Source organism: Rhodopseudomonas pentothenatexigens, assembly GCF_900218015.1.
In the GTDB taxonomy this organism is placed as follows: Bacteria; Pseudomonadota; Alphaproteobacteria; order Rhizobiales; family Xanthobacteraceae; genus Rhodopseudomonas; species Rhodopseudomonas pentothenatexigens.
In genome coordinates this window covers 1-230,686 of record NZ_UFQQ01000006.1, presented here as the reverse complement: position 1 = coordinate 230,686, position 230,686 = coordinate 1, and the positions used below count along the sequence as shown (strand labels likewise).

Annotated in this window: 202 protein-coding genes (1 of these 202 cut by a window edge); 76 read left to right on the top strand and 126 right to left on the bottom strand. The window is 66.0% G+C overall.

Annotation, left to right across the window (positions count from 1 at the left end; genetic code table 11):
* From DWA33_RS07505 to DWA33_RS07445, 13 genes are all read right to left on the bottom strand, one after another.
* On the bottom strand, positions 1-907 hold the 5' portion of the coding sequence (locus DWA33_RS07505; RefSeq protein ID WP_114357469.1) for an efflux RND transporter periplasmic adaptor subunit. It extends 287 nt beyond the left edge of the window; the window shows 907 of its 1,194 coding nt (coding positions 1-907); it begins with the start codon at positions 905-907; its stop codon lies beyond the left edge, outside the window.
* Position 908: 1 nt separating this feature from the next.
* Complete coding sequence (locus DWA33_RS07500; protein WP_114357468.1) at positions 909-3,257, bottom strand: ABC transporter permease; 2,349 nt, start codon at positions 3,255-3,257, stop codon at positions 909-911.
* A complete protein-coding gene (locus DWA33_RS07495; RefSeq protein WP_114357467.1) occupies positions 3,254-3,970 on the bottom strand; it encodes an ABC transporter ATP-binding protein in 717 nt (238 codons plus the stop codon). The genes DWA33_RS07500 and DWA33_RS07495 overlap by 4 nt, the downstream gene beginning before the upstream one ends.
* Before the next feature lie 102 nt (positions 3,971-4,072).
* Entirely contained in the window at positions 4,073-4,570 is a 498-nt protein-coding gene (locus DWA33_RS07490) for a cytochrome c-type biogenesis protein (RefSeq protein WP_114357466.1), read from the bottom strand.
* Positions 4,571-4,583: 13 nt separating this feature from the next.
* On the bottom strand, positions 4,584-6,566 hold the full coding sequence (locus DWA33_RS07485) for a heme lyase CcmF/NrfE family subunit (RefSeq protein ID WP_114357465.1): 1,983 nt from the start codon (positions 6,564-6,566) through the stop codon (positions 4,584-4,586).
* Positions 6,563-7,081 carry a cytochrome c maturation protein CcmE gene (ccmE, locus tag DWA33_RS07480; RefSeq protein ID WP_114357464.1) on the bottom strand — a complete coding sequence of 173 codons (519 nt, stop codon included), beginning with the start codon at positions 7,079-7,081 and terminating at the stop codon, positions 6,563-6,565. Before ccmE ends, DWA33_RS07485 begins: the two co-directional genes overlap by 4 nt.
* A 116-nt stretch (positions 7,082-7,197) precedes the next feature.
* A complete protein-coding gene (ccmI, locus tag DWA33_RS07475; RefSeq protein ID WP_114357463.1) occupies positions 7,198-8,304 on the bottom strand; it encodes a c-type cytochrome biogenesis protein CcmI in 1,107 nt (368 codons plus the stop codon).
* A gap of 163 nt (positions 8,305-8,467) precedes the next feature.
* The gene (locus tag DWA33_RS07470) at positions 8,468-9,871 is read right to left on the bottom strand and encodes a hypothetical protein (protein ID WP_114357462.1); all 1,404 of its coding nucleotides are present in this window, start codon (positions 9,869-9,871) and stop codon (positions 8,468-8,470) included.
* A gap of 221 nt (positions 9,872-10,092) precedes the next feature.
* On the bottom strand, positions 10,093-10,557 hold the full coding sequence (locus DWA33_RS07465) for an RT0821/Lpp0805 family surface protein (protein ID WP_114357461.1): 465 nt from the start codon (positions 10,555-10,557) through the stop codon (positions 10,093-10,095).
* 95 nt (positions 10,558-10,652) lie between these two features.
* Complete coding sequence (locus DWA33_RS07460) at positions 10,653-12,044, bottom strand: sensor histidine kinase (RefSeq protein ID WP_114357460.1); 1,392 nt, start codon at positions 12,042-12,044, stop codon at positions 10,653-10,655.
* A 15-nt stretch (positions 12,045-12,059) separates the two neighbouring features.
* On the bottom strand, positions 12,060-12,734 hold the full coding sequence (locus DWA33_RS07455; RefSeq protein WP_114357459.1) for a response regulator transcription factor: 675 nt from the start codon (positions 12,732-12,734) through the stop codon (positions 12,060-12,062).
* A gap of 152 nt (positions 12,735-12,886) precedes the next feature.
* Positions 12,887-13,459, bottom strand: coding sequence for a 3TM-type holin (locus DWA33_RS07450; protein WP_114357458.1), 573 nt, complete (start codon positions 13,457-13,459; stop codon positions 12,887-12,889).
* Positions 13,460-13,461: 2 nt separating this feature from the next.
* A complete protein-coding gene (locus DWA33_RS07445) occupies positions 13,462-14,241 on the bottom strand; it encodes a glycoside hydrolase family 19 protein (protein WP_114357457.1) in 780 nt (259 codons plus the stop codon).
* A 156-nt stretch (positions 14,242-14,397) separates the two neighbouring features.
* Between DWA33_RS07445 and DWA33_RS07440 the strand changes: the two genes are divergently transcribed.
* Positions 14,398-15,405 carry an FkbM family methyltransferase gene (locus tag DWA33_RS07440; protein WP_114357456.1) on the top strand — a complete coding sequence of 336 codons (1,008 nt, stop codon included), beginning with the start codon at positions 14,398-14,400 and terminating at the stop codon, positions 15,403-15,405.
* 4 nt (positions 15,406-15,409) lie between these two features.
* Here the strand turns inward: DWA33_RS07440 and DWA33_RS25395 are convergent, their stop codons facing one another.
* The 5 genes from DWA33_RS25395 to DWA33_RS07415 all read right to left on the bottom strand — a co-directional run bounded on the left by DWA33_RS25395 (position 15,410) and on the right by DWA33_RS07415 (position 22,878).
* Positions 15,410-17,341, bottom strand: a complete 1,932-nt coding sequence (locus DWA33_RS25395) for a DUF2793 domain-containing protein (protein WP_244601219.1) — start codon at positions 17,339-17,341, stop codon at positions 15,410-15,412.
* 12 nt (positions 17,342-17,353) lie between these two features.
* Positions 17,354-21,226: a baseplate multidomain protein megatron gene (locus DWA33_RS07430; RefSeq protein WP_114357455.1), complete on the bottom strand. Its 3,873-nt coding sequence runs from the start codon at positions 21,224-21,226 to the stop codon at positions 17,354-17,356.
* Positions 21,227-21,354: 128 nt separating this feature from the next.
* Entirely contained in the window at positions 21,355-21,924 is a 570-nt protein-coding gene (locus tag DWA33_RS07425) for a cytochrome b (RefSeq protein ID WP_114357454.1), read from the bottom strand.
* Between the two features lie 27 nt (positions 21,925-21,951).
* The gene (locus DWA33_RS07420) at positions 21,952-22,404 is read right to left on the bottom strand and encodes a hypothetical protein (protein WP_114357453.1); all 453 of its coding nucleotides are present in this window, start codon (positions 22,402-22,404) and stop codon (positions 21,952-21,954) included.
* Entirely contained in the window at positions 22,405-22,878 is a 474-nt protein-coding gene (locus DWA33_RS07415) for a MarR family winged helix-turn-helix transcriptional regulator (protein ID WP_114357452.1), read from the bottom strand.
* A 155-nt stretch (positions 22,879-23,033) separates the two neighbouring features.
* On the opposite strand from DWA33_RS07415, the gene DWA33_RS07410 reads away from it, so the two are divergent.
* Complete coding sequence (locus DWA33_RS07410) at positions 23,034-23,501, top strand: hypothetical protein (RefSeq protein ID WP_114357451.1); 468 nt, start codon at positions 23,034-23,036, stop codon at positions 23,499-23,501.
* A 262-nt stretch (positions 23,502-23,763) separates the two neighbouring features.
* On the opposite strand, the gene DWA33_RS07405 is transcribed toward DWA33_RS07410, so the two are convergent.
* From DWA33_RS07405 to DWA33_RS07330, 16 genes are all read right to left on the bottom strand, one after another.
* On the bottom strand, positions 23,764-24,189 hold the full coding sequence (locus DWA33_RS07405) for a GFA family protein (protein ID WP_107357462.1): 426 nt from the start codon (positions 24,187-24,189) through the stop codon (positions 23,764-23,766).
* A 66-nt stretch (positions 24,190-24,255) separates the two neighbouring features.
* Positions 24,256-24,708, bottom strand: coding sequence for an NlpC/P60 family protein (locus DWA33_RS07400; RefSeq protein WP_114357450.1), 453 nt, complete (start codon positions 24,706-24,708; stop codon positions 24,256-24,258).
* A 42-nt stretch (positions 24,709-24,750) separates the two neighbouring features.
* Positions 24,751-25,662: a DUF2163 domain-containing protein gene (locus DWA33_RS07395; protein ID WP_114357449.1), complete on the bottom strand. Its 912-nt coding sequence runs from the start codon at positions 25,660-25,662 to the stop codon at positions 24,751-24,753.
* A 77-nt stretch (positions 25,663-25,739) separates the two neighbouring features.
* The gene (locus DWA33_RS07390; protein WP_244601218.1) at positions 25,740-26,585 is read right to left on the bottom strand and encodes a helix-turn-helix transcriptional regulator; all 846 of its coding nucleotides are present in this window, start codon (positions 26,583-26,585) and stop codon (positions 25,740-25,742) included.
* Positions 26,586-26,610: 25 nt separating this feature from the next.
* Complete coding sequence (locus DWA33_RS07385) at positions 26,611-27,366, bottom strand: helix-turn-helix transcriptional regulator (protein ID WP_114357447.1); 756 nt, start codon at positions 27,364-27,366, stop codon at positions 26,611-26,613.
* A 138-nt stretch (positions 27,367-27,504) separates the two neighbouring features.
* Positions 27,505-28,065 (bottom strand): flagellar biosynthesis repressor FlbT, encoded by a 561-nt coding sequence (locus DWA33_RS07380; protein WP_114357446.1) that lies wholly within the window; start codon positions 28,063-28,065, stop codon positions 27,505-27,507.
* A 63-nt stretch (positions 28,066-28,128) separates the two neighbouring features.
* Entirely contained in the window at positions 28,129-30,804 is a 2,676-nt protein-coding gene (locus tag DWA33_RS07375) for a DUF1522 domain-containing protein (RefSeq protein WP_114357445.1), read from the bottom strand.
* 535 nt (positions 30,805-31,339) lie between these two features.
* Positions 31,340-32,947, bottom strand: a complete 1,608-nt coding sequence (locus tag DWA33_RS07370) for a Fic family protein (protein ID WP_114357444.1) — start codon at positions 32,945-32,947, stop codon at positions 31,340-31,342.
* Between the two features lie 173 nt (positions 32,948-33,120).
* Positions 33,121-33,759 carry a TIGR02217 family protein gene (locus DWA33_RS07365; protein WP_114357443.1) on the bottom strand — a complete coding sequence of 213 codons (639 nt, stop codon included), beginning with the start codon at positions 33,757-33,759 and terminating at the stop codon, positions 33,121-33,123.
* A 60-nt stretch (positions 33,760-33,819) separates the two neighbouring features.
* Entirely contained in the window at positions 33,820-34,410 is a 591-nt protein-coding gene (locus DWA33_RS07360; RefSeq protein WP_114357442.1) for a phage tail tape measure protein, read from the bottom strand.
* Positions 34,407-34,610: a rcc01693 family protein gene (locus DWA33_RS07355; protein ID WP_114357441.1), complete on the bottom strand. Its 204-nt coding sequence runs from the start codon at positions 34,608-34,610 to the stop codon at positions 34,407-34,409. The genes DWA33_RS07360 and DWA33_RS07355 overlap by 4 nt, the downstream gene beginning before the upstream one ends.
* Complete coding sequence (locus DWA33_RS07350; protein ID WP_114357440.1) at positions 34,607-34,924, bottom strand: gene transfer agent family protein; 318 nt, start codon at positions 34,922-34,924, stop codon at positions 34,607-34,609. Before DWA33_RS07350 ends, DWA33_RS07355 begins: the two co-directional genes overlap by 4 nt.
* A gap of 9 nt (positions 34,925-34,933) precedes the next feature.
* The gene (locus DWA33_RS07345) at positions 34,934-35,341 is read right to left on the bottom strand and encodes a phage major tail protein, TP901-1 family (protein ID WP_114357439.1); all 408 of its coding nucleotides are present in this window, start codon (positions 35,339-35,341) and stop codon (positions 34,934-34,936) included.
* Between the two features lie 12 nt (positions 35,342-35,353).
* A complete protein-coding gene (locus DWA33_RS07340; protein WP_114357438.1) occupies positions 35,354-35,764 on the bottom strand; it encodes a DUF3168 domain-containing protein in 411 nt (136 codons plus the stop codon).
* Entirely contained in the window at positions 35,761-36,081 is a 321-nt protein-coding gene (locus DWA33_RS07335; RefSeq protein ID WP_114357437.1) for a head-tail adaptor protein, read from the bottom strand. Before DWA33_RS07335 ends, DWA33_RS07340 begins: the two co-directional genes overlap by 4 nt.
* Complete coding sequence (locus tag DWA33_RS07330) at positions 36,078-36,635, bottom strand: head-tail connector protein (RefSeq protein ID WP_114357436.1); 558 nt, start codon at positions 36,633-36,635, stop codon at positions 36,078-36,080. The genes DWA33_RS07335 and DWA33_RS07330 overlap by 4 nt, the downstream gene beginning before the upstream one ends.
* A gap of 64 nt (positions 36,636-36,699) precedes the next feature.
* On the opposite strand from DWA33_RS07330, the gene DWA33_RS07325 reads away from it, so the two are divergent.
* Entirely contained in the window at positions 36,700-37,467 is a 768-nt protein-coding gene (locus DWA33_RS07325; RefSeq protein ID WP_114357435.1) for a S1 family peptidase, read from the top strand.
* Positions 37,468-37,552: 85 nt separating this feature from the next.
* Complete coding sequence (locus tag DWA33_RS07320) at positions 37,553-37,864, top strand: hypothetical protein (RefSeq protein WP_114357434.1); 312 nt, start codon at positions 37,553-37,555, stop codon at positions 37,862-37,864.
* A 104-nt stretch (positions 37,865-37,968) separates the two neighbouring features.
* Here the strand turns inward: DWA33_RS07320 and DWA33_RS07315 are convergent, their stop codons facing one another.
* Positions 37,969-39,264 (bottom strand): DNA-packaging protein, encoded by a 1,296-nt coding sequence (locus DWA33_RS07315; protein WP_488225863.1) that lies wholly within the window; start codon positions 39,262-39,264, stop codon positions 37,969-37,971.
* Positions 39,206-40,162: a hypothetical protein gene (locus DWA33_RS07310; RefSeq protein ID WP_114357433.1), complete on the bottom strand. Its 957-nt coding sequence runs from the start codon at positions 40,160-40,162 to the stop codon at positions 39,206-39,208. The genes DWA33_RS07315 and DWA33_RS07310 overlap by 59 nt, the downstream gene beginning before the upstream one ends.
* A 696-nt stretch (positions 40,163-40,858) precedes the next feature.
* Here DWA33_RS07310 and DWA33_RS07305 point away from each other — a divergent pair.
* The 5 genes from DWA33_RS07305 (at position 40,859) to DWA33_RS07280 (ending at position 46,261) form a co-directional block, all read left to right on the top strand.
* Positions 40,859-41,662 carry an ABC transporter permease subunit gene (locus tag DWA33_RS07305; protein WP_167443144.1) on the top strand — a complete coding sequence of 268 codons (804 nt, stop codon included), beginning with the start codon at positions 40,859-40,861 and terminating at the stop codon, positions 41,660-41,662.
* An 875-nt stretch (positions 41,663-42,537) separates the two neighbouring features.
* A complete protein-coding gene (locus DWA33_RS07300; RefSeq protein WP_114357431.1) occupies positions 42,538-43,800 on the top strand; it encodes a sugar ABC transporter substrate-binding protein in 1,263 nt (420 codons plus the stop codon).
* 31 nt (positions 43,801-43,831) lie between these two features.
* Positions 43,832-44,587 carry a class I SAM-dependent methyltransferase gene (locus DWA33_RS07295; protein ID WP_167443142.1) on the top strand — a complete coding sequence of 252 codons (756 nt, stop codon included), beginning with the start codon at positions 43,832-43,834 and terminating at the stop codon, positions 44,585-44,587.
* On the top strand, positions 44,580-45,440 hold the full coding sequence (locus DWA33_RS07290; RefSeq protein ID WP_114357429.1) for a pentapeptide repeat-containing protein: 861 nt from the start codon (positions 44,580-44,582) through the stop codon (positions 45,438-45,440). Before DWA33_RS07295 ends, DWA33_RS07290 begins: the two co-directional genes overlap by 8 nt.
* Before the next feature lie 263 nt (positions 45,441-45,703).
* A complete protein-coding gene (locus DWA33_RS07280; protein WP_114357428.1) occupies positions 45,704-46,261 on the top strand; it encodes a hypothetical protein in 558 nt (185 codons plus the stop codon).
* Between the two features lie 85 nt (positions 46,262-46,346).
* Here DWA33_RS07280 and DWA33_RS07275 read toward each other — a convergent pair whose 3' ends face one another.
* From DWA33_RS07275 to DWA33_RS07235, 10 genes are all read right to left on the bottom strand, one after another.
* Positions 46,347-46,718 (bottom strand): DUF2019 domain-containing protein, encoded by a 372-nt coding sequence (locus tag DWA33_RS07275; RefSeq protein WP_114357427.1) that lies wholly within the window; start codon positions 46,716-46,718, stop codon positions 46,347-46,349.
* Between the two features lie 332 nt (positions 46,719-47,050).
* Positions 47,051-48,304, bottom strand: coding sequence for a phage major capsid protein (locus DWA33_RS07270; RefSeq protein WP_114357426.1), 1,254 nt, complete (start codon positions 48,302-48,304; stop codon positions 47,051-47,053).
* Between the two features lie 168 nt (positions 48,305-48,472).
* A complete protein-coding gene (locus DWA33_RS07265) occupies positions 48,473-49,150 on the bottom strand; it encodes an HK97 family phage prohead protease (protein ID WP_114357425.1) in 678 nt (225 codons plus the stop codon).
* Positions 49,151-49,235: 85 nt separating this feature from the next.
* A complete protein-coding gene (locus tag DWA33_RS07260) occupies positions 49,236-49,415 on the bottom strand; it encodes a hypothetical protein (protein WP_114357424.1) in 180 nt (59 codons plus the stop codon).
* A 4-nt stretch (positions 49,416-49,419) separates the two neighbouring features.
* On the bottom strand, positions 49,420-49,620 hold the full coding sequence (locus tag DWA33_RS07255; RefSeq protein ID WP_047308445.1) for a hypothetical protein: 201 nt from the start codon (positions 49,618-49,620) through the stop codon (positions 49,420-49,422).
* Positions 49,621-49,712: 92 nt separating this feature from the next.
* Positions 49,713-49,991 (bottom strand): hypothetical protein, encoded by a 279-nt coding sequence (locus DWA33_RS25390; protein WP_244601217.1) that lies wholly within the window; start codon positions 49,989-49,991, stop codon positions 49,713-49,715.
* A 394-nt stretch (positions 49,992-50,385) separates the two neighbouring features.
* Positions 50,386-50,811: a hypothetical protein gene (locus tag DWA33_RS07245; RefSeq protein WP_244601216.1), complete on the bottom strand. Its 426-nt coding sequence runs from the start codon at positions 50,809-50,811 to the stop codon at positions 50,386-50,388.
* Between the two features lie 283 nt (positions 50,812-51,094).
* Positions 51,095-52,270, bottom strand: coding sequence for a phage portal protein (locus DWA33_RS07240; RefSeq protein WP_114357422.1), 1,176 nt, complete (start codon positions 52,268-52,270; stop codon positions 51,095-51,097).
* A 296-nt stretch (positions 52,271-52,566) separates the two neighbouring features.
* On the bottom strand, positions 52,567-52,719 hold the full coding sequence (locus tag DWA33_RS25110) for a hypothetical protein (RefSeq protein ID WP_167443141.1): 153 nt from the start codon (positions 52,717-52,719) through the stop codon (positions 52,567-52,569).
* A 365-nt stretch (positions 52,720-53,084) separates the two neighbouring features.
* Complete coding sequence (locus DWA33_RS07235) at positions 53,085-54,593, bottom strand: hypothetical protein (protein ID WP_244601215.1); 1,509 nt, start codon at positions 54,591-54,593, stop codon at positions 53,085-53,087.
* A gap of 284 nt (positions 54,594-54,877) precedes the next feature.
* On the opposite strand from DWA33_RS07235, the gene DWA33_RS07230 reads away from it, so the two are divergent.
* A complete protein-coding gene (locus tag DWA33_RS07230; protein ID WP_114357420.1) occupies positions 54,878-55,564 on the top strand; it encodes a methyltransferase domain-containing protein in 687 nt (228 codons plus the stop codon).
* Positions 55,565-55,675: 111 nt separating this feature from the next.
* On the opposite strand, the gene DWA33_RS07225 is transcribed toward DWA33_RS07230, so the two are convergent.
* From DWA33_RS07225 to DWA33_RS07215, 3 genes are all read right to left on the bottom strand, one after another.
* Positions 55,676-55,840, bottom strand: a complete 165-nt coding sequence (locus DWA33_RS07225; protein ID WP_114357419.1) for a Flp family type IVb pilin — start codon at positions 55,838-55,840, stop codon at positions 55,676-55,678.
* A gap of 110 nt (positions 55,841-55,950) precedes the next feature.
* A complete protein-coding gene (locus tag DWA33_RS07220; protein WP_114357418.1) occupies positions 55,951-57,351 on the bottom strand; it encodes a TAXI family TRAP transporter solute-binding subunit in 1,401 nt (466 codons plus the stop codon).
* A 127-nt stretch (positions 57,352-57,478) separates the two neighbouring features.
* Complete coding sequence (locus DWA33_RS07215; RefSeq protein ID WP_114357417.1) at positions 57,479-59,068, bottom strand: MDR family MFS transporter; 1,590 nt, start codon at positions 59,066-59,068, stop codon at positions 57,479-57,481.
* A gap of 213 nt (positions 59,069-59,281) precedes the next feature.
* Between DWA33_RS07215 and DWA33_RS07210 the strand changes: the two genes are divergently transcribed.
* Positions 59,282-60,349: a linear amide C-N hydrolase gene (locus DWA33_RS07210; RefSeq protein WP_114357416.1), complete on the top strand. Its 1,068-nt coding sequence runs from the start codon at positions 59,282-59,284 to the stop codon at positions 60,347-60,349.
* A gap of 73 nt (positions 60,350-60,422) precedes the next feature.
* Here DWA33_RS07210 and DWA33_RS07205 read toward each other — a convergent pair whose 3' ends face one another.
* Positions 60,423-60,662, bottom strand: coding sequence for a BrnA antitoxin family protein (locus DWA33_RS07205; RefSeq protein ID WP_114357415.1), 240 nt, complete (start codon positions 60,660-60,662; stop codon positions 60,423-60,425).
* 53 nt (positions 60,663-60,715) lie between these two features.
* On the opposite strand from DWA33_RS07205, the gene DWA33_RS07200 reads away from it, so the two are divergent.
* Positions 60,716-61,888, top strand: coding sequence for a serine hydrolase domain-containing protein (locus DWA33_RS07200; RefSeq protein WP_114357414.1), 1,173 nt, complete (start codon positions 60,716-60,718; stop codon positions 61,886-61,888).
* A gap of 311 nt (positions 61,889-62,199) precedes the next feature.
* Here the strand turns inward: DWA33_RS07200 and DWA33_RS07195 are convergent, their stop codons facing one another.
* The 3 genes from DWA33_RS07195 to DWA33_RS07185 form a co-directional block, all read right to left on the bottom strand.
* Entirely contained in the window at positions 62,200-63,492 is a 1,293-nt protein-coding gene (locus DWA33_RS07195; RefSeq protein WP_114357413.1) for a ComEC/Rec2 family competence protein, read from the bottom strand.
* A gap of 26 nt (positions 63,493-63,518) precedes the next feature.
* On the bottom strand, positions 63,519-65,555 hold the full coding sequence (locus DWA33_RS07190) for a S8 family peptidase (RefSeq protein WP_114357412.1): 2,037 nt from the start codon (positions 65,553-65,555) through the stop codon (positions 63,519-63,521).
* Positions 65,556-65,624: 69 nt separating this feature from the next.
* The gene (locus tag DWA33_RS07185; protein WP_114357411.1) at positions 65,625-66,764 is read right to left on the bottom strand and encodes a patatin-like phospholipase family protein; all 1,140 of its coding nucleotides are present in this window, start codon (positions 66,762-66,764) and stop codon (positions 65,625-65,627) included.
* Positions 66,765-67,078: 314 nt separating this feature from the next.
* Here DWA33_RS07185 and DWA33_RS07180 point away from each other — a divergent pair, with 314 nt between their 5' ends.
* Positions 67,079-67,612, top strand: coding sequence for a hypothetical protein (locus DWA33_RS07180; RefSeq protein WP_244601214.1), 534 nt, complete (start codon positions 67,079-67,081; stop codon positions 67,610-67,612).
* A gap of 13 nt (positions 67,613-67,625) precedes the next feature.
* Here the strand turns inward: DWA33_RS07180 and DWA33_RS07175 are convergent, their stop codons facing one another.
* On the bottom strand, positions 67,626-68,948 hold the full coding sequence (locus DWA33_RS07175) for a caspase family protein (protein WP_114357410.1): 1,323 nt from the start codon (positions 68,946-68,948) through the stop codon (positions 67,626-67,628).
* Between the two features lie 369 nt (positions 68,949-69,317).
* Here DWA33_RS07175 and DWA33_RS07170 point away from each other — a divergent pair, with 369 nt between their 5' ends.
* From DWA33_RS07170 to DWA33_RS07160, 3 genes are read left to right on the top strand one after another with little or no spacing between them, the layout of a single operon-like run.
* The gene (locus DWA33_RS07170; RefSeq protein WP_114357409.1) at positions 69,318-71,633 is read left to right on the top strand and encodes a TonB-dependent siderophore receptor; all 2,316 of its coding nucleotides are present in this window, start codon (positions 69,318-69,320) and stop codon (positions 71,631-71,633) included.
* Positions 71,630-72,775, top strand: a complete 1,146-nt coding sequence (locus tag DWA33_RS07165; protein ID WP_114357408.1) for a PepSY-associated TM helix domain-containing protein — start codon at positions 71,630-71,632, stop codon at positions 72,773-72,775. Before DWA33_RS07170 ends, DWA33_RS07165 begins: the two co-directional genes overlap by 4 nt.
* On the top strand, positions 72,772-72,978 hold the full coding sequence (locus DWA33_RS07160) for a hypothetical protein (RefSeq protein ID WP_114357407.1): 207 nt from the start codon (positions 72,772-72,774) through the stop codon (positions 72,976-72,978). The genes DWA33_RS07165 and DWA33_RS07160 overlap by 4 nt, the downstream gene beginning before the upstream one ends.
* 23 nt (positions 72,979-73,001) lie before the next feature.
* Here the strand turns inward: DWA33_RS07160 and DWA33_RS07155 are convergent, their stop codons facing one another.
* From DWA33_RS07155 to DWA33_RS07140, 4 genes are all read right to left on the bottom strand, one after another.
* On the bottom strand, positions 73,002-73,745 hold the full coding sequence (locus DWA33_RS07155) for a sulfite exporter TauE/SafE family protein (RefSeq protein WP_114357406.1): 744 nt from the start codon (positions 73,743-73,745) through the stop codon (positions 73,002-73,004).
* A gap of 137 nt (positions 73,746-73,882) precedes the next feature.
* Positions 73,883-75,568, bottom strand: coding sequence for a methyl-accepting chemotaxis protein (locus DWA33_RS07150; RefSeq protein ID WP_114357405.1), 1,686 nt, complete (start codon positions 75,566-75,568; stop codon positions 73,883-73,885).
* Positions 75,569-75,891: 323 nt separating this feature from the next.
* Positions 75,892-77,004 carry a helix-turn-helix domain-containing protein gene (locus DWA33_RS07145; protein WP_114357404.1) on the bottom strand — a complete coding sequence of 371 codons (1,113 nt, stop codon included), beginning with the start codon at positions 77,002-77,004 and terminating at the stop codon, positions 75,892-75,894.
* Between the two features lie 1,008 nt (positions 77,005-78,012).
* Positions 78,013-78,525, bottom strand: a complete 513-nt coding sequence (locus DWA33_RS07140) for a YcgN family cysteine cluster protein (protein WP_114357403.1) — start codon at positions 78,523-78,525, stop codon at positions 78,013-78,015.
* Positions 78,526-78,795: 270 nt separating this feature from the next.
* Between DWA33_RS07140 and DWA33_RS07135 the strand changes: the two genes are divergently transcribed.
* From DWA33_RS07135 to DWA33_RS07125, 3 genes are read left to right on the top strand one after another with little or no spacing between them, the layout of a single operon-like run.
* Entirely contained in the window at positions 78,796-81,069 is a 2,274-nt protein-coding gene (locus DWA33_RS07135) for a transglycosylase domain-containing protein (protein ID WP_114357402.1), read from the top strand.
* Positions 81,070-81,112: 43 nt separating this feature from the next.
* Entirely contained in the window at positions 81,113-81,691 is a 579-nt protein-coding gene (locus DWA33_RS07130) for a DUF1214 domain-containing protein (RefSeq protein ID WP_114357401.1), read from the top strand.
* On the top strand, positions 81,688-82,254 hold the full coding sequence (locus DWA33_RS07125) for a DUF1254 domain-containing protein (protein ID WP_114357400.1): 567 nt from the start codon (positions 81,688-81,690) through the stop codon (positions 82,252-82,254). The genes DWA33_RS07130 and DWA33_RS07125 overlap by 4 nt, the downstream gene beginning before the upstream one ends.
* A gap of 12 nt (positions 82,255-82,266) precedes the next feature.
* Here DWA33_RS07125 and DWA33_RS07120 read toward each other — a convergent pair whose 3' ends face one another.
* Both DWA33_RS07120 and DWA33_RS07115 read right to left on the bottom strand, forming a co-directional pair.
* Positions 82,267-83,046 carry a hypothetical protein gene (locus DWA33_RS07120; RefSeq protein ID WP_114357399.1) on the bottom strand — a complete coding sequence of 260 codons (780 nt, stop codon included), beginning with the start codon at positions 83,044-83,046 and terminating at the stop codon, positions 82,267-82,269.
* A 17-nt stretch (positions 83,047-83,063) separates the two neighbouring features.
* On the bottom strand, positions 83,064-83,258 hold the full coding sequence (locus tag DWA33_RS07115; protein WP_114357398.1) for a hypothetical protein: 195 nt from the start codon (positions 83,256-83,258) through the stop codon (positions 83,064-83,066).
* Between the two features lie 176 nt (positions 83,259-83,434).
* Here DWA33_RS07115 and DWA33_RS07110 point away from each other — a divergent pair, with 176 nt between their 5' ends.
* The 3 genes from DWA33_RS07110 (at position 83,435) to DWA33_RS07100 (ending at position 86,257) form a co-directional block, all read left to right on the top strand.
* Positions 83,435-83,965: a hypothetical protein gene (locus DWA33_RS07110; protein ID WP_114357493.1), complete on the top strand. Its 531-nt coding sequence runs from the start codon at positions 83,435-83,437 to the stop codon at positions 83,963-83,965.
* Positions 83,966-84,043: 78 nt separating this feature from the next.
* Positions 84,044-85,132 (top strand): polysaccharide deacetylase family protein, encoded by a 1,089-nt coding sequence (locus DWA33_RS07105; RefSeq protein ID WP_114357492.1) that lies wholly within the window; start codon positions 84,044-84,046, stop codon positions 85,130-85,132.
* Between the two features lie 150 nt (positions 85,133-85,282).
* Entirely contained in the window at positions 85,283-86,257 is a 975-nt protein-coding gene (locus DWA33_RS07100) for a DUF2336 domain-containing protein (protein WP_114357397.1), read from the top strand.
* A gap of 6 nt (positions 86,258-86,263) precedes the next feature.
* Here the strand turns inward: DWA33_RS07100 and DWA33_RS07095 are convergent, their stop codons facing one another.
* The 3 genes from DWA33_RS07095 to DWA33_RS07085 all read right to left on the bottom strand — a co-directional run bounded on the left by DWA33_RS07095 (position 86,264) and on the right by DWA33_RS07085 (position 89,350).
* Entirely contained in the window at positions 86,264-86,605 is a 342-nt protein-coding gene (locus DWA33_RS07095; RefSeq protein ID WP_114357396.1) for a DUF1491 family protein, read from the bottom strand.
* Positions 86,606-86,730: 125 nt separating this feature from the next.
* Positions 86,731-87,534 (bottom strand): peptidoglycan-binding domain-containing protein, encoded by an 804-nt coding sequence (locus DWA33_RS07090; RefSeq protein WP_244601213.1) that lies wholly within the window; start codon positions 87,532-87,534, stop codon positions 86,731-86,733.
* Positions 87,527-89,350 (bottom strand): ATP-binding protein, encoded by a 1,824-nt coding sequence (locus DWA33_RS07085; protein ID WP_114357395.1) that lies wholly within the window; start codon positions 89,348-89,350, stop codon positions 87,527-87,529. The genes DWA33_RS07090 and DWA33_RS07085 overlap by 8 nt, the downstream gene beginning before the upstream one ends.
* Positions 89,351-89,756: 406 nt before the next feature.
* On the opposite strand from DWA33_RS07085, the gene DWA33_RS07080 reads away from it, so the two are divergent.
* Together DWA33_RS07080 and DWA33_RS07075 are read left to right on the top strand one after the other, a co-directional pair.
* The gene (locus tag DWA33_RS07080; RefSeq protein WP_114357394.1) at positions 89,757-90,179 is read left to right on the top strand and encodes a DUF5330 domain-containing protein; all 423 of its coding nucleotides are present in this window, start codon (positions 89,757-89,759) and stop codon (positions 90,177-90,179) included.
* A 117-nt stretch (positions 90,180-90,296) separates the two neighbouring features.
* Positions 90,297-90,725, top strand: a complete 429-nt coding sequence (locus DWA33_RS07075) for a SufE family protein (RefSeq protein ID WP_114357393.1) — start codon at positions 90,297-90,299, stop codon at positions 90,723-90,725.
* A 26-nt stretch (positions 90,726-90,751) separates the two neighbouring features.
* Here DWA33_RS07075 and DWA33_RS07070 read toward each other — a convergent pair whose 3' ends face one another.
* Both DWA33_RS07070 and DWA33_RS07065 read right to left on the bottom strand, forming a co-directional pair.
* Positions 90,752-91,363 carry a DUF6456 domain-containing protein gene (locus DWA33_RS07070; protein ID WP_114357392.1) on the bottom strand — a complete coding sequence of 204 codons (612 nt, stop codon included), beginning with the start codon at positions 91,361-91,363 and terminating at the stop codon, positions 90,752-90,754.
* 123 nt (positions 91,364-91,486) lie between these two features.
* Positions 91,487-92,119 (bottom strand): TetR/AcrR family transcriptional regulator, encoded by a 633-nt coding sequence (locus DWA33_RS07065; RefSeq protein WP_181902387.1) that lies wholly within the window; start codon positions 92,117-92,119, stop codon positions 91,487-91,489.
* A gap of 82 nt (positions 92,120-92,201) precedes the next feature.
* On the opposite strand from DWA33_RS07065, the gene DWA33_RS07060 reads away from it, so the two are divergent.
* Positions 92,202-92,942, top strand: coding sequence for an SDR family NAD(P)-dependent oxidoreductase (locus tag DWA33_RS07060; protein ID WP_114357390.1), 741 nt, complete (start codon positions 92,202-92,204; stop codon positions 92,940-92,942).
* A gap of 7 nt (positions 92,943-92,949) precedes the next feature.
* On the opposite strand, the gene DWA33_RS07055 is transcribed toward DWA33_RS07060, so the two are convergent.
* Together DWA33_RS07055 and DWA33_RS07050 are read right to left on the bottom strand one after the other, a co-directional pair.
* Positions 92,950-93,366, bottom strand: coding sequence for a Ros/MucR family transcriptional regulator (locus tag DWA33_RS07055; protein ID WP_114357389.1), 417 nt, complete (start codon positions 93,364-93,366; stop codon positions 92,950-92,952).
* Between the two features lie 189 nt (positions 93,367-93,555).
* Complete coding sequence (locus DWA33_RS07050; RefSeq protein ID WP_114357388.1) at positions 93,556-94,455, bottom strand: DUF2892 domain-containing protein; 900 nt, start codon at positions 94,453-94,455, stop codon at positions 93,556-93,558.
* A 284-nt stretch (positions 94,456-94,739) separates the two neighbouring features.
* Here DWA33_RS07050 and DWA33_RS07045 point away from each other — a divergent pair, with 284 nt between their 5' ends.
* The 3 genes from DWA33_RS07045 to DWA33_RS25585 all read left to right on the top strand — a co-directional run bounded on the left by DWA33_RS07045 (position 94,740) and on the right by DWA33_RS25585 (position 97,259).
* Positions 94,740-95,522, top strand: a complete 783-nt coding sequence (locus tag DWA33_RS07045; protein ID WP_114357387.1) for a class II aldolase/adducin family protein — start codon at positions 94,740-94,742, stop codon at positions 95,520-95,522.
* A 406-nt stretch (positions 95,523-95,928) separates the two neighbouring features.
* Complete coding sequence (locus DWA33_RS25590; protein WP_283808600.1) at positions 95,929-96,468, top strand: methyl-accepting chemotaxis protein; 540 nt, start codon at positions 95,929-95,931, stop codon at positions 96,466-96,468.
* Positions 96,456-97,259, top strand: coding sequence for a methyl-accepting chemotaxis protein (locus DWA33_RS25585; protein WP_347337887.1), 804 nt, complete (start codon positions 96,456-96,458; stop codon positions 97,257-97,259). Before DWA33_RS25590 ends, DWA33_RS25585 begins: the two co-directional genes overlap by 13 nt.
* Positions 97,260-97,296: 37 nt before the next feature.
* Here the strand turns inward: DWA33_RS25585 and DWA33_RS07035 are convergent, their stop codons facing one another.
* The 7 genes from DWA33_RS07035 to DWA33_RS07005 all read right to left on the bottom strand — a co-directional run bounded on the left by DWA33_RS07035 (position 97,297) and on the right by DWA33_RS07005 (position 106,166).
* The gene (locus tag DWA33_RS07035) at positions 97,297-97,590 is read right to left on the bottom strand and encodes a DUF3325 domain-containing protein (RefSeq protein ID WP_114357386.1); all 294 of its coding nucleotides are present in this window, start codon (positions 97,588-97,590) and stop codon (positions 97,297-97,299) included.
* Entirely contained in the window at positions 97,587-99,158 is a 1,572-nt protein-coding gene (locus DWA33_RS07030) for a PepSY-associated TM helix domain-containing protein (protein ID WP_114357490.1), read from the bottom strand. The genes DWA33_RS07035 and DWA33_RS07030 overlap by 4 nt, the downstream gene beginning before the upstream one ends.
* 65 nt (positions 99,159-99,223) lie before the next feature.
* Complete coding sequence (locus tag DWA33_RS07025; RefSeq protein ID WP_114357385.1) at positions 99,224-99,502, bottom strand: DUF3649 domain-containing protein; 279 nt, start codon at positions 99,500-99,502, stop codon at positions 99,224-99,226.
* Positions 99,499-100,218 carry a cobalt ABC transporter substrate-binding protein gene (locus DWA33_RS07020; protein WP_114357489.1) on the bottom strand — a complete coding sequence of 240 codons (720 nt, stop codon included), beginning with the start codon at positions 100,216-100,218 and terminating at the stop codon, positions 99,499-99,501. Before DWA33_RS07020 ends, DWA33_RS07025 begins: the two co-directional genes overlap by 4 nt.
* A 72-nt stretch (positions 100,219-100,290) precedes the next feature.
* On the bottom strand, positions 100,291-102,612 hold the full coding sequence (locus tag DWA33_RS07015) for a TonB-dependent receptor (protein WP_114357384.1): 2,322 nt from the start codon (positions 102,610-102,612) through the stop codon (positions 100,291-100,293).
* 333 nt (positions 102,613-102,945) lie between these two features.
* Complete coding sequence (locus DWA33_RS07010) at positions 102,946-104,352, bottom strand: M20/M25/M40 family metallo-hydrolase (protein ID WP_114357383.1); 1,407 nt, start codon at positions 104,350-104,352, stop codon at positions 102,946-102,948.
* 203 nt (positions 104,353-104,555) lie between these two features.
* A complete protein-coding gene (locus DWA33_RS07005) occupies positions 104,556-106,166 on the bottom strand; it encodes a helicase HerA-like domain-containing protein (RefSeq protein WP_114357382.1) in 1,611 nt (536 codons plus the stop codon).
* A gap of 329 nt (positions 106,167-106,495) precedes the next feature.
* On the opposite strand from DWA33_RS07005, the gene DWA33_RS07000 reads away from it, so the two are divergent.
* From DWA33_RS07000 to DWA33_RS06925, 16 genes are all read left to right on the top strand, one after another.
* Positions 106,496-106,867, top strand: a complete 372-nt coding sequence (locus DWA33_RS07000) for a DUF2267 domain-containing protein (RefSeq protein ID WP_114357381.1) — start codon at positions 106,496-106,498, stop codon at positions 106,865-106,867.
* A gap of 17 nt (positions 106,868-106,884) precedes the next feature.
* Positions 106,885-107,292, top strand: a complete 408-nt coding sequence (locus DWA33_RS06995; RefSeq protein ID WP_114357380.1) for a DUF4332 domain-containing protein — start codon at positions 106,885-106,887, stop codon at positions 107,290-107,292.
* A gap of 65 nt (positions 107,293-107,357) precedes the next feature.
* Positions 107,358-108,215 (top strand): dihydropteroate synthase, encoded by an 858-nt coding sequence (folP, locus tag DWA33_RS06990; RefSeq protein ID WP_114357379.1) that lies wholly within the window; start codon positions 107,358-107,360, stop codon positions 108,213-108,215.
* The gene (folB, locus tag DWA33_RS06985) at positions 108,212-108,577 is read left to right on the top strand and encodes a dihydroneopterin aldolase (protein ID WP_114357378.1); all 366 of its coding nucleotides are present in this window, start codon (positions 108,212-108,214) and stop codon (positions 108,575-108,577) included. Before folP ends, folB begins: the two co-directional genes overlap by 4 nt.
* A gap of 1 nt (position 108,578) precedes the next feature.
* Positions 108,579-109,070, top strand: coding sequence for a 2-amino-4-hydroxy-6-hydroxymethyldihydropteridine diphosphokinase (gene folK / locus DWA33_RS06980; RefSeq protein ID WP_114357377.1), 492 nt, complete (start codon positions 108,579-108,581; stop codon positions 109,068-109,070).
* A gap of 156 nt (positions 109,071-109,226) precedes the next feature.
* Positions 109,227-111,098: a methylmalonyl-CoA mutase subunit beta gene (locus tag DWA33_RS06975; protein ID WP_114357376.1), complete on the top strand. Its 1,872-nt coding sequence runs from the start codon at positions 109,227-109,229 to the stop codon at positions 111,096-111,098.
* Entirely contained in the window at positions 111,095-111,559 is a 465-nt protein-coding gene (locus tag DWA33_RS06970; protein WP_114357375.1) for a GFA family protein, read from the top strand. Before DWA33_RS06975 ends, DWA33_RS06970 begins: the two co-directional genes overlap by 4 nt.
* A gap of 62 nt (positions 111,560-111,621) precedes the next feature.
* On the top strand, positions 111,622-113,781 hold the full coding sequence (gene scpA / locus DWA33_RS06965) for a methylmalonyl-CoA mutase (protein ID WP_114357374.1): 2,160 nt from the start codon (positions 111,622-111,624) through the stop codon (positions 113,779-113,781).
* A gap of 5 nt (positions 113,782-113,786) precedes the next feature.
* Positions 113,787-114,065: a type II toxin-antitoxin system Phd/YefM family antitoxin gene (locus DWA33_RS06960; RefSeq protein ID WP_110784423.1), complete on the top strand. Its 279-nt coding sequence runs from the start codon at positions 113,787-113,789 to the stop codon at positions 114,063-114,065.
* Positions 114,062-114,484: a type II toxin-antitoxin system VapC family toxin gene (locus DWA33_RS06955; RefSeq protein ID WP_167443140.1), complete on the top strand. Its 423-nt coding sequence runs from the start codon at positions 114,062-114,064 to the stop codon at positions 114,482-114,484. Before DWA33_RS06960 ends, DWA33_RS06955 begins: the two co-directional genes overlap by 4 nt.
* A 79-nt stretch (positions 114,485-114,563) precedes the next feature.
* Entirely contained in the window at positions 114,564-114,878 is a 315-nt protein-coding gene (locus DWA33_RS06950) for a nucleotidyltransferase family protein (protein WP_114357372.1), read from the top strand.
* Entirely contained in the window at positions 114,772-115,224 is a 453-nt protein-coding gene (locus DWA33_RS06945; RefSeq protein ID WP_244601212.1) for a HepT-like ribonuclease domain-containing protein, read from the top strand. The genes DWA33_RS06950 and DWA33_RS06945 overlap by 107 nt, the downstream gene beginning before the upstream one ends.
* A complete protein-coding gene (locus DWA33_RS06940) occupies positions 115,221-116,009 on the top strand; it encodes a DUF3298 and DUF4163 domain-containing protein (protein ID WP_114357370.1) in 789 nt (262 codons plus the stop codon). The genes DWA33_RS06945 and DWA33_RS06940 overlap by 4 nt, the downstream gene beginning before the upstream one ends.
* Positions 115,993-116,985, top strand: coding sequence for a methylmalonyl Co-A mutase-associated GTPase MeaB (meaB, locus tag DWA33_RS06935; protein WP_114357488.1), 993 nt, complete (start codon positions 115,993-115,995; stop codon positions 116,983-116,985). The genes DWA33_RS06940 and meaB overlap by 17 nt, the downstream gene beginning before the upstream one ends.
* Positions 116,982-117,629 carry a pyroglutamyl-peptidase I gene (locus DWA33_RS06930; RefSeq protein ID WP_114357369.1) on the top strand — a complete coding sequence of 216 codons (648 nt, stop codon included), beginning with the start codon at positions 116,982-116,984 and terminating at the stop codon, positions 117,627-117,629. Before meaB ends, DWA33_RS06930 begins: the two co-directional genes overlap by 4 nt.
* 117 nt (positions 117,630-117,746) lie before the next feature.
* Positions 117,747-119,105: a TIGR03808 family TAT-translocated repetitive protein gene (locus DWA33_RS06925; RefSeq protein WP_114357368.1), complete on the top strand. Its 1,359-nt coding sequence runs from the start codon at positions 117,747-117,749 to the stop codon at positions 119,103-119,105.
* Position 119,106: 1 nt separating this feature from the next.
* Here DWA33_RS06925 and DWA33_RS06920 read toward each other — a convergent pair whose 3' ends face one another.
* The 3 genes from DWA33_RS06920 to DWA33_RS06910 are packed head-to-tail and all read right to left on the bottom strand — an operon-like array spanning position 119,107 to position 124,012.
* The gene (locus tag DWA33_RS06920) at positions 119,107-122,325 is read right to left on the bottom strand and encodes a helicase HerA domain-containing protein (protein WP_114357367.1); all 3,219 of its coding nucleotides are present in this window, start codon (positions 122,323-122,325) and stop codon (positions 119,107-119,109) included.
* The gene (locus DWA33_RS06915) at positions 122,322-123,014 is read right to left on the bottom strand and encodes a hypothetical protein (protein WP_114357366.1); all 693 of its coding nucleotides are present in this window, start codon (positions 123,012-123,014) and stop codon (positions 122,322-122,324) included. The genes DWA33_RS06920 and DWA33_RS06915 overlap by 4 nt, the downstream gene beginning before the upstream one ends.
* 5 nt (positions 123,015-123,019) lie before the next feature.
* A complete protein-coding gene (locus DWA33_RS06910; RefSeq protein WP_114357365.1) occupies positions 123,020-124,012 on the bottom strand; it encodes an endonuclease domain-containing protein in 993 nt (330 codons plus the stop codon).
* A 293-nt stretch (positions 124,013-124,305) separates the two neighbouring features.
* Between DWA33_RS06910 and DWA33_RS06905 the strand changes: the two genes are divergently transcribed.
* Complete coding sequence (locus tag DWA33_RS06905) at positions 124,306-124,545, top strand: PilZ domain-containing protein (RefSeq protein ID WP_114357364.1); 240 nt, start codon at positions 124,306-124,308, stop codon at positions 124,543-124,545.
* Between the two features lie 117 nt (positions 124,546-124,662).
* Here DWA33_RS06905 and DWA33_RS06900 read toward each other — a convergent pair whose 3' ends face one another.
* The 6 genes from DWA33_RS06900 to DWA33_RS06875 all read right to left on the bottom strand — a co-directional run bounded on the left by DWA33_RS06900 (position 124,663) and on the right by DWA33_RS06875 (position 132,674).
* Positions 124,663-126,972, bottom strand: coding sequence for a TonB-dependent receptor (locus tag DWA33_RS06900; RefSeq protein WP_114357363.1), 2,310 nt, complete (start codon positions 126,970-126,972; stop codon positions 124,663-124,665).
* Between the two features lie 152 nt (positions 126,973-127,124).
* Positions 127,125-127,466, bottom strand: a complete 342-nt coding sequence (locus DWA33_RS06895) for a hypothetical protein (RefSeq protein WP_114357362.1) — start codon at positions 127,464-127,466, stop codon at positions 127,125-127,127.
* Positions 127,467-127,780: 314 nt separating this feature from the next.
* Positions 127,781-129,847: a HAMP domain-containing methyl-accepting chemotaxis protein gene (locus tag DWA33_RS06890; RefSeq protein ID WP_114357361.1), complete on the bottom strand. Its 2,067-nt coding sequence runs from the start codon at positions 129,845-129,847 to the stop codon at positions 127,781-127,783.
* A 449-nt stretch (positions 129,848-130,296) separates the two neighbouring features.
* Positions 130,297-130,806 carry a TIGR03809 family protein gene (locus DWA33_RS06885; RefSeq protein ID WP_114357360.1) on the bottom strand — a complete coding sequence of 170 codons (510 nt, stop codon included), beginning with the start codon at positions 130,804-130,806 and terminating at the stop codon, positions 130,297-130,299.
* A 474-nt stretch (positions 130,807-131,280) separates the two neighbouring features.
* Positions 131,281-132,108 (bottom strand): hypothetical protein, encoded by an 828-nt coding sequence (locus tag DWA33_RS06880; RefSeq protein ID WP_114357359.1) that lies wholly within the window; start codon positions 132,106-132,108, stop codon positions 131,281-131,283.
* Positions 132,105-132,674 carry a sigma-70 family RNA polymerase sigma factor gene (locus DWA33_RS06875; RefSeq protein ID WP_114357358.1) on the bottom strand — a complete coding sequence of 190 codons (570 nt, stop codon included), beginning with the start codon at positions 132,672-132,674 and terminating at the stop codon, positions 132,105-132,107. The genes DWA33_RS06880 and DWA33_RS06875 overlap by 4 nt, the downstream gene beginning before the upstream one ends.
* Positions 132,675-133,055: 381 nt before the next feature.
* On the opposite strand from DWA33_RS06875, the gene DWA33_RS06870 reads away from it, so the two are divergent.
* Positions 133,056-134,201 carry a GGDEF domain-containing protein gene (locus DWA33_RS06870; protein WP_114357357.1) on the top strand — a complete coding sequence of 382 codons (1,146 nt, stop codon included), beginning with the start codon at positions 133,056-133,058 and terminating at the stop codon, positions 134,199-134,201.
* Positions 134,202-134,236: 35 nt separating this feature from the next.
* Positions 134,237-135,346, top strand: a complete 1,110-nt coding sequence (locus DWA33_RS06865; RefSeq protein WP_114357356.1) for a DUF2336 domain-containing protein — start codon at positions 134,237-134,239, stop codon at positions 135,344-135,346.
* 19 nt (positions 135,347-135,365) lie between these two features.
* On the opposite strand, the gene DWA33_RS06860 is transcribed toward DWA33_RS06865, so the two are convergent.
* From DWA33_RS06860 to DWA33_RS06845, 4 genes are all read right to left on the bottom strand, one after another.
* Positions 135,366-137,591 (bottom strand): TonB-dependent receptor family protein, encoded by a 2,226-nt coding sequence (locus DWA33_RS06860; protein ID WP_114357355.1) that lies wholly within the window; start codon positions 137,589-137,591, stop codon positions 135,366-135,368.
* Between the two features lie 58 nt (positions 137,592-137,649).
* Positions 137,650-137,994: a DUF2946 family protein gene (locus DWA33_RS06855; RefSeq protein ID WP_244601211.1), complete on the bottom strand. Its 345-nt coding sequence runs from the start codon at positions 137,992-137,994 to the stop codon at positions 137,650-137,652.
* 117 nt (positions 137,995-138,111) lie between these two features.
* A complete protein-coding gene (locus DWA33_RS06850) occupies positions 138,112-138,750 on the bottom strand; it encodes an NrsF family protein (RefSeq protein WP_114357353.1) in 639 nt (212 codons plus the stop codon).
* Between the two features lie 2 nt (positions 138,751-138,752).
* Positions 138,753-139,298 carry a sigma-70 family RNA polymerase sigma factor gene (locus tag DWA33_RS06845; protein ID WP_167443139.1) on the bottom strand — a complete coding sequence of 182 codons (546 nt, stop codon included), beginning with the start codon at positions 139,296-139,298 and terminating at the stop codon, positions 138,753-138,755.
* 254 nt (positions 139,299-139,552) lie between these two features.
* Here DWA33_RS06845 and DWA33_RS06840 point away from each other — a divergent pair, with 254 nt between their 5' ends.
* The 3 genes from DWA33_RS06840 (at position 139,553) to DWA33_RS06830 (ending at position 142,722) form a co-directional block, all read left to right on the top strand.
* Positions 139,553-140,242, top strand: coding sequence for a hypothetical protein (locus tag DWA33_RS06840; protein ID WP_114357351.1), 690 nt, complete (start codon positions 139,553-139,555; stop codon positions 140,240-140,242).
* 85 nt (positions 140,243-140,327) lie between these two features.
* Positions 140,328-141,107 carry an enoyl-CoA hydratase gene (locus tag DWA33_RS06835; protein WP_114357350.1) on the top strand — a complete coding sequence of 260 codons (780 nt, stop codon included), beginning with the start codon at positions 140,328-140,330 and terminating at the stop codon, positions 141,105-141,107.
* A gap of 196 nt (positions 141,108-141,303) precedes the next feature.
* The gene (locus tag DWA33_RS06830) at positions 141,304-142,722 is read left to right on the top strand and encodes a TolC family outer membrane protein (protein WP_114357349.1); all 1,419 of its coding nucleotides are present in this window, start codon (positions 141,304-141,306) and stop codon (positions 142,720-142,722) included.
* Between the two features lie 34 nt (positions 142,723-142,756).
* Here DWA33_RS06830 and DWA33_RS06825 read toward each other — a convergent pair whose 3' ends face one another.
* The 7 genes from DWA33_RS06825 to DWA33_RS06795 all read right to left on the bottom strand — a co-directional run bounded on the left by DWA33_RS06825 (position 142,757) and on the right by DWA33_RS06795 (position 152,332).
* Positions 142,757-143,656 carry a siderophore-interacting protein gene (locus DWA33_RS06825; RefSeq protein ID WP_114357487.1) on the bottom strand — a complete coding sequence of 300 codons (900 nt, stop codon included), beginning with the start codon at positions 143,654-143,656 and terminating at the stop codon, positions 142,757-142,759.
* 2 nt (positions 143,657-143,658) lie between these two features.
* A complete protein-coding gene (locus DWA33_RS06820; protein WP_114357348.1) occupies positions 143,659-144,486 on the bottom strand; it encodes an ABC transporter ATP-binding protein in 828 nt (275 codons plus the stop codon).
* Positions 144,483-145,541: a FecCD family ABC transporter permease gene (locus DWA33_RS06815; RefSeq protein WP_114357347.1), complete on the bottom strand. Its 1,059-nt coding sequence runs from the start codon at positions 145,539-145,541 to the stop codon at positions 144,483-144,485. The genes DWA33_RS06820 and DWA33_RS06815 overlap by 4 nt, the downstream gene beginning before the upstream one ends.
* On the bottom strand, positions 145,538-146,704 hold the full coding sequence (locus tag DWA33_RS06810) for an ABC transporter substrate-binding protein (protein ID WP_114357346.1): 1,167 nt from the start codon (positions 146,702-146,704) through the stop codon (positions 145,538-145,540). Before DWA33_RS06810 ends, DWA33_RS06815 begins: the two co-directional genes overlap by 4 nt.
* A gap of 29 nt (positions 146,705-146,733) precedes the next feature.
* Positions 146,734-147,663: an alpha/beta hydrolase gene (locus DWA33_RS06805; protein WP_167443138.1), complete on the bottom strand. Its 930-nt coding sequence runs from the start codon at positions 147,661-147,663 to the stop codon at positions 146,734-146,736.
* A gap of 24 nt (positions 147,664-147,687) precedes the next feature.
* The gene (locus DWA33_RS06800; protein WP_114357344.1) at positions 147,688-150,069 is read right to left on the bottom strand and encodes a TonB-dependent siderophore receptor; all 2,382 of its coding nucleotides are present in this window, start codon (positions 150,067-150,069) and stop codon (positions 147,688-147,690) included.
* Positions 150,070-150,259: 190 nt separating this feature from the next.
* Entirely contained in the window at positions 150,260-152,332 is a 2,073-nt protein-coding gene (locus tag DWA33_RS06795; RefSeq protein ID WP_430707863.1) for a TonB-dependent receptor, read from the bottom strand.
* A gap of 323 nt (positions 152,333-152,655) precedes the next feature.
* Here DWA33_RS06795 and DWA33_RS06790 point away from each other — a divergent pair, with 323 nt between their 5' ends.
* Positions 152,656-153,651 carry a helix-turn-helix transcriptional regulator gene (locus DWA33_RS06790; RefSeq protein ID WP_114357342.1) on the top strand — a complete coding sequence of 332 codons (996 nt, stop codon included), beginning with the start codon at positions 152,656-152,658 and terminating at the stop codon, positions 153,649-153,651.
* Here the strand turns inward: DWA33_RS06790 and DWA33_RS06785 are convergent.
* From DWA33_RS06785 to DWA33_RS06760, 6 genes are all read right to left on the bottom strand, one after another.
* Positions 153,648-153,863, bottom strand: coding sequence for a hypothetical protein (locus tag DWA33_RS06785; protein ID WP_244601209.1), 216 nt, complete (start codon positions 153,861-153,863; stop codon positions 153,648-153,650). The genes DWA33_RS06790 and DWA33_RS06785 overlap by 4 nt on opposite strands.
* Positions 153,864-154,110: 247 nt before the next feature.
* Positions 154,111-157,233 carry an efflux RND transporter permease subunit gene (locus tag DWA33_RS06780; protein ID WP_114357340.1) on the bottom strand — a complete coding sequence of 1,041 codons (3,123 nt, stop codon included), beginning with the start codon at positions 157,231-157,233 and terminating at the stop codon, positions 154,111-154,113.
* A gap of 161 nt (positions 157,234-157,394) precedes the next feature.
* A complete protein-coding gene (locus DWA33_RS06775) occupies positions 157,395-158,633 on the bottom strand; it encodes an efflux RND transporter periplasmic adaptor subunit (protein ID WP_114357339.1) in 1,239 nt (412 codons plus the stop codon).
* A 223-nt stretch (positions 158,634-158,856) separates the two neighbouring features.
* On the bottom strand, positions 158,857-160,254 hold the full coding sequence (locus DWA33_RS06770) for a CoA transferase (RefSeq protein ID WP_114357338.1): 1,398 nt from the start codon (positions 160,252-160,254) through the stop codon (positions 158,857-158,859).
* 149 nt (positions 160,255-160,403) lie between these two features.
* The gene (locus DWA33_RS06765; RefSeq protein ID WP_114357337.1) at positions 160,404-161,069 is read right to left on the bottom strand and encodes a class I SAM-dependent methyltransferase; all 666 of its coding nucleotides are present in this window, start codon (positions 161,067-161,069) and stop codon (positions 160,404-160,406) included.
* A 179-nt stretch (positions 161,070-161,248) separates the two neighbouring features.
* Entirely contained in the window at positions 161,249-162,346 is a 1,098-nt protein-coding gene (locus tag DWA33_RS06760) for a helix-turn-helix transcriptional regulator (protein ID WP_114357336.1), read from the bottom strand.
* A gap of 722 nt (positions 162,347-163,068) precedes the next feature.
* Here DWA33_RS06760 and DWA33_RS06755 point away from each other — a divergent pair.
* On the top strand, positions 163,069-164,367 hold the full coding sequence (locus DWA33_RS06755) for an Lpg1974 family pore-forming outer membrane protein (protein ID WP_114357335.1): 1,299 nt from the start codon (positions 163,069-163,071) through the stop codon (positions 164,365-164,367).
* A gap of 221 nt (positions 164,368-164,588) precedes the next feature.
* Here DWA33_RS06755 and DWA33_RS06750 read toward each other — a convergent pair whose 3' ends face one another.
* From DWA33_RS06750 to DWA33_RS06740, 3 genes are all read right to left on the bottom strand, one after another.
* On the bottom strand, positions 164,589-168,128 hold the full coding sequence (locus tag DWA33_RS06750) for an error-prone DNA polymerase (RefSeq protein WP_114357334.1): 3,540 nt from the start codon (positions 168,126-168,128) through the stop codon (positions 164,589-164,591).
* Positions 168,129-168,312: 184 nt separating this feature from the next.
* Positions 168,313-169,911 carry a Y-family DNA polymerase gene (locus DWA33_RS06745; protein ID WP_114357333.1) on the bottom strand — a complete coding sequence of 533 codons (1,599 nt, stop codon included), beginning with the start codon at positions 169,909-169,911 and terminating at the stop codon, positions 168,313-168,315.
* Positions 169,799-170,584, bottom strand: coding sequence for an ImuA family protein (locus DWA33_RS06740; RefSeq protein ID WP_114357332.1), 786 nt, complete (start codon positions 170,582-170,584; stop codon positions 169,799-169,801). The genes DWA33_RS06745 and DWA33_RS06740 overlap by 113 nt, the downstream gene beginning before the upstream one ends.
* Positions 170,585-170,753: 169 nt before the next feature.
* Between DWA33_RS06740 and DWA33_RS06735 the strand changes: the two genes are divergently transcribed.
* The 4 genes from DWA33_RS06735 (at position 170,754) to DWA33_RS06720 (ending at position 176,566) form a co-directional block, all read left to right on the top strand.
* Positions 170,754-172,004, top strand: a complete 1,251-nt coding sequence (locus tag DWA33_RS06735; protein WP_114357331.1) for a putative DNA modification/repair radical SAM protein — start codon at positions 170,754-170,756, stop codon at positions 172,002-172,004.
* 166 nt (positions 172,005-172,170) lie between these two features.
* The gene (locus DWA33_RS06730; RefSeq protein ID WP_114357330.1) at positions 172,171-173,658 is read left to right on the top strand and encodes a UdgX family uracil-DNA binding protein; all 1,488 of its coding nucleotides are present in this window, start codon (positions 172,171-172,173) and stop codon (positions 173,656-173,658) included.
* Positions 173,659-173,882: 224 nt separating this feature from the next.
* Positions 173,883-175,118, top strand: a complete 1,236-nt coding sequence (locus DWA33_RS06725) for an ABC transporter substrate-binding protein (RefSeq protein ID WP_114357329.1) — start codon at positions 173,883-173,885, stop codon at positions 175,116-175,118.
* A gap of 167 nt (positions 175,119-175,285) precedes the next feature.
* Positions 175,286-176,566, top strand: coding sequence for a glycerate kinase type-2 family protein (locus DWA33_RS06720; RefSeq protein ID WP_114357328.1), 1,281 nt, complete (start codon positions 175,286-175,288; stop codon positions 176,564-176,566).
* Between the two features lie 186 nt (positions 176,567-176,752).
* Here the strand turns inward: DWA33_RS06720 and DWA33_RS06715 are convergent, their stop codons facing one another.
* Positions 176,753-178,327, bottom strand: coding sequence for an adenylate/guanylate cyclase domain-containing protein (locus DWA33_RS06715; protein ID WP_114357327.1), 1,575 nt, complete (start codon positions 178,325-178,327; stop codon positions 176,753-176,755).
* A 519-nt stretch (positions 178,328-178,846) separates the two neighbouring features.
* On the opposite strand from DWA33_RS06715, the gene DWA33_RS06710 reads away from it, so the two are divergent.
* From DWA33_RS06710 to DWA33_RS06700, 3 genes are all read left to right on the top strand, one after another.
* Positions 178,847-180,577, top strand: a complete 1,731-nt coding sequence (locus DWA33_RS06710; RefSeq protein ID WP_114357326.1) for a cation:proton antiporter — start codon at positions 178,847-178,849, stop codon at positions 180,575-180,577.
* A 131-nt stretch (positions 180,578-180,708) separates the two neighbouring features.
* Positions 180,709-181,755: a hypothetical protein gene (locus DWA33_RS06705; protein ID WP_114357325.1), complete on the top strand. Its 1,047-nt coding sequence runs from the start codon at positions 180,709-180,711 to the stop codon at positions 181,753-181,755.
* 14 nt (positions 181,756-181,769) lie between these two features.
* Positions 181,770-182,156, top strand: a complete 387-nt coding sequence (locus DWA33_RS06700) for a hypothetical protein (RefSeq protein WP_147270227.1) — start codon at positions 181,770-181,772, stop codon at positions 182,154-182,156.
* Between the two features lie 24 nt (positions 182,157-182,180).
* Here the strand turns inward: DWA33_RS06700 and DWA33_RS06695 are convergent, their stop codons facing one another.
* Positions 182,181-182,699 carry a MarR family winged helix-turn-helix transcriptional regulator gene (locus DWA33_RS06695; RefSeq protein WP_114357323.1) on the bottom strand — a complete coding sequence of 173 codons (519 nt, stop codon included), beginning with the start codon at positions 182,697-182,699 and terminating at the stop codon, positions 182,181-182,183.
* 166 nt (positions 182,700-182,865) lie between these two features.
* Here DWA33_RS06695 and DWA33_RS06690 point away from each other — a divergent pair, with 166 nt between their 5' ends.
* Genes DWA33_RS06690 through DWA33_RS06680 form a run of 3 tightly spaced genes read left to right on the top strand, consistent with a single transcriptional unit; the run spans position 182,866 to position 186,398 of the window.
* On the top strand, positions 182,866-183,906 hold the full coding sequence (locus tag DWA33_RS06690; protein ID WP_167443137.1) for a branched-chain amino acid ABC transporter permease: 1,041 nt from the start codon (positions 182,866-182,868) through the stop codon (positions 183,904-183,906).
* A 6-nt stretch (positions 183,907-183,912) separates the two neighbouring features.
* On the top strand, positions 183,913-185,682 hold the full coding sequence (locus tag DWA33_RS06685) for a branched-chain amino acid ABC transporter ATP-binding protein/permease (protein ID WP_114357322.1): 1,770 nt from the start codon (positions 183,913-183,915) through the stop codon (positions 185,680-185,682).
* Positions 185,679-186,398 carry an ABC transporter ATP-binding protein gene (locus tag DWA33_RS06680; protein WP_114357321.1) on the top strand — a complete coding sequence of 240 codons (720 nt, stop codon included), beginning with the start codon at positions 185,679-185,681 and terminating at the stop codon, positions 186,396-186,398. The genes DWA33_RS06685 and DWA33_RS06680 overlap by 4 nt, the downstream gene beginning before the upstream one ends.
* Here the strand turns inward: DWA33_RS06680 and DWA33_RS06675 are convergent.
* The 9 genes from DWA33_RS06675 to DWA33_RS06635 all read right to left on the bottom strand — a co-directional run bounded on the left by DWA33_RS06675 (position 186,336) and on the right by DWA33_RS06635 (position 196,035).
* Positions 186,336-187,190 carry a GGDEF domain-containing protein gene (locus tag DWA33_RS06675; RefSeq protein WP_114357320.1) on the bottom strand — a complete coding sequence of 285 codons (855 nt, stop codon included), beginning with the start codon at positions 187,188-187,190 and terminating at the stop codon, positions 186,336-186,338. The genes DWA33_RS06680 and DWA33_RS06675 overlap by 63 nt on opposite strands.
* Before the next feature lie 313 nt (positions 187,191-187,503).
* Positions 187,504-188,661 (bottom strand): ABC transporter substrate-binding protein, encoded by a 1,158-nt coding sequence (locus DWA33_RS06670; protein ID WP_114357319.1) that lies wholly within the window; start codon positions 188,659-188,661, stop codon positions 187,504-187,506.
* 79 nt (positions 188,662-188,740) lie between these two features.
* The gene (locus tag DWA33_RS06665; protein WP_114357318.1) at positions 188,741-189,160 is read right to left on the bottom strand and encodes an acyl-CoA thioesterase; all 420 of its coding nucleotides are present in this window, start codon (positions 189,158-189,160) and stop codon (positions 188,741-188,743) included.
* Between the two features lie 155 nt (positions 189,161-189,315).
* The gene (locus DWA33_RS06660) at positions 189,316-191,211 is read right to left on the bottom strand and encodes a feruloyl-CoA synthase (protein WP_114357317.1); all 1,896 of its coding nucleotides are present in this window, start codon (positions 191,209-191,211) and stop codon (positions 189,316-189,318) included.
* 12 nt (positions 191,212-191,223) lie between these two features.
* Positions 191,224-192,030, bottom strand: coding sequence for a crotonase/enoyl-CoA hydratase family protein (locus tag DWA33_RS06655; protein WP_114357316.1), 807 nt, complete (start codon positions 192,028-192,030; stop codon positions 191,224-191,226).
* A 379-nt stretch (positions 192,031-192,409) separates the two neighbouring features.
* On the bottom strand, positions 192,410-192,871 hold the full coding sequence (locus tag DWA33_RS06650; RefSeq protein ID WP_114357485.1) for a DUF3237 domain-containing protein: 462 nt from the start codon (positions 192,869-192,871) through the stop codon (positions 192,410-192,412).
* A gap of 118 nt (positions 192,872-192,989) precedes the next feature.
* Complete coding sequence (locus DWA33_RS06645; RefSeq protein WP_114357484.1) at positions 192,990-194,294, bottom strand: TRAP transporter large permease; 1,305 nt, start codon at positions 194,292-194,294, stop codon at positions 192,990-192,992.
* Positions 194,295-194,304: 10 nt separating this feature from the next.
* Complete coding sequence (locus DWA33_RS06640; RefSeq protein WP_114357483.1) at positions 194,305-194,799, bottom strand: TRAP transporter small permease; 495 nt, start codon at positions 194,797-194,799, stop codon at positions 194,305-194,307.
* Positions 194,800-195,024: 225 nt separating this feature from the next.
* The gene (locus DWA33_RS06635) at positions 195,025-196,035 is read right to left on the bottom strand and encodes a TRAP transporter substrate-binding protein (RefSeq protein WP_114357315.1); all 1,011 of its coding nucleotides are present in this window, start codon (positions 196,033-196,035) and stop codon (positions 195,025-195,027) included.
* Positions 196,036-196,205: 170 nt separating this feature from the next.
* On the opposite strand from DWA33_RS06635, the gene pobA reads away from it, so the two are divergent.
* Both pobA and DWA33_RS06625 read left to right on the top strand, forming a co-directional pair.
* On the top strand, positions 196,206-197,378 hold the full coding sequence (gene pobA / locus DWA33_RS06630; protein WP_114357314.1) for a 4-hydroxybenzoate 3-monooxygenase: 1,173 nt from the start codon (positions 196,206-196,208) through the stop codon (positions 197,376-197,378).
* Positions 197,379-197,719: 341 nt separating this feature from the next.
* Positions 197,720-198,163, top strand: coding sequence for a PaaI family thioesterase (locus DWA33_RS06625; protein WP_114357313.1), 444 nt, complete (start codon positions 197,720-197,722; stop codon positions 198,161-198,163).
* A gap of 172 nt (positions 198,164-198,335) precedes the next feature.
* Here the strand turns inward: DWA33_RS06625 and DWA33_RS06620 are convergent, their stop codons facing one another.
* Together DWA33_RS06620 and DWA33_RS06615 are read right to left on the bottom strand one after the other, a co-directional pair.
* Positions 198,336-199,022 carry a DUF2848 domain-containing protein gene (locus tag DWA33_RS06620; RefSeq protein WP_114357312.1) on the bottom strand — a complete coding sequence of 229 codons (687 nt, stop codon included), beginning with the start codon at positions 199,020-199,022 and terminating at the stop codon, positions 198,336-198,338.
* Positions 199,015-200,364 carry an amidase gene (locus DWA33_RS06615; RefSeq protein WP_114357482.1) on the bottom strand — a complete coding sequence of 450 codons (1,350 nt, stop codon included), beginning with the start codon at positions 200,362-200,364 and terminating at the stop codon, positions 199,015-199,017. The genes DWA33_RS06620 and DWA33_RS06615 overlap by 8 nt, the downstream gene beginning before the upstream one ends.
* A 292-nt stretch (positions 200,365-200,656) precedes the next feature.
* Here DWA33_RS06615 and DWA33_RS06610 point away from each other — a divergent pair, with 292 nt between their 5' ends.
* The 3 genes from DWA33_RS06610 to DWA33_RS06600 all read left to right on the top strand — a co-directional run bounded on the left by DWA33_RS06610 (position 200,657) and on the right by DWA33_RS06600 (position 203,353).
* The gene (locus tag DWA33_RS06610; protein ID WP_114357311.1) at positions 200,657-201,070 is read left to right on the top strand and encodes a Zn-ribbon domain-containing OB-fold protein; all 414 of its coding nucleotides are present in this window, start codon (positions 200,657-200,659) and stop codon (positions 201,068-201,070) included.
* 5 nt (positions 201,071-201,075) lie between these two features.
* Complete coding sequence (locus DWA33_RS06605) at positions 201,076-202,215, top strand: thiolase C-terminal domain-containing protein (protein WP_114357310.1); 1,140 nt, start codon at positions 201,076-201,078, stop codon at positions 202,213-202,215.
* A 223-nt stretch (positions 202,216-202,438) separates the two neighbouring features.
* Positions 202,439-203,353 carry an SDR family NAD(P)-dependent oxidoreductase gene (locus DWA33_RS06600; RefSeq protein WP_114357309.1) on the top strand — a complete coding sequence of 305 codons (915 nt, stop codon included), beginning with the start codon at positions 202,439-202,441 and terminating at the stop codon, positions 203,351-203,353.
* Positions 203,354-203,603: 250 nt separating this feature from the next.
* Here the strand turns inward: DWA33_RS06600 and DWA33_RS06595 are convergent, their stop codons facing one another.
* Together DWA33_RS06595 and DWA33_RS06590 are read right to left on the bottom strand one after the other, a co-directional pair.
* Positions 203,604-204,953: an OmpA family protein gene (locus DWA33_RS06595; protein WP_114357481.1), complete on the bottom strand. Its 1,350-nt coding sequence runs from the start codon at positions 204,951-204,953 to the stop codon at positions 203,604-203,606.
* 407 nt (positions 204,954-205,360) lie between these two features.
* Positions 205,361-205,690 (bottom strand): DMT family transporter, encoded by a 330-nt coding sequence (locus DWA33_RS06590; protein WP_114357308.1) that lies wholly within the window; start codon positions 205,688-205,690, stop codon positions 205,361-205,363.
* A 444-nt stretch (positions 205,691-206,134) separates the two neighbouring features.
* Between DWA33_RS06590 and DWA33_RS06585 the strand changes: the two genes are divergently transcribed.
* Entirely contained in the window at positions 206,135-208,540 is a 2,406-nt protein-coding gene (locus DWA33_RS06585; RefSeq protein ID WP_114357307.1) for a class I SAM-dependent methyltransferase, read from the top strand.
* A 332-nt stretch (positions 208,541-208,872) separates the two neighbouring features.
* On the opposite strand, the gene ppc is transcribed toward DWA33_RS06585, so the two are convergent.
* Together ppc and DWA33_RS06575 are read right to left on the bottom strand one after the other, a co-directional pair.
* Positions 208,873-211,680 (bottom strand): phosphoenolpyruvate carboxylase, encoded by a 2,808-nt coding sequence (gene ppc / locus DWA33_RS06580; RefSeq protein ID WP_114357306.1) that lies wholly within the window; start codon positions 211,678-211,680, stop codon positions 208,873-208,875.
* 93 nt (positions 211,681-211,773) lie between these two features.
* Positions 211,774-212,574, bottom strand: coding sequence for a hypothetical protein (locus DWA33_RS06575; protein ID WP_114357305.1), 801 nt, complete (start codon positions 212,572-212,574; stop codon positions 211,774-211,776).
* A gap of 253 nt (positions 212,575-212,827) precedes the next feature.
* On the opposite strand from DWA33_RS06575, the gene DWA33_RS06570 reads away from it, so the two are divergent.
* From DWA33_RS06570 to DWA33_RS06560, 3 genes are all read left to right on the top strand, one after another.
* Entirely contained in the window at positions 212,828-213,892 is a 1,065-nt protein-coding gene (locus tag DWA33_RS06570) for a YeiH family protein (RefSeq protein ID WP_114357304.1), read from the top strand.
* On the top strand, positions 213,889-214,809 hold the full coding sequence (locus DWA33_RS06565) for a LysR family transcriptional regulator (RefSeq protein WP_114357303.1): 921 nt from the start codon (positions 213,889-213,891) through the stop codon (positions 214,807-214,809). The genes DWA33_RS06570 and DWA33_RS06565 overlap by 4 nt, the downstream gene beginning before the upstream one ends.
* Before the next feature lie 130 nt (positions 214,810-214,939).
* Positions 214,940-217,726, top strand: coding sequence for an ATP-binding protein (locus DWA33_RS06560; RefSeq protein ID WP_114357302.1), 2,787 nt, complete (start codon positions 214,940-214,942; stop codon positions 217,724-217,726).
* On the opposite strand, the gene DWA33_RS06555 is transcribed toward DWA33_RS06560, so the two are convergent.
* Entirely contained in the window at positions 217,723-219,267 is a 1,545-nt protein-coding gene (locus DWA33_RS06555) for an acyl-CoA synthetase (protein ID WP_114357301.1), read from the bottom strand. The two genes, DWA33_RS06560 and DWA33_RS06555, sit on opposite strands and share 4 nt — an antisense overlap.
* Positions 219,268-219,419: 152 nt before the next feature.
* A complete protein-coding gene (locus tag DWA33_RS06550) occupies positions 219,420-220,232 on the bottom strand; it encodes a crotonase/enoyl-CoA hydratase family protein (protein ID WP_114357300.1) in 813 nt (270 codons plus the stop codon).
* Between the two features lie 109 nt (positions 220,233-220,341).
* Between DWA33_RS06550 and DWA33_RS06545 the strand changes: the two genes are divergently transcribed.
* Together DWA33_RS06545 and DWA33_RS06540 are read left to right on the top strand one after the other, a co-directional pair.
* Positions 220,342-221,214 (top strand): SDR family oxidoreductase, encoded by an 873-nt coding sequence (locus DWA33_RS06545; protein ID WP_114357299.1) that lies wholly within the window; start codon positions 220,342-220,344, stop codon positions 221,212-221,214.
* Between the two features lie 332 nt (positions 221,215-221,546).
* The gene (locus DWA33_RS06540; protein ID WP_114357298.1) at positions 221,547-223,175 is read left to right on the top strand and encodes a fatty acid--CoA ligase; all 1,629 of its coding nucleotides are present in this window, start codon (positions 221,547-221,549) and stop codon (positions 223,173-223,175) included.
* Positions 223,176-223,423: 248 nt separating this feature from the next.
* On the opposite strand, the gene DWA33_RS06535 is transcribed toward DWA33_RS06540, so the two are convergent.
* Complete coding sequence (locus DWA33_RS06535) at positions 223,424-224,698, bottom strand: acyl-CoA dehydrogenase family protein (protein WP_114357297.1); 1,275 nt, start codon at positions 224,696-224,698, stop codon at positions 223,424-223,426.
* A gap of 125 nt (positions 224,699-224,823) precedes the next feature.
* On the opposite strand from DWA33_RS06535, the gene DWA33_RS06530 reads away from it, so the two are divergent.
* A complete protein-coding gene (locus tag DWA33_RS06530; protein WP_114357296.1) occupies positions 224,824-225,603 on the top strand; it encodes an enoyl-CoA hydratase-related protein in 780 nt (259 codons plus the stop codon).
* Positions 225,604-225,825: 222 nt separating this feature from the next.
* Here DWA33_RS06530 and DWA33_RS06525 read toward each other — a convergent pair whose 3' ends face one another.
* The 3 genes from DWA33_RS06525 to DWA33_RS06515 are packed head-to-tail and all read right to left on the bottom strand — an operon-like array spanning position 225,826 to position 228,022.
* Entirely contained in the window at positions 225,826-226,200 is a 375-nt protein-coding gene (locus DWA33_RS06525; protein ID WP_114357295.1) for a DUF6285 domain-containing protein, read from the bottom strand.
* A gap of 18 nt (positions 226,201-226,218) precedes the next feature.
* Positions 226,219-227,214: a phosphotransferase family protein gene (locus DWA33_RS06520; RefSeq protein WP_114357294.1), complete on the bottom strand. Its 996-nt coding sequence runs from the start codon at positions 227,212-227,214 to the stop codon at positions 226,219-226,221.
* 7 nt (positions 227,215-227,221) lie between these two features.
* Positions 227,222-228,022: an enoyl-CoA hydratase/isomerase gene (locus DWA33_RS06515; protein WP_114357293.1), complete on the bottom strand. Its 801-nt coding sequence runs from the start codon at positions 228,020-228,022 to the stop codon at positions 227,222-227,224.
* A 168-nt stretch (positions 228,023-228,190) separates the two neighbouring features.
* On the opposite strand from DWA33_RS06515, the gene DWA33_RS06510 reads away from it, so the two are divergent.
* Together DWA33_RS06510 and DWA33_RS06505 are read left to right on the top strand one after the other, a co-directional pair.
* Positions 228,191-228,970, top strand: coding sequence for an SDR family NAD(P)-dependent oxidoreductase (locus DWA33_RS06510; RefSeq protein ID WP_114357480.1), 780 nt, complete (start codon positions 228,191-228,193; stop codon positions 228,968-228,970).
* A 40-nt stretch (positions 228,971-229,010) separates the two neighbouring features.
* The gene (locus DWA33_RS06505; protein WP_114357292.1) at positions 229,011-230,525 is read left to right on the top strand and encodes an acetyl-CoA acetyltransferase; all 1,515 of its coding nucleotides are present in this window, start codon (positions 229,011-229,013) and stop codon (positions 230,523-230,525) included.
* Positions 230,526-230,686 lie beyond the last annotated feature (161 nt).

Genomic DNA, 230,686 nt, shown 5'->3' with positions numbered 1-230,686 from the left:
GCGGCGACAGGATGTCGGCGACGACCCAGACGCGCTGCTCTTCGACGCCGAGCGCCGACACTTTGGTGAAAGCGGCAGGCTCGACAAACCGCACGCGTCCTTGAAGCAAGCCCGGCCCGCCCCAGCGGTCGATCATCACCGCGGCGCCCGGTTTGATCTCGACGGCCTGGGTGGTCAGCACATCGGCGATGATTTCGAGGTCGTGCGGATCGCCGATCTCGATCAGCGGAGCCCCGGCGGCGACCACCGTCTCGCTTTCCTGCATGACGTGCAGCACCCGTCCCGCCACCGGCGCGGTGATGTCCCACTGCTCCGCCGGGGGCGACGTCGCGGTCGCACGCAGCATCAGCGCCTTGGTCTGATCGCGTTCGTGTTCGGTGGCGTGGCGCCGCAGCTCGGCGGCGACGCGGTCACGCTCGGCGACGCGAAGCGCCAGCTCCTCGCGCTCGAGCTGCTGGTTGGTGGCGGCGCCCTTCTGATGCAGCGCGCGAACCCGCTCGAGGTCACGCCGGGCCTGCGCCTCCTGGTCATTCGCCCGATCCAGCCGGGCTTGTGCCTCCTGCATCGACGCCTCGGCCGCACCGAGCCGTTCTTCCAGCTCCTGCCGGGTGCGCGGATCGAGCATCGGAGAGGCAGTCGGCAGCAGAGTCGCCACCCGCGCATCGGCCTCGACCGAGTCGCCCGGCTTGAGATCGAGCCGCAGCAGACGACCGGCCAGCGGGCTCGACACCACGTAGCGGTTGCGGATCCGGGTCTTGCCGTCTTCTTCGACGGTGGCCGTGAACGACCCGCGCGACACGGTCGCCACGTCGACGGGTACCGCTGCAGGCCGAAACGCCCAATACAGCAGCGCGGCGGCGGCGAGTACCGCCACGACGATCGACAGGAAAGTGACGACTCGCGGCATCTCAGTCCCGCGTCTTCAGAACGGCGACCAGATCGAGCCGGTCGATCCGGCGGCGAACCAGGAGCGCGCTGCCGACCCCGGCCCCCAGCACCACCAGCGCCGCGGTCGCGAACGTCGCCGGGCTCACCACGGGGGGAATTGTAAAGCTCTCGTTGCTTCGCAACGTCATCAGCACAGTCACGATCCCCTGCGCCATCGCCAAACCAAGCGGAATCGCGATCCCGGTGGCGATCGCGAGTTCTGCCAGCAGAATGCGCGAAACCTCGGCGCGGGTGAAGCCGAGAATGCGCAGGCTCGCCAGCTCCCAGGCCCGCTCCTGCAACGAGACGCGGGCCGAATTGTAAACTACGCCGACGGCGATGATCACGCCGAACAGCGTCAGCACCACCGCGGCGATGGTGACGACGGCGGCGACCTTCTCGTTGAACAGCTGCAGCCAGACCCGCTTGACCGACGTGGCGAGCACGCGCGGCCGCTCGGCCAGTCGCTTCCATACCGCGTCGGCGTACTTCGGATCGACCCGCAGTGCGGCCTGCGAAACGAGGTCGTCCTCCCGCATCAGTCGGTTGAGTGCAACGCGGTTCATGTAAGCACTGTAGCCGAGCACGTCCTCGATCAGCGACACCACCGCGGCCGGCCGAGTCTGCCGCCGCCCTTCCAGCGTCTCGACCAGAATGTCGTCGCCCGGTGCGACGCCGAGCCGCTCGGCGAGACCCTTGCTCAAGATGATTCCGTCGGCGGGAATCGCCGCCGGCTGCAGCGAAGCGGTGCGCGGCACGCGCAGCTCGCTGTCCCGGGCGATCCCGGTCAGCACCAGGCGATAGGTCCGGTTGCCGGCGCGTAGACGAACCGGAACGATCCGCTGTCCTTCGACCAGCGACACGCCGTCGAGGGATGCGATCTCGCGAAGCGATCGGCTCGACCGCGGGTCGGTGAAAGTGACGACGGCGTCGGCCCGCTCGATGCCGTCGAATTGGACCTGGACCATGTAGTCGAGGGCATCCCACCAGAACAGGCCGAGCACCACCATTGGGACCGCGAACGCCAGGCCGAAGATCGTCAGCACCGAGCGGACCGGGCGGCCCAGCAAGCCGCGGATCGTCATCTTCACCGCCGGCGGCAGCGTTGGCCCGACGATCGCCCGACTGAACGCAGCGGGCGTTTCGGACCGCAACGCTTCTGCCGGCTTCAGCCGCAACACCCGACGGACCGCGGCCAGCGCTCCCGCCGCGGCCATTGCGGCGCCGGTGCCGATCGCGAGCATCGGCACCCACATCGGCATGGTGAGCGGCAGGTCGGGGAATCGAAAGAATGGCCGGTACGCTTCGATCATGCCGAGCGCGTACCAATAGCCGGCCGGCACGCCGAGCACCGCCCCGAGCGCGCAGATCGATCCGACCAATCTGAGATAATGAATGGCGATCGGCATCGATGGAAAACCCAGCGCCTTCAGGGCGGCGATCTGCTCGCGCTGGGCGTCGACCAGCCGCCCGATCAGCACGTTCAGCAGGAACGAGGCGATGCCGAAGAAGATCACCGGCACGAAGATCGCCAGCGTCCGCTGTTCGGCAAGCTCGTCGGCGAGAAAGCGGTGCGAGGCTTGATCGCGACGCTCGTAGGCGCCGCGGCCGCCATAGCGGTCGAGCTGCGCATCGACCTGCGCCGCCACCGCCAGAGCCGAGGCGCCCGGCGCCAGCGTCAGCACCAGGTTGTTGAAGGCGCCCTTCATGTCGAATGCAGCGGCGACGGCATCGTCATTGGCCCACAGCACCACGAAGGTCCGGTCGTCCGGCAGCGGATTGCCGGGCCGGGCGGCGTAAATGTACTCCGGCGAATGCACGATGCCGGCGATCCGGAACGTCTCGACCCTGCCGTTCAGGATGACGCGGATGGTGTCGCCCGGATCGACGCCCCAGGTGCTGGCGAAGCCGGCGTTGACGAGCACCTCGTCGAGCCGTGCCGGATCGAGCCATCGTCCCTTGACGCGATCGAGCCGGTTCAGCGACGGCTGGCCTTGCCTCGGAAGCGAGACGATGGCGCCGGCGACCGACAGATCCGAGCGCTCCCACTCGACGCGCACGTCCTTGACGACGCGGGGCTCGGCGATGCCGACGCCAGGCAGCGCCGCGATCGTCGCCGACACCGTGCTCGGAGCCCGCTCCAGCTCCACCCACAGATCGGCGAACCGGCTGGTCCGGTAGTACTCCTCCTGCGCCGTCCGCAACGAGAGATAGGTCGAGACCGAGCCGATCAGCACGGCGACGCCGGCGCCGAGCAGCAAGGCGACCGACAGCACCTGCGCACGCATCGCCCACAGATCGCGCCGCAGCTTGCGGTCGAGGATACTCACCAGCTCAGCTCCTCGGGCCGCATCAGCGTGGTGTTGCGCTCGTCGGCGACGATCCGGCCATGGCCGAGCCGCAGCACCCGGTTGGCCATGCCGGCGATCGCCGAATTGTGGGTGATGACAATGGTGGTGGCGCCGAGTTCGGCATTGGCCCGGGCGAGCGCGGCCAGCACCAGCTTGCCGGTCTCGACATCGAGCGCACCAGTCGGCTCGTCGCACAGCAGCGCATCCGGCCGTTTGACGATGGCGCGGGCGACTGCGACGCGCTGCTGCTCGCCGCCCGAGAGCTGCGATGGGAAGTGCCGGAGCCGATGCGAGAGACCGACCAGCGCCAGCGCCTCGACCGGCTTCATCGGATTTTCGGCGATGCTTGCCACCAGTTCGACGTTCTCTTCGACCGTCAGGCTCGGGATGAGATTGTAGAACTGGAACACGAACCCGACGTGCTCGCGCCGGTAGCGCGTCAATTCCGCTTCGCTCGCGCCGGTCAACTCGTGGTCGCGCCAGCTGGCGTGCCCGGAGGTCGGCGCGTCGAGCCCGCCAAGAATGTTGAGCAGGGTCGATTTGCCGGATCCAGACGGACCCAGCAGCACGACGAATTCGCCGTTCCAGATGTCGAGGTCGAGGTCGCGCAGCGCGTAGACGATCGCTTCGCCGGACCCGTAGGTCTTGCACAGGCCTCTGGCGGAGAACACGGGACTCGCGTCTTGGCCCACCGCACCGCTCTCCTCGTCGCCGGTCTCCGCTGGGGTGCCAAGCTGCGTTCGGCGGCGGCGACCCGGAATCGATTTACCGAAGCGCCAAACGCCGCGGTGTGACTACAAAGCCCGGTCGGTCCCCTGCTCCAGCAGCTTGTCCAGCCGCGCCTGCTCGTCGGCGCTGAGCGGCTTCGGCGCGTCGCTGCCGCGCGCGGCATCGCGGCCGCGGCGGCGGATGTGCAGCCACAGCCCGAGGCCGCCGCCGAACAGCACCAGCGGCGGCACCAGCCACAACAGCAGCGTGTGCAGCTCGAACCGCGGCTTCAGCAGCACGAACTCGCCGTAGCGCGCCACCAGATAGTCGATCACCTGCCTGTTGCTGTCGCCGGCGGCGATCCGCTCGCGCACCAAGAGGCGCAGATCCTTGGCCAGCGTCGCGTCGGAATCGTCGATCGACTGGTTTTGACACACCATGCAGCGCAGCTCGCGCGACAATTCGCGCGCCCGCGCCTCCTGCTTCGGATCTGCCATCACCTCGTCGGGCTGCACCGCATGCGCGAGCGGGGCCGCAACGACGGTCGCGAACACCATGAACAGAGCGGCAAGCAGTTTCCGCATCGGTCTCTCCACCCTACTCCGCCGGCTGCAGCGCGCGCGGCGCCTTGGCGGGCTTCGGTGCGCCGACGCGCAAGCGGCGATCGGACAGCGACAGGACGCCGCCCAGCGCCATCAGGATCGGGCCGAACCAGATCAGCAGCACCATCGGCTTGTGATACATCCGCACCGTCACCGCGCCCTGGTCGTTGAGATCGCCGAGCGAGACGTAGAGCTGGCTGAAGCCGCGGGTCAGCAGCGCCGCCTCGGTGGTCGAGGAGCCGCGGGTGATGAAGCTGCGCTTCGACGGCGCCATTTCGCCGATCCGGCGACCGCCTTCGGTCACGGTGAAATGGGTGAGCAATTCGCGGTAGTTCGGGCCCTGCCGCTGCACCGCGCCGTCGAACTTGAACTCGTAGCCGGCCAGCTTGGTACTGTCGCCCTCCTTCATCGCGGCGATGTACTCGCTGTTCCAGGTGGTCTCGCAGACGATGCCGATCAGCGTCACGCCGAGCGCCGCATGGGCGAACATCGTGCCCCAGGCCGAGCGCGGCAGGCCGGCGGCGCGGCGCAGCGAGATCGACAGCGGTCCGCGGAACAGCGCGATACGCTCGGCGATATCGACCAGCGCCCCGACGATCACGAACACCGCAAGTCCGATCGCCAGCGGCGCCAGCACCGCGCCGCCGGTTGTCCAGGCGTAGACGAAGGCGACCGCCAGCAGCGCCACCACGCCGGCGGCGATCAGCCGCTGCGAGGCGCCGATCAGATCGCCGCGCTTCCACGCCAGCAGCGGCCCGAACGGCACCGCCATCAGCAGCGGCACCATCAGCGGGCCGAAGGTGAGGTTGAAGAACGGCGCGCCGACCGAGATCTTGTCGCCCGTCAGCACTTCCAGCGCCAGCGGATACAGCGTGCCGACGAACACGGTGGCGCAGGCGGTGGTGAGGAACAGGTTGTTCAAGACCAGCGAGCCTTCGCGCGAGATCGGCGCGAACAGCCCGCCCTGCTTCAGCGACGAGGCACGCCAGGCGAACAGCGTCAGGCTGCCGCCGATGAACACGCACAGGATCACCAGGATGAAAACGCCGCGGCTGGGATCGGTGGCGAAGGCGTGGACCGAGGTCAGCACGCCGGAGCGGACCAGGAAGGTGCCGAGCAGCGACAGCGAGAAGGTCAGGATCGACAGCAGGATGGTCCAGACCTTCAGCGCGTTGCGCTTCTCCATCACCACCGCCGAATGCAGCAGCGCGGTGCCGGCGAGCCACGGCATCAGCGAGGCGTTCTCGACCGGGTCCCAGAACCACCAGCCGCCCCAGCCGAGTTCGTAGTAGGCCCAATACGAGCCCATCGCGATGCCGAGGGTGAGACAGATCCAGGCGATCAGCGTCCACGGCCGCACCCAGCGCGCCCAGGCGGCGTCGAGCCGGCCTTCGAGCAGCGCGGCGGCGGCGAACGAGAACGAAATCGAGAACCCGACATAGCCGAGGTACAGCATCGGCGGATGCAGCGCGAGGCCGATGTCCTGCAGCACCGGGTTGAGATCGCGGCCTTCGATCGGTGGATTGGCGATCCGCGCGAACGGGTTCGAGGTGATCAGGATGAACAGATAGAACGCGGTCGCCACCCAGCCCTGCACCGCCAGCACATGGGCGCGCAAGCTCAGCGGCAGGTTGTTGCCGAACGCCGCGACCAGGCCGCCGAACAGCGCCAGGATCGCCACCCACAGCAGCATCGAGCCTTCGTGGTTTCCCCACACGCCGGTGATCTTGTAGAGCAGCGGCTTCATCGAGTGGGAGTTCTCGTAGACGTTCGCCACCGAGAAGTCGGAGGTGACGTGCAGCCACACCAGCGCGGTGAACGACAGCCCTGCGAACAACAGCTGCACCAGCGCGGTGGAGCGCGCCACGTTCATCAGCGCGCCGTCGCCCAGCCGGGCGCCGAGCACAGGCACGGTGGACTGGATCAGCGCCAGCGCCAGCGCCAGGACCAGTGCGTAGTGTCCGGCCTCGGCGATCATCGCCGGCCCTCCGCCGCGTTGGCGGAGGTCTGTCCCGCCGTGGTCGCACCGGCCGGGCTCTGGCCGGGCGCGGTCTTGCCGTAGTCGTCCTTCCAGTGGCCGTCCTTCTTCAAGGCGTCGGCGACTTCCTTCGGCATGTAGTTCTCGTCGTGCTTGGCCAGCACGGTGTCGGCTTCGAACACGCCTGCGCTGTCGAGCGCGCCTTCGGCGATCACGCCCTGCCCTTCGCGGAACAGGTCGGGCAAGATGCCCTTGTAGGCGACCGGCAGCGTCGCGTTGCCGTCGGTGACCTTGAACGACACCCTGAGCTGCTCGCCGCGCTGCAGCGAGCCGGGCTCGACCACGCCGCCGAGCCGGAACCGCTTGCCGGCGGCGATGTGCTGCTCCGCCACCATCTTCGGCGTCGAGAAGAACACGATGGAGTCGCGCATCGCGTTGAGCACCAGCCCAACCGCGACGATGAGCACCACCCCGGCGCCCCCGATCATCATCAACCGCCGCTGTTTACGCGTCATGGTCCATTCGCCTCGGCGTTCGCTACCGGATGTTCACGAGCGACGCTTCGCGGCGTCGCTCGAAAGTCTGTGTCTGACGAAGATGTCGAAAAACCACATCGTTCGTGCCGCCATCGTCAGCCGTCGAGCCCGAGGCTCTTGAAGCCGTCGTTGAGCTGCTTCAGCCGGTCCGGCTTGTCGGCCAGCGCCTGACGCGCCTCGGTCTGCGCGGTTTTGGCCTTGTCGCCGTCGCCGAGCACCATATAGGCGCGCACCAGCCGCAGCCAGCCGTCGACGTCGTCGCCGTTCTGCTTGAGCCTCGCGGCGAGCTTGGCGACCATGCCCTGGATCATCGCGGCGCGCTCGGCCTCGCTCATGTTCTGCACCGCCGCGGCCGCGCCCTCCGGCAGCGCCGGCTGCTTGGCGGTGCCGTCGACGCGGGCGAGTTCGGCCTGCAGCATCGGCCGCCACGGCGCATCGGCCGGCGCCTTCTCAAGCATCGCCCGCCAGATCGTCGCGGCGTCCTTCGGCCGGCCGTCCTGCTCGGCGGCGAGGCCGAGGAAGTAGCGCGCCTTGGCATCATCCGGGTTGAGCGCGACGGCGCGCTCGAATTCGGTCTTGGCGTCGGCGGTGACTACCCCGCCCGCCGCCGAGGTCAGCACCTCGCCGAGATCGGCGCGGCGCTCGGCGGTCTCGCCGGCGTAAGTGATCGCATTGCGATAGGCCCGCGCCGCGTCGTCGAACCGGCCGGTCTTGGCCAGCACCGGCGCCAGCACGGTCCAGCCGCGGCCGTCGGCCGGGTTCTTCTCCAGATGCGCCTCGACCTGCGCTACCAGATTGTCGAGCGGCTGCGTGGTCGCCGGGGCTTTGGCCCGCGCCGCCAGCGGCTCGTCCGGCAGCGTCGGCGAGCCGAGCGGCAGATACACCGCCGCCGCGAGCACCGGCAGCCCGATCAGCGCCAGCACCGCGACCGCGCGGCGCATCCCGCGGCGGGTGGTGCTCGGCACGCTGCGCTCCGCATCCGCGCTGGCGAGCAGCCGGCGGCCGATCTCGACCTTGGCGGCGGAGGCTTCGGACGGGCCGATCAGTCCGATCGCGGCGTCACGGTCGACCTCGGCGAGCTGGTCCTTGTAGACCGCCGCCTCGCTGCCGTCCTGCTGCGCCTTGACGCTACGCCCGAGCGGCCACAGCACGGCGAACACCGCCACGGCCGTCATCATCGCGAACACAAACCAAAGCGCCATTCGAGCGAGATTCCGGGTGAAGACTATGCGGCCGCGGCACCGGCCCGGCGGGTCGAAAATCCGGGCGGGTTACACCATGGTCGGACGATAGCCGCAATTGACATTTGCGGCACCGGATAAGCCGCCGCAGGGGATGAAACTTGATTTGAATCAAAGGGGGAGCTCAGCCCGCCCGCGCCGCCGGCTTGCGTTCCACCACAACCATGGCGCTTTCCGCCGCCCGCTTCATCAGCGAGGCGTAGTCGTGGCCGAACAGCACCTCGCAGAACCGGATCGCGGCCTCGGCCTGCTGGTGGCGGAACGGCTTGACCCGCGGATCGGAGCCGCGCAGCGACTGCACCAGCGCCTCGGTGGATTTCTCGACATATTGCTGCAGCTCGGAATAGGTCCGCTGCGTCACTTCGTTGATCGCCAGTTCGCTGGCATAGGTGCGGCACACCGCGACGAAATCGATCAGCGCCGCGGCCTCGTCGACCTCGATCTGGTCCAGCCTGGCGCCGCTGGCGATGTCCTTGTCCGGGCGCTGGCGCAGCAGCCGGCGCACCCGGCCGGGCACGCTCTCGATCTCCGACTTCACCGCGTTGGAGATGTCGACGCGGATCGCGGCGAGCTGCTTGCCCCAGGTCGAATCGCTGCGGATGTCGAGCTCGGTGCGCAGGCCGCGGACGCCGTCGTGGATCACCTTGAGGTTCTCGGCGACGTTGCCGTAGTGGCCGCGGCGGATTTCCTCGCGCAGATCCGCGGTGAGCCGCGCCAGATCCTGGATCGCCATGGTGACGGCGACGCCGTAGGGCGTGGCCGCGACCTTGATCTCGTCGTCGGAGCCGGCGACCTTGATCGCCATCCGGACGATCTGCCACGGCTGGTTGAGGTGATCGAGGATCAGCGTCAGCGCGAATGGCAGCAGGATCGGCGTCTGCAGCGCCGGCACGTTGAGTGCGGCGATCATCGAATTGACCTGGCTGTCGCCGAACACCCGCAGATTGCTCGACAGCTTGCCGTTGAAGGTGTCGATGGCGTCGCGGTTCTTCAGCACCGCGCCGATCGGCGCCAGATCCTCGACCGCCGACGGCGGTCCGACCCGCGACATCGAGCGCTGGCGATCGACCCCCGGCTCCGGATTGATCAGCTTGTCGATCGCCGCGGCGGCCGCCTGCTGCAGCTTGCGGACCAGCTGTTCGACCTGGGACGCCGGCGCGTTGCGCAGGCCGATCAGCGCCGCCTCGAATTCCCGGATCTGGTCCGGCATGCCGTCGCGCTCGAGCCACTGCCACACCGAGGTCAGCGACGAGCGCCGGATCTGCCCCGGCCGCGGCGTCTCCTTGGGATCGATCAGGAACGGTTCCAGCACCCGGAACATCAGCCGCGCCGGATCGTCGCTGCGCGGCCGGTTGTCGTCTTCGGCGCCGCGAACGATCTTGCGCAGCTCCTCCAGCACGAAGCTCGCCACCGCGACGTCGTCGCCGCGCTCCAGAGCACGCTCGAATTCCCGCATCAGCAGCGCCTGGGACTGCGGCGGGAGCTGGGACAGATAGTCCCGCAGCTTTTCGGTCGGTGTCTGGCTCATGCGCCCAAGGGGTTGCAGGCTGTTCGCACGCGTGGAATCGCGCACCGCTCGCAAGGTGCCGGTCGCGCCACGGCGCTCCCCCCAGAGATAGCCACGGCGATGTTAAGAAGGGGTTGAGGGGGACGCTTGCGCCGGCGGATTCACGCTCTGCCGCAACTGCGGCTCATGGCGGTAACGCGCTGGAAACTTTCGGCTTCCAGCGCGCGGCGCGCGAATGCCGCTCAGCTCTGCGCGGTCCAGGGCGCGCCGTCATGGGCGCGGCAGGCGGTGCCGCGGGAGATCTCGATCTGCTGGCCGATCGTCACCGCGTGCGAGAAGCCGCGGCAGGTCGCGCCCTGCTTCAGATAGGCGGGTCCCGGCACGATATTGCCGTAGCGGCCGGAGGCGGCGTTCTTCCACGCCACAGGCGCGCCGGATTCGCCGCGATCCAGCGCGTCGAGCTCGGCCGCATAGGCCAGCCGGCGGTCTTCGGCATTGAGCAGCGCGCCGATCTTCGGACCGATCAGGCCGCCCATCGCGGCGGCGTCGACCGCGGCGCTGCCGTCGTTGCGGCCGAAATCAGAGGTCGCGGTGCTGGTGAAGGAATCCACCCGGGCGACCAGCCCGGACGTGCGGTCGCATCCGGCCAGCGCCAGCGCGCCGGCGAGCAGCAACAGCGGCTTCCCCGCCCAAGACGTCATGGTCATCCCCAAACGGCTCCCCGAAGGCGTTCAGCCTACACCCATAACCGTTAAGGAAAACAAGATGCAAATCTGGCGACGCTGTGGCAGCGGCCGGCACGTTATGCCGCAGGCAGGGTCAGCTCGGCCCTGAGTCCCCCGATGGGGGCGTTGTCGAGCTTCAATTCGCCGCCGTAAAGCGCTGCCAGATCGACCACAATGGCCAAGCCGAGGCCGGAGCCGGGCTTGCTCTCGTCGAGCCGCTTGCCGCGCCGCGCGACCAGCGCGCGCTGCTCGGCCGACAGCCCGATCCCGTCGTCGTCGACCACGATCCGCAGCTTCGGCGGCGCGCCGGGCTCGTCGGCTTTCTCCCCGGACACGGCGATGAACACCCGCTCCGCCGCCCATTTGCAGGCATTGTCGACCAGATTGCCGACCATCTCCTCGAGGTCCTGGCGCTCGCCGCGGAATTTGAGGCCCGGGGCGACCTCGGCGCGCACCGCGATGGCGCGGTCGCGGTGGATCTTCTCCATGGTCCGGCGCAGCGCCTCGATCACCGGCTCGACCTCGGTGACGGTGCCGATCACCGTCAGCCGCGCCGCGATCCGGGCCCGTTCGAGGTGATGGGTGACCTGGCCGCGCATCAGCTCGGCCTGCTCCATCACCTTGGCGGCCAAGGGATCGCCGGGCCGCGCGCTGGCCTCGTTGACCAGCACCGACAGCGGTGTCTTGAGGCCGTGGGCGAGATTGCCGACATGGGTGCGGGCGCGCTCGACGATCTCGCGATTGGCCTCGATCAGCGCGTTGGTCTCGCGCGCCAACGGCGCGATCTCGACCGGGAACTGGCCCTCCAGCCGCTCGGCGCGGCCGGAGCGGACGTCGGCGATCGAATCCGAAATCCGTTTCAGCGGCGCCAGGCCGAACCGCACCTGGAAGATCGTGGTCAGCACCAGCCCGATCGACAGCGCCAGGAAGGTGCCGGCCAGGTAGTAGTCGAACGTCCGGGTCTCTTCGAAGATCTCGGTGGCGTCGCCGGCGACGGTGACGACGAACTTGCCGTCGAGGCCGAGATCGACCGGCCGCTCGACCATGCGCAGCGTCTGGCCCTCCGGCCCGGCGACATAGCCGTGTCGCACGCCGGACGGGCCGAGCTCGATGCCCTGATCCTCGAGCCTGGGCAGCTTGCGGTCCCACAGCGACCGCGAGGCGCGGGTCTCTGGCTTGTCGCCGTCGGTGCGGACCACCTGCCAATACCAGCCGGACAACGGCAGATCGAACAGCGGCTCGCCGATCGACTGGAACCCCTCCTGTGTGGCGTCGGGGGTCGCGACCTCGGCGATGATGGTGCGCAGATAGAGATTGAGTCTTCGGTCGAACGCGCGCTCCGAGGCGCCGCGATACACCGACGACAGCACGATGCCGGTGATCGCCAGGATCACCACCACCCAGGCGGTGGCGGACAGGAACAGCCGGGTGGCGAGCGAACTGCCGCGGCGGGCTGGTTTGACGGGCACCGCGTCGCCGGCGCGCTAATGCGCGTCCGCGGCCGGCGGCGACAGCAGATAGCCGAGCCCGCGCACGGTCTGGATGATGTCGACGCCGAGCTTCCTGCGGATGCGGCCGACGAACACTTCGATCGTATTGCTGTCGCGGTCGAAGTCCTGATCGTACAGATGCTCGACCAGCTCGGTGCGCGACACCACCCGGCCGGCATGGTGCATCAGATAGGCGAGCAGCCGATATTCATGGCTGGTCAGCTTGACCGGATGGCCATTGGCGCTGACCCGGCCGGTGCGGGTGTCGAGCACCACCGGGCCGCAGCTCAGTTCGGACTGGGCATGGCCGGCGCTCCGCCGCAGCAGCGCCCGGATCCGCGCCAGCACCTCTTCGAGATGAAACGGCTTGGCGACGTAGTCGTCGGCGCCGGCGTCGAAGCCCTGCACCTTGTCGCTCCAGCGGTCGCGCGCGGTGAGGATCAGCACCGGCATCGCGCGGCTGTTGCGTCGCCACGCCTCCAGCACCGAGATGCCGTCCATCTTCGGCAGGCCAATATCGAGCACCACCGCGTCGTACGGCTCGGTGTCGCCGAGGAAGTGCCCCTCCTCGCCGTCGAAGGCGCGGTCGACCACGTAACCGGCGTCGGTCAGCGCGGTGGTGAGCTGGCGGTTGAGATCGGGGTCATCTTCGACGACGAGCAGACGCACCTTCGACTCCGATAGCTTGTGCCCGGGCGGCGAACCCCGACGGCACCACGGGAAGTGACCGCGACGGGCATCACCGCGACGGTGAACGCAACGGCTGTGAAGATGAGCGGCGGCGGGGTGAATGCGCGGTGAACGACGGCGCGCGCGCCGGATTACTTTTTCTTCACGACCGCTTTGACCAGCCTGTCGATCACGCCCGGGTTGTCCTGCCCGGTGGCGGCGCAGACCTTTTCGCGGGTCCGGCCGCTGACATAGACGCCTAGCACGCCGAATCGGAAACCCCAATAGGCGACCAGGAGCGTGGTGGCGCCGACCAGCGCGTTGATGGTGGCGACGTCGCCGGTCCAGAATTCGTGCACCAGCACCGTCCACAGCGCGCCGCATTCGGCGGTCAGTTCGAACGCATAGGCCGGCCGCCACCAGCGCTGCACCGGATCGCTGGCGGCGAGCTCGGCGCGGATCGTCGCCTGGGTTTCGGCGATCGCGATGCGCTGAGTCTCCGCCTCGGCGCGGATCGCCTCGCACCACCGCGCCTCGGCCTCGGCGATCCGGTCCGGCGCCGCCTGCGGCAGCGACGCCTGCACCGCATCCGGGGTCGGCGACGGCGCGCCGAGTACCTCGGACAGCACCTTGCCGGCGGCGCCGCCGAGCGGCCCGCCGAGGGCGGTACCGAGCATCGGCGCGCCGAGCGCAATCACCTGTTTGGCGAGATCGCTCCAGTCCATGGTCAGCTCCTCTTGAAGGCCGCGGCCACCGCGGCGACGAGTTGCGCCCAGCGCGACGCGGATGGCGGCATCGGCGATGCGGGCGGCCGCGCGGGCGGCCCGGCCGCCGGCGGTTCGGGCACGAGCGGCGGCGAGGCGATCACCAACGGCGCCTCGCCGAGCGCGGCCTTCCATTTCGCCAGCCAGGCCTTGCGTGCGGCGAGGCCGATGGTGCCGCCGTTCAGCCGCCGGGTGACGCCAACGACGTCGTCGGCGCGCGCGAACGGCAGGCAGCCGCAGGCGACGAAATCGGCGACGCCGCACAGCAGGAAGTAGCGTGGATCGAGCAGCAGATCGGGATCGCTCACCACGTCGAGGCCGGTCGCTTTGGCTAGCCGGGCATAGCCCTCGCGCCCGGTGGTCTGCGCCGCGCCGCGGCCGCGGAAGATCCAGCCGTCGTCGGAGCCGGTTGCGTTGCCCATACGGCCGTTATAGACCTTGTTGGCAAGCGCCCGCGGGTCGTGCGCGTAGGGCGCGGCGCTGGCCAGCGTGGGAAACCGTGACGGCCACACCTGCAGCATCCGCGCCGGCGTGTAGTTTAGGTTTTCGACCACATCGCGCCCCGCCCCGCATTCGTGGCTGATCTGCGCCATGACATGAGCGACGAGGCCGGGCGTGGTGATGCCGAAACGCACGAACACCTCCGGCGCGGCCGCGGCGATGCCGGCGCGCAATCCCGGAATCTTCTGATCGCCGTTGGGCCACAGCCGGACCAACAGCTCGCCGAAAGACGATCTGGTCATGAGTGCGATCCTGATGTTGGGGAAGTCTGGTATACGCCTCGTGGAGGTCACGAATGAGCGATCAGCCAAGCTGGCTGCACCGCTTGCGGTAAGTAATCACTGCGTGACGACCAACCGCACGGACGTCACTGCGCGACGTGCAAGGGAACTCTTTAGATGACCGTCAACCTCGCCCCCTACACCCTGTCGGACTACGAGGGTTTTCGATGTTCGCCGGAAGTGCTCGCCGCGATCGAGGCCGTCACACGCGGGGATTTGCGCGATTCGGACGGACACGCCTTTGTCGCGCTCAACGACTATCAGAACGAACTCGAGGTCTTTGACTTCGTCAACGCGCACTTCGCTTCGAAATTCAAACGCGGCGACTCGCTCTACTGGTCACAGCCCTCTCCTTGGGTCACGCATAATGGCTTCAGCTTCGTCCTCTCGACCCGACACCGCGTGCTTCACCACAGGAACTGTCGAATTCTGTTTGAATGCCCGAATGATTTGACCTGGGAGCGGGCGGGCGGAACGCTTATCAAAGAACCCGGAACGATTGCGTGGATCGATAGTTTCGAGCGCGGCTCCCGGTTCTGGGACATTGGCGCAAACATCGGCAGTTTCTCGCTATACGCTGCAATCATGCGCGGCTGCTACGTTACGTCCTTTGAACCAAGCGCAGAAAACTACCTCGTGCTCAATCGCAACGTTGTTGCTAACGGGGCGGATAAGAACGTCCGAGCTCTTGCTGTCGCGATCGACGACAAATGCACGATCGCAGAAATGCACATGCGTGAGTCCCTTCCCGGCGCAGCGCTACACACCTTCAACACCGACATCGACTATACCGGGCACCGCTTCGAAGCGGCCTATCTCCAAGGTGCCATCGGAATTTCCGTCGATTCAGCGTGCGAATTGTTCGGGTTGGCCGTTCCAAACTATGTGAAGATCGACGTCGACGGCCTCGAGCGTGCCGTCATCGCCGGTGGCCTCAAGACGTTTGCAAACCCTGAATGCCGGTCAGTGCTGGTCGAACTCGACCTCAACGACAGCGCGGAAGTATCCGACATTTCACGTGCACTCGGCTCATGTGGCCTCACGCGCGATGAAAATGTGGCTGGCAATGTCGGCCGCGCACATGGAAAGGTCATGGTCTACAACATGATCTTCCGCAGGAATTAGCACGCTACTGCAAGCACCAACCTGACATTCCCGACTGAACGCCGGCGCCCCCGCCGTACCAGGTTTGCGTGTCTGCGCCACCGCCAAATTCCAGCCACCGAACCTCGCGGTATCCGAGCCCGGGAAGTCCGTCGTAGATCGCGGATGGCACTGAATTCACCAAGTTCGATGCGGAATTGATCCCGACTCGCGCGACATTTGTCGTCGAACTGTCGATGCCGATGCCGACACGAAGGGACCGAAAAGTAGCGGTACTGTTGGCGGCGGTTCCGATCACCTCTGCATGGACAATCTGAATATCCTGGCCCCGCATCAGCGCCACCTGGTTCGCGGCCGACCCATTGGCTTGCCGATAGCTCGCCGCCGAATACGTCCACGATGCGGTGCTCTCCGCGACTCGGAGCGGCCGGGCGATCTGGTGGTGGGCGTTGTAGAGCAGCCGTTTGCCGGCGCTGTCCTCGGTCTGGCCGTCGGCGGTGGTGCGGAACGAGCCGACATAGGTGGCCCGCCACGGCGCGACGGTGGCGAGATCGCCGGCGGCGCTGCCGGTGCGGAGCTGAATCGTCGCGGCATTGACGGCGATTCCCTGGACCACGGCAATCTCATTGGCGCCGGTGCCGCGCGAGGTGTCGGAACCGCCGGCGCCGGCCGACCAGCGTGGGCCGCTGCCGAGGCGCGGCACGCCGGCGCCGTCGAGGAAGACGTAGAGATCGAAATTGTTCGCCGCCTGATGATAGCCGGCGTGGCCGGAATTGCCGTCGAGCGCGAGCGCGAATTCGCCGCCGAGATCGGCCATCAGCAATTGCGACCCGTCGTGGATCGGCGCGGCCTGCCCGGCATACGGCGTGTAGTAGATCGCGGCGGCGCCCGCGATGTCCGCGGTGGTGACCGCGACGCCGCTGCTCAGAGTCAGCCGGCCCTGCGGCGGCACCACGGTTTCGCTGGACTGCACCGCCAGCGCGCGCCAGCGCAGCGAGGCGGCGTCGTAGAGCAGCGGAATCGCGTCGCCCGGATGCAGCACCGCGGTCCGCTTCAACGCGAACCGATTGGCGGCGGCCGACGCCGCATGACCGTTGTCGAGGCGGATCGGGTTGCCCCCGACATTGGTGACGACAAGGACGCGCCCCGCGACGCCGCCGGCGAGGCCGGTGATCGACCTTGTGGCGTCGCTCGACAAGCGCAGTTGCGAAGCGGCCGCGAGGCCGGGCGGATCGTAGTCGTTCTGGTCGGCGGTGAGCAGCGGCGGCGCGACCACGCCGGGCAACACCACCGCGCGCGGCAACGCCAGAGCGCCGCTGGCGGGATCGACGATCAGCGCCTCGGTCCAGTCCGCGCCGTCGGCCGAGACCTTGAGCTTGAACGCATCGGAGCCGACCAGGCCGAATTCAGCGCGGCCCGAATAGGCGTTGGAGAACACCACCGAGGCGGTATCGGCCGGGCGGGCCTTGGCGAGCTGGACACGGATGTCGCCGCTGCCACCCGCGGCCGGCTCGATCGCGGCGAACAGCGCGGCGTTCGACTTGACCGCGAGCAGATTCGGCGCCGCCGCGGTGGTGCCGACGCCGAGCCGTGCGGCGTTGTCGAGCGACACCCGCAGGTCGCGCAGATCGCGCCAGTGGCTGCCGTCATAGACCAGCAGCACGTCGTCGGCGACCGACCACACGCACCAGCCCGGCTTCGGCGCCAGGAACGCCCAGGCACCGTCCTGCCAGCTCGCGATCGCATCGTCGTGGCCGCTCCAGGCGCCGGTCGCGCCGGCGGCGACGATGTGGCGCGCGCCTTCGGCCGGGTCCGCCGGCGGCGCATTGCGGTTGCGGTCGAGAACCGCGATCTGGATCGCGGCGTCGAGGATGCGCAGCGCCTCGTTGTGGGTGACGTGCTTCTGCGCCTGCGCCGCCTCGATGAAGGGCAGCCCGAGATTGGCGGTGGCGGTCATGATCGCATCCTCCTACAGCGCGAAAGTGGCGGTCGCGGCGAAGCCCGGCCCGACGGTGGCGGAAAGCTGGGCGACGCGGACGGTGAGCGAAGTCTGCGGCGCGCCGAAATCGGCGAGCTCGTCGGCGGCGGCGTACAGCGTCTGCGGCAGCGCGGTCTGCATCGTCCGTACCACCGCGCCGCCGGCGCCGAGGATGTCGAGCGCGTAGGCTTCGCCGTCCTCGCCGAGCGGCACCTCGACGCCCCAGCCGTCGCCGTCGATCCGGGTGCGGCGAATCCAGCCGAGCTGAATGCCGCCGGCGGTGCGGCGCGCGGAAAGATGCACCGGCGCCAGCGGCCGCAGCGCGGTCGGCCCCGGCGTCACGGTCAGCTCGACCGCGCTCGGATCGTCATGGCTGCGCCCGCTTGCGACGACGCGCAGCCGCAGGCTGCGGCCGAGCGCCGACAGCCCGCGTGCGATCGGCACCAGATGGTGATCGAGCAGCACGAACCGCGCGCCTTCCGGCACATGATCGCGCATCGCGCCGTCGCTGCCGGCCTGGCCGCGCAGCAGATGCGCCAAGCGATAAATGTTGCCGTCGATCAGTTCGGCGCTCGCGAATTGCAGGATCTCCCAGCCGCCGTCCGGGGTCTGCACCGCCGCGGCGTTGCCGCCGGCCAGCACCCGCAGCTCCGACAGCGACGCCAGCGCGCCGCCGCCGATCCGCACCCGAAACGTCGTGGCGCGGTCCCACCGCGCCAGCGGCCCGCGCGGCAGCGGATCGAGCGTGGTGCCGATGATGGTGCGCGCCGGCGCGCTGGTCAGCGGCTGATAGCTGGCGCCGTCGGCCGACGCGTAGATCGTCTCCGCCACCGGCCACGGATTGGCGAACACCGCGAGCCTGGTCAGCACGTCCGGCGCCGCGGCATCGATCACCGGCAGGTCGAGCGCAATCACTTCGGCCGGGCCGAGTGCCGGCGGGATCGTCGCCGCGGCCGGCCGCGGCATCCGCTGCGGCAGCGCGAACACGTCGGGATCGATGCTGCGCGCCGTGATCTGCCGCGTAGTGGTGTCGACCACCTCGTCGATCTCGACCAGCCGCCGCCGGCCGGCGAGCGTCAGCGCCACCACGTCGCCGGGCGCCAGCCGCAGATGCCGCAAGCCCAGCGCGAAGCTGGCGCGCTCGCGGCCGGCCCACAGATCCTGCAGCACGATCTCGGCGCGCCGGGTCGCCGCGGCGTCGCTGGTGACGACCGCGAGATCGGCCTTCACCATCCGCGCCGCGCCGCCGACCAGCCGGCGCGAGCTAGCGGCGGCGCGGCGGTAGTCGGCCAGCGCGTCGCTGTAGGCGATCGCGGTTTCGCGCGGCAGCTCGGTCTCCTGCGCCCGCGTCAGCCGCCACGGCGCGCCCTTGTCGGGCAGCACCAGATCGTCGTCGTTCAGTTCGATCACCGGCGCGCCGCCGCGCTGCACGAAGCGCAGCACGCCGCCGGCCGCCTCCGCCTCGAAGCTGTAGGCCAGCGCCAACGGCTCGATCATCGCCCGCGGTGCCATCGGCCGGTCGACCACATAGCCGTCGCAGCCTTCGCGCAGATCGCTGCTGTCGACGCCACTGACACCGGCGTCAGTGAGCAGCGCGGCAATCAGCGCATCGAGCGGCGCACCGCCGAGCCGGCCGGTCAACCAGTGACCGCTGGTCCAGTTCGGCGCATCGCTCCACACATCCTCAGCGGCGGGAAACACCGGATAGGGCCGCGCGTCCCAGGTCCACAAGTGAATCGCCGACAGATCGATCATCGCACCGCCATACAGCGGCGAAACCGGATTGCGCGCCTCGGCGCTGAACGCGGCAATCAGACATTCGAGGTAGCGGCGCTGGATCAGATCGTCGCGCTCGCCGCTGGAGAAATACGGCGCGAAGTTCTCGCTCGATTTCGGATCGGGGAACACGCTCGGCTGATTGGCGCCCTTGTCGACCGCCGGGCAGCCGACCTCGGTCAGCCATACCGGCTTGCTCATCGGCACCCAGCCGGTCGGCGAGGCCAGCTCGGCGCCGCCGACCCGTTCGTGATGCGGCTGCGACCAGAAGCTGCGGATGTCCTTGACACGGTGGATCCACGGCTTGCCGAGCCCGTCGGTGATCGGCACCCGCGCTTGGGCTGCGCGGGCCGCCGCGTCCGGGTAGTACCAGTCGTAGCCCTCCCCGGCCTCGACGTTGCCGGCAAGGTAGGCGCGGTCGTAGCTGGTGGCGGCGAGCGCCGAGTCCAGATGGCCGGCGTCGTCGCGCCAGTCGGCGAGCGGCGCGTAGTAATCGATCCCGATCGCACCGATCGCGGGCGAGGCCCACAGCGGATCGAGCGGAAACCGGATCTCGGAGCCGTCCGGCGTCACCACGTCGGCGCCGTATTCGGTCCAGTCGGCCCCATAAGTCACCAGTGTGCCGCTGCCGACGATCGCCTTGACGTCGGCGGCGAGCGCGACGAGCTGCTGAACCGCCGGGTACACGCCGGGCGCGGAGCGCACGCGCGTCAGCGAGCGCAGCTCCGAGCCGATCAGGAACGCATCGACGCCGCCGGCATGGGCGCAGAGCTGCGCGTAGTGCAGGATCATGCGGCGATAGTTCCAGGCACCGCCGGCGAAGAACTGCGCCACCTGGGCGGCGGCCGTCGCCGTCCCCTGCGGTGAGCCCGGCACGCCGGGCGCCGGATCGCAACTGATGCGGCCGCGCCAGGGATAAGGCGGCTGCGGCGCCGCGCCGGTCCAGGGATTGGGCAGGCCATTTCCGGCCGGCACGTCCATCACCACGAACGGATAGAACGTGATCTTCAACCCGCGTGCTTTCAGTTCGCCGATCAGATGAACCACGCTGTCGTCGGACGGCGTGCCGCCATAGGCGGGGCGGCCCTCGACCTGCGAGATCAGACGCGCGCTGGCGCGCGTCGCGCCGGCCACCGACCAGGAGCCATGATCGAGCCTCTTGTCGCGGCGCTCGACGCCGGGCTCGACGGTGCAGGCCTGCGCCCGCAAGTCAGTGCCGAACCACGCCACTACCAGCGCGACGCGCTGCAGCCCGGGACAGACGCCCTGCAGATCGTCGAGCGAGGCGAGCACATCGGACGGCGCGTAGGCGACATGGCGGTTCTCCGGCGCCGCGCTGCCGGCGCCGAGCACCTGCACCCGCGTCGCCGGCTCATAGCCGAATTCGGTGGTGCCGGGGATCAGCGTCACCGCGCGCGTAATCTGTTCGAGCCGGCCGATCGGCCGCACGATCTCGAACGACAATTGCGGAATCCGGTTGCCGAAATCGGCCAGCGGCAGCCGCTCGAACACGACGTAAGCCAGCCCGCGATAGGCCGGCGTATGGCCGGCGCCCTGCTTGGCGACGATCAGCCCGTCCGGCGCCTGATCCTCGGTGCCGCGATGGACGCGAATGGTGAGGCCCGACAGATCGAGCGGCTTGCCGTCCGCCCAGATCCGCGCCACCCGGCCGATCGGTCCCTCGCACAGCCCGACCGCGAAATTGCCGAAGTAACTGTAGGTCGTGGTGGTGGTCGTGGTCTGCCCGCCCCCGCCGCCACCGAAGCCCTTGCCGCCGCCTCCGCCGCCGGTGGTGCTCTGCTCGACGCTGATCACCTCCTCGAGCGCGGTCGCCCAGATCACCTGACCGGCGAGCCGGGCACGGCCATAAACCCGCGGGACCGGCGCGCCTTCGGTCGAGGCCATCACGTCGAGATCGGCGAGCCGCGGCCCCTCGACCGCACGCGACGTATCGCTGCTGCCGCCGAACAGCGACTGATCGAGCGCATTGCCGATCAGTGCGCCGGCGATCCGCCCGGCGATCGCGCCGACAGGACCGAACAGCGCACCGGCCGCAGCGCCGGCGACGGAGAGAACGAGAGCTGCCATGGGATCGACTTCGCTCGAGAGAACGCGCGCCGCTGCGCGCTCGCGCCGACACCGCGCGAACGCTTCCAGGATTCAGCCGGATCGCAGATGGAGAGTGACGCCGGTGGTGGATTACGAGAGGACGGCGGTCACACCGCGCGGTCGGCCGCGTCCTGCGATGTCGGACTGCGGCCGAACCACATCCGGCCGAACACCCGGTCGCCGCGGAGGTGGTGATACAGCGCCGCCGCGACATGCGCGATCAAGAGCACGATCAGCAGCCGGGCGCCGAAGCCGTGCGGGATGCGCGGCCGGTAGCGCCAGTACTCCGGCAGCGACGTGGCGTCGTGCGAGAAGATCGCCGGCAGCGCTCCGCTCGCCAGCATCATGCCGGTGCCGCTCGCGACCATGCCGAACACCACCACGTAGAACAACAGGTGCACGATACGCGCGATGACCTGCTGCGCGGACGGCGCCCCGGCGATCGGCTCCGGCTTATCGTCGATGCCGAGCCACCACACCACGCGGACGACGGTGAGAACCAGCACCAGAATCGCCGCCGGCAGATGAACTCGTAGAAGCGCCGCCTCGGTCGCAACGTCCTCGGCCGCCGCGGCGCGGAAGCCGGTCAGCAGCGCGATCAGGATCAGGACGGCGGTGAGCCAATGGATCGTCACCGCCACCGTGCCGTATTGGTCGGATGAACTGTTGAGAGCCATCGCCGTCGTTCCGATCGCGGAAGAATCTCAGTGCGTCGCGGCCGACAGGCCGAACCGCCGCGTCAGCCGGAAGCCGTCGCGGATGCTCAGCCCGATCAGCGTCATGTTGATCGCACCGGCGATCAGCTCCACCGCCTGCACCACCGTGAAGATCTGGTCGAACTGACCGGCGGCGGCGCGCTGCTGCAGCACAACCGCGCACGGCACCAGCACGGCGATGCCGTTGAGCGCGATGAACGGCATCCGCCAGCGCTTGGCGGCGACGACCGGATGCGGGGATTGGCCGCCGAGCTTGAAGCCGCTGGCCCCCGCAATAGCGATCGCCGGGATCAGCACCGCGAGGCCCCACAGGATGCGGAGCTTCACGGCGGCGATCGCGGCCTCGTCGCCGCCGAGCTCGACCACCACGGTCGAGGTCCAGAACAGGAGGATGGTGAGAAACGCGATGATGCCGGCGATCGGGTGGAGCTTCTTGATCATTTACGAACTCCTGTCGCTGAGTTGGCTGTCGAGCCGATCGCGGAGCGCGATCAGCGCATCCCTGGTCTTGCGGAGCTGACGCGGATCGGCGCCGGCGATCATGGCGTCGGCGACCGGCAGCCACAGTTCGCTGGCCTGCGCGAACACCCGCTCGCCGCGCGGCGTCAGCACCACCAGCTTGGCCCGCTTGTGTGCCGGGTTCGGCGCGAAGCCGACCAGCCCGGCCTCCGCCAGTTCGTCGACGATCCGCTGCACCGATTGCCGCGCCAGCCCCATGTTGTCGGCGAGCCTTGCTACCGAGAACGTGCCGCGGCCGTGGGCGACCGAACCGAGCACCTGCCAGCGCGCGCTGGTCAGCCCAAGCGGCTTCACCAGCGCGTCGCCGAACCTGATCAGCGCGCCGTTGAGCCGGAAAACTTCCAGCACCAGGGCGTTGGCGGGGTGGTCGAACGGGGCGTCGGCTGCATCGATCATGACAGCATTCTGTCATTTCGACAGCTTGCTGTCAATATGCCGAACCGCCCCCTGCTCGGCCGGACGCGACGGAAGTTCAATGCCGGCGGCGTTGACGGGGTGCGCGGCATTTGCATCGTACCCGGCTTGGGCGAGGCGGCCGGCAGGATCAGGCGATGGACTTTCTAGCGAGCGTGGCGGTTGCGATCGTCGCTTATGTGGCCGTGTACTTCATCGGCAAGCCGGTGGTGGCGTTGCAGGCCAAGCGGATCGAAGTGCTCGACATCGCCGAGCGCTACTCCGGGGTCGACGCCGGCGCCCCCGAGGCCACCCGCGACGCCGCCGTCAAGGCACTGTTCGAAGCCGGCACCGCGCTGCGTGCCTATCAGCGCGGCTGGTCGACCGCGGTGCGGCTGTGGTGCTGGCTGTGGGGCTACGATCTCGATCTCGCCGCGCAGGCGCTGTACGGCCTCGCCGAAGGCCCGCGCGCCAAGATGGTGATCCCGCCGGAGGCTCGCCGCAACACGCTGAATGCGCTGTACGTCGCGCTCGGCGCCGCGCGGCACCTGCCGCCCGAAACCGTCGACGCCATCAAACGGATGATCGCCGAGACCAAGGCTGCCAACGCCAAGGCGCACGCCTGAACTTGATCATCCAGGCGATTAGTTCGCTTGGTCGATTGATCGAAGCGGAATTGCCGATTGTCGAGGGCACTGAGTCCTCGTCCTGAGGAGCCCGGCAAAGCCGGGCGTCTCGAAGGATGAGGCCACGCGTGACTCGCGGCGCATGGTTCGAGACGGCGCTTCGCGCCTCCTCACCATGAGGCTTTGCCTGTTGCGAGCACACGCGAAGTGCGGTCACAGGCCAACCAGGGACAAACGCAGCCATCTTTCGAGGCGCGTACCGTCACTCCGACGCGATGAAGCGCAGCGTGCCGGCGCGGCGGGTCGGCTGGCCGGTATCGTTGGTGTGATTGACGCCATCCATCACCGGCACTTCGGTGAAGTCGAACGGGCTGACGCCGTCCAGGCAGGCGACGTTGACGGCGTAAAGGTTCGTATTGGATCGTCGCTGATGGTGGGTGTAGATGCCGCAGCGTGAGCAGAAGAAGTGCTGCGCCGTGCCGGTGTGGAAGCGATAGGTCGTCAGCACGTCTTCGCCCTGCAGGATCTTGATCCCGCCCATCTCCGCCATCGCCACCACCGCACCGCGCATCCGGCAATACGAACAGGTGCAGCGCCGGATCGAGTCGAAGCCGTCGCTCAGCGTCACCTCGAACCGTACCGCGCCGCAGTGGCATCCGCCGGTCCGCACGTTGCTGTCGTGATCCATCCTGCGTGCCTCCGGTCGATCAGCGCGACGAGTCTGCCGGACCTTGACCAGACGGTTCGGGCGTCGTCAACGCAGCGGATCTGCAACGCCGGGAAACGTGAACGCATAGGCGAGCCGGCGCCGCCACCACGGCGTGATCACCACCTCGCACACCGCCGCGCCGTCATGCGCGTGGATCATCGTCGTGGCCGAACTGGCGATTGCGGCGTGCTTGGCGATGCAGCCGTCGCGCCAGCGGAACAGCAGCACGTCGCCGCGATCGAACGCATCGCACGGCACCGGCGCCAGATGGCGCAGCGCCGCCGCCGCCAGCGTCTCGTCGCCGCCGGCTTCGGCCCAGTCCGGTGCGTAAGGCGGCGGCGCTTCCGGTTCGCCACCGAGACAGGCGCGCCACACCCCGCGCACCAGGCCGAGGCAATCGCAGCCGACGCCCTTCACCGACGCCTGGTGCCGATAGCGGGTGCCGATCCAGCTCCGCGCTTCGGCGACGATCGCGTCGCGACCCAATGGCTGATCCATCGCGCCCTCGCTTGATTGAATGATGATGACGTCGTGAGGCGATCACAGATCGCTGCGCAGCACCGGGCCGATCGGCTCGCCGCTGTTGCCGGGTGCGCCGGGCACCGGATAGCTGACGACGAAGTCGTTGCCGGGGATCTGCGGGAAACCGCGGAAATTGTCGCTGTTAGCAAAGCGGTCGCGGCAGGTCGCGAACAGCTTGTCGCAGCCGGCGGTGACGACGAAGCCGTCGCCGGGCGCGATCGGCTCGGCCGTCGCCTGCCACAGCGACAGCCGCACCTCGCCGCCGACGATGCGATGCTGCTTGATCTCGACGGCCGTGCCGGCATTGGCGCCGCTGCGCCAGCTCAGCCGGCCGGCGGTGAACAGCCCGGGCGCGAAGCCGCCGAGCCCGGACACGGTGATGTTCGACGTCCCCGGCGCCGCGACGACCGTCCCCTCGCCGCGCCACGTCGGGCTCGACAGCGCGACGCGGCAGCGGGCATCGCCGAGATCGGCATTGCAGCTCGCGGCGTAGAGCCGGCCGCTCTCCTGCGACAACAGATCGGCGAGCCCGCGCAGCTCCGCGGTGAACGCAGCGCCCTCGCGCCGCACCTCGCCGAGCGTGCCGCGCGCGGTCAGCACCCGCAGCTCGGGCGCACTCCAATCCACCAGCCAGCTCTCGATCGCCGCCGCGTCGAAGCGCCCGGCGGCGAGATCCGCCTCGCGCAGCAGATCGGCGTCGAGCGCGCCGGAAATCTCCGCGCCATCGACCGACAGATCGAACCGCTGCGACGCCTCCGACGCCGAAAACCCGGTGCCGGCGCGGCAGCTCACGCCCTCGACGACGAGATCGCGATCGTGATCGGTGAAGCCGAGCACGGCGCCGTCGCGCCGCCGCACGATCCAGCATTGCGCCAGCGTGGTGACGCCGCCGTCGAGCCTGGCCTGCAACGCATCCGGGATGCTGCGCATGGAATCGGCTCCCGCTGGAGAGATTCGTCGTTCGTGGCAGAGAGACGCTCGCGCGACTCCGGCGTCCGCTGCAAAGCTCAGCGCCGGGCCTTCGCGATGAATTCGGCGAGCCCTGAAACGCCGGACTTGGCGTAGATCCGCTTGATCTGAGAGCGGACGGTGCCGACCGCGACGCGGCGCGCGGTGGCGATCTCCGCCGGACGTCGTCCGCCGAGCAGCTCCGCCGCGACGTCTCGCTCCGCCGCCGTGAGAAGAACCGCGATGTCCGGCAGCAGCTCTGCGTTGTGCTCCAGGTTCTGCGGCCGGATCACCAGCAGCGCGGCCGCGGCCAACAGCTCCTGCTGATCGGGCGGAATCGCCGTCAGCTGCAGTTGAATGGAGAGCTGGTGCGGCCCGGAGATCGAAATCGCGCAATGCCGGTGCCGCGGGTCGCCCGCTTGCCGCCGGGTGATGCAGCCGATGCACGGCTGCAGGTCGTGGTCGATATCGGCGAGAGAACCCGAGGCCGGACACTCGGCGACCGCGGTCGACGTCGCACTTCGGCGAAGACGCGACAGCCGAACCGTCAGAAGCCTTTCGTCCGCCATCAAGGTCGCGGCGCCCGGCGAGATCCTGACGCAGCGGCCGTCGCCGTCCAGCATCACGGTGTGGACCGAGACGAAGTCGAGCGTTGTTGCGAGCGCGCGAACGACGTCCGCGTTCAGAGAACGTGCCGTCAAAGTCAGAACCGTTTTCGAGGTGCTCCGCTGTCGCGGAGATTGCCGGCAAGATGGTTCGGCCGGCGTGCTGGTGTCACGGAGGAGGCCGACATCTGCACCACTCGTGAGAGTGAAAATCAACTCCCGCTGCCTGCACGACAGCGTTGCAGGCCGACATTGCTGGCGGCGCCTCGCGCGTACGACAGCTCGCACGCCGATGCGCATTCGCTCGCGCCGGGCGCGAGCGAATTCACGCGCTGTGATCGAGCCGAGACTGCAACCCGAGAGCTTCGCTGTTGCGCATCGCGAACAGCGCAGCCTGAGTCCGGTTGGAGACGTTCAACTTCTGGATGATACCAGCCACTTGCGACTTGATCGTGAACACGCTCATGTCGCGTTCTTTGGCGATCTGTCGATTGCTCTTGCCGCTCGCGAGATAGGGCAGCAACTCCAGTTGCGACGGCGTCAGCTCGCTCAACACGTTCTGTTGCCGTGGTTCCTGCGGCATCGTCAGGGTCGGGGTCCGCCCCTGCGAAGCCGCCAGCGCATCGACGATCGCACCGCGGACAGCGCCGATCATCGCGGCTTCGGCCTGCGCCGCAGCAGCAGCGCCCTGCCCGACCATCAGCGCCGACAATTCCCTGCGCCCGCCGAGCATCACCGACAGATCGATGTGCAACACCACGATCGCCCCGGGATCGTCCTCGCACGGCGTCGCCACGATCAGGAAATGTTTGCGGCCAGCGGCTTCCTCGCGCCAGCTCACGGTCGAGAAGAAATCGATGCTGTTCTCGGCGAGGCTCTTGAAGCCGCGCAGCAGCTCCAGCGAATGCCGGTCGGGGCGGATGCAGGCGTCGAAATAGCTTTGGCCGACCTTGCTTTTCGCCTTCGGCGAAGCGGGCGTCTCCGGCTCGTCGCTGGTTTCGAGGATCTTGCCGTCGCGATCGATCACGAGGGCGCTGATGCCGACGCCCTTGATGATTCGCGATAGGCTGGAGCTCAGCATGACCGGTAAGTGTCTGGAATGAATTGCTCAATCGCCTTGCGGCAGAATTCGCGGCAGCTCTGCGACCTCGTAATTCTACGGGACCCTAGATCGGGCCTCGGAGAGTCGTCATCCCCAATTTTGGCGATGCCTCGCCGCCTAACCGGACTGGCTGCGTGCATGGCCCGCAAGATATCTCCGGCGATCGCGAACGAATTCGACCGACGGCGGCGCCGCACGGTCGCCCTGCCCGATCGCGGCCGGTTCGGACGCCTGCGACGACCATCCCTCGTCGGTCTGGTCGAGCAGATCGCGGTACGCCTTCAGCGCCGCATACAGCCTCTGGTCGGTGATCGCCTTGTTGGCTTTTTCCACGGCTTCAGCGGCCGCGGGCATCTCCTGCAGAAGGCGCTCCACCGCCTGGTGGTAGCCTTCGAGGGTCGCTCCGTCACGGCGCAGATAGAGTTTCTGTAAGCGCAGATACACCTGCCGCAGGCTGGTGTCGGCGTGGTCCTCGAGAATCGTGTTGGCCTGGCGCAGCACCGGCGCAGTGCCTTCGATCGAGAACGTCGACGATTCCGTCCATCCGTTGATCAGCGTCAGACCGCCGATCTCGATCCGCTCGAACGGCTTCAGGGTGATCTTCAATCCCGACGATGCCTTGCGCGATCCTCGCGGCGTCCTGGCGGCGCCCGTCGGTGTGGTCTCGCTCGGCGGCATCTGTCGTCTCCTCATTTCAGGTAATCGGGCCGGCGGCGGATGCCGCCGGCCCGATCGGTGTCGTTAACGCAGCAACTGCAGAACGCCCTGCTGCGACTGGTTGGCCAGCGACAGCGCGGACACCGCGATCGACTGGCGGGTCGACAGCGCCTGGCTGTTCGCCGCTTCCTCGTTGGTGTCGGCCAGCGTCAGGTTCGCCGAGCCGGTCTGCAGCACGTTGATCAGGCTCTTCGAGAAGTCCTGACGCGCCTGCACCACCGACAGGTTCGAACCGAACGCGGAGGCCTGCGACCGCAGCGTGGTCGAAGCGGCGCTCAGCTTGGTCAGCACCGCGTTGGTCGCGTTGTTGTCGATGAAGTCGGTGCCCGACGACAGGTCCGACAGACCGAGGCCGGTCGGATCGAACGTGACGCCCTGGATCGAGATCGTCGACTTGCCGGTTTCGTTGAACACCAGCTTCAGGGTGTCGCCGTTCAGCAGGTTGACGCCGTTGAACGACGCGTCCTGAGCCGTGGTCTTGATCTGGTTCAGGATGTCGTTGAACTGCTTGACCAGACCCGCACGGGTGTTCTGGGCATTGACGTCCGCCACCGGCGCCTGCGGCGTCGAGAAGGTCAGAGTCGTCAGCGCAGTGCCACCGAGCACGCCACCTTCGCTGCCGCCCATCGAGTGGGAGGCGAAGTCGTTGGAGGTCGAGATCGTCAGCTTGCCCGTGGCGTTGTCGATCGACGCCGACATGTTGTTGGCGGCCAGCGCGACGTTGAGCTGGGCCAGCGACTTGACGGTGCCGTTGGTGCCGTCACCGAACGTGACGTTGACGCCCGCACCGCCGTTGAACGAGGTGAAGGTCAGAGACTTGCCGTTCAGGCTGCCGGCGCTCGCACCGCGGGTCGCGGAGAACGAGCTGTCGGTGCCGCTCGGGCCGGTCAGGCCGAGCGCCGCCATGGCATTGCCGGTACCGGTGATGCTGAGGTCGGACTGCAGACCGGTCGAGAGCTTCAGCATGCCGCTGGTGATCGACGAGTTGGCTGTACCGCTCGCGGTGGAGATCACCGCACCGGCGTTGCCGAGCGTCGCCTTGCGCACACCGGTGGCGAGATCGACCGCCTTCAGCACGTCGTCGAGGGTGCCCTTCTGCAGGTACACAGTCGAGTTGCCGTTGCCGTCGGTTTCGACGTTGCCGGAGATACCGGTGTGCGACGCGGAGGCCGTCGGCACCGCGGCGTTCTTGAACGTGATGGTCTTGCCGTTCACGTTCAGGGTCGAGCCGTCCGCGATCAGCGTCCCCAGCGTGGTGCCGTCGGTGGTGCGCTGCTTGGTCAGGGTCAGCGGGCCGGAGCCGGTCGCAGTGGTCAGGCCGAGGTTCTTGAGCAGATCGGTCGGACCGGTCAGATTGAGGTCGGCACCCGACGAGCTGTTGATGGTGACGATGCCGGCAGCGACAGACGACGGGGTCTGGCCGGCGCTGGTCGAGATCGTCGCCACGCCATTCGAGATCGAAGCCGACTTGACGCCGTTGGCGAGATCGATCGCGGTCAGAACGTCACCCACGGTCGCGTTGGTGAAGTTGCTCTGGTTGCCGAGATAGATCGTCGAGTTGCCGTTGCCGTCGGTCCCGATCCGGCCGAGAACGCCGGTGCCGCTGGCGATGTTGTTGCCCTGCGGCGCATCCGAGGTCTTGAACGTGATGGTCTTGCCGTTCACCGACAGCGTGGTGCCGTCAGCGATCGCTGTCGAGGATAGGCCGCCGTGGCTGTTGAACAACTGGGTCGAGGCCGAGATGTTGGCCGATGCCGTCGCAGCAGCCGTATCGACCTTGAACTCGGTCGAGCCGCCCAGCCCGAGCTTGGCCAGCACCGCGCCGCCGGCGTTGTCGCTGATCGTCAGCGGGCTGTTGGTGCCCGAGTGCAGCTCCAGCTTGCCGCCGGTGACGGTCGACGCGTTGGTCGTATTGTTGTTCATCGCGTCGATGGTCTTGGTCAGGGCCGTCAGGTCCTGATCGAGGCCGATCGTGTAGTTGCCTTCGGAGTCCGCCTTCGCCGCACCGGCGGTGGTGAAGGTGATGGTCTTGCCGTTGACGGTGATCGCGTCACCGGCGGCCGGACCGGTCGCAGTCGCGGTCAGACCATTGGTCAGATCGCTGATCTTGCTGGTGCCGGTGGCGGCGCCGCTGGCGGTGCCCACGGTCAGCGCGCTACCGAGCGCGGTGTTGTCGGCGGCGCCGAGGGCGGTGACGGCGGTCGCAGCCGCAATGCTGACGGCGACACCGCCCAGCAGATCGCTGCCGGAGGCGGTGGTGGCACCGCCCGCAGAGCCGTCGAACACCACGTTGCTGCTGGCAACGGCGTTGCTGAAGCTCTGGGTGCCGCGCAGGTCGTCGGCGGTGGCGCCGGAGATGGTCGCCGAGACGTTCGACTTGGTGGCGTAGCCGGCCACGGTCTGCAGCGCCTGGTTGGCGATCGACTTGGCGCTGTCCACCAGCTTGTTCAGCGAGGTGATGCCGGTGTTGGCGGCCTGCAGGATCTGCACGCCGTTGCCGATGCCGTCGAGCAGGTTGTTGATGTCGCTGGCGCGGCTGTCGAGCGAAGCGGCGGTGAAGAAGTTGGTCGGATTGTCGAGCGCCGTGTTCACCTTCTTGCCGGACGAGAGGCGGCTCTGGGTGGTGGCGAGCAAGTCGGCCGTGGCCTGAAGCGACGAGAGATTCTGGCGGACGGCGTTCGAAAGAACGATACCTGACATGGACGTTTGCCTTTCTGGGCAATGGCGTGTCGTTGCGCCGAACTTTTCTGTCGGCTCGCCATTTTCGATTTCGCCGCGCAAAGGATCGTTGAACCGGCATTCGTCCGATCGGACGTCGCCCTCACCCATTCGGACGTCCGAAAAGCAAGGAATGCTTCACGCCCGACGCGGCCGGCCCGGATCAACGCTTCATCGCCGTGCGGACGCGAACGCGGCGGCAGTCGGCCAGCACCGCTCCGCATCAGTTGCTCCGTCACGCGTCGCCGCAGCACCGCGATCGCAGGCGGCCCGGCAATGAATCATCGATAGGCTGATCGAAGGCGCTACAGGTCGATCTGCAGCCGAACCGGCGCTGCGCGACGTACGGCCTGGGAAGATTCGGATCTCATCCCCTGATCTCGACCGGTGGGATTTTCGGGGTCGCGCCGGCGGATGCCGGAAGACGGGGACGTCGGATCGCGATCCGCACCAAACGGTCTGGCGGCTTGTCGACTAGCCGTGCAGCGTCGCAGCCGCCGGCGACCGCAACTGCAGTTCACTCACCGGTGCCGAAGCAGCGACGATACATCTCTTCGACGTGCGTGACTTCATTCGCCGTCAGCTCGGAAAACTCACTTTCCCTCGCCCGCTTTGAAAGCGCACCGTTGTTCTGCCTGAGAAATCCGAACAGGCTGTTGAACGTGCGCTCCGGCATGTCGACGATCGTTTCGACTTCAGCCCGGAACGCGTCGAAGCTGCGAAGGAAGTTCGCTTCGTTCGGCAGGTCGTGCTCGATGGTCTGCCGCACGCATTCATACAGAAACTCCGCGTGCGGGGTCGCGTCGAAGAAGCGGTAGAAATCGGCGGTGTCGTTCAGAACCTCGACATTGTGGTTCGGTGTTGCTCGCCATTGAACGCATGGCAAGAGCCTTGTGGAATAGCTTTCCAGCACACCCTTGTATGCGCTGATCCGGTCGAGAATTGCGGCCGACACCGGGAAATGCACCCCTGCCGGATTGAAGCCACGCCGTGCGAGGACATGATGGATCAGGTATCGGTGGATGCGCCCGTTGCCGTCCTGGAATGGATGGATGTAGATGAACCCGAAGGCGAGCACCGCCGCTGCGATAATCGGGTCGAGCCCGTTCTCCGCGACATGATCGAACGCGATCAAGCCTGCCATCAGGCGGGCAATGTCCTGGTGCCTCGCGCTGACATGGTCGGGGACAGGCTGCTGCGTGTCGCGGTCGTGCACACCGACGAAGCCACCCTCCCGCCGGAAACCGAGCTTCACGAAGCGCTCGTCACCGATGACGATGGCTTGAAGGCGTAAGAACTCCTGCTCGTCGAGCGGCACGCGCCCCGCCTCGCCGATCGCGCGTCCCCATCTTTGAATGCGATCCTGGGGCGCCCGTTCGCCTTCGATGATGTGGCTGGACTTTGAATCCTTCAGCAGCAGAAAGGCAGCGGTGCGCACCAGCAGATCCTTCGGGACTTCGCTGACCGCGGCGCGCGCCCGCTCCTTCCAGTCCTGCGCCATGAACTCGTCGAGTGCGAGTGACCTGAACACGAGCGGACAGAACTCCGGCGTGCCGGGCAGATTGTTTCGGACGCGATGCCGCGTCGAATTCCGGATCGCGCCTCCGAACTGAATGTCGGTATCCACGGCGTCCACGTAGGAGACCTTGTCGGCCGCGGGCAGCTCGAGCTTGCGGCCGAGCAGCCATTCGTAGAGGAACCAGACGCGGCGTGCGTAAATGCCGGTCGGCCTGCGCCGGACAAGCTCCTCGATGTCGTGTTCGTCGACCGCCAGGAAAAGCCGCTTCAGGACGGCAAGGTCGAGCCCTTCGTATTTAAGGGCAAAGGTCAGATGTCCCTCGAGCGACGCTTCGGGAGCATGGCGCGGCGTGTAGAGACGCCAGCCGTCCCGGTCGATGATGCGATGCTTGGTGCCGATGGCCGAGAGCCGCCGAGGGAAGGACACCGGCAGCTTGTAGGCGTCGATGAGCGCAGCGTAACCGGCCGGTGCGGCTGGATCCGGCAGCCGCCGGTCGTGAAACAAACTCACCGGACCTGAAAATTGCGCGCTCAGTTGAAATTCTCCGAAAAACCTCCCCGTTCTTTGAATTTTACTCACGTTTGGACGAGATGTCTGAAAATTCATGACATCTCGTGAAAATAACTTACTCAGCGGCGTCTTTCATGAAAAAACTTCACGCGGACTCTGGCCGCCGCCCCCGATCTTCGGCGGGGGTCTGTTTTCCCCTCTCCGATCGGCAGCAGCATCCGCATCCGGGAGTTGTGCCGCTGATGCGGGAGCCGAAGTCAGCCGCTCCCCTACCCCCGGATTTCGACCAGCGGGATCTTCGGAATCGCGCCGGCGGCGAACGCCGAGAGATCGACTTCGAGGTAATCGGTGTCGAACCGCACCGGCACGTCGAACTGAAAGCCGGCGGTCACCGCGGAGCCGGCGGGTGGCAGATGCCCGGGCGCGAAGCTGACGATTCCGGTAGTGGGATCGCAGGTGAACGCGGCGGCCGCGGCCTCGACGCCGCCGACCGCAACGCGGACGCTGCCGGCGACCGGCTTGGTGATGGTGCGCACATAGGGCGCAAAGCCCACACCGTAGGTCTTGACGAGCTGATAGCTGGCGCGCGAGCCGTCACCGATGCCGATGCCCTGGTCGAGCGGCGACACCGGCGCGCCGGGTGCGGCCGAGCTGCAATCCAGCCGGTCGCGCCAGCGGAAGCCGGTGAGCGGACCGCGGCGTTCTTCGAAAAACGCCACCACCTGCTGCAGTGCCTCGAAGCTCTTGACGCCGTAGCCGGCGTCGTAGCGCCGCCGCGAGTCCGCCCAGCGCGCGTTGCGCTGCTCGCGGCCCGAGCCGAAGCCGACGATCTCGGTGCGCCGCTCCGGCCCGCAGGCGCTCTTCAGCGCGACGTCGAGCGGAAACAGCACCTCGTGAAATGCGGTCATGACTGCGTGCACCTGGAGTGAAATCGATCCCCCTCGCGATGACACGCGAGACCGCGCGGACTACAGCCCGCGCTGGCCGCGCGCGACGGCGCGGGCGATCTGGCCGGTGAGATAGGTCTCGGAGCGGCGGAAGCTGTCGGCGTCGGGCGTGGCGATCTGGATATTCACCGTGGTGGCGCCGCCGCTGGAGGCGACGCCGAGCCGGCCGTCGGCGCCGCGCGCCAGCGGCAGGATCGCCTCGGGCCCGGCTTCACCGGCGAGGCCGACGCCGCCGCCGAGCATCGGGAAGTAGGTCGGCGTGCCGATCACCCCGCCGGCCGCGAACGGCTTGATCGCGCCGTCGGCGTTCTTGGCCGTCGTGCCGCCGAACAATCCGGAGAACAGGCTGTCGAAACCGCCGGCGAGGCTGGTGGTCAGCGGCTTCAGCGCCGCCTTCAGCGCGAGATCCGAGACCTTCAGCGCCAGCGACTTCAGCACGTCCTCGAACTGCTTGCCGCCGGTGATCGATTGCGAGAACGCCGAGGTCATCGCCCGCGCAAACCCCTTGGCCTCGCTGCTCAGCGCCTGGGTCTTGGTGGTGAGCTGGTCGACCTTCTGCGTCGTCTCCTCGACGCAGCCGCAGTCGCATGTCTCGTAGCCATCGCCCGTCATCGCGCAGGTTCCTCGTGATCCGGATAGCGCCGCATCAGCTCGTCGAGCGCGGCGCGGCCGAGCGGCGCCGTTGCGCCGCCGCGCAGGCCGGCGATCGCGGCGGCGAGTTCGCGCGGCGTCATCCGCCAGAACTGATCGGGCGGCAGCCGCAGCACGCCGAGGCCGAACTGCATCGCCTCCGCCCACGGAAACGGCGTCACGCCGCCGCCTCGCCGAACGTCGCGACTAACAACTCGGCCGCGATGCCGGCATAGCCGGCGGCGCCGCCCGCGACCGTCATCGCCGCGACCTCGTCGTCGCACACCGCCTCGCCGGCGCCGCGCAGGCCCGCGGCGATGATCCGGACCAGATCGCGCGCCGACAGATGGCCGCTGCCGAAGCGCTGCGCGAGGGCGACGAGATCAGTGGCGGCGAATGCGGCTTCGAGTTCGGCGAGCGCGCCGAGCGTCAGCACCAGCGTGCGGGTGCGGCCGCCGAGTTCGGCTTCGATTTCGCCGCGATGTCTGTTGGCCATGGCGTCCTCTCACAAGGCGACGAAGCCGAGCGCGCCGGCGCTCTCCAGCGTCAGGTCGAAGGTGACTTCGCCGTTGTGCTCGCCGGCGAATTCGAGGCTGGCGATCTGGAACGGCCCGGTGATGCTGCCGAAATCCGGCACCACCACCTGGCAGTCGCTGATCAGCCCGCTGAAGAACGCAGTTCGCACCACCGCGTCCGAGCTGGCATCCTTGAACAGGCCGCGGCCGGAGATCGAGGCGCGGCGCACCCCGGCGCCGGCGAGCAGCTCGCGCCAGCGGTCGGCGGATTCGGCGTGGGTGATGTCGACGAGTTCGGCGTTGAATGCGATCTTGCGGCTGCGCAAGCCGGCGACGGTGACGTAGTTCGTGCCATCGTGGATCTTGATGAGCAGATCCTTGCCCTTCTGTGCGCCCATGCGCGGCTCCTGCTAACGACTTGGTTCGGTGACGGCGCGAAATCGCACCAGCGCGTGATAGGTGCGGCCGTCGGCCTCGCGGCGGATGTCGGCGAGCGTGAACCGCAGGTTGACGAGGCGATGGCCGGACGGGGCCAGCGGTGCATCATCCAGCGCCTGCAACAGCGCGCCGGTGATGAGGTGCGCCTCCTTGTGGCCGCCCTGCCGCGACCAGACGTGCAGCGTCAGTTGATGTTCCTGGGTCGGCGCATCGTCGGCGGAGACGTCGCTGATCCGCGCTTCGCCCAAGGTGACGAACGGAAACGCCGCCTCGCGCGGCGGCGCGTCGTAGATCCGCGGTCCGCCGAGCGCGGTGAGCAGCGCGGTGTCGGTGGTGAGCGCGCGGTGGATCGCCGCGCGCAGCGCAACGCTGGCAGGGGTCATGTCAGCTCCGTCTCGGCGTCGATCTCGAGCAGCGCGCCGCGCTCGCGGCTGCGCCAGGCGATAATGCGATACACGGTGTCGCCGTCGGCGAGCCGGTGCGCCCGCGACAGCGTCACGCCCGCACGCAGCGTGATACGCGCGCGCAGCGCTGCGCGATCAGTATCGGCCGCGACGCCTTCGCGCGCGGCGAGCGGCACGACGCTGGCCCACAGCACCGCCTGCGCCCCATAACTGCGCACCACGCCGCCCTGCCCGTCGTCGGTCTCGACCGGCGCCAGCAACGTCAGCCGGCGGTTGAGGCGTCCGGGATCGATCACAGCGCCACCGCGCGGTAGCCGGCGATCATCGCGGCGACGCCGCCGGGCAGCACCGCGGCGCCGGCATCAGCCGTGCCGCCGCGGTTGTCGAACCACTGCGCCGCCAGCAGGCGCACCGCGTGGCGCAGCGGCGCGGGCACGTCGTCCGGCGCGGTGCCGTAGCCGAGTTCGAGGTCGAGCTCGATGCCGGCGACGGGGCGACCCGGCTCCGGCAGCGCCCAGGGCGGCGACGCGATCACGCCGCCGGCGAGGTCGAGTACGAAGCCGGCGGGATCGACATCGTGCGCGGCGCCATAGCTCCGCACCGCGATCAGCGACCGCAGCGGGCCGCCGCGCAGCACGATGCGCCCCTCGCGCGGCCAGGCATCGCGCACCAGCCGCCAGCGCTGCGCCAGCAGCATCCGGCCGGTCGCGGCCTCGATCTGGCCGCGCGCCGCCGTCAGCAGCGAGGCGATCACCGCGTCGTCGGCGTCGTGCTCGACGCGCAGGAAGCTCTTCAGATCAGTGACGGTCCACGGCTCGGCGGCCGGCCCGGCCAGCAGCAGCATCGGCATGGCGGTTCCTCATGATGGTGATCGGCGATTGACAGCGCCGCGGCGGCGGGCGAAACGCGCCGCCATGATCCGCTCGCTCACATTCGGCAGCCTCCTCGCCGCCGCGCTCGCCTCACCGGCCGCCGCGATGGTCGGCGGCGCCCCCGAGGCGACCGGCGCGCTTTCCCGCGCCCTGGTCACCATCGTCGGCTCGCGCGGCAATTTCTGTTCGGGGACGCTGATCGCGCCCGATCTGGTGCTGAGCGCGGCGCACTGCGTCGGCCCCGGCGCCGACTACAAGGTGGTGCATTTCGACGCGCAGCGGCAGCCGAGCCTGCGCGATGTCGCCCGTGTCGCCGCGCATCCGGAGTTCGACATGCGCGCGATCCTCGGCCACCGCGCCAGCGCCGACGTCGCGCTCTTGAAGCTCGCCGCGCCGCTGCCCGGCAAGGCGCCGCTGCCGATCGCAGCGCCGGAGGATCCGCTCGCCGCCGGCCAGGATTTCACCGTCGCCGGCATCGGCGTCACCCGGCGCGGCGACGGCAGAAGCGGCGGCACCGCGCGCAGCGCGACCCTGACCGCGACCGGCCGCCCCGGCCGGCTGCAGATCCGCCTGACCGATCCCGCCGCCGGCGGCGGCCGCGCGGGCTTAGGGGCCTGCACCGGCGATTCCGGCGGGCCGGCGCTGCAGGCGCAGAACGACCGGCTGGTGGTGATCGGCGTGGTGTCGTGGTCGACCGGCCCCGGCAACAGCGCCGGCTGCGGCGGCCTCACCGGCGTCACCCCGCTGACGCTGTACCGCGACTGGATCGCCCGCACCGCGCAGAGCTGGGGCTCGGCGCTGGCGCGATAGCAACGGCTGCCGCAGCCGCGCCGCTGGTTAATCTTTATTAACCATAATCGCCCACCCTCGCGGCTCCTCACCCCGGAGTGCCACGATGCTGCGTCTCGTGCTTGTGTTGCTGATCGCGTGGCCGCTGGCCGGGCCGGCGCGGGCGGCCGATCTGCCGATGCACAGCAAGATCGGCAGGATCTTCGCCGAGCCGCAACCGAAGCCGCGCGGCGTGCGGCAATCGCTGGAGATGGAAAGCGGCTCGCCGGTGTATGCGCCGGAAGTCGACGTGCCGCCGATCGTGCACGGTTACTACGGCAAGCCGCGCTCGTATCTGTATCAGAGCTATTACGGCACCGATCCGAACCTGATCTTCGGCCGCCTGCCCTACGCCTGCGGCTGGTACGGCTACTGCTGAGCGCGGCGGTTCGTAGGATGGGTTGAGCGTCAGCGAAACCCATCATCCACCGAGCACAGCCGTGATGGGTTTCGCTGCGCTCAACCCATCCTACAGCCTCGCCCTCACAACACCCGCATCCTTGGTCCCCCGACATGGGCGCCGCCGACGAGCGCGGTGATCGCCCACACCAGGGCGTCGACCCGGTCCGGCGAGTGGCCGGAGGACAGCCCGGTGGGAGCGAAATCGCACATCTCGTCCTCGAGCAGCGGAAAGCAGCCGACGTGCTTGACCCGGCCCTGTTCGTACAGCGCCGCCACCGGCTCGGCGCGGACGAATTTGGCGCGGCTGGCGCGGACCTCGCGCACCGGGATCGCGGCGTCGGTCTCGTGCAGCACCGCGCGCACCATCTCGCCGCCCATGTTGACCTCGGCGACGATCGCATCGGCCTCGAGCCGGTGATACAGCGCGATCGCGCGCGCCGCCCAGGCCGCCGGCGACAGCCGGTCGCTGGAGACGTCCTCCAGCACGTAGTAATCGCCGGCCGCGCTGCGCCCCGCCGCGACGATGCCGCAGGCGTCCGCGCCCGGCCGCGACGAGCCCGGCGGATCGATCGCCACCACGATCCGCACCATTGGCGGCGCCGCGCCAACCCGGGCGCGCTCGATTGCCTCGCGCGACCACAGCGCGTCGGGCCGGTCCTCGATCAGTTCGCCGTCGAGCTCCTGCCGGCCCTGCCGCGTGCCGGCGTAGCGCGCCACCACGGTTTCGAGAAACGCCGGCGACAGATGCGCGGCGTTGGCGCGGGTCGGCGCCCGCGTCACGCGGGTATGCGGATCAGCCAGCAGCCGCTTGATCAGCGGCAGCGGCCGCGGCGTGGTGGTGATCAGTTGCCGCGGCCGAGCGCCGAGCCGCAGCCCGAATTGCAGCATGTCGAAGCTGGCTTCGGCGTAGCGCCATTTCGCCAGCTCGTCGCACCACGCCGCCTCGAATTGCGGGCCGCGCAAACTATCCGGATCGTCGGCGGAGAACACCTCGCCGACCGCGCCGCTCGGCCACTCCAGCCGCCTGCGGGTGGCGATCCATTCCGGGCGTTCGCGGCGCGGCGTGATCCGCAGCAGGCCGGATTCGCCTTCCACCATCACCTCGCGGGCGTCGTGCCAGCTTTCGCCGACCAGCGCGATCCGGCCGTGCGGCCGCGTCGCATAAGGCGGCGTGCCGGCCACCATCGCCCGCACCCATTCGGCACCGGCGCGGGTCTTGCCGGCGCCGCGGCCGCCGAGCATCAGCCAGGTGGTCCACGGCGCGCCGTCATTGCCGGCGTCCGCAAACTCCTGATGCGGATGCGCGAAGGTGGCGAAATCATCCTGCAGCCGGGCCAGGTTGCGCAGGCTCGCCTGGCGCAGGAAGCGCTCGGTCAGTCCCGCCGCCGACAAACGTTTCAATGCGGCGCGCAAGCTCCAGACGGAATCCATCGGCATCGGCGGGCATCTCGTCATCGGCGGCGCTGAGCGCGCGTTCGGGATCGCGAAGCTGGCGGACCTTGAACAGCGTCTGCGTCAGCGCCGCCAGCGTGCGGGCGATCCGCTCGGCCTCGACCGCGCGGTGGCCGCCGAGCGTGGTGTCCTCGCGCAGGTTTTCGACCTTGCGGAGCTGGGTCTCGACCGCGCGCTCCAGCCGCCGCGCGAGCGACAGCGCCGCTTCGGGCGACGCCTGGTCCGCCGGCGTCGCGGCCGATGCCTCGGGCACAGGCGCCATCTCGGCCTCGCTCTCGGGCGCAGGCGCCACGGCCTCCGTGTCGACCGCGGCCTTCGTGTCCACCGCGGGCGGCGGCAACCCCGGCAGCGGCGCGCCGGCGGCGATCGCGCGGGCCTGCTGCAGCGCCGCGGTCGCTTCGCGATTGATCTGCAGCAGCACCGGCATGTCGCGCGGCGGCCGATCCTTGCGGCGCGGCCAACCCTCCTGCATCACCAGCCGCTCCAGCGTGTTGCGATGAATGTGGTAGTCCTCGGCGATGCGCTGCACCGGCTCTTCGGTCTCGACGTAGCGCCGCCTCAGATCGCCGAGCGCCTGCTGCGAAAACCCGCGCGCCTGGCGGACCGGCAGCGGCGGCCGCGGCCCGACCCGGGGGCGCTCCAGCCGCGGCGTCCAGCCCTCGGCCTCCGCCACCTTGCGCAGCGTGTGCCGACAGATCTCGAACTGCGCCGCCACCTTCGTCAGCGGCTCGTCGGTCTTTTCGTACAGCCGCTTCAGCTCCGCGACCGCCTCGGGCGTCAGCCCGCGCGGCAGATAGCGGCGCGGCGGGGGAATGTCGGTCATGAGAGCTCCGGGAGGGCTCGGTTTGCCGCAATAATCGGTGCGTTGTCCTGAGATCGCAATCACCCGACAGCTTGGCCCCGAAAGAACAGGGCGCGGACCGCAAGAGTCGAAGCGGGTTTGATGGTGACGTTAAACGACCAACCAAACCCCGAGGGATAAAGCGTCCGCCAAACCGTATTCAGATTAAGCTGTGGTGCGCACCGATCCGGCGTTGAACGAGGACGTCTCGAACGCGGCCCGGCGGTTCTCAACAAGATCGCCACGGCGGCGCCTCAGAAGGCGGTAAAGCGGTACACCCCACCAACTACGACCGCCTTAAGCTCCGAGAGGATCAGCCGCTTACCACAACCATCTCTCACGAAATGCTTCGACTCCATTCAAGTTACGACCGGTCGTCGGTGGCACATTCCACCTTCTATACCTACCGCCGACATTACTCGCAGAGCCTCTGCCGCCGGACCATGCCACGACATAGCAAGTCCGCCTAATGTCGCACACCCTGGAGGAGCTATCCAATCACCCACCCGCTCGACATCACATATAGAGCGTGTAACTTAGCAACATTCTCCAAGTAGCTCATTGACCACCAACCATGATCCTCCTCGATAGATTTCAAGCCTCCCAGCTATGACAGCCTTACTTTTCATTCTGTCCCACCTTTCCAATTCATTCGTACTCTTGATTGGCGTTTTGCCCTTGATCCTGCTTATTTGCTTGGCGAACGGCATTATTATCGCTCCATTGCAAGAGAGCGGACCACTACACAACCTCGGCTGGACCAGCATATGGCGATCAGCCGCGCTCGCCACCGCTTCTGCCTGCATCGAAATATCAATTGCAACAATAGTTATCCGACTCCTGCCCGAGAAACGCCGCTCAGCTGGTCAGCCCACTACTACCGTTGAATTCTTGATTGCAGCAGTTCCAGTGGCCACCCCACCAGTCGCACTCGCACTCCTTTGGCGCCTCTTGCTGGAGGCAGAAGGCCCACTCGCAACACTACTTCAGACACTCGGACTCAACTTACCCCCATTACTGAGTACGAAACCAATCTTCACTACCGAGGAGTTCAGCATCTTCAACTGGGCGTATCTAACACTACTCTTTGTCGACGCATGGATCTGGACACCCCTTGTGATCGTGTCCTTACTCATTGCTTTCAGACGCATTCCGCAGACAATCATCGACGCCGCAAAAATTGACGGAGCATCTGAAAGAAGCCTCTTCTGGAGCATTCAAATTCCGCTAACTCTCGACTGGCTAGCATGGATCTGGCTGTTCAGGTTCGTCGACACCTTCCGCGCACACGATGTTCACTGGGTGCTATTTAAGACTCTGACCGACATCTTGCCAGCGCCAATCGACGTATACAATCGAGGCGTGGCCCTTCGACAATATGAAGATGCTGCACAATTAGCCCTTGCGAGCACCCTGGTAAGCGGCATTGCTCTCGCAATTGTGTGGGCCACCTACAGGGCTCGCAACCTCTCTTCTTCTTGATGAACACAGAAATCGAGGGACACAAATGCCGTGACCAACTCTCGCATCTTGACCACACTCTCTATTGCAACCTTCACCATCTGGCTGGCACCGTTCGGATTTCTATTATCAAGAGCCGCTCTCTGCGCACCCGAACGCGCCTCTTGGTCACCACTGTGCTTGATCGATACCGCGCACTCTATTGTCAAGGCAGGCATTGTCCCACCCCTTCAAACGAGCCTAATTATCGGAACTGCAAGCACGCTATTAACTCTATTAGTCACGGCCGGGCTAATTCAGGGAGGACTACGACGCCCAGGTAACTGGCTTTATCTCTTAGTCCCCGCAGTTGGAATTCGCTGCATTCCGCCCGTTGCATTTCTAATTGCACACTTTGCGATGATCCTCCTCACAGAACAACACTTCCCAACATTTCGAATGGGCATCTGGGTGGTCGTGATATTTCACTCCATCTCCGCCCTCCCACTCGCCCTCCTGATTGTTGTGCCTCGGTTGAAACGGCTCCACGCACCCAACACGAGCGACGGAGGCCTTTTTGACCTTGCGAGGATGGATGGCCTGTCACCTGGAGCTTACTTCACTCATATCCTGCTTCCAAATCTCCGCTCAGAGTTCCTATTGGCAGGCTTGATGACCTTCGCATTCTCTTGGAGTGAAGCACTTTATGCAGGCGTCTTTCAGACAGGCCGAAACAGTTGGACGATGCCTGTCTTCATTGCTACTTTTGAGACAAGCTACGAGATAGCCTGGGGGCCCCTATTCGCCTCAATGGCAACCTCGACTCTTGTGCTTGCGGCACTTGCAGCAACTCTAATTAAGTCACTGACTTTTAGGTCGAATTCAGAGTGATCGATAGAACGCAGGAATGACAAGCGATGACATACTACCTACGCAATGTCTCTAGGGTGGCTGCGATTCTTCTGTGTGTTGGGCTATCTAATTGCGACCAAGATAGCCACAACGGGCCAGCACAACTGTCCGTAGTAGTTCGCGAAGGACTTGAGGCGGATGGAATACGCCGAGTGGCCGAAGAATGGGGCAAGCTAAGGCAGGTAAAGGTCACAGTCGATGCCCTGGGTCGAAGCACATACGACAATCTTGTTCAAGCGACGCTTCAGTCCGCGAACCCCCGTTACGATGTCATCTTCTTTCCAGGAACAAAAGTTGCGGAAATAGCGGCCAAGAACGGCCTATCTCCGATAACCAACTGGTCTCCCGAAGCTGATCCTGATCTTCTTGTCTATTCAAAATATAACGGCAAGATATATGGTTTGCCTTGCGACATAAGCACGTTCTTCACGTTCTATAGGTCAGACATCGTGGCAACCGCTCCTGATACGTGGGACGAGCTAGAGCAGATGAGCGCGAACTGGAAGCCATCCGAAAAGCCAAGGGGGGCGAGGTATGGCCTTGCGTTCGCAGCTCAAACGGGAGAAGAACTTCCTAAAATTTTCTACCCGATACTTTGGTCATACGGCGGATATGTTCTCCGAAATGGCGAAGTTGGAATCGATGCAAATGAAGCCGTCATTGCGGCTGAGCAGCTCAAGAGACTTGCGTTGTCGGCGGGGGTTCCTTCGGAAGTTCAGAATTGGAATGCACTGAAGATCCTCGATGAGTGGAGGGCAGGAAACATCGCGTTGAGTACTCCGCAATGGAACGCTCTCTATCCTCTGTTGAAAGAAGGATCTGATTCGGCTTCGCGATTTCTGAAGATCGCTCCGCTGCCAGGGGTAAGACAGCAGGACGGATCGATACGCCGCACGAACTTCATTCACACTTGGGTTCTTGTTAAACCAAAAAAGGACGGGCGTTCGAGTCTGGCTAACGACTTCATTTTGTACGCCACAGGCAAAGATGGCGCGAAACTGTATGCAGAGACCGCGCGTGGAAACCCCGCCAGACTATCGATACTCTCCGATCCGGGCCTGCAATCAAAGCGCCCCGAGTTTCAATTGATGTTAGCCTCGATTCAAATAGCGCAGGCTGAGCCAGATGTCCCCTACTACTCGCGACTTCATGAGATCGTAAACGCAGCGCTCAGCAAGATAATCGCGGGCAGCGCCGAGCCACGCGCTGCCCTCTCGGAGGCAGCACACAGCATACGACGAATTCTAGCAGAAGGCACCCCGAAATAGATTCCCCCCAGAATCCCGGATGAGGACGCAGATGGCACCACAATATACACCGCGATTGACTCAGGATGTATCAGGCCCCCTTGATGGGCCGCGAGTGGGCAAGCATCGTTTCGTGGCATTGGCGGATGAGGTTTTCGCCTTCTGCTACGGAAAAGCCGTTGTCTGGTCAGAGATCGCCTTTGGTCGACTTGGTCTCCGATCCGATTTTGTCGGTTACGAAACGCTAATCGCATATATCGACGAACACGACCTCTGGTCGCTAGATGGCGATATCTTAGAGATCGGCGCGTTCATGGGCGGTGGAACGGCGAAACTCGCCATCGCCTCGCGCAAGCATCAGAAGGGCGTCTTAGTCATCGACGTCTTCGATCCACACTTCGACAGCACGCAGAACACCCGCGGCGAGCCAATGTCTTGGATCTACTCGACCATACTTGGCTCAAGAGATATTCGCGCTCGTTTTGATCAAGAAACTGCTGGCCTCGATAATATATCGGTCCGATCTGAAGCTTCGATGGGGGTAGAACTATCCGCAGATCAACGATTTCTTTTCAGTTTCATTGACGGGAATCATAGTTCGGACAACGTATTATCCGACCTAGCCTTTTCTTGGGCCCGTACAGTTCCCGGCGGCGTGGTAGCCCTTCACGATTACGGCGGCGATTTACCCTCTGTCACTCGCGCCGTGGACCATTTCTACAAGATCCGGGAAGCCGAGATTGATCGGGTCAATACCCTACCCAGACGAACGCTGATATTCTTGCACAAGGGCAGAGAAGATGGCTGAAGAGAAGTTGGTTACGTCTGCTAGTCGCGCCATCAATGATATATCAGCCCTCCGAGCGCTTGGCGATTTTCTTGATAAATGGCACATCTTCAAATGGTTGACAGTCATAGGCGTTACACTTGCTGCTATTACGTTCGCAGATTCTAATCGAAACTCTTCGAAACAAGCGCAGTTTCAAGCTTGGCTTCTTCTAAATTCGAGCGGCGATGTGCCCGGGAACGCAGGCCGAACTCTTGCGCTTGAACGATTAGCCGCCGACCATGTCGGACTTGAGCGAGTGGATTTGAGCAAGGCTCAAGTCATGTCTATAAAATTGGACGGAGCAAGGCTGAACGGGGCGATCTTGACTGAGATCGTTGCGAACTATGGCCGGTTTAGGGACGCCAATCTTGAAGAAGCGAATGCCGATGGTAGTCATTTTAAATGGGCCTGCTTCGTGCAAGCTAAGCTGATTGAAGCGAATCTTACTAGATCTCATCTGACTAATGCAGATTTCCGACGTGCCGATCTTCGTCGAGCAAAGCTGATCAATGCCGACCTTAGTCATGCTATTTTTGACAAAGCAGATTTATCCAACGCCGACCTAACAGGCGCGAACATAACAGGGGCTTCGTTTCGAGGCGCAAACCTCGAAGGAGCAATACTAAAAGATCTAGCGGGTTGGCGACTCGTAAAAGATATGACAGGAATGCGTTTTGTTAGTGCTCGCGCGTTTCCTGACGGGTTTACCATAGAAGTGCGTTCGCGGTGGGGGGCTATGGACAGCTTCAGTCTGGCGAAGTCCGACTGGATCATTAAGCGAGATCAACTCCGGTATGAGTCGATTGGTTTTGTTTGCCCAGAAGGAAGCTAATTAGTGAATGGGTCTTTTACTCTTCTTAATCGCAACGCTCGGACGTGATTCCGAGGCTTTGAGGACGGATTTGTGTGCTCGGTAGGAGGCATCTCCGCTGATCCGAATATATAGATGCAATCGGTGGCAACGGGCGGTGGAACGCTCTGCTGCTGGACGATTTGTTCGATACGGGAGCGTCGATGGAAGCCGCCTGTGCGGCGCTTCGAGCCTATCCCAAAATCGGCAGGATCTACGCCGCAGCGATCACGAAGACGTAGCTCATGACCACAGTTTTCATCGCAGGCTCGATCTCGATCAATCGGCTCGACAAGCAGGTCGAGCAGCGGATCGCGGCGATCGCCGGTTCGGACCTCGACGTGGTGGTCGGTGACGCCGATGGGGCGGACACGTCGATTCAAACCTGCCTGGCGAAGCATGGAGCCGCGAGGGTAACGGTATATTGCAGCGGCGAGACGCCGCGCAACAATGTCGGCAATTGGCCGGTGCAGACCGTATCGACGACCGCCGCAGCCGGCAGCCGAGCGTTCTTCACCGCCAAGGATCGCGAGATGGCCCGTGTCAGCGATGTCGGCCTGATGGTGTGGGACTGCAAAAGCACCGGCACGCTGTCCAACATCATTGAGCTTTTGGCTCGCGGCCGAAAGGCCGTCGTGTTCGTCAACAAGAGCAAGACGTTCGTGACGGTGGCGGATGCCGGCGGGCTGCAAACTCTTGTCTCGGCGATGTCGAACCATGCCCGCGCCAAAGCCGACGACAAGATCAAGCTCAGCGCCCGCATGCAGTCGCTGACGCAGAACCAGCTTTCGCTTGCGGTTTGATGGTTTCCGCACTGACTACACCGAGCAGATAAGCGCTGCGAGGTGAGGATACGCGTGACAGCCACTGCAGCGTCGCGTCGCCGCATCATTTCGGCTTGAACGTCCCATCATCCAGAAACGAAAGGCACATGCCGGCGTCGCCGGCTTGCGGAAACCACTTCGAGGATGCGATCGCTTCGAGCTGCCGGCGGGCTTCCACCGGCGCGACGGCGAGCGTGAGCTTCGCGGCCTGAAGCCGGACCTGCATATTGGGATATTCGAAAAGGCTGAGAAGCGCGGTGCGCTGGTCGCCGTCGCGCGACTTCAGCTCGTCCGCAATCTCGGCCATCACGCCGTACAGCCGGTTGAACTTCGCGATCTGGTTGCCGAGCAACGCCTCGTCCTGGTCGACCGTGACTTTGGCAAACAGAGCCACAAGATCGGGCGTCGCCATCCCGTGCAGATCCGGCTTGCTCATGGCTCCGACCTCCGGCGGCGGCCTGCCTCCATAGGCTGTGCGCCCCCTCGCTTCGGCTGAGGGGAAACTCGCCGGCAGCTTATCAGCGCTCCACCTTCGTTCCAAATACCACCGATCGAGCAGCCCTGTTCTTTAACTCCGAAGCTGGCAGGACTACTCGCCGACATCAAGGCCCGCTCGTGATCGAGTGATCAACCGGACGGCGGCTGCGATGCTCAGGCACTCGGTAGAGACGTTGTCGGTGGGTTACGGCGCTGCGCGCCTAACCCACCCTACAGCCCTCCCCCCCGACCCTCTCCCGCAAGCGGGAGAGGGAGAACCGGCGCGGCGCCTCAGCTCGCGGCAAACTTCACCAGCTTGATGGCGTCGAAATCCTGGACGCCGCCGCCGACGCGCTTGGTGGTGTAGAACAGCACGTAGGGCTTGGACGAATACGGATCGCGCAGCACGCGCACGCCCTGGCGGTCGACGATCAGATAGCCGCGGCGGAAGTCGCCGAACGCGATCGACAGCGAATTCGCCGCGATGTCCGGCATGTCCTCGGCATCCGCGAGCGGGAAGCCGGCGAGGCTGGCGCGGCCGCCGGCGGTGACCGGCGGCTGCCACAGATAGGCGCCGGAGGAATCCTTGAACTTGCGGATCGCCGCCTGCGTCCGCCGGTTCATCACGAAACTGGCGTTCTGGCGATAGCCCGGCCGCAGCGCGTAGATCACGTCGATCAGCACGTCGCCGGGCGCGGTGGCGGCGAACGCGCCGGCGGCGCCGGTCGAGATGGTGCCGAGCTTGCCCCAGCTCCAGGCGCTGTTGGCCGCGGTCGGCACGGCGACGAAGCCCTTCGGCTTACTGACGCCGTCGCCGGACACGAAGGCGATGCCCTCCTGCTCGGCGAACGCCTGGTCGATCTCGCCGGCCAGCCAGTCGTCGATATTCACCGCGGCATCGTCGAGCAGCGTCGCGGTCGCGGCCGGCATCGCATACAGCTCCATCGCCGGAAACGACAGCGCATCCAGCGACGGCGACGCGGTCTGCGGCCGGGCGTCGCTCTCGCCGACCCAGCCGGTCGCCGGGCCCGCGGTGACGAACGGCTTCTTGTACACCCCGCCGGAGATCTCGCGCACGGTGGCCAGCGAGCGGATCGGCGAGATCGCGGCGAGCCGCGCCGAGATGGTGTGCTCGAGCTCGGTCGGCACCAGATAGCCGCCATCGGGATCGGAGCCGACCGACAGCGCCTTGGTCTCCAGCCGGCGCAGGCTGGCGGCCTCGCCGCTGCGCACATAGGCCTCGAACGCGCTCTTGTGCTCACGCTGATCGGCGGCCGGCTGCGACCGCTCCGCCGCGAGCTGCGGTCGCGCCGCCTTCAAGGCGAGCTCGTCGAGCCGGCGCTGCTGATGATCCAGCGCGGCGTCGATCCGCGCCAGCTTCTCCTCGGCCAGCACGTCGCCCTTGCCGGTCTCGATCGCCTTCAGCCGTGCGTCGTTCTCGGCCTTGTAGTCCTCGAACGCGCGCATCAAGGCATCGAACACCTGCTGCGCATCGTCGCCGGCAAAGCCGGCCTTGGTCTCGGGAGCGTGGTCGAACGTGGTCATCGGCAGGTCCTTCGTTGGGGATGGAGTGTTTGTTGCGATCGGAAGCGTTGCCCCACGCCGCGGCGTGCCCCCTCTCCCCGCCCTTTTGCGGGGAGAGGGCTGGGGTGAGGGGCAAGGCAAAGCGGGTGTTACTTGGCCCCCGGATCGGCGGTCGGGCCTGCGCACGGCTCAGCTGCGCCGGCTGATACTCGCCAGCGCCTGTTTGCGGCCGGCGCGGGTGGACAGCGTCGCCGCGATCCTCCCGCGCCGGAACGGCGATGCCGGTGCCTCCGCGGCATCGTCCGAACGGATCATTGCCGCGTCCTGGACGCGGCGCCACGCCGCCTCCGCCGCCGCGCGCTGCGGCGAGGGCCGCGGCGTGTGCTTGACGGTGGCGATGCGCGCGCCGTTCAGCAGCGGAAAGGTGACGATCGAGATCTCCCAGAGATCGACCTGATACAGCCGCCGCACCCGCGTCTTCGGATCGATCTGGCCGCGCACCGTGCGATAGCCGATCGACAGCCCGTCGATCGCGCCGGCGCGGAGCAGCGCCAGCAGTTCACGGCCGCGCGCCACATCCGGGATCAGCCGGCCGCGGGCACGCAGGCCGCGCAGATCCTCCGCCAGCTCCAGCCAGACGCCGACCGGCTCGGCGGGATCGTGCTGGAACAGCATCGGGATCTTGCGCAGGCCGCGCTGCTTCAGCGTCTGGGTGAAGGCGCCGGGCATCACCATGTCGCGGGCCTGGTCGATCTCGCCGAACAGGCTGGCATAGCCGTCGATGCTGCCGTCCTCGGCCAGCGACAGCCGCGCCGGCAGCGGCGCAGGCGAAGGCAACGCGGCGTGCGCAGGCGACGGGGCAAGCATGAGCGGCCTCGCAGGATACGAGTGAGGTGGGATGGCGGTGGTGAACGCTGGTCTGCGCGGCGGAGTCGCCGCGGCTGCGCGGCGGTTACTTCGCGCGCTTGGCCGACCGCTTGCGCGGCGGCGGCTTGGGCGCGGCGCGCCGCGCCGCCGGCTTACGATGCGCGCCGGCCAGATGCGCCAGGAATTCGCGGAAGATCGTCCGCGGATCCTTCGCCGATTTGGTCTCGGCGCGGACGCGGGTGAGCACGCTGGACAGCCGCTGCATCGCCCTACTCCTCGTCGATCGCCCGGCGCCGCGCCCGGCGGTTGAACAGCTCGAGCGCGTGGACGAAATCATCAAACCGCCGCACCGCCGCCGCCCACTCCCGCAGTACGAACCACAACCCGAGACTGGCGCCGATCGCCCACAGCAACAGCGCCAAGTGAGCGAGGTCACCGCGCTCGGAAAAAATCTTGATCAGATCGGACATCGGCACCTCGCGCGCAGACATCCGCGTGGCGGACAATCGTCCACGCGCCGTCAGTCGTTCTTCATCGTGAGAGGAACGCTCGCGCTCGCTGCTCAGCGGCGCAAAAACCCGAAGCCATCGCCGGCTGGCTGCTCGTTGATGTCTTCATCCCGCAATACGCGCGGCTCCGGCCCGGGTTTGAAGAAACCCGGGAAACGAAAGGTTTTCGGTGGAAGATCCTTGCCGTCGACCCATTCGATGCTGGCCGGCAGCTCGCCGTCCCGCTCCATGAACTCCTTCACGGCGGGCCACGCTTGCGCGTAGGGAATAAACAGACCGATCGGCCGCAAATCGCCCTGCAGCGTCCGCAACCACTCCTTGATCCTGCTCATGTCCCCCTTGGAATAACAATCAAGCGGCTGCCTGATCCGGCCATCCCATTTCGAATAGTGCAAGAAGACGCCGAAATCAGGTGTACCAACCATTGTGAGATGCACGTTGACCTGATCGACTTCCGGCTTGCCATCGGTGCCATTGAGCCCGGTAATCTCGAGCCCCCACTCATCGTTGCCACCGACAGCGCTAGACCAGAGATTCTCGCTCGGCGAAAGGAATTAAGGCTCCATTTCACTCGGCGGCGGCCACGCCACCCGGCGCCACTTATTGAAATAGATAGTTCTCTTCATTTTCGGTATCTCCCAGATACCCAGCGTCCACCCCACATCTCGTGTCGCACACCGGAGGGTAGCTCAACAAATGAAACGTAGGGATCACCGAGTATCCCGCTCAGCGGCGGAAAAACCCGAAGCCGTCGCCGGCTGGCTGCTCGTTGATGTCTTCATCCCGCAATACGCGCGGCTCCGGCCCAGGTTTGAAGAAGCCCGGGAAGCGAAAGGTGTCGGGTGGAAGATCCTTGCCGTCGACCCATTCGATGCTGGTCGGCAGTTCGCCGTCCCGCTCCATGAACTCCTTCACGGCGGGCCATGCTTTCGCGTAGGGAATGAACAGACCGATCGGCCGCAGATCGCCCTGCAGCGTCCGCAACCACTCCTTGATCCGGCTCATGTCACCCTTGGAGTAACAATCAAGCGGCTGCCTGATCCGGCCATCCCATTTTCGGTAGTAAAGGAAAATGCCGAAATCCGGCGTGCCCACCATCGTGAGGCTCGCGGTGACCTGATCGATCCCGGGCTGGCCGTCGGTGCCGTACAATCCCGAAATCTCGAGCCCGAACTCGTCGTTTCCGTGCGGATCGGGAGCCCACGGATTCTCGGCCGGCGCCAGGAAGTAAGGCGCCAGCTCGCCGGGCTCCGGCCAACCGTCCGGGTCCAGATCTTGAAAGTAGATCCGCTTCCTCACTTCCTTCTCCAGACTGCCATTCGCCCTGCCACATCACGCTCGCCCGGCCTGATTTGGGCTCGCGAATCGTGACATGAGGATTGCCCAATTGCAGTCCGACTTTCGGCAACAGGTGCAGCCTGCGAGCCGCCAATCCTCACCCCAGCCGGTCGCCGCCGTCGATCGGCGCGTAGCCGACCGCTTCGCGCTTTTCGTTCAGGGTGAGGAACGGCGCTGCCGTGACGCGGTCCCACAGCGCGGTGCGGTCGGGCGACAGCGCGTCGATCCGGTCGGTGTCGATCACCAGGCGGACGCCGTCTCCGAATTGCGGTGACAGCCACTGCGCCAGCGCGTTGCCGACGCGCGTCGCCAGCGGCAGCACGGTCTGGCGCACGAAGCTGCGGTTGGCTTCCTGATAGTTCGAGAACGTGTTGTCGCCGGGAATGCCGAGCAGCATCGGCGGCACGCCGAACGCCAGCGCGATCTCGCGCGCGGCGGCGTGCTTGGCCTCGAGAAAGTCCATGTCCTTCGGCGACAGCGCCATCGCCTTCCAGTCGAGCCCGCCTTCGAGCAGCAGCGGCCGGCCGGCATTGGCGGCGCCTGCGTAGGTGTTCTCCAATTCGCGTTTCAGCCGCTCGAACTGGTTCTCGCTGAGCACGGCGCCTTCCGGCCCGGCGTACACCAGCGCGCCCGACGGCCGCGCCGAATTGTCGAGCAGCGCCTTGTTCCACCGCGCCGCGGCGTTGTGGGTGTCGACCGCGACCGCCGCGGCTTCGAGCGGCGCCAGGCCGTAGTGATCGTCGAGCGGATGAAAGAACGTCAGATGCAGGATCGGCGGCAGCAGCGATGCATGTTGATCGAACCGCACGGTGCGGCCGGCGACGCTGTAGTCATACGCCTCCGCCCAGCCATCGGCACCTGGGATCAGTTTGATGCGGTCGGGGCGCAGCGCATAGAGCTCGTGCACGGCCTCGCCGAGCGTCACCGCCTCGAGATAGGCATTGCCGGCGAGCAGCAGATGCGCGTACAGCGTCTCCAGCAGCGCGGCGCCATCCTGGCGCGGATTAGGGCGCGCCAGCAACGCGGCCAGCGGATGCGCCTCCTTCTCCTGCGCGCCGTCGAACACGCCGAACACGCAGGCGGCGGCATTCTCCGCCACCAGCCGAACGCAGCGATACACGATCGCGTTGCGCACGTAGCCCTCGCGGGCCAGCCCGGCATAGTCGCGCGGCGTGAACCGCGCCACGCCGCCGCGTTCAAACGCCAGCAGCGTCGCGGTGCGCGAGGTTTTGACCTCCGGCGACGCGACCAGAGCCCTCAGACGTTCGAACATGGGATATCCTCGGTGCAGCAGCGAACGGCGCGACCTGCTTCGCGCCGACACGTGACGTTCGATTTCAGTTTCGAGGTATGGCGCCGGCCGTCCATCGGACGGCCGATGGCGTCATGTCTGGGCTGCGCCGGCGCTGGCCGTCAGCAATTCGGTGCCACGACAGCTTGCCAAGCAGGCTCGAGGGGTGAGATGGCTTAGAAACGTCGATGCCCGCGACAAGCGCGGGCATCACGGCGGCAAATGCGGGGGGCGGCTGATATCAGCAGGGGGTCTTGTCGACAGGCCGGAAGAGACCGCTACACGCGGAACCAGACGAACCAGATCACGCCGAGCAGCAACACCGCCAGGCCGGTACTGATCGTGAGCAGTGCCAGCACCGAAGGGCCGCGCTCGCCCTGTCGCGCCTCGGTCGGATTCTCGACAATGCGGCCTTCTTCACGACTCGCCATGACTGCTCCTTGAGTTTGAATGGTAACGAGATCCTATTCACCGGCCAACGCGCGATCCGAACTCCTGTTCCGCGCCGGCGTCGCGACGGACCTCGAACGGCCGCGCTTTGGGCGAAGAATGGAACCGTTTCCGCAGAGAGAGGCCCCGGCGCACCATCACGGTCAGCGCCAGCGAAGTTGGGCGGCGCCGCGCGCATGATGCTCGGCAGCCGGCGCCTCGTTGCCGCTTCGGGGCGGACGCGCCGCCGAAGCTCGATCAGCCCTGGCTGCCACCGTCGGCGATCACCGCCGCCGCCTCCCGGACCCAATTCTGGAGCATGGCCGGAAGCTACCCGGGCAGCGTCACGCTGTCAAGGATTATTTTCTTAAGAAAGCCGGTGCGCGAGCTGCCCCTGCCGGATCTGGCTGCCGAGCAGCAGGCCGGCCAGCAACATCATGAAGCCCATCGCCGGCGGCGCGAACAGCGCCTCCTCCTGGAACAGGCCGTTGGTCAGCACAATCAGCACGCCGAAGCTCGCCATGCCGAGCAGCAGAATGCCGGAGCGGGCGTACAGCCGCCAGCACCACCACGCGACTGTCGCATAGAAGCCGAGCGGAACCAGTGCCGCCACGCCCATTTGATACAGCAGCACGCCGACCGAGCTTTCCGCGGCGCCATCGACCGCGCCGGCCTGCTGCGCCGCCTGCCAGTCGATCCCCGCAAATCCCTCGGTCAGGTTACCGCCCAGCCCGAGGCCGCGGCCCAGCGGCGCATGCAGGAAGCCGTTCCACCCGCCCATCAGCCCGATGACGTGGTAGTCGCCGAGCTGCAGCCCGGTGTAGATCACGAACGCGGCGTACACCGCCAGCACCACCACCGCCCCGAGCAGGACCAGCACCGGCCCGATCAGCACCGTGCCGATCCAGGCCGCGCCGACGAACAGCACCATGATCGCCGCGCCTTTGACGCCGCACAGCATCATCAAGACGAGCGCCAAGCCGCCGAGCACGCCCCGCCCGACCGCCAGCAGGAACAATGCGAAGAAGCCGACGCCGTAGGCGAAGCTGACCGGGCTGATGTTCGGTCCGTACAGCCGCAGCATTTGGCCGAGACCGAGGTCCTTGAGCAGCGAGGTGTTGAAGAAGTCGACCACGAACACATCCATGATGCCGACGATCACCTTCCCGGTGGTCCGCATCTCGCGCTCCCACACGCCGGTATTCGTCGCCTTGATCTCCTGGAGCCGCCAATAGGCATGGCCATTGGTGAGGTCGAACCACGCATCGCGGAAGGCGAACTCGACGACACCGCAAAGCAAAACCAGCACGGCGATGACCACGACATACGGCGTCACGCGGAGTCGGTAGTTAGCTGCCGCCAGCAGCGCGAGCTGGAACAACAGGAACGGCAGCGCGATATTGCGAAGGTAGATCGCCGCGGCCTTCGGCTCGCGGGACAGGCCGATGACGAAGTAGACGCCCATCACCGCGAGGACGGCGGTGCTCGCCAGCAGCATGCGGTTCAGAGCAGGCGACCGCCGCGAAACCGCCGCGCGCGCCAAAGCGACCAGCCACATCACCGCGCAGATCAGGAAGTTGTAACCCTTCAGGAATTCGAGTTCGGACGGCTCGGTCACCAGAGGAGAGAACAGCGACACGAAGACGTTCTGGAACATCATCAGAAAGATCGCGATCACCGGCCCCTGCGCGGGCATCACGATCGCGATCGCCACCGCGATCATCGTCTCCACGACGATCGCCAGCATCGGGCTGGCGACGTGCAGCAGCGGCGAGAATGCGGTGGCGCCGAGCGCGACCAAAAAGGTCACGATGATCTTCGCACGCGGCTCGCCCGCTTCGTCGAGCACCGCCGTCGAAGCCGCTTCGGCTCGCACGTCATCAACCCCGGATGTGCCGGCGAGCCACATGCTTGACCTTCTTTGGCGGATCGAACGAGGAACCGCCATTGTTAGCCAGCAACGGCGAAGAACCGGTTAACCATCACGAGTCGGGCGGCCTTTGGAACTCTCGAGTCACGACCGTTAATCATTCCGCAAGAATTGCGGAGCGCCCTCCTCCGGTTGGCAAGTGATCCACTTGATTCGCATTCGCCAGATGTCCACAAAACCACCAGAAGAACGAGATCGAGTGCGCACCGAAGTAATTCGAGGGAGTGACCATGCGGAGCATCGGACAAATCATCGGCGACTACGACAATCCGAACAGCCTGGGCTCGAAGTTCCGGCGTCGACGCAGCGCGCCGCTGCGGCGGATGATCGAAGCCGTCTACGCCGAGAAGGGCGAGGTACGGATTCTCGATGTCGGCGGCATGGAATACTATTGGGACATGCTCGGCCCGGACTACCTCACCCAGCACAAGGTCACGATCGACCTGCTCAATCTGAAGGACGATATCCGTCCGGTGAAGAATCCGGAGTTCTTTCGCGCGATCGAAGGCAACGGCTGCGAATTGCCGTTCCCGGACAACGCCTACGACATCTGCCACTCGAATTCAGTGATCGAGCACGTCGGCAATTGGCACAACAAGCTGTCGTTCGCGCGTGAGACGACACGCGTGGCGCCGCGTTACTTCCATCAAACTCCGAACTTCTGGTTCCCATGGGAGCCGCATCAGAGCATGGCGTTCTATCACTGGCTGCCGGCGCCGATGCAGCTGTGGATCGCGCGGCATCACCGGCTCGGCTGGGCCAAGACCAAGGCACAGACCGTCACCGACGGCATGTGGGCGGTCGAGCACGCCAGCATGCTGGATCGCACTATGGTCGACAGCCTGTTCCCGAACGCCAAGATCATCGTCGAACATTTCGTCGGATTGCCGAAATCGTTCGTGGCGATCCGAGCCTGAGCCCGTTCGGTTCATGCTGAAGCAGAACCGAGGCTCGGAAATCCGATCGACTGCGGCGTGTTGAACACGTCGCAGCCCAAAGGTGGCGAGGAATCGACGCGAACGCGGAGATTACTTCAGCGCGTCACTGACCGAGGTGTACTGGCCCGACACACTGGTGCCGAGCGTTGTGACCACGCCCGCGATGACAATGCTGATGCCGGCGGCGATCAGTGCATATTCGATCGCGGTGGCGCCGCGCGAATCGGCCCAGAAACGGGAAATCAGGCGTCGCACCGCACTCTCCTGTGTTGGCGCCCAAGCCGTTCCGGGTTCTGCCGGAACCGGCCGGAGCCTAGAGGTGACAGGTTACGGGAATGTTGACGGCAGGCCGTGGAAGCGCGTGATCAGCCGCCCGGTGCAGCCACCGCCGCCGGATGAGCCGGTACCAGACCGGGCCCCGCCGCGGTCAGCATGGCGCGGCGATCCGCCACCGCGTGGTGGAATTGCTCCAGCACCAGGCTGAACGGCTCGAGATCTTCAATTGCGCCATCGTCATAGCAATCCAGCGTATCGCGCAGAATCTTGTCGATCTCGTGCTGCAAGGCCTCGAGCGCCTCGAGCGACTCCGCTTTGCGCGCCTTGCCGATCATGGCAAGCGCCCGGTCGCGCATCTTGGTGCCGGCCTCGCGCTCGTCGCGGGTCAAGTAACTGCGGAACCAAGCGCCGGCCGAGCCGAGGCCGGACAACAGCAGCACCAATCCCCAGATGTAGTCGCTGTTGCGCTCCATGAAGGTACGATCGGTGCCGTCGATGAACGCGGCGGCGCCACGATGCGCCGGCAGCGCTGCGTCCTTCTCGGTGTCCGGCGCTTCGATCTTGCCGGCGAGCGGCATCTCGCGCGAGATCTGCTGCCGGGCGGCGAAGATCTGCCGGGTCAGCTTGGTCACAACGATCGACGATAGCGACTGCCGCGCAACGATCAGATGATTGACGCTGACGGTGTCGACCTTGTCCTCCGGCCGCGCCGGCTGGGTCGAGAAGATGCTGCCGGGGATCTCTTCCGAATCGTAGATCGGATATTTCTTGGCGATGGCGTCACCGACATCGATCGGTAAGAAGCGCAGCTCGCCCCTCGCCTTCGCGGTCGCGGCGATCGCTTCCCCGGTAATCCTGCTGTCGAGCGGACCGACCGCGAGGAAGGCATCGAGCGACGGATCGCGCGCCATCTCGGCGAGCTGGCCGGTGGCGAACTGCTCCTTGTGCACCTTGTCGGGCGCCACGCCGGACTCGGCCAGAATGATGTCGAACAGTTTGACGTTGGCCGGCGTCCGTCCGATCACGCCGACCCGGCGGCCGGACAGATCGGCGACGGTCTTGATCGCCTTCCTGCCCTTCCCGGCCGATGACGGCGCCCACAGAACGACGACGTTCTTGCGCAGCACCGCGACCGCCTGCGCGTCGGCCGGCAAATCGAGGTCGGCCCGGGTGACCGCGAGGTCGGCCTTGTGGTCGCGCAACGCGTCGATGCTCGGCGTCGCCCCACCGGTGACCAGCGGCACCAGCCGTACCGCGGCCCCGTCCCGCGCAAAGCTCTGCGCCAGCGCCTGGACCAGCTTCAGATCGTCGCCGCCGCCCGGCCCGACCGCGATCTTCAAGCTCACCGGCCGCAGCTCATAGAACACCAGAGCCAACACGCCGACCGCCACCAGGATGAGAGTCAGCATCGACGCCAGCGCAAAGCGTGCGCGATTGCGACGGCGCCGGTTGCGGAAAGTGTCGCTGCTACTGCCGTCCGGGGAAGCCATCCCGTCACCCGCTGTTCGCGCCGACCGGCGCCGGACCCACGCCCTGCTCCGCGCTTACGGCCGTTGTGCGGCAGAGTACTCGAATTTCGATCGCCAGGTATCGGCAATTCCGCCGGCCCTGGGCTCTCTAATCCGGAAGCGCGAGCGTGGGTTCAGGGCCGGCCAGCTTGCGCTCTTCCATCACGACGATGCACAGCGCCGAGGCTGCCAGCATCAGCGCGGCCGCACCGAACACCCAACGGAACCCCGCGACCATCTCGCCGGCGGCCACACTGCCGACGACGTGGCGCTGTTCGCCGCCGCCGAGCTGGACATCGCCGCCGAGCGCGATCAGCAGGATCGCAGTGAACGCCGCCACCGTAAACGAGGCCATCAGCGCCCGGAAGAAGTTCATAGCTCCAGTCGCGGTGCCGATCTGCGGCCGCGGCACCGCGTTCTGGATCGACACCACGCTGACTGGAAATACTGTGCCGAGGCCGAGCGAACACAGCGACAGCAGCGTCAGGAACAGCCACAGCGGTAACGGCGTCAGCAGCGCAATCGCCAAAGCCATCAGCGCCGCGAAGCCGGTGCCGAGGATCGCGATCCGCTTGTAGCGCTCGACATGTACCATCGCTCGGCCGGTGAAGGCCGCCCCGAACACCGAGATCGCCGCGATCGGGATCAGCGCCAGGCCGGATTGGCTCGCGGTCAGGTGGTACACCGCCTCGTAATACAACGGCATGTGCACGGTGAGCGCGATCATCGCCCCCATGGTGAAGGCGCCGCCGGCCATCGCCCACGGCACCACCGTCCCGCTCATCAATGACAGCGGCAGAAACGGCTCGCGCGCCCGCAGCGCGTGCCAGACGAAGCTCACCGCCAGCAGCACCGCCGCGCCTGACAGCGCCAGGATTGTCGGCGACAGCCAGGCAAAGCGATTGCCCCCCCAGGTCAGCACCAGCATCACCGCCATTGCCGCAGACATCAGCAGCACGCCGCCGAGCCAATCCACTCTGCGGCGGCGGTGATACACCGGGATCTTCGCCATCTTCGGCAGCAGCAGCGTCAGCGCGCCGATTGCGAGCGGCAGGTTTATCCAGAAGATCATCGACCAGTGCAGATGCTCGGCGAAGAAACCGCCGAGGATCGGTCCGCCGATCCCCGCAGACACCCAGACTCCGGAGAAATAAGCCTGATACTGCCCCCGTTCGCGGGGCGTGACGACATCGGAGATCACCGTCTGCACGATCGGCATGATGCCGCCGCCGCCCAGCCCCTGCAGCGCGCGGCCGAGGATCAGGACCAGCAGGCTCGGCGCCAGCGCGCACATCACCGAGCCGGCGACGAACAGGCTGAGCGAGACGATGATCATCACCCGTCGCCCATAGATGTCGGCCAGGCTGCCGAACACCGGAGCGACTGCAGTCGACGACAGCAGATACGCGGTGATCACCCAGGACAGGTTTTCGACGTCGCCGAACTGCCGTCCGATCGTCGGCAGCGCGGTCGCGACGATGGTCTGATCGAGCGCGGCGAGGAACATCGCCAGCAGCAAGCTCATCAAGATCGCGCGAACTTCGCCCTGGGTCAGCGCACCGGCCGGCGCCAGCGGCGGCGCGTCGCCGAGATTGATCACTTCGGTCGGAATGCTGGAGAGTTCGGCGGCGGCTTCGTCGGACAGCAGATGGTGGGGCGCGCCCACAGGTTGACGGCTCTGGCGTTCGGACATGCTCATGCGGGCGCGGAATCTCGTCGGGCTGAAACGATGCGGGGGACATTCGCCAGTGCATCCTACTAACGCATCCCCTGCTGGAACGACAGCAACGTCAGCGCATGGGTGCACCGCGTACCGCTGCCGGTCCATGGACTCGGGATATGATCAGCAGCCGGCGGAATGTTCCGCATGGCAAAATACGCCCACGCTTCGTGTGGGGAACGGAGGTCAGCCATGATCGGGTTCAAGCGACGTCTCCTCGCCACCTGCGCAGGCGCAGCTGCCATCGCTGGATTGTTATGGCCGCCGGTCGCCGACGCCTGCACGCGCCTGGTCTATCTCGGCGCCGACAATCAGGTGATCACGGCGCGATCGATGGATTGGGCCCGCGATATCGGCACCAATCTCTGGATCTTCCCGCGCGGCATCAAGCGCTCCGGCGAGGCCGGCTCCAATTCGGCACAGTGGACCGCGCGCTACGGCAGCGTCATCGCGTCGGCCTATGATGTCGCGACTTCGGACGGCATCAACGAGGCGGGGCTGGTCGCCAACGTGCTGTGGCTGGCGGAATCGCAATATCCGCCGTTCGACGGCTCCAAGCCGGGGCTGGCGCTGTCGCTGTGGCCGCAATATGCGCTCGACAATTTCGCCACCGTCGCCGAAGCAGTCGAGGCGCTGGCGAAGGAACCGTTCACGGTCGTCACCGACAAGATGCCCGGTGAGCAGCGCATCGCCACGGTGCACCTGGCGCTGTCGGATGCCTCCGGTGACAGCGCCATCATCGAATACATCGACGGCAAGCAGGTGATTCATCACGGCCGGCAATACCAAGTGATGACCAATTCGCCGACCTTCGAGCAGCAGCTCGCGCTGAACTCGTACTGGCAGCAGATCGGCGGCACGGTGATGCTGCCCGGCACCAATCGCGCCGCCGACCGCTTCGCGCGGGCTGCGTTCTATGTCGGCGCGATTCCGAAGACACCCGACCCGGTGGAATCGATCGCCGCCGCATTCAGCGTAATCCGCAATGTGTCGGTGCCGTTCGGGATCTCGACGCCCGATCAGCCGAACATCTCCTCGACCCGCTGGCGCAGCGTCGCCGACCACAAGCGCAAACTGTACTTCTTCGAATCCGCGCTGACGCCGAACGTGTTCTGGGTCGATCTGACCAAGCTCGATTTCTCCGCCGACAAGGGCGTGGTGAAGAAGCTCGACCTCGGCCCCGGCCAGCGCAACATTTTCTCCGGCGAAGTGCACGATCGCTTCAAGCCGGCGGAGCCGTTCAAATTTCAGGGGCTGTAAGGTCGATCGACAGCGCAACAACAGAGTCGAACTGCAGTCTCCGAGAGCTTCTCTCGGAGACGAAACGTCGGGTTCACTTGATCTTGTTGATGCGACGCAGATCGGCGTCGATCCGCGACTGCCAACCTGGACCTCCGGCCTTGTAGGTGTCGATCACCTCCGGCGACAGCCGTAGTGACACCAGTCGCTTGGTCGGCGCCTTGTTCGGTCCGCGCCCGCGGCGGATCGAAGCGGCAAGATCGGGAAACACTTCGGCGAATGAACGAAGCTCTTTGATCTGCTCCGCCGTCAGTTCCGGACGGGCCGCCAACATGGACCATCGGCGTGCGAGCGCCTACATACCCCGGGTCCCCACCTGGAGTTCATATGTCCCCTTCCGATCTCGCCGCGCCGGAGGACGCATCCGGCGCCACGCTCGCCAACCGGCGCGAGCTGCCGTTCAGCCGCTGGTCGTTCCGCAACATTGATGCCCTGATCCCGACCGAGACGATCCCCAACGCGCCGGACGATATCTGGCCCCTGCCTGCTGCACCGCGCGAACTCACGGGGTTTCGCGTCCGCGCCCAGGGCGGAGAAATGCTCGACCTCGATGGCTTCCTGACAGCGACCGACACCGACGCGCTGGTCGTGCTCAAGGACAGCACGATCGCCTTTGAGGCTTACGCCAACGGCACCACCGCGACGACACCGCACATCATCATGTCGGCGTCGAAATCGATCACCGGGTTGATCGCCGGCATCCTCGGCGAGCGCGGCCACCTGCAGCTCGACGCCGAGGTGACGACGCTGATCCCGGAAGTGGCGGGCACTGCGTATCAGGGCGCGACGCTGCGCCAGATGCTCGACATGCGGACCGGCATTCTGATCGACCTCGACGCGCAGCGCGCCTATGCGGCCGCCGCCGGCTGGGATCCGGTGCCGCCGGATCGACCGCCGACCGACCTCAAGTCGTTCTACAGCAACCTGGCGATCAAGCCGCAGCCGCATGGCGGGCCGTTTCGCTACGTCTCAGCCAACACCGATCTGCTCGGCTGGGCGATCGAACGCGCAACCGGCACCCGTTTCGCCAAGCTGGTTTCCGATCTGTTGTGGCGCCCACTCGGGGCCGAGCAGCCGGCCTCGATCACCACCGACCGGCAGGACCAGGCACGCACCACCGGCGGCTTTAGCATGGTGGCCCGCGATTTTGCCCGGATCGGACAGATGGTTCTCGACGACGGCCTACGCGACGGGCGGTCGATCGTCCCGTCGTCATGGATCGACGATCTGTGGCGTGGCGGCGACCGGGATGCCTGGCGGCAGGGAGAATGGCAGAGATTGTTTCCGTACCGGAATTTCAGCTACCGCGGCGGTTGGTACGTGATCCACGACGAACCGAAAGCGATGTTCGCGATGGGAATCCACGGCCAGAACCTGTTCGTCGATCCGGAGAGCCGGCTGGTGATCGCCAAGCTGTCGTCGCAGGGAGCTGCAGTCGATAACGCCGCCTGGGCGGTGACACATCGCGCCTTGCCGGAATTCCGCCGCTGCCTCGGCTGAGCGGCATGCTCGATCAGTTCGAGCTGCTGCCCCGAGATCCGGCAGCCGCCCCCGATCGGAATTCCAATGGCGATCCGACGACAAAGAAAGAGGCCCGGTCGCCAATCGGCGCCCGGGCCCAAGTCTAGGGAGGAAACGCCCCAAGGAAGGGGACCGCGACGAACCGCATCGCGGATGTTCAGTATGTGACACACTTGCCGCGTGTATTCTATCTGGGCAAATCCCGAGTCCGGGAATGCCCCGATCGTAGTTTTACGGATGCGACCGTGCCCTGCACAGCGGCGATGCGAACCGGCCGCGCTGGCCGCAGGTCAGACCACGACCTTGTCGAGCAGGTCGATCAGATGCGGCTTGCCGTCGGCGACGATCTTCACCTTGGCGGCCAGTTCCGGATTGTCCGCGAAGAACGCGACCAACCCCTGCTCCTCCGCCGACCAGTCCGGCCGCACACCGCCCTTCGGCGGCTTGGCCCGGTTCGCCTCCTTTGCCTGCTGCTTGGTCCAATCGGCCTCGCGCCCGGCATCGATCTCCTCGACCGGATAGGTCAGATGGATCGTGTAGTCGTCGTCGACACCGCGCGCATCGAGCAGCATCTGCAAGGTGGCGCGCTCTGGATTGCCGTGGTCGCCGTTGCCGGAAAACACGTAGTGATCGGCGGTGACCCGTTCAAAGAACGACGTCTCCATATTGTTGTCGCTGCCGTGGTGCGGCACTTTGAGAATGTCGACGTGCAGCGTCTCCCCCTCCGCCAGCTTGCCGCCCATCTCGAGCCCTTCGATGATCTTGTCGCCGCGGGCGTCGCCGGTCAGCAGCATGGTCTTGCCGCCGCATTCGGCCAGCAACACGATGCTCGACAGGTTTGGCACTGATTTGTCGACGAACGCAGCCAGCATCGCCGACGCAGTCGGTCTGGTGCCTTCGCTCTTGCGCCGACGCAGCCATTGATCGTGCAAGTCCTGCAGGGCTTGCAGCTCTTTCTGCATCGGGCCCGCGACGGTGATGGACACGCCATTGAGATCGACCGGCGCAACCTCCGGCGCGGTCAGGATCAGCTTGCCCTTGAACTTGTGGTTCGGCTTCCAGCCGAGATCGGCAGCGTCGTCGCGCAAGGTCCGCCCTTGCGGCACGCTGGCGAGCACGGCCTGCGCCGCGGCTTCCTCCTCGCTGTCGCCGACCTCGACGCCCGCGAACAGATTGGCGTCGGCGCCGGCCAGAATCGAGGCGGTGCCGAAGCCGCTCGTCAGTTCGTCCGGCTTGGTCGACAGCAGGTCGTCGAAGCTGTTGTGCCACAGGCTGGTGACGGCGAGCCGGAGACCGGCCGCCCGTCTGCGCTGCTCGTGGGTCAGATCGAGGATGCCGCGAATATGGTCGTCGTCGATATGGCTGACCAGCACGACGTCGACCGGCAGCGGATCGGCGGTGTCGAGCAGTCCGGCGCGCTCGCGCGCAGCCCGCAGCTTCTGCAGCCGCGGCTCCAACGACTGCGCGTACACCGTCGCCGGTCCGCCGTCGATCAGCATCACGCGCGGCCTGTCCTCGGTGCCGTAATGCAGCATGAGGCAATCGCCTTGCCTTGCTCTCAGCACATCCAGACTGAAATACATCACCCTGCTCCTACGCGTCGGTGCCTTCAGATCGACTGGAATGCGCGCAGCACGTCCAGCATGCCGTGCCCCTGGAAACTGCGTTCGCGGCCGAGATCGGTGGCGCTGGCGCAGAGGATCTGCTTCACCCGCCGCGGCTGGCCGATCAGTTCCTCGTAGCGCGCCAGCAGCATCGCGGCTGCGCCGCTGACATGCGGCGCCGCCATGCTGGTGCCGGACTCCGGCGCCCATCCGTGGTTCAGCACGGTGGAGTAGACCCGCTCGCCCGGCGCCACCAGATCGGGCTTCAGCCGGCCGTCGCCGGTCGGGCCGCGGCTGGAGAAAAAGCTGATGCCGTAGGTCTGCGGCCAGTTGCCGTGGGTCGAGCCGACGGTGATGACGCCCTCGCCGTTGCCGGGGTCGGTGATGCTGAAGGCGGCGTAGTTCTCGAACGGACCGTCTACGGTCTGAAACTTCTGGTAGCCCCGGTTGCCCGCAGCGGCGACCACGACCACGCCGCTCTCCACCAGCCGTTCGCATTCGTTGCACACCGGCGTCCGGCCGCAGGCGTAGTTGCGGACGTTGTGCGGAATCGAGAGGCTGAGATTGACGCCGTGCACGGTGATGTAATTGTGCCGCTCGTTGATGTAGCGGATGTACTGCAACGCCGCGATCACCGCGAATTCGGTGTCGGCCGCGGTCTTCCCCAGCACACGGAAGTCGTACAGCCGGATATCCGGGCACATGCCGTTATAGGCCGAGCCTACGAGATCGCCGTCGGCGCCGATAATGCCGGCAACGTGGGTGCCGTGCGGATTGGTCGGCGGTGTCGGATTTTTCAGCGTGATCAGCTTCTCGACATCGCCCCAATTGATCGGACGCCGGTTCTCGGCGTCGGCAGCGACCTGCTTGAGATATTTCTGCGTCGCCTCGAACGACAGACCGGTGGTTCGCGCGATGCGATCGACCTCGGTCGGCCCGACATCGTCGACCTCGCTGGTGACAATCTCGCGAATCCGGGTGAAGTCGAAGGTCTTCTTTACCCGGCTCGTATGAACTGGATTGTTCGGATCGGTCGTCGCCTGTTCATCGATCATTTGCAATGCTGGATGACTGCCGTCGATCCCGGAATCGATCACACCCCAGACGATCCGGTCGCACATCACCCGGAACAGCGACTGTGCCGCGTCCGCCTTCACTGCAGGGACCGAGCGATCGAGCGCGGTGTCGGCGCGGCGGTTCAGCGACACCTGGAAGATGTACCCCTCGGCCAGTGCGTCACCGGCGAGCTCGCCTATCTCGGAGCTCTTGCGCACCAGTTCGGCGAGATCCTCCTCGACCTCGGGATAGGCCTTGAAGATCTCATCGACGATCTCGGCGGCAAACGGCGCATACTGCGCGAAGGCCAGATCCTCGTCGAGTTCGGGCAAGTTCAGCAGCGTCGCGGCGCTGCCTGTCGCCTGCCCCGGCAGTTGATCTTCGGAACGCCGCTGACGCTTGCCAATCCAGAAGATCAACCCGGCGAGCGCGATATAGCGTTCGAGCGATGAGTAGTTGTCGCGCTCGACATTGATCCCTGCTTTGCGCGTCGCGCCCGGTGGCGTCTGCAGCAGCTTGATCAGCGCCGCGCGGCGCTCCTCGACCTGTTTGATCCGGCCGGCGCCCTGCTGCTGCCGCCACCACAGCGTCAGCGGCACCAGGATGCACAGCACTTCGTCGAAATACAGCTCTGCTGCGACCAGCCCCTGCAGATAGGCGATCTTGGCGGATTCGAGCCGGCGCGACAGTGGCGCATCGACCATCTCGTTGCGCGATCTGTTCCAGATCGGCCGTCCAAGCCTGATCATGCTGGCGACGTCGGCGGCCGTCGCCTTGAAGTGCGGGGTGATCAGAACGTCCTGACGCGCGCCGGGATCGAGCGCATAGGCGGCCCAGACATCGCCGAGCAGCGGCGAATCCTGCAAGACCCGGCGATCGTCGGCGGGGCCGAGCAGGATGGTCTCGACGATCTCGCCGGGCAGCGAGAACTGCATCGGCCGGCCGTCATCGCCGCTCGGCCATGAGGACACGTCGCTCCGCGCCATTGCTTCTCTCCCGGAAAACGAGGCGACCAGCATCCGTCCGGGCGCTGAGCCGGCACGACCGCCCCGATCTCACACGCCCGATTGCGGATAAGGAAACTGTTTCGGCGCCGGCAACCCGGCATCGACGTGTTTCCGCAGCGCCGCGTCGCACACCGCGTAGCCCCAATTGATCAGCCGATCCTGGGTGACGTCATCGAGCCGCTTCAGCCGGGTGGCGATCTCGGCGAGCTGCATGGTGCGGATGTGCGGGCACGGCAGCGCGTCGACGAGCTGATAGTCGGTGATGTCGGTGCGGATGCCCCAATAGGCGCCGCGCCGCACATGCGATCTGAACGAGTCGATCAGTTGCCGCTTGCGCAGCGACCGGACCTGATTGTCGACCAGATTGAGCACGCGGTAGGCATGCTGCGCCCAGTCGGTCGCCGGCTCTTCCTCGGCAGCGACTTGGCCGCCGGCATCGCTGACCAGGACGGTGGTGTAGCGCTTCCACACCGTCTCCAGGCCGAGATTGTCGTAGACCCCGCCATCGGTCAGAAACACCCGGCTTGTGAACGGCTCGCGTTGCAGATCGTCGCCGGAATTCGGCGTGAACGTGGTGGGATCGAGCCGGAGCTGGAACGGCGACAGCACCGGCGGAAACGCCGACGACGCCGTCACCGCCTGCGCCAACGTCACGGTTGGATTCCGCACTTCGCCGACCCGATAGTCGCGCATATAGGGCTTGGCGAACCGCCACAGCACGCCCGACTGCACATTGGTGGCGTTGATGACGAAGCGCGGCGCGTCCGGCAGATCCTGCAGCGTGGCGCCGTGAAACAGCCCTCTGTCGTAAGCCTTGGCGATCTCGTCGCCGATCGATACGCCCGGCAGCGCAATGCCCCACAGGATCGATCCGGCATCGATGGTTTCACCGGCGAAGGCACGCAGCGGCGCCACCACCTCGCGCACGAACTCGGTCGTGGTGCTGCCTGGCGCGAAACTCAATGCCGGCCATTTCAACGCCAGCAGGCCGGCGGTGATCGAGCCGCCCGATACGCTGGAAATCCGCTTGACGGCGCCCAGGATGCCGGCTTCGTGCAGCCGCCACAGCACGCCGACATGAAACACCATCGCACGGTAGCCGCCACCGGACAGGCACAGCGCGATGCCGTCCTCGAGCTTCGGTGCGACGATTTCAGTCGGAATACGTCCTACAGGAGAGTCGGTCATGCCCTTGCCCTCACAATTCGGCTGGACGACCAGTCAGTTCAATTCCCGATGCGGCGCATGACGCGCCGACAATCCAACTATCAATCAAGCAGCAAAATACGACCTATGGTTGAACGCTAGCACCACCCGGTCCTGCTGTAAAGTAATCAGCTGCTAAGTGGCGCGTCGTCAGGTCGCGGTGCAACGCGTACACAAGCTGGACTTGACTGCTACCAGCGCACCGGCAAAGCTGGCGGAGGGAGGATGCGTCATTCTGCGCTTCGGTTCTCGATGCGCAGGCTGCGGATTGGTCCCCGATCGACCGATATCCGATCATGATGATCAGTCCGGAAGGCCGCTCGATGACGACAATCGCGACCCGATCCATCATCCGTGCCGCGCTGCTGTCGGCCACGCTGGCATTCGCCGCATCGCCGCACCTCGCCGCCGCCCAATCCGGCAGCGCCGGCGGCAGCATCGGCAACACCGACAAGACACTGTCCGGCTCACGCAAAGTCATCCGCGAGTCCGCCCCGGCGCGCCCGTCCCGCGCCAGCCGGTCCGAGCCCCGCGAGCGGCGCAGCACAAGACGTAGCAGCGGCGGTGGCGACAATTTCGACGGCGCCTGGCTGGTCGCCAGCGTCGGCCGGCCTTGCGGTGCGGCGTCCGAAGCAGTGCTGATCAGCAGCGGACGGATCGTCGGGCAATACACCTCGGGCCGGGTCGCCGCGAGCGGACAGGCCACCGGCTCCGGATCGTCGGGCGGGGTGAGCTGGACCTCGTCGGGAAAATTCTCCGGCCGCCGCGGCTCCGGCACGTTCCGGCGCTCGGATGGATGCGTCGGCACCTGGACTGCGTCCAAGCAGTAGCCCCTTCGCCGCCTCAGCGTCCGGAGCCGTCGGCACAGACCGCGCCGATGATGCGGCATCCCTTGCCGGACTTTGCGCAGGAGCTCAGTGCCGCGTCCTTGGCGAGCTGAAGGCTCTCGCGGTCGAGCAGCGCCCAGGAGTCACGCGAGACCGCAAACGCGCCGCAGCGCGAGCCGTAGAAGCTGAGCTCGACGGCGCACGGCGCCGAGCCACAATTGGAGCGTGCGTCCGTCACCGCAGCCTTGCGGCTGCGATGGTTCCAAGAGATGCCCCATTTCTCCTTGTCGGGATCGTAGACGATCGAGCCCCACGGCCGCAGATCGACTGTCTGGCGCAACCGCTCGAGCAGTCCTTCGGTCGCCTCCCCGGTCTGCGGAAGTTCGGCCTTCTGCTGATACTGACTGATGGCGCGGCGCAGGCCGTTGCCCGGGTCGGGCTGGTCGGGATCGAAATTCAGCTCGTACAGCCGCTCGCGCAATTCGCGCAGCTCGACCGCACCGGTCAGCGGCGTTCGGTCGCGGTCGCTCCGCGGCTCGCTCAGCCGCGCCTCCTCGGTCGCGGCCGTCCCGGCCGGCTGCGGCGCAACGAAATAGAACGTGCCGTCGATCGGCGACGACGACACCCACGGCTGCTGCGCGCCGGCGGTCGCCCGCATCACCGCCAGGCCGACTTGGTTGAAAGTCTGAAAGATATCGAGCCCGACGCGCCGCACCGTCGCCGACAGCGCTCGCGTGTACGGGCTGTGGCCGTCCGCGCCATCGAGCGCGACGCTGCCCGGCTGGGTCGCATAGGAAATCAGCGTGCCGTCGGGTGCACGCATCTGCGCCAGCCCGCCTCCGCCGGCGCGCAGCCCGCGCGCGCCGAACGGATTGTTGCGGCAGGCATCCAGAACCACGATCTTCAGCCGCGTCCCCGCCCCCTGCATCTGCCGCAGCAGGACGTTGACATCGACCATCTGAAAATCGACATCGGCCTCCCGCACCGGGTTGGCGGCGATCGGCACCAGATAATTGGCGCCACCGACCTGCACGCCATGGCCCGCATAATAGAACAGCGCGACGTCGGCGCCCTCGCTCTGCCGACCGAACGCCTGAATCGCGCTGTCGAGCGCCGGCTTGTCGAGATCGAGCTGGGCGCGGCCACCGACCAGATCGAACCCGATCGCGTGCAAGGTGTCCGCCATCAGCGTCGCATCGTGCTTGGGATTGTCGAGCCGGGCGACATGCTGGTAGCCGGAATTGCCGATCACCAGGGCAACGCGCTTGTCGGCTGCTGCCGGCGAATGCCACAGCGCCCCCAGCACCATCAGCGCAAGTCCGGTCGCGATCCGCCCCATGCCAGATCCATACTGTCCAGCTTCGATCGACAGCCTAACCGGATTCCACGACACTGCAAAAGCCAGTTTCGTTTGCGTGGTACAAGACGCGACCCCGGGGCGGCCTCTGGAACGTTGTCGAGCCGATATCCCCGGCCGGCAGCAATTGATTGGAGCGATTCAAAACGACGACCGCTCCGCGAGTCGCTGTCGCTGCCCACCACTCGGTTCAATGGAATCAAAGCGATGATCTGCCGTGAGGATCACCGCCGCATTCTGACTCGATGATCTTCGATCAATTCCAAACTGGCTTCGCGCAATAGCTTTGCAACAGCGTTGATACACGCAGCGGCATTCGATTACTCCCCTCCCTCGACTTGGGGGTGAGCGATGAAGTTCGTCAATGCCGGCGCGAATGCCGGTCGCAATTCTGTGGCCAATGCACTGCTGCTGACCAGCGCGTTGATCGCACCATTGGTGTCGATGCCGGCGGCTGCCGTCGCGCAAAGCGCCAAACCGCAAGCAACCGAGCTGCCCGCGGTCGAGGTCGCCGCCCCGGAGGCCAGCCGGCGCCAGGCGCAGCCGGCGCGCGACAGAAGCCGCTCCGCGGCAGGCCGTGCGCGACGCCCCGCGCAGCGTGCCGTGCAAGCGCCGCAGCCGGTGCAGCCCGTGCAACGTGCTGTGTTCGAACGCGGCACCGATCCGGTGCCCGGCTTCGTGCCGAGCGTCAGCGCCAGCGGCACCAAGACCGACACCAAGCTGATCGAGACACCGCAATCGGTGTCCGTGATCAGCCGCGACAATCTCGACGCGCGCGGTATCGACACCGTCGCCCAGGCGCTGCAATACACCGCCGGCGTCGCGGTGCAGACCGGCGGCGCCGATCCGCGCTACGATCAGGCCCGCATCCGCGGCTTCGAGACCAACGGCTTCTCCAATTTCCGCGACGGCCTGCGCGACACCGCCAACGGCTCGGCGTACTTCTCGGTGTTTCGCAACGAACCCTACGGCGTGCAGCGCATCGACGTCGTCAAGGGACCGAGCTCGGTGATGTACGGCCAGAGCCCGCCCGGCGGTCTGATCGACCTGATCAGCAAGCGTCCGACCGATCGGGCGTTCGGCGAGGTGGTCGGCTTGGTCGGCAACGCCGACCGGCTGCAGGGCGCGTTCGACGTCGGCGGCCCGATCGACAAGGACAAGACCCTGCTCTATCGGCTGACCGGCGTGCTGCGGGATTCCGACGCGCAGATCGCCAAATTCTCGGACAAGATCAAGGACGACCGTGCCTATATCGCACCGGCGGTGACCTGGCGGCCGACCAACGACACCACGCTGACGATTCTCAGCGACTTCCAGCACGACGTGTTCGGCAACGCGTTCCCGGTGTCGGTCGGCGTCGTGCGCGGCGGCAAGATCGTCGACGTCAAGGCGCTGCCGCTGTTCCTCGGCGATCCGTCGTACAGCACCTTCGATCAGACCCAGTATCGGATCGGCTACCAGTTCGAGCACCGCTTCAGCAACGATCTGATCGTGCGGTCGCGCGCGCGCTACGGCCATGTCGACCTGGAATATCGCTACCTCACCTTCGCCGGCACTCCGCTCGACACCCAGACCGTGTTCCCGCGGGTCTCGCGCAAGGTGCTGGAAACCAGCGACGCCTTCAACATCGACAACCACGTCATCGCCAAGGCCTCGACCGGCCCGCTGCAGCACACGGTGCTGATCGGCACCGATTATCAGGCCTTCGAACTCAGCGGCGACCAGTTCGGCGGCACCGCGCCGTCGCTGAGCCGGATCAACCCGGTCTATGGCCAGCAGGTCGCGATCCCGACGACGCTGCTGCAGAGCTACAAGCAGAATCTGAACCAGGCCGGCATCTATCTGCAGGACCAGATCAAGCTGGAGAACTGGATCCTGACGCTCGGCGGCCGCTACGACGCCGCCCAGCAGACCACCATCAATCGCCTCAACGGCGTGCCGCAGCCGAACGACGACACCGCCTTCACCAAGCGCGCCGGCCTCACCTACGTGTTCGACAACGGCATCGCGCCCTATGTCAGCTATTCCGAATCGTTCCTGCCGACCGCCGGCATCGATTTCAGCTCCAACGCCTTCAAACCGACCAAGGGCAAGCAGTACGAAGGCGGCGTCAAATTCCAGCCGAACCGCGATCTTCTGTTCACCGCGGCGGTGTTCGACCTGACCCAGGACAACGTGCTGACCGCCGACCCGCTGCACCTCAACTACAGCATCCAGACCGGCCAGGTGAAATCGCGCGGTTTCGAACTCGAACTGCTTGCCAAGCCGCTGCCCGGACTGAACCTGCTGGCAACCTATACGCTGCAGAACCTGAAGAACACCGAGAGCAACAACGGCGATGTCGGCAAGGTGCCGGTGCTGATCCCTCGCCACATGGCGTCGGCGTTCGTCGACTACACCCTGCAGAGCGGGCCGCTCGCCGGCTGGGGCTTCGGCGCCGGCTTCCGCTATGTCGGCGAGTCCTACATGGACATCGTCAACACGCTGACCAACGACGCCTACACGGTGTTCGACGCCGGGCTGCATTATCGCCAGCCGAAGGGCATCAATCTGGCGCTGAACGTCAAGAATATAGGCAACGACGACCATGCGCAGTGCACCGTGACCGGCGGCTGCCAGTACATCACCCCGCGGGTGATCACCGCGACCGCGAGCTATCGCTGGTGACAGGGACGCGCGCACTTCGAATCTGGAGCAAGGTCCACACCTGGACCTCGCTGATCAGCATGCTGTTCATGCTGCTGCTGGCGATCACCGGCCTGCCGCTGATCTTCCACGAGGAGATCGCCGAACTGACCGAGGAGCGCTTCGTCCCGCCGAATCTGATCCATCAGGCCCCCGCCGCCCCGGTCGACGACGTGCTGCGAGCGGCCCAGGCATCCCGCCCCGGCGATCACGTGCTGTTCGTCACCTGGCGCGACGAACAGCCGGGCGTGGTCGTGGTCACGATGTCGCCGACGCCGAAGCCGATGCGCGCGCAATTCTATCGCCTGGTGATGGATGCCCACACCAAGGCGGTGCTCGGCGAAGAGCGGCCGCAGCGCGGCGTGATGGATATCATCCTGCTGCTGCACAAGAACCTGTTGCTGGACCTGCCCGGCGAACTGTTCCTCGGCGCGATGGGCCTGTTGCTGGTGGCGTCGATCGTCTCCGGCGTCGTGGTCTACGCGCCGTTCATGCGGCGGCTGGACTTCGGCACCGTCCGCCAGAGGTCGCGGCGGCTGAAATGGCTCGATCTGCACAATCTGTTCGGCATCGTCACCACGGTCTGGCTGTTCGTGGTCGGCGGCACCGGGGCAATCAACACGCTGGCGATGCCGATGTACGATTACTGGCGCGGCCAGGTGCTGCCGCCGCTGCTGGCGGCGCACCGCGGTGAGCCGGTGGCACAGGCTTCCTCGCTCGATCAGGCGGTGGCGCGGGTCCGCGCCGCGCTGCCCGACGGGCAGCTCACCTCGATCACCATGCCGACCGCGGAGAATTTCGGCAGCCCGCGGCATCTGGTGGTGTGGATGAAGGGCGACTCGGCTTTGACGGCGCTGATTGCCACGCCGACGTTGGTCGATGTCGACCAGACCGTGGCGGTGCTGGTGCCGCAGATGCCGTGGTACTTGACGCTGCTGCAGATGTCGCGGCCGCTGCATTTCGGCGACTATGGCGGCCTGCCGCTGAAGATCGTCTGGGCGCTGCTCGACCTCGTCTGCATCGTCGTGCTGATCACCGGGCTCTATCTCTGGATCGCCAAACAGCGCCTTGGCGGCAGCGTCCGCAGCCGCACCGCGGCGCCATCTGATGCGAGGCCGGCATGACCACGCCCCGCAGAGCCTCGCACACCACCGCGCAGATCTTCGCCGCGCCGCTCGCGATCGGCGCCGTCACCGCCCTCGGGCTGACGACAGCGTTGCTCGGCGACGGGCTGTGGGACTGGATGTCCTGGATTGCGCTGGCCCTGCCCGTCGTCGTGGCAATAGTGTATTGGCGCCTCGGCGCAATGCGAACCAACTCTCGATAGGGCCCGCAACGGCATCCGCACAGTTACATTTGCCGCCAGAACAGCCCGATCGTCAGCGCGATGCCGAGGGCGACGATGCCGACACGCAGCCAGGTTTCGTTGATCCGGCGCAGCACCCAGACGCCGAACAGATAGCCGGCGGTCGACGACACCGCGAGCACCAGCGCTTCGAGCCACTTCACCTCGGGCGAGAACGCGAACATCGCCACCGCCGAGGCGTTCATCGCCGCTGCCAGCGCGTTCTTGGTCGCGCCGGCGTTGCGCGCGGCCATGCCGGCGATCGACAGCGCCGCCATCATCAGAAAGCCGATGCCGCCGCCGAAGTAACCGCCGTAGATCGAGATCAGGAATTGAAGGCCGATCAGCACCGGCGCACCGACCTGCCGGCCATGTGCCGCCGGTTTGCGGCCGAAGCTGCCCCAGGCGAACATCGCGGTGGCGAACAGCACCAGCCACGGGATCATCTTGGCGAACAAGGTCGGCGGCGTAATCAGCAGCAGCAGTGCGCCGGCCGCCCCACCGGCGAGGCTGGTGAACACCAGCGCCCGAAACGATACGCTGCCGACTCCGCGCACCATGCCGCGCCCGGCATAGCCGGAGGCGAACTGCCCCGGAAACAGCGCAACCGTGGAGGTGATGTTCGCCGACAGCGGCGTCATTCCTGCGAACAGAAGCGCCGGCAAAGTTACGAACGAACCTCCACCGGCAAGCGTGTTCTGAACGCCGGCCCATAGGCCGGCGACAGCGATGATGATCAATGCAGTCATGCGCGCTCTTCTGCGCGAAACCGCACCAATCTGAAAGCCCTTTCCGCGCAGAGCACGGTTGAACAGAGGTCGATGGCCCTGACGCTGTGGATTTTAAGGTCCGGCTCGGACGCCGCATGATCCGAACCGGTTGTGCTTCACGCGGCCCGCACGGTTTGCAAGAAACGACGAACCTCGTTCTTGAGACGGTCGCTGTCCTTGGCCAGGGATTGCGCAGCGGACAGCACTTGGGCAGACGCCGATCCGGTCTCAGTGGCGCCGCGTTGCACGTCGACGACGCTCGCCGAAACCTGCTGCGTGCCTTGTGCGGCCTGCTGCACGTTTCGCGAGATCTCCTGAGTCGCAGCACCCTGTTCTTCCACGGCAGACGCGATGGTCGAGGCGATCTCCGACATCTTCGCGATGGTCGAGCCGATCTCGCGAATCGCAGACACCGACTGATCGGTCGCACTCTGAATGCTCCCGATCTGCGCGCTGATCTCACCGGTCGCCTTCGCGGTCTGCTCAGCGAGGGCCTTGACTTCGCTCGCGACCACGGCGAAGCCGCGGCCGGCTTCTCCGGCGCGTGCGGCTTCGATCGTGGCGTTGAGCGCCAGCAGATTGGTCTGTCCGGCGATCGTGTTGATCAATTCAACCACATCGCCGATGCGAGTCGCGGCCTGGGACAATTCGCCGACCCGCTCATTGGTCTTCTGCGCCTGCGTCACGGCCTCGCTCGCGATCCGCGCCGATTCTTGGACTTGGCGGCTGATTTCGTTCACGGACGACGCCATTTCCTCCGAAGCCGAGGCCACCGACTGGACGTTCGCGGAAGCCTGCTCGGACGCTGCAGCAACCGACGTGGTCACCTCCTGAGCGCGCTCGGCCGTCGCTGTCAGCGTCGTCGCCGACGCCTCCAATTCGGTGGAGGCCGACGACACCGTCTGAATCACCTCGCCGACCGCTGCCTCGAAATCCTGGGCCAGCTTCGCCATCTCCTGTTTACGCTGCGTCGCGAGTTTGCGGTCCTGTTCGGCAGCTTCCTCGGCTTCCCGGCGCGCCTTCTCGTCGAGCATCAGCCTGATTCCGTTGACCGCATTGGCGGTCTGGCCGATTTCGTCGGCGCGATCGGTGCCCGAAACATCGACGCTCTCGCCGCGAGCCATCGCCTGCAGGTCCCCGACAAGTCGGCCGATCGGACGCGAAATCCCGAATTGCACGATCGCGAAGGCGATGACCAGAATCGCGAGGAAGCCCCCTCCGATCAGCGTCACCGTCAGCCAGATTGTGCTCACCACCTTGTCCGCCGCAGCCTGCGAGCGGTCGCTGATCCGCTTTTCGATTTTGCCAGTAATCTCGATCATTTCGGCACGCAGCGCATTGTTGTCGGTTGCCATGTCCTTGGCAGCACGAACGGCATTCAGGTCGTCTCCAGCCATCGCCGCCTTTTCCACGATCGGGAATTTCTGGCTCATGATGCGTTCGAAGATCTGCAAAGCGCGCTGGAAATCGGGTGCGAGCGCCGGAACGTGGCTTATCCCGCTCGCCATGTAGTCGGTGAACTCCTTGTGGTTGGCGGCCAATTCTCGGCTGGTCTTCTGCATCTCGGCAGCATCCTGCTCGGCGATCATCCGCCATGAAAGCCGGCCGAAATTGTAGACCCGCTGGTTGGCGCGGAGCCCCGCTTTCATACCTTGGACGTCCTGCTCGAGCATACTGGCATAGGTTCGTTGGATCTCGCTCATCTGCGACGCGGCGTACCAGACGCCGAGCCCGACCACGACGCTGAGCAGAACAAAGCAGGCGAGGATCTTGTAGAGCAATTTGACATTGGACAATTTCACGGCGCATTCCTTTAACGGCTGGGTCGCTCGCGCTGACCTGCAGGTCTCGAAGACAGATGGGTGGCCGATGGCCGCGTCAGCGGCTGCATAACATCGCGGCACCCTTCAGCGCCGCGCGTATCCGTCGAAACGTCCGGACCGCGCACGACGCGGTCCAGAAGCTTTGATGTTCGAAGTCTCGGGAGCACCGGCGACGTTCGCCGAAAAGCTCGATCTCGAGTAATAACTTCGATGTCGAACAGAATAACTTTGCTGTGGAAATGCCCGCTTAACCCATCATGCGCCGTCGTAGCCAGAACACGACAACACCGTCTCTACGGGCTCTACGGCGTGTTCTTGATCAGGCGAGCGTTGCGCAGAGTATCGGACGGCAATTCTCCGAACTCGTTGCGATAGTCGCGGGAGAAGTGACTTGCGTTCTGGAATCCGCAGTAGAGCGCGACGCCCAACACCGACGTGTTCGGCTGCGGCTCGCAAAGAAGCGAGTGGGCTTTCCGCAACCTCAGTTGCTTGACGTATTTCGAAAACGAGACGAAGCCAGAAGAACTGAGGCATCTTTGTACGGCCCGGGGACTGATCCCGCATTCCTTGGCCACATCCGCAAGATAGATGTCCTTGTTCCAGTCACGTTCGATCCGCTTGACGATGCAGCGCAGAACCTTGGAGGCCGACTCGGAATTATGGCGCTCGCGTGCCTGCGTCAGATCGATCAGCGCGCCGACCAAGTGAGTGAGATTTCCCCTTTCGTCGTACAGGCAGTTCGCCATCCCGCGGATCCAATGCACCTCGCCATTGGGAAGGACAACTCGATATTCGTGGCTGTAACCTAGTCCCGTCCTGATCGCTCGCGTCACCGTGCGCTCCACCGCTCGACGATCCTCCGGATGAATCAACATCAGGAATTCTTCGAACGATGGTGCTCGGGCCGCTTTCGGCACTCCATACAAGAAGCGCGAGGACGCGAGGGTTCGGTCGAGCTTGGCGTCCCAGGACCAGGTGATCAGGCCCGCGAGGGATTCGGCCGCGGCGAGTTGGTGCTCCATGACCTCAGCGTTGGAGAACTCGCGCAGGTTCATAGCTACCAGGTGCGGCTTGTCCGTATCGTCTCGGAGCAACGTCACGCCGGCGCGGACGTGCACGAACTCGCCACCCTTGCGCCGCATCCTGAGATCGGAGGTGTATTCGGACATCTCACCCAAGATCAGCTTCTTCTGCTGAGCCGCATTGCGCCGATGATCGTCGTGCTGGGTGATGTCGCGCAGTAGACGATGCTGCGTCGGCAGTTCGCCATCGTCGTATCCGAGCAATTTTACACAGCGGTGGTTGACGTAGATGATCTCTCCGGAGGCCGGATGGATCAGCAGGATTGCCGTTCCAATCCGGTCCAGGAATCCGGTCGGCACACACCCAATCGACTCCGCGTTCGGCGAATTCACCCCGGTACGTCCACTTCAGTTCGTTGCATGATCATCGTAGAGCTTCCGCGTCGGCGCGACCGTCCATTCGACTAGGCGGATTGCGACGCTGTGTTCAAAATGCGTCACTTGCCGCTTTCTCCATCGCCGATTCAACAGAAACACCTCAGCGCGAGCGATAAAGATCGGCCGGGAACAATCACAGATTGTCGAAGGTCAATTCTATCGCGTGACGCGATGGGCTGAAAACGTCCTCGCCTGTCCGCGTCGAGCTACAGGCGCAATGTCGTCGGCAGCATCTGTCTATCAGATATCACCATCCTGCATTTGTTAGTCCAGGACAGGAAGTCGGCGGCAGGCTCGATCGCGCTGCCGTGACGCATTGTGATCATCGCGGCGCGCGATCGCTTAAGTGCGCGTTATCGCGATTGCGCAGATACTAGGTCACGCCATAGCGCAACGACGATCGAGGATGACTGTACGCATGACTTTTCCTCACTCGACAGAAGGCCGAAGCGAGCGAGGCGGCGAGTTGCCGGTCTTGATGTGCCTCTCGTGCCGGCGGCAGTTGGCGTTCGTGTGCAGAATTCCGGAGGGTCGCCCCTCTTCGGGTCATTATCTGTTCGTTTGCGCGCCTTGCAACTTGGCGAGTTCTTTGCCGTCACCGCATCCGATCGCCACGACTCCCCGACCGCCGCTGCCCAGGCATGGCGTGTGCTTTCGTCGGCGACGGGTAACTCCGGCCGAAGAGTTGCCTACGGGTGGCGAAGCTTCGATCGTGAACCGCTCGAGTGGCGATCCAGGCCAGGCCGCGTCACGGCGGGCTGCTGTGGTGTCTTGGTGGCGACGTTGCAAGCGACCACTCGCCAAGCAGCCGCCTTGAGAACTCGTCTGATCGGATCCGAAAACGTCGCCTCGCAGCGGAGCGAGAGGCTGGTGACGATGCCTGGTCTTTCGAGGAGGGTGACTGCAGGACGGCGGTCATCAGTCATCACGACGTATCGTCAGTTCGCGATCTTCACGATTCACTCAAGCCGGACGCTTCTTCAGCTTGGCGCGCTTCGGCAGCAGGGCCGGCCACGACACGATGTGATCTTCGAGCTCCTCGACCGGGACCTCGGTCTCGGTCCGCTCCACCCGCCCCCGCACCGAGACTCCGGCCTCGTGCACGGTGTTCGGATCGCCGGAGATCAGCGGGTGCCACCAGTACAGGTCGCGTCCCTCGGCGACGAGCTTGTAGGCACAGCTCGGCGGCAGCCAGGTCAGCTCGCGGACCTCTTTGGGCGTCAGCCGCACGCAGTCCGGCATCCGGTCCGACCGGTTCGGATAATCCCGGCAGGCGCAGGCGCCTGCGTCGAGCAGCCGGCAGCCGACCTCGGTGAAATAGATCCGCCCGGAGTCTTCATCCTCGAGCTTTTCCAGGCAGCAGCGCGCGCAGCCGTCGCACAGGCTCTCCCACTCGGTCGGCGAGAGCTGTTCCAAAGTCTTGGTCTTCCAGAAGAAACCGTCTTGGGCGGACGGCCTCTTGGGGCGCGCGGTCATGCCTTGGATGCTGCTTTGCGGTGGTGAGGCCGCCGTTCTAGGGGGAGTTTGCCCGGCGGCGCAAGCGCTTAGCCGGCATGGCAGGTGCCGGAGCGGGCGCTTCGGCCTCGGGCTTAGCGAAAAATCCCTGCGCCACCATTGGTTTATCGGGCATGCTCGGCTACAAGGAATCAGATTCCCGAAGCCTGTCGCCCTCGCCTTGCGATCGCCGCAACATTGCGCAAGACGAACAGCGCCTGTGCGGCGTGCTGATGTGATTGGTCGAACCCGGTGCCGAAGATTCTGCCAGACAATTGGAAGCAGCGGGTCCGGAACTGGTTTCTGGATCTGGACGCCCGGCTCGACTCGACGCTGTTCTCTTCGGCGGTCGGTATCCGCGAGCTGTGGGAGCGGTTCTCGACCTATATGGACCGCTTCTATGTCGGGGGCTGGAAGCGCTGGGTGTTCGTCGAGCCGCTGTCGGAAGCGGCCAGCATCGGGCTGCTCGGTCTGATCGCGCTGCTGGCGCTGGCGCAGCCGGCGTTCCGCGAGACCGCGGACGAGGACTGGCTGAAGAAGTCCGACCTCGCCGTCACCTTCCTCGACCGCTACGGCAATCCGATCGGCAGCCGCGGCATCAAGCACAACGACGCGATCCCGCTCGAAGACTTTCCGGACAATCTGATCAAGGCCACCCTCGCCACCGAGGACCGGCGGTTCTACGACCATTTCGGCATCGACGTCGCCGGCACGCTGCGTGCGCTGGTCACCAACGCCCAGGCCGGCGGCGTGCGCCAGGGTGGCTCGTCGATCACCCAGCAGCTGGCCAAGAACCTGTTCCTGTCCAACGAGCGCACGCTCGAGCGCAAGATCAACGAAGCGTTCCTGGCGATCTGGCTGGAAACCCGGCTGACCAAGAACGAGATCCTGAAACTGTATCTCGACCGCGCCTATATGGGCGGCGGCACCTTCGGCGCCGACGGCGCAGCGCACTTCTACTTCAACAAATCGGTGCGCGACGTGAACTTGGCCGAAGCCGCAATGCTCGCCGGCCTGTTCAAGGCACCGACCAAATACGCGCCGCACATCAACCTGCCGGCGGCGCGCGCCCGCGCCAACCAGGTGCTCGACAATATGGTCGACGCCGGCTTCATGACCGAGGGCCAGGTGTTCGGCGCCCGCCGCAATCCGGCCTCGGTGGTCGACCGCCGCGACGAGAATTCGCCGAACTACTATCTCGACTGGGCGTTCGACGAAGTCCGCAAGATCGTCGACACCTTCCCGAAATCGTACACCGAGCGCGTGTTCGTGGTCCGCACCGCGATCGACATGAACGTGCAGCGCGCCGCGGAAGGTGCGATCGAGAACCAGCTCCGCCAGTTCGGCCGCGATTATCACGCGACGCAAGCGGCGACGGTGGTGTCCGATCTCGACGGCGGCGTCCGCGCCATGGTCGGCGGTCGCGACTATGGTTCCAGCCAGTTCAACCGCGCGGTCGACGCCTATCGCCAGCCCGGCTCGTCGTTCAAGCCTTACGTCTACACCGCGGCGCTCTTGAACGGCTTCAAGCCGAATTCGATCGTGGTCGACGGTCCGGTCTGCCTCGGCAATTGGTGCCCGCAGAACTACGGCCACTCTTATTCCGGCTCGGTGACTCTGACCCAGGCGATCACCCGCTCGATCAACGTGGTGCCGGTCAAGCTGTCGATCGCGATCGGCGGCAATCCGAAGAACCAGTGGGATTCGGCCAAGAAGGGCCGCGCCAAGATCGTCGAGGTGGCACGCCGCTTTGGCCTCACCGCTCCGCTGCTCGACACCCCGTCGCTGCCGATCGGCTCGACCGAAGTCACCGTGGTCGAACACGCGGTGGCTTACGCCACCTTCCCGAACAAGGGCATGGCGGTGAAGCCGCATGCGGTGCTGGAAGTCCGCACCGGGGCCGGCGAGCTGGTGTGGCGCTGGGACCGCGACGGCCCGCAGCCGAAGCGCGCGATTCCCGCCAACATCGCCGCCGACATGGCCGGGATGATGAGCCATGTCGTGACCGAGGGCACCGCGCGCCGTGCCCGGCTGGACGGCATTCCGGCCGCCGGCAAGACCGGCACCACCAACGCCTATCGCGACGCCTGGTTCGTCGGCTACACCGGCAACTTCTCCTGCGCGGTGTGGTACGGCAACGACGACTACTCGCCGACCAACCGGATGACCGGCGGCTCGCTGCCGGCGCAGACTTGGCACGACATCATGGTGGCGGCGCATCAGGGCGTCGAGGTCAAGGAACTCGCGGGCGTCGGCATGGGCGAGAAGTTGCCGGCCGCACCGGGCGCGCGCCCCACCGGAGGCGAGACTGCCGATCTCAAGGCGGCACCGCCGGTGCTGACCCGGCGCGGCGCAGAAATCCTGGTCAGGGTCGAGAAGATGCTCGACGAGGCTACCCGCGCGCTCGATGCCACCCCTGCTCCGGCGACCGGACGCAAGGTCTCGTCCGGCACCGTCGGGCTGACCGACAGCATGGCCGCGGCCTCGCCCGGCTCCGCTCCGGCTGCGGCGGCCCAGAAGAATTGAGCGCGGCGATGCGACTTGCGACGACATCGGGGATGGCTGCGACGTGCGCCTGATTGTCCTCACTCTGCTGGCCCTGCTGATCGCCGCCGGTGTCGGCGTCGGCGCCACCTGGATGACCGCCACCAGCGGCACCGAATTCGGCACGCTGACGATCGGCGCCTGGACCGCGCGGCCCAGGGTCGGCACCGCCGAGGTCGACCCTTACGCCCGTGCCGCGATCGTGCGCAGCGGGGCGCTGCCGGTCGGCGCCGGCGACGGCATCTCGTTCCTCGCCACCGCGGACGACAATAAACGCCCGCTCGACGGCCGCTGCGACGTCGAAGTCAGCGGCGTGACGCCGGCGGCGCGGTTCTGGACGCTGACGCTGTACGATCCGCGCGGCAATCTGGTCGCCAACACGCTGGAGCGCTACGGCTTCACCAGCCAGGAGATCATCCGCGACGCCGAGGGCAAGTTCAGCATCCGGATCGCCGCGCGCGCCCGCGCCGGAAACTGGCTGCCGACCGGCGGCGTCGACCGCTATTGGCTGATGCTGCGGCTGTACGACACCCCGGTCGGGATCGCCACCCGGACCCAACGCGACGCGCCGATGCCGGCGGTCGCCACCATCGGCTGCCCATGATCCGCTTCGCCATCGCCATCGTCGCCGGTCTGGTGCTCGGCGGTATCGTGCATCTCGTCACCATCCTGGTGCTGCCGCGGATCGCCGGTCAGGACGCCTACGCCCGGCTGACGCCGCTGACCCAGGTCAATGCGGTGACGCAACTGCCGGACATCACCCCCGACAATGCGCCGCTGCCGCTGCTCGATCCGGCGTTCGCGATGGCGGTGTGCCGCTACGATCTGTCGAAGGGTCCGATCAAGCTGGCGGTGCCGGTCAGCCAAGCCTACACTGCGGTGTCGTTCTACACCCGCAACGAGGTCGCCTACTACGCGATCAACGATCGCTCCGCCGGCCGCAAGGTGATCGAGCTCGACCTGATGACCGCCGAGCAGCACGCCGATCTGCCGGAGGAGGAGGACGTCACCGCGGCCGACCGGCTGATCATCGATTCCCCGACCACCACCGGCCTGATCGTGATGAAGGCGCTCGCCTCCGAGCCCGGCCTGATGCCGCAGGCGCGCGCTGCGCTGAAGGCTGCGACTTGCAAGTCGCAACCCGACACCGCGGCGAAATCGAGCTGACCGCGGCGCGCCTCAGCCCTTCCGCACCACTGCTCCGCCCTGCACCGGAGGCTTGGCGACCAGCCCGATATTGGCGGCCTGCGCTTCGAGTTCGGCGATCAGCCGGTCGGCGTCGGCAGCGACGCCGTCCGGTGCCATGATCACCAGCCGCTCCAGCGCCCAGCGATACGACGACGCGCGCCTGCGCAAGCACTGCTGCACCCACTGCACGATCAGCGCGTTCTCTTCCATCCGCGCCACCGCGTCGTCGCGCTCGCGCGGCGACAGGTCGGAAACGTATTTCAGGCTGGCGTTGCGCTTCTGGTCGAGCTCGAGCACCCGCGCCGCGGTGAACTGAAACGGCTCGAACATCGTCAGGTCGTTGCGAACGTCCTGGATCAGCTGGTTGTAGCGCGAGGAGTGCGAGCGATGCGGCTCGTCGATCAGCAGCTTGCCGTAGGCGGTGCGGTCGAACGGCGGCTGCTGCCGCCATGGTGCGGCGATCGGCTGGTAGTCGCCGAACACGCTCTTCCACGCCGGACGCGCGTGCGGCGCCTCGATCAGCGGATACGCCATGTCGCGCATCGTGCGTTCCTGATCGGTGAGCTGAAACGCCGACGCCTTCAGGCCGATGCTGCCGGTCGCCTCGGCGCCGATCCAGCGATGCATGTCGTCGGTGACGAAGTCGCGCCTTGTGCGGCCGAAATCGCCGCCGGCACAGCCGCCGAGCGCGAGGGCGGCGAGCGTCGGAAGGAGCAGAGCCGCCCGGGCGGCCCTGCCCCGGATCTTGACCGGATGGCCGACCGCGGACATCGATGCGCGTGCTCGGTTCAGGAGCGGGCGCGGCGGCCGCGACGCCGGCCGGGCGCGGCACCCTGCGGGCCGTCTTCGCTCCCGGCTTCGGCGTGGCGCTCGATCCGGATTACCGGAAGGATCGTCACCGTGGCTGAGCGGTCCGAAGCGACCATGGGCGAGCCCGGCCGCCGCGATGCCGCATCCGCCGGAAATTCAATGATGGTGCCCATTGCGGTCTCTCCGCGTCCTTTCCCCGAGCCGATCACCGTGCGCCGCATTAAGGAGCCGTTATGGTTAATGCACTGTTAATGGCGGAGCGCCTCGCGGTTGCAACCGGGGCGGGTGCGGTGTTAGCGTCACGGTGGGGGATGGGGAACCTGACGTCGACGTGAGGCTTGTGACCTCGATGATCGAGATTCCGCCAACCGATCTGCGTGCCCGCCCGCTCGCGGCCCTCGGCCCCCAGCCGATCGCGATCGCGGCCGCCGCCCTGCTGCTGATCATCGCCGGGATCGGCACGATCTTCTTGTGGCGCATCGCCACCGGCGCCAGTCCCGAACAGGAGCGCGTCGCGACCGGCCGTCAGGTACAGGCCCGCGTTGCACAGACATCAGAACAACTGGTGGAGCGCACCAAGGGTCTGGAGCTGACCCAGCAGCAATCGATCGATCAGTTGCAGGCGCTGCAGGATCAGCTTGCGCAGATCGAGAAGCTGGTCTCCGCCCAGCGCAGCGAGACCAAGAAACTGTCCGAACAGGTCGGCGAGATCGGCACCAGTCTCGACAGCCTGCGCCAGTCGTTCGCCCAGGCCCAGCCGGCCGAAACCGCCGAACGGCCGGCGGTGCGCGCCAAGCCGCCCGCCCGCGTCTCGCGCGGCAAGGCCGGGAAACCGCGCGCCGCCAAATCGCAACGCCGGTCCACGAAACCGCGTCGATAACTCGAATTGCACACCGCCGCTTAACCAATTTGCGACCAAGTTGGTCGGGGCGAGCGGCGCGTATGTGTGGAGTTGACGATGCGTAAATTTGCGGTGCTGGCGGCCGGCTGTAGCACGCTGGCTGTTCTGGTCGGGTTCGGTGCCGGTCGCGCCTGGTTCACCCTCACCCCCGCCCAGCTTGACGCCGCGCGCGCTCCCGCCGCTGCGGAAGAACTCACCACCGGCACGATCGCCGCGCGCTGGCCGACGCCGGGCGGCGTACCGGCCGGCAGCTCGAACGGGGCCACGCCCGCGCCGACCATCCAGCCGGCCCGCGCCACCGTCGACCCCGCGATCGGAGCCAAGCCCGCAGCCCTCCCGGCCCCGGCGCCCGCCCCGGTGCGGCAGGCGCAGGCGTGCAGCAATCCGAATGCGCTCGGCATCTCGCGCACCGTGGAGATCGACACCGCCGGTGGCCCGGGACTCGGGATGTCGCAATATCGCGACTACGATTTCCTGCAGCCGGGCGAAGTCGCGCTGACGTTCGACGACGGACCGTGGCCGGTGAACACCCCGGCGGTGCTGGCGGCGCTCGCCGCACAATGCGTCAAGGCGGTGTTCTTCCCGGTCGGCAAGCACGCCAGCTGGCATCCGGCAATTCTCAAGCAGGTGATCGCCGCCGGCCACACCGTCGGCTCGCACACTTGGTCGCACGTCAATCTCGCCAGCAAGCCGTTCGCCGAAGCCAAGGGCGAAATCGAAAAGGGCATCAGCGGCGTGGTGCAGGCGGCAGGCCAGCCGACCGCGCCGTTCTTCCGCTTCCCGCAACTGCGGCAGACGCCGGAGCTGAAGGCGTATCTCGGCGAACGCAACGTCGCGACCTTCTCGATCGACGTCGATTCCGAGGACTTCCGAATCCACAAACCGGATCAGCTCGTCGCCGGCGTGATGGCGAAGCTGAAGAAGGCCGGCAAGGGCATCCTGCTAATGCACGACTTCCAGAAGTCGACCGCGCAGGCGATGCCCGAGCTGCTCGCGCAGCTCAAGGCCGGCGGCTACAAAATCGTGTTCATCACCGCCAAGGATCGCGTCACCACGCTGCCGGAATACGACGCCCAGGTCGCACCGGCGCAGCCGGTCGCCTCCACCGCGAAACCGATCGCCAACGTGATCCGCACCGTCGATTAGCACCGGCCCCAGACCTGCATAGCAATTCGACCGAACGGGCGCGCGAAGCGCCCGTTCGCGTCTCCGCGCTGCTTAACAAACCGTTGAGCTTAACGTGCTGTTAAAGCGACCGGGCTAAGCTGCCGGTAACTCGTACCAATTTGCGCCGCCATGACCTCGCTCACTCCCTTTCCCGGATACGACGGGCTGATGTCGCTGTCGCGCCGCGAAGGCGTCGACATCCGCCCGACGCTGCTCAGGGTGCTGACAGATCTGTATGTGCAGAATCCCTCGCACACCGACGAGGAAGAGCGACAGTTCGTCGAGCTGACATCGCGACTGATCGACGAGGTCGACGACGCCACCCGCGCGGTGGTGCGTGCCCGGCTGTCGATCTATCCGCACACACCACGCGCGATCGCGCTACGGCTGTCGCTGGTATCTTCGCCCGATCAGCGCGTGCCGCTGGCGGCGCCGATCCCGCCGGCCGACACCGCCTCCCCGTCCCGGCCGGCGCCGCGCGCTCCCACGGAAGCCGAACAGCGCGCCGCCAGCCTGTCGATGCAACCGGAGGACGCCGCGCAGCTCGCCGAGATGTTCTTCTCGGCGACCGCCCGCGAGCGCGCGCAGATCCTGCACAATTTGGCCGAGACGCCGCTGCGGCCGGCGGCGCGGATTCATGCCCCGCGCGCGATGCGCGCGATCGAAGTGCTGCACATGGCGGCCTATGTGTCCGACGTCGAGAATTTCACCGCCGAACTCGGTGACACGCTGCTGCTCACCGCCGCGACCGCAAACCGGGTCGTCGCCGACGACGGCGGCGAAGCGCTCGCCTGCGCGCTGAAGGCGATCGGCGTTCAGGGACACGTGTTCGAACAGGTGCTGATGTTCCTCGATCCCGCCAAGGGATCGTCGGTCGAGTGGGTGTACCGGCTGTCGCGGCTGTACGACCGCCTCAGCGAGCGCGCCGCGCTGATCATGCTGGCAGCGTGGCGCGGCGCCACCGTCGCCTCGACCCGCGCCAAATATCGCGCGGCCCTGTACGACCACGAACGGCAACGCGCCCGCAGCGCCACGCCGCAGGCGCGGCCGGCGGTGCAGCCCGGCACCACCTGGTCGCCGCGCATCGGCACGACGCGCGGATAGTCCGGCTTACTTCGCCAGATCGAGAAAGTGCCGCCCGGCCCGATCTTCGGTCTCGACGATCCAGACATCAGGATCGAACCGGATTTCCTTCACCAGCCGTTGTTCGACGTCGGCTTCGGACTGCGGCGCCGGAGAGGCAGGCACGAACACCCGCTCGAACGGACGCTCGTCGTCGTAGGCGGTCTGCGGCGCCGGCACGTACAGCATCGCCTGGCCGTCCAAGGTCGCGACCTTGACGAACACCGCCCCCGCCTCCTCGGCCCCACGCCGCCGCACCGCGCCGAACACGCCCTCGGACTGGCAGCGGCGCAAGTAAGCCGACACCCAGATCGCACTCTTCAGTCTCATGGGGTGGCTTGTAGAGGATTTCCGGCACGGAGCAAATCGCAGCCCGGACGTGCATGAACAGAGCGATTGCTGGCTGACCACCGTCTGGAGCGACAGCGGCCGCCTTCAAGTGAAAAGCTGCCGCCCTAATCGATCGGATGCCCGATCATCAGCCCGAGTTCGCGTACCACGCGGTCGGACACCTGCCCGGTGACCGGCAGATTGCGCGAGCGTTCGAAGCGAGCGATCGCCGCCTGGGTGTCGGAGCCCGCGGTGCCGGTCGGCTTGAGCTGGCCGTAGCCGTACTGCGTCAGCGCACGCTGGACCGAGGCGATCCGCCGCGATGACGCGGCGGCTTCACCAGCGGTGTTGGGGATCGCGGCCGGCGGACGCGGCGCGAGCGCGGACGAGGCGGCGCCGTGCGGTGCGGTGGCACGGACCAGATTGCCGAGCGGATCGTCGACCTCGGCAGCGCGGCCGCGCACCGGGCGCGGCTCGGGACGGCGCGGATCGGCGGTCTTGGTCTCGACCGGGCGCAGCTCGACCGGATTCGACGCCCCGTGTCTGGTTTCGACCGGCCTCGACTCCGCCGCCTTGGGTTCGGACGGCTTCAACTCGGTCACGGTGGGCTCGAGCAGCTTCTGGTCGAGCGCTTTGGTATCTACGCGCGACTCGGCATCCAGCGGCCGCGGACGCGGCAGCGTCACGATCGAGACCGACGCGGGCGGCGTCGCGTTGCCGAACATCGGCGACGGGTGCTGCCCGGCCTGCATGAAGATCGCATTGGTGACGATCGCGATCACCGCGGCCGCACCGAACATCGCGGCGATGAAATCCTTCGGGCTCGACAGCATCAGCCGGATTGCCAGACCGCGCTCCCCGCTGTCCGCCACCATCGCCGTCGCGGCGCTGCGCCGTGACGATCCACCGTCCTTTCGGGTCTTAGGCACTCTTCTTCACCTGGTAGTCTTGCGTCGGCGCATCCGCCGGCGCCGTCGGATTCAATGTCGTGACGTTGCTGGACGTCGGCAACGCCAGAGGCAGCGACACCGTAACCGTGGTGCCGCGATCGATCTGGCTCTGCACCTCGATCTCGCCACCGTGCATCCGCACCAGGCTCTTGACGATCGACAGCCCGAGGCCGGTGCCCTCGTGGCGGCGCTGATAGGTCTTTCCGGCCTGGAAGAACGGATCGCCGAGCCGTTTCAGGTCTTCCTCGGCGATGCCGACGCCGGTGTCGCTGACGCGCAGCACCAGCCGTGCGCCCTCGACCGCCGCCGACACCGTCACGGTACCGCCGCGCTCGGTGAATTTGATCGCATTCGACACGAGGTTGAGCAGGATCTGCTTGAAGGCGCGCGGATCGCCGACCACGTCCGGCAGATTTTCCGGCGCGCGGGTGACGAGATCGATGCCGCTGTCGCGCGCCTTCAGCGCCAGCAGATTGCAGCAGTTGAGCAGCGCAGGCCGCGGCGCGAACGGCTCCGGCACGATCTCGAAGTTGCCGGACTCCATCTTCGACATGTCGAGAATGCCGTTGACCACCGACAACAGATGCTGGCCGGAATCGTTGATCAGCTGCGCGTATTCCTTGCGTCGCTCGGCGCCGAGCATCAACGCCTCCTCCTGCACGATCATGTCGGAAAAGCCGATGATCGCGTTCAGCGGCGTGCGCAACTCGTGACTCATGGTGGCGAGGAAGCGGCTCTTGGCGGCATCGGCGCGATCGGCTTCGGCGCGGGCTTCGTCGAGCGCCTGCTCGTGCAGCTTTCGCTCGGTGATGTCGCGCATCACCGCGACCACCTCGGTCTCGGCCGTGGCCACGGCGGCCGCACCGGGCTCGAGCGGCCGGCATCGCATCTCGACCCAGACGAACTCGGCGGCCGAGGGCCGTCCGCGCTCGTCGCGCACCACCTCGCGGCGGATGCGGAATTCGACGCTGCCGGTCTCGCGGCCGCGGGCGGCGTCGGAGATCGCCTTCAGATAGGCCGGGCGGTCGGCGACGTGAACACGATCGAACAGGCCGTGCTCGGTGAGCTGCGCCGCCGGAACGCCGAGCAGCGTCTCCGCCGCCGGCGAAATGAAGCACACCGCGCCGTTGCGATTGTGCCGCGAGATCACGTCGCTCATGTTGCGGGCGAGCAGCCGGTAGCGTTCTTCTTCGACATTGAGCAGCGCGCCGTTGGTACGCGCCAGCCACGCCGCGCCGTAGGCGAGCACCGAGGCGTACAGCGTCGCCGTGCCGATCCCGAACGCAGCCAACGTCGCGTTCGAGGTCGCGGCCGCGGCGGGCGGCGGCAGCATGCCGAAGCCGCCGAGCGCGATCAGCAACAGCGCGCCGCCGAGCGCCAGCGATACCGCGAAGGTGACGATGCGGCGTGAGGCCGACAGCGCCGCTTCGACGGGAATCACCACGAACCAGACGGCCGCGAAGGATTGGATGCCGCCGGTCAGCGCCGAGACGCCGATCACCAGCGCGGTCAGCGCCAGCGTCGACAGGACATGCGCGTGCTCGTAGCGTCCGGTCCGCGACAGGAACCAGGCCACCAGGATCGGCGCGATCAACCAGGCGAATGCCGCCGCTTCCAGCGCGGTCGGTGCGCCGCGTAGCACAAGATAGACCGGGAAGGCGGCGAATGCCGCGAGACTTCCGAGCAGGCGTGGCGCAATGAATGCACGATGTCGTGCACTCGTCAGCGCGTCATAGCGCACCGACGGATGCAGCAACGCATCGAGACACTCACCGATGATTCTGGATACTGCCACGCTGCTCGCGCTCGCTGGTCGCCTCGTAACGGGAGACGTTCTACGCCCCACGTGTGGTTGGCCGAACCTGTCAGAGCGACCTTAAACGAACACTAAGGTGATCGCACAGCGCGGCTCGCCTTGCCTTCCAGGCGCCTCTGAACACCGCATTCGAACCTCATGGTGAACGCATGGTTTCAAAGCCCGCGGCGGTATGGTTTCGAATTGGTGGACGCAGACAGCGCTCACCGCGAGAAAGTGTGGAGCGTCAATCGAATATTTACGGCGAATCGGCTCGGCGGAGTGTTCCGCCGATTTTGCCTCGAATTGTAAGTAACTGATCCACTCCGAATTCATTGACCTTCGCTACGACGGAGCTCGATTGCGAGACCAATCGCAACGGGGATTTGGACGACGGGGTCGCGAGATGTTCTTTCTGCTTCGCTTGGCATTTTGGATCGGAGTGGTCCTGGTGTTTCTGCCGCGCGAGTCGACGCCGGATTCGGAGAAGTTGCCGCAGATCGGCGCCTCCGAGGCGGTATCTGCGGCGAGCGCCGCGGTGTCGGATTTCAGTCAGTTCTGCAAGCGCCAGCCGGCGGCTTGCGAGGTCGGCGAACAGGCCGCGACGGTGATCGGCCATCGCGCGCAGGAAGGCGCGCGCAAGCTGTACCAGATCATCACCGAGAAGCGCGGCGAACCGACCGGCGCGATCGGCGGCAGCGATGCGCGCGATCCGTCGCTGGCGCCGCGCGACACGCTGACGGCTGAAGATCTCAAGATCGAGTGGAAGCTGCCCGGCTCCGAAACCGCGGCGGTCGATGCGGCCGCCAAGCCGGTTGCCAACAATTAGGGCACCACTCGACGATCGAACCAGGCGATTGGCGCTTTCGAGCACGCCTGCGAACCCATATATCTGTCGGTACAGGTTCCATTGCGCGCGAGCCGCGACCGACAGATACGGGGCACGATGACGATTGACGAGATCAGGGACAACTTCGCGCTGCTCGACGAGTGGGACGATCGCTATCGCTACGTGATCGAACTCGGCCGCACGCTCGAGCCGATGCCCGAGGACGAACACTCTTCTGCGAACAAGGTGCAAGGCTGTGCCAGCCAGGTGTGGCTCTCGCGCAAGCTGACGCGCAACGCGGCCGGCGAACCGGTGCTGAACTATCTCGGCGACAGCGATGCGCACATCGTGCGCGGGCTGATCGCGATTCTGCTGACGCTGGTGTCGGGCCGCACGCCGCAGCAGATCCTCGCCGCCGAGCCGATCGCCGTGTTCGACGAACTGGGCTTTCGCGAGCACCTAACGCCGCAACGTTCCAACGGCCTGCGCTCGATGATCGAGCGGATCAAGGCCGACGCCCGCGAAACCGTCGCCGCATCTACCTGAGCGCGATCGGCGACTGATCCGCCTCCTTACGGCACCACGAACGCGGCATCGTTCGCCAGCCAACTGCGCAGCCGCAGCTTGGCCGGTCCGCCGTGCGCCGCCAGGCCGTAATGGCGCGCCAGCCGATCCAGCGCCAGCTGCAACACCACCTTGGCGGAACGCGACGGCCAGCCGCGTTCGCGCTCGACATCCTCGAGCCCGCGCAGGAAACAGCAGACGTCGAGCAGGATGCCGGAGAACTCCGGGCCGCAGGCGTCGAGTGCGAGCTGCACCCGCTGCCGCGCCGCAACCACCACATCGGTCATCTCTCCGGCTCCGCCGCCGCCCGCGCGCCCCGTCGGCGCCCCCCAGTTCGACGTGACGCGCGGTGTCAGGTTGCCGCGGGTGAAGTCGGCGCGCAGTCGCTCGCCGGCGACAAACTGTTCGGCGCTGATCAGTGCGCGGCCGTCGCGCCCCTTGCGGCGGGCGAGCCAGGCCAGCGGGCTTTCGCTGTCATCGATGGTGACGCGCGCCAGCCCGTCGGCGGTCATGATCTCGCGCTCGGTCAGATCGAGATGGCTGGCGCGAAAGCTATCGACCTCCGCCTTGCCCGGCCCGCGTACTGTTGCGGGCTTCCGCCCCCGGCGCTTGCTCTGCATCTCGTCCCGACCTTTCCCAGACTATTCATCTAGGAAAATATTCTCATGTCGGGCGCGAAGCCGCAAGAGCTCCGTGACGTCATCATCGGATTTTTTTCCTTGACCCGCAACCCGCGCGGCGGTTCAGACGTTCCATTGAGCCAAAGCCTGGCGGGCGACCGCCTCCAGCTCGGCACGGGGGGTGCCGTCGCGGGCCAGGATCGACATTCCGGCCTGGATGCACTGGTAGAAGCGGGCACGGGCATGGATGTCGGTTCCCGCCCGCAGCTCGCCCGCCGCGACGGCCGCGCTCAGCCGCGCCTGCAGGCGCTGCAGCGTCACCGCACGCGCGCTGCGCACCAGCTCGCCGAGTTCCGCGTGGCCTTCGCTCCCCACCGCCGACAGCGTCACCATGCAGCCGAGCGGATGATCGTCGGGAGCCCCGGTCAGCGCCGACGCCGAGTCGAGCAGAAAGGCGCTCACCGCCTCTCGCGCGGTGGGCGCGCTGTGGAACCCGGCCCAGACCAGTTGCTCGTAGGTAGCCTCGTAGTGCCGCAGCGCCTCGGCGTAGAGCGCTTCCTTGGAGCCGAACGCCGCATACAGGCTCGGAGCTCCGATCCCCATGGCCTGCGTGAGATCGGCGATCGAGGTCGCTTCATAGCCCTTGACCCAGAACAGCCGGGTGGCCCGAGCCAGCGCGAGTGCCCGATCGAACGCGCGTGGCCGGCCGCGAGTCCGCGCGGCTCGGTCGCCCAAGGTCGGATCTGATTTCTGCATCACTCGCTATATAAATCTCTTGACCGATCTCCGGCAATTCACCTAGGTATTTTTGTATCGATTGCTACAAAAAGAGGACGACATGATTGAGCTGACGGGCAAGCGGGCGCTGGTCACCGGAGCCGCGCGCGGTATCGGTGCCGGCATCGCGATCGAACTGGCCGCCAAGGGCGCGGATGTCGCGATCACCTACGAGCGGTCGGCCGATCGCGCCGCCGAGGTGGTGCGGGCGATCAAGGCTAACGGCCGCCACGGCATCGCGATCCAGGCCGACAGTGCCGATCCGGCGGCGGTGAAGCGCTCGGTGGAGGCTGCGGCCGGGCAGCTCGGCGGCCTCGACATTCTCGTCAACAACGCTGGAATCGGCCGGGTCGGACCGCTCACCGAACTCGGCCTCGCCGACCTCGACGCGCTGCTCAACATCAACGTGCGTGCCGTGGTGCTGGCGTCGCAGGCCGCGATCCCGCACCTCCGCGAGGGCGGACGGATCATTTCGATCGGCTCGACGCTCGCCGAGCGGGTGCCGTTTGCGGGGTCGACCGTGTACGCGATGACCAAGTCGGCGCTGCACGCCTTCACCCGCGGACTGTCGCGCGAGCTCGGGCCGCAGGGCATCACCGTCAATCTGGTTCAGCCTGGCTCGATCGACACCGATATGAACCCCGCCGATGGCGAACAGGCCGACCAGCTTCGCAGCCTGACCGCGCTCGGGCGTTACGGCAAAGCCGAGGAGATCGCCGCCGTCGTCGCGTTCCTGGCAAGTCCGGCCGCCGGGCTGATCACCGGCGCGATGATCACCGCGGACGCCGGCTTCTCGGCTTGATGCCGGGCTACTTCCGACGGCGACGCTGCTGCCCGAGCCCCATCTTCTTGGCGAGCTGCGACCGTTCCACCGCGTAGTTCGGCGCCACCATCGGGTAGTCCGCGGGAAGTCCCCACTTCTCGCGGTACTGCTCCGGCGTCATCTTGTACTGCGTGCGCAGGTGACGCTTCAGCGATTTGAAGCGTTTTCCGTCTTCCAGGCAGATCAGATACTCCGGCGTCACCGACTTCTTCACCGGCACCGCCGGCTTGGCCGGCTCCTGCGGCGCGGCGTCCGGCCGCCCGCCGGTCAGCCGCTGCAAGGCCGCGTGAACCTGACCGATCAGCGCCGGGATTTCGTTGGCCTGGGTTGCATTGTGGCTGACATAGGCCGAGACGATCGACGCGGTCAGCTCAATGTAATTCTTGCCTGTGGTGTCACTCATCGGCCGTCCTTCGTCGCTCGTCGATCACCCGCGGAAGGCCGCGAGCGCGCTGGTCAAATTGTCCGGGATACTCGGTGGTCAAGGACGATCGCCGCCGCGCGACCAATCTAACCTTGCCAATACCGAAGTCTATTTAGAGTGGTACAATCCAGCAAGGTAGACCAAAAGACGAAGTGCTCGCCGGTCGTGTCAGCTTCGCTGATCCAGATGCTCGCGAAGCTCGTCGATCGATTCGAATCGCATCATCCCTTCCGGCATCTGCGCCTCGATCGAGCCGTCCGAATACAGCGAATACGCCATGCCGTCGACCACGCCGGACTTCAGCACGGTGACCTGCTGCATCTCCTCGCTGCGCGGCGCCGGTGTCGGCTCGAGCAGGCCGGACCGTTCCGGCACAGCCGGCGCTTCCTCGCTCCCCGGCGACCGCTTGCGCGGCCACGCTTCATCGAAGCTGCGCGGCGGCGCTGCGGAGGCCTCACCGGGCGCCATATCGGCGATCTCGGACTGCCCCTTCACCGCGGCGGCGCGCTCCCGCTCGCGCCGCGACGACGCGAATAACAGATTGCGCTTCTTCGGTGCCACAGGCTCCTCGCCCGGCTCGGAGGCGGCCGGCGGCGCAGCGTCGCCGTGCAGCGGCGGCGGAGGCGGCTTGATTTCCAGCGGCGGCACGATCCGCTGCCGCATCCGGTCACGCGTCGCCACTTCGTCCTGCCAAGGCACGGTCCCGGCAGGTTCCGCAGCGGCCGGCATCGGCTGCGGCGGCGCCAATGGCGGCTCCGGCCGATCGCCCGGAAACAGGGTCGCACTGTCCGGCTCGGACGTGGGCGGCGGCGGGAACCCCCCGCGCGCAGGAGCTCTGGTCCTATCGAGGCTCGGCTCGCCCTCCTCGGTGCCGAGGCCGGCCGCGATCAGTCGCAGCTCGCGGATCACCGCCGACAGGCCGAGCAGCAGCGCTCCGGTGCAGAAGCCGATCACGCCGGACAGGATCAAGGTGTTGCCGAAACTGAACTCCTTGACCGGGACGCCGATCATGATCGACGCCGCTCCGGCCAGCAGGAAGGCAATGCCGGCGACCAAAAGCAATATCATTCTCAACTCCACGCCGGCGGATCGCCACGGCAGCCCTCGTAACGATAGCGTCATCTGTCCCTGATCGGCAATCGCCGGCGCCGCTTGCCAACAGCGTAATCGGATCAGCGACCACAATACTCGCGCAGAGGTTGTAGCAACGCAACTTGCCGCGGTGCGGCGGAGCGTCGTCCAGCCACATGCCTGCCGCGCTTCGGTCGGCGCTTGCTGCAAGGGAGTCGCAGCACTAGGCTTCCGCCACGTCAACGCGCCGCCCAATGGCGCCACACGCAGCGAGGAAACGCATGTCCCCAGCCGAAGCCGCACGCCTGAGAGAAGTTCCCGCCGACATGACCGAGGCCGAATGGGAGCAGCGGGTCAATCTCGCCGCCTGCTACCGGCTGGTCGCGCTGTACGGCTGGGACGATCTGGTCGACACCCACATCTCGGCGCGGGTGCCCGGCCCCGAGCACCACTTCCTGATCAACCCCTACGGGCTGATGTTCGACGAGATCACCGCTTCGAGCCTGGTCAAGGTCGACCTCGACGGTAATCAGCTCACTGAGAGCCCGTACAAGATCAATCCGGCCGGCTTCACCATCCACTCGGCGATCCACGAGGTCCGCGAGGATGCCGGCTGTGTCATCCATCTGCACACCCCGGACGGCACTGCTGTGGCGAGCTGCATGGACGGCCTGCTGCCGATCAACCAGACCGCGCACTTTGTCACCGGCGACCTCGCCTATCACGATTACGAAGGCGTCGCGCTCGACCATGACGAGCGGCCGCGGCTGCAGCGCGACCTCGGCGACAAGAACCACATGCTGCTGCGCAATCACGGCACGCTGACGGTCGGCCGCAGCGTGGCTTCGGCGTTCGAGCGGATGTACCACCTGGAGCGCGCCTGCACGATGCAGGTCCGTACCAAGATGCTCGGCCCGACCGCCTATCCTCTGGAGCAGATGGTGATCGACAAGAACCACGATTTGATCGCCAACCGCGACGCCATGGAGCTGCGCTCGACCAAGCTGGTGTGGCCGCCGCTGCTGCGCAAGCTCGACCGCATCGATCCGAGCTATCGGACCTGAGACTTTTCCCCGTCATTGCGAGCGCAGCGAAGCATCCAGAGGCTCAATGCACGGAAGCTGGATTGCTTCGTCGGCTTCGCCTCCTCGCAATGACAATTCGATGCGTCGAGGTTGAAATCCGGCACCATGGTGCTATCTTCGTGACATCAACCTCTACGCTATCGGAATCCAAACGCCGCCCAATTCCGGGCGGCGTTTTTGCGTTGGGCTTCGGTCAAGTCGCTCGGCTTTCGCTTTACTCCGCCGAACTCGAATTGGCCGTGCTGATATACATTCGCATTTCGATGCCAACGCACAATTAACGACCTAGTATCAATATGGGCCACGCCGACTCACTGATCCCCGAGGCTCCATGTCGCTCCTTTCGCCCATGCGCAAGACGATGCGCGACGCCGTCGATAATTCCGTGGCCGCTGAACTGGCAGAAATACGAGCTCGCGACGAAGCGCTCGCCGCCTGTATCGATCGCATCGTCGAGGGCCACTACGACACCGCGGCGCCCGGCGGGGACGACCCGTTGAGTCGCGCGATAGGCCGACTGCTGCAGACACTGTCCGGCAATGTCTCGCGCAATCTCGACCGGATGGTCGATCTCAGCATCCAGACCAGCGAGACCGCCGTCGCGTCGGCGAACCTGCTGTCGTTCAGTCGCCAGATCGATCAGCGCTCACAGGCGCTGGCGAGCGCCAGCGAAGAGCTGGTGACGTCGATCGGCCAGATCGGCGTCACGGCGCAGAAGGCGGCATCCGAAGCTGCCGACATGCGCGTCAGCGCCCAGCACGGGCTGGCTACCGCAAACACCGCAGCCTCCGCGATGAGCCGCGTCAGCACCACCGCCGAGCTGGCAGCGGAGAAGATCGCCGAGCTCAGTGCTGCGTCCGACGCAATCGGCAGCATCGTCTCGTCGATCGATGCGACGCGCGGCAGACCAACCTGCTCGCCCTGAACGCGACAATCGAGGCCGCTCGCGCCGGCGAAGCCGGACGCGGCTTCGCCGTGGTGGCGACCGAGGTGAAAGGACTGTCCCAGCAGACCAGCAACGCCACCGTCGACATCCGCAGCCGGATCGATCGATTGCGCGACGACATCGCCACTATCGTCAGCGCGATGTCGGACTGCACCAGCGCGGCAGTCGAAAGCCGCGAGGTGGTGAACTCGCTCGGCGAAGCGATGAACGGCGTCTCCGAACGCGTGGCCGGTGTGACCGACGGAATGGCGGAGATCGCCACCATCCTCAATCAGCAGTCACAGGCGTCGAGCGAGATCGCGAACGGAATCTCGACGATCGCCGAGCAAACCGAGAAGTCCGTCGCCCAGGTCGGGCACATCTCCGATCAACTCGATCAGGTGCAGGCACTGGTCGGCGGAGATCTCGAGGAATTGTCCCGCATGACCTTCGACGGTCTGATCCCACGCCTCGCCAAGGCCGACCACATTGCCTGGAAGAAGCGGCTCGCCGACATGGCGGCCGGTCGGGCCAAGCTGAGCAGCAGCGAATTGACGGATCATCACTCGTGCCGGCTCGGCAAGTGGTACTACGGCGACGCATCGAAGGGATCGCGGACCCATCCGGCTTTCGCCGCTTTGGAACAGCCGCACGCGCTCGTGCACGAACACGGCAAGGCCGCCGCACGGCTGATGCAGTCCGGCGATCTCGCCGGCGCGATGGCAGAGATCGACCAGGTCGGACACGCCTCGAAAGAGGTGCTGCGACTGATCGATCGGCTCGTGAAGTAGCGTAGCTCGCTGCTTACAGCGAACGCAGATCGTGTCGTCAGGATCGCGCTTTGAGTGCGCCCCTGCGGCCGTAACCGATCAGCGTCACGTACACCAATGCCGCCGCCAACGTGGTGTGGCCGCTGAACTTGACCAGACCGAAGCCCCAGCCGGAGGCGTCGACCAACACGGCGAGCGCCACCAGCAGCGCGCTGGCGCCGACAACGCGGAGCGCGAGGACCACCGGCCGCCGCAGCGAACGGCGCAGGATGTCGTGCTGCGGCCGGCGCAGCCCGAACGCCAAGGCGGTGAAGCCGAGCAGGCAGAGAAGCTGCGCCAGCGCATGGCTCATGTTGCGGCCTCGCGCGACATGGCTGGGATCCCTCCCCGCGACGCGCTACGCGGCGGACGCACCCGTGCACCATGCCGCGCAGTGCGGATCGCCAGCACCGCGTGCAGCAGCGCCAGCGCCAGGCACATCAGATCGGTGCCGGCGAACACCCAGTCGCCGACAGCCAAGCTGTGCCACAGCGAGCGTTGCGTGGTCGCGGCATTCAAGACCGGGGTCAGCGCCAGCAGCGCAGCGGCGGTCCAAAGCTGCTCGACCCATGCCGCCCTGGCCGGCCGCAGCAGTGCGTGCAGCAGGGTCACCCCCCAGACGATGAAGAACGCGTGGACTTCCCAGAACGCCCGCTCCTGCATCTGAACCGGCAGCAGCCGATTGGCCCACAGGAACGCCGTCATCGCGATCGACAGTCCGGCGATGCCGGCGATGTTCAGCCGTTCGACCACGCGAAAGCCGAAATACGGCCGCTCCGGATCGGGCAGCTTCTGCCGCCGCTTCACCGTCCACATCACCAGTCCGGTGCCGACCATCGCGGTGCCCATCAGACTGGCGAGGAAGTACAGCCAGCGCGTCTCCAGATCGCTGAACCGGCCGAGATGCAGCGCGTACATCACGCCGCGGGTCTCCGCCGCCGCGCCGACACGATCATGCACGGCGAGCAGTCTTCCGGTGCCGCCGTCGAACTCGACGTAATCGGGACTCATCGACACGCGCCCTGCATCGCCGCGGGTCACCGCGATGCGGGCCGTCGCGTCGCCCGGATTGGCGGCGTTGACGCGCCCGACATCGGTCGTGCCCCAGCGCTGCTGCGCCTGCCGAACCATCGTGTCGATCGACCCCAGCGGCACTTTCTGGCCGCTCGGCTTGCCGGCCTGGATGAAGGCATTGAGTTCGGCGGTGAGCTGCTGGCGCTCGGCCGGCGTCTTGATGGCGGTGCGCTCGCCCCACGGCACGTACAGCGCCATCAGCGTCACCAGCCCGGTGTAGGTGATCATCACATGGAACGGCAGCCCGAACACCGACAGCGCATTGTGGGCGTCCAGCCAGGAGCGCTGGCCCTTGCCCCAGCGGAACGTGAAGAAGTCGGTGAAGATCTTCTTGTGGGTGATCACGCCGGCCACGATCGCGACCAGCATGAACATCGCCGCGAGACCGGCGAGCAGCCGCCCCCAGAACGGCGACATGTAGTAGAACTGGAAATGGAAGCGATAGAAGAAGTCGCCGCCGAGCGTGTCCCGTGCTTCGACGCGATGGCCGGTGACCGGATCGAAGTGGTCTTGACCGAACGCGCGCGCGCCCTGTCCGCCGGGAAGCCGCCAGAATGCGTAGACGGTGTTGCTGCGCCCGTCGGGAAGCTTGATGCTCCACTGCGTCGCATTCGGCGCGATCCGGCCGATCTCGTCGGCGACGCGCTGCGCCACGAGTGCCGGATCGAGCGGCTGCGTCAGCCGCGGCAGCTCCGGCCGCATCCACTGCGACAGCTCCTCCTTGAAGAACGACACCGTCCCGGTGAGAAACATCGCATACAGCACCCAGCCGAGCAGCAGCCCGGTCCAGGTGTGCAGGCCGGACATGCTCTGCCGGATGCCCCGGCCCGCCACGCGCTGATCATTCTGCGGCTTCACCGGCGCGTCCTTCGTCAGGAGACAGACCACGCCAGCGGCGCCAGCGCCGCGGCGACGATGAGCAGGCCGATCCAGGCTTTCAGCGCGCTGCGCACCGCGAACACCCAGATCGCCGCGCCGGCGCAGATCGCGAAGCTGGCGAGCTGGCCGGTCAGCACCGCCTGCGGCTTGCTGAGCGGCAGCGCCAGCACGGCGACGCTGAACAGCGCCGCCAGCGCATAGCCGCCGAGCAAGGCGGCGACGATGCGCGAGACCAGCGGGCCGATCACCCGCGCCCGCCGCGCCGCTGTCATTTCGGCGCGGTCGGCGTCGCCGCCGGGCCCGCGGGGATCGGCGGCAGGCCGTCGGCCTGCATGAAGGTCAGCGTGGTGCCATAGACGACGGCGTCGTACTTCTCGCCGGCGCGTTCGCCCGGCGTGCGGTCGGTGTAGCCGACCTCGACGACGTACACGCCCTTCCACGGCATCTCGAAACCGACCAGCCCCTGCGCGTCGGTGTGCGCCTCCTTGGCCCAGCCGGATTGCGTCGTCAGCGTCACCTTGCTCTTCGGCTTCGGCTGCCCCTTGAAGACGAGCTTGAATTCACCGGTCTTGCCGGTGGGCACGAGGTCGAGCGTCAGTTTCGGCTCGCGCGCGGCGAAGTCCGTGATCAGGCGCGCGGCCGGATGGAACCAGTTGCGGACCTCCTTGTCGGGCTGCTTCCAGGTATAGAGCGGATAGTTGGCGTCCTCCGCCACGATGCTGTCACCGCCCGCCGCGGCGAACGGCAGCCTGAAGCCATCCGCCGACTTGGTTGCATCGGCCTTCTGCTCGCCCTTGGCCGACAGCAGCGTCGCCGTCACCTTGGCGAACTTGTCGAGCAGCCCCGGCGAGACTTCGCGCAGGTTCTCGCCGAACTCGCCGAACCGCACCACGGCGCCGCCGTCCGCCTGCTCGATCCAGATCTGGTGCGCCTGCGCGGAGGTCATCGCGCCGAGCGTTGCGAGCATCGCGAGAGAGAGTTTTTTCATTCCGATCACCTTGCTTCGAACGTGGGTGCCCGGCGCGAAGCCGGGCACGGTGTTTGCCGATCGCAGCCGCAATCAGAAGTCGAATGCAGCGGACAACAGGTAGGTCCGCGGCGCGCCGACGGTGACGAAGGTCCCCGTGGTCAGCCAGTAGTTTTCGCCGGTGACGTTTTCGACGCTGGCACGGAAGGTGACCGGCTTGCCGGTGAGCGCGGTCGTGGTGTACCGCGCACCGAGGTCGAGACGGGTCCAATCCGGGAAGCGCTGCGTCGGCAGGTTGGCGCTCGTCAGATACGAACCCGAGGTGTAGATCACCCGGCCGTTGAGCGCGAGCCCGCGCACCCACGGGGTGTCCCAGTCGAGGCCGGCCGAGACCGTGGTGTCCGGCACGCCGGCGGCGTCATTGCCGCGCTCCAGCGGGTTGCTCGGATTGGTCAGCTCGGGCTTGAGGAAAGTGGCGCTGGCCATGCCGCGCAGGCCGGGCATTAGCAGGCCGTACACCGACAGTTCGACGCCGCGGTTGCGCTGCTCGCCGTCATAGGCGAGTTCGTTGGCCGCGTTGCGGATCGAATTCGGCCGCGTGATTTGGAACACCGCCGCGGTGGTGGTGATGGTGCCCCAATCGACCTTGATGCCGGCTTCCTGCTGCTTGGATTTGTAGGGCGCCAGCACCGCGCCGGTGTTGGCGTAACCGGCGCCGACGATGGTGCCGCGGGTCAGGCCTTCGGCGTAGTTGGCATACAGCGACACGTTGTGCCACGGCTTGATCACGATGCCGGCGAGCGGCGTGGTGGCGCTGGCATCGTAGCCGCTGGTCAGTGCGCCGGTGGTGGTGTTGAAACTGTCGACCTTCACGTTCTGCTGGCGGACGCCGAGCGTCAGCAGCACCGTATCGTTCAGGAACGACATCGTGTCGGCGATCGCAACGCTGGTCAGAGTCGTGTCCGACGACTTCTGCGGGGCATTGCGCGCGCTCGTGACGAACGGCAGCGGCGACGGATTATAGATGTTCGACGGCACGGACTGGGCTGGCGTGTTGGCCACATAGGCGTTGCCGGCTTCCTGATTGAAGCCGGTGTAGGCGACGTTGACCGAGTGGCCGATGAAGCCGGTGTTAAACTTGGCCCGCACACCGGCATTGCCGCTGACCGTCTGGGTGTAGGAGTCGTAGTAAGCGTTGATCAGCCGGAAATTGCCGAACTGATCGATGCCCCCGGTATAGCCGGAGACCCGCGAATCCGGGAAGGTCTGGTAGTTCTCGCCCTGCCGATAACCGAGGCCGGCATAAGCGGTCAGCCAATCGGTGATGTCGTATTCGAGCCCCGACGCGATGGTGTGATCCCGCTGGTTCAGCACCGTTCCGGGGTACCAGTTACTGCGCGCGTCCGGCGGCGCGGGAATGAACGGAACCCCCGTCTGGATGGTCATCTGCGGGCGGAAGTTCTTGGTGTCATCGTTCTGGGTGATGGCATCCAGCGTCCAGCGCAGCCGATCGCTGCGATAGTCGACCGACAGGGCAGCGACGCCGCTGCGCCAATTGCCGCCGTCGACCGTGGCTTCGCCGTTGCGCGCGACGCCGTTGAAGCGGACACCCCATTCCTTGTTGGCGCCGAACCGCTGGCTCGAGTCGAGCTGAACGCCATAGTTTCCGGCGCTCATGAAGAACGGTGTGACCCGCGCGAACGGCACCTCGGTGGCGCGCTTGGTGACGATGTTGACGGCGCCGCCGATGCTGCCGCTGGGCGCGATGCCGTTGATCAGCGCGCCGGGACCCTTGAGCAGTTCGATGCGCTCGATGATCTGTGCCGGCACACGGCTCGACGAGACCAGGCCGTACAGACCGTTGAGGCCGATATCCGTCGCACTGACGGGGAAGCCGCGGATCTGGAACGTGTCGTCGAAACCGTTCGGGCCGGTCGACAGCCGCACCGAGGAGTCGTTGATCAGCGTGTCGGCTGCGGTGCGGGCCTGCTGATCCTGGATCAGTTGCGAGGTGAAGTTCACGGTCGAGAACGGCGTATTCATCACGCTGGTCGAGCCGAGCAGGCCGAGCGTGCCGCCCTGCGCCACCTGGCCGCCCGCATAGGCCGGCGCCGGAGCGCCGATGGTGCGGGTCGAACCCATGGTGGTCGGCGGCGCGGCCGGAGGCGGCGGCGGCTCGGCAGCGCGGCGCGGCGCCACCCGCGCGGCGCGCTGCGGTGTGGCGCGCGGCTGCGCGGTGCGCGTGGCGGACCGTGTACGCTGCTGCGGCGCATCAACCGAAACCGGCGGCAGCACGCGCCGCTCGGCTTCCTGCGCTTGCAGCGGCGACGCGCCCAGACCGCTGACACAAGCCGTGACGACGCCCGCAGCGACGCCCAGGTACAAGCGATTTTTGTTGTTCTTGAAGTTGCTCACTCTACGCCCCCAGTTCTCATGATTGGTGTGGGGGTAGGAGACGCAGAATGGCGAAGCAACGTAATGCGACTTAGAATTGGTATACGCTAGCGAGGCATCCTGACGAACGGCTTAGAAGCTCTCTATTGTTCCCAATGTGGCTTTAGTGCACCGCCCGCACGTCGTTGCGGGGGTGAGCAATACGGAACACTTGCCAGACAAGGGTTCGCGTCGGCTCCGACTACTCTGCGATGCCACGCAATCAATCTGGAATGATTCCGAAATTGCGCGGCGGCGTTGCCGGACCGCGAAGGGCTCGCGTGGCGCGCGGCGACTTTATGACGCGGCGTTCGTTCACCGCGGCGCCTCCGCCAGCGCACCGAGAATCCGCACCCACGACCGGATCCCTTTCTGAAAACTGTTGAGATCGTACTTCTCGTTCGGCGAATGGATGTTGTCGTCGTCGAGACCGAAGCCGATCAGCACCGAATCGAGACCGAGCGTGCGCTTGAAATCGGCGACAATCGGGATCGAGGCGCCGGAGCCGATCAGCACCGCGTCCCTGCCCCACTCCTCGGTGAGCGCGCGCCGCGCCGCAGCGAGCGGCTTCATGTCCCACGGCAGCGCGATCGCCGCGCCGTTGGAGTGATCGAGGAATTCGGCCCGGCAATCGCCGGGCAGCCGCGCGGTGACGTAAGCGCGGAACGCGTCACGGATCCTGTTCGGGTCCTGCCCCTCGACGATCCGGAACGACACCTTGGCCGAGGCTTCCGCTGCGATCACCGTCTTCGAGCCCTCGCCGGTGTAGCCGCCGACGATGCCGTTGATGTCGCAGGTCGGCCGCGAGATCAGTTGCTCGATCAACAGGCGATCATCCTCGCCGGCCGGGATCGACAGCCCGATCGGGCCGAGAAAATTCTCGGCGGTCAGGTTCAGCCCCTTCCACTGCGCCAGGATCTCCGGCGGCAGGTCCTTCACGCCGTCGTAGAAGCCCGGAATGGTGATGCGGCCGTGCTCGTCGTGCAGCCCGCCGAGAATCCGCGTCAGCACCCGGATCGGATTCTGCGCGCCGCCGCCATAGACGCCGGAATGCAGATCGCGGTTCGCCGCCTTGATCTTCACCTCTTCATAGACGAGGCCGCGCAGCGAGGTGGTGATCGCCGGCGTGTGCCGGTCCCACATGCCGGTGTCGCAGACCAGCGCGAAGTCGGCGGCGAGATCCTTCTTATGGGCATCGAGGAACGGCACGAAGTTTTTCGAGCCGACTTCTTCTTCGCCCTCGATCACGATGGTCAGGTCGATCGGCAGTTCGCCGGTCGCATCGTTCCACGCCCGGCAGGCTTCGACGAAGGTGGAGAGCTGACCCTTGTCGTCCTGCGCGCCGCGCGCCACGATGATCTTGCGGCCGTCGGCATGGTCGGCGATCACCGGCTCGAACGGCGGCCGGTGCCACAGCTCGACAGGATCGACCGGCTGCACGTCGTAGTGGCCGTAGAACAACGCGTGCGGCCGGTTGCCGGTGTTGGTCTTGGCCTTGGCGACGATCGCCGGATGCCCCGCGGTCGGCCGCACCTCGGCGTCGAACCCGATCGAGGCGATGTCGGCGGCCAGATGATCGGCCGCCGCCCTGCAGTCCGCCGCGAACGCCGGATCGGCCGAGATCGACTTGATCCGCAGCAGCGCGAACAGCCGCTGCAACGCGGCGTCGAAATCGGCATCGGCGCGGGCGAGCACCGTTTGAACGTGAGAGCTGGCGGACATGATGTCTTCCTTCTTTAGATGTGTCCGATGCCCGCGGCCCTCATCCTTCGAGACGCGGCCTAACGGCCGCTCCTCAGGATGAGGAAGCTGCGACATGTCGCAAAGAGCGAACGAAAGCGATCTCGCACAGCCTCATGGTGAGGAGGCGCGCAGCGCCGTCTCGAACCATGCTGCCACGCGCCTGTTTCCAAACCGCGAACGCCTCACCGCCGCAGCATGCCTCCCAGCGTGCCGCGCACGATCGAACGGCCGACCGAGCCGCCGAGCGAGCCGCCGACCTTCTTACCGAGTTGGGCGGCGAGGCCGCCGACCACGGTGGTGGCGACGGTGCGGGCGACGTTGCGCGCCACCACCTGGCCGGTGGTGAGCTTGCCGCGCGGCGTGTTGGTGCCGAATACGGTCGACACCAGGCTGCCGAGCTGGCCGAACAGGCCGCCGCCGCCCGGCTCCGCGTCGGCGTCGCCGGATTTGCCGTCGATCCGCGCGCGCAGTTTCTCGTAGGCGGATTCCGAATCCACCGCGGTATCGTATCTGCCCTTCACCGGGCTCGCGGCGATGATCGCCTTGCGCTCCTCCGGCGTGATCGGTCCGATCCGCGCCGCCGGCGGCCGCACCAGCACGCGCTCGACCATCGCCGGCGTGCCGTTGCCTTCCAGGAACGACACCAGCGCCTCGCCCTTGCCGAGCTCGGTAATCACCTTGGCGGTATCCAGCTTCGGATTCGGCCGGAAGGTGTCGGCGGCGGCGGCCACCGCCTTCTGGTCGCGCGGCGTGAAGGCGCGCAACGCGTGCTGCACCCGGTTGCCGAGCTGCGCCAGCACCCGGTCCGGCACGTCGATCGGGTTCTGGGTGATGAAGTACACGCCGACGCCCTTGGAGCGGATCAGCCGCACCACCTGTTCAATTTTGTCCATCAACGGTTTGGGCGCGTCGTTGAACAGCAGATGCGCCTCGTCGAAGAAGAACACCAGCTTCGGCTTGTCGGGATCGCCGACTTCCGGCAGCTCCTCGAACAGCTCCGACAGCATCCACAACAGGAAGGTCGCGTACAGCCGCGGATTGTTCATCAGCTTGTCGGCGACCAGAATATTGACGACGCCGCGGCCCTGACTGTCGGTGCGGATGAAATCCTTGAGCAGCAGCGCCGGCTCGCCGAAGAATTTCTCGCCGCCCTGGTTCTCCAGAACCAGAAGCTGCCGCTGGATGGTGCCGACGGTCTGCTTGGTGACGTTGCCGAGTGCCTGCGCCGCCTGACGTATATCGGCGTTGACATCGCCGTTTTCGGCGACCTTCTGGGCGATCGGCGCGATCGCGTCGAGCATCGCGCGCAGATCCTTCATATCCATCAGCGGCAGGCCCATGTCGTCGGCGACACGGAACGCGACGTTGAGCACGCCTTCCTGCACGTCGTTGAGATCGAGCATCCGCGACAACAGCAGTGGCCCCATCTCCGAGACCGTGGCGCGCACCGGATGGCCCTGCTCGCCGAACACGTCCCAGAACACCGTGGTGAACTGATCCGGCTGGAAGTCGAGCCCGATCTCCTTGGTACGCTTGAGGATGAAGTCCTTGGCTTCGCCTACTTCGGCGACGCCCGACAGATCGCCCTTGATATCTGCGGCGAACACCGGCACGCCGGCCCGCGCAAAGCCCTCCGCCATCACCTGCAGCGACACTGTCTTGCCGGTGCCGGTCGCGCCGGTGACCAGGCCGTGGCGATTGGCGAGGTTCAACGCCAGCCAAGCCGGCTGTTCGCCCTTCCCGATGAAAATCCTGCCGTCGGTATCACCGCTCGCGATGCCGCTCGCCGCCATCTTGTCGTTTCCTCGCTCATAACACCCACCGGCGATCGGTCGCCTGATCGCACGCATCCTGCCCGTCGCCACGGAACCATTCAACGACGATCGCGGCGAGACGTTGTCGCAATATTCACCCTTTCGCCCGCAACAACGTCCGATGCGTCGATCGACGCCAGTGCGAAAGCGTATCTCGCGACCGCGCTTTTGCAAGGTTGCAACACTGGTGGAGCGAATCACACGGAGGACCGCCGCGATCACGGCGGTCGCTTGTGTTTCGTCGCGGAGCGGATCAGGATGATTTTAGAACATGGACCGGCGTCAAGAGCCGGCGTGGCGGGGGCGTGATGGACGAGTTGATTGAAAGGCTGGCCGACAAGGCCGGTCTGGATGAATCTGTTGCCGAGAAGACCATCGGCATCATCCTCGCCTTTCTCCGCAATGAAGGACCGCAAGAGCCTGTCCAGGCTTTGATCGACAGCATTGCAGGTGCCGAGGCAGCGATCGGAGCGGCAGCCTCCTCGCGTAGCGGGCTCAGCCGTCTGATCGGCGGCAGCGGCGTCATGGCGATGGGAACGAAGCTGCTCGGGCTCGGCCTCAGCATGTCCGACATCAAGACAATCGCCCGCGAACTGTTCAAAGCCGGCCGCGACAGGATCGGCGCGGAGAAGATGGGCGCGATCCTCGAAGGCACGCCCGGCCTCCGCCAATTCACCTGAACCTTGTATCGAGTGCCATGACATATCCAATTTCCCAGCTCGACGGCATCACCGAGGTCGCCGCCAGCAAACTGAAATCGGTAGGAATTCGTACCACGGACGCCCTGCTCGAAGCCGCCAAGACGGTGAAGGGCCGCAAGGCGCTCGCAGCCCAGACCGGCCTCACCGAGCAGCAATTGCTGCAGTGGGCGAATCTCGCCGACTGCATGCGGGTTCCCGGCCTCGGCAAGGCCAAGGTCGACCTGCTGCGCGCCGCCGGGGTCTCGACCCTGCGCGAATTCACCCACCGCAATCCGGCGCGGCTGGCGCAGAACATGAAAGAAGCCAATCTCAAGCGCAAACTGGTGCGCTCTTTGCCGTCCGAAAAAGAAGTCGGACAATTGATCGAACAGGCGCGCAAGCTGCCACTGAAAATCACCTACTAATATCCGGGTAGCCGTCGCAGCCGGTCGCTTGACAGGCTTTCGCAGACCGCGCAAAGCGCTGCCGCATGACCGCCTCCCCGTCGCTGCCCGCGTCACCCGCCGCTCCGGCCAAGCCGCCGCCGCTGCGCGAGCTGCTGGCGCGGCCAGTGCCGGTGGTGATGGGGATCCTCAACGTCACGCCGGACTCGTTCTCCGACGGCGGCGATTATCTCGCCCCGGAGCAGGCGCAGGCTCACGCGGCCGAGATGATCGCCGAAGGCGCCGAGATCATCGACATCGGCGCGGAATCCACCCGCCCCTACGGCTCGCAGCCGGTGACCGCGGCCGAAGAACTGCGGCGGCTACAGCCGGTGCTGGAAGCTGTGGTCGCGCTCGGGACGCCGGTGTCGATCGATACCATGAAGGCCGAGGTCGCCGCCTGGGCACTCGACCACGGCGCGGCGATCGCCAACGACGTCTGGGGATTGCAGCGCGATCCGGAGATGGCTGGCGTCGTTGCTGCGCGCCGCCTCCCGGTGATCGCGATGCACAATCGCGACGCTGCAGATCCGGCGATCGATATCGTGGACGACGTCAAAGCGTTCTTCGAGCGCTCGCTGACGATCGCCGCGAAGGCCGGCATCGCCGAGGAGCTGATCGTGCTCGATCCCGGCATCGGCTTCGGCAAGACCCCGCAGCAGAGCATGATCACGCTGGCGCGGCTGCGCGAGTTCGCAGCGTTGGGCAGGCCTCTGCTGGTCGGCGCCTCGCGCAAGCGCTTCATCAGTACGGTGGTGCCGAGCGAGCCAAAGCACCGGCTCGGCGGCTCGCTCGCCGCGCATTTGATCGCCGTCGACAACGGCGCCAGGATCATCCGGGCACACGACGTCGCCGCAACATCGCAGGCGCTGAGAGTCGCCCGCGCCATCAGGGACAGCCGATGAACGACACCATCTTCGTTACGGGCCTGGTGCTGCACGCCCGCCACGGCGTGATGGACCACGAGACCGAAGTCGGCCAGCGCTTCGTGATCGATCTCGAGCTTACCGCCGATCTGTCCGAGTCCTCTCGTACCGACAAACTGTCGGACACAGTATCGTATTCGAACGTGGTGGCGTGTACCACCGCAGCGTTCAAGGATGCCAACTACCGGCTGCTGGAGCGCGCAGCCGGTGCTGTCGCCGATGCGATCCTGACGAGCTTCGACAAGATCACCGCGGTGAAGGTCACCGTGCACAAGCCGCACGCGCCGATCCCGGCGATCTTCTACGACGTCGGTGTGATCATCACCCGCAGGCGGAGCTGAGATGCCGCGCGCCCTGATCGCGCTCGGCGGTAATGTCGGCGACGTCCGCGCCACGTTCGACAAAGCGATCGCCAACATCTGCGGCATGAGCCAGGCCGAACTGATCGCGCGCTCGCCGGACTACGCGACGCCGCCATGGGGCGACGAGCAGCAGGACCGTTTCGTCAATGCTTGCATCGAGATCGAGTGCCGGCTCGATCCGCTGTCGCTGCTCCAGGTGCTGCACAAGATCGAGAAGCGCTTCGGCCGCGACCGCGCCAGTGAACGGCGCTGGGGACCGCGGACGCTCGATCTCGATCTGATCGCCTACGACGACGCGGTGATCAATCGGCCGGACCTGACGCTGCCGCATCCGCGGCTGTTCGAGCGCGCTTTCGTGCTGGTGCCGCTGCTCGACATCGCACCGGACGGGGTGATCGCCGGCCGCTCGCTGAAAGACGCCCTCGCCGAGCTGTCGACCGCCGGGATCGAGCGGCTGCCGGACCGCGGCTGAGCCGCCGCTTCTGGGAATATCCCGCAACACGGTTGCCGCACCGCACAGCAGCCCAATCTCGTCCTTATTGCTCAAACAACTGTTTGGCATCGCCGGCCGCACGTGGCATTTTCCGGCCAAATCACGTTCCGGTATTCTGGGAGTTCGATTTCACCGATGTCTTCTGCAAACCAAGAGCTGCGGCTCGCCGCCGATTTCGCCCCGGCCGGCTATGAGGATTGGCGCAAGCTGGTCGACGGCGTGCTGAAGGGCGCGCCGTTCGAAAAGCTGATCAGCAAGAGCGCCGACGGCATCCAGATCGATCCGATCTACGTGCGGGCGCGCGATGCGGCACCGATCGCCGGCCGCGCTCCCGCGGCGCCGTGGCGGATCATGCAGCGGGTCGATCACCCCGAGCCGAAGGAAGCCAACAAGCAGGCTCTGCAGGACCTCGAGAACGGCGCCACGGGCCTGACGCTGGTGTTCGCGGGTAGCGTCGGCGCGCGCGGCTTCGGTCTGCCGGCGACGCAGGAAGCGATTGCGCAAGTGCTGGAGGGCGTCCACCTCGACGCCGGCATCGCGATCGAACTGCAGTTCCCGCCGCAGTCCTGTGACGTGGTCCGCCACCTCGCCGCTCTGATCCAGAGCCGCGGCACCGATCCGGCCGCCTGCGACATCCGCTTCGGCATCGATCCGCTCGGCGCGCGCGCCGTGCAGGGGGCGAGCGCCACCGAGTGGAGCGAGATCGCCAAGGGCCTCGGTGACGTCGCCGCCGGCCTCGCCGGCGCCGGCTTCAAGGGCCCGTTCCTGGTTGCCGACGGCCGCGTGATCCACGATGCCGGCGGCTCGGAGGCGCAGGAGCTGGCCTACGTGCTCGGCTGCAGCGTCGCCTATCTGCGCGCCCTGGAAGCCGCAGGTGTGCCGGTGGACGTCGCCCGCGGCATGATCTATGCGCGCCTGTCGGCGGACGCCGATCAGTTCCTGACGCTGTCCAAGTTCCGCGCGCTGCGGCTGCTGTGGGCGCGGATCGAGCAGGCCTGCGGCCTCGCGCCGAAGCCGCTGTTCGTCGCCGCCGAAACCGCGTGGCGGATGCTGACCCAGCGCGATCCTTACGTGAACATGCTGCGCGCCACGATGGCGACGTTCGCCGCCGCGCTCGGCGGTGCGAATTCGGTGCAGGTGCTGCCGCACACCCTTGCGCTCGGCCTGCCGGATAGCTTCGCGCGCCGCGTTGCCCGCAACACGCAGTTGATCCTGCTGGAAGAGTCCAACCTCGACAAGGTCGCCGATCCGGCCGCCGGTGCCGGCGGCATCGAAGCGCTGACCAAGGAGCTGTGCGACGCCGCCTGGGCCCAGTTCCAAGAGATCGAGCGCGCCGGCGGCGCGTTTGCCGCGCTGCAGGCCGGCCTGGTCCAGCCGAAGGTCGCCGCAACCCGCGCCGCCCGCGACAAGGCAATCGCCAAGCGCCGCGACGTGCTGACCGGCGCCTCCGAGTTTCCGAACCTGCACGAGGCGCAGGCCAAGGTGCTCGACGTCCAGCCCGCCGCGGTGTCGCCGGCCGGCGACGCGAAGATCAGCTTCGCGGCGCTGACGCCGATCCGTGTTGCGACGCCGTTCGAGACGCTGCGCGACAAGTCCGACGCGGTGCTTGCCGCCAAGGCGTCGCGGCCGAAGGTGTTCCTGGCCAATCTCGGCACGCCGGCCGACTTCACCGCGCGCGCCACCTTCGCCAAGAGCTTCTTCGAGACCGGCGGCATCGAGGCGGTCGACAGCGAAGGCTTCACCGATCCGGCTGCACTCGCGGGCGCCTTCAAGGCGTCCGGCGCGGCATTCGCCTGCCTGTGCTCGTCTGACAAGGCCTACCCGGCCTATGCGGCCGCGGCCGCCCAGGCGCTTGCCGCTGCGGGCGCCAAGCGGATCTATCTGGCGGGCCGTCCCGGGGAGCAGGAGAGCGCGTTGCGTGACGCCGGCGTGCAGGAGTTCGTGTTCGCCGGCGGCGACGCGCTGGCGACGCTCAGCGACGCGTGGAAGGGCATCGAAGCGGCATGACCGGGACCGGCAAAGCGGTGCTGTCCGGCGGCTGCCAGTGCGGCGCGATCCGCTACGCACTATCGGCGCCGCCGCTGCGCACCGCGCTGTGCCATTGCCGGATGTGCCAGAAGGCGACCGGCGGTCCGTTCGCCTCGATGGCCGAGATCGCCAAGGACAGCTTTGCCTGGACCCGCGGCAAGCCCGCGTCGTTCCGCTCCTCCTCGATTGCCGAGCGCGACTTCTGCAAGGACTGCGGCACGCCGCTGGGCTATCGGCTGCTCGAGGGCGACAGCATCGAGATCATGACCGGAACCTTCGACCGGCCGGATCGCGTGGTCCCGACCCTGCAATACGGCACCGAGGCCCGGCTCGGCTGGACCGGCACCATCGCGAACCTGCCGAGCAAGACCACGTTGCAGAACTACGGGCCCGACAGGCTGGCACAAGTGTTCAGCTATCAGCAGCCGGACCACGACTAACCCGACGAAATGACGAAAAACGGCGACCGTGTTACGATCGGTTGCAGTGAGATCAGATAAAAATGAGCAAAATTCCGAACTTCGCCGAGATCGCGTTCCAGCCCACCGCCGCCCCTGCGCCCGCAGGTGAGGCCCAGCCGTGGCTGACGCCCGAAGGCATTCTGGTCAAGCCGGGCTACTCCGAGGCGGACGTCGCGGGCATCGATTTCCTCGACACCTGGCCGGGCGTCGCGCCGTTCCTGCGCGGCCCCTACCCGACCATGTACGTCAACCAGCCGTGGACGATCCGACAATATGCCGGCTTCTCGACCGCCGAGGATTCCAACGCGTTCTATCGCCGCAACCTCGCCGCCGGTCAAAAGGGCCTGTCGGTGGCGTTCGACCTCGCCACGCACCGCGGCTACGACTCCGATCACCCGCGCGTCGCCGGCGACGTCGGCATGGCGGGCGTTGCGATCGACTCGATCTACGACATGCGCACGCTGTTCGCCGGCATCCCGCTCGACCAGATGAGCGTGTCGATGACCATGAACGGCGCCGTGCTGCCGATCCTGGCGCTGTACGTCGCCGCCGCCGAGGAACAGGGCGTCTCCCCGGACAAGCTGTCGGGCACCATTCAGAACGACATTCTGAAAGAGTTCATGGTGCGCAACACCTACATCTACCCGCCGGTTCCCTCGATGCGGATCATCTCCGACATCTTCGCCTACACATCGCAGAAGATGCCGAAGTTCAATTCGATCTCGATCTCCGGCTATCACATGCAGGAAGCCGGGGCGACGCAGGACCTCGAGCTGGCCTACACGCTCGCCGACGGCGTCGAATACGTCCGCGCCGGCATCGCGGCCGGTCTCGACGTCGACAAGTTTGCGCCGCGGCTGTCGTTCTTCTGGGCGATCGGCATGAACTTCTTCATGGAAGTCGCCAAGATGCGCGCCGCGCGCCTGCTGTGGGCCAAGCTGTTGACTCAGTTCGACCCGAAGCAGCAGAAGTCGCTGAGCCTGCGCACCCACTGCCAGACCTCCGGCTGGTCGCTGACCGCGCAGGACGTGTTCAACAACGTGATGCGCACCACCATCGAGGCGATGGCGGCCACGCAAGGCCACACCCAGTCGCTGCACACCAACGCGCTCGACGAAGCGCTCGCGCTGCCGACCGACTTCTCCGCCAGAATCGCGCGGAATACCCAGCTATTCCTGCAGCAGGAGAGCGGCACCACGAGGATCATCGATCCGTGGGGCGGCTCGTATTACGTCGAGCGGCTGACCCACGACATCGCGGTCAAGGCCTGGGCCCACATCCAGGAAGTCGAAGCGCTCGGCGGCATGGCCAAGGCGATCGAAGCCGGCGTGCCGAAGCTGCGCATCGAGGAAGCCGCCGCCAAGACCCAGGCGCGGATCGACACCGGCCGGCAGTCGGTGATCGGCGTCAACAAGTACAAGCCGACCGACGAGGCGCCGATCGACGTCCTCAAGGTCGACAATTCGACCGTGCGGCGACTGCAGATCGACAAGCTCGGCCGGCTCAAGAAGGAGCGCGTGCAGACCGACGTCGACGCCGCACTGGCGGCGCTGACCCGCTCGGCCTCGGAAGGCAGCGGCAATCTGCTGGCACTCGCGATCGACGCCGCGCGCAAGAAAGCCACCGTCGGCGAAATCTCCGACGCGCTGGAAACGGTCTATGGCCGGCACCGCGCCGAGATCAAGTCGATCACCGGCGTCTACAAGCGGGAGGTCGCATCGATGGCGGACCGGATGGAGAAGGTGCAGGCGCTGATCGACGCTTTCGAGGACGCCGAGGGCCGTCGCCCGCGCATCCTGGTCGCCAAGATCGGCCAGGACGGCCACGACCGCGGCCAGAAGGTGATCGCCTCGGCGTTCGCCGACATCGGCTTCGACGTCGACATCGGGCCGCTGTTCGCGACGCCTGAGGAAGCGGCGCGGCAGGCGGTGGAGAACGACGTCCACATTCTTGGCGTGTCGTCACTCGCCGCCGCGCATTTGACCGCGGTGCCGGAACTCAAGGCCGCGCTGAAGAAGCAGGGCCGCGACGATATCATGATCATCGTCGGCGGCGTGGTCCCGCCGCAGGATTACGATGCGCTGTTCAAGTCCGGCGCCGAGGCGATCTTCCCGCCCGGCACCGTGATTGCCGATGCCGCTGAAGAGCTGATCCACAAGCTCAACGCCCGCCTCGGCCATTCCAGTCAGGCGGCGGAGTAGCTGCAATGAAGCATGTTGCCATCGACGACGCAAAGTCTCGGCTCGAAGCGTTGGTGGCTGAGATCGAGTCGAGCGGCGACGACGTTGTGCTTACTCGCAACGGCGTTGCGGTTGCACGGCTGGTGCGGGAAGGGCCCCAGTCGCGGCACCTCGAGCTGACGCCCGAGCAGATCGAGAAACGCCGACAAGCAATCGCCAGCATTCGCGAACGTGCGGCGGCGATCGACCTGAAAGCGACGCCCGAAGAGATCAAAAGCTGGATCAACGAAGGGCGTCGTGTTTGATTGTTCTCGATGCTTCGATCACGATCGCCTGGCTACTCAACGAGACAGGCTTCTCCGCGCGAGAGCTGAGCGAGGCCATCTTGAACGAAGCCGTGATTGTGCCGGCGCACTGGTCGATGGAAGTCGGAAACGTTCTTCTGACCAACCTGAGACGAAAGCGAATCGCGGCGCACGACGTCGACGCTGCGCTCTCCGACTTGGCGACGCTGGACATCGAAGTCGAACCGCCAATTCGGTCGGCGCAGATGTCCGATCTGTTGCGCTTCGCGCAGGACTACGGATTGACGTACTACGACGCGGCCTATCTCAGCTTGGCTCGTGACAGGGGCGCGACGCTCGCCACGCTGGATCGCCAGATGCAGCATGCGGCGGTTAACGCCGGTGTGATCATATTCCCGACCACTTCCTCAAACAATTGACCTGAGCGTTCGGCCATCTTCCGCGAGCGCTCGGCAACTGTGTCGTGCACAGATATGGCGTCTGTGGTAGGATGACGGCATGACCTCCGTCATCGACATGCCGCTGGACACCATCCTCGCCAGATTGCGCGAGAGGGGTGATGCATTGCGCGCCGAAGGCGTGGCCAAGCTATATGTGTTCGGCTCGCGCGCCCGCGGTGACGCGCGACCGGACAGTGATCTGGACGTGCTGGTGGAGGTCGCACCGGAAGCTCGCTTCTCGCTTCTTGATCTGATCGGCGTCGAACATGTTGTGGCCGACGCGACAGGGCTCCGGGCTCAGGCGACCATGCGCCGGTCGATCCGGCCGGCTTTTGCGGAACGGATCGCACAAGACCTCGTCGAGGTGTTTTGACGTGCCTCCGACGATTCCCGATCGGCTGGGTCATATCGAGACAGAGCTCCGGAACATTCGCGATGTCCTAAGCGATAGGGATTTCGCCGACTTCGAGTCGGATCGGTTGGTACTAGCGGGAGTCGAGAGGTTTCTGGAGCGAATTAGCGAAGCTTCGAGACACCTCCCCGATGAATTGAAGGCGACTGAGCCATCCATCAATTGGCGCCGATTGGCCGACCTCGGCAACTGGCTTCGGCATGCCTATCACGCGACAGACGCCCGACTGTTGTGGGAAATGATCCAGCGTGATCTCGAGCCACTTCAGCAGTTCGTCTCTCGTGCACGCAAGGAGTCCGACCGTTGAGCCTTCCGAACCTGTTCCGCACCGTTCTGGTCCTAACCAGCATCTGCGTCCTCTCCCCCGCCCTCGCCGAGCCGGCGAAGCCGAAACCCGACTTCGCCGTCAAGACCAAGGCGATCGACGGCACGGTGACGCTCGATGCAGCGATCAAGGCCGATACCAAGCTCGCCGAGAACTGCCTTGCCGAGGGCAAGACATGGATCGCTCAGCAGCGCACCGAGGCCGAGCCGGAATACAAGAGCGATCCCGCGCTGTTCCGCAACGGCCCATGGACCTACGAGCGCAGCTACACGATGGATTCGCTGGTCGCGAACCGTTATGCCTCGGTCCTGCGCACCGACTACAGCTACACCGGCGGCGCCCACCCCAACACCGACATCGATACCATCCTGTGGGACAAGCAACTCGGCAAGCGCATCAGCATCCGGCCGTTCTTCACCGATCTGTCAGACGGCAGTGCGGCGATGCAGGCGATGGTCAAGGGCGCGATCGCAGCGCTGAGGGCCGAGAAGAAAGCGCGCGGGACCGACGATGACGGCGAGGACTACGTCAAGAGCATCGAGCCGAAACTGCTGAAGATCGGCCCGGTGACGTTGGCGCCGTCGACCGAATCCGGCAAAAGCTCCGGCCTGACGTTCCACTACGCTCCCTACGCCGTCGGAGCCTATGCCGAGGGCAGCTACGACGCCTTCGTGCCGTGGACCGCGCTGAAGCCGTATTTGTCGGCGGAAGGCAGCGCGATCTTCGGCGGCGACCGCCCGAAAGGCGATGATGACCGCAACAAGTAAGAAGTCGCTCGACCTGCCATCGCTCGCCGGCGAGGTCCGCAGCGGCCACCGCGCCGCGCTGGCGCGCGCCATCACCCTGATCGAAAGCCGTCGCGCCGACCATCAGGCCTCCGCCCGCGCGCTGGTGCAGGATCTGCTGCCCGACACCGGGCGAGCGATCCGGGTCGGCATCACCGGCTCGCCCGGCGTCGGCAAGTCGACCACCATCGACGCGCTCGGCATGTATCTGATCGCGCAGGGCCACAAGGTCGCGGTGCTGGCGGTCGATCCATCCTCCGCCCGCACCGGCGGCTCGATCCTCGGCGACAAGACCCGGATGGCGCGGCTGTCGGCAGAACCAAACGCCTTCATCCGTCCCTCGCCGTCCTCGGGCACGCTCGGCGGCGTCGCCGCCAAGACCCGCGAGGCGATGCTGCTGTGCGAGGCCGCCGGCTTCGACGTCGTGCTGGTCGAGACCGTCGGCATCGGCCAATCGGAAACCGCGGTCTGCGACATGACCGATTTCTTCCTCGCTTTGATGCTGCCCGGCGCCGGCGACGAACTGCAGGGCATCAAGAAGGGCCTGGTCGAACTCGCCGACATGATCGCCATCAACAAGGCCGACGGCGACAACATCGCCCGCGCCAATCTCGCCGCCGGCGAGTATCGCGCCGCGCTGCATATCCTCACGCCGCGCTCGATGCATTGGCAGCCGCCGGTGATCACCTACTCGGCCGCGACCGGCACCGGCATCGCCGAACTGTGGCAGTCGGTGCTCGACCATCGCACCGCGACGACGCCGTCCGGGGAGTTCGACGCGCGGCGGCGTGAGCAGCAGGTGAAATGGATGTGGACGCTGCTGGAGGATCGCTGGAAGGCGAAGCTGCGCAGCGATCCTGCGATCCGCGCCAAGGTCAGAGTCACCGAGGCCGCGGTCGCCGAGGGCACCATCACGCCGACGCTCGGTGCCGATCGGGTCGCGGAGCTGATCGGGTGAGCGGCTTACGCATCCTGATCACCGGCTTCGGGCCGTTTCCCGGTGCGCCGTTCAATCCGACTCCGGCGCTGGTCGATCGCCTCGTCAAACTGCGGCGGCCGGCGTTCGACGAGATCATCCGCGTCGGGCATGTCTTCAACGTCAGCTACCGCGCGATCGATCGCGATCTGCCGGCGCTGCTGGCACAGCATCGGCCCGACGCGCTGCTGATGTTCGGCCTCGCCGCGTCGACCCGGCACGTCCGGATCGAGACCCGCGCCCGCAATGCCATCACCACGCTGTGGCCCGACGCCGACCAGGTGACCCTCCGCACGGCGTCGATCGTACCGGGCGACGACGCGCAGCCGTTTGGTCCGCATTGCGAAAAGCTTCTCCGCGCCGCGCGCACGACCGGGCTCGACGCCCGGGCGTCGCGCGATGCCGGGCGCTACCTCTGCAACTATCTGTGCTGGCGCGGAATCGAAGCGACGCAGGCGCCGGGCGGGCCCCGCCTCGCCGCCTTCGTGCATGTGCCGCTGATCAGCCGCGACGGCACCGCCTGGCCGGGAAGTCGGATCACCGCCGAGCATCTGGTCGATGCCGGCGAAGCCATGCTGCTCGAACTGGTGCGGCTGACTCGCGCGGCACGCCGCGACGCCGCCTGAGCCGGGTTAACCCTACGGCCAAACATCGCGGCTCCGGCGTGGCACGATCGTCAGCGCCACGTTGGATTCTGCGTTACTTCTGGTCGCAGCAGATCATCGCACAGGAGCACGCGCGCCATGGCCCTGCACCGCCGCGACGTCCTCGGCACTCTGGTATCCGCCGGCGCGCTGGCGCTGACCGCCTCGCCGCTCGCCGCCGCCCCCGCCTCGCGCCGCGGCCGCGACGCGTCATTGTCCGGCGTGCGTCCTGACAGCTCCGAAGACCAGACCACCGCGCTGCAGCGCGCGATCGACGACGCCGCCGAACGCCGCGTGCCGCTGGCGCTGCCGCCGGGCAGCTATCGCACCGGGACGTTACGACTGCCGTCCGGCGCACAGCTCTCCGGCATACGCGGAGCCACCCGGCTGGTCTTCACTGGCGGGCCGTCGCTGTTCGACAGCCAGGGCGCCGAAACCGCGACGCTGTCCGGCCTAGTGCTCGACGGCGCCGGCATTCCGCTGCCGAGCCGCCGCGGGCTGGTGCACTGCATCGCCGCGCATGACTTGCGAATCCAGGATTGCGCGATCACCGCCAGCGGCGGCTCCGGCATCTGGCTGGAAGCCACCTCCGGCGCGATCAGCAACAACATGCTGACCAAGATCGCGGTCACCGGCGTGGTGTCGTTCGACGCCAAGGGGCTGCGCGTCGACCACAACACCATCATCGACACCAACCACAACGGCATCGAAATCCTGCGCACCGCGATCGGCGACGACGGCACCCTGGTCACCGGCAATAGAATCGAGAACATCAAGGCCGGCCCCGGCGGCTCCGGCCAGTACGGCAACGCCATCAACGCGTTTCGCGCCGGCAACGTGGTGATCAGCGGCAACCGCATCAAGGATTGCGACTACTCCGCGGTGCGCGGCAATTCGGCGTCGAACATCCAGATCACCGGCAACAGCGTCTCCGACGTGCGCGAGGTGGCGCTGTATTCGGAATTCGCGTTCGAAGGCGCGGTGATCGCCAGCAACAGCGTCGACGGCGCCGCGCTCGGCGTCTCGGTGTGCAATTTCAACGAGGGCGGACGGCTCAGCACCGTGCAGGGCAACATCATCCGCAACCTCAGGCCGAAGCGGCCGATCGGCACCGCGCCGGACGACGACGCCGGCATCGGCATCTATGTCGAGGCCGACACCGCGGTGTCGGGCAACGTGATCGAGAACGCCCCGTCGTTCGGCATCGTCGCCGGCTGGGGCAAGTATCTGCGCGACGTCGCGATCACCGGCAACGTCGTGCGCAAGAGCTTCATCGGAATCGGCGTCTCGGTCATGGACGGTGCCGGCGCCGCGACGATCACCGGCAACACGATCGCCGAAACCCCGCGCGGCGCGGTGGTCGGGCTCGATCATGCAAGACCGGTGACGCCGGACCTGACCACGCCGGGCGCCACGAAGTTCGCGCAAGTGACGCTCGGCACCAATCACGTGCGGTGAGCTATGCTGTCGCGACCGAACGTCGCGCAAGAGACACGACCTCGCCGGGTGTCGGCGGATTGGGCGGATGATAGCTCAGGCAGATCGGTGTGCGGACCTTGGCGGGTTTGCCGGATCCTTCCGTGGCGAAGTAGAATTCGCCTGCCTTGAGCTTGCCGATGTCGTCCGCCCGTCCGCCGCTGGCGGCAATGATCTCCTGAGCTGCCGCGATGGTCGCCGGCGCGCTCTGCTTGCCGATGAACTGCGTGGTGCAATTCGAGACGATCTGGTTGTGAATGCCGCGCGGCACCTGGGTCGCCACCACCATCCCGAGCCCGTATTTGCGCGCCTGGGCGACCAGCTTGATGCCGCTGCCGAGACTGAGCGCAGGCTTCTGCGACGGCAAGAACGTCTGCGCCTCGTCGACGACGTAGAGCAGTCCGGTCTCGGAAGGATGCCGCTTGATCCAGCCGAACAGCGCCATTTGCAGCCGGTTGACGAAGTCCTCGCGCGCGGCCTCGGTCGCCAGCCCCGACAGGTTGATCACCGACAGCCTGACGCGCGTCGGATCAGACCCGAAGAACAACAGCTTCGGGTCGAGTACCGGTCCGTCGGCGCGGAGCAGCGGATTGGTCGCGACCGCGGCATGAAGCTGGTCGGCCATTCCCGACGCCAATTTGGCGGCGTTGCCGATCGGACTGAGACCATCGGGCAGATCCGTCAGCAGCTCGATGAAACCATCCAAATCACCTCCGCCACCGCTTGCGAAGTGCCGCAGTGCTTCTGTCAGAACGCCCTTCTGCAAAGCGCTCTTCGCGCCGGCCAGCGGCCCCAGCGTCTCGGCCGCCATGTCGATAGCCTGCTGGCGCTCGTCCTTGTCGGCACCGAGACTCGCAAAGTCCGGCATCACCGACAGGAACAGCGGATTTCCGCCGTGCACGCCCGGCGTCCACACGACGACCTCCACATTGCCGGCGTAGCGCCGGGCCTTGTCGTCGTCCTCGGCGGTGAACGACTCCGGCCGCGCCGGCCACGGATCGCCGAGCCGCGACAGATCGTTGTTCGGATCGATGACGATGGCGGGAATCCCCGCGAGCGCCGCCTCCTCGACGATCCGGCGCAGCAGCACGGTCTTGCCCGAACCGGAGCCGGCAATGATCGCGGTGTGGCGCGGCAGAAGCCTGAGCGGCACACTCACCTGCCCTTCGCCCACGCCGATGCGGCGCCCGATCGGGATGGCGTCCGGTCTGGCGCGAGGCACCTCAGTGGGTGGAGGTGCCGATGGCGAAACCGGCGATGTCGCAGCGGGCGGTTCCGCGGCGACAGATTGCGCGGACCCCGGTGTAGACATTAGCGTCGGTGATCTCGGCTCCGGCGTAGCCGGCTCGGCATCGGGCACAGTCGCGCCCTCGTCGGCCTTCGGTGTCACCGGGGGCGGGCTGAGCCCGGCCGCTCGGAAGAACTGCGTGGCGAGAAGCGGTTTCTCGGCGCGAAGCCAGGAATCAAACTCAGCTCCTCGACCGTCAGTCGCGGCGTCTCGGCTCAGCTGGCGCAACGCCACGAAGACCTTCAGATCAGCATCCGCCGGATCGACGACGATACCGCCCGATTTTTCAAACAGCTCGAACAACTGTTTGGTCTTGGCCCCACCCGGAATCGGGCTCCGTCGCACCAGGACAAGATGCCGATCGGCGATCTTGGCATTGATGCCGGACGCGGTCAGCGCTGCGCGGAGCCGCGCCTGAAACGAGATTGCGTGGGTGTGTTCGAGCGCACGGAAGCAGAAGTGCCGTTCGCGGTCGTTCTGGTCGTGGTACGTGAACGTCAATCTTCCATGCAGCGGCGGCACCCGTTGCGCCGGATCGCCGCGACTCTCCAGATCGACAGCTTCATTGGGCTCGAATTCGCGCGCGTAGAGATCGAACACCTCACGGAGCAAACCAGCGAGCTTGCCGTCGTCGTCCGCGACGATCAGATCGTCGATCTCGACGGCGGACGCAAGTCGTCGAAGCTCTTGGATAAAGCCGTCGGGTGAGGAAGAACTGTTGGGGGTGGCAACCGCCTCGGTCAGGCGTTCGCACTCGGTCACCTCGCCCGCTTCGATGCAGCTGCGACGGAATGCATCGCAGCGCATCAGAATCGTCCGCGGGGTGGAGATGATACCGGCCGCACCGGCGATCGCGTTCTCGCTGAACGGCCAGCTCGCATAGGGCGGTGTGAAGTTGACGGAAGCATAGGCCGGCGTCAGCCGGCTGACGATCAAGCTGCGAACGTCCGCCGGATCTTTGATCTCGCGCAGGTTCAACGGTTCGCGAAAGCGCTGGCTGAATGGGATCAAACCCCTCGTCTGCAGCGCCTGCCACGAGTTGAACAGGCAGGTGACGACGGTCATGCTGCGATGTCCGACGTCGTAGAGCTCGAGCAATCCAGCTGCCAGCGCTTCTCCGAGGCCCTGGTTCGGGGCGTCGTCGTTGAGATGGGCGGTGACGATGCTCGGGTTGACCACGCCGTCGATCTGGTCGATCGCCACCATGGTCGGCCCGGCCAGGCTCATGATCCAGGACATGCCCCTGACGAGATCGACCGGCTGGGGCGGCGGCTTCAGAAAGCCGAGAGCGGCGCGCGCCTGTTCGTCGGCATCGTAGCCCTGCAGCCAGGCATGCGCGAGCCCGGCACTGTTGATGTCGTTGGACCGCAGCAGGCACATCGCGCGAAACACGTCCTGGTGCCGCAACGTGTTCTGCACGTCGTGCCGCATCAAACCTTTGACCAGCACGTCGACGATCTTGCGCGCCTCGATATTGGGGATGTTGAAAGCGGTCTCGACCTCCTTCTCGACTCTGAAGCGGCGCGCGACGCCCGCCAGCACAGCTTCGAGCTGACGGCGTCCATCGGACATCGGCTGCAGCAGCGACGTGACGTAGCTCAGCGCAGCGTTTCGCCAGAAATCGGTCAAGCCCAGCACTTCGAGCAGCACGAACCAACCGCCATCGTCCCAAACGCGACGACGTAGCTGGCTGACGAAGTGTGTCTTGCCGATCCCGGCATGTCCCGTCAGCGGGATTCCCGGCGCTCGCGATCTGGGCCCGAGCGTTTCGCGGAGAAACTCCTGAGTGACGTGGTCAATGATATCGGCGTTCGGCCCGACGTCCGCAGCCGCATTTTCGTCGAACCAGATGCTGTCCAACGAGCGAACCCAGTTGAAATCGACGACACGAAGCGCCTGCAAAGCTACGTTCATGATTGAAACCAAATGAAGTGATACGGGTCTCCGCCGGAGCTGAAGGCGGCTTCAGCCTCGTCGGGTGAAATGCTCTTCGGATCGTCGTTTCGGCCGAATCCGGCCTTCGTCTCGGTCTGGTGAATCCTCAACAGCGCGCCATCCACCGTGGTGCGGTCGAGGTCGGACAATTGCTCACGGAGCTGCCCCAACGGCACGGGCACTCCTCTCCGTCCGTTGGTGATCGCCAAATACGCCTGCTTGATTCGTGCCCGCAATTGCTCCGGCGACGGCGTATCGAGCCGGTCGTGGCCTCCGACCTTCTTCCTCTTGGGCCGACTCGACGCCGGGGACTTCTTCTTGCGCGGCTGCTTCGGCTGCTTAGCGGGCGGCCATTCGGGCGCAGGACCGATGAATTCCGCGAGCGTGACGCCGCTGCTCTCGAAATGCTGCTTCAGCATCGCCAGCCATTGCTGCAGCACATGATAGTTCTTCGGCAATTCGTCGCCGAGGTGTTCACCGGCCCAATTCCATCCTTTGTCTTCCAGCTTCAGTCCGAGCGCGCGGCCGATCTTGGAGCTCGAGACCAATCCGTCGGCGACCAGCGCCTCCCGGTCCTTCTTGTCGACCTCGGGACGAATCTCGGCCTGCAACGCCTGGCCCTTGCGGCCCAGTAGGCACCACACGATCAACGTCTGTTTCGGGGTCATAGGCGTTACCGTAGGTTGAGGGTTGTTCTTCGGAATCGAACGACAGCGCGGATCTTTTCGATGGCGGCCTGCAGATCGGTGGCGACCTGCTGGTTGGTGATGCGCAGCACCAGATAGCCGGCCACCAGGAGTTCGTAGTCGCGGTGACGATCGTTGGCGAAATTCGGATCGCCCTGGTGCTCGGGGCCGTCGAGCTCGACGACAACGCGACCGTCCCGCCACAACAGATCGACACGCGGGCTGCCATAACCGTCGATTGCGACAGTCTGGTTACACACAAACAGCGAGGCGAGTTCGCCGTCTTGAAGCAGCGCTGCCTCGACGCGCTGCTCGACCAGACTCGCGTGATGCGCGCGCCCGCTCGGGGCGATGAAGCGAGTTTGCAGCGGCTGGACTGCCGATACGACGTCGACGGCACCATATAAAAGACGATCGAACGGCGCGACGGCGGGCGGTTTTCTCGGAAAGATAGCGACCACCGACGCCTCATGGCTAGCACACCACTCGAGGACCTGAATGACCGGTGCGGAGCGGGCGGTGTCGCTTGGATCGATTGTCGAGAGCAACAACAAATGGGGGGGATCGATCGCCTGCATCAATTGTTTGAATTCGATCGAGATCGACATCCGCCGAAGACGCGGCCGATGACCATGTGCCGCCCGCTTGGAAGCCGCGCGAAACCAGGCCGCCGCGATCGCGGGGTGGTCAGCAGCCACGATCCGACGCCCCTCTTCCGTCGAACAGTCCGTCCCATACCAATGTGGCCAGCACGCAAGGGCAAGGTCTGCAAGATCATCGACCAGATGGATCAGGATGGCTTCAGCACCGGGCGCGTCGGGGAGAATCAAGGCAGAGCGCTCCGTTTCAACGGTCGCCAGAGCCTTTCGAACCTCGTTGATGCCGATCCCAGTGACACTCAGCAGTTCGCCCGGCCGCAGCCGGACAATCCAGTTTCCCAATTGCTCGACGCCGCCCGCCGCCGAACATCGCGATTGCATCCGAGGTTCCATGCAACCGTAAAAATGGCAAACTCTTCGGCGCAGCGCAACCTTGCTCCACCGACTCACAACGGTCCCGTGTCGCAGCCCTTGAAGGTGCGAGGAAGTTTCTTCCTTGCCGTGACGGGGCTTTTTGCCGGCGATATCACGCCGCGCCGGTCACGCGCCGCGGCATCCCCCTTCGAGGCCACTCTCGCCGTGCCTCAACTAAGCGCAATCGGGTAGCGCCTCCCCGGGGATACACTGGGTGATATGTTCACAAAATTATAAAGCTCTCATGTTCAAACGGCCCAATGGATGAGCAGAGAAAAACGCCGCGCCGGCGGGTCTTGAAGGCCGCTACGATCGAGTTCGGCGGCGGCGCGATCGACTGCAACGTCAGGAACATTTCGAAAGCCGGCGCGGCGCTGGACGTCGCGTCCCCCCTGTCCATCCCCGACCACTTCACGCTCCACATCCCGAGCGATCAGATCAAGCGGCCCAGCCGGGTGATCTGGCGAAAGGAACGACGGATCGGCATTTCGTTCGATTGAGCGAAGACACTATCAACGTGTTGGCAGCCCGCCGACCGGTAACATGGTCACCGCGGGAAGTGCGGCCTTCGCTGAGTTTTCGGGGCCGCTTCCGATCGGGAGCGGCCCCGCGCGCGATCAGAACGACACCGTCAGTCGCGTGCTGAACGACCGGCCCATGCCGGGCACGCCGTAGCCCCAGATCGGGGAGGTGCCGCCCATCATCGAGGCCGCGCGGTAGTCGACGAGGTCGGCTCCGCCGAGCGGCAGCGTGTAGAACTTGTCGAACACATTATCGACGCCGACATCGAGCCGCACGTTCTCCCAGCGATAGCCGGTCCGCAGGTTCAGCAGCGCGTAGGCCGAGGTCGTGGTCTCGTTGCGCACCTCGCTCGCCTGGGTCTTGGCGCCGACCAGCTGCAGCTCGATGCCATTGACCCAGCCGCCGATCTCGTGATCGAGCCCCAGCTTCGCGTTGACCGGCATCACATGATACAGATTGATCCCGTCGGTGCGCTGGCCGTGCACGTAAGCGAACTGCCCGCGCAGCACGCCTCGACCGTAAGCCGCATTGTCCCACGCCGTGAGCCGGCCGTCGAGATTGACGCCGTAGAGTTCGGCATCGTGGTTGGCGAACTGCAGGAACACGAAGGCATTGGTCTTGGTCAGGTTCGCCGCCGAGCAGGTCGAACTGCCCGCGACGAAGCAGCGGTTCACGTCGATATAGTCCTGCACGTAGCTGTAATACGGCGTGACCCGAATTTCCCAGAGCTTCTGCGCCGGGTCGTGCCAGGCGGCGGTGAAGCTCACGGTATGGGCCTTCTCCGGCTTCAGATCGACGTTGCCGACATAACCATTGCCATCGCCAAACCAGCCGATCATGTTCATCGCCATCGCCGAGGTCGACCAAGCGTAGCGCTCGTACAAATTCGGCGAGCGCGTCTTGCGGGCGATGCCGAGTTCGAACTGGCTGATCGCGTTGGGTTCGTAGCGGATCAGCGCCGAGCCGTCGAAATTGACGTCGGTGCGATCGCGGTCACGCCCGTTGAAGCGGGCCGCATCGGCGGCGTACATGGCGCTATAGCCTTGGACGTTGCCGGTCCCCATCCACACTACGTCGTTGCGCAGGCCGAGCAGCGTGGTCCATTCCCGGTTCCAGTGACGCTCCCACTCGACGAAAGTGCCGAGCCGGGTGCGGCGGCCGTCGTTGATGTTGATGAAGGTGTTGGGCGACATCATCATCCCCGAGCCAGGCACCGGATCCCACCAGTCGTCGAGCCGATACGCATGGGTCTCGTTGCCGATGCGGATCAGATCGTGGTCGGAAGCGATCACCGAGGCCTTGATGTTATAGCCGAGGTCGGTGCCACGGGTGTCCATCGGCATGTCGGCGATCTTGTCCGGCGCGATGAAGCCCATGGTGTGCCGGATGCGGTGATAGAACGCCGAGGTCTCCAGCTTGCCCCAGTCGAACACGCCGTCGTAGCGGCCGTTGACGAACATCGACCGGTTCGAAACCATGTCCATGTACTGATTGACGTAGCCCTGATACGGGATGAACTGCCCGCCTACCTGCAGCGTGAACAGATTGCCGGCGCTCTGCCGCGAAATGCTGACGGCGTGGTTCTGCACCTCCCACAGCGTCGACTTCACCGTCATGCCGTTGCCGGCCTTGTAGTTGCCGGAGCGGGCCCAGCCGCCGGTGTAGGTGACGCTGGTGTCCTGACTGGCGATCGTGGCGCGCGCATCGGCGCCGTAGGCATTGCCGTTGCTGCGATAGAAGCCGGAGACCGTCGCGGTGGTGAGCAGGCTCGGCCCGCTCGCAAACTGCGGCGGCGCGGTGGTGACGTCGATCTTACCGCCGATGTAGTCGCCGCCGACGCTGACCGGCGCGACACCCAGATAGGCGCGCATGCTGGCGATCATCTGCGGATTGACGAAGGACAGCGGCGGATTCATCTCGTTCGGGCACGCCGGGCTGATCAGCATCGAGTTGATCGCCACCTGCACACGGTCGGCACCGACTCCGTTCAGCGCCGGCAGACTGGAGACGCCGCCGGCGCCCCATACTGCGCCGCCCGGAATGTCGGTGATCAGCGAGGCGCTGTCGCTGGTGCCGAGACTGCGCGTCACCGCCGCCGAGCCAGGCAGCGTCGTGGCCGAGGCGGACACCGGCTGAGACGATGCAGCGGCAGGCGACGGAGCCACCGCAGCGTCGCGGATCACCGGCCCGCGCTGCGGTGACGGCGTGGTGGCGCGAACGCGCGGTTTGGCGCGCGGTCTGGCGGGATCGACCACGATGGTCGACAGCCGACTGGCGGTTTGTGCCGAAGCCGGCGCCGACGACAGCGAGGCCGCCGAGAAGGCGACGGCCGCCAGCGGCAGCGACAGCAGCGAAGTGGACAGCAGTAACGACCGGCTGAGGCCGGCGGACAAGACGGATGGCATGGTAACAACTCACGGATGATCGAGCGCGCGCAGCGCGTGGCTGGCGCAGGACATGTGCCCCCGTGCGCCGCGACGAAGTGGACGCGACGATGGCAACAGCGAAACGGCAAAGCATCGCCACCGCGCAAAAGGCGCGATCAGCGAACGTGCGGTTACGCGAGATCCGGAGGTCCGCGAGCGGAGTGCGAGGAGACGGGAGCGCTGTGCGGAGCGGCTTCGGCGAGCGGCCAGCGGTGCGCGAGCCACGCCCAGGCCAAGCTCGGCGCCGCGGTGACGACCAGCGACGGTGGCGGCAGGCTGCAGACCAGGACGCAGGCGATGCACTTGAAGTGCACCACTACCCGATCCTGCGACTCGGCCGGCGCGGACGTGTCGATCGAATGGCAGATGCCGGCGCTGCTGAGAACGTCCAGCGACGCGGCGCTCGCGGGCGGCATCGCCGACAGCGCGATCTGCAGCAGCAGCGCGAGGGTGACGGTCCAACTGGTCGACATCCGCAGCGCGGCGCCGAACCAAGCGGACCCGTTACGGACCGCGAGCGATCGGCTCGGACGGCGCGCATGCGCGACCGACGCTCTTGCCTTCACCCCGCTCCGCAATGCCCTCAGCACATTCGTCCCCAGCCTGTGCGAGGCACAGTAATCACAGCGCCGGAGGTGCAACAATACTGCGAAGTAATGAGATACCGCGCCTCATGACATTTGGAATAGATGTCACTTTTGGACCACAGATCGCGCAAACGCGCGCGCCCGGGACCAGACCCGGGCGCGACACATCAGTTGCGAATTGCTCGCGACAACGCGGCGGCTTATGCAGCCCGCACCGTCTCCATGAAGCGGTCGACTTCGTCCTTCAGGCGCGTGCTGTCGCGCGACAGCGACTGTGCGGCGGACAGCACCTGCGACGACGCCGAGCCGGTCTCGGTAGCGCCGCGCTGCACGTCGGCGATGTTGGAGGAGACGTCGTGAGTGCCGCGCGCCGCCTGCTGCACGTTGCGCGAGATCTCCTGCGTGGCGGCGCCCTGCTCTTCCACCGCCGACGCGATCGTCGAGGCGATCTCCGACATCCGCTCGATGGTGCCGCCGATCTCGCGAATGGCCCCGACCGACTCCTGCGTCGCCGACTGCATGCTGCTGATCTGCGCGCTGATCTCGCCGGTCGCCTTGCCGGTCTGCTCGGCCAGCGCCTTGACCTCCTGCGCCACCACCGCGAAGCCGCGACCGGCGTCGCCGGCGCGTGCCGCCTCGATCGTGGCGTTGAGCGCCAGCAGGTTGGTCTGGCCGGCGATGGTGTTGATCAGGTCGACGACGTCGCCGATCCGGTTCGCCGCCTGGGCGAGCGTGCCGATCCGGTCGTTGGTCTTGCGCGCCTGATCCACTGCCTCGTTGGCGATCCGCGCCGCCTCCTGCACCTGACGGCTGATCTCGGTGATCGAGGACGCCATCTCTTCGGTCGCCGACGCCACCGACTGCACGTTGGAGGAGGCCTGTTCGGAGGCCGCGGCCACCGAGCAGGCGAGCTCCTGTGAGCGCTCGGCGGTCGTCGTCAGCGTACCGGCCGAGGCTTCGAGCTCGGTCGAAGCCGACGTCACGGTATCGATGATCTCACCGACCGCGCCTTCGAAGTGATCGGCGAGCCGCTGCATCTCCGCCTTGTGCTCGGCGGCGACGCGGCGTTCGGCCTCCTCCTGCTCGGTCTTCAGGCGATCGCATTCCAGCGCGTTGTTCCTGAACACTTCGACGGTGCAGGCCATCAGGCCGATCTCGTCCAAACGGCCGGAGCCGACGATTTCGACATCGGTGTTGCCGGCGGCCAGCTCCTTCATCACCCCCGACATCGCCACGATCGGTTTCGACACCGCGCGGCCGATCAGCCAGGCGAGCAGAAAGCCGAGCGCCATCGCGCCCAGGGTGATGAACAGGATCTGGTTCTGGGTCTCGCCGATCAGCGCCGTGGTCTGGTGGCCGATCTGCTTCTGTTCGGCGACACCGGACTGCTTGATGGCCGCCGCATCGCCGGCCAGCGATTGCGCGACCTTGGTCATCGCCGTGATGGTGGCGTCGATCTCGTTCACGTCGCGGACCGACCGTTGATAGCCGTCGGCGTAGATCGCGAGGTCGGCCTCGATCGCCGCAAGCTGCTTGCGTTCGGAGTCGGCGGTGAGCACCGTCTTCATCGTCGACAGCGCAGTCCTGAAATCCGCCAGCGCCTTTTCGGCGCTGGCCTGAGCGGCCTTCTCCAGATGAATGCCCAGAACCTTGCTGGCGAACAGCCGCAGCAGCAGGAACTGCTTCATCGATTGGCCGACCAGGAGCGCTTGATCGCTGTTGCCGTCGCCGCTCATCGTCGCGGACTGCAATTGCTCGAGCCGTCCGACGATCCGCTGCCCGACCGGCCCGAGCACTGTCAGCGACAGCTGGTTCTGATCCTGCCGGAGTTTGGTCAGCCCGTCGAACTGTGCGACGTAGGAATCGACCTTGCTGCCGAGTTCGACCATCGAAGCTTGACGGCCGGGATCGCGGACCTGTTGCATCGCCCGCTTGATGTTGTCCTGAAGTTCGGCGCGGCGCTTGCCGGCCTCGGCGATCAGCGCATCGTCGCCAGTGAGGCTGTATTCGCGCACGGTCCGGCGCAAACTGACGAAGTCCAGTTCGATGTCGCGAACCGTGTCGACGACGCCGACGCGTTGATCGAATGCGGAGAATGCTTCGCCGAGCTTGCTGAAGTTGGCGTAGTTCAGGATCGCCAGCAGCGCCAGCAGCACTTCGACGGCGGCGAAGCCGATGGCGATTTTGATGCCGATTTTGCGGTTGGTGAAGAACGAAAACGGGCCCGCCGCAGCGGGCGACACGTGCGACGAATGAGCACTAGACATGGATCTGATTCCCGACGAGGCCGCGCGGCTGCGTGGCTGTACTCAGCGCATGGGAGAGGGATCCACGGCACGGCAAGGGGCGCACGTCGCCGCGTTGTCCCCCTACTGTGAATTTCATCTTATGAGCGAATCCAGAACGGGTTCGCACGTAATAAGTGCACCGAAATTCGTTCCAATCCGTTAAACATCGGCGGCGCAATTCGGCGCTCATTGGCGTCAGATTGCGAAGATCGCCGGGCTCTCGGCCCTGCTGCAAGCTTGATCGAGGTCAAAAGTGATCGTGAAGTCGCGGTAAATATTGATGTTCGCGACACCCGGATAGTTGGTCGATGACGGCGGCGCGCGGGTTGCGACCCTTCAGCCTTACGACCAAGGTTGAATCGCCGAGGCGACAATCAGGCGCCGGTGCCGTGTTCTAACGGTCGTGTGCGCCGGAGCGCCGGCGATAATCAGCCGGCCTTGCGTAGCAGGGAGTAGCGCTGTCCCATCCGCTCCGGATCGAGCGCATGCAGCCACACCGGAAGGTCGTCCGGCACGATTGCCGGGGCGGCTTGCTCGGCCACCGGGCGCGGGGGCGGCTCGGCCGACTTCGCCGCGGCGGTTGGCTTTGCCGTTGGCGCCTGAGCTTTCGGCGGTGCCGGCAGCCGCTTGGGCGCCGAGCCGTTGATGATTTCGCCGTCGAAGGCGAACGCCAGGCGCGGCGCGACCTGCTTGTTGCGGCCGAGCCAGGACAGATCGACCGGCCGGTTGTCCAGCGTCGCCTCGCGCTTCAACAGATCGCGCCACGATTCGACGGCGGCTTTAGCATCCTGGATGTTCTCGAGAAACTCGCGCTCACCGAAAAAACGGCGCCATCGGCCGCTTTCGAACAGCTCGGTGAGGTAGTCCAGCCGCTGCTCAGCGAGCAAACACCAGCGCTCGACGAGCGCACGGCCGCGCTCGGCGTCGGTCTGTTCCATGGTCAGTCCGCCAGGAGAGGAAAAGGAACGCGACGCAACTCACGAATCGACGCAAAGCTTAAGAACAATGTTGTTAACAAAAATTTACCATGTCCAGAGCAGCGGTAACTCGTAGCTCCACGAGCTCAGCCTTTTTGATCTCGAAAAGGCCCAAGCGAGACCCGACCGCGGCCCGGAAACGAAAGACCCGCCCGGGGGGACAACCGGGCGGGTCACAGCCATATCAGGCGCTGGGGTGGATGGGCGCTCGCGCCGAATACGGCCTCGTTGGGGAGGTGGTTTCCGCTCCCACAACGATTGGTCATCGGACAACGCTGGGACGTTCAATTCGGTTGCCACTTTTTTCCGGCGCGCGCGGATGTGAAACATCACCAGGGATTGCGTCGTCTCGCCGCGGGCGTCGACACGGCGCGGCACAGCCTCGCCAGGGTGACTCGCCAGGGCAGGCAACGGCGGATCCTGCGGCGCGACGTATCAGGGCGCGGCGAGCACCACGCTGACGATCTGCTCTTTCTGCAGACGGCCGACCAGATTCTCCTGATCCTGCTTCGATAGCGGACGGTCGCCGAACTGCAGCCGGAATACCCCGCCTCTGCTGCTATCGACCACGACGGCGTTGTATCGGTCGAGCAGCGCCGCGATCTCGCCGGCGCGTGCCTCCGACGCGAACTTGACCAGCACACGCGGAGGCGCGGTCTGCGGCGCCAGGCTTCGCATCACCGGCCCGCCCGGCCGCTCCGCCATCACCATCGGTGCGGCCGGCTTGGCCGCGTCGCCGGCGCGCTCGGGCAGCGCGGCGGCGGGCGGCGGCGCCGGGGCGGCGGCGGGCGGCGCCGAGGCGATGTCACGCGGCCGCTGGTCGGCAGCGATCTGCAGCAGGCCGGAATCGGGCCATGCCAGCATCGCCCCGATCAGCCCGGCCTGCAGCAACAGCGCAAGGCCGGCGACCGACGCCGACCAGGCCAGCGCCTTCGGCGACAGCCCGGCGAAGAACCCGGCAAATCGCGCGCCCAGCCCGCGCCCGGCGCCCGATGCCGGGGCTGGCTCGGCATCGATCGCGCTGAGCAGCTTCTGCAGCGTGCGCGACGACGGCGCCCCCAGGCTCTCGTTCAGCTCGATGGTCGCGGCATATTCTTCGAGGATGACGTCGTATTGCCGCGCCAGTTCCGGATCGCGGTCGAGCGCCTCGGCGACGCGACGGGCGTCACGGGCGCTGAGCGTGCCGGCGGCGTACCACGGCAGCAGCGCCTCGATGTCGCCCGGCTCCCGCTGCTCGGGCATCGTGTTGCTCATCGCCATCATGGCCAGCCTCGCTGGACGCCGGCCGCCTGCAGCAGGTCGGCGAGTTTCTTGCGCGCGTAGAACAGCCGGGTTTTCACCGTGTTCTCCGGGATTCCGACGATCTCGGCGACTTCTTCGACTGATTTCTCATGGTAGTACACCAGATCGACGATCTCTCGATGTTCGGGCGACAACGACGTCAGGCACCTCCGCAGCACCTCGCCGGTGTCCTTCTTCTGCACTGCGATTTCCGGATCGTCCGAGGAATCCTCGATCGCAGCCGCAGCCTCCTCGTCCAACTCGGCATCCTTGCGGCGTCTCAGCGCAGACAGCGCCTTGAACCGAGTGATCGCCAACAGCCAGGTGGAAACCGACGACCGTCCCTCGAACTTGCCGGCCTGACGCCAGACGTCGAGGAACACTTCGCTGATAAGGTCCTCGGCGATCTGTTCGTTCCGGACAAGCCGCAGTCCGAACCGGAAGACTTTGACGTGATGCCGGCCATACAGGACCTGCATCGCGACACGGTCGCCCTGAGCGATCCTGGTGATGAGGACCTCGTCGGTGGCAGCCTGCTTGGTCGTCACTGGCCATCTCTTGATTTTGGTCGGCTCGTCCCGGCGGAAGGTTCGATAAATAAAAGCAAATTCTAATTCCTCGGGATGTCCCGCAGCATCAGTTCGGCGCGGCCCGGCCGGTTCCGCACGCTTTCCCGGCGATTGCCGCCATCGGCTCGCCGGAGCCCTGAGTCGGGGTTCCGGCCGCAGGGAGGTTACCAAGCTCCGAGCCGGCTTGCGCGACATTTCCACACATCTGTGGCGCCAGCCCCGACGCCGGGCCGCAGTGCAGAATGCCGCGAAATCAACCGTGTAGCGCAAGATCCGGAGTCCACCACCGCACCGGGCAGATACCAAAACGAAAGGCTTTTTCTCGTAGGTTCCCGAGACCCACTCTCGATCGGGCGAACGATGGGACGAACTGCCGTGATTCCGGGCGCCCTGCCCGGCTCCCCAACCAGCGCCGACGACGCCCGGACCCTCGCCGTCCGTGGTCGCCGCATGCGGCAGCGCCGGCACATGCTGGATCTGATCGCGACCAGCTTCATGATCGACGCCGCGATCCTGCTGGTCTACGTCCAGGCCGGCACCATTCCGTCGATCGTCGCAGTGGCGTTCGCCGCCTGCGGCGGCGTTCTGGGCAGCATCCTGTTCATCCTCTCGGAATCCGGATTCAACGACCGTTTTCCGGATCACTATCTGACGGTGCCGATCGCCCTCGCCCATCTGGTCTTGATCGTCGCCTTCACCGCCTGGGCGCCGCAGATCGGCGGGTTCTTCCTGTTCGAACTGTTCGTCGTGTTCGGCTTTGCGGCGCTGCGTGCCAACCGGCGGCAAGCGCTGATCTCGTGGACCGCGCTGCTGTGCACCTTGGCACCGCTATTCCTGCTCACCGATCTGCCGATCGGCCTGCCGCATCACACCCCGCTGGAACGGCTCGCCACCCTGCTGGCGCTGGTGCTGACCGTCGGCCGCTGCATGTTCATCGGCGTGTTTTCCAAGGCGATGCGGGACTCGCTGTACAAGCGCGGCACTCAGCTCCGGGAAGCGTATCAGCGCATCGAGGAGCTCGCCGAACTCGACGAGCTGACCGGCGCGTACAACCGCCGCAGCATCATGCGGCATCTCGACAATGAGATCGAACGCGCCGCCCGGCACTGCGAACCGCTGTCGCTGGCGCTGATCGATCTCGACTGGTTCAAGCGCATCAACGACACGTTCGGCCATCCGACCGGCGACGAAGTGCTGCGCACCTTCGCGATCACGATCTTCGCCAACATCCGCAGCTTCGACCGGTTCGGCCGCTACGGCGGCGAGGAATTCCTGCTGTTGCTGCCGAACACCACCGAAGACGAAGCCCGCCAGATCCTCGACCGGTTGCGCCTGATCGTCGCCGGACTGGACTGGAGCGCTTTCTCGCCGAGCATGATGGTGACCCTGTCCGCCGGTGTCACCACCATGTCGTTGCAGGAATCCACCGAATCTGTGCTGTCGCGCGCCGATCGCGCGCTGTACGAGGCCAAGCACGGCGGACGAAACAGAATTGCCTACGCCTGAAGGATCAGGCGCCGAACCGGCTCCAGGAAAGAGTAATGATTTCGAGATCGAAGCGGCCCGCCCTCCACCTGCTCGACGAATTGCAGGCGACGCTGGCACACGGCACCGTTGCGCGCCGGGTCGAGACCCTGCGGCGGGTCACCGACCTGTTCCTGGGAGCTGTCGACTACAACGATGAGCAGATCGAGGTGTTCGACGACGTTTTCACCTGTCTGGTGGAAGACATCGAGTCGCACGCCAAGGCGCTGCTGGCGCAGCGGCTGGCCACGGTGAAGGCGCCGCCGCGGATCATCAGACAGCTCGCGTTCGAAGACCAGATCGAAATCGCGGCGCCGGTGCTGTCGCAATCCGAGCAGCTCGACGACGCGACTCTGATCGCCAATGCGCGGGCCAAGGGCCAGCAGCACATGATGGCGATCTCGGTTCGCCGCGCCCTCAGCGGCGCCGTCACCGACGTGCTGGTCGAACTCGGCAATCCGGCGGTGGTTCAGAGCACGGTCAAGAACCCGGGCGCCGAGTTCTCGGACAGCGGCTACTGCACGCTGGCGCGACGCGCCGAACAAGACCACGATCTCGCCGATGCGCTCGGCCAGCGGGCCATTCCGCGTCCGCAGTACCTGAAAATGATCGCCATCGCCTCGGCCACCGTCCGCAGCAAGCTCGAAGCAGCCCAGCCCCACGCACTGGCCGAGGTCGACACCGCGGTGCGGCAGGCGAGCCGGCTCGCCCGGTCGGCTCCGCGCGGCATCAGCCGGCAGACCAGTATCGCCCATGGTCTGGTGCGTTCGCTGTTCGAGGAGGGTCGGATCGACGCCGTCGAAGTGCACAGCTTCGCACAGCAGCGCAAATTCGACGAGACCAATCAGGCGATCGCCTGCCTCGCCAACATCACGGTCGAAACCGCCGAGACGATGATGGTCGAGTCGCGCGACGAAGGTGTGCTGATCCTCGCCAAGGTCTGCAACCTGCCGTGGGCGACGGTGCGCGAAATCATCGACATGCGTGACGAGATCAACGGTACGCGATCGCACGACCTCGACGAATGCCGCGACACCTACGAGCGGTTGCGGACCTCGACCGCGCAGCAGGTGCTCCGCTTCTACCGCATGCAGCAATCCGCCACAGCACAGCCGCCGGCCGCCTGAGCGGCCGGCGGCGCGTCCCTCACCACCGCGCCTTGAAGCCGGCATAGACCGCGCGGCCGGTGCCGGGTTCGAACAGCGGCGAGTTGGCATTCGCCTTGTCGATGATGCTGGCGGAAGCGACGTAGGTCTTGTCGAGCAGGTTGCGGCCTTCGATGTAGATCGAGTACGGGCCACCATTGTCGATCCCGGCCTTGAGGCCGAGCAGCGCGTAGGGCTCGGTCTGCAGCGTGTTGGCGCTGTCGACGTAGTAGGCCTGCGGCACCCATTCGACGTTCGGGCCCATATAGAAGCCGTTCGGGTTCTTGTAGAGCAGCTCGGCGCGCAGATAGTGCCGCGGCGCGCCGGGCAGCAGGTTGTTGCCGAACCTGGCGTCGCCGTCGAACCGGAAGTCGTTCAGCGTGTAGGCCATGTTCAGCCACAGCCGGTCCGGCGCGCCGGCGCGCTCGAACAGGTGCTTGAACAGCGTCACGCCGAGGCCGGCTTCGACGCCCTGATGCATGGTGCGGTCGGCATTGGTGACGTTGCAGTTGCCGAACGCGCTGTACAGGCACAGCAGCTCGTCCTTGATCTCAGCCCGGTACAGGCTGAGATCCCAGGTCAGGTCGGGCCGCCTTCCGCGGGTGCCGATCTCGTAGGTCGTGGCGCGTTGCGGCCGGATACTCGTGAACGGGATGAACGGAATCCCCGGTCCCGACGCGCTTTCGCCGAAGCTCGGCACCTCGGCGCTGCGCGAGATATTGGCGAACGCCTGCCAGTTCGGATCGATCTGCCACAGCAGCCCGCCCTTCGGGCTCCACAGATTGAACGTGGTCGAGCCGGACTGATCGCCGTCCGACAGGAAGCGATCGCGGCGATCGCGGGTGGCGTGCAGGAATTGGGTGCCGGCGACCAGCGCGACGTTGGGCATGAAATAGAACGAGTCTTCGATGAAGACGCTGGTGTTGGTCGACTTGTCGAGAGACGACGACGCCAGCGCGCCCTTCTGCCCGGCGATATTGACGTATTGCTTGTTGTCGAGCCGGCCGTTCAGGAGATTGACACCGGCGACCAGTCGATTGCGATAACCGCCGACGTTGCGGTCGTCGGTGACCTTGGCGAAGCCGCCGTAATCCTGGTAGCGATAGTCCAGCCACTGGAAGATCGGATGCATCAGGTGGCGGTCGACGCCGAAGGCCCCGAAGTCGACCACCGTATTGTCGAGCCGGATCGTGGTCTTGTTGGCGAGCCGCACGGTGTCGATGTTGCGCTGCTGATCGAGCGCGACGTTGTTGGTTGCGGCGGTCTGCGGCGCATTCAGAGCGACGTCCTTGGTGACGGTGCCGGGAATCCGCTGCCGAACGTGATTGGCGTTGAGATAGAACCGGGTCTCGATGTCCGGCGTGATCTGGTAGCCGATATTGGCGCTGAGCCGGTGGGCCTCACCGTCGCTGTGATTGCGGAAGCCTTCGGCGGCCTGGGTCGATGCGGTGACATAGCCGTCCCACGCGCCGTTGACGCCGCCGGCATTGGCCTGCAGCCGGCGATAGCCGAACGCGCCGGCATCGACGCTGACGCCGTTGGGGAACGGATCGCGTCCCGTCTTGGTGACGAAATTGATCGCGCCGCCGAGCGAGTTGGCGCCGAACTGCAGCGCATTGGCCCCCTTGTACACCGCGACGTAGTTGTAGGCGGTCGGATCGATCTCCTGGAAGTCGCCGTAGCCGTCTGCGGTGTTGATCGGAATGCCGTCCATGTAGAGCTGCACGCCGCGCAGGTGGAAATTGCGCGACAGGCCGGAACCGCGGATCGACAGCCGGGTGTCGTCGCCCCATTTCGGCTGCGCGAACACGCCGGGCACGTAGTCGAGAATGTCCTTGATGGTGTTGGACACGGTCGAGTTGCGATAGGCGTTGGCCGGCACCAGCGCGACGCCGCCCGGCGTCTGCTCGATGTCGCGTAGCGCCTGCTGCACGGTGAGCACGGTCAGCGCCGGCCCGCGTGCGACCTCGCTTGCAACCGGCGCAGCCGACGGCTGCGGAGTCGGGGCGGCACTACGCACCGCGCGGGTGGATCGCGACGCTGCGCGCGGCTTCGGACGCGCGGGCGCGGGCCGGGCGGCCTGGTCCGGCGCCTGCACCGTGACCGGCGGCAGAGTGCTGTCGGAACGGCTTTGCGCCGCGGCGGGCAAGACGACGAGGCAGGTGGAGACGAGCGCGGTGGCGTGCGCGAGCACACGGCTGCGCGACCGCAGAAATGCGGATGACATGATGGAACTCCGGCAACTGAGCGGACGATGAGGTGGAGCGCGCAAACGCGCGCGATCGTCAGGTCAGGACCGGCGGGCCGCGCGGCTGGTGAGCGAAAGACGGCCGCAGCGCGACGAACGGCGCCGCGCGCGGGACTTCGTAGCGGATGCTGAAGGCAATCCGGATCGCCAGCGCCGGAGACAGCGGCGGCGGCGTGGCGCTGACGTGCTGGCCGAGGCACAGCGGGCAGCGGATCGGAACGGCTTTGGCCGGCTGGCCGCTGTCGCCCGCGGCGCCATCATCCGCGGCAGCAAGACAGAATTCGTGGCCGGTGATGAGTTGGACCGGCGACTGGCCGGCGAGCAGCGCGCTGGCGAGCACCACGTTGAGCACGAGCGCGTAGGCGGCGATCCAAGCCGCCACCAATGCCCTCGCCCGCCGTCGTGAAAACCTGCCCATCCTGCGCCCCTTGGTGTTTTGCTACCACAGGGGCGAAGCGAGTCAAATTCATTCGCAGATCGGTAACATCCCGGAGGTGTCTCAGTAGCGCAGCACCCGAGCGCCCAACAGAGCTCCGAGCGCGGCGACGATCGCGGTCGCCAGCGTGTACCAGGTGGCGACGAACAGTGGTGAGTCGTCGACGCAATGTGCTGCGTAGAGCGTGCCGGCGAGCCCAGCCGCCAGCATCCCGGCAAGCGCCCCGGCGAACGCCGGACGCGCCGGCGCGCCACGGCGCAGCCCGAACAGCGCAGCCGCCAGGATCGGCAGCGACAACGCCGGAATCGAGCCGAGACACAGCAGCGAGTTGTGACCGAGCAGCCGCGTCATTGCCGAAGTGCGATGCGGCAGCATCGCCTCGGCGCCGATCGCGAGGCCGAGGATCGCCAGAGGCGCCAGCAGCAACAGGCGCCAGCCTTTCGCCGTCGCCTCAGGCCGCGACAGATGCAGCGCAACGACGATCGCCGACAGCGACAGCGCCAGCGTCACCACGAACTTCAGGTCGAAGAACGGATTGCGCATCGCCTCGGAAAGATCGGAGCGCAGGCCGAGTGTCGTCAGCAGCAAGGCCGCCGATACCGGCAGCGCCACCAGCAGCGCGGCAGCCAGCACCTGCCCGACCGGGCGGTCGCGGCTGGCGCCATCGGCGGCAAGCGCTTCAATCAGGCGGTGGGTCTCCATCGTCACTCCGTCCTCAGTTTTGCGGCGAGGGCCGACAGCCCGCGATGCAGCGCGACCCGCACCGCGCCTTCGCTCATCGACAGCTTCGCCGCGGTGTCCTTGATCGAGGCGCTGTCGACCGCGATCGACTGCAGCACCTCGCGCTGGCGCGGCGGCAATCCGTCGAGATGCCGTGTCACTTCGTTCGCCGGCAGCGTCTCCGGTGCCGGCTCGCTGGGCAGCGTCTCGGCGAAGTCGTCGATGTCGACGAACACCCGGCGACCGCGGCGGCGCAACGCGTCGATCAGCTTGTTGCGCGCGATCGCGAATAGCCACGGCGCGAACGGCGCGCCGGAATCCCAGGTGTGCCGCTTCAGATGCACGGCGAGCAGAATGTCCTGCACGATGTCCTCGGCCTGATCCACCGGCTGTCCGGCGCGGGCGAGCCCACGCCGTGCGCCTGCGCGCAGCACCGGCGTGACGCTTTCGAGCAGACGCCGATACGCGATGCTGTCACCGGCATTGGCTGACCGCATCAGGTCGGTCCATTCGTCGTCACGTCCGCGCACACACGCTCCCGACAAGCAATTCGGTCCAGATCTGCGACCGTTACGCGCCGGGCCGCCGATCACGGCGTCGTGATCAGGACCGCAGCGAGGCCGAGCTGTCGGAACTCCCATAGCACTGTTCGGCCGCCCCCAACCACCTCGCGACTTTTGCCAAGATGTTGCCGCGGATCAGCGACGATTTCTCACGGTTTGGCCGCGCTGACGCCACCACGCCGCGGTCTCTGGTCGCAGGGCTGGCAATTGGGGAGATTGTCATGGACATCAAAGCCAGCGGGCGCGCGGCTCTGATCATTGCGGCAGGTCTGTCGGTGGGCCTGTGGTGCATCGTACCGGCGACACCGAGCCTGGCAGCGCCGCAGGCGGCCGCCAGCGACAGCGCGGCCAAAGCCAAACCGGCGGCCAAGAAGAAGATCGTCAAACACCGCACCCAGCATAGCAAGAAGAAGCAGGCTGCGACCAAACCGGTGGTGAAGTCGCCGGTCGAGGAAAGCAGCGCCCGCAGCGCTCAGACCGAGCCGAAGCCGCTCGCCGACGCCAGCGGCGTGCTGCCGGCTTCGATCGCCAACGCCAATGCCGAAGCCTCCCCGGCCGAAGCCGCGAAGGCTCAACCTGCGGCGCCCACCCCGTCCGCTCAGTCAGCCGAAGCGCCGGCGGCTCCAGCCGCCACATCCGGCGAGCCCGCCGTGATCGCGGCCGACGAGGTCAACGACATCGACCGGGCCGCCAGCGACGCCGCGCAACAGCAGGCCCAGGTTCAGCAACAGCAACCCGCGCCCAACGACACCGCGACTGTCGCGCAGTCGCAGTCGCAGTCCGATCCGAAGGTCGAAGCCAGGAGCCAGGATGACGACGCGTGGGACAAGGCGTCGCTGATCGGCAAGATCTTCATCGCCGCCGGCGGCCTTCTCACCCTCGCCTCCGCGGCGCGGATGTTCATGGCCTGACGACGCGCGTGCACCCCTTGAAGCCGTTGGCGGCAGCGGGCAGATTGCCCGCGGCCGCGGTCGGCCGTCCGGGGATCAACGCATCATGAGCACTTTCGAATTCATCATCGTCGAGCGTCAGAACGCCGTCGGCATCATCAAGCTCAACCGCCCGAAGATGCTGAACGCGCTGTCGTTCGGCGTGTTTCGCGAGATCGGCGCGGCGGTCGACGACCTCGAAGCCGACGAGGCGATCGGATGCATCCTGATCACCGGCAGCGACAAGGCGTTCGCCGCCGGCGCCGACATCAAGGAAATGCAGCCGAAGGGCTTCATCGACATGTTCAACGAGGATTTCACCTCGATCGGCGGCGACCGTGTAGCGCGCTGCCGCAAGCCGACCGTCGCGGCGGTCGCCGGCTACGCGCTCGGTGGCGGCTGCGAATTGGCGATGATGTGCGACATCATCATCGCGGCCGACACCGCGAAGTTCGGCCAGCCTGAAATCACGCTCGGGACCATTCCAGGTATCGGCGGTACCCAGCGCCTGACCCGTGCGATCGGCAAATACAAGGCGATGGATCTGTGCCTCACCGGGCGGATGATGGATGCGCAGGAAGCCGAGCGCTCCGGGCTCGTCAGCCGGATCGTGCCCGCCGACAGGCTGATGGAAGAAGCGCTCGCCGCGGCGGAGAAGATCGCGTCGATGTCGCAGCCTGCGGCCGCGATGGCGAAGAGCGCGGTCAACCGTGCGCTGGAAACCACACTGGCCGAAGGCATGTCGGTCGAGCGTGACCTGTTCCGTTCGACTTTCGCGCTGGAAGATCGCGCCGAGGGCATGGCGGCGTTCATCGAAAAGCGCAAGCCGAACAACAAGAACCGCTGACAGCACGCTGACGGTTGACGCCCCACGCGATTCAAAGGCGCGTGAGACTGCGCGCCCGATCGTCGCAGCGTTGCTGCATCACAACACTGCAGCCACAAGCGCCACCACCGGCCCGGGCGGATTTGCCTCGCGCTGCAGTGCGTTCTACAAACGCGCTGGCATCGCGGGGCGGATGTCCAGGAGGGCGCGGGACCGGATGGTTTGGTGGACGACATTGATTGGTAGTGTGGATCGTGCCCGTCGCACGACGCTGACCTTCGGGTTCGCGACGGCGATCGGCATTGCCACGGTCGGGCCGGCCCCGGCCGAGGGTCTGACCGACGCACTGGTCAAAGCCTATCAGTCCAATCCGCAGCTCACTGCCGAGCGCGCACGTCAGCGCGCCACCGATGAGAACGTGCCGCAGGCGCTCGCCGGTTATCGGCCGCAGCTCGTCGCCTCTCTCGGCGTCGGATTGCAGCAGGTCCGCAATCTGCTTCCTGGTAATACGTTTCAGAGCGACACACTGAAGCCTTGGACGATCGGCGTCACGGTGACGCAGACGCTGTTCAATGGTTTTCGCACCGCCAACAGCGTGCGCGTCGCCGAACTGCAGGTGAAGTCCGGCCGCGAGGCGCTGCGCAATGTCGGCCAGGGCGTGCTGCTCGACGCGGTGACGGCCTATACCAACGTGCTCGCCAATCAGGCGCTGGTCGCGGCCCAGAAGGCCAACGTCGACTTCCTGACCCAGACCCTCGACATCACCAAGAAGCGGCTCGACGCCGGCGACGTCACGCCGACCGATACCGCTCAGGCCGAGGCGCGGCTCAGCCGCGGCCGCGCCGACCTCAACGCCGCCGAGGTCAATCTCGCCATCAGTCAGGCCACCTACGCCGAAGTCGTCGGCAATCCGCCGGGCAAGCTCAGCGCCGCTGCACCGATCGATCGGCTGTTGCCGAGGAGCCGCGAGGACGCGATCGGCATAGCGATGAAGGGCAACCCGGCGGTACTGGCTGCGAGCTACGACGTCGATGTCGCCACGACCACGATCAGGGTCGCTGAAGGTGCGTTGCTGCCGAGCGTCACACTGCAGGGTAGCGCCAGCCGCAGCCGTCAGGCGGATTCGACGCTCGGCACGCTCGGGACCGATCAGGCGTCGTTGATCGGCCAGATCAACGCGCCGATCTATGACGGCGGCACCGCCGCGGCGCAGACCCGGCAGTCGAAGGAACTCGCCGCCCAGAGCCGCTCGGTGCTCGACCAGATCCGTAATCAGTCGCGCACCGCGGCGATCGGCGCCTGGGTGTCGAACGAAGGCGCCAAGATCGCGGTCAGTGCAGCGGAGTCCGAGGTCCGCGCCGCCGAGATCGCGCTGCAGGGCGTCGGCCGCGAAGCCCAGGGCGGCCAGCGCACCACCGTCGACGTGCTCAACTCGCAGCAGGACCTGATCCAGGCGCGCGCTCGGCTGATCGGCGCGCAACGCGACCGCGTCGTCGCCTCCTACACCCTGCTCAGCGCGATCGGCCGGCTCGACGTGCAGACGCTCGGCCTGAACACCCCGGACTATCTGCCGGAAGTGCACTACCACCAGGTGCGCGACGCCTGGCATGGGCTGCGCACCCCGTCCGGGCAGTGAGCCGGATCAGTTCGCGCGGCTGACGCTCGCCGGCTCAGTGGTGATGATGCTCGCCGTCGTGATGATGGTGGTCGTGGCCGCCATGATGCTCATCCAGCATCGCGAAGTACTCGTCGTCGCGATCGTTGCGGAACGCGTCGGCGTAGGCCGGCTCGGTCATGCCGCGCCGCCAGTAGCCGATTGCCAGCACCTGACGCGGGCCGAACCCGCGCTGTTTGCGCGCATGGGCGCGTAGCCGGCGGACGGTGGCGGATTCGCAGCCGATCCAGACGAAGCCGTCGTCCGGCGACGGCCATTCCATGCCGAGCACAGCGTCCTGAATCAGTGTCGAATCGCCCGGATCGACACCGTTGCGGTGCAGCCAGGTCAGTTCGATGTCGGCGCGGCAGTCGATGGCCTGCTCGTCGGCCGGGCCCGGCACTTCGATGAAGGCGCGGCCGCGTGCGGTCGGCGGCAGGCTCTCCATGATCCGGGCGATCGCCGGCAGTGCGGTATGATCGCCGGCGAGCAGATACCATTTGGCCGGTGCCACGGTGAGCCCTGCGGGCAGCCCGACGCCGAGCAGATCGCCGGGCTTGGCGTTCGCCGCCCAGCGCGAAGCGACGCCGTGCTCGTGCATCACGAAATCGACGTCGATCTCCCGCGCCACCGGATCGTAGCGGCGCAGGCTGTAGGTACGTAGCGCCGGGCATTTGTCCGGCGCCGGCCAGATCGGCCGGCCGCCCTCGCCGGCCATCGGCCATTCCGGTTCGGTGACGCCGGGCGGCGGCACCAGCAGCTTGATGTTCGGTCCGTCGCCGTAATTGTCGAGTTCGTCGCCGCTGAGCGTGATCCGGCGCATGTTCGGAGTCAGCAGCCGATTGCGCACGACGTGCAGCACACGGACGTCACGGAAGCGCTTCGGCGCCATCTTCGGTTCGACCACAAGCGTCATGATCACACACTCCTGTTGCGCAGCCCGGCGGCATCGCGATGCGACGGCGATACGCCTTCGATGATGATATGAGGACGGCCCTGCTCGCCCGGCTCGATCCGCGCCACCACGCCGTAGACCTCCGCTATCGTCGCCGCGGTCAGCGCCTCGGCCGGCGTTCCCGCCGCCGCGCAGCCGCCATGATCGAACACCACGACGTAGTCGGCCCAGCGCGCCGCCAGATTGAGATCGTGCAGCACGACGATCACCAGATGGCCTTCTCCGGCGAGCCGGCGCAGCGTGTCCATCACCACGATCTGGTGGTGCAGATCGAGCGCGCTGGTCGGCTCGTCGAGCAGCAGCAGTTTCGGATCGCGGACCAGCGCCTGAGCCAGGCTCACCAACTGACGCTGGCCGCCGGAGAGCTGATCGAGCGACTCCAGCCCGAGGTCGGAAATGCCGAGACGATCCAGCGCCACGGCGGCCCGATGCGCGGCGGAGCCGCCCGGCAGATGCGGCTCCGCCGTCGCCGAGGCGCGCAGCGCCACGATCACCGACTCGATCACCGTCAACGCCACGCCTTGCGGCAGCGTTTGCGGCGTGAACGCCATCACCTTGGCGCGATCACGCGCCGACAGCGCCGACAATTCGTGATCGCCCAGCGTGATCGTTCCGGTCGACGGCAGCAGGCCGGCGAGCGCCATCAGCAGCGTGGATTTGCCGGCGGCGTTCGGACCGACGAAGGCGATCAGCTTGCCGGTCGGCAGCGGCGGCAACGTCAGGTCGCGGATCACCGGGCGGCGCGGATAGCCGGTGGATAGTCCCTTGATCAGCAGGTCGGTCCCGGTCATTCGCGCCCCCGCCGGATCAGGATCAGCGCCAGGAAGAACGGGACGCCGATCAGCGAGGTGACGAGACCGATCGGCAGCACAATGCCGGGAATGATCAGCTTGCTGGCACAGGACGCCAGCGACAGCACCAGCGCGCCGGCGCAGGCGCTGGCCGGAAGAAAGAAGCGATGATCCTCGCCGACCAGCAGCCGGGCGATATGCGGCCCGACCAGGCCGATGAACGCGATGGTGCCGACGAACGCGACGGCGGCGCCGGTCAGGATCGAGATGCGCAGCAGCGCGAACAGTTTCAGCCGCCGGACGTTGACGCCGAAGCTGGAGGCGCGATCCTGCCCCAGCCGCAGCGCGGTGAGCTGCCACGACGACGCCATCGCCAGCGGGAACGTCAGCAGCACCACGACGCCGAGCGCCGCGACGCTCTGCATGTTGGCGCGTGTGACGCTCCCCATCGTCCAGAACACCAGTTGCTGCAGCGCCTGTTCGGTGGCGATGAACTGCATGATCGCGACCAGCGCGTTGAAGGTGAAGAACAGCGCGATGCCGAACAGCACCTGGGTCTGGCCATCGGTGCCGCGCAGCCGGCCGAGCACCTGGATCAGCAGCGCCGACCCGAACGCGAACACGAACGCGTTGGTCGAGATGATGCCGATCCGCGGCACGCCGGGAATGCCGATGCCGAGCACGATCGCGAGCGCGGCGCCGAAGGTCGCGGCCGACGACATGCCGAGCGTGAACGGGCTCGCCAGCGGATTGGCCAGCACGGTCTGCAGCTCGGCGCCGGCCACCGCCAGCGCCGCGCCGACCAGCGCGGCCATCAGCGCCTGCGGCAGACGAATCTCCCAGACGATCACGGCCGAGGATCGGCCGAGGCTCGACGGATCGAACAGACCGCGCAGCAGCTCCGCCGTCGTCAGCGACGACGGGCCGGTGCCGAAATCGAGTTGCAGCGCGATGATCGCGGCGATCCCCAGCAGTACCACGACGGCGGCGCGGCGGCGCGTGCGCCGCAGATGCCCGGCGACGATCGCTTGCGCCGGTGCGGTGAGATCGCTCATCGGCCGCGCTCCGCCGGTTTCGGGTCGAGGCTGATCCAGAACGTGCCGACCAGCGGCACCGGCAGGAAGCGGCTGTTGAGCTCGCGCAGGCTTTCGTCCGGGTCGACGTCCTTGAACAGATCGGGGTGGAACCACTTGGCCATCACCTCGACCGCCAGAAAGTTGAACGGCACGTTGTTGAACAGATGCCAGATGCCGTGCACGCGGCCGGTCCGCACCGCGCGCAGCCCGTCGAGGCCCGGCTTGCTCACCACCTTGGCGAGGTCTTCGCGCGAGGTGGCAGGGTCGACGCCAGGGCCCAGCACCAGCCCGCCGAGCGCCTGCAGATGCAGCCCGCCGGTACCGACATAGACGTCGGGATCGCGCGCCATGACGTATTCGAGGCTGAGCTGACCGCGCGCCATCGTCTCGTCGAGACTGGGCCGGCCAGCCGGCTGCTTCAGCACGTCGACCGCGATGTTGTGGCCGCCGGCGATGTCGATGAACGCGCCGATCGTGACCCGGCCCGGCGAATTGCAGCACTCCATGTGCCCCGCATGCGCGTGCATCAGCACGTTCGGCGGCGCCGGCTTGGCCGCCGCCAACCGCGTGGTGATGCGGTCCATGTGCGACTGATAGAACGCGATGAACTGTTCGGCGCGCGCCTCCTCGCCGAGCAGCCGGCCGAGGATGCGCATGCTCGGCACGGTGTTGGTCAGCGGGTCCTCGACGAAGTCGATGAACACCACGGGAATGCCGGCGGCCTCCAGCTTGTGGACGACGTCGTCCGAGCGCCGCGACGGACCGTAGCCGCCGCTCAGGATCGCCACGTCCGGCGCTGCGGCCAGCGCCTGCTCGACCGAAAACGTGTCGGGACTGCCGCGGCTGATGAACGGCACACGATCGAGCAGTGGAAATTTCGCGCGGTACAGATCGTACAGCCGCTCGTCCTGCCGCCGCATGTCGGCCGACCACGCCACCAGCAGCGACGCCGGATGCGGATGCAGCAGCGCCAGCGCCACGAGCTGCCGGCCTTCGCCGAGCAGGATGCGCTTGACCGGCGCCTCCAGCGTCACGTCGCGCCCGGCGATGTCGTGCACGGTGATCGTCGCGGCCGCAACCGGCGCTGCGGCCGCGACGAACAGCCAGGCGATCAGCGCGCCGATCAACGAGCTTGGTTTCATGGTGTCTTCCCTCGTTGTGCGGCCGCGCGTCACGGCCGCCGTGCCAGCGCGAAGCCGACCGCGCGGCTCAGCGCGGCGGGAACCACCGAGCCGTGGTCCTCGCCGGCGAACATCGCAAAGCAAACTTCGGGCCCCCGCCCCGGCAGCGCGGCCAGCCAATCGGATAGTTCACGCGCGTTGTCGACCATCCGGTTGCGCCGCTTCCACGCCGCGCGCGTCGCCGACTCCGCAGCACTCGCTTCGGCCACCGTCAGCCGCTGCTCGAGCTCGCCGATCGTGACCAGCACCTTGGCATCGACGCCGGTGGTCCGGACCCGCTCCGCGAATGCTGCGGCGTAGTCGTCGGCGACGTAGCGATGCCACCAGATCGACGGGCTGGCGGCGATGATGTGGCTGAACGCATCGGGGCGGGTGAACAGGGCGTGCAGCGCGAACAGTCCGCCGAACGAATGGCCGAACAGCGCCTGGCGCTGCGGGTCGACCGCAAATTTCCCCGCGACCAGCGGCCGCACGACATCGAGCAGGAAGCCGAGAAACGCGTCGGCGTTGCCGACTTTGCCCCAGCGCGATCCGTCCGGCCGCAGCGGCAGCTCGGTCGCGGTCACCGGCGGCGTATAGTCGGCCGCGCGCCGTTCGAGATCGAACGGCTGATCACCGGGATAGCCGATCGCGACGACGACCGCCGGAACGGTCCCGGTCGACTCCGGTTTGCGCGAGCGCATCGCCACGATCTCGGCGGCGGTGCCGAACACCGCATTGCCGTCGAGCAGATACAGCACGGGATAGGCGGCAGCATCGGCAGGCGGCCCGACCGGCGCAGCGATCATCAGATCATAAGGCTGTCCCTGGGCGGAGACGACCCGGATCCGCTCGCTGCCCGGCACGGCATAGGCCGGTCCGATCGGAGGGCGGTCGGAGCCCGTCAGCGCCTCCGCCACGGCTAGCACGCTCGATGTCATCCGGATCGCATTCATGCCGAGCTGTCACCACCGATAGCGCAGCGTCGCCAGCACCGTGCGGCGCAGGCCGTAGTAGCAGCCGGCATCGAAGCTGGTGCCGACGCCGCACGACGCGACATAGACCTTGTCGAACAGGTTGCTGGCGTTGATCGAGAACCGCGTCCCCTTCATCGACGGCGACAGATAGCCGAGATCGTAATGCAGCGCCGCGTCCGCCACGGTGAAGCTCGGAACCACCAGGGTGTTGGTCGAATTGCCGAAGCTCTCGCCGACATAGCGCACGCCGGCACCGAGGCTCAGCCCGCCGAGCACGCCCGATGACACGTGCTTGAGGTGATACATGCCCCACAGCGCCGCCATGTGCTCCGGCACCTGGACCGGTCGCTTGCCGAGCTCGGCGGCGGTGTTGGTCGCGGTGATCTTCATGTCCTGGTAGGTGTAGGAGCCGATCAAATCGAGTCCGAACGCGAGGCTGCCTTTCACCTCGACCTCGACGCCGCGGGTGCGCACCTCGCCGGTCTGCACGCTGCAGCGCGCGGTGGCGACGCCGCTGCAGCCGAGATGGGTCGGATTCGGATCCGGCGTCTGCACGTTCTGCTGGGTCAGTTCGTAACCGGCCACAGTCGCCAGCAACTGGCCCGGAAGTTCGTACTTCAGGCCGCCCTCGATCTGCTCGCCGGTGGTCGGCTTGAACGCAGTTTTGTCGTAGCTCAGCACCGTGCCGGTCACCGGCTCGAACGAAGTCGAATAGCTGACATACGGCGCAAAGCCGCTGTCGAAATGATACAGCGCACCGACCCGATAGGTCCAGGCGTCGTCGGACTGCGACGCCAGAGTGCGGGCATTGGTGGCCAGCGTGGTCTGCCGATAGTCGTAGCCGGCGCGATCGTGCCGTCCGCTCACCATCAGCACCAGCCGGTCGAACTTGATCTGGTCCTGCAGATACACGCCGAACTGGGTGTTGACCTGCGACGCGTCGGTCTGCAACGCCGGCGTTCCGATGACGGTGCCGTACACTGGATTGAGGAAGTCGATGGTCGGGACCGCCGTAGACGACCCGAGCAGCCGCGAGGCGTCGGCATATTGATAGTCGACACCGAACAGCACGGTGTGGCTGAAGGCACCGGTCAGGAACTTGGCTTCGGCCTGATTGTCGATCGCGAAGGTGTCGACCTGCTCGACCACCTTGGATTTCGATCGGGTCAAGGTGTGCAGGTTGGCGCCGAAACCGCTGACCGACACGCCCTGAAAGTCGGTGGCGAGGTTCATGTAGCGGACGTTCTGCCGGACGGCGAACGCATTGTTGAAGCGGTGTTCGAACTGATAGCCGACCGACGCTTGTTTGCGGCTGAACACTTCATAGGTCGGATCGCCAGCGTTGAAACTGGTCGGGATCTGGCCGAACGGGTTGGATTCGACCGTACCACGCTGCGGCAGGAACACGCTGTACCAGCTGTTCGGATCGTAGGTGTAGTTCGCCAGAACCATCAGCGAGGTGTTGAGGCTGGGCCGATAGGTCAGCGCCGGCGCGATCATGTAGCGCTGGTCCTTGGCGTCCTCGACCTGGGTGCCGGAGTCGCGCACCAGTCCGGTCATTCGGTACAGCCACTTGCCCTCGGCATCGGCCGGCCCGCCGAAATCGAACGCCGCCTGCTTGCGATCCCACGATCCGCCGCTGAGTTCGATCTCGCCGAACGCCTTTTCGGTCGGCTTCTTGCTGACGAGGTTGACCAGGCCACCGAGGCTCGACTGACCGTACAGGATCGACGCCGGCCCGCGCAGCACTTCGATCCGTTCGAGGCCGTAGGAGTCCACGGTCGGCACCGCGAACGAAATGCCTCGCTGCAGCTTCAGCCCGTCCTGGAAGCCGACAAAGTTCTGCAGCACGCCGTTATTATTGCCGAAGCCGCGGACCGGAACGATGTCGTAGCGGCTGGAGGGACGCAGATCGACGAAGGTGCCGGCGGTGTAGCGCAGCGCCTGCGATACGCTCTGCGCGCCCTGATCGCTGATCTGGTCGCGCGTCACCACCGACACCGACGCCGGCGTTTCGACCAGCGGCGAATCCGTCTTGGTGCCGGTGGCGCTGCGGCCGGCGACGTAGCCGGCGACCGGGCCGGTCGCGGTCTCCGCCGCGCTGGTGGCGGCCGCCGCGGTCGGCGGCGCGGCCGTCGTGGTGCGACCGCGCTGAGGCCGGGCCGCGGCCCGATTGGCGTTGCGTGCGGGTTGCGGCCGGGCCGCCGGACGGGCGCGGCTCGGCGCATCGACAACCACCGCGGGCAGCGACGACCCCGACGCCGACGGCGCTGCCGTCTGAGCATGGCCGTCCGCCGGCATCGCCAACGTCACCGCCAATCCACCGACGGCCGCCAACCATCCCCGCGCCGCTACGCCCCGCTCCTGCATCACTCGATCCCCACTTGCTGATGAAGCTGATGAGCAGGATCAGTTACGGCAGGTGCTGCAGCGCAGCCATAGCCGGAGTTTTGCGCAGCGGCGATTCTTCTCTGCCAGAACGTGGAATCGTTCCAATCCGCACGGGGCGCGCGTGCGATCTGGTCGAGCCGCCGCATCGAAGCCCCGCCATCCGCCTCGCTCAGAAGCTTCCGCGCATACCGATGCCGAACATCCGCGGCTCGGTCATGCTCGCCTCGGTGCCGCCGATGCCGCGATTCTCCTGCATGTAGGTCGGAGCGCGCTCGTCGAAGACATTCTTCACGTAGCCGTAAATCTCCGCCATCTGGTGGAGCCTGTAGCTGACGCGAAGATCAGCCACGGTGTATGGATCGATTGCGTATTTCGCGGTGTTGGCGACGTCCGAATAGTATTTGTCGAGGTGACGGACCTGCCCCGAGACGTTGAGCTTGTCGGTCGCATCCCAGCTCGCGCCGAAACTCAGCATGTAGCCCGGCGATCTCGCGAACTCGTTGCCCTCGTAGCTGACGTTGCTCGAAATCTCGTCGATCCTGGTACGCAACACACCGGCACCCGCCCGCAGCGTCAGGCCGTCGATCATCCGATAGTCGACCGCAAATTCCAGGCCGTAAGCGTGCGCCTTCTCGGCATTGATGACGTAGGTCTGGGCAATGCCGGTCGAGATCACGACCGGGATGTTGTACTGGGCGTTCTTGAAATCCATGAAAAACAAATTGCCGTTCACCGTGAGCCTATCGTTCAGCAGATTCGCACGCGTGAACAGCTCGTAGTTCCAGAGCGATTCCTCCTTGAAGGTGGTCCATTGCCGGGAATTGAGATTGAGCGACACGCCGCCGGGATTGTAGCCGCGGCTGACGAGCGCCCCGACGCTCAGTTCGGGAGTGAGCGCATAGGCCACCGACAGCTTGGGCAGCAGCGCGGTGAACGTGTTGTCGTAGTCGATCCGCTGCGGCGCGTAGACGGACAGGCCTGCACGCTGGATATGATCGTGCTGGGAGCGCAGCCCTCCGGTCAACGTCCAGCGATCGGTGAGCCTATAGGTCAGTTCGCCGAACACGCCGAGATTGGTCTTGCGGTCGTCGAACGTCGAGATGCCGCTCAGATACAGAATCTCGTCGGCCTTGGTGTAGCCGTAGTAGACGCCGGCGAGCCCGCCGAGGACAGAATCCTGATCGCCGAACGTCATGCGGGTTTCGTTGGAGACGTTTTTGCGCTCGATATCGGCATTGCCGTTCGAGGCTACCGGCGCGACGCGATGGACCGACGAGCCGGTGTACTGTACCTGATTGAACAGCTTGAACCCGTTGTAGAAATCGTGCTTCAGATCGAAGATGCCGGTGTCGTTGACCTGGTTCCAGGTCGGCATCGTCGTGGTGACGTGCTGCAGCTTCTCGTAGGGCGCCGACGCCGCCTCCTGGCCGGGACGATTGCTGGAATTATGCGCGTAGGTCAGCTTCGCCTCTAGGCCGGGGATCGCCTGAGGCAGCCATAGCAACTTGAAACGCGCGTCGAGCGACCGGAAATCCTGGTCGGTCAATCCCCGCTGGAAGTTCGGGCTGACGTAGTCGATGAAAGTATCGCGGCCCGAATAGTCGATCGCGAGCCGCGCCGCCAATTCGTCTTTGATCAGAGGACCGGACACCGCCACCGAAGTGCGCCGCGTGTTGTAGCTGCCGATCTCGGCCTGATAGGCGCCCTCCGGCTTGAAGGTCGGATCCTTGGTGTTGACGATGATCGCGCCGGCAATGGCGTTCGCCCCCTGCGAAGTGGTTTGCGGCCCGCGGAACACTTCGATGTTCTTCACGTCCCAGGCGGAGGTGGCGCCGAAATAGTACTCGCTGTAGCTGAGATAGTGCCCGTCGAGGTTGATCGTAGCGCGCGGCACGGTGCCGCCCCAGAACGAGTATTGACCGGTCAGCGGCCCTTGCGTGTCCTGCCCGCGGATCACCGGCGCGCTCACCGTGTCGGTATAGACCACGTTCGGGACGCCGTTGATCACTTCGGACACCGAGGCGTCGCCGGTCTTCTCGGTTTCGATTTGTTTCTGGGTGATCACCGAAACCGACGAGGCGGTGTTCTTCTGGTCCCGCTCGACCTTTTCGCCGGTGACGACGATCGCGTCGAGCGGGATTCCGCCGCCTGCGCCCGACGACGACGCAGCGGTCTGCCCGAATGCCGGCGCGGTGGCGATCGCGGACAAGATCGACAACGTGCCGATACTGCGCACGCCCAGCGTCGCCGCCAATTGGCCTGCCACCGATCGCGGATGCCGACTTGTCGCCGCTCGATTTCGCATCACTCATTCCCCACTGCTGAGTTCGACTAGCGGGATGAGTTACGACAATGTGTCGTCGGGCGGCCATGGGCGGGAGTGTTGCGCGGACGTGATTCTTCTTTGCCTGAGCTTGAAATCTTTCCAGTTCGCCGCCGAACGCCGACGTCTGGAAGATCGGCCCGCCAGCTAATCTAGAGACGTTATAGGTCGCAGGCAGGACAATCCCGATCCGGGCTGGTGTATGCTGCCGCTTTGCAATCCCTGAAGCTCAAGGGTGATCGATGCTTTCGGACCGGCAACGGAAGGTCGTCAGCGCCGACGATCTCAAGCGTCTGGCCGGTGCCACCGACAGCGCATTTCGACTGGTGACGCCGGGATTGGCAGGTAGTTCGCCGATCCTGGTCGGAGAATTTCGTCGAATTCACCTGCGGCAGGGATTGACGCTGCACACAACCGATACGCGCGAGATACACGATCTGCACACCGAGGCGGCCCAGCCGCCCGGGCTCACCGTGGCGCTGTTCCTGCAGGGCTGCGTCCGGGTCTGCCTGGGCGGCCAACCGATGGAGCTGGGCAGCACGGAAGGCGCACACGAGATCGAAGCGATCGCGATCGCCCGTTCGAGATTCGACAGCTTCGCCCGTCAGTCGGTCAGGGGCGCCCACATCCGCAAGGTCAACGTCACCCTCAGCCCGGAATGGCTCGACCAGGAGGCGTTGGCGGATTCGCCGGCATGCGCCGAGGCGCTGCGCTTTCTCCGCGGCCATCTCGCCACCCGGCGCTGGAAGGCGACGCCGCGTCTAATCGCGATCGCCGAGCAGATCCTCAATCCGCCGCCGCTCGCCGGCCCGCTCGAGCGGCTGTATCTCGAATCCCGCTCGATCGAGATGGTCGCAGATGCCCTGCAGGCGATCACAGACGCGTCGGCCTGCTTCGAGGGCGCGGTGCTGCATCCGGCGCATCGCCGCTGCGTACAGCGCGCCTGCTCGTTCATCGATGCGCATCTCGACCAGGAACTGACGCTGCAGACCATCTCGGCGGCGGCGGGCCTCAATCCCGGCAGCCTGCAGCGCGGCTTCCGGGTGTTGCACGGCACGACGATTTTCGACTACGTGCGTGGTCGCAAGCTCGACTACGCCCGCGAGATGCTCGAGCGCGACACGCTGTCGATCGGCGAAGTTGCCCACATGGTCGGCTATCGCACTCTGGGAAACTTCTCGACCGCGTTCCGCCGGCGTTTCGGCATCAGCCCGCGCCAGATCCGCGCCCGCTATTAGGCCCCCGCAGGACCGTGTTCAGAGGCAAGCTCGGGCGCGCGCGGCGGGAATGCCGGGCTGCGCGTCGCAGTGGTGACCGCGGTGGTGTCGCCGAGCGCCCGCCCGGTGGCCAGACTGATGAAATGCTGCTGCGAGCACGCCAGACAGAACACCGGCTCATAGGTCGGCCGATCCTCGCCGACCACTTCGTCGGCGATCCAGGTCTGAGTCATCAGACCGTTCTGCGGACATCGGTAAACCAGGAGCCTAGCCATGGTTGAAGGTTGCCACGACCTCGCCCGCTCTCCTTGACTCAGGTCAAGCTGCCGATGCGCTGTATCGACGCGCCGCCCGTCACCACATTGTCACACGGCAGCAGCGGAGAGCGCGGCCATTTTCAACACGTTCTCGCCGCAGCCGTGGCGACGGACCTCGCTCGACTACGAGGTGGTTACTAGGTGTCAGCGTCCCGTTGGGCGCTTAGTTGGCGCGGTGCCGGGAGAAGTACGAGATCAGTACCGGCAGCGTGACGAGAATCACCCCCGGTGCCAGCAGCATCCCGGTGACCACCACGACGGCCAGCGGCTTTTGCACCTGCGAACCGATTCCGCTGGACATCGCAGCAGGGAGCAAGCCGACACCGGCGATCACGCAGGTCATCAGCACCGGCCGGAGCTGCAGCTCGCCAGTTCGGATCACGGCGCGCAGCCGGTCGAGCCCCTGATCGATCAGCTGATTGTACTGCGACAGGATAATGATGCCGTCCATCACCGCGATACCAAACAGCGCGATGAAGCCGATCGCCGCGGAAACGCTGAACGGGATGCCGCTGATCAGCAGGCCCATCACGCCGCCGAAGATCGCCATCGGAATCACGCTCATGGCCAGCAGGGTGTCGATCAGCGAGCCGAAATTGAAGAACAGCAGCACCCCGATCAGCGCCAGGCTGATCGGCACGACGATCGACAACCGCTTGATCGCATCCTGCAGATTGCCGAATTCGCCGACCCATTCGGCCCGCGACCCCGGCGGCAACCGCACCTCCGCGGCGACCTTCTCCTGCGCCTCCTGGATGGCGCTGCCGAGATCGCGCCCGCGCACCGAGAACTTGATCGGCAGATAGCGCTCCTGATCCTCGCGATAGATGTAAGCCGCGCCTGACACCAGTTGGATGTCGGCGACCTCGCTGAGCGGGATCTGGGTGATACCGTTCGGCCCCTGCACTCCGATCCGCAGATTGTGGATCGCCTCGGCGCTCTTGCGATATTCCGGCGCCAGCCGGACCACGATCGGGAAATGCCGGTCGCTGCCGGGCTCGTACAGATCGCCGGCGCTCTCGCCGCCGATCGCCACCCGGATGGTGGCGTTGATGTCGCCAGGCGTCAGCCCGTAGCGCGCCGCGCGCGCCCGGTCGACGTCGATCTGGATGGTCGGCTGCCCCAGCGAGGTGAACACCGCAAGATCCTGCACGCCCTGCACGGTCGACAGCACCGCCTTGATCTTGTTGGCGGTCGCGGTCAGCGCCTGCAGATCGTTACCGTAGAGCTTGATCGAGTTCTCTCCCTTCACGCCGGACACCGCTTCGGAGACGTTGTCCTGCAGGTACTGCGAGAAGTTGAACTCGACGCCGGGAAACTTCGCCTGGAGCTGCTTGAGCATCCGCGCGGTGAGTTCGTCCTTGTCGTGGCTGCCGGGCCATTTCGAGACAGGCTTGAGCGGCGCGAAGAACTCGGCGTTGAAGAAGCCGGCGGCATCGGTGCCGTCGTCGGGGCGACCGTGCTGCGACACCACCGAGTCGACTTCGGGGAAGCCGGCGATCAGCTTGCGCATGTCGTTGACGTAGCCGTTGCCCTCGGTCAGCGAGATAGTCGGCGGCAGCGTGGCTCGGATCCAGAGGTTGCCCTCCTCCAGCTTGGGCAGGAATTCGAGCCCGAGGAAGCGGGTGGCAATCACCGTGGTCAGCACCAGGCCGACGGCGCCCGCCATCACCACCGGGCGGTGTTTCACCGCCCAGCCGAGCCACGGCCGATACACCTTGTGCAGCATCCGCATCAGCCAAGTCTCGGTCTCCTTGACGTGGTGCGGCAGGATGATGGCGCTCAGCGCCGGCGTCACCGTGAAGGTCGCCAGCAGGCCGCCGGCCAGCGCGTATGCATAGGTCCGCGCCATCGGACCAAAGATGTTGCCTTCGACCCCGGACAGCGTGAACAACGGCAGGAATGCCGCGATGATGATTGCCGCGGCGAAGAAGATCGAGCGCGACACGTCGGCGGCCGCCGAACGGATCGCATGCGTCTTCATTTCCATGATGGTGTCGGCGGAGATCTGGCTGCGCTCCTCGGGCGACAGCACCGTGGTGTGCGACAGCCGCCTGAAGATCGCCTCGACCATGATCACGGTGGCGTCGACGATCAGGCCGAAGTCGATTGCACCGACCGACAGCAGGTTGGCGGATTCGCCGCGCAGCACCATGATGATCACGGCGAAGAACAACGCAAACGGAATTGTCGCGCCGACGATCAGGGCGCTGCGCAGATCGCCGAGGAACACCCATTGCAGCAGCACGATCAGCAGGATGCCGACCACCATGTTGTGCAGCACGGTGTGGGTGGTGGTATCGATCAGATCCTTGCGGTCGTAGATCCGCTCGATCCGTACGCCGGGCGGCAGCACGCCGGAGGCGTTGATCTTGGTGACCGCCTGCTCGACCCGCGCCAGCGTCGGCGAACTCTGTTCGCCGCGCCGCATCAGCACGATGCCCTGGACGATGTCGTCGTCGTTATTGAGCCCGGCGATGCCGAGCCGCGGCTTCTCGCCGACGCTGACCTTGGCGACGTCCCTGACCAGAACCGGATTGCCGGCGTTGGACGCGACCATCGTGTTGGCGAGATCGTCGATCGACCGGATCAGGCCGACGCCGCGCACCACCGCGGACTGCGCGCCGATGTCGACGGTGTTGCCGCCGACATTGATGTTGGAGTTGGAGACCGCCTGCAGCAGTTGCGGCAGCGTCAGGCCGTAGGCGATCAGCTTGTTGAAATCGACCTGGACCTCGTAGGTCTTGGTCTTGCCGCCCCAGCCGGTGACGTCGATTACGCCGGGGATCGCGCGGAAGCGGCGCTGCAGCACCCAGTCCTGCAACGTCTTCAGGTCGAGCACGCTGTAACCGGGCGGGCCGACCAGCCGATAGCGGAAGATCTCGCCGATCGGGCTGAGCGGCGAGATGCCGGGCTGGGCGTTGCCCGGCAGCGGCGGCAGTTGCGACAGCCTGTTGAGCACCTGCTGCAGCGCCTGCTCGTAGGTGTAGTCGAACGAGAACTGCAGTTTGACGTCGGACAGGCCGTACAGCGAGATCGTCCGGATCGTCTTCAGGTTCTTGATGCCGGCGACCTGGGTCTCGATCGGGATCGTGATGTAGCGCTCGATCTCCTCGGCCGAGAGCCCCGGGCTCTGGGTGACGATGTCGACCATCGGCGGGGTCGGATCGGGATAGGCTTCGATATTGAGATGTTCGAACGCCGCCACGCCGCCGGCGAGCACCAGCACGAACAGGGCGAGCATCAGGAAACGGCGGTTGACCGCGAATTCGACGAGGCGGCCCATGGACCGGACCTTTCAGGCGAGGCCGAGGCTGCGAAACGCGGGTCCGGCGGGTGTGTGGATCATCGTCGCGGGGAGGTTCGAACGAACGGTGCGACGACAGAAACAGGAGGCGGGACGCGCCGGCGGCGGCGCCGCACGGCGGATGTCGAACGAGCGGGTGTTTACCCGGTGGCAGCGCGATCGATGAACAGGCTGCCCTTGGTGACGACCTTTTCGCCCGGCCGCAGATTGCCGGTGACCTCCACCATATCGCCTGCCGACAGGCCCGGCTTCACGGTGCGCAGTTCGATCGAGCGGTCGTCGTGCGCGACCCACACCCGCACCTGATCGCCTTCGTAGATCAGCGCCTGCCGCGGCACGCCGACGGCGGGATGGTCGGACGGCGAATAGATCGTGACGTTGGCGAACATCTCCGGCTTAAGCAGTCCGCCGGGATTGTCGATGGTGGCGCGCACCGTCAGCCGGCGAGTGGCCGGGTCGATCGCGGCCGCGACGTAGTCGATCCTGCCGGTCAGGGTGCGGCCGGGCAGCGCCAGCACCTTGAAGCTGACGTCCTGGCCCTCGTCGACGGCGGCAGCTTCGCTCTCGCGCACGAAGGCGGTCAGCCACACCGTCGACAGGTCGCCGATCATGTAGACCGGATCGCTGGCGCCGGCGTTGACGTACTGCCCAGGACCGACCTTGCGCTGCACCACGGTGCCGGCGATCGGCGCTACGATGGTGGTCTCGGGATTGATCTGGCCCTTGTCCTGGAACGCCGCGATCGCGGCTTCGCTCAGGCCGAGAATCCGCAGCCGGTTGCGTGCCGCCTGCAGCGCGGTGGTGGCGGACTGGACGTCGTTCTGCGCGGCGATCAGCGTCGCCTGGGCCTGCTGATAATCCTTCAGCGGCACCGCTTTGGCTTCCATCAGGTCGCGTGCGCGCTTGTCCTGGAGCTGCGCCAATTCGAGCTGCGACTTGGCCTTGTTGAGCGAGGTCGACGCCGCGATGAACTCGTTCTGCGCCTGCACCGTGTCCGGCGCCTCGATGGTGAACAGCGGCTGGCCCTTGGTGACGTGGTCGCCCGGCCGCGCCAGTAGTCTGGTCACCCGTCCCGCATAGGGCGAGAACACCGGCGTGGCGCGGTCCTCGTCGATCGCGATCTTGCCTTCGGTGACGTGCTCGGCGCGGAAGCTGCGATCGCTCACCGGCTCGATCGTCAGGCTGGCCCATTCGGCCGGGGTCGGGGTGTAGCGATCGGCGCTGCGCCGCGACTGGCTGGAGATCTCGGTGTGGCCGCGGTCGGCCCGGGCGAACTGATAGAGTTCATAACCGGCCGTCGCGACGACAGCGACGACGCATGCGGCCGCGATCGGCCATGTGCGCCGAAGGCGCAAAGTTCGAAGGAATTGTTCGCGCATGCCCTGCCCTGAGCTCCGGCTTGATCGCCGCGTTGCCTCCCTGACGGCTGATAATGCCCGAATCGTGGCCAGCGCAAAGCGAAAAACCGCCCAAATGCGTTAGCAGCGAACGATGACATCAGCGCGTCAGCCGTCGGTTCGAGACGCGCGCTTCGGTTGCGAGCCTTAAGACTCGCATTCTGAACCGCACATTAACCGCCGCCGGGATAGCTACACGAAGAACTCAGCCGCGGACCGGCCAGACCGGCGCGTCGGTGCCGAGCGGCACCGCCGGACGGCTCCAGGCCGCCGGCGTCGCACTCAGCACCGCAGCGTGGCGCACCGCCCGCAGCGTCCCGAAACCGGACTCGACCCGATCGAGATATCGCGCCGCCGCCTCCGGGCCGATTTCGGGGGTAGAAAGACCGTGCGACAGCCGGCCCATCTCCCACAGCCATGTGCCGGTGCGGGCGAGCGAGACTTGAACATGCCAACTGCCGCCCTCACGCGCCTGGCGGGCCTTGGCGATCATCGCACCGAACGCCATCAGATAGCCGGTGGCGTGGTCGAGGATCTGCATCGGCAATTCCTTCGGCCCGGTGATGCCGGCTGCCTGCCCCTCGGCATCGTTGAAGCCGGTGGCGCATTGCACCAAGGAGTCGAAACCGCGCCGCTCCGCCCAGGGGCCGGAGCGTCCGTAGGCGGATAGAGAGACGTAAACGATACCCGGATTGATCGCCGCCGCCTCTTCGGGCGAGAAGCCGAGCGACGCCAGCGCATGCGGGCGATAGCCCTGGCTGAAGATATCGGCCTCGGCGAGCAGCGCGCGGAGGGCAGCGTGGCCGTCTTGCGTGGTGAGATCGGCGAAGCTCGACAGCTTGCCGCGGCCGGTGTCGATCACCAGCCACGGAATCGACGGCAGCTTCGGACTGGATACCAGCATCACGTCGGCGCCGTGCGCCGCCAGGGTGCGGCCGGCCACGGGGCCGGCGATCACCCGCGACAGGTCGAGCACGCGCAGGCCGGCGAGCGGCCGGCCGCCTTCCGGCCACGGCTTCGGCGCCGCCTGACCGATCTTGCTGATCTCCACCAGCGGCAGCGCGTCGATGGCGCGCGCCTGCGGCAGCGCCTGCCAGTCGTCACGCGAGCGCATCAGCGCCACCACGCCGCCGGCCGCATAGGCCGCGGTCTCGAACGCCTCGCCGTCCCACTGCAGCAGCGCCGCCTGCACCGCCTCCCGCGTCGCCTCGCACCTCAGCACCTGACACACAGCGTCGCGGTGATGCGGGAAGTTGGTGTGCAGCCGGACATGGCGACCGTCTTTGACCTGGTACACGCCGGCGAGCGGATCCCAGAACGAGGTCGGCGGCTCATCGTTGCGGCGCAGGTAGCGCTCGGAGCGGCACTCGATCGCGGCGGCGCGGATATCGACGCCGATGTCCTGCATCAGCCCGCTTCGCATCGACCAGATGTGCGCCGCCGCAAGCCCGCTCGCCGCGATCGCCACCTGCGCCGCGGCGTCGACGCGAAACGACGACGGCAATTGCGGCTCGTCGCCGGTCAGCGTGACGTGCTCCAGCGCAGCGGGGTCGGCGCCGACGGAGGTCCAGAGATCTGCAAGCAGGTCGCGGGGAGTTTGCATCGGACGATTGGCTCCGGTTATTGCCTGGGGCGCGGACGAGACATTCGCTCACCTCGACGTCAGCATCATACGCCGGTTCCCGCGGGGAGGCCGCTCGGCGCGAACAGCTAGCTGAGCAAGGTCCGCGAGGGACGGCGTTCTTAGGTCTGTCACGCGTAAGCGACCCAGCCGCGAAACGCGAAGCCGACGTAGAACAGGCTGACCCCGCTGAAGCCCGCCTCCCGCAGCAACTGCTCATCGTCCTCCGGAGAGAGGATCGGCAGACGCTCGGCGATGCCGGCGCGTGCGGCGTTGGCTTGCACAGGATCGATACCCGAGGTGATCGAGAACGCTGCGTAGCGGGACAGCCACAGGTCGAGTTCGCCGTTGGGGATGCTGTAATGAGCGGTGACGAAGGGGGCACCCGGCTTGAGGCGACGCCGCACGTGCTCGAGGGTGCGCAGCCGCTCCTGACGATCGATGAAATGCAGGGTCAGAATGCAGGTCGCACCATCGAACGGACCGTCTGGCGCGCTGTCGATGTAGCCCTCGTGAAAGTGGATGCGGCCGGCATGGTCGCCGACGGTGATCCGGGCAAGGTCGAGCATTGCGGCGGCGGGATCGACGCCGACGAACGACCATTCGGGCTGCGCGTCGGCGAACACTTTGAGTTCGAGGCCACCGCCGGCGCCGAGAACAAGCACCTGAGCGTTGGACGGAGCGCGCTCCGCGAGGAGGAGCATCGCCATGCGCTGCATGTCGGCAAAGCCGGGCACCATGCGGGGCGGATTTTCAGCGTAGCGGGCGACAGCCTGAGGATCGGAGAATCCATTCATGAGGATCTTGTAGCGCAGGACGCCGATGTCTTGAATGCCGGTCAGGTTCGCGCTGCCACAACGACCTTCTCAATGAAAATCCCGTGACGGCGGCAGGATACGGACGTCGCGGGGGTGGCGATGGCGTCGGGCGGGGGCGTCGGGGGTGTCGCGGCGGTCGCCGAGAGAGCCAGCGAACGTCAGCCGGTCCTGTTGCCGGGGGCCGCGGTGCTCTTGAGCAGGGCCACGAGCTGGCTCTGCTGCCGGGTTCCGGTTTTGGCAAATATCCGCTCGAGATAAGATCGGGCGGTCTTGACCGTGACGTGGTTCTCGAGCGCGGCTTCCTTTAGTGATTTTCCCGATGCAAGCGCCATGCTCACTTTGGTCTCGGCGGGTGTGAGATCGAAAAGACCCATGAGGATCGTTGGGGACGGCACCATGCTGCTGGCGGTCACGGGACTGGCAACGATCAAGATGTCCCCCCCTGAGAAGACATCGTGCGCGGACCTGCGAAGCGGCAGAGCATGGACGACCATTGGCTCAATGTTGTTTCGGCTCATCAACGGAACGGAACGGACCGACGGTTCAGCGCCGGCCTGTTGAGCGTTGATGACCTCTTGCAGCAGTTTGTTTGTCTCGGTGTCGCCGATGCACATCCTGCCATGAGCGAGCGGAACGAATACGTCCGGCATGTTCTCCAGCAGGAGGTTCGTCGACAATACGCGTCCTGAGTTGGTGAGGACTGCCGCCGGTAAACCGAAGGCGGCCATTGCGGCTGCGGTGGCATGTGCTTGTTGCAGGCGTAGTCTCGCGGACATCAGGCTGGAGCGTGCGAGATGGCCGTAGAACTCGTTCAGGCCGTCCAGCTCCCGTTTGGAGAAAGCGTCGTCGTCTATCTTGCGATGGAGCGCAAATACGACAATTTCGCCTGTCGGCATCGGGATGATGGTTCCCGCATAGTCGTGAAAGCCCAGTTTCTTCAATTTTAGAAGCCGCTCGTCCTCTTCCACTATTTCAGGCGGAAAGTACTCCGAGCCGAGGGCAAATCCAGACAAAGGGTTTGTGTAGAAATGCTGAATCCGGCGACTTTCCCGCCAGGCGGAGGTGGTGCAGAAGTTATGGATCGTATCGAATAAAAGCTGTGTCGCCTTGAATCCAATAGGCATCGTTCCGTCGAAGACCAGCATGGCGCCGGATGCTGAATGCGAGACTGCACCAAGCGCTTGGATAACGTCAGGCCACAGTTCCGGGATAAAGGCTGCTTCGTAGATCTTGTCGATCAGGTCTTGATGGTCCATCCCCACCCTGCTCCGTTCTGCCACCTACATCTGTTGTTCCGCCGCACCGTTGCGGACGCCTTTGCTTTGGACGGCTGAAACACCCCGACGCGATGGCAAGTGTCGTTGCCGGATGATAGAGGTATGTTTGTCTCAGCGTCATGAATCTTGTTACGTAACCTATGGCTCGCTCATGCGGCTGGGATCCGTCTACCCTGAGAGGGATGTGGAGGAACTCGCCGGCCTCACGCTGCACACGCGCATCACGCCGGTGGAGACGCGCGCCGGCTGACCGTCAGCAATGATAAACAGGGCGGAGCCAACCGATCCGGATAGATCAGCCGCCTGCTGCAATATGGACGGGCATCGATCGGCAATAGAGGCAGCTTCGTAGATCGAATCCGTCAGGTCGGCGTGCATATAGTTTGTCTTCAAACTGTGCAATTTGCCGTTTCCTGCGCCATCTCCGGACCTCGAGCGCAGGCGGTACGTCAAATCATGGATCGAAAAGTAACATCAGATCGGCGCGTTCATATGTCGAGCCATACGTCACGCGCACCAAGATGACAGCCCTTGCCGATCTGCGGCGCGTGCGCACGCAGGGCGGCTTCATTTGCAGAACAGCAACACCTCGATACGAACTGCGCGCGCACCCGGCAAATGCCGGGTGTGCCGATCTGAGCCGCGGCTCATTCTGAAGATGCGGGCGACTCTGACCCAGAAGCATCTCGGAAGGTGACCAAATGAAGAAGACTGTCATCAGCGTGGCGCTTGGCGCAATCACGTTGGCAGCCAACGGGGCGCTGGCAGGCGAGGCGGACGATGTCCGCGCGCGCCTCGCGGCTCTGGAAAATGAGAATGCCGCAATCCGCAAGGAGAATGCCGCGCTTCGCGAGAACAAGCGGCTACACGGACAAAATGCCAGGTTGAAGTCCTGGCAAGCTGGCTCAGCCGCATCCGTTGCAGCGCCGGTGCAAGGCCAATCCATCAAGCCCGGTGTATTCGACGCGCTGGCCGCTGATTTGCCCGTGGCGTACAAGGCACCGCCCATCGAGGCTGCGGGGCAATTTCGGATCTGGGCTGAGGGCGGCGCGATCTGGAGCGGCGGGGATCCGGTCTCCAGGAACTTCAATCTAATCGATTTTACCGGGCTAGGAGCAATCAGCGGAATAGGATCGATTCCCCGCATCTTCGACTTGACGCCGAAGGTCGGCTGGGAGGCGGCTATCGGGTTCAACTACCGGTTCGCCGGTTCGCCCTGGCACATCAGCGGGCAATTCCGCTACGGCAAGGGTGGCAAGACCGATGGAACGGCATCGTCGGCGGGAACGCTCGATCCTGCGGTGCTCGCGGCTTTAGGGGGCGGTGTTCCCGTGGAATTGGTGGTGAGCGGTTCGCAAACCTTCGCGACCGCGTACAAGGAAAACCATTGGTTGGCCGATCTTGCCGTTGGTCGCGATGTGATCGGCCAGGGCCGCGATGTCATGCAGCTGAAGGGGGGCCTGCGCATTGCCGAGTTCGTCACCAGGAGCGACACCTCAAGCAGCACGAACATCTTCTACAATTCCCCAGTGCCGTTCAATATCGGCGGCGGGCTCGTCAATTCCATCTCCATATCGTTGAATGATGTGACAAGCACGCGGACAAGCTTCCTTGGCGCCGGACCGATGATCGGCGTCCAGGGCTCGGTGCCCCTCACCGGAAACTGGTCGTTTGACTATCTCGGCGATGCCGCCATTCTTCTTGGCACGCAACGGTCCACAAGCACCGTGACGGCGACGGCAGCCATTTCGCCGGCGTTCGTCCTTGCAGGAGCCGGTGGCAGTATCACCACGACCACCGCGGAGCGTTTTTCATCGGTTTTCAGCGGTGATATTCAAGCCGGCATCTCCTATTGGGTACATCCGAACGTGAAGATCGGCGCGAGCTACCGTCTCGATGCGCTGATCAACATCCAGAACCAGAGCGATCCGGCCGTCGCAAACATCACGCCCAATCGATACACCCACGGACCGCGCCTGATCGTGACCGGGCAGTTCTGATTTGCAGATCCAGCAGCATGGCAATTCCTGCCAGACATCTGTGCAGAACTATCCTCGCCGCCGCCAGCGTCTGATCTGCGAGTCTGAGCCGAGCAGATACGCGATCACCAACCCGGGCGCACCTGCGATCCAACAGCCATGGGGTTTAGTTCGGTTTTCTGAAGGCTGTCTTATCCCGGACTTCGTCTGACCGTACGGTCGTAAGCGGCACTGCGCCCTTCTCAATGAAAATCCCGCGACGGCGGCAGGATGCGGACGTCGCGGGGGTGGCGATGGCGTTGGGCGGGGGCGTCGGGGGTGTCGCGGCGGTCGCCGTTGAGGGCTTCATAGCCGCGCTTCTCGGAGGTCAGTTGCTCGTAGAAGTCGGCGCCGTCCGGTAGCGCCGGGCGGGCGAGGCCTTCGGCCAGCCGCGCCATCTCGTGGCTGCGATCGATCAACCGCTCGGCGACCAGATGTACCACGCCTTCCGGGCTCGCCTGGATCGCGCCTTCGACCAGGATCAGCCGGGCGCCCATCACCTCCTTGCGGAAGCGCTCCATCACCGACGGCCACACCACGATGTTGGCGATGCCGGTCTCGTCCTCGATGGTCATGAAGATCACGCCGCTGGCCGAGCCCGGCCGCTGCCGCACCAGCACCACGCCGGCGCAGCGCACGCGCCGGCCGTTGCGGCGCGACTCCGAGACGTCGCGGCAGGTCACTACCCGCTCGGCCACAAACAGCGCGCGCAAAAATTCCAGCGGATGCCCCTTCAGCGACAGCCGCACGGTCTGATAATCGGCCACCACATGCTCGGCCACCGGCATCACGGGGAGCGGCGCGGCGTGCTCGTCCTGCTGCTCGCGCGCGCTCGCCGCCTCGAACAGCGGCAGCGGTACGTCGTCGGGCAGGCGTCGCACCGCCCACAGCGCGGCGCGGCGATCGAGCCCGAGCGATCGGAACGCGTCGGCATCAGCCAGCAGGATCAGCGCGCGCTTCGGCAGCGCCGTGATCCGCGCGAACTGTTCGAGCGAGCCGAACCGCCCTCTCGCCCGCGCCGTCACGATGCGCGCCGCCCAGTCGTCGCTCGGCGCCTCGCCGGCCTCAATCCGCACCCGCTCCTCGTCCGGATCGACCCAGCGGAAGCCGTCGATCATCCGGAAGCCGAGCCGCACCGCGTGATGCCGGCCGACGCGCTCCTCCAGCGTGCACTGGCCGTCGCTGAACGACACGTCCACCGGCCGCACCTCGACGGCGTTGGCGCGCGCATCGCCGACGATCTGCGCCGGCGCATAGAACCCCATCGGCTGCGAGTTCAGAAGCGCACAGCAGAACGCGTCGGGATGCTCGCACTTCATCCACGCCGAGACATAGACCAGCTTGGCGAAGCTCGCGGCATGGCTTTCGGGAAAGCCGTAGGAGCCGAAGCCCTTGATCTGCTCGAAGCAATTCTTGGCGAAGGCGGCGTCGTAGCCGCGCGCCATCAGATTGCCGACCATCTTGGCTTCGAACTTGCCGATGGTGCCGACGTTGCGGAACGTCGCCATCGCGCGGCGGAGCTGATTGGCCTCGTCGGGCGTGAAATGCGCCGCCTCGATCGCGATCCGCATCGCCTGCTCCTGGAACAGCGGCACGCCGAGCGTCTTGCCGAGGATCTGCCGCAGTTCATCCTTGTCGGCCTCGCCGGACGGCGATGGATACACCACCGGCTCCTGGCCGTTTCGCCGCCTTAAGTAAGGATGCACCATGTCGCCCTGGATCGGCCCCGGCCGCACGATCGCGACCTCGATGACGAGATCGTAGAAACATCTCGGTTTGAGGCGCGGCAGCATGTTCATCTGCGCCCGGCTCTCGACCTGGAACACGCCGATCGACTCGCCGCGCTGGAGCATCTTGTAGACGGCGTTGTCGTCCTCCGACTTGACGTCGGAGAGCCGGAAGCGCACGCCTTTGTGCTGCGCGATCAGATCAAACCCCTTGCGGATGCAGGTCAGCATGCCGAGCGCCAGCACGTCGACCTTCATCATCTTGACCGCGTCGATGTCGTCCTTGTCCCATTCGATGAAGGTGCGATCTTCCATCGCGGCGTTGCCGATCGGCACGTAGCTGTCGAGCCGGTCCTGCGTCAGCACGTAGCCCCCGACATGCTGCGACAGATGCCGCGGAAAGCCGATCAGCTCGGTGGCGAGTTCGACCGCGCGGCCGATCATCGGGTTGTGCGGATCGAGCCCGGCCTGGCGCACCTGCATCTCGCTCAGGCCCTTGCCCCAACTTCCCCACACCGTGTCGGCGAGCGCCGCGGTGACGTCTTCGGACAGCCCCAGCGCCTTGCCGACGTCGCGGATCGCCGAGCGCGGCCGATAATGGATCACGGTGGCGACGATCGCGGCGCGATGCCGGCCGTAGCGGCGATAGATATATTGCATCACCTCTTCGCGGCGCGAATGCTCGAAATCGACGTCGATGTCCGGCGGCTCGTCGCGCTCCTCGGAGACGAAGCGCTCGAACAACAGGTCGATCTCGGTCGGATCGACGCAGGTGATGCCGAGCACGTAGCAGACGGCCGAATTGGCCGCCGAGCCGCGGCCCTGGCACAGGATATTCTGCGAGCGCGCATAGCGGACGATGTCGTGCACGGTGAGAAAATAATGCGCGTAGCCGCGCCGTTCGATGATCGCCAGTTCCTTGGCGATGGTGGCCTTCAGCTTGTCGCTGATGCCGTGCGGGAAATATTGCTGGATGCCCTGCTCGGTGAGGTCCTTCAGATGCGCTTGCGCGGTCTTGCCGGGCGGCACCGGCTCGTCGGGATAGTGATATTTCAGTTCGTCCAGCGTGAAGCCGATGCGACCCGCGAACCTGAGCGTCTCGGCGATCGCGTCCGGATCGGCGCGGAACAGCCGCGCCATCTCGGCGGCGGGCTTGAGATGCCGCTCGGCATTGCCCTCCAGTTTGCGGCCGGCCTTGTCGATCGTGGTCTTGGCGCGGACGCAGGTCAGCACGTCCTGCAGCGCGCGCCGCGCCGGGTGGTGATACAGTACGTCGTTGGTGGCGATGCACGGCACCTTCGCTGCCGCCGCGATGCGGCGCAGCCGATCGAGCCGCCGCTTGTCGTCGCCGCGATAATACGGCGCGAGGCCGAGCCAGACGGCACCGGCGTTGAGGGCGGTGAGGCGTTCGAGTGCGGTGGCAATCGCTTTGGTCTGGAAGCGATAGGCCGGCATGACGACCAGCAATATCTTCGAATGACGACCCGTAACCGTTCCACCGTCATGCCCGGGCTTGACCCGGGCATCCACGGACACCAGCACGGCCTTGCTCGGAGCCGTGGATGGTCGGGTCAAGCCCGGCCATGACGGGGAGTGGAGTTGGTGGATAGTAGCCGAAGCCCTATCGCTAGGTGTGGCAGGCTCGTGGGCGAACTCCTCTAAATCCGCGAACGTCAGATGGCACTCGCCCTTCCCGGCGCGCAGCTTGCCGGCGCTGAGCAGGCGGCAGAGGCGGCCGTAGGCGGCGCGATCGGTCGGATAGGCCAGCACGTCCGGCGTGCCGTCGATGAAGCACAGCCGCGCGCCGATCAGCAGCTTGGGCTTGTAAGCCAAGTCCTCGTTGTCGAGTTCGCTGTAGGCGCGGACCACGCCGGCCAGCGTGTTGCGATCGGCGATGCCGATCGCGTCGAGCCCGAGCCGGCTCGCTTCATGGACATAGTCCTGCGGATGCGATCCGCCTTCGAGAAACGAGAAATTGGTGGTGACGCCGATTTCGGCGTAACGCGGCGCGCTCATGGGCGTCTCGGTTCTAAAACTCAATCGTTGAATTCGTCATTGCGAGGAGGCGAAGCCGACGAAGCAATCCAGCGCAGTGCACGGAGCTGGATTGCTTCGCTACGCTCGCAATGACGGTGAGAGGCGGTGCGCACCGCTCCTCGCAATGACGGGGTGAGGCTGGGCTAAACACCTCGTCCATCCCTCAAGCAAACAGCCCATGCATGTACCAGCGCGGCTGGCCGCTGCCGTCGGGCTGGGGCGTGACTTCAACGTTGTAGAGGCCATCGCGATACAGCCAGAACCGCGCGCCTTCCTCGTCCTCGATCCGGAAATAGTCGCGGGTCAGGCCGGGCTCGGCGGCGCGCCACCACTCTGTCGCGATCCGCTCCGGGCCTTCGGCGCGGGCGACGCGATGGATGACGCGGCGCCAGGTGAACTGCGCCGGCGGGCCGTCCGGCACGCCGGCCAGCACCTCGATCGGTTCGGGCTGTTGCAGCAGCCGCAGCGGCCGCAGCGGCGGCTCGTCGGCGCGCGCCGGCCACGGCACATCGCCCGGCTCCGGCGGACAATGCTGCACCGGCACGGCCAGCGCGGCGCGCTCCGGGATGTGCGTATCCTGCGGCAGATAACGCACCACCCGCCGCGCGCCGAGCCGTGCCGCCAGCGTATCGGCCAGCAGGGCGACGTCCTCGGCCTGATGCGCGGTGGTGTCGAAACCGCGCTGCGCCTCGGTCACCGCCACACTGACGCTGGCGGCGAGCCGGATCAGATCGAAACCGAAACCGGGATCGAGCGGATCGTTCAGCGCATCGAGCTTTTCGGCGAACAGCCGCTGCACCACCTCGACCCGCGTCACCGGCTGTCCGGTCTCGACGCTGATGCTGCGCACCGCGCCATCACTGCGGAACAGGCTGGCGGTGAGCTGCCGCGCACCCTTGCCACTCCGCTCCATCGCGGCGATCAGCAGCCGCGCCAGCGCCAGCAGCGTCGGCAGAATGACCTCGGTGGTCGCGACCGGTTCGGGAAAATTCTTGTCGACCACGTAGTCCGGCGCCGGCCGCCGCGGCGAGATCGGCGCGTCGTCCTCGCCGGTCGCCTGGCGCAGCACCGCGACGAACCCTTCGCCGAACCGTGCCGCGAGTTCGGACGGCTGCCGCGCCAGCACCTCGCCGACGGTCTTGAGCCCGGCGCGGCGCAGACCGCGCACGATCGCCTCATCGACCCCGAGCGCCGCCACCGGCAGCGGCGCCACCGCGCGCGGCTCGTCGCCCGGCGCGACGATCAGGCCGGAGCCGCCGCGGGTCAGCGCCCGCGCCGCCACCGCGGTGCCGGCGATCGCGGCGCTGACCGCAAAGCCCTGCCGCGTCAGCGCCGCGGTCAGCGTGTTGAGGAGCTTCGCCTCGTCGCCGAACAGATGCGCGCAACCGGTGATATCGAGCAGCAGCCCGTCGGCGCCGTCGAGCGCCACCAGCGGCGTGAAGCGATCGCACCAGTCGGCGATTGCATTCAGCAGCACCGCATCGGCGTGCGGATCATGATCGATCACATCGAGCGCCGGATGCATCGCCCGCACGGTGGCGAGCGGCATCCCGGGCAGCACCCCGCCCCGGCTGGCGCGCGCGTCGCACGCCACCACCACCAGCGCGTTGTCGCGCTTGGCGGCGACCACGCGGGGCGTGCGCGCAGCGTCAGCCGGCGAGGCGCTGCTCGGAGACAGCGACTGACGTTCGACCCGGTCGGTCGACAGCCTCGGCAGCCACAGGCCGAGAATGCGTCTGCGGTTCACGGAAGCGGCACGCATCACAATTCCATTCCATGATCCAGCGACCGGTCTGGCCGCGACGATTGCGAACAAGCGAGGTATCGAGCACCGGGGCGCCCCAGCCTTCGATCGGCGGCGAATGCGCCGCGCGCACCACCCAGCGCGTCTCGGCGGTGGAGGCCTGCGGGGCGGCGGCGATCCGCAGCATCAAGGCGGAGACGCCGGACTGCTGCGCCGCCAGCGTCAGTTTGCGCGAGGCGACGGCATCGAACGCGCGGGTCTCGCCCCACAGCTCGGTGATCACCGCGCCGAGGCCGCTGCAGGCCAGCGCATCGGCAGAGGCGCGCAGCGCACTGTCGGCATCGTGCGCGCGTACCATCACCAACCGGCGCGGGTCGAAGCCGAGTTCGGCGAGGCCTGCCATCGCCAGCTCGCCGTTCTCGCGCGCGGAAAAATCCTGGCGGATCCAGAGCAGATAGCGCGCCTCCGCGAGCAGTTGCGCCACGCCGGCGATGAAGCCGGTTGCCGCGGAGGCGTGACGGCCGTCGCAGAACACTTCGTGCAGCGCGCCCTGCATCAGGCCGCCGTGCAGCACCGCATCCACGCCGTCATGGCCGAGCGGCACGCGGCGCAGCGTCTCCGCCGTCCCGCTTTCCAGCCGGTCGATCTCGCCCTGCAGGCGCGCAAGCATACCGAGGCGGGCGCCGTCCATGCGCCGCTCCTTTGTCCGTTGCCGTTTTTTCGGATTCGATGAACCCGTTGCCGGCTCATTTGTTCATGATATGTTCTAATAAATCCCTGCTCCCGGGCGGAGTCAATCGGGATCGCACCGAGGTCTGGCGGCAATTTTTTTCGCGAGATGAATCAAGGAGATTCCAAGCATGGACGTGCAGCGCAAGCTGGCCATCCTGGCGGACGCGGCGAAATACGACGCCTCCTGCGCCTCCAGCGGGACGGAGAAACGCGACAGTCGGGACGGCAAGGGGCTCGGCTCGACCGCGCCCGGCATGGGGATCTGTCATTCCTATGCGCCGGACGGCCGCTGCATCTCGCTGCTCAAGGTGCTGCTGACCAACGCCTGCGCCTATGACTGCCTGTACTGCGTCAACCGTGCGTCGTCGAACGTGCCGCGTGCCCGCTTCACCGTCGACGAGGTGGTGCAGCTCACGCTCGACTTCTATCGCCGCAACTACATCGAGGGGCTGTTCCTGTCCTCGGGCATCATCCGCAGCGCCGACTACACCATGGAGCAGATCGTCGAAGTGGCGCGGCGCCTCCGGGAGGAGCATCAGTTCCGCGGCTACATTCATCTGAAGACGATTCCGGAAGCCGACGACGCGCTGATCGCCAAGGCCGGCCGCTATGCCGACCGTCTCAGCATCAACATCGAGGTGCCGGAGGAGACCAGCCTGGCAAAGCTGGCGCCGGAAAAGGACGTCCGCGCCATCCGCCGCACCATGGGCCGGCTGCGGCTGAAGCTGGATGAAGCGACCGAGGCCAAGGCCGAGGCACGGAAGACACCCACCCGCGCCAAGCCGCCGCGCTTCGCACCGGCCGGCCAGAGCACGCAGATGATCGTCGGCGCCGACAGCGCCACCGACCAGACCATCCTCGACACCAGCGCGAACCTTTACGGCTCGTACAATCTGAAGCGGGTGTACTACTCGGCGTTCAGCCCGATCCCGGATTCCAGCCGGGCGCTGCCGCTGCAGGCACCGCCGCTGGTGCGCGAGCATCGGCTGTACCAGGCCGACTGGCTGATGCGGTTCTACGGCTTCGACGCCGGCGAGATCATCGATCCCGCCGCCGGCATGCTGTCGCTGGAGATGGACCCGAAGCTCGCCTGGGCGCTGCGCCACCGCGACCGCTTCCCGCTCGACGTCAACCGCGCCAGCCGCGAGGAATTGCTGCGCATTCCGGGTTTCGGCCGCAAGGCGGTCGACCGCATCATCGACACCCGCCGCCACAGCGCGATCCGCAGCGCGGACCTCGCCAAACTCCACATCCCACGGAACAAGGCGCTGCCGTTCATCGTTCTCCCCGACCACCGCCCGCCGGCTTACCAACTCGACGGCGCAAGGCTGGCGGAGCGGTTTCGGCCGAAGGCGCAGCAACTGGGATTTGGGTTTTAGAGGCCCGCGACCAAGTAACAACCTCCGTCATGCCCGGGCTTGTCCCGGGCATCCACGCCTTCCGGTGCGTCCGGCAAAAAACGTGGATGGCCGGCACGAGCCCGGCCATGACGCGTTGAAAAGTGGTCCTCAACTAATTGAACAAGGAGACGAAGCGATCACCACCATGCACCGCATCCGGCTCGACAGCGAGACCGATTTCGACGGCTGGCGCAAGGCGGCGCGGGAGCTGGTGCTGGCGGACGTGGCACCGGCGGATATCACCTGGAGCGTGGCCGGCGACGAGCCCGAGCTGTTCGACGCAGCGGGGTTGGCACCGGATGCGGGAGCCTTTGCCGAAACGGCCGCGCCGTTCTCGCACGCTGCACAATCGCCTTCCCCCGCGCGAACCTTCAATGTCCCTGCCCGCTTCATCGAGCTGGCGCAGACCGCGATCCTGCACCGCGATCCGCAGCGCTTCGCATATCTGTATCAACTGCTGTGGCGGCTGCGCGCCAATCCCGAGCTGATGCAGGTCGCGACCGACCCGGACGTGGCGCGGCTTTCGGCGATGGCCAAGGCGGTGCGGCGCGACGAGCACAAGATGCACGCCTTCGTCCGCTTCCGCGAGATCGGCCGCGAACCGAAGTCGCGCTATGTCGCCTGGTTCGAGCCCGAGCACCATATCGTCGAGCTGGCCGCGCCGTTCTTCGCCCGCCGTTTCGCCGATATGGAATGGTCGATCCTGACACCGGACGTCTGCGCGCATTGGGACGGCCACGCCATCGCGATCACGCCCGGCGTCACCAAGGCGATGGCGCCATCGGAGGATCGCCTCGAACAAACCTGGCGCACCTACTATGCCAGCATCTTCAATCCGGCGCGGCTGAAGACCAAGGCGATGCAGGCCGAGATGCCGAAGAAGTATTGGCGCAATCTGCCCGAAGCGGCGCTGATCCGGCCGCTGATCGAACACGCCGAACGCCAGGCGCATGCGATGGTCGCGGCCGAGGCGACAGAGCCGAAGAAACCGCAGCGACAGGAGCAGCCGATGAAGAGGGCCAAACCGAAGGCCGACACGCTGGCGAATCTCCGCGAGGAAGCGAAAGATTGCCGCGCCTGCGACCTGTGGAAGGACGCCACCCAGACCGTGTTCGGCGAAGGCCCGCCGCACGCCACCGTGATGCTGGTAGGCGAGCAGCCCGGCGACAAGGAGGACCTTGCCGGCAAGCCGTTCGTCGGCCCGGCCGGGCAGATGCTCGACCGCGCGCTGGCGGAAGCCGGGGTCGACCGCGACAAGACTTACGTCACCAACGCGGTGAAGCACTTCAAATTCGTGCCGCGCGGCAAGATCCGTCTGCACCAGAAGCCGAACACGCCGGAGATCAAGGCGTGCCGGCAATGGTACGAGCGCGAGCTCGCCGCGGTGCAGCCGCTGCTGGTGGTGGCGATGGGGGCCACCGCAGCGCAGAGCGTGCTCGGCAAGACCACCCCGATCAACGCCAATCGCGGCCACCTGATCGACCGCGACGACGGCCCGCAGGTGCTGGTCACGGTGCATCCGTCCTATCTGCTGCGCCTGCCGGACGCCGAGGCCAGACAACGCGAATACGCCCGCTTCGTCGACGACCTGAAACTCGTCGCCGCGCATCTGAACAAGGCGGATGCGGCTTAGCATCGTGTGACGCGACGATGACGCAGCGCGGCATCAGCGCGCCTGGAGCACGTCTTCGGCAGCATCTATTTCCATTCGACGGAATGGCCGCGAAATTTGGTAACCGTCGCAACTTGCGCGGGTTGAGCAACCGCGCCGAACCGGCTAACCCTCCGCTGCACTGCCAACGCTGCAGCGCAGCGTGTGCGCCGCAAGACCAACAACAACAGCGAGGATTTCCCCTGATGTCGGCCCTCTCCAGATCGATCGCCACCCTGGCGACCGTCGCCCTGCTGACCGCTTCGAGCGGCCAGGCGATGGCGCAGAAGAAATACGGCCCCGGCGCCAGCGACACCGAAGTCAAGATCGGCAACATCGTGCCGTATTCCGGCCCCGCCTCCGCCTATGGCAGCGTCGGCCGGGCGCAGGAAGCCTATTTCAAGATGATCAACGACAAGGGCGGCATCAACGGCCGCAAGATCGTCTACATCTCCTACGACGACGCCTATTCGCCGCCGAAGGCCGTCGAGCAGACCCGCAAGCTGGTCGAGAGCGACGAAGTGCTGTTCATGTTCTCGCCGCTCGGCACGCCGTCGAACACCGCGATCCAGAAATATCTCAACGCCAAGAAGGTGCCGCATCTGTTCCTGGCGTCGGGCGCCACCAAGTGGAACGATCCGAAGCACTTCCCGTGGACGATGGGCTGGCTGCCGAGCTACCAGAGCGAAGGCCGGATCTACGCCAAGTACATCCTGAAGGAGAAGCCGGACGCCAAGATCGCCGTGCTGTACCAGGGCGACGATTTCGGCAAGGACTATCTGAAGGGTCTCAAGGACGGTCTCGGCGCCAAGGCGTCGCAGGTCGTGATCGAGGACAGCTACGAGCTGACCGAGCCGACCGTCGACTCTCACATCGTCAAGATCAAGGCCGCCGAGCCGGACGTGCTGGTGATCTTCGCGACGCCGAAATTCGCCGCGCAGACCATCAAGAAGGTCGCCGAGCTCGCCTGGAAGCCGATGATGATCGTGCCGAACGTCTCGGCCTCCACCGGCAGCGTGATGAAGCCGGCCGGCTTCGCCAACGCCCAGGGCATCGTATCGGCCGCCTACGCCAAGGACGCCACCGACAAGCAGTGGGAAAACGACCCGGGCATGAAGGCGTATTACGAGTTCATGGCCAAGTACGCGCCGGACGCCAGCCGGGCCGACAGTTCGTTCACCACCGGCTACAACATCGCCGAGACCGTTGCGGTGCTGATCAAGCAGTGCGGCGACGACCTCAGCCGTGAGAACGTGATGAAGCAGGCGGCGAACCTCAAGGGCGTGCAGCTCGGCGGGTTGCTGCCCGGCATCACGCTGAACACCTCGGCGACCGACTTCGCACCGATCGAGCAGTTGCAGATGATGCGGTTCGAAGGCGAGAACTGGAAGCTGTTCGGCGACGTGATCGAAGGCGAAGTGCACTCGCCGAACGGCGGCTAGTAGCTTCACACGCACCGTCATTCCGGGGCGCCGCGGAGCGGCGAACCCGGAATCCCGAACTGCCCTGAACCTCTGGATCCCGGTTCGCTCGCTGCGCGAGCGCCCGGGATGACGGCCTGAGGCGGCCGTCACTTGCCGGCCCGGGGCGCGCCTGCCACAACGGGCGCATGATCGATCATCGCCCGCTGCTCCGCGCCATCTTCGATGCGGCCGTCGCCGCCGCGCATCCCGACCGCATTCTCGCCGCGCATCTGCCGCCGGCGCCGCGTGGCCGGATCATCTGCCTCGCAGCCGGCAAGGGTGCCGCCGCGATGGCCGCCGCCGCCGAGCGGCACTACCTCGACACATTGGGACTGGAACCGTCGCGGCTGGCCGGCATCGCCACCACGCGCCATGGCCACCGCGTGCCGACCCGCCGCGTCGAGGTGATCGAGGCCGGACACCCGATGCCGGATGCCGCCGGCATCCGCGGCGCAGAGACCAGCCTCGACCTAGCCGCCACCGCGACGCCGGATGATCTGCTGCTGGTGCTGCTGTCGGGCGGGGGTTCGGCCAACTGGATCGCTCCGGCCGAAGGTGTGACGCTGGCGCAGAAGCAGCAGGCCACCCGCGCGCTGCTGCGCTCCGGCGCGCCGATCGGCGAGGTCAACACCGTCCGAAAGCACCTGTCGCGGATCAAAGGCGGCCGCCTCGCCCGCGCCGGCCAGCACGCCGGAGAGATAGTGACGCTGGCGATCTCCGACGTGCCGCGCGACGAGCCGTCCGCAATCGCATCGGGCCCGACGGTGCCGGACCCGACCACGCTGGCCGATGCCCGTGCGCTGGTGGCCCGCTACGATCTGCAGCTCGATCCGGCGGTCGCCGCCGCGCTGAACGATCAGCGCAACGAAAGCTGCAAGGATGGCGATGCCGCGTTCGCGCGCGCGCGGTTCGAGATCATCGCGCGGCCGCGGCAGTCGCTCGATGCGGCGATCCAAGTCGCGCGCGACGCCGGCTACGAGGTCGCCGATCTCGGCGCCGATCTCGAAGGCGAGGCCCGGGACGTTGCAGCCACGCATGCCCGGCTCGCGCGGGAGGCTCGGGCTGCGGGGCGCAAGCTGGCAATCCTGTCCGGCGGCGAATTGACGGTGACGGTGCGCGGCCAGGGCCGCGGCGGCCCCAACCAGGAATACGGGCTGGCGCTGGCGCAGCAGCTGTCGGATCTGTCCGACATCGCCGCGCTCGCAGCCGACACCGACGGTGCCGACGGCGGCGCCGGCAACGCCGACGATCCCGCCGGCGCGATCATCGATGCCCGCACCTTCGCGACAATCGCGGAACGGAAGCTCGACCCGGCCGCCTACCTCGCCGACAACGACGCCACCGGCTTGTTCGAGCAAACCGGCGATCTCGTCGTCACCGGGCCGACGCTCACTAATGTCAACGACATCCGGGTGATCCTGGTGTGACGACTTCCGCGTCGCTCGCCATAGACAGCCTCTAAATCAGGCCGTTTCGTTTCCACGCGTCTTGCCCGGCCTTGTCCCGGGCATCCACGTCTCGCAGTCAGTTGCGCGAGCAAGACGTGGATGGCCGGGACGAGCCCGGCCATGACGCGGTGGTCGGACGTGTACCCAATCCCGAACGGCTCGATATCACTCCGCCGCCCGTTCCTGCCGCCGCTCCAGCGAGGACAGCGCCTGCTGCAACACGGCGCGGACCTTGGCGCTGTCGGCGGGATTCATCGCCGCGGCGTCGAGGTAGAAATCCAGGCCCGGCAGCTTCTCGATCACGACGTCGGAACTGTCGCGGCCGTCGCGCAGACGATCGACCGCATACGGCACCACCTCGCGGCTGATGCCCTTCATGGTGATCGACGGCAGTGCATGGGCGTCGACGACGTCGCTGACCAGCGCGTAGGTCTCGTAGCTGATGACGATGCCGCCGGGTTCGGCGATCGATTGCAGTCGCGCGGCGAGGTTCGCCTCGGCGCCGATGATGGTGTAGTCCATCCGGTCGGCGCTGCCGAAATTGCCGACGTTGCAATAGCCGGAATTGATCCCGATCCGCGACCGGAACGGCTGCTCGATCCCGGCGGCGCGCCACTTGGCGTTGAGCTCGGACAGCCGGCGCTGCATCGCCCACGCCATCCGCACGCAGGCCTGGGCGTCGGCGCGGTCGCCTTTGGTCTCCGGATCGCCGAAGAAGATCAGCATCGCATCGCCGATGAACTTGTCGATGGTGCCGCCATGGCGATGCGCGATCTCCGACATCTCGGTGAAATACTCGTTGAGCAGTTGGGTGATCAGCTCGGGCTGCAGCCGCTCGGTGGTGGCGGTGAAGTTCTGGATGTCGGAGAAGAAGATCGTCAGCTTCTTGCGCTCGGTGTGGATGACGACGTCCTTCTGCCCGGAGAAGATGCTTTTGTAGATCTGCGGCGGGATATAGCGCGAGATCTTCATCGACAGCGAGGCCAGGAAATCGTTGTTGGTCTCGAGCTCGCGGTTCATCGCGACGATCTTCTGGGACTGCCGGCGCTGCATCGTCAGGAACGACACCCCGCACACCGCCGCCAGCACGAAATACGCCAGCAGGAACTTGAACGAGAACAGGTTGGCGGCGATCGGCTGGGTGATCATCACCTCCTGGATGCCGCGGACGTCGCCGACCTTCCAGTCGCGCTTCGGGCTTTCGGGGTGGGTGTTGTGGCAGGCGACGCAGGCCGGCGCCATCGTCACCGGCGACACCAGCCGGACACTGTCGCTGAACAGCCCGGCGGAGGCCGAGACGATGTTCTCGCCGGCGTCTTTGCGCAGCGCCGCGAGCGCATCCCGCTCGAAGACGTCGAGCTGGTGCGGCGCGCGATTGGCGAACGGATAATCCGAGACGAAGCGGTAGGTGATGTTGCTCTGCTGTTCGCCGATCACCTTGCCAAGCTCGAGCGACAGCGTCGCCGGGATCGGAATGGCACCTGGCACGGTCTCGTAGTCGTGGATCACCTGGACCTGGCCGGGATGGGCCAGAATCCGGCCGACCACGTTGGCGGCGTAATAGTGTCGGACGCTCTTGATGACCGAATTCAGGTCGGACGCCTGCCGGCGCAAGGCCGCCTCGGCGAGGGTGGTGAGGTCCAGCCACACCGCCAGCGGCAGACCGAGCAGCAGCATCGCGATCGAAAGCCCGGTCCACCATCCGCGGGCGCGCAGATTGTCGGTGTCTGAATTGTCCATGCCGCGCCCGTCCCGATTGCCGCCGTGGCCCGCAACCTAAAGCGCAGGCGGTATAAAGGGAAGCATCCGAGGTGCAAGGCTACCAATAAGCCGACCAATCGGGGCAGCGGGGCGCACCTCGCGGCGGCCGCCGGCTCTCCCAGACCGCGCGTCCTCGAGATCGGGCCGTCCTGCGAAATGAAGGCGTGGCGCCGTTGCGGATACTCAGCGTCAGCGACGAACCGCCTCCGACCCGGCCTGATCGATCGACGGGCTGGAACCGGCCGGCACAGCGATCGAGCCCGCGATGGTGCGCGCTGCGGCCGGCAGCGGTTAGCGGAGCGCGCACACGGATGCCACCGCGGTCGGCGATCGCGCCAAAGCCGGTGCACCGGCGGACAGAATCAGGCATTCCAGATGGAGAATCACGGGATCGCCGAAGCGACGGCGTTCCGTTTCGCGAGCCGGACTCCCGATGCGTTGTCTCGGCTTGGCTGTCCCTTTATTGTTCGCGCCAGAGCGTTCCACGGCGGCAGGTGCATGCACGAACTGATTGGCGATATCACGCTGAGCATCCTGTTCGCCTGGCTGCTCGGACTGGCCGCGCATTTCTTCCGCCAGCCGCTGATCCTCGCGTATCTCGTCGCCGGCTTCGTGATCGGTCCATTCGGGCTCGGCTGGGTCAAGTCGGAGAACTCGATCGCGGTGATCTCCGAGCTCGGCCTGATCTTCATGCTGTTCATGATCGGGCTGGAGATCGACCTGAAGAAGATCATCCGTGCCGGCCCGGTGATCCTGGTGGCTGCCGGCGGTCAGATCGCCGGCGGCGTGCTGCTCGGCATCGCGTTCTTCGTCGGCATCGGGCTGGCGTTCGGCGGCGGTCATTTCGATGCGCTGTATCTGACGGTGGCGTGCGCGCTGTCCTCCACCGTGATCATCGTCAAGGTGTTGTACGAGAAGCGCGAGCTCGACACCCTGCCCGGCCGGATCACCCTCGGTATCCTGGTGCTGCAGGACATCTTCGCCATCCTGTTCCTGGCGGTACAGCCCAGCCTGGCCGATCTGCAGATCGGCGTGCTGCTGCTGTCGGTCGGCCGCGTCGCAGCGCTGGTGGCGACCGCGCTCTTGCTGTCGCGCTACGTGCTGCCCTGGCTGTTCCACCGCATCGCCCGCACCCCCGAACTGGTGCTGCTCGGCGCACTGGCCTGGTGTTTCCTGATCGGCGGAATCGCCGAGCACCTGCACCTGTCGCGCGAGATGGGCGCGCTGGTCGCCGGCGTGTCGCTGTCGACCTTCCCCTACGCGCTCGACGTCACCGCCAAGGTGACGACGCTGCGGGACTTCTTCATCACCCTGTTCTTCGTCGCGCTCGGCATGACGATTCCGATCCCGAACGGTTCGGTGATCGGGCTGGCGCTGGCGATCGCCGTGTTCACGCTGGCGAGCCGGCTGCTCACCACCTTCCTGCCGCTGTATCTGATGAAGCAGGGCCTGCGCGCCAGCCTGCTGCCGGCGCTGAATCTGGCGCAGATCAGCGAGTTTTCGCTGGTGGTGATCCAGACCGGCGTCGCCGCCGGCCATATCGGCACCCAGACCGCGAGCGCCGCCTCGTTCGCCTTCGTGCTGCTGGCGGTGCTGTCGACCTTCGTGATCATGCGCAGCGATACGATCACCCGCCGCGCGATCGGCACGTTGACCCGGTTCGGCTTGCGCGATCTCGGCCAGCAGCAGAGCGGCGCCGACGCTGCCGCCGAGGCCGGCCACGGCGCGGTGCACCGCATCGTCATCCTCGGCTTCTTCCGCGCCGCCAGTGCACTGGTCAGCGAGATCGAACGCCACGCGCCGGAGCGGCTCAAGCAGATCAGCGTGATCGACTTCAACCCGACGGTGTACCGCACCCTCACCGAGCGCGGCATGCATGTGATCTACGGCGACATCAGCAACGTCGACACCCTGCTGCATGCCGGCGTCGGCAAGGCCGAGATCATCATCCTCAGCGTGCCGGATTCGCTGCTGAAGGGCGCCACCAACGAGCGGCTGGTGCGCCACGTCAGGGCCCTCAATCCGACCGCGCAGATCGTCGCCACGGCGGATCTGCTGACCGATGTCGAGACGATGTACCAGGCCGGTGCCGACTACGTCACCGTGACCCGGATCACCGAAGCGCAGGAGCTGTTCGACGTCATCGAAGCCGCCGACCACGGCCTGCTCGCCGACAAGCGCGCCGCCCTCGACGCCCGCCTCGCCGAGCGCCGGGAAGTACTTCCGTAACACCGACGCCGGAACGAATTCGCCTCATAGTTGCATCGAAACCACAGACTCCGCGGCGCGCCGGCGTATAGTCGGCGATTATTTCAGGTTGTCGTTCCTTTGTAGTTCGCGTCATTGTCCGAGGCATCGCGATGTGGAAGAGCATCGTTTCGGCTGCCATCGCATTGTTGGTGCTGACCGGGTGCGCGATCCACCCGCTGCCGGAGGATTTCTCCGGCGTGGACACGCCCGACATCGTCAAGCGCATCCGTTGCGAGACGCGTGACGCGGTGCAGACCGTGGTGATCGCTTGGGTCGACAAGCTGGCCGCCAATGGCGATGCGATCGCCCAGCAGCTCAGCGCCACCTACGCCCAGGACCGCGAAGCGACCAGCGCGTTCGGTCCCGAGCTGTTTCCCGGTCTCGCCTACGGCAAGGTCCGGACCATGATCGACACGTTCTACAAGACCGGTGTCGCCTATAATTTCGACCTCAACATCACCGAGGACAACGACCTGACCTCGCAGGCCAACCTGCTGCGGATCCTGCCCGAGCACGTGTTCAGGCTGAACGTCGGCGCCGGCGCGCTGCGCAAGCGCAGCAACCAACGTACCTTCACCGTCACCGACACCTTCGGCTATCTGCTCAAGACGTTGAACGACCCGGCGCGAGGCCGCTATTGCGACGGACAGATCGTCGCGGCGAACTACATCTATCCGATCACCGGGCGGATCGGCGTCGACAAGCTGGTCAAGGATTTCATCGAGCTGACGCTGTTCGGCAACCTCGCCGGCAGCAACTCCGGCGCGGTCCCGGCGATGACCGACAAGCTGGTATTCACCACCACCCTGAACGCCAGCGCGACGCCGAGCGTGGTCTTCACCCGCGTCACCTCCGCGTTCGAACTCGCCGACGCGCAACTGACTGCGAGCGCCAAACGCAGCGACGTGCATCAGGTCGCGATTGCGCTGGCGCTCGCCGGCGACCGCGTCGCCGACCTCGCCACGCTGCGGACCTATCTGTTCACGGCGCCGCGCACCGGCGCCCCGGCCGCTGCAGCGCGCAAGAGCGGCAGCGGCTCGCAGACCCTCTATGTCGGCGATCGTGTCACTGGCGGCGGCACGCCGTCCGAAGTCCTCGCCGTGATCGCGATCGATCAGATGAAACGTCGTGAGCTGCAACTCTACCCTGCCCAATGACCAAGGAGACGATCATGGCGAGCGGCGCGCGGGGATTGGCAAGAAAGCCGAAAGCGAAGTCGAACGCAAAATCGAAAGCGGAGGCAGCATCGAAATCGGCAGTACCGAAGCGGGCCGCCAACAAGCCGGCGCCCGGACCGTTCACCCGCTACGTATCGCCGGCTGCGGCGGTCGTGCGGTTCTGCCGATCGCTGACGCCCGAAGAAGCCGACGACTTCATCGCCCGCGCCGAACGCGCCGAAGCCGTCGTCACCCTGAAGGCGACCTCGGTGGCGTTCGTCGACCGCTTCCTGGTGGCGAAACGAAAGCGCGCGGCGTTCGAGCTCGAGTCGATCACCGCCTCGGTGCAGGAGGTCGATCCCTGCCCGGGCAACGACAAGCGGTGCTTCAAAAAGAGCTGAGCCGAAGCGGCTCGACCGCGGCACTCAGAATTCGCGCGCGATCTTCGCCAGCATCGCCAGCAGCGCCTCGCTGTTGTCGCGGCCGAGCAGTTCGGTGAGCCGGGCCTCGTGCCGGGTAGCGACGAGCTTCTTGGCGCGCGCCAGCGTGGCGCGGCCCTTGTCGGTCAGCATCAGGATATGCGAACGGCGGTCGCTCGGCGAGCGGGTGCGCTGGCACAGGCCGCGGCTCTCCAGCGCGTCGAGCATCGCCACGAAGTTGGGCCGCAGGATGCCGAGCGTGGTGGCGATCTCGGTCTGGTTGCGGCCGGGATTGGCGTCGAGCAGCAGCAGCACCGAGAACTGCGCCGGGGTCAGCTGCACCGGCGCCACCGATTGCAGAAAGTCCTCGAACACGCGAAGCTGGGCGCGCTTCAGCGCGTAGCCGAGCAGCTCCGACAACTCCCCCATCATCAGTTCGGAGGTCTCGGCGGCAGCCTCGGCCGGCGGCTCCTTGCGCGCGGCGCGTGCCGGCTTGACGGCGGCGGCGGTCTTCGATGCGGTCATCGCCGGGCTCGTGATCCTGATCAGCGCAAACCGCGGTACGACGGGTTCGCGGGGCCTTGAGCTTATAATCGATAATTGTTATGCACCATATCAAATAGCCCGAGCAGAATACAACTGCCGGCGGACGAAGGCGTGCAACGACGCCTTCGCGGGAGGGGACGTTCGCGTGAACACCACGATTCTGCTGTTCCTGTTGCAGGACGGCGTCACCAACGGCGCGATCTACGCACTGCTCGGCCTGGCGCTGGTGCTGGTGTTCGCGGTGACGCGCGTCATTCTGATCCCCCAGGGCGAATTCATCACCTTCGGCGCCCTCACCTACGCGACGCTGTCGGCCGGCGGCGTCCCCGGCACTGCACAGCTTGCGCTGGTGATGGGTGTGGTCGCATTCGGTTTCGAATTGTTCGGCGCCCGCAAGTCGCTGCACCTTGCCAAGGTGGTGCGGGCCGCGCTGATCTACATCGTGTTTCCCGCCGTGGTGCTGGCGTTGGCGACGTGGCTGCCGGCACACAAGCCGGGCGTCGCCGTCAACATCGCGCTGTCGCTGCTGATCGTCGCCGCGATCGGGCTGTTTCTGTATCGCATCGCCTTCCAGCCGCTGGCTCACACCTCGGTTCTGGTGCTGCTGATCGCCTCGGTCGGCTGCCATCTGGCGCTGCAGGGCTTCGGCCTGGTGTTCTTCGGCGCCGAAGGCCTGCGCGGGCCGCCGCTGTCCGACGTGGCGCTCAGCGTCGGGCCGCTGTTGTTCACCGGCCAGAGTCTCGCCGTGTATGGCATCACGCTGGCGCTGATGGCGGCGCTGTGGCTGTTCTTCGGCTTCACCCGCTACGGCAAGGCGCTGCGCGCCACCGCGGTCAACCGGCTCGGCGCCCGGCTGGTCGGCATCCGCACCTCGCTCTCCGGCCAGATCGCGTTCCTGCTCGCCTCGGTGATCGGCGCGATCTCCGGCATCCTGATCGTGCCGATCACCACGCTCTATTACGACACCGGCTTCCTGATCGGGCTGAAGGGATTCGTCGCCGCGATCATCGGCGGGCTGGTGAGCTATCCGCTGACCGCGGTCGCCGCGCTCGTGGTCGGCATCGTCGAGTCGTTCTCCTCGTTCTACGCCTCGAACTACAAGGAGGTGATCGTCTTCACGCTGATCCTGCCGGTGCTGGTGCTGCGCTCGCTCGCCGCGCCTGCGGTCGAAGAAGAGAAGGACTGAAGCGCGATGCCGCGTTGGCTGCCTGTTCTCCTGTTCGCCTCCGTGATGACGGTGCTGCCGCTGATCCCGGGGATTCCGCCGTTCTGGATCGTGCTGCTCGACAATATCGGCCTGGCGGCGCTGGTCGCGATGGGCCTGGTGCTGCTCACCGGCGTGGGCGGGCTCACCTCGTTCGGCCAGGCCGCGTTCTGCGGCTTCGGCGCCTACACCACCGCCTACATCACCACCGTCTACGGCCTGTCGCCGTGGCTGACGCTGCCGGCCTCGCTCGTCGTCGCAGGCATCGCCGCGGTGCTGCTCGGACTGATGACGGTGCGGCTGTCCGGCCATTATCTGCCGCTCGGCACCATCGCCTGGGGCATCGCGCTGTATTATTTGTTCAGCAAGCTCGACTTCCTCGGCCGCAACGACGGTATCTCGCGGGTGCCGCCGCTGTCGATCGGCCCGATCGACATGTACGATCCCTATTCGATCTATTTCGTGATCTGGGCGATGGTGCTGATCAGCGCGGTGCTGACCATGAACCTGCTCGACAGCCGCACCGGCCGCGCCATCCGCGCGCTGCGCCGCGGCCACGTCGCCGCCGAAGCCTTCGGGGTGCAGACCGCGCGCGCCAAGCTTTTGGTGTTCATCTACGCCGCGGTGCTGGCCGGGCTGTCGGGCTGGCTGTACGCGCACTTCCAGCGCAACGTCAATCCGACGCCGTTCGGGCCGCAGGCCGGCATCGAATATCTGTTCATCGCCGTGGTCGGCGGCGCCGGCTACGTCTGGGGCGGCGTGCTCGGCGCCGCGATCGTGATCATCCTCAAAGAGGTGCTGCAGGGCTATCTGCCGCTGCTGTTCGGCGGCCAGGGCCAGCTCGAGATCATCGTGTTCGGCATCCTCCTGGTGGTGCTGCTGCAGCTTGCACCCGGCGGCGTGTGGCCGTGGCTCGCCAATCTGGTTCCGCTGAAGTTTCGCCGCACCGCCACCGGAAAGGCCGGCGGCCTGCCCGCACGTGAACGGGTGGGCAGCTCCGCCGCACCGCTGTTGAAAGTCGAGCGGGCGCGAAAGCAGTTCGGCGGCGTGGTCGCCGTCAACGATGTGTCGTTCGAGGTCAACGCCGCCGAGATCGTCGCGCTGATCGGCCCCAACGGCGCCGGCAAGTCGACCACCTTCAACCTGATCACCGGCATCCTCACCACCACCGGTGGCCGGATCGAAGTGCACGGCAAGCCGGTCGACAACACCCCGCCGCAGGAGGTGGTGAAGCTCGGCATCGCCCGCACCTTCCAGCACGTCAAGCTGGTGCCGGACATGACCGTGCTGGAGAACGTCGCGATCGGCGCGCATCTGCGCGGCCGCTCCGGCGCGATCACCAGCATGCTGCGGTTCGATCGCGGCGACGAGGCCAAGCTGCTCGCCGAGGCCACGCGACAGATCGAACGGGTCGGGCTCGGCGCCGAGATCGATCAGCTTGCCGGCAGCCTGTCGCTCGGCCAGCAGCGCATCGTCGAGATCGCCCGCGCGCTGTGCGCCGATCCGGAACTGCTGCTGCTCGACGAGCCCGCCGCCGGGCTGCGCCACCTGGAGAAGCAGCGTCTCGCCGCGCTGCTGCGCCAGCTCAAGGCCGGCAGCATGTCGGTGCTGCTGGTCGAGCACGACATGGGCTTCGTGATGGACCTCGCCGACCGCATCGTGGTGCTCGACTTCGGCACGCGGATCGCCGAAGGCACGCCCGACGCGATCAAGACCAACCCGGACGTGATCAAGGCCTATCTCGGAGCGCTGGCATGACCGCACTGCTTTCGGTGTCCGGCGTTTCGGTGTCCTACGGCAAGGTCGAAGCGGTGCGGAACGTGTCGCTGGAGGTGCGGACGCGCGAGATCGTCACCGTGGTCGGCGCCAACGGCGCCGGCAAGACTACGCTGCTCAGCGCCGCGATGGGCGTGCTGCCGCTGAAGGGCCAGGTGACGTTCGACGGCGTCGATATCGCGCGGCTCGACATCGAGGATCGCGTCGCGAGCGGCCTGTCACTGGTGCCCGAGCATCGCGAGCTGTTCGCCACCATGACGGTGGAGGACAATCTCGAGCTCGGCGCCTTCCGGATCGCCAAGCCGGTGGCGGCGCAGTCACAGGAGCGCGTCTACACCCTGTTTCCGCGGCTCAAGGAACGCCGCAAGCAGCTCGCCGGCACATTGAGCGGCGGCGAACAGCAGATGCTGGCGATGGGCCGTGCGCTGATGGGCGCGCCGAAGTTGTTGATGCTCGACGAGCCAAGCCTCGGACTTGCCCCGATCATCGTCGCCGACATCTTCCGCATCGTCGGCGAGCTGCGCGATGCCGGCGTGTCGGTGCTGCTGGTGGAGCAGAACGCCAAGGCGGCGCTCGGCATCGCCGACCGCGCCTATGTGATGGAGCTCGGCGAATTCGTGCTCGACGGGCCGGCCTCAGAGGTCGCCCGCAACGAGGCGGTGGTCGCGAGCTATCTCGGCTTCTCGCACCCGGCCTGACGGCGCGGCGGGCGCGGTCGGAAAGACGTCGCCGTCGTCGAGCTGCACCACGCAGTTGCGGCCGAGATCCTTGGCCCGATACAGTGCGAGATCGGCGCGGCGCATCAGCGCCGACAGTTCGCCGCCGCCATAGGCGGCCAGACCGAAACTCATCGTCACCGTAACCAGCCGGCCGTCGCACGCGACCTCGGTGGCGCACAGCCGGCACAGCTCCAGCGCGTAGCCGTTCGCCTCCTCGTCGCTGACGCCGACCATCAGGCCGGCGAACTCCTCGCCGCCATGGCGCGCGATCAGCATGCCGCGCGGCGCGGCGAAGTCGCGCAGAATGCCGCTGATCTCGACCAGTACGCGGTCGCCGATATTGTGGCCGTAGTGATCGTTGATCGCCTTGAAGCGGTCGAGGTCGCACATCAGCGCCACGACCCGTTGCCCGGCGAGCTTCGCCTGCGCGAGCTTGGTGGCAGCGGCCTCGTCGAAGCCGCGCCGGTTGAGCAGACCTGTCAGAGGATCGGTGCGCGACATCCGCACCAGTTCGGCCCGGGTCGAGGTCAGTTGGCGCATCAGCCGCGCGGAGCGGTAGGCCATCGCGCCGGACAGGATCGTCGACACGCCAAGCGCGACCAGCAGCGAAGCCTTCACCACCGCGCCGACCTCGACCGTCGCGCTCCAGTCGGTGCCGAGGTCGGAGATCAGAAAGGCGATGGTGACGATCGTCGTCACGCCGGCCGCGACCGCCACCCTGCCCGCGGTGTAACGGATCGCGTCATGCTGCGTGACGATCTGGTTCGACATCTGTCACCGTCGTTGGGGTCGTGCCGGCGCGGAAGCGTAACCGCTTCGGCCGCCGGTCGCCGGCCCGATGCGCGACACTCTCCGCGCAAGGTCCGTTGCATCCTGGTAGTCCTACCAGAGGCTGCGTTCCGGTCACGTTAACTCCGCGCAATTCGAAGCATCAGCCTTAACGCGACGCTAAGGCCGTGCCGGAACTTTCGGCGATGCAGGAGCACCCCGTTGACGGTGCGCGAGCGGACCGCGCAGCAAAAAAGCCGGCTCCACGCGGAGCCGGCTTTCGCAAGACGTCGGCGGATGCCGCCGGCCTTCGGGGTTACTTGACCATCACGTACTTGCCGTCCTTCACCGTCAGCAGAATCCGCGAGCGGTCGTCGAGGCCGTAGCGATCGGTTTCGGTGAAGCTGTACACGCCCTGGCTCGCCGCAATGTCCTTCTCGGTGAGCAGCGCCTTGCGGATCGCTTCGCGGAACTCCTGCGTCCCCGGCTTGGCGGTCTTCAGCGCCACCGGCACCACCCGCTCCAGCACCTTGAAGGCGTCGAACGAATGCGCGGCGAACTGGCTGCGGCTGTTCGGGCCGTACTTGGCTTCATACGCCGAGTTGAGCTCGAGGCCGGGCTTCTTGGTCAGCGCGCTGGCGTCCTGGCCTTCCGGATCCATCACCGGACCGGATGCCATCAGCACGCCCTCGGCGGCCTTGCCGGCGATACGGATGAAGTCCATCGAGGCAGCACCGTGGGTCTGATAGATCAGGCCCTTGTAGCCACGCTCGCGCAGCGTGGTCTGCGGCAGCGCCGCGGCGGTGCCGGAGGCGCCGACCAGGATCGCGTCCGGATTGGCGGCGACCAGCTTCAAGGCCTGCCCGGCGACCGAGGTGTCGGGCCGCGCGAAGCGCTCCTCGGCGACGATCTTCAGCCCCATCGCCTCGCCCTGCTTCTTCAGGTCGTTGAACCACAGGTCGCCGTAGGAGTCCGAATAGCCGATGTAGCCGACGGTCTTGATGCCGTTCTTCTTCATGTGCTCGTACAGCACCTTGCCCATGATCGGGATCGGCTGCGGCATCGCGACCGACCACTTGGCGCGCTCCGGGGTGATCGGCAGCGGCGCCAGCGCGAAGTGCGGCACCTGGGCTTCGTTGGCGACGTTGGAGACCGCCACGGTCGGCGGCGTCACCGACGAGCCCATGATCACGTCTGCCTTGGACTCCGTGACGAAACGCCGCGCGTTGGTGGTGGCGGCAGTCGGGTCGCCGCCGTCGTCGAGCACGATCACCTTGAGCGGATGGCCGCCGATTTCCTTCGCCACGAATTCCAGCGCGTTGCGCTCCGGAATGCCGAGCGCCGCGGCGGGGCCGGTGGTGGTGACGGTGATACCGATGGTGATTTCGTTGGTTTCGGCGAGCGCGGTACCGGAAAGCCCCGGCAACGCGAGGGCCACGGCGATCGCCGCAGCGGACAGCTTGAACTTGGTCACGTTCTCCTCCTCCCTCTTATGATATCGGCCGTGTTCGGCGCGATCTTATCGTCCTGTTTACGGCATCACCGGCGGCGAGTCAGCCCCGCATGAACCTGGCCTTCACCTCCTCGGGCACCGGCACCGATTTCAGCCGGCCCGGTTCGGCCGGATCGCGGCCGACCAGCACCCGCGTCTCGAAGCCTTCGAGCGCCAATTGCTCGCCCTTGAACGCCTTGTGCAGCACCTCGAAGCTCGAACGCCCGAACCGCTCGATCCGGCTCTCGATGCTGATCACATCGCCATAGGTCGAGGGGATGTAGAACTTGGCGCGGGTGTCGACCATCGGAATTCCGACCAGACCATGGATCTTGATCAGATCACGCTTCGAACACCCGGCGGCGACGAACAGCGCCGAGGTGGAATCGTCGAACATGGCAAAGTAGCGCGGGTAGTAGACGATATCCGCCGGGTCGCAATCGCCCCACTGGATCTGCACGTCGCGGCGGTTGGTGAACATGTAGCGCTAATCCCAAACAAGAACATCCAAGTTCGTCATTCCGGGAGGCGCCCCTTGGCGCGGGCCCGGAATCCATATCCCCTGGCGGTGGTTATGGATTCCGGGCTCGCCGCTGCGCGGCGCCCCGGAATGACGAACGCTGAGTTTCGCATCCGCTACTCCAGCGCGATCACATGGTCCGGCGGTGGCTCGGCATAGAGGTCGGCGATCAGGCCGGCGCGATGTTCGAGCACGGCGCGCTGGTTGACCGAGCCTTTGTCGGTGATCTCGCCCTTGTCGATTGAAAGAGGTTCGCCGAGCAGTACCGCACGGGTGATGCGGTTCGACGAGCCGGTCGCCTGCGGCAGCAGCGCGGCGAAGCGCTCACGGAACGCGTCGCGGATCAGATCATCGGTCGCCATGCCGGCGAGATCGTCGAGCGGCAGCGTGGCGTTGATCAGCTTGCAACCGTCCGGATCGAGGATCGCCAGCGCGGTGACGTAGTCGCGGTCGAGCCCGGCGATCACCACGTCGCGCACCAAAGGCGCGCAGGCGGCGATGAATTTGGCACGCAGCGGGCCGACGCTGACCCAGGTGCCGGATGCCAGCTTGAAGTCCTCGGAGATGCGGCCGTCGAAATCGAAGCCGCGCGAGAGGTCATTGGTATCGACCGGCTTCAGCGCGTCGTTGAGCTTGTAGAAGCCCTCCTCGTCGAACGCCTTCTCGGTCAACTCCGGCGCACGCCAATAGCCGGGGGTGATGTTCGGGCCCTTGGCGCGGACTTCGAGCTTGCCGTTGTTCGGCACTAGCTTGGCCTCATTGCCGGGCACCGGCAGACCGACATGGCCCGACCGACTGGTCTGCGGCGTCACCGACATGAAGAACGGCGCGGTCTCGGTGGCCCCGAGGCCGGTGAGCATCGGCACCCGCGCACCGGTTTCGGCCACAGCGACCTCGTCGAGCCCGTTCCAGACATGCGCCGCCAGACTCGCGCCGGAGAAGAACATCGCGTGCAGCCGGCTGAAGAACAGTTTGCGCAGCTGCTGGTCTTCCCGCAGCACCGGCAGCAACGACTCGTAGCCCTTCGGCACGTTGAAGTACACGGTGGGCGCGATCTCGCGCAGATTGCGGATGGTAGAGGCGATGCCGGCCGGCGTCGGCTTGCCGTCGTCGATATACATCGAGCCGCCGTTGAACAGCGTCAGCCCGATATTGTGATTGCCGCCGAAAGTGTGATTCCACGGCAGCCAGTCGACGATCACCGGCGGCTCGTCTTTCAGGAACGCCATCGCCTCGCGGATCATCACTTGGTTGGCGCAGATCATCCGCTGAGTGTTGATCACCGCCTTCGGATTGCCGGTGGACCCGGAGGTCAGCAGAAACTTGGCGATGGTGTCGTGGCCGATCGCCTCGTGCCTGGCGGCAAGCTCGGGATGCTCCTGCGTGGCCAGCAGTTCGGCGAGCGACGTCACCTTGCGGCCATCGACCGTGCCGCGGGTCGCGGCGAGTTCGACCTCTGCCGGCACGGTGGCAAGGATCGCGGGCGCAAACGCGGTGATGTCGTCGGCGAAGATCAGGCCCGGTGTCAGCAGCCCGACGATGTGGCGCAGCTTGCCGTAATCCTTGGAGACCAGCGAATACGGCGGCGACACCGGACACATCGCGACGCCGGCATACAGCGCGCCGAACATCACCATCGCATGGTCGATCGAATTGCCGGACAGGATCATCACCGGCCGCTCCGCCGACAGCCCGCGCGCGATCAGCGCCGAGGCGATGGCCTGCGCGGCGCGCAGCATCTCGGCGTAGCTGATCCTGCGCCAGCCGCCCTCGCCGTCGCGTTCGGCCATGAAAACCCGATCGGGTGCAGCTTCGGCGAAGTGATGCAGCCGGTCGGTGATCCGCACCGGGTAGTCGGTGAGCGTCGTGGTCGAGCGCACATAGATCGTGCCATCCGGCCTGCGCTCGGTGGCGATACCAATTTCGCCGAACGAGATGTCGCGCAGCGGATGGGCCGCCTCGCGCCCGGCGGCATTGGCGGCGAATGCAACGGGATCGGTCATGGCGTCCATCACGGCTCCATATCAGCTCGGCCGAACCTTGGCGGTCTTGTGATCGAGGAAAGCGCGAATCCGTGTCTTGGCTTCCTGGTCGCTCTGCGCCACCGTCGCCATCAGCGATTCCATCAACAAGCCGGTCTGCGGATTGGCCTCGGCGATCATCGGCAGCGCCTGCAGTACCGCGAAATTGGTCAGCGGCGCATTCTGCGCCACCCGATTGGCGAGCTCCAGCGCCTTGTCGTAGGCCGAGCCGGCCTCGATCAGATATTGCGAGAAGCCGTGCACCACACCCTCGGCGGCGGAGTACACCCGGCCGGTCAGCATCATGTCGGCCATCCGCGCCACGCCGATCAGCCGCGGCAGCCGCACCGAGCCGCCGCCGCCGACGAAGATGCCGCGGCTGCCTTCCGGCAGTGCATAGTAGGCTGACGCCTCGGCGACTCGGATATGCGCCGCGCAGGCGAGCTCGAGCCCGCCGCCGATGACCGCGCCCTTCAGCGCCGCAATCACCGGCACCCGGCAATACTGGATTCTGTCGAACACCCGGTGCCAGGTCTGCGAATGCACCAACCCCTCGGTGGCGTCGCGCTCGCGCAGTTCGGACAGATCAAGGCCGGCGGAGAAGTGATCGCCGTGGCCGTGGATCACCACCGCGCGGATCTCGTCCGGAATCTCGGTAAGGCAGTCCTTCAGCGCCGCCATCAGCCCGTCATTGAGGGCGTTGCGCTTTTTTGGGCGATTGAGACCGATCGTCAGCACAGGGCCGACGGTGTCGACGACAAGCGTCGAGGGGTCCGCGAGGGTCGCGGCCTGAGCGTTTCCTGTGAGCACTTATTACGTCCTGTGCAGAATAGTTATAGATCATAACAATCACTCGAGCCCGGCGTCAATCGGCATTGCCGTGTAAAAGCGGGGGACTGAGGCTCATCAACGGCTGCCGCTGGATGTGGCGCCTGCGGCGTGGCACAGCAGCGCAGCCAGCAAGCGCGCCCGCCCCCTCTCCCCGCTCTTCTGCGGGGAGAGGGTTGGGGTGAGGGGCCGGGCACTGCGTACCCACATCCGCAGTGATAACAGAAAGGCTCGCCGGAGCGACCGAATGGGCCCTTCCCGTCGAGCCTCAGTGCCAGGCCCCTCACCCGCCCCGGCTCCGCTGCGCTCCGCCGGGTCGACCTCTCCCCGCAAAAGGCGGGGAGAGGTTAGGAAGGTGGCCTCACAACACCTGATGCACGTCGATCACGACGCGGTCGGCGTGGCGGGCGGCAGAGCCGATGAACAGATGCTGCATCAGCCACTGATAGTTCCGATGGCCGGTCTCGAACCGCGGCCGGGTGCGGAAATAGATCTGCTTGGGATCGACCGGCTCGCCGCGCTTCAGCTTCTGCAACAGTTCGACCGGCCCGAACCGGATGCCGACGTTCTCGACATAGACCACCGCGCCGTCGTCGGTCTCGAACGCATATTTGGCCTCCAGCTCGATCAGCTCGTTCGGGCGGATGATCTGGAAATCGGCGCCGAACGGCAGCACTCGGCCGTTGATCCCCTCCCCCTTCACCTCGCCGCCGAGGATCGGAATGATCCGGCGCACGCCGGTTCCGATCTCGCCGACCGACGTCACCTCGCCGATCCGCGCGGTGATGGTGAAGGCGTATTTGGTTTCGAGGGTCGGGGTCATCGCATCCATCCATTTTGGTCGTCACCGGCCCTGTGCCGGGCATCCACGTCTTGCGGCGTCGATGATCAGCAAAGACCCGGATGGCCGGGACGAGCCCGGCCATGACGGCGTCTTCGAACTACCCGATCATCCGCATCGGCAGCCAGACCGCGATGATCGGGAATGCGATCAGGATCATCAGCCGGATCAGGTCGGTGATCACGAACGGCGCCACCCCCTTGAACACCGTCGACATACTGACATCCTTGATCACGCTCTTGATGACGAACACGTTCATGCCGACCGGCGGCGAGATCAGGCCGAGCTCGACCGTCATCACGATGACGATGCCGAACCAGATCGGATCGAAGCCGAGCGCGGTGATCAGCGGAAACACGATCGGCACCGTGAGGATCACCATCGCCATCGCGTCCATCACGCAGCCGAGCACGAGGTACATCAGCAGGATCAGCGCCAGCACGCCGTACGGTCCGATGCCCAGCCCGGTCAGGAACTCGGTGATGTGCTGCGGGGTCTGGGTGATGGTGAGGAAATAGCCGAAGCAGATCGCGCCGATCAGGATGGTGAACACCGCGGCCGCGGTCCGCGTCGCCTGCAGCAGCGACTGCAGGATGCCGTCGCGGTTCAGCTTGCCGCGCGCCACCCCGATCAGGAAGGCGCCGACCGCGCCGACCGCTCCGGCCTCGGTCGGAATGAAGAACCCGCCGTACAGCCCGCCGATCACGAACAGGAACAGCAGCAGCGGCGACCATACGTCGCGGAACGCGGCGAGGCGCTCGCTCCACGAGCTCTTCGGCCCGGCCGGCAGGAAGCCCGGCCGCGCCACGCCGATGATCCAGATCGTGATCATATGCATCACGATCGCGAGCAGCCCCGGCAGGATGCCGGCGATGAACAGCTTGCCGATGTCCTGCTGGGTGATGATGCCGTACACCGCCAGCACGGTCGACGGCGGCAGCATCGCTCCGAGCGTGCCGCCGACCGCGATCACCCCGGTGGAGAACGACTGCGGATAGCCGTAGCGGCGCATCTCCGGATAGGCCACCGCCGAGAACGTCGCCGCGGTCGCGACCGAGGAGCCGGAGATCGCCGCGAAGCCGCCGCAGGCGCCGATGGTGGCGATGCCGAGGCCACCCTTCCAATGCCCGACGAAGGTGTTGCCGGCGCGGAACAGTTCGCGGCTGATGCCCGACGCGGACACGAACGCGCCCATCAGCAGAAACATCGGGATCACCCCGAACGAATAGTCGGTGACGGTGCGCATCGTGGTCTGGCCGACCAGCTTCAGCGCCGGCTCGAAGCCGGTGAGATAGCCGAAGCCGGCGACGCCGACGAGGCCCATCGCCATGCCGACCGGCACGCGCAGCAGCATCAGCACGAACAAAGTGACGAAGCCGATGACGGCGACTGTTTCGTTGCTCAGCATCGCAGCCCTACTCCACCGGCTTCATGCGCACTTCGCGCATCTGCTCCGGATGGAAGATCAGCCGGAAGGTTCGGATCGCGATCAGCAGCACGGCGGAGACGTCGCCGAGCCAAGCCAGCAGGTAGAACGGCCAGATCGGGATCTGCAGATCCATGGTGACGATGTGGTCGGCCCTGGTGGTCACCACCTTGTCGAACAGCGTGTAGGTCTGCACGGTGACGACGAACAGCAGCACCAGCGTGGCGAAGATGTCGATGATGCGCTGCCAGCGCGGCGACGCCGCCGCCCACAGCAGATCGACGGTGATGTGGCTGCCGCGATAGCTGGTCGCCGCGATGCCCCAGAAGATCAGCACGCCGAGCATGAACTGCCCGAAATTGTAGTAGTCCGGGATCGTCACCGCGAAGAATTTGCGCATGAACACCGCGAGAAAGGTGTTGAGCGCGACGATGCCGACGAAGAACGCGGCGATCCATTCGATCGCGTCGATGAAACGGTCCATGCCGTCGCTGGCGAAGCGCCGCGTCGTCAGCGCGCCAGGCAGCCGATCACGAAGCTTGTCGTCGGGAGGGGAAATCATCGGGGCTCGATCGTTGCGACTGCGTCAGTCACGATGAAACGTCATTCCGGGGCGCTCGCGCAGCGAGCGAACCCGGAATCTCGATCGTGGGTCAGAGATTCCGGGTCTGCGCGCGATGCGCGCATCCCGGAATGACCGCGGAGAAGCTCACAACCCCGCGTCGTACTTCTTCAGAGCGTTCTGCAGCTCGGCCTCGATCGCAGCGGGGTCGCCGCCGGACTTCTTGACCTGCTCGGCCCAGCTGTCGCGCAGCGGCTTGGTCGCCTTCTTCCATTCGGCGAGCTGGGCGTCGGTCAGCGGATAGACTTCATGGTCCTTCAACGCCTTCATCTTGGTGCGGCCGTTGGCCTCGAAATCGGTCCAGGGGTCGGTGACCTTGGAGGCCCATTCCGGCGTGCAGTGATCGTCGATGATCTTCTTCTGTGCGTCCGACAGTGCGTTGTAGGCCTTCAGCCCGATATTGTAGGTGAACACCGTGGTGTAGAGCGGCACGTCCATGTGATACTTGACCACCTTGTCGATGCCGAACAGGAACACCGAGCCCCACGGGAAGGTGATCTCGTCGGCGACGCCGCGCTCCAGCGCGTCGCGCGATTCGGGCGCCGAGGCCTGGACGTTGGTGCCGCCGAACAGCTTCACCATTTCGCCGATGGTGGATTGCGCCGGCCGCACCTTCAGGCCGCTCATATCGGACGGCAGCAGCACCTTCTTCTTGCCGTGCAACGCGCCCGGATCGTGGATGAAGGCGAAGCACAGCTTGGTGTCCTTCATCTCGGTCGGGGCATATTTGTGGTACCACTCGTTCAGCGCCAGCGTGCCCTTCTTGCCGTCCTTGAACACGAACGGAAGCTGGCCGGCGGAGACGATCGGGAAGCGGCCGGGCTGATAGCCGGGATTGACGTAGGTGACGTCGGCAATGCCGTCGCGCGCCATGTCGTAATGGTCGAACGCCTTGCCGAGCTGTTCGGACGGGAACACGGTCATCCGGATGGTGCCGCCGGACGCCTTCTGGATGTCCTCGGCCCAGGCCTTGGTGGCCGGCACCAGCGGATGGGCCGGCGGCACCCACAACGAGACCTTCCAATTGACGGTCTTGTCCTGCGCAAGCGCCGGCGTCACGCTGGCGGCAAGCAGCAGCGCGAGCAGAGTCTTCCTCATCGAGCTTCACTCCCTTTGGTCGGCTTCAATCGGCCTTTGGGGCGCATTGTTATAGGTTATAACCATCATTGCAAGAGACCGCAGCGTAATAGCTGCTAGACATCCGACGGCGGCTAGACGGCTCCGTGACGGTCCCGTAACGAGGCGACGACGAGATCGGGGGAACGACCATGCGGACACAAGTAGCCATCATCGGCGCGGGTCCGTCCGGGCTGCTGCTCGGCCAGTTGCTGCACATCTACGGCATCGACGCGGTCATCGTGGAACGCAAGGACCCGGACTACGTGCTGTCGCGGATTCGCGCCGGCGTGCTGGAACAGGGCATGGTCGACCTGCTCGACGAGGCCGGGGTCGGCGCGCGGCTGCACCGCGAAGCGCTGGTGCACGGCGGCTTCGAAATCGCGTTCGGCGGCCGGCGGCATCACATCGATCTGAAGGGCGCGACCGGCGGCAAGAGCGTCACCGTGTACGGCCAGACCGAGGTCACCCGCGATCTGATGGAGGCGCGCAACGGCGCCGGCCTGACCACGATCTACGACGCCGCCGACGTCAGCCTGCACGATTTCGAGGGCGCCCACCCCAAGGTGCGCTACGTCAAGGACGGCACCACCCGGGAGATCGTGTGCGATTTCATCGCCGGCTGCGACGGCTTCCACGGCATCAGCCGGCAGAGCGTGCCGATTGGCGCGGTGCAATCGTTCGAGCGGGTGTATCCGTTCGGCTGGCTCGGCCTGCTGTCCGACACTCCGCCGGTGTCGCCGGAGCTGATCTACGTCAACCACGACCGCGGCTTCGCGCTGTGCTCGATGCGCTCGGCGCACCGCAGCCGCTATTACGTGCAGTGCCCGCTCACCGACGATGTCGCCGAATGGAGTGACGACCGGTTCTGGGACGAACTGAGGAGCCGACTCGATCCGGAGACCGCCGGCAGGCTGGTCACCGGGCCCTCGATCGAGAAGAGCATCGCGCCGCTGCGCTCGTTCGTGGCCGAGCCGATGCGGTTCGGCCGGCTGTTCCTCGCCGGCGACGCCGCCCACATCGTGCCGCCGACCGGCGCCAAGGGTCTCAACCTCGCCGCCAGCGATGTGTACTACCTGTCGCGCGCCATCCGCGAGTACTACGCGGAGAAGTCGGAAGCCGGCATCGGCGCCTATTCGGCCAACGCGCTGCGCCGGGTGTGGAAGGCCGAGCGGTTCTCCTGGTGGATGACCTCGCAGCTCCACCGCTTCCCCGATCATGACGCCTTCTCGCAGCGTATCCAGGCCGCCGAACTCGACTATCTGATCAGCTCGCAAGCGGCACTGACCTCGCTGGCGGAAAACTACGTCGGCCTGCCGTACTGAGGCGACGCAGAGCCGCCGCCATTCACGGCTTAGCCATTGTCATTCCGGGGCGCGCGGAGCGCGAGCCCGGAATCCATAAGCCCTGCGCATGTGTTCTGGGACGATCGAACCTCCGCAAGCTCTAATCAGGGCTGTGGTTATGGATTCCGGGCTCACGCGCTGACGCGCGTGCCCCGGAATGACGAACGCCAGGCTGTCGAATGCAGCCGTGCAATCAGAGCGCCCCCTGCCGGCCGTTTCAAACACCCTTTCAAACCGCACTTCAAACTTTGTCGGCGTTGCCGGCAGTGTTGCGGTGCGGTCTAAAGGCGGTTGATGCAGCGAGGCGAGCGACGAGGCGCATGACCACCGATCCGACCGACACCACCGGGACCGACGGCATTCCCGCAGGATTCATTCGTCATGCCCGTTCGAGCCCGCTCACCGCGCCGTGGGAGCCGCTCTATGCCAAGACAACCGCGGAGGCGGTGATGCTGGGCTTGCGGATTCGCGAGTGCCACACCAATTCGCGCGGCCTCGCCCATGGCGGGCTGATCACGGCGCTGGCCGACAATGCGATGGGCTACAGTTGCGGGCTGAAGCTCGGCGGCGGCGCGCGGCTGCTGACGGCGTCGCTGGCGATCGACTTCATCGGTCCCGCCAAGATCGGCCAATGGCTACAGATCGAACCGGAGGTGATCAAGGTCGGAGCCAAGCTGTGCGTCGCGCAATGCTTCGTCACCGCAGACGGCACCCGCTGCGCCCGCGCCAACGGCAGCTTCAGCGTGATCAAGGCGAAGGAGTGAAAGGCTGCACTCCTGACCGACTAGCATCGTCGTTCCGGGGTGCGCGGAGCGCGAACCCGGAACCCCGGGCTGTTCTGCGCCGCCAGCCTTCGTCACAACCCCGGGATTCCGGGTTCGCGCCTGGCGGCGCGCCGGAATGACGGTGGTGGTGATGGCGCTTACCTCGCCACGTTCACCCCAATATCGGCAGCTCCACCACGTCATAGCCGTGGCGAATGATGCGGCCGCGCACAGGATCGTCGATCTCGAACTCGAACCGCGACGCCGGGCGAATGCCGCCCTTGGCGGCGAAGGTGCCGCCGAACAGCGCGGTGCCGTCCGGCAGGGTGCCGCCGCCGAAGCCGCGGGCGATCAGGTCGCGCGCCGGCAGCATCGCATCGAGCGTGCCCTCTTGGTACAGCACGCGCGTCCCGCCGATCGCGGCGTAGGACCGCAGCACGATGCGATCCCAATGCGGCTCGACCTCGCTGAACTCCCACAGCGAGGGCGCCAGCGGCTTGTCGCACATCTGCTTCGACACGGTGACGCCATACGCCTCGACCTTGCGGTCGGTGTGATCGGAGCCGACGCCGACCAGGATGCGGCCCTGATGGCCGATCAGCACGAACTCGACCTCGCCCGACGACTCGCCGCCCGAAACTTCGATCGTCGGCGCGGTGGTGAGCCGCGCCGCGGCGACGCGGTAGTAGATCGGAGTCGATGCGGGCCGCGCAATGCCGAGCGCTTCGAGCTCGGCGATGTGGTGATCGCGCGCCACCGGATCGCGCCCGGTCCAGCCGGCGATCACCGCAGTGGTGATCGGCAGCGTCAGCTGGGTGCGGCTGCCGGCAGCGTCGAGCGTGAAGGTGAGATCAACCACGGATCACCGCCTCCAGGCCGGCGGCGACCTCGAAGATCTCGCGGTCGGCGCCGTTCACCCCTGCCAGCATCAGCCCGATCGGCGGCTCGCCGTCCTGGTGGCACGGCAGCGAGATGGCGCAGCCGTCGATCATGTTGATCAGCGTGCAGTTCCGCAGCGTCAGCAGATTGGCCTTGGTGAACGCCTTGTCGTCCGCCAGCTCGGCAATGGTCGGCGCGGCGATCGCCGTGGTCGGCATCGCCACCGCGTCGTACGGCGCCAGCCGCGCCGAGGCGCGCGCGATCAGCGATTTGCGCGCGTTCACCAGATCGACGTAGTCGGCGGCGCTCTGGGTCTCGCCGCGCAGGATGCGCGCGCGCACCCGCGGATCGTAGACGTCGCCCTGCGCGACGATCAGATAGCGGTGCCAGGCGTAGCTCTCGGCCGCCGGGAAGCCGCCCTTGGCGCCGAGCGGCGCGACTTCGGCGAATTCCGGCACCTCGATCTTCTCGATGATCGCGCCGTGGCTCGACAACGTCTTCAACGCGCGGTCGAACGCGGCAGTAACGGCGGCATCGAGATCGTCGAGCGCCACCGTGGTCGGCACCGCGATCCGCATGCCTTTCAGCGGGCGGGCAACCAGCGGCCCCACCGGCTGGTCGGCGAGGATCGCATCCAGCGTGGCACAGCATGCGACGCTGCGCGCCAGAGGCCCGATGCTGTCGAGCGAGAACGACAGAGGCACCGCGCCTTCGCGCGGCACGCGATATTGCGACGGCTTGTAGCCGACGATGCCGTTGAACGCTGCGGGGATGCGGCACGAGCCACCGGTGTCGGTGCCGAGCCCGGCATGCGCCATGGCGTCGGCCACCGAGACCGCCGCGCCCGACGACGAGCCGCCCGGCACGTGGCCGACGTCGCGGCGATAGACGGCTTTCGGCGTGCCGTAGTGCGGATTGATGCCGATGCCCGAATAGGCGAACTCGGTCATGTTGGTGCGGCCGATCACCACGAAGCCGGCGCGCCGCAGCCGCGCCACCGCGGGCGCATCGCTGTCGGCCGGCGGATTGTCGTCGAGCGCGCGCGACCCGGCGCGGGTCACCTGGCCCTTGATGTCGAACAGATCCTTGATCGAGATCGGAATGCCGGCGAACGGCGACGGCGCCGCCCGGGCGGCGCGCAGCTTGTCCATCGCATCCGCCGCCTGCAGTGCGGCGTCGCGGTCGACGTGAATGAAAGCGCGCGCGCCCTCGCCGGCCGGATCGGCGATCCGCGCCAGACAGTCCTCCACCAGCTTGCGGGCGGTGGTGCGGCCGGCTTCGAGATCGGCCGCCAGGGCGGCGAGGGTAGGATGTCGGGTCATGCTGGTCATTCCGCTGCGAGCCGATCGGCAGCGCGCCGCGGCACGCCTCGATCGCAGATGAGGATCGTCGGCTTATTCAGTAGCGCGGAAAGTCAGGCTTTGCCATCCGCCGCCGCGGTGGCTTCGGCCCCGCGCCCGGCGCATCGCTCGGGCGCGACGATTGTCCGCTTTGCGGAATACAATTCACGCGCATCGCCCCGCGCTCTGCGCGTGTTGACGCTGGCGGGGCGATATCGCATCAAGACGCCACAACCGATGGGCCCACGAGCCAGCTCAGGGAGAAAACTAAGACATGGCTGAACCCGCACGCGCACGTCCCAAGATCACTCCGGAAACCCAGCACTACTGGGACGGCGCCAAGCAAGGCGAACTGCGGCTTCAGCGCTGCGATTCCTGCGCCCACGCGTACTTCCCGCCCCGCCCGTTCTGCCCGAAATGCGGCTCACGCGAGGTCAGCGTGTTCAAGGCTTCCGGCAAGGGTACCCTGTATTCCTACGTGATCAATCATCGCCCGCTGGCGGCCGGCTTCACCGAGCCCTACGCCATCGCGGTGGTCGAGCTCGAAGAAGGCCCGCGGATGATGAGCAACATCCTGGAGTGTCCGCAGACTCCAGAAGCGCTCGAGCTCGACATGAAGCTGGAAGTCACCTTCCAGACCATCGACGACAATCTCACCCTTCCGCAATTCCGTCCGGCGAAGGGGTAAGCACCATGCGTCGCAATCAGGTTGCTATCGTCGGCGCCGCCGAGACCACCAAGCTCGGCGTCATTCCCGACATGTCGCAGATCCAGCTCCACGCCGACGCCGCGCTCAACGCGATCGCCGACGCCGGGCTGAAGCTGTCGGACATCGACGGCATCGCCACCGCGGTCGAGACGCCGCAGCAGATCGCCCACTATCTCGGCATCACCCCGACCTGGGTCGACGGCACCTCGGTCGGCGGCTGCTCGTTCATGCTGCACGTCCGCCACGCCGCCGCGGCGATCGAGGCCGGGCTGTGCAAGACCGTGCTGATCACCCACGCCGAAAGCGGCAAGTCGATGATCGGCAAGCTGCCGCGCTCGTTCCAGGCCGACAGCCTGCAGGGCCAGTTCGAAGCGCCCTACGGCATCTATGGGCCGCCGAGCCAGTTCCCGATTCCTGTGCTGCGCTTCATGAAGACCCACGGCATCACCCACGAGCAGATCGCCTCGGTGGCGGTGGTGCAGCGCGAATGGGCGGCGAAGAATCCGCGCGCGATGATGAAGGACCCGATCACCGTCGCGGACGTGCTCAACTCGCGGATGATCGCCTATCCGTTCCGCCTCTTGCAGTGCTGCCTCGTCACCGACGGCGGCGGCGCGCTGATCATGACCTCGGCCGATCGCGCCAAGGACTTCCCGCACAAGCCGGTCTATGTGCTCGGCACCGGCGAGAGCGTCGAGACCCCGATGGTCAGCCAGATGGAGACCTTCAACTCCTCGCGGGCCTTCAAGGTGGCGGGCCCGACCGCGTTCCGCGAGGCCGGCATCAGCCACAGCGACGTCGATCATCTGATGATCTACGACGCGTTCGCGCACCTGCCGCTGTTCGGCCTCGGCGACCTCGGCTTCATGCCCTATGAGGAAACCGGCCAATTCATCGCCGACGGCAACACCCGCCCCGGCGGCAAGCTGCCGCTCAACACCAACGGCGGCGGCCTGTCCTACATGCACTCGGGCATGTACGGCATGTACGCGCTGCAGGAGAGCGTCCGGCAGATGCGCGGCATTGCGCCGGCACAGGTGGAAGGCGCGAAGATCTCGGTCTGCCACGGCGTCGGCGGCATGTTCGCGGCCTCCGGCACGATCATCTTCACCAACGAGAAGTAGTTCTGACTATCGGCGCCGTGAGGCGCGCTCCCTCTCCCCGCGTGCGGGGAGAGGGTTGGGGTGAGGGGGTGCCTCCACGAGTCTGAGCCGCTCGGCCGCGTGGAAGCGCCCCCTCACCCGCCCGGCTTCGCTCACGCTCGCCGGTCGACCTCTCCCCGCGCGCGGGGAGAGGTGAATGCAGCGGCACCATCAACGACCAAACGCCAACAACGGAAACAACAACATGGCCAAGGCACTGGACGGAAAAGTCATCATCGTCACCGGCGCGGGGCGCGGCATCGGCCGCGAGATCGCGCTGCTCGCGGCGCGCGAAGGCGCCAAGGTGGTCGTCAACGATCCCGGCGTCGCCTCCGACGGCTCCGGCACCGACGCTTCGCCGGCCGAGCAGGTGGTCGAGGAGATCAAGAAGGAAGGCGGCACCGCGGTCGCGAATTTCGAGACCGTCGCCGAGGCGATTCCCGCCAGCAAGATCGTCAAGCAGGCGGTCGACACCTACGGCAAGCTCGACGGCGTGGTGAACAACGCCGGTATCCTGCGCGACGCGATCTTCCACCGCATGAGCATCGATGCGTTCGAGCAGGTGATCAAGGTACACCTGATGGGCACGTTCTACGTCAGCCACGCCGCCGCCCGGCTGTTCCGCGAGCAGGAGAGCGGCTCGTTCGTGCACTTCACCTCGACCTCGGGGCTGATCGGCAATTTCGGCCAGGCCAACTACGCCGCTGCCAAGCTCGGCATCGTCGGCCTGTCGAAGTCGATCGCACTCGACATGAACCGCTTCAACGTCCGTTCCAACTGCGTGTCACCGTTCGCCTGGAGCCGGCTGATCGGCACCATCCCCACCGAGACCGAGGCCGAGAAGGCCCGCGTCGCGCGGATGCAGCAGATGGGCCCGGAGAAGATCGCGCCGCTGTCGGTGTATCTGCTCGGCGACGCCGCCAAGGACGTCAGCGGCCAGATCTTCGCGGTGCGGATGAACGAGATCTTCCTGATGGGCCAGTCGCGCCCGATCCGCTCGGTGCACCGCGACGGCGGCTGGACCTGCGAAAGCCTCGCCGAGCACGGCATGCCGGCGCTGAAGGGCTCGTTCTACAAGCTCGACCGCTCCGCCGACATATTCAACTGGGATCCGGTGTAAGTTCGATCAGCTCCGCGACGAGCGTCGGTTACACACCAGCACGTCATTCCGGGGCGCGCCGCCAGGCGCGAACCCGGAATCCGGAGCTGTGGAGCACCCGGCCGTCGCTACAAACTTGGAATTCCGGGTTCGCGAGCTGCGCTCGCGCCCCGGAATGACTCGAAGAACTAACAGCCCTGCAGTTTACGCGCACAGAGAAGCCCGCCTCGCGGCGGGCTTTTCCGTCGGGTGAAGCATCTTGGAGGGGGAGTTACTTCACCACGAATTCGATCCGGCGATTCTGCGCCCGGCCTTCGGCGGTGTCGTTGCCGGCGATCGGCTTGGCCGAGCCGTAGCCCGCCGCCACCAGCTTGACCGGGCCGATCCCGGCCTTGGTCAGGCTTGCCACCACTGCCTCGGCGCGGCGCTTCGACAGCGCGACGTTGGCGGACTTCTTGCCGGCGGCGTCGGTGTAGCCGGCGACCTCGATGGTCACCGCCGGGCACTGCTTGATCGCCGCGGCGAGCTTGTCGAGCAGCGGCTGCGACGCCTTGTCGATCACCGCGCCGCGGCGCTCGAAACTGATCTTCTCGGCCGAGGCCACGGCGGTCACCCGCCCCTGGCAATCCTGCGTGGAGGCGACCGGCAGCTCACCGGTGGCGCTCGCGGTCTTGATCTCGGCCGCAGGCGCGGCCGGCTTCACCGCCGCCGGCTTCGCGGCGGCCTCCTCGGCGGCCTTGGCCGCCGCCTGCTTGGCTGCGGCCTGATCGGCCGCCTTCTTCGCCGCCTCTTCGGCAGCCGCCTGCTCTGCGGCCTGCTTGGCGGCGGCTTCCTTCGCAGCGGCTTCCTTGGCCGCAGCTTCGGCGGCCGCCTTTGCGGCAGCTTCCTTCGCCTCGGCATCGGCCTTCGCCTTGGCGGCGCGCTTCTGCGCCGCGTCCATCGCGGCCATGGCCTTGGCTTCGGCTTCCTTCGCGGCGGCGGCCTGCGCGGCGGCTTCGGCCTCCGCCTTGGCCTTGGCTTCGGCGTCCGCCTGCAGCTTGGCGACCGTCTTGGCCGCCAGCGCCGCGCCGCTCAGTTCGTCGACATCGGTCACCCGGCGCACGCCCGGCACTTTGGCGATCTGCTCGCCCAACGCCGCGCGCACCTTGTCGTTGCCCAGATCGGCCGGCAGCAGCACGTCGCGCCCGGCGACGTCGAAGTTCAACGGATCGGCGCCCGCTTCCTTCACCACCTCGGCGACGCGCTCGCGCAGGTCCGGCTCCAGCTTCGGCAGCGTGGTGATGCCGAACACCGCCAGGATCAGGCCGGTCACGAACAGGCCGACCCACCAGCCCTCGAACCGCACCGGCAGCAGGCCCGGCGCGACGCCGCCGGCCAGGCCGCCGACGAAGTAAGCGATCACCAGCCCGACGCCGGCTTCCAGCATCAGCTCGGCCTTGCCGGAGGCGAGCTGCGCGGCGACCAGCACCAGCGCCACCGCCAGCACCACGCCGACCCGGCTCACCCAGTAATTCTCGAGGTCGGCCGCCCAGCCGAATTTGTCCGCGAGCAGCGGCGTGACCGCTCCGACGACGAACGCCGCCGCCAGCCAGATCCAGTAATGAGTGACGAGATACAGCATCGGACGCCCCTTCTCCGCCGCGCTCGCGCCGCGTGCCGGAGCCTTCAGCCACCGAAGCCGAGCCGACATGGCGCTGCGAACGCGCAAGTTCGCATGGTCGAACCGCCGCCACGATCTCCAGCAAATGGTCGGGCAGGGTCTTGCCAGTTAGCGCCATCGGAGCGCCGGCCACCATCCTGACGAAAGTTTGACCTGCGCCGCTGCGTGATTACTAACTGAGCAGACACGCTGCGATTTGCGGCACGATCCTAACTACTAATCTACCTGACAGTAGCAGGATACAGCGCTCGCGGTATCCGGATGCAATTTTCAACGGATGAGCGGGCACGCGGCAGCGCACCGAACTCAACCGCGTTGCCGAAATTATCCGCGCTCGCGGAGAGAGGCCGGCGCGACGATGCCGGACGCTAATGTGCCGACACGTTCGAGAAGAAATTGATGATGCCGACGCCGATGATGATGAAAGAGATACCGATCATCGCCGCCACATCCAAAGCCTCACCGAACCACAGCCACCCGACCGCAGAGATCAGCACGATCCCGATCCCGGACCACAGCGCATAGGCGATACCGACGGGGATGCTGCTCAACGTCAGCGACAAAGAGTAGAACGCTGCGCCATACCCGACGACAACCAGCGCCGACGGCAGCAGTACCGTAAACCCCTGCGACACCTTCAGCGCCGACGTGCCGACGACCTCGGCGACGATCGCGATCAGAAGATAGAGCCACTTCATGGTGGACGTCCTCGGTGGATGCTGAACGCAGATGAAATCGGTCGGGTCGAAGGCAGCCGCAACCAATACGAAACGGTCAACCAGATGTAGACCGCGCTCGACCACCTGGCCGCCTACAATCAGCGTCGCCCCAACCAAGGCCGTGGCATGAACGGCCGAACGACCGCCACCGCCATCATTGAAGACCTACCCTCGCCACAGCAAACGAAGGAGAGAAGGCAAGTCGGAAAACAAGACACGAAAGTAATCAGCTGACACCCCCGCTCACCGCGGCACTGTCAGCCGGTTACCCCCTCTGTACGCCCCCTCTCAATTAACGAACAACATACCCACTCAAGACAACCCGCCACACCAAAGACACGCCCACAAACATCTATTCGTCGCAATTGACACACGCACATCAAAACCTATAGCTGATCGATTCATTTATACGGGATTCACGCCATGCCGGCCAACGACGCACTCTATCGAGCATTAATGAATTCAATTGAGAGCACACTAGAACAACATCTCGATGGAGGGCCCGAACAAAATCTATCATTAGTTTTCGCTAACTACTTTACCACAGATTACTACCACCTCGAGAGTCACCTATTTGTTTTACGGTACGGATGTAGCGTCACCTCAATTTCATACGGAGAACTAAGAAGTCTATTGAGATATAGCGTCACCCCAAAGAAAGAGAATATCTATATTTCTTTTCACTCATCTCGCTCACTGAGACATGACCTAGCAACCATATGGGACACCCTCGTATCCCCAACACAGGAATTTCAAGAACTATCTGAAAAAATCTCGGCACTATACGCAACCAGTAACGACAAGAACAAATTCGCAAATAACTACGTTCAACTATCTAACTCGCACCGCTATTCCGAACTGAAGAAATTAGTTGTTGAAAGAACATCGTCGCGAATATCCGGAATTCACGGCGCCAGCCTCCGTGGCCTGATCATACTCGACGCATATCACTCGACGTGCGCAGTTGCCATCTCGAAGGATTTAGAGATTGACACGGCATCAATCGTTGGCAGATCCGGATACATCCATTCAGCTGGACAATTACTATATATTAGAAACGCAGCAAAATTTGAAGCATCTGCATGCATTGTAAGCCTAAGGCGCTACCACGCGAGCATTTCGGAGGCGAGCGGATCAAGCGGCCGACTTCCTTTTTTCTTGATGGCAAATGAACACCTCGATCCTTACGACCATTCACGTCCAGACGCAGGTGGAGGATCGGGTATTGTTCAGACCAGAATCCCGAAAGATAAGTACTTTATAGGTGGACAGCCAGCTGGTGACTTCTGGGATGCCATCTTGCTGGACAGAGATTTAGCGCGAATAGTCAGCCCAATGCCCGGCGAGGAGGACCCACACACTGAGATCCGTGATTTTGAAAAGAACAATCAAAGACTCAATGATCATTGCTTATTTCTTCTTCGAGATTTCGGCATAGATGAACGTGGCAGCCGTTCAAACAAACAGTACCTTATCCTGTACGCGAGACAGTTTCGCAACTCATCCCCATTTGTAATCTTTGATGAGTCAAAGCCGGGGTGGTACGCGCCAGTCACAGCACCTCACACGCTAACCGCAGCCATGCTTAATCTATGTCTTCCCAATTTGATGGGACGGCAACGCGACAGACCATTGGTGGTTTGCGACCCGTTTGTCGGCTCTGGCACATCGATCTTGGAAGCACACAAGCTACCAGGAAGTGTGAGATTTATTGCCGGAGACTTGTCAAAGCCGGCGCAGTTCGCGCGCAATGACAATCTGCTGTTCTTCAGCCTTCCACAGAAAGACCAAGAAAATGATGACGATTGTAAGAATAACCTTCTAGCGCCACTTGCTACGCTGCCACTATCAATCGACGGCATTCTGAATTTGCTAAGCTGTATCACGAGCACAAATCTAAAGCAGATGCTAGGAGACGCCCTAGAAGAGGCAACGACAATATCAACAAGGACGCAAGCAACCTCCTTGGATTCGGTTAAACAAGCCTTCCCATGGGCCGCCGCCCGCCTCTTGGAGCACCTTAGAAGCAATGCACCCGCACCATCTAGAACGCAGGCCGGAATTCGGACGTTGCGCGAAGCTGATTTCAGCGAGGTTTTGACGGCGTTTTCAAACCAACGTTCGTTAGCGTTGCGGCTGCTAATCTATTTGGTTTGGAGATCCATTTTGCGAGTCGGACCATCCCTGTACCGCGAGGGAAAGAAGAGAGATCGGCAGATCGAAATATTAACCAAGGCAGTTCAATCTGAGCTCGACACTTTTAAAAGCCAGTGTAAAAATTTGTCAAAGATCCGTGAGATGCGCCCCGAAGATCAGGTTGTAACACTCGGGGAGAGACTACTAATTCAGAAAGGATGGTATTGCCCTGAGATCATCTCGCCGCGGATTGCAGTCGGCAGCAAAGAGGCGGGTTTTGTGCTGCAAGATGGTGGGCAGGTGAGTGCTTTAGACTTGCTGAAGGATCTTGAAAGACAAGTTGATTTACTAGTTACAGACCCGCCTTACGCCTTCAATACGGACGACTATGAGAAGAACTTGGATCTATACCGAGAGTTGCCCGGCGCGATCGTTCGTTCAATGAATGACGGAGGGCAAGCAGTGATATGCCTTCCTGAGCAATCACATAACGGCCAGAACATCCCATCGTATGCGAGGAAGTCTTGGTTTGTTAGGGCGTTCATCGCGGAGGCAGCTCAAAATAGCGCCAAGGTTGTGAACGTTGGCGAGACGCGTCCCTCTGTTAGGGTATTATTTGACTCGCCATACTACTGGCGAAGTAGCCGTGCCTTGACAAGATCCGTTCTGCATTTCACAATTCGTAGGAATTAAGACCCTCTGGAGATGCAAGGGATGACGGACTTTCGCCCCTTAGAGACCCAAGATCCTGTTTGGCAAGAACGGTTCTATCGCGCTGGCGCTGCCTTTGATCTTGAGCTTCGCAGACAACAAGCGGAGGTGGCGAATGAGCATTTTCGGGAATCTGTGAGCGCTTCCAAGAAATGTGGCTCTGATCTCGATCAGACTGGGAGGTAGCATACGTCTCAGTGTATCGACCTCAATGGCTATAGTTCCTTGGCTTGCCTAGCAACGCTGCATTCTCCACTTTGAGTGCTCGCGGGAAGCAGCTTGATAGACATACGGCTCAATCTGTCTCGCCCCCCTCACCCGCTGTTCCGCAACCCCGCCGAGATCCCGTTGATCGTCAGTTGCACGCCGCGGAGCACCTGTTCGTCCGGATCGTGGCTGCGGTGTTCGCGCAGCAGTTGGACCTGGACGTGGTTCAGCGGATCGAGATACGGGAAGCGGTGGCGGATCGAGCGTTCGAGCAACGGATTGCTCTGCAGCAAGTGGTCCTGCTGCATGATCGCCAGCAGATAGTCGATCGATGAATGCCATTCGGCGCGGATGCGGCCGAAGATGCTGTCGCGGATCGCGGTGTCTTCGACCAGCTCGGCGTAGCGCGAGGCGATGCCGATCGAGCTCTTCGACAGCACCATGTCCATGTTCGACAACAGCGTGCGGAAGAACGGCCACTCCTGATACATCGTCTGCAGGAAGGCGATGCCCTTCTCCGGATGCTCGGTGACCCAGGCCGAGACCGCGCTGCCGAAGCCGTACCAGCCCGGCAGCATCAGCCGGCACTGCGCCCATGAGAACACCCAGGGGATCGCGCGCAGATCCTCGATCGCGCGCGTCTTCTTGCGCGAGGCCGGGCGGCTGCCGATGTTCAGCGTCGAGATCTCGTTGATCACCGTCGAAGCCCAGAAGTAATCGACGAAGCCGTCGGTCTCGTACACCAGGCCGCGATACGCCTTGAAGGCGAGCGCCGAGAGCTGCTCCATCGCTTCGAGATAGTCGCGATGCGGTGCCACCCGCTTCGGCTGCAGCAGGCTCGCCTCCAGCGTCGCGGCGGCTAGGATCTCGAGGTTGTTCCGGCCGACTTCGACGTTGGAATATTTGCTGGTGATGATCTCGCCCTGCTCGGTGATGCGGATCTGGCCGTTCACCGCGCCGCCCGGCTGCGCCACGATGGCGTCGTAGCTCGGGCCGCCGCCGCGGCCGACCGAGCCGCCGCGGCCATGGAACAGCCGCAACCGCACGCCATGGTGCTCGAAGATCTCGATCAGCCCGATCTCGGCCTTGTACAGCTCCCAGCCCGAGGTGACGAAGCCGCCGTCCTTGTTGCTGTCGGAATAGCCGAGCATCACCTCCTGCACCGAGCCGCGGCTGTCGACCAGCCGGCGATATTCCGGAATCGCCAGCAGCCGGTCCATGATCTTGGCGCAGGCCTGCAGGTCCTCGATGGTCTCGAACAGCGGCACCACATTGATGGCGCTGCGCCCGGACGGATCGATCAGCCCGACCTCCTTGAGCAGCACCGCGACTTCCAAGAGGTCGGAGACGCCCTTGGTCATCGAGATGATGCACTGGGGGATCGCTGCCGCCCCGTAGGTCGCGTGCGCCTTCGCGGCTTCGCGGAACACCGCGAGCTCGCCGACGGTCTCGTCGCTGTATTTGACGAACATCGAGGTCAGCGGACGGGTGCTGCGCAGCTCGCTGATCAGCAGCGCGATCCGCGCTTCTTCGTCGAGCACCGCATAGGAGGTGCCGGGCCGCGCCGCGTCCATCAGCTCGCCGATGGTGCGCTCGTGCACCGCCGAGTTCTGCCGCATGTCCAGGCTGGCGAGATGGAAGCCGAAGCAGTCGATCGCGCGGCGAAGCTGGCGCAGCCGGCCGCGCGCGATCACGCCGGAATTGTGCGCGGTGAGCGACAGATGGATGGCATCGAGATCGGCCTTGAAGTCCTGCGCGCTGGCATAGGGCTCGGCCTCGCCGACCGGGGCGCGGAGGTTCTCGACCTCGAGAGCGACCGCCGTCGCTGCGAGCCGCGCATAGATGCCGGACACCGCGAGGCGATACGGCTCGTACTTCCGATGCGGCGAGGTGTCGGGCGAGGTTTCGGCCAGCGCCTTGACGGTGTCGGTGATGCCGGCGAGATGCGAGGCCAGCGACAATTCCGAGCCGAGTTCGTGCAGCTCTTCGAGATAATAGCGCAGCACGCGGCTGCTCTGCAGCTTCAACGTGCCGTGCAGCACCTCGGCGGTGACGAACGGATTGCCGTCGCGGTCGCCGCCGATCCAGCTTCCCATCCGCAGGAAGCTCGCCAGCTCGCCTGCGCTGTTGACGCCTTCGGCCTTCGCCGCATCGGCGAGCCGATCCTCCAGCGCGCTGTGCAGCCGCGGCACCTCGCGCAGGAAGGTGTAGTCGTAGAACGACAGGCCGTTGGTGACTTCGTCCAGCACGGTCAGCTTGGTCCGGCGCAAGAGGTTGGTCTTCCACAGCGTCTCGACGGCGCGGCGCAGCCGCTCCTCGTTGTCGGCCCATTCGTCGGCGGTGAGCTGGACACGGTCGCGCTGATCGAGCAGCGATGCGATCTGCATCTCGCGGTCCATCGTGCTCTTGCGGCGCACCTCGGTCGGATGTGCAGTCAGCACCGGGCTCACCAGTGCCGTCGCAAAGAACTTGCGCAGCTCGGCGGCGGTGATCCCCTCGGCCCGCGCATGCGCCAGCGTCTTGGCGAGCAGCCCGGCGCGCGGTGCCGAACCGGCGGTCGAGCCGGCGCGCATCTGGCGGATGTTGTTCTGGTCCTCGGCGATGTTGGCGAGGTGCGAGAAGTAGCTGAAAGCGCGCACGATCCGCATCGTGTCGGGAATCGACATGCCGTCGAGGATGGCGGCGAGCTCGGCGCGCGCGGTCTTGTCGTCGTCGCGGTGGAAGCGGATCGAAGTCTGGCGGATGTTCTCCACCAGATCGAACACGCACTGGCCCTCCTGCTCGCGCACGGTATCGCCGAGGATCCGGCCGAGCAGCCGGATGTCGTTGCGCAGCCGGGTCTCGGCCTCGATCGCGGAGTCGTCGGGACGATCGGGCGCCGGTTCAGGGTCGGTGGGCAGACTCAACGACGACATCGCAGTACTCCAGGACCAGGCCGGTATCCTGAAGTATTTTGTGCACCGCACGCAAGGCCAAGAATGGCGGTGCAGACCGATCGTCGGAGCCGGTCAGCGCGGCGCGCCGGAAATGTTGCGGACGTTATCCGGCGGCGGCTCACTGTCCGGCCGCGTGGTATCGGGGGGCGGCGCGGCCGGCTCGGCGACGCTCGGCGTCGGGGCGGGCGCCGGCGGCGGCGGCATCGGAATGGGTGCAGACACCGGCGTTTCGTAGAGCGGCGGCTGCGGCACCGGTCGTGCACTGGTGCCGGCCGGCGGCGGCGCAGTCGAGGGGGCGAACGGCTGCTCGAACAGCGGCGCTGCCGTCGCCTCAGGCTGGTGGGGGCGCTTGGCCCAGAAGAACGGGATGATGATCGCGATCACCAGGCCGACGATCAGCAGGATCAGCAGCGAGGATTGCTGCAGGAAGGCGATCGCCGGCACGCTGATACCGAGGATCACGCCGACCGCCGCCACCTTCCAGGTCCGCATGTGCAGCCCGGCGGTGAAGGTGCCGAGTCCCAGCAGCGTCAGCACGCCGAGCGCGCTGGCGAGCCCGCTGACCTGCCGTGTCACCTGCAGCGACATCAGCTCCATCGCGACCAGCACCGCGCCCCAATGCAGCACTTGGGTCAGCACCAGCCGCACCCGGTGCTCGCTGGTTTCGGTCTCGGGCCAGCCGGCGGCGATGCAGATCAGCCCGATCAGCGGCGTCAGGATCACCCAGTACAGACTATCCTGCACGAAGCTGGTGTAGGCAACGCCCACCACCGCCAACAGCAGCATCAGCAGATAGGGCCACTCCCGCAGCATAAAGCCACCGAGACCTGAGTGCCATTTGGTATGGGGCGCATCGGAGTGCATGTCGGTCATGATCGTTCCTCCAGCAGCCCCTTGTAGCACGGAACCCGGAATCGCGGCCGGCCGATCACGTGCTTTGGTAAGCAAGCTGCCAACTGCGGCTGCAGCGACGTGCGGGGCAACGAGCGGCTGGGTTTTCGGTTCCAGCAACACGGAACTGCCGACCGCGGCAATTGATAAGTTAAATCTATTGATTCAACAAAAACAATCTGTTTGATTGATTGTTCAGCAGACGTGATGGATCGGCCGACAAGGAGCCGATCCCATGCCCGTGATAGCCGATGCCAAACCCAAGCCGCACCCTCATCGCCGCGCCGCCCATCTCGGGCGCCACCTCGCCGCGATCGCGCCCGGGGTGCTGGTGACCGCCGCGATCGCCACCGCCGCGGTCGGCCTACGTGCCATTCCGGGGATGCCCGGCCTCTCGCCGATGTTGCTGGCGATCCTGATCGGCATCGTGGCGCACAATACGGTCGGCACGCCGTCCTGGGCGGTGCCTGGCGTCAAGTTCAGCCTGCGCCGCGTGCTGCGCTTCGCCATCATCCTGCTCGGACTGCAGCTCACCACCGCCCAACTGATCGAGGTCGGCGGCGAGGGCCTCGCGATCATCGCCGCGACGCTGCTCGCCACCTTCAGCTTCACGGTATGGTTCGGCCGGCTGCTCGGCGTCGACCGCAAGCTCGCCGAGTTGATCGCCGCCGGCACCTCGATCTGCGGCGCCTCCGCGATCATCGCCACCAACACCGTCACCCGGGCCGACGACGAGGACGTCGCCTACGGGGTCGCCTGCGTCACCGTGTTCGGCTCGCTGGCGATGGTGATCTATCCGCTGCTGCAGGGCGTGCTTGGGCTCGACGCCCACGGCTTCGGGCTGTGGACCGGCGCCTCGATCCACGAGATCGCGCAGGTCGTCGCCGCCAGCTTCCAGGGCGGGCAGAGCGCCGGCGAATTCGGCACCATCGCCAAGCTGTCGCGGGTGATGATGCTGGCGCCGCTGGTGATCGGCCTCGGTATGATGGCGCGCCGCCGTGCCCGGCATCAACCCGCCGGCGACCACAGCGTGACACCGCCGATGCCGTGGTTCGTGCTCGGCTTCGTGGCGATGATCGGCGTCAATCAGGTCGTCGACATCCCGCACGAGGCCAGGGGCTGGATCGTCGCGGTCACCGCGTTCCTGCTGTCGATGGCGTTGGCCGCGATGGGGCTGGAGACCGACCTGCGCAAGCTCGCCGCGCGCGGACTGCGCCCCGCTTTGCTCGGCCTCACCGCCGCGCTGTTCATCGCCAGCTTCTCGCTGGCGCTGATCAAACTCACAGGATGGCACGGATGACACTGGAGCAACTCCGCATCTTCATCGCGGTCGCCGAACAGCAACACATGACCCGCGCCGCGAGCGGACTGCACCTGACCCAATCGGCCACCAGCGCGGCGATCGCCGCGCTGGAAGCGCGTCACGGCGTCAAACTGTTCGACCGCGTCGGCCGCGGCATCGTGCTCACCCAGGCCGGGCGCGATTTCCTCGGCGAAGCCCGCGCCGTGCTCGCCCGCGCCCGCGCCGCGGCCCAGGCGCTTGACGACATCGCCGGCCTGAAGCGTGGCTCGCTCAGCCTCGCCGCCAGCCAGACCGTCGGCAATTACTGGCTGCCGCAGCGGCTGCTGCGGTTCCGGCAGCGCTATCCCGGCATCACGCTGCAGCTGACGATTGCCAACACCGAACAGGTCGCCGCCGCGGTGCGCGACGGCCGCGCCGATCTCGGCCTGGTCGAAGGCGAGGTCGACGAGCCGCTGCTGAGCGCCACGCCGATCGGCGGCGACGAACTGGTGATCGTGGTCGGCCACGACCATCCGTGGCGCACGCTGGCGCGGCTGACGGCGGCCAAGCTCAGCACAACCGGCTGGGTGCTCCGCGAACGCGGCTCCGGCACGCGTGCGATGTTCGAGGCGACGCTGCGCCGCGCCGGACTGGCTTTGTCCGATCTCGACGTGCGCCTGGAACTGCCCTCCAACGAAGCGATCCGCGCAGCGGTCGAAAGCTCGGACTGCGCCACCGCGATCTCCGCGCTGGTCGCCTCGCCTTCGCTCGCCGCCGGCACGCTGCACCTCCTGCGATTCGATCTGCCGCGGCGCGTGTTCCACTTGCTGCGCCACAAGGAACACAGCCAGAGCCGCGCCGAGAATGCACTACTTGCTGAATTGTCGGCGACGCCTACGGGTTCACCGGGATTTGGGTACCCGAATCACCGGTGATAATTCATGGTTCCACACACAACAGCGGTTCGCTGCACAACTAACCAAGGATAACATCGTCGCGCGTGTGCGACGTCGTTGCGACCGCGCGAAACGCCAGCGTAGCATTCCGCCCTGGGAGGGCAGCAGCTTGCGCAAGGGCCTGACACTTTCGACCAGACTGGCGATCCTGTTGGCGTCGACGGTGGTGCTGACTGCGGTGGGAGTCGGCTATCTCGGTTATCGCAACATCGCGCCGGTCGCAATCGAACGAACCTTGGCGGGCCTCAATGCCAATGCGAGCTGGCAGGCGCGCGAGCTGTCCCACCTCGTCAACGGCGCCGCCGCCGATCTGATGGGCTTTCGCCGCATCATCGGCATCAACGAACTGATCGAACTCAGCGTCGACCAATCGAAGACGATCGCCGGCGAGAGGCTGCCGCAATGGCGCGAACGGATCGCCCGGCGCCTCGCACTGGAACTGGAAAACAAGCCCGACTTTGCGCGCTACCGATTGATTGGCGTCGCCGATCAAGGTCGCGACATCGTCCGGGTCGAGCGTCTGGCCAGCGGCAAGGTCCGCCTTGTTCCGGATCACGAGCTGTCGCTGGCGAGCGGACGGCCGATCATTCAGCTCGGCATGGCCGCGGCCGACGGCGAGATGCTGATTTCCAGCGTGGAATTCGAGTCGATCGACGAGCGGTCCGGCCAGGCGTCCCCGGAGCTGCGACCGGTCATCCGCGTCGTCACTCCGGTGTTCGCCGACGACAGGCGGCGCTTCGGCATCCTGGCCGCAACCATCGATCTGCGTCGTCCGTTCCAGCGGCTGAAAGATCTGTCGCTGGCCTCACCCAAGATCTATGTCGTCGACCAGAAGGGTAACTACCTGTTTCATCCCGAGAGGCCGCAAGACAGCGCGACGCTCGGTTTCTCTTCAACGCTGAAGCAGGATTTTCCTGCACTCGCCGAAGCTCTGGGGAACGGCCGCTGGACGCCCGCCGTCATCACCAACCGCGACGGAGACCGGTTCGGCGTCGCCTATCAACCGATGAGCGTCGGCCGCGACGTGCCGCTCGCACTGGTCGAAACCATCGCCGAGCAGGACATGATCCGCGGCCCCATGTTGGCGTGGGCGAAATCGACGCTGATCGGCGGCAGCCTCGCGGTGCTGGTGGCGACGCTGCTGGCGGTGGCGTTCGCCCGCAGTCTGGCACGGCCGCTGTCGGACATCATCCGTGCGGTCGCGAATGTCGGCGACGGCGGGACACTCGCGCTGCCCCGCAGCGCCGGAGGGGAGATCGGCGTACTGGCCGAGGCGTTTTCCGCGACGCTTCGGGAATCCCAGGCCAAGACCGCGGCGCTGAGCCGCGAGAAGGAGATCTTTCAGTCGATCACCAACGCGATGGCCGAAGCGGTGCTGCTGGTCGATACCGAGGGACAGGTGATCTACGAGAATCCCGCAGCCGTGGCGCTGCGCACGCCGCCGTCCGGCCTGACCGGCCCGACCTGGGAAAGCTCCATCGAGTTGTTCCTGACCGACGGCGTGACGCCGCTCGAGGTTGCGCAGCGCCCCGGACGGCGGGCCCTGAGGGGCGAGTTGGTCGATCGTTTCGAGCTTATGGTGCACGTGCTCGGCAGCAACAAGGTGGTCGACGTCTCCGGCAATGCGCGGCCGATCCGTGATGCCGACGGGGTCATCAGCGGCGCCGTGGTGGTGTTCAGCGACGTCTCCGAGCTGAAGGAGACCGAGCGGCGGCTGCATCAGGCGCAGAAGCTCGAGGCGATCGGCCAGCTCACCGGCGGCGTCGCCCACGACTTCAACAACATGCTGACGGTGATCAGCGGCACCGCGGAGATTCTGCTCGACCAGCTCGCCGACCGGCCCGACCTCCTCGCCATCGCCAAGATGATCGACCAGGCCGCCGAGCGCGGCGCCGATCTCACCCGGCAGTTGCTGGCCTTCGCCCGCAAGCAGCCGCTGCAGCCGCGCAGCATCGACGTCAACACGGTAGTGGCGAACATCAAGCAGTTGCTGCGACCGACCCTCGGCGAGCACATCGAGATCGACCTGCGGCTGGATCCGCAGGTCGAGGCGGCGCTGATCGACCCCTCACAATTGTCGTCGGCGCTGCTCAACCTCGCCGTCAATGCCCGCGACGCGATGCCCGCCGGCGGCGCGTTGCTGTTCGAAACCGCCAACGTGACGCTCAACGACGACTACGCCGAGCATCATCCAGAGGTGAAGTCGGGCCGCTACGTGATGATCGCGGTCACCGACTCCGGCGCCGGCATGGCGCCGGACGTACTGGAAAAAGCGTTCGAGCCGTTCTTCACCACCAAGAGCGTCGGCAAGGGCACCGGCCTCGGCCTCAGCATGGTGTACGGCTTCGTCAAGCAGTCGGGCGGCCACATCCAGATCTACAGCGAACCGGCGCACGGCACGACGATCAGGCTGTATCTGCCCCGCGCCGACGTCGATGTCGACGCTCCGCCTTCGATCACCGCGGTGGAGGGCGGCAACGAAACCATCCTGCTGGTCGAAGACGACGAGCTTGTGCGCAACTTCGCGCTGACACAGCTCCGCGGTCTCGGCTATCGCACCATCGCGGCGGCGGACGGCGCCGCAGCGATCGCCGAAGTCCGGCGCGGCACACCGTTCGACCTGTTGCTCACCGACATCATCATGCCGGGCGGCATGAACGGCCGCGAGCTCGCCGACGCGGTGGCGCGGCTGCGGCCCGTCAAGGTGCTGTACACCTCCGGCTACACCGAGAACGCGATCATGCATCACGGCCGGCTCGATCCCGGCGTGCTGCTGCTGACGAAGCCGTTCCGTCGTGCCGACCTGGCACGGCTGGTGCGCGCCGCACTGGCTCGCGGCGATCACCGGCCGGCTGAGGACGACGCCCGCCGGCAACACAAGAGCGCGGCGAGCTAGATCACCCGGCCGGCGTTCGCCCAATACGGATCGCGCAGGCGGCGCTTGAAGATCTTGCCGGAATCTTCGCGTGGCAACTCCGGCATGATCTTGATGTGCTTGGGCACCTTGTAGTCGGCCAGCGCCAGCTTGAGCTGCGTCCGGATGAAATTCTCGTCCAGCGTCACGCCCGGCTGCGGCTCCAGCATCGCCATCAGCGCCTCGCCGAACTCAGCGTCGGGAATGCCGAATACCGCGCAATCGTGCACACCCGGCACGGCGTGCAGCGCCGCCTCGATCTCGGCCGGGTAGATATTGACGCCGCCGGAGATCACCATGTCGCGCTTGCGATCGCAGATGAAGACGTAGCCGTCGTCGTCGAGATAGCCGACGTCGCCGGAGGTGATGAATCCGTCGCGATCGATCTCGGCGCGCTTCTCCGGTTTGTTGTGATAGGTGAAGTCCGGATTGCCCGCGATCCGCGAGAAGATCTCGCCGATCTCGCCCTGCGGCACTTCGTTGCCGTCGTCGTCGATGAACTTCAACTCGGCGCCGTGCGCAATCTTGCCGACGGTGCCGGGCTTGCTCAACGCGTCTTCGGAGGTGGCGAACGTCACCGCGCCGGATTCGGTCGAGCCGTAGAATTCGTAGATCACCGGCCCCCACCACTCGATCATCGCGCGCTTGACGTCGGCCGGGCACGGCGCCGCGGCGTGGATGACGTGGCGCAGCGACGAGACGTCGTACTTGGCGCGCACATCCGCGGGCAGCTTCATCAGCCGGATGAACATCGTCGGCACCATGAACACGGTGTCGATCTTGTGCTCCTGCACCAGCGCCAGGAACTCCTCCGGGTGGAAGCGCGGCATCAGCACCAGCACACCGCCGAGCTTGCCGGCGCGGATGCCGAACGAATTCGGCGCCGAGTGATACAGCGGGCCCGGGCACAGCGCGCGCACCTGCGGCTTGAGGCCGTAGATCGTCGCGCGCATTTTCTCGGCATGCGCCGCCTGCTCCGGCGTCGGCGCGAACCGCTTGACGCCCTTCGGATGGCCGGTGGTGCCGGAGGTGTAGATCATGTTCTGCGGCTGCGGCTGCGCCGGACCGTCATACGACTTTTGCTGCGCAAGCCAGCCGTCGAAATCGATCGCATTGCTCGACGGCGACAGATGATCCGGCGCGATCTTGTAGTTGGCGATCACTTCCGGCGGCGTCGGCACGCTGAGCACGGTGAGGTCAGCCGGAATCGCGGCGGCGACGCTGTGCAGCAAGTCGGCGTGCCCGATCAGCACCCGCGTGGCGGAATCGCCTATGATGTAGCCGACTTCCTCCGGCTTGAAATGCCAGTTCACCGGCACCGCATAGGCGCCGAGCGTCATCACGCCGTACACCGCTTCCATGAAGGCGATGTCGTTGCGCATCAGCACGCAGACGCAATCGCCGGGCTTCACCCCGAGTGCCTGCAGGCCGCCGGCGATGGCCGCGACGCGCGCGCTCACCTCGTCGAAGCTGCGGCGACGGTCGCCCGAAATGATGCCGTGATAGAGTTGGTTCTCGGACATTGTTACTCTCCGATTCTCGAGGTCGGGGTTTGGCCGCGACGCCCCGCGATCGCGGGCGCACACTGCGGCGAGACGATGCGGGGCTTATACGTGAAGACGCCGCGCGATGCGCGCGGCGTCCACTCGATAAGTCATGTATTTGCCGCGTAGCGCTATGCGTCTGTGAAGTTCGGCAAACGCTTTTCCAGATTCGCCCGCACCGCCTCGGTCTGGTTCGGCGAGCCGATCAGCTTCTGCTGCTCGACGCTTTCGGCGAGCAGCGCCGGGCCCGGATCGACAGAGACGCTGTTCATCATCCGCTTGGCGGCGCGGATCGCGTCCGGACTCTTCCCGGCGATCTCGCGGGCCATCTCCAACGCGGCCTGATACGGATCGTCGACGATCCGGGTGGCGAGGCCGATGCTCACCGCCTCCTGCGCTGTGACGATGCGGCCGGTGTAGGTCAATTCGCGCAGCACGTCGTCGCGCAGCAGCGTCGCCAGGATCGGCGTGCCGGCCATATCCGGCACCAAGCCCCATTTGATCTCCATGATCGACATCCTGGCGTCCGGCGCCATCAGCCGGATATCGGCGCCGAGCGCGAGCTGACAGCCGCCGCCGAATGCGACGCCGTGCACCGCAGCAATCACCGGCACCGGCAGCATCCGCCAGCCCCACACCGCCTGCTGCGGCGCATTGGCCTGGCCGTGGGTGCGCTTGGTCAGGTCGCGAAATTCGCCTCCCGGAATTCCGTTGCCGCCGCTTTCCTTCATCGCGGCGAAACGTCCCATGTCGAGGCCGGCGCAGAACGCCTTGCCCTCGCCGGACAGCACCACGACACGCACGCCCTTCTCGTTCGCCAGCCGTTCGGTGGTGCTGACCAACGCCTCGAACATCGCGGCATCGAGCGCATTCATCTTGTCCGCGCGCACCAGTCGGACATCGGCGACGCCGTCGGTGATCGTCACCGAAACGCGATCGTTCATCGGCAGTCCCTTCGTTGTTTTGTGTTGCGGCGCTACAGAAAAGCGTTGTCGGGATTTAGTCAATCGCCTAATTAACGGCCAGCTTCAACTTTTCCGGGCGGTTTTCTTCATGTTCACAGATCAGCTTCTCGCCGGCCGTCGCATCCTCGTCACCGGTGGCGGCACCGGCCTCGGCAAGGCGATGGCCGCGCGCTTCCTGCAACTCGGCGCCGAAGTGCACATCTGCGGCCGCCGCAAGGGCGTGTGCGACGACACCGCGACCGAACTGATGGATCAGTACGGCGGCAAGGTGATGACCTACGGCGTCGACATTCGGGACTCTCAGGCGGTCGACCACATGGTCGAGACCATCTTCGAGAGCGGGCCGCTCACCGACCTGATCAACAACGCGGCGGGAAATTTCATCTCGCGGACACAAGACCTGTCGCCCCGCGGCTTCGACGCGGTCGCCAACATCGTGATGCACGGCACTTTCTACGTCACCCACGCGGTCGGCAAGCGCTGGATCGCCGGCGGCCATCGCGGCAACGTGGTGTCGATCACCACCACCTGGGTTCGCAACGGCAGCCCCTATGTGGTGCCGTCGGCGATGAGTAAGTCGGCGATCCACGCCATGACGATGTCGCTCGCCGCCGAATGGGGCCGCTACGGCATCCGCCTCAACACCATTGCTCCGGGCGAAATTCCGACCGAAGGCATGAGCAAGCGGATCAAGCCGGGCGACGAGGCCGGCGCCCGCACCATCAAGATGAACCCGATGGGCCGGGTCGGCACCATGGAAGAGCTGCAGAACCTCGCCACCTTCCTGATCTCCGGCGGCTGCGACTGGATCAGCGGCGAAACCATCGCGATGGACGGCGCTCAGGGGCTGGCGATGGGCGGCAACTTCTATCAGCTCCGCGACTGGAGCGACGCCGACTGGGATCAGGCCAAGGCCTCGATCAAGGCCCAGAACGAAAAGGACCGCGCGCAGCGGGGGTAAACCGCCGCCAGTTCGTCATGGCCGGGATCGACGGTGCTGGTTGCTACGCCACCCCAAGCTCACCACCGTCATCCCCCGCGGATGCGGGGGATCCAGTAATACGGATCGTCTGCGGCTGACCACGAACGCTCTGCAATACTGGATCGCCCGGACGAGCCGGGCGATGACCACGTTGTTGTACGCAGCCATTGTGCCCTGCAACGCCGCCCCGCTCTACTCTCGCCGCGGCATTTCCTTCTCACCCGCGACATTCCCTCCCGCTTGTGTTTGCCTGCGAAGCGCGGCAGACTTCCGGCAAACAACAAGCAACTAATAATATCCAGGGAGTGACAATGTCCGACCTTCAGGAGAAGGCCCGCACGGCCGCCTTCAATTCGTCTGCGCCGGCTGCCTCGTCGGAGCCGGCCACACTGGCCGACGTCATCCGTGCGCAGGCTGCGACGCGCGGCGGCGAGATCGTCTATGAATTCGAAGGTCGCAGCACCAGCTTCGCCGAGTTCGACCGCCACACCAACCAAGTCGCCCGCGCGCTGCAGGCCTCCGGCGTGAAGCCGAACGAGCGGATCGCCTATTTGGGCAAGAACAGCGATATCTATTTCGAGCTGTGGAGTGGCGCGATCAAGGCCAAGGCGGTGATGGCGCCGGTGAACTGGCGGCTGGCCGGGCCGGAGATCGCCTACATCGTCGAGGACTGCAAGGCGGCGATCCTGTTCGTCGGTCCCGAATTTGTCGATCAAGTGCGCGGGCTGAAAGACCAGTTCCCCAGCGTGCGCCATATCATCACCACCGAAGGCGGCGCGCCGGAATGGCAGGACTTCACCAAATGGCGCGACGCGCAGAGCGCCGAAGACCCTAACGTGCCGATCGCGCCCTCCGACATCGCGATTCAGCTCTACACTTCCGGCACCACCGGAAAACCCAAAGGCGCGATGCTCAGCCACGCCAACTTCCTGTCGCTGGTCCGCGCCGGCCAGGACAACAAGCCGGAGTGGAACACCTGGACGCCCGACGACGTCTCGCTGGTGGCGATGCCGGTGTTTCACATCGGCGGCTCCGGCTGGGGCATGATGAGCATCTATCATGGCGCCAAAGGCGTGATCGCACGCGAATTCGATCCGACCAAGGTGCTGGATTTCTTCGAACAGTCCGGCATCACCAAGTTGTTCATGGTGCCGGCCGCGATGCAATTCGTGGTGCGCCAGCCGCGCGCGCGCGAAGTCGACTTCTCGCGGCTCAAGTACATGCTGTACGGCGCCTCGCCGATTCCGGCGGCGCTACTGAAGGAATGCATCGAGGTCTTCAAATGCGGCTTCGTGCAGATGTACGGCATGACCGAGACCACCGGCACCATCGTGGCGCTGCCGCCGGAGGATCACGTCGAAGGGCTGGAGCGGATGCGCTCGGCCGGCAAGGCGCTGCCGGGTGTCGAGATCGCCATTCTCGATCCTGACGGAAATCCGCTGCCGCCGCGGCAGGTCGGCGAGATCGCCACCCGCTCCGGCTCCAATATGGCGGGCTACTGGAATCTGCCGGAGGCGACCAAGAAGACCATCGACGCCAACAACTGGCTGCGCACCGGCGACGCCGGCTACATGGACGAGGACGGCTACGTCTACATCCACGACCGCATCAAGGACATGATCATCTCCGGCGGCGAGAACATCTATCCGGCCGAGGTCGAGAGCGCGATCTGCGATCATCCCGATGTCGCCGAAGTCGCGGTGGTCGGCGTCCCCGACGATCAGTGGGGTGAAGCGGTCAAGGCCGTGGTGGTGATGAAGCCAGGCAAGGAAGCGACCGCGCAGGATATCATCGGCTTCACCCGTACCCGCATCGCCGGCTACAAGACCCCGAAGTCGATCGACTTCATCCCGGCCCTGCCCCGGAATGCCTCCGGCAAAATCCTGCGCCGCCAGCTCCGCGACCCGTATTGGAGCGGCAAGGATCGGCAGGTGAACTGAGCGGCGGCGTTCAGCTACACACATCCACCGCCGTCATCGCCCGGCTCGTCCGGGCGACCCAGTATCGCAGAGCGCTCGTCGCTCTGCGGTGCATTTGCCACGAGCGCCCTTGCATACTGGATCCCCCGCATGCGCAGGGGATGACGTTTGTAGGCGGGGCAATGCCTATCAACCTGACAAACGTCATGCGCGGGCTCGACCCGCGCATCCATCGCGCGCGTCAACGCGCTAAACTAAGCCGGCTGCACTCACCTCTTGTTCGCGCCCATGTAGCCGAACAGGAATCCCGCCACTTTGCGCATCTGGATTTCCTCGCTGCCTTCGGTGATGCGATAGCGGCGGTGGTGGCGGTAGATGTGTTCGAACTGCTTGTGGCGCGAATAGCCGATGCCGCCGTGCACTTGAATCGCGCGGTCGGCCGCCTGGCCGCATAGCCGGTTCGCCCAGTAATTGCACATCGATACCTTGTCGGACAGCGTGTGCTCGACCTGCGCCTGGGTCATCTGGTCCATTTCCCACGCGGTCTTGCGGATCAGGAGGCGCAGCATCTCGGCTTGCGTCGCAAGCTCGACCAGCGGGAACTGGATAGCCTGGTTGCGCGCGAGTTCCTCGCCGAACGGCTTGCGCTCACGCGCGTATTTGACGCTCTCGTTGATGCAGAACACCGCCGCGCCGAGCGACGAAGCCGCCTGACGGATGCGGTTCTCGTGGACGAAGCACTGCGCCAGCGACAGGCCGCGACCGACCTCGCCGAACAACGCGTCCTCAGTGACGAACACATCTTTGAACGACACCCGCGGATGGTCGGTCGGCATATTGAAGGTCCAGAGATATTCCTCGACCTTCACGCCCGGGGCATCGGCCGGCACCAGGAAGCAGGTGATGCCGCGCGCGTCGCCGTCATTGCCCGAGGTGCGGGCGAACAGCGCGCAATGCGTGGCGACGTGCATGCCCGTCGTCCACATCTTCTCGCCGTTGATCACCCAGCCTTTCTTGCCGTCGCGAGTCGCCTCCTCTGCACGCGTCTCCATGTGGGTCGCGTCCGAGCCGTGGTCTGGCTCCGTCAAGCCGAACGTGATGCGATACTTGCCCTTGATCGAACCGTCGATCATCGCCTTCTGATCGTCGCGGCCGTACAGATCGAGCATCTTCACCACCGGAAAATTACCGACGATCGAGTGTTCGTTCTGCAGATCGTTGTGCAGGCCGAGGCCCTTGGCGGCGAAGTGCTCGCGGATCACCGCCATCCACAAATTGGTGCCGTCCTGGCCGCCGTAGCGCTTCGGGATCGCGAAGCGCAGATGCCCGGCCTCGTCGGCGAGATCCTTCGCCTTGCGCAGCAGCTCTTCCCATTCGTGACGCGGCAAGCCGCCGTTCTCGAAATCAGTTCGCGCCCATTCGCGGCGATGATCGAAGAAGCGGATGTTGTCATCGGCCTGTTCGAGCGGCTTGATCTTGGCGTCGATGAAGCGATCGAGCTCGGCGAGATAGGCGACCAGATCGGGCGGCAGAGAGAAATCCAAGGCGTGCTCCCACAGTCTTCGTGTTGTTGTTGATCTTGTTAAGCGAGCGATTAACATGCGCCGCGCACGACAAGTCAAGCGCGCTTCAGCCGCACAATTCTGCTCAACGAAAAAAGGAAACGCCGATGGCGCTGCAGTTCTCCACCGTCACCCGCAAGGGGCCGATCACCATCGTCACGCTGTCGCGGCCCGAAGTGTACAACGCGCTGCACACCGACGCGCATTTCGAACTCGAAGGCGTGTTCAACGATTTCGCCGCCGATCCCGAACAGTGGGTGGCGATCGTCACCGGCGCTGGCGACAAGGCGTTCTGCGCCGGCAACGATCTGAAGTGGCAGGCGAGCGGCGGCAAGCGCGGCTGGGGCGAGAGCGGCTTCGGCGGGCTCACCTCGCGGTTCGATTGCGACAAGCCGATCATCGCCGCCGTCAACGGCGTCGCGATGGGCGGCGGCTTCGAGATCGCACTCGCCTGCGACCTGATCATCGCGGCTGAGAACGCCGTGTTCGCGCTGCCGGAGCCGAAGGTCGGCCTCGCCGCGCTCGCCGGCGGCCTGCACCGCCTGCCCCGCCAGATCGGCCTGAAGCGCGCGATGGGCATGATCCTCACCGCCCGCCACGTTCCCGCCCGGGAGGGGCTGGAGCTCGGTTTCGTCAACGAAGTGGTGCCGCAAGGCGAAGCGCTCGCCGCCGCCGAACGCTGGGCCGAAACCATCTGCAAGAACTCGCCGATGTCAATCCGCGCTTCGAAGCAGACGCTGAGCCGCGGCCTCGAAGTCGCATTACCGCAAACGATCGCCGAGCAGCGCGACTATCCGGCGGTGAAGGCGATGGTCGCCTCGCAGGACTACATCGAAGGCCCGAAGGCATTCTCGGAGAAGCGTGCGCCGAACTGGCAAGGGAAGTAGTTCGGTCGCACCGCCCTCTCCACGTCATTGCGAGCGCAGCGAAGCAATCCAGAATTCCCAAGCGCAGCGCTGGATTGCTTCGTCGCTTCGCTCCTCGCAATGACACAACACTATTAGTCCGTCATTCCGGGACGCGAGCGCAGCTCGCGAATCCGGAATCCAGAGGTGATAATCTCCTCGAGATTCCGGGTTCGCGCTGCGCGCGCCCCGGAATGACACTGACTACTTCTGTTCCATCTCCCGCCGATAGCTCGCGTAGTTCGGCTGATCGACCGCGAGCTTGGCGAGCGTGGTGCGCCACAGATGGTCTTTGACGCCGAGCGTCGACAGATCGACGGCACCCGACGCGATGCGATCTGCGAGTTCGGCATTCAATTCGAGCAGCGAGCCGTCGCGGCCGAGCAGCGCCTTCAGGCTGGCGTGTTCTTCGGCATCGGTCTCGGCCGACAGCGTCAATTGCCGCGTCACCAGATCGAGCGCGTTGATGCCGACCCGCAGCTTGAACGCGGCGTGACCGGTGATCTGCGGCGCGATTTGGTCGCGCAGGAAGTCGGCGACCGCCTTGATCAGCTCGTCCGGCCTCGGTTCGTCCTGCATCGCTACCTCGCTGGTCGATTAGTTGCGCGGCGCCAGCAGGCGCAGCAGATCAATCTCGGTCTCCGACGAGCGGCGGCCGATCATCGCGCGCTCCATCGAATGATCGGGCCCCTGACGGAAGCGCTGCATCATGCCGCAACACATGATGCCCCAGCGCAGCGTGCCCATCACTTCCCAGAACTTGACCCGATCCGGATCGACGCGGCCGCCTGCGGCTTCGTAGCCTTCGAACATCTCCTCGCGCGAGCCCAGCCCGCCGACCGGCTTGTCGATCTCGCCGAACCGCCAGGAATTGACGCAGATCCAGCCGAGGTCCTCCATCGGATCGCCGCGATGCGCCAGTTCCCAGTCCAGCACGGCGCGAACGCCGTCCGAGCCGATGATGAGATTGCCGTGGCGAAAATCGCCGTGCACTAGCGTGACCGCCTTCGACACGCCCGGATCGTTCTGGCTGAGCCAGCGCAGCGCCAGCTCGAACGCCGGGCGCGGCCAGCCCATGCTGCGATAATCGTCGCGCAGCAGACCGATCTCCTCGGTCGAGCTGATCGTGCGCAAGCTCGGTAGCGCGGCGCCGTCGATGCCGTGGAGGCCGGCAAGGATCGAGCCGATCTGCCGCGCCAGCTTCGGCCGCACCTCGGCGAACTGCGCATCGCGCAGGATCTTGCGCGGGATGGTCTCGCCGTCGACGCGCCGCATCACGAAGCCGGCGCCGAGCGCGTCGGCTTCGGTGAGGACGTGCAGCACCTGCGGCGACGGCACGCCGGCCTCGCAGGCGAGCCGCATCAGTTCGGCCTCGACATCGAGGCCCGCGGCACGCCCGGAAACGCTGCCGTAACCCGGCGGCGAGCGGCGCAGGATCGCGGCGATGTCGCCCTCCGGCCGCACGATCACGAACGACCAGGTCTCCTGACTCGCACCGCCCGAAAGCTGCGCGAGATCACGAACGCCGGTCGCACCAATGCACCACCCGACCACGCTGCGCTTCAGCGCGTCGGCAAAAGCTGCAGCGGCCATCTCCGGCTTATTTGCCCTTGAACTGCGCCCGACGCTTTTCGAGGAAGGCGCCGACGCCCTCCTTGAAGTCGTCGGTCGAGCCGGCGACGCGCTGGCATTCGAATTCGAGGTTGAGCTGCTCCTCGAACGAGTTCTCCGGCGAATCCCAATACAGCTTCCGGATCAGCGACAGCGCGATGGTCGGACCGTTGGCGAGGTCGTGCGCCAGCTTCATGGTTTCGGTCCACAGCTCGGCGTCCTCGTACACGCGATTGACGAGGCCCCATTCCAGCGCCTTGTCGGCCGGCAGCTTCTCGCCGAGCAACGACAATTCGACCGAACGCGCCTTGCCGACCAGACGCGGCAGCAGCCAGGTCGAGCCGCAATCCGGCACCAGGCCGATGCGGCGGAACGCCTGCAGGAAGTACGACGACTTCGCGCACAAGATCATGTCGCCCATCAAGGCAAAACTCATCCCGGCGCCGGCGGCCGGACCGTTGACCGAGGTGACGATCGGGCAGTGCAGCCGGCGCAGCCGGCGCAGAAACGGATGGAACGCGGTCTCCAGTGCGGCGCCGGCGCCCTTGCCGCTCTGGCTCATGTTGTTGCCGGAGTTGCGGCCCTGCAGGTTCGCGCCGGTGCAGAACGCGCGACCGGCGCCGGTGATCACCAGGCAGCGCACCTCGGCGCGCTTCTCCTCGATCGCGTCCAGCGCTTCGCCGAGGCCGCCCAGCATATCGATCGACACCGCGTTCATCACCTCCTGATGATCGAGCTTCAGGATCGCGACGGCACCGTCGAATTCGAGCGTGACGTGTTTGAACTGCATAGTTTCCTCGCGCTGTCGGTTCGCGGTTATTCCGCTCTGTGGAAGGGTTTTGCGACGTGAAAGCATATTTGATTTTTGCGACGCGCTTGTCCATGGTCCTGCATCGATCACAGTGCGCGCACGTTCATGCAGGGTGTAGCGCGCGACAAACAAAAATGGAAACGCTGGATGAGCATTTTCGATTTGAGCGGCCGCGTCGCCGTGGTCACCGGGGGCAACGGTGGTATCGGCCTCGGCATGGCCCAGGCGCTGGCAACCGCCGGCTGCAATGTGTCGATTTGGGGCCGCAACACGGCGAAGAACCAGGCCGCATTGGCCACCATGGGGAATATGCCCGGCAAGGTCGAAGCGCGGATCTGCGACGTCACCGATCCGGACTCGGTGAAGGCGGCGATGGACGCGACGCTGCAGGCGTTCGGCCGCGTCGACGGCTGCTTCGCCAATGCGGGCATCGGCGGCGGCGGCCGACAGGCCTTCATCGACCGCACCGAAGAGCAGTGGCGCTCGATGTTCGCCACCAACCTCGACGGCGTGTTCCACGCCTTCCAGGCCGCGGCGCGGCACATGACCGAGCGCGCCGCCGATGGCGATCCGTTCGGCCGCTTGGTCGCGACCTCGAGCCTCGCCTCGATCTTCGGCACCGCGCGCAACGAACACTACGCGGCCACCAAGGCGGCGATCAACGCGCTGGTGCGCGCGCTCGCGGTCGAACTCGCCCGCTACGGCGTCACCGCCAACGCGATCCTGCCCGGCTGGATCAAGAGCGACATGACCGCCGGCATCATGGGCAACGACAAATTCGTCGCCAATGTGATGCCGCGGATTCCGGTGCGGCGGTTCGGCGAGCCGGAGGATTTCGGCGGCATCGCGGTGTACCTGATGAGCAAGGCGTCGTCGTATCACACCGCCGACACCTTCGTGATCGACGGCGGCTACACCGCGTTCTGACGACACCCGCCTCCATCTTCCGATCAACAAGAAGCAAGAAATGCCGACCACGCTCCAGCCCGACCGCATCCCCGTCATCGCCGGTATCGGCGAAATCGCCGACCATCCCAAGGACATCGCGCAAGGGCTGGAGCCGCTGGCGCTGCTCGAAGCCGCCGTGCAACGCGCCGACGACGACAGCGCCGCGAGCCTGCTGCCGCAGATCGACTCGCTCGACGTCGTCAACTTCCTGAGCTGGCGCTATCACGCACCGGCCGAGCAACTGGCGACGCGGCTCGGCATCGCGCCGCCGCACTGCTTCTACGGGCCGGTCGGCGGCGAGAGCCCGATCCGCTTCATCCACGAAGCCGCGCTGCGGATCGCCCGCGGCGACGCCCAGGTCGCCGTGGTCTGCGGCGCCGAGGCGCAATCGACCGCCACCAAGGCGGCGCGCGCCAAGCTCGATCTGCCGTGGACGCCGTTCGCCCACGATGCGCCGGAGCCGAAGCGCGGCGCAGCGTTCCAGCAGCCGATCGCCGCGACGCTCGGAGTCGCGCGGCCGATCACGGTGTATCCGCTTTACGAGGCCGCAACCGCGGCGCATTGGGGCCAGACGCCCCGCCAGGCGCTCAACGAGTCCGGCGTGCTGTGGTCTCGCTACGCGGCGGAGGCGGCACGTAATCCGAACGCCTGGATCAAGCGCGCGTTCGCGCCAAACGAGATCACCACGCCCTCGCCCGAGAACCGGCTGATCGCGTGGCCGTACACCAAGCTGATGGTCGCCAACCCGAGCGTCAATCTCGGCGCCGCGGTGCTGCTGACGTCGCTGGCGAAGGCGCGCGAAGCCGGCATCCCGGAAGACAAGCTGATCTACATTCACGGCGGCGCCTCCGCCGAAGAGCCCCGCGACTATCTCGCCCGCGATCAGTTCGTGCAGAGCCACGCTCAGAATGCGGTGCTGGAAACCATCAAGGCGATGGTCGGCGGCAACGGCCGCGCGTTCGACGCGATCGAGCTGTATTCGTGCTTCCCGGTGGTGCCGAAGATGGCGCGGCGCACGCTCGGCCTCGGCGACGACGTCGAGCCGACGGTGACCGGCGGCCTCACCTTCTTCGGCGCGCCGCTCAACACCTACATGACGCACGCCGCCTGCGCGATGGTCCGCCGCCTGCGCGACCGCGCCAAGCTGGGGCTGCTTTACGGCCAGGGCGGCTTCGTCACCAAGCATCACGCGTTGATCGTCTCGCGCACGCTGCCGCAGGAGGCGCTGAGCCAGGACGTCAGCGTCCAGGCGAAGGCCGACGCCGCCTACGGCAGCGTGCCGCGCTTCGCCACCGAGGCGAGCGGTGACGGCACAGTCGAGACGTTCACATTGATCTATGACGGCCGCGGCGAGGTCCAGCATGGCGTCGTGATGCTGCGCATCGCTGATGGCGCCCGCGCAATGGCGCGCGTGCCGGCGCAGGATCAGGCGACGCTGGCATTTCTGACCAACATGGACCGCAGCCCGGTCGGCACGCGCGGACCGATCGCCACCGCAGCCGATGGCGTGCTGGAGTGGCGTGCCGCCGGTTAGTTCGGCCTCGCGAGGTCGCATTCCCGTCATTGCTGTGCAAGTTCAATAATTCGGTGATCGAATCCACCCATCAGGGAGGCTTCGATGCGCGACAACAGTTTCGACCGGACGATCGAGCGGAATTACATCCAGAAATGGCGGTTTCTGATGGCCGAGTACGA

Bases quoted from the DNA above. Each gene is read 5' to 3' on its own strand.
- DWA33_RS07200 (WP_114357414.1), top strand. From the start codon at position 60,716: ATGTCCCCTTCCGATCTCGCCGCGCCGGAGGACGCATCCGGCGCCACG.
- DWA33_RS06520 (WP_114357294.1), bottom strand. From the start codon at position 227,214: ATGGCCGCTGCAGCTTTTGCCGACGCGCTGAAGCGCAGCGTGGTCGGG.
- DWA33_RS06815 (WP_114357347.1), bottom strand. From the start codon at position 145,541: ATGAGCGATCTCACCGCACCGGCGCAAGCGATCGTCGCCGGGCATCTG.
- DWA33_RS06920 (WP_114357367.1), bottom strand. From the start codon at position 122,325: ATGAACGTAGCTTTGCAGGCGCTTCGTGTCGTCGATTTCAACTGGGTT.
- DWA33_RS07005 (WP_114357382.1), bottom strand. From the start codon at position 106,166: ATGGCGGCGAGCGGCATCGCGAGCGGTGATACCGACGGCAGGATTTTC.
- DWA33_RS07420 (WP_114357453.1), bottom strand. From the start codon at position 22,404: ATGATCAAGAAGCTCCACCCGATCGCCGGCATCATCGCGTTTCTCACC.
- DWA33_RS07195 (WP_114357413.1), bottom strand. From the start codon at position 63,492: ATGTATTTCAGTCTGGATGTGCTGAGAGCAAGGCAAGGCGATTGCCTC.
- DWA33_RS07440 (WP_114357456.1), top strand. From the start codon at position 14,398: ATGACCGTCAACCTCGCCCCCTACACCCTGTCGGACTACGAGGGTTTT.
- DWA33_RS06565 (WP_114357303.1), top strand. From the start codon at position 213,889: ATGACACTGGAGCAACTCCGCATCTTCATCGCGGTCGCCGAACAGCAA.
- DWA33_RS07045 (WP_114357387.1), top strand. From the start codon at position 94,740: ATGTCCCCAGCCGAAGCCGCACGCCTGAGAGAAGTTCCCGCCGACATG.
- DWA33_RS25110 (WP_167443141.1), bottom strand. From the start codon at position 52,719: ATGGCGAGTCGTGAAGAAGGCCGCATTGTCGAGAATCCGACCGAGGCG.
- DWA33_RS06575 (WP_114357305.1), bottom strand. From the start codon at position 212,574: ATGACCGACATGCACTCCGATGCGCCCCATACCAAATGGCACTCAGGT.
- DWA33_RS07185 (WP_114357411.1), bottom strand. From the start codon at position 66,764: ATGACCGACTCTCCTGTAGGACGTATTCCGACTGAAATCGTCGCACCG.
- DWA33_RS06635 (WP_114357315.1), bottom strand. From the start codon at position 196,035: ATGAGGAAGACTCTGCTCGCGCTGCTGCTTGCCGCCAGCGTGACGCCG.
- DWA33_RS07190 (WP_114357412.1), bottom strand. From the start codon at position 65,555: ATGGCGCGGAGCGACGTGTCCTCATGGCCGAGCGGCGATGACGGCCGG.
- DWA33_RS07345 (WP_114357439.1), bottom strand. From the start codon at position 35,341: ATGGGCGCACAGAAGGGCAAGGATCTGCTCATCAAGATCCACGATGGC.
- DWA33_RS06615 (WP_114357482.1), bottom strand. From the start codon at position 200,364: ATGACCCGACATCCTACCCTCGCCGCCCTGGCGGCCGATCTCGAAGCC.
- DWA33_RS25390 (WP_244601217.1), bottom strand. From the start codon at position 49,991: ATGAGCAGGATCAAGGAGTGGTTGCGGACGCTGCAGGGCGATTTGCGG.
- DWA33_RS06715 (WP_114357327.1), bottom strand. From the start codon at position 178,327: ATGGACAATTCAGACACCGACAATCTGCGCGCCCGCGGATGGTGGACC.
- folK (WP_114357377.1), top strand. From the start codon at position 108,579: ATGCCGCGCGCCCTGATCGCGCTCGGCGGTAATGTCGGCGACGTCCGC.
- DWA33_RS06675 (WP_114357320.1), bottom strand. From the start codon at position 187,190: ATGTCGAACCAGATCGTCACGCAGCATGACGCGATCCGTTACACCGCG.
- DWA33_RS06530 (WP_114357296.1), top strand. From the start codon at position 224,824: ATGGCGCTGCAGTTCTCCACCGTCACCCGCAAGGGGCCGATCACCATC.
- DWA33_RS06570 (WP_114357304.1), top strand. From the start codon at position 212,828: ATGCCCGTGATAGCCGATGCCAAACCCAAGCCGCACCCTCATCGCCGC.
- DWA33_RS07450 (WP_114357458.1), bottom strand. From the start codon at position 13,459: ATGGACTGGAGCGATCTCGCCAAACAGGTGATTGCGCTCGGCGCGCCG.
- DWA33_RS06710 (WP_114357326.1), top strand. From the start codon at position 178,847: ATGCACGAACTGATTGGCGATATCACGCTGAGCATCCTGTTCGCCTGG.
- DWA33_RS07160 (WP_114357407.1), top strand. From the start codon at position 72,772: ATGACCACGCCCCGCAGAGCCTCGCACACCACCGCGCAGATCTTCGCC.
- DWA33_RS06510 (WP_114357480.1), top strand. From the start codon at position 228,191: ATGAGCATTTTCGATTTGAGCGGCCGCGTCGCCGTGGTCACCGGGGGC.
- DWA33_RS06905 (WP_114357364.1), top strand. From the start codon at position 124,306: ATGGATGAGCAGAGAAAAACGCCGCGCCGGCGGGTCTTGAAGGCCGCT.
- DWA33_RS07035 (WP_114357386.1), bottom strand. From the start codon at position 97,590: ATGAGCCATGCGCTGGCGCAGCTTCTCTGCCTGCTCGGCTTCACCGCC.
- DWA33_RS06840 (WP_114357351.1), top strand. From the start codon at position 139,553: ATGGACATCAAAGCCAGCGGGCGCGCGGCTCTGATCATTGCGGCAGGT.
- DWA33_RS07080 (WP_114357394.1), top strand. From the start codon at position 89,757: ATGTTCTTTCTGCTTCGCTTGGCATTTTGGATCGGAGTGGTCCTGGTG.
- DWA33_RS06810 (WP_114357346.1), bottom strand. From the start codon at position 146,704: ATGAAACCAAGCTCGTTGATCGGCGCGCTGATCGCCTGGCTGTTCGTC.
- DWA33_RS07470 (WP_114357462.1), bottom strand. From the start codon at position 9,871: ATGAGCCAGACACCGACCGAAAAGCTGCGGGACTATCTGTCCCAGCTC.
- DWA33_RS07075 (WP_114357393.1), top strand. From the start codon at position 90,297: ATGACGATTGACGAGATCAGGGACAACTTCGCGCTGCTCGACGAGTGG.
- folB (WP_114357378.1), top strand. From the start codon at position 108,212: ATGAACGACACCATCTTCGTTACGGGCCTGGTGCTGCACGCCCGCCAC.
- DWA33_RS06585 (WP_114357307.1), top strand. From the start codon at position 206,135: ATGCCGGCCAACGACGCACTCTATCGAGCATTAATGAATTCAATTGAG.
- DWA33_RS06925 (WP_114357368.1), top strand. From the start codon at position 117,747: ATGGCCCTGCACCGCCGCGACGTCCTCGGCACTCTGGTATCCGCCGGC.
- DWA33_RS06870 (WP_114357357.1), top strand. From the start codon at position 133,056: ATGGGACGAACTGCCGTGATTCCGGGCGCCCTGCCCGGCTCCCCAACC.
- ppc (WP_114357306.1), bottom strand. From the start codon at position 211,680: ATGTCGTCGTTGAGTCTGCCCACCGACCCTGAACCGGCGCCCGATCGT.
- DWA33_RS07215 (WP_114357417.1), bottom strand. From the start codon at position 59,068: ATGAGCATGTCCGAACGCCAGAGCCGTCAACCTGTGGGCGCGCCCCAC.
- DWA33_RS06640 (WP_114357483.1), bottom strand. From the start codon at position 194,799: ATGGACCGTTTCATCGACGCGATCGAATGGATCGCCGCGTTCTTCGTC.
- DWA33_RS07055 (WP_114357389.1), bottom strand. From the start codon at position 93,366: ATGAGTGACACCACAGGCAAGAATTACATTGAGCTGACCGCGTCGATC.
- DWA33_RS07320 (WP_114357434.1), top strand. From the start codon at position 37,553: ATGCTGCGTCTCGTGCTTGTGTTGCTGATCGCGTGGCCGCTGGCCGGG.
- DWA33_RS06960 (WP_110784423.1), top strand. From the start codon at position 113,787: ATGAAGCATGTTGCCATCGACGACGCAAAGTCTCGGCTCGAAGCGTTG.
- DWA33_RS07260 (WP_114357424.1), bottom strand. From the start codon at position 49,415: ATGCAGCGGCTGTCCAGCGTGCTCACCCGCGTCCGCGCCGAGACCAAA.
- DWA33_RS06835 (WP_114357350.1), top strand. From the start codon at position 140,328: ATGAGCACTTTCGAATTCATCATCGTCGAGCGTCAGAACGCCGTCGGC.
- DWA33_RS06825 (WP_114357487.1), bottom strand. From the start codon at position 143,656: ATGACGCTTGTGGTCGAACCGAAGATGGCGCCGAAGCGCTTCCGTGAC.
- DWA33_RS07240 (WP_114357422.1), bottom strand. From the start codon at position 52,270: ATGTTCGAACGTCTGAGGGCTCTGGTCGCGTCGCCGGAGGTCAAAACC.
- DWA33_RS06730 (WP_114357330.1), top strand. From the start codon at position 172,171: ATGCACCGCATCCGGCTCGACAGCGAGACCGATTTCGACGGCTGGCGC.
- DWA33_RS07100 (WP_114357397.1), top strand. From the start codon at position 85,283: ATGACCTCGCTCACTCCCTTTCCCGGATACGACGGGCTGATGTCGCTG.
- DWA33_RS07210 (WP_114357416.1), top strand. From the start codon at position 59,282: ATGATCGGGTTCAAGCGACGTCTCCTCGCCACCTGCGCAGGCGCAGCT.
- DWA33_RS06770 (WP_114357338.1), bottom strand. From the start codon at position 160,254: ATGCAAACTCCCCGCGACCTGCTTGCAGATCTCTGGACCTCCGTCGGC.
- DWA33_RS07380 (WP_114357446.1), bottom strand. From the start codon at position 28,065: ATGCCGCCGAGCGAGACCACACCGACGGGCGCCGCCAGGACGCCGCGA.
- DWA33_RS07485 (WP_114357465.1), bottom strand. From the start codon at position 6,566: ATGATCGCCGAGGCCGGACACTACGCACTGGTCCTGGCGCTGGCGCTG.
- DWA33_RS07155 (WP_114357406.1), bottom strand. From the start codon at position 73,745: ATGACTGCATTGATCATCATCGCTGTCGCCGGCCTATGGGCCGGCGTT.
- DWA33_RS07065 (WP_181902387.1), bottom strand. From the start codon at position 92,119: ATGCAGAAATCAGATCCGACCTTGGGCGACCGAGCCGCGCGGACTCGC.
- DWA33_RS06830 (WP_114357349.1), top strand. From the start codon at position 141,304: ATGGTTTGGTGGACGACATTGATTGGTAGTGTGGATCGTGCCCGTCGC.
- DWA33_RS06590 (WP_114357308.1), bottom strand. From the start codon at position 205,690: ATGAAGTGGCTCTATCTTCTGATCGCGATCGTCGCCGAGGTCGTCGGC.
- DWA33_RS07330 (WP_114357436.1), bottom strand. From the start codon at position 36,635: ATGCCGATGCTGCTGCTGGCCGGGCCGGCCGCCGAGCCGTGGACCGTC.
- DWA33_RS07340 (WP_114357438.1), bottom strand. From the start codon at position 35,764: ATGACCCCTGCCAGCGTTGCGCTGCGCGCGGCGATCCACCGCGCGCTC.
- DWA33_RS07115 (WP_114357398.1), bottom strand. From the start codon at position 83,258: ATGGGCACCATCATTGAATTTCCGGCGGATGCGGCATCGCGGCGGCCG.
- DWA33_RS06970 (WP_114357375.1), top strand. From the start codon at position 111,095: ATGACCGGGACCGGCAAAGCGGTGCTGTCCGGCGGCTGCCAGTGCGGC.
- DWA33_RS06650 (WP_114357485.1), bottom strand. From the start codon at position 192,871: ATGACCCCGACCCTCGAAACCAAATACGCCTTCACCATCACCGCGCGG.
- DWA33_RS06880 (WP_114357359.1), bottom strand. From the start codon at position 132,108: ATGATGGCGATGAGCAACACGATGCCCGAGCAGCGGGAGCCGGGCGAC.
- DWA33_RS06680 (WP_114357321.1), top strand. From the start codon at position 185,679: ATGACCGCACTGCTTTCGGTGTCCGGCGTTTCGGTGTCCTACGGCAAG.
- DWA33_RS06850 (WP_114357353.1), bottom strand. From the start codon at position 138,750: ATGGAGACCCACCGCCTGATTGAAGCGCTTGCCGCCGATGGCGCCAGC.
- DWA33_RS07120 (WP_114357399.1), bottom strand. From the start codon at position 83,046: ATGTCCGCGGTCGGCCATCCGGTCAAGATCCGGGGCAGGGCCGCCCGG.
- DWA33_RS06820 (WP_114357348.1), bottom strand. From the start codon at position 144,486: ATGACCGGGACCGACCTGCTGATCAAGGGACTATCCACCGGCTATCCG.
- DWA33_RS06740 (WP_114357332.1), bottom strand. From the start codon at position 170,584: ATGGACGGCGCCCGCCTCGGTATGCTTGCGCGCCTGCAGGGCGAGATC.
- DWA33_RS06775 (WP_114357339.1), bottom strand. From the start codon at position 158,633: ATGCGCGAACAATTCCTTCGAACTTTGCGCCTTCGGCGCACATGGCCG.
- DWA33_RS06695 (WP_114357323.1), bottom strand. From the start codon at position 182,699: ATGACCGCATCGAAGACCGCCGCCGCCGTCAAGCCGGCACGCGCCGCG.
- DWA33_RS07270 (WP_114357426.1), bottom strand. From the start codon at position 48,304: ATGACCACGTTCGACCACGCTCCCGAGACCAAGGCCGGCTTTGCCGGC.
- DWA33_RS07175 (WP_114357410.1), bottom strand. From the start codon at position 68,948: ATGGGGCGGATCGCGACCGGACTTGCGCTGATGGTGCTGGGGGCGCTG.
- DWA33_RS07060 (WP_114357390.1), top strand. From the start codon at position 92,202: ATGATTGAGCTGACGGGCAAGCGGGCGCTGGTCACCGGAGCCGCGCGC.
- DWA33_RS06745 (WP_114357333.1), bottom strand. From the start codon at position 169,911: ATGCGTGCCGCTTCCGTGAACCGCAGACGCATTCTCGGCCTGTGGCTG.
- DWA33_RS06515 (WP_114357293.1), bottom strand. From the start codon at position 228,022: ATGCAGTTCAAACACGTCACGCTCGAATTCGACGGTGCCGTCGCGATC.
- ccmI (WP_114357463.1), bottom strand. From the start codon at position 8,304: ATGGCGCTTTGGTTTGTGTTCGCGATGATGACGGCCGTGGCGGTGTTC.
- DWA33_RS07280 (WP_114357428.1), top strand. From the start codon at position 45,704: ATGACCACAGTTTTCATCGCAGGCTCGATCTCGATCAATCGGCTCGAC.
- DWA33_RS06750 (WP_114357334.1), bottom strand. From the start codon at position 168,128: ATGAGCGCGCCGCGTTACGCCGAAATCGGCGTCACCACCAATTTCTCG.
- DWA33_RS06890 (WP_114357361.1), bottom strand. From the start codon at position 129,847: ATGTCTAGTGCTCATTCGTCGCACGTGTCGCCCGCTGCGGCGGGCCCG.
- DWA33_RS06605 (WP_114357310.1), top strand. From the start codon at position 201,076: ATGCGTCGCAATCAGGTTGCTATCGTCGGCGCCGCCGAGACCACCAAG.
- DWA33_RS06720 (WP_114357328.1), top strand. From the start codon at position 175,286: ATGATCGATCATCGCCCGCTGCTCCGCGCCATCTTCGATGCGGCCGTC.
- DWA33_RS07290 (WP_114357429.1), top strand. From the start codon at position 44,580: ATGGCTGAAGAGAAGTTGGTTACGTCTGCTAGTCGCGCCATCAATGAT.
- DWA33_RS07375 (WP_114357445.1), bottom strand. From the start codon at position 30,804: ATGTCAGGTATCGTTCTTTCGAACGCCGTCCGCCAGAATCTCTCGTCG.
- DWA33_RS06600 (WP_114357309.1), top strand. From the start codon at position 202,439: ATGGCCAAGGCACTGGACGGAAAAGTCATCATCGTCACCGGCGCGGGG.
- DWA33_RS07265 (WP_114357425.1), bottom strand. From the start codon at position 49,150: ATGCTTGCCCCGTCGCCTGCGCACGCCGCGTTGCCTTCGCCTGCGCCG.
- DWA33_RS06525 (WP_114357295.1), bottom strand. From the start codon at position 226,200: ATGCAGGACGAACCGAGGCCGGACGAGCTGATCAAGGCGGTCGCCGAC.
- DWA33_RS07020 (WP_114357489.1), bottom strand. From the start codon at position 100,218: ATGAAAAAACTCTCTCTCGCGATGCTCGCAACGCTCGGCGCGATGACC.
- DWA33_RS06975 (WP_114357376.1), top strand. From the start codon at position 109,227: ATGTCTTCTGCAAACCAAGAGCTGCGGCTCGCCGCCGATTTCGCCCCG.
- DWA33_RS06595 (WP_114357481.1), bottom strand. From the start codon at position 204,953: ATGCTGTATCTCGTCACTCATTACTGGATCTGGCTGGCGGCGGCGTTC.
- DWA33_RS06785 (WP_244601209.1), bottom strand. From the start codon at position 153,863: ATGACTCAGACCTGGATCGCCGACGAAGTGGTCGGCGAGGATCGGCCG.
- DWA33_RS07125 (WP_114357400.1), top strand. From the start codon at position 81,688: ATGATCCGCTTCGCCATCGCCATCGTCGCCGGTCTGGTGCTCGGCGGT.
- ccmE (WP_114357464.1), bottom strand. From the start codon at position 7,081: ATGACGCGTAAACAGCGGCGGTTGATGATGATCGGGGGCGCCGGGGTG.
- DWA33_RS06540 (WP_114357298.1), top strand. From the start codon at position 221,547: ATGTCCGACCTTCAGGAGAAGGCCCGCACGGCCGCCTTCAATTCGTCT.
- DWA33_RS07205 (WP_114357415.1), bottom strand. From the start codon at position 60,662: ATGTTGGCGGCCCGTCCGGAACTGACGGCGGAGCAGATCAAAGAGCTT.
- DWA33_RS07295 (WP_167443142.1), top strand. From the start codon at position 43,832: ATGGCACCACAATATACACCGCGATTGACTCAGGATGTATCAGGCCCC.
- DWA33_RS07465 (WP_114357461.1), bottom strand. From the start codon at position 10,557: ATGACCATGACGTCTTGGGCGGGGAAGCCGCTGTTGCTGCTCGCCGGC.
- DWA33_RS06950 (WP_114357372.1), top strand. From the start codon at position 114,564: ATGACCTCCGTCATCGACATGCCGCTGGACACCATCCTCGCCAGATTG.
- DWA33_RS06660 (WP_114357317.1), bottom strand. From the start codon at position 191,211: ATGGACGCCATGACCGATCCCGTTGCATTCGCCGCCAATGCCGCCGGG.
- DWA33_RS06945 (WP_244601212.1), top strand. From the start codon at position 114,772: ATGTTGTGGCCGACGCGACAGGGCTCCGGGCTCAGGCGACCATGCGCC.
- DWA33_RS07390 (WP_244601218.1), bottom strand. From the start codon at position 26,585: ATGCGCATCGGCGTGCGAGCTGTCGTACGCGCGAGGCGCCGCCAGCAA.
- DWA33_RS06700 (WP_147270227.1), top strand. From the start codon at position 181,770: ATGGCGAGCGGCGCGCGGGGATTGGCAAGAAAGCCGAAAGCGAAGTCG.
- DWA33_RS06685 (WP_114357322.1), top strand. From the start codon at position 183,913: ATGCCGCGTTGGCTGCCTGTTCTCCTGTTCGCCTCCGTGATGACGGTG.
- DWA33_RS06790 (WP_114357342.1), top strand. From the start codon at position 152,656: ATGCTTTCGGACCGGCAACGGAAGGTCGTCAGCGCCGACGATCTCAAG.
- DWA33_RS07310 (WP_114357433.1), bottom strand. From the start codon at position 40,162: ATGACCGACATTCCCCCGCCGCGCCGCTATCTGCCGCGCGGGCTGACG.
- DWA33_RS06725 (WP_114357329.1), top strand. From the start codon at position 173,883: ATGTCGGCCCTCTCCAGATCGATCGCCACCCTGGCGACCGTCGCCCTG.
- DWA33_RS07140 (WP_114357403.1), bottom strand. From the start codon at position 78,525: ATGACCGCGCGCCCCAAGAGGCCGTCCGCCCAAGACGGTTTCTTCTGG.
- DWA33_RS07230 (WP_114357420.1), top strand. From the start codon at position 54,878: ATGCGGAGCATCGGACAAATCATCGGCGACTACGACAATCCGAACAGC.
- DWA33_RS07070 (WP_114357392.1), bottom strand. From the start codon at position 91,363: ATGCAGAGCAAGCGCCGGGGGCGGAAGCCCGCAACAGTACGCGGGCCG.
- DWA33_RS06625 (WP_114357313.1), top strand. From the start codon at position 197,720: ATGACCACCGATCCGACCGACACCACCGGGACCGACGGCATTCCCGCA.
- DWA33_RS07385 (WP_114357447.1), bottom strand. From the start codon at position 27,366: ATGCTGAGCTCCAGCCTATCGCGAATCATCAAGGGCGTCGGCATCAGC.
- DWA33_RS06765 (WP_114357337.1), bottom strand. From the start codon at position 161,069: ATGAATGGATTCTCCGATCCTCAGGCTGTCGCCCGCTACGCTGAAAAT.
- folP (WP_114357379.1), top strand. From the start codon at position 107,358: ATGACCGCCTCCCCGTCGCTGCCCGCGTCACCCGCCGCTCCGGCCAAG.
- DWA33_RS06505 (WP_114357292.1), top strand. From the start codon at position 229,011: ATGCCGACCACGCTCCAGCCCGACCGCATCCCCGTCATCGCCGGTATC.
- DWA33_RS07220 (WP_114357418.1), bottom strand. From the start codon at position 57,351: ATGGCTTCCCCGGACGGCAGTAGCAGCGACACTTTCCGCAACCGGCGC.
- DWA33_RS07300 (WP_114357431.1), top strand. From the start codon at position 42,538: ATGACATACTACCTACGCAATGTCTCTAGGGTGGCTGCGATTCTTCTG.
- DWA33_RS07030 (WP_114357490.1), bottom strand. From the start codon at position 99,158: ATGTCCGGCCTGCACACCTGGACCGGGCTGCTGCTCGGCTGGGTGCTG.
- DWA33_RS06555 (WP_114357301.1), bottom strand. From the start codon at position 219,267: ATGTCCGAGAACCAACTCTATCACGGCATCATTTCGGGCGACCGTCGC.
- DWA33_RS07025 (WP_114357385.1), bottom strand. From the start codon at position 99,502: ATGACAGCGGCGCGGCGGGCGCGGGTGATCGGCCCGCTGGTCTCGCGC.
- DWA33_RS07255 (WP_047308445.1), bottom strand. From the start codon at position 49,620: ATGTCCGATCTGATCAAGATTTTTTCCGAGCGCGGTGACCTCGCTCAC.
- DWA33_RS06735 (WP_114357331.1), top strand. From the start codon at position 170,754: ATGGACGTGCAGCGCAAGCTGGCCATCCTGGCGGACGCGGCGAAATAC.
- DWA33_RS06910 (WP_114357365.1), bottom strand. From the start codon at position 124,012: ATGCAATCGCGATGTTCGGCGGCGGGCGGCGTCGAGCAATTGGGAAAC.
- DWA33_RS07360 (WP_114357442.1), bottom strand. From the start codon at position 34,410: ATGACGGGCGATGGCTACGAGACATGCGACTGCGGCTGCGTCGAGGAG.
- DWA33_RS06705 (WP_114357325.1), top strand. From the start codon at position 180,709: ATGTGGAAGAGCATCGTTTCGGCTGCCATCGCATTGTTGGTGCTGACC.
- DWA33_RS06860 (WP_114357355.1), bottom strand. From the start codon at position 137,591: ATGTCATCCGCATTTCTGCGGTCGCGCAGCCGTGTGCTCGCGCACGCC.
- DWA33_RS06780 (WP_114357340.1), bottom strand. From the start codon at position 157,233: ATGGGCCGCCTCGTCGAATTCGCGGTCAACCGCCGTTTCCTGATGCTC.
- meaB (WP_114357488.1), top strand. From the start codon at position 115,993: ATGACCGCAACAAGTAAGAAGTCGCTCGACCTGCCATCGCTCGCCGGC.
- DWA33_RS06805 (WP_167443138.1), bottom strand. From the start codon at position 147,663: ATGACATCGAGCGTGCTAGCCGTGGCGGAGGCGCTGACGGGCTCCGAC.
- DWA33_RS07410 (WP_114357451.1), top strand. From the start codon at position 23,034: ATGGACTTTCTAGCGAGCGTGGCGGTTGCGATCGTCGCTTATGTGGCC.
- DWA33_RS06895 (WP_114357362.1), bottom strand. From the start codon at position 127,466: ATGTCGACCAGTTGGACCGTCACCCTCGCGCTGCTGCTGCAGATCGCG.
- DWA33_RS07370 (WP_114357444.1), bottom strand. From the start codon at position 32,947: ATGAATTTTCAGACATCTCGTCCAAACGTGAGTAAAATTCAAAGAACG.
- DWA33_RS07415 (WP_114357452.1), bottom strand. From the start codon at position 22,878: ATGATCGATGCAGCCGACGCCCCGTTCGACCACCCCGCCAACGCCCTG.
- DWA33_RS07445 (WP_114357457.1), bottom strand. From the start codon at position 14,241: ATGACCAGATCGTCTTTCGGCGAGCTGTTGGTCCGGCTGTGGCCCAAC.
- DWA33_RS06885 (WP_114357360.1), bottom strand. From the start codon at position 130,806: ATGGAACAGACCGACGCCGAGCGCGGCCGTGCGCTCGTCGAGCGCTGG.
- DWA33_RS07170 (WP_114357409.1), top strand. From the start codon at position 69,318: ATGAAGTTCGTCAATGCCGGCGCGAATGCCGGTCGCAATTCTGTGGCC.
- DWA33_RS07275 (WP_114357427.1), bottom strand. From the start codon at position 46,718: ATGAGCAAGCCGGATCTGCACGGGATGGCGACGCCCGATCTTGTGGCT.
- DWA33_RS06665 (WP_114357318.1), bottom strand. From the start codon at position 189,160: ATGTTCACCAACCGCCGCGACGTGCAGATCCAGTGGGGCGATTGCGAC.
- DWA33_RS07105 (WP_114357492.1), top strand. From the start codon at position 84,044: ATGCGTAAATTTGCGGTGCTGGCGGCCGGCTGTAGCACGCTGGCTGTT.
- scpA (WP_114357374.1), top strand. From the start codon at position 111,622: ATGAGCAAAATTCCGAACTTCGCCGAGATCGCGTTCCAGCCCACCGCC.
- pobA (WP_114357314.1), top strand. From the start codon at position 196,206: ATGCGGACACAAGTAGCCATCATCGGCGCGGGTCCGTCCGGGCTGCTG.
- DWA33_RS06865 (WP_114357356.1), top strand. From the start codon at position 134,237: ATGATTTCGAGATCGAAGCGGCCCGCCCTCCACCTGCTCGACGAATTG.
- DWA33_RS07430 (WP_114357455.1), bottom strand. From the start codon at position 21,226: ATGGCAGCTCTCGTTCTCTCCGTCGCCGGCGCTGCGGCCGGTGCGCTG.
- DWA33_RS25395 (WP_244601219.1), bottom strand. From the start codon at position 17,341: ATGACCGCCACCGCCAATCTCGGGCTGCCCTTCATCGAGGCGGCGCAG.
- DWA33_RS06550 (WP_114357300.1), bottom strand. From the start codon at position 220,232: ATGAACGATCGCGTTTCGGTGACGATCACCGACGGCGTCGCCGATGTC.
- DWA33_RS07095 (WP_114357396.1), bottom strand. From the start codon at position 86,605: ATGAGACTGAAGAGTGCGATCTGGGTGTCGGCTTACTTGCGCCGCTGC.
- DWA33_RS07350 (WP_114357440.1), bottom strand. From the start codon at position 34,924: ATGGCCAACAGACATCGCGGCGAAATCGAAGCCGAACTCGGCGGCCGC.
- DWA33_RS06755 (WP_114357335.1), top strand. From the start codon at position 163,069: ATGAAGAAGACTGTCATCAGCGTGGCGCTTGGCGCAATCACGTTGGCA.
- DWA33_RS06545 (WP_114357299.1), top strand. From the start codon at position 220,342: ATGTTCACAGATCAGCTTCTCGCCGGCCGTCGCATCCTCGTCACCGGT.
- DWA33_RS06610 (WP_114357311.1), top strand. From the start codon at position 200,657: ATGGCTGAACCCGCACGCGCACGTCCCAAGATCACTCCGGAAACCCAG.
- DWA33_RS07050 (WP_114357388.1), bottom strand. From the start codon at position 94,455: ATGATATTGCTTTTGGTCGCCGGCATTGCCTTCCTGCTGGCCGGAGCG.
- DWA33_RS06800 (WP_114357344.1), bottom strand. From the start codon at position 150,069: ATGCAGGAGCGGGGCGTAGCGGCGCGGGGATGGTTGGCGGCCGTCGGT.
- DWA33_RS06760 (WP_114357336.1), bottom strand. From the start codon at position 162,346: ATGGACCATCAAGACCTGATCGACAAGATCTACGAAGCAGCCTTTATC.
- DWA33_RS07405 (WP_107357462.1), bottom strand. From the start codon at position 24,189: ATGGATCACGACAGCAACGTGCGGACCGGCGGATGCCACTGCGGCGCG.
- DWA33_RS07010 (WP_114357383.1), bottom strand. From the start codon at position 104,352: ATGTCCGCCAGCTCTCACGTTCAAACGGTGCTCGCCCGCGCCGATGCC.
- DWA33_RS06900 (WP_114357363.1), bottom strand. From the start codon at position 126,972: ATGCCATCCGTCTTGTCCGCCGGCCTCAGCCGGTCGTTACTGCTGTCC.
- DWA33_RS07000 (WP_114357381.1), top strand. From the start codon at position 106,496: ATGGACGAGTTGATTGAAAGGCTGGCCGACAAGGCCGGTCTGGATGAA.
- DWA33_RS06915 (WP_114357366.1), bottom strand. From the start codon at position 123,014: ATGACCCCGAAACAGACGTTGATCGTGTGGTGCCTACTGGGCCGCAAG.
- DWA33_RS07110 (WP_114357493.1), top strand. From the start codon at position 83,435: ATGATCGAGATTCCGCCAACCGATCTGCGTGCCCGCCCGCTCGCGGCC.
- DWA33_RS07490 (WP_114357466.1), bottom strand. From the start codon at position 4,570: ATGCGGAAACTGCTTGCCGCTCTGTTCATGGTGTTCGCGACCGTCGTT.
- DWA33_RS06995 (WP_114357380.1), top strand. From the start codon at position 106,885: ATGACATATCCAATTTCCCAGCTCGACGGCATCACCGAGGTCGCCGCC.
- DWA33_RS07425 (WP_114357454.1), bottom strand. From the start codon at position 21,924: ATGGCTCTCAACAGTTCATCCGACCAATACGGCACGGTGGCGGTGACG.
- DWA33_RS07325 (WP_114357435.1), top strand. From the start codon at position 36,700: ATGATCCGCTCGCTCACATTCGGCAGCCTCCTCGCCGCCGCGCTCGCC.
- DWA33_RS07180 (WP_244601214.1), top strand. From the start codon at position 67,079: ATGATGATCAGTCCGGAAGGCCGCTCGATGACGACAATCGCGACCCGA.
- DWA33_RS07400 (WP_114357450.1), bottom strand. From the start codon at position 24,708: ATGGATCAGCCATTGGGTCGCGACGCGATCGTCGCCGAAGCGCGGAGC.
- DWA33_RS07365 (WP_114357443.1), bottom strand. From the start codon at position 33,759: ATGACCGCATTTCACGAGGTGCTGTTTCCGCTCGACGTCGCGCTGAAG.
- DWA33_RS07395 (WP_114357449.1), bottom strand. From the start codon at position 25,662: ATGCGCAGCATCCCGGATGCGTTGCAGGCCAGGCTCGACGGCGGCGTC.